The 222,860-nt window shown below is 59.1% G+C and carries 245 protein-coding genes, 2 tRNA genes and 1 pseudogene (2 of these 248 only partly in view); 154 read left to right on the top strand and 94 right to left on the bottom strand.

Translation table 11 applies throughout. The features are described 5' to 3' along the window. Both glcE and AKG12_RS01495 read right to left on the bottom strand, forming a co-directional pair. Positions 1-937 carry the 5' portion of a glycolate oxidase subunit GlcE gene (glcE, locus tag AKG12_RS01500; RefSeq protein WP_052817322.1) on the bottom strand. 278 nt of this gene lie to the left of the window's left edge, so the window shows 937 of its 1,215 coding nt (coding positions 1-937); it begins with the start codon at positions 935-937; its stop codon lies beyond the left edge, outside the window. A gap of 238 nt (positions 938-1,175) precedes the next feature. Next, positions 1,176-2,624 (bottom strand): FAD-binding oxidoreductase, encoded by a 1,449-nt coding sequence (locus AKG12_RS01495; protein ID WP_444551925.1) that lies wholly within the window; start codon positions 2,622-2,624, stop codon positions 1,176-1,178. Positions 2,625-2,721: 97 nt separating this feature from the next. Between AKG12_RS01495 and AKG12_RS01490 the strand changes: the two genes are divergently transcribed. Further along, a complete protein-coding gene (locus AKG12_RS01490; RefSeq protein ID WP_052817321.1) occupies positions 2,722-3,621 on the top strand; it encodes a LysR family transcriptional regulator in 900 nt (299 codons plus the stop codon). 144 nt (positions 3,622-3,765) lie between these two features. Here AKG12_RS01490 and AKG12_RS01485 read toward each other — a convergent pair whose 3' ends face one another. Both AKG12_RS01485 and AKG12_RS30600 read right to left on the bottom strand, forming a co-directional pair. Then, positions 3,766-5,040, bottom strand: coding sequence for a DUF3422 family protein (locus tag AKG12_RS01485; RefSeq protein ID WP_052817320.1), 1,275 nt, complete (start codon positions 5,038-5,040; stop codon positions 3,766-3,768). After that, positions 5,027-5,197: a hypothetical protein gene (locus AKG12_RS30600; RefSeq protein WP_167379163.1), complete on the bottom strand. Its 171-nt coding sequence runs from the start codon at positions 5,195-5,197 to the stop codon at positions 5,027-5,029. Before AKG12_RS30600 ends, AKG12_RS01485 begins: the two co-directional genes overlap by 14 nt. Before the next feature lie 135 nt (positions 5,198-5,332). Between AKG12_RS30600 and AKG12_RS01480 the strand changes: the two genes are divergently transcribed. The 7 genes from AKG12_RS01480 to AKG12_RS01450 all read left to right on the top strand — a co-directional run bounded on the left by AKG12_RS01480 (position 5,333) and on the right by AKG12_RS01450 (position 12,942). Beyond that, the gene (locus tag AKG12_RS01480; RefSeq protein ID WP_052817319.1) at positions 5,333-6,106 is read left to right on the top strand and encodes a FadR/GntR family transcriptional regulator; all 774 of its coding nucleotides are present in this window, start codon (positions 5,333-5,335) and stop codon (positions 6,104-6,106) included. A 103-nt stretch (positions 6,107-6,209) separates the two neighbouring features. Beyond that, positions 6,210-7,556 carry a glycosyltransferase family 4 protein gene (locus tag AKG12_RS01475; protein WP_197283286.1) on the top strand — a complete coding sequence of 449 codons (1,347 nt, stop codon included), beginning with the start codon at positions 6,210-6,212 and terminating at the stop codon, positions 7,554-7,556. Next, positions 7,553-8,317: an HAD family hydrolase gene (locus AKG12_RS01470; RefSeq protein ID WP_052817318.1), complete on the top strand. Its 765-nt coding sequence runs from the start codon at positions 7,553-7,555 to the stop codon at positions 8,315-8,317. The genes AKG12_RS01475 and AKG12_RS01470 overlap by 4 nt, the downstream gene beginning before the upstream one ends. A gap of 268 nt (positions 8,318-8,585) precedes the next feature. Next, positions 8,586-9,026, top strand: a complete 441-nt coding sequence (locus AKG12_RS01465; protein ID WP_046800665.1) for an NUDIX hydrolase — start codon at positions 8,586-8,588, stop codon at positions 9,024-9,026. A gap of 163 nt (positions 9,027-9,189) precedes the next feature. Further along, positions 9,190-10,695, top strand: coding sequence for an inorganic phosphate transporter (locus AKG12_RS01460; protein WP_052817317.1), 1,506 nt, complete (start codon positions 9,190-9,192; stop codon positions 10,693-10,695). Positions 10,696-10,712: 17 nt separating this feature from the next. Then, the gene (locus tag AKG12_RS01455; protein ID WP_052817314.1) at positions 10,713-11,450 is read left to right on the top strand and encodes a 16S rRNA (uracil(1498)-N(3))-methyltransferase; all 738 of its coding nucleotides are present in this window, start codon (positions 10,713-10,715) and stop codon (positions 11,448-11,450) included. 118 nt (positions 11,451-11,568) lie between these two features. Then, complete coding sequence (locus AKG12_RS01450) at positions 11,569-12,942, top strand: glutamate--cysteine ligase (RefSeq protein WP_052817312.1); 1,374 nt, start codon at positions 11,569-11,571, stop codon at positions 12,940-12,942. A gap of 214 nt (positions 12,943-13,156) precedes the next feature. Here the strand turns inward: AKG12_RS01450 and AKG12_RS01445 are convergent, their stop codons facing one another. After that, positions 13,157-13,450, bottom strand: a complete 294-nt coding sequence (locus AKG12_RS01445; protein WP_052817310.1) for a YjiS-like domain-containing protein — start codon at positions 13,448-13,450, stop codon at positions 13,157-13,159. 203 nt (positions 13,451-13,653) lie between these two features. Here AKG12_RS01445 and AKG12_RS01440 point away from each other — a divergent pair, with 203 nt between their 5' ends. Then, positions 13,654-14,604 carry a LysR substrate-binding domain-containing protein gene (locus tag AKG12_RS01440; RefSeq protein WP_046800660.1) on the top strand — a complete coding sequence of 317 codons (951 nt, stop codon included), beginning with the start codon at positions 13,654-13,656 and terminating at the stop codon, positions 14,602-14,604. 68 nt (positions 14,605-14,672) lie between these two features. Here AKG12_RS01440 and AKG12_RS01435 read toward each other — a convergent pair whose 3' ends face one another. Beyond that, on the bottom strand, positions 14,673-17,111 hold the full coding sequence (locus AKG12_RS01435; RefSeq protein ID WP_052817846.1) for a DUF1217 domain-containing protein: 2,439 nt from the start codon (positions 17,109-17,111) through the stop codon (positions 14,673-14,675). A gap of 367 nt (positions 17,112-17,478) precedes the next feature. On the opposite strand from AKG12_RS01435, the gene AKG12_RS01430 reads away from it, so the two are divergent. Next, complete coding sequence (locus tag AKG12_RS01430; protein WP_046800659.1) at positions 17,479-18,045, top strand: DUF6101 family protein; 567 nt, start codon at positions 17,479-17,481, stop codon at positions 18,043-18,045. Positions 18,046-18,124: 79 nt separating this feature from the next. Here the strand turns inward: AKG12_RS01430 and ubiA are convergent, their stop codons facing one another. The 5 genes from ubiA to AKG12_RS29035 form a co-directional block, all read right to left on the bottom strand. Next, the gene (gene ubiA, locus AKG12_RS01425) at positions 18,125-19,078 is read right to left on the bottom strand and encodes a 4-hydroxybenzoate octaprenyltransferase (RefSeq protein WP_052817307.1); all 954 of its coding nucleotides are present in this window, start codon (positions 19,076-19,078) and stop codon (positions 18,125-18,127) included. A 116-nt stretch (positions 19,079-19,194) separates the two neighbouring features. After that, positions 19,195-19,995 (bottom strand): MipA/OmpV family protein, encoded by an 801-nt coding sequence (locus AKG12_RS01420; protein ID WP_046800743.1) that lies wholly within the window; start codon positions 19,993-19,995, stop codon positions 19,195-19,197. 236 nt (positions 19,996-20,231) lie between these two features. After that, complete coding sequence (locus tag AKG12_RS01415; protein WP_052817305.1) at positions 20,232-21,488, bottom strand: cyclopropane fatty acid synthase; 1,257 nt, start codon at positions 21,486-21,488, stop codon at positions 20,232-20,234. Positions 21,489-21,656: 168 nt separating this feature from the next. Further along, positions 21,657-23,981, bottom strand: a complete 2,325-nt coding sequence (locus tag AKG12_RS01410; RefSeq protein WP_052817303.1) for a Tex family protein — start codon at positions 23,979-23,981, stop codon at positions 21,657-21,659. Positions 23,982-24,467: 486 nt separating this feature from the next. Continuing rightward, the gene (locus AKG12_RS29035; protein ID WP_197283285.1) at positions 24,468-25,163 is read right to left on the bottom strand and encodes a LexA family transcriptional regulator; all 696 of its coding nucleotides are present in this window, start codon (positions 25,161-25,163) and stop codon (positions 24,468-24,470) included. A 272-nt stretch (positions 25,164-25,435) separates the two neighbouring features. On the opposite strand from AKG12_RS29035, the gene AKG12_RS01400 reads away from it, so the two are divergent. The 55 genes from AKG12_RS01400 (at position 25,436) to AKG12_RS01145 (ending at position 63,495) form a co-directional block, all read left to right on the top strand. Then, the gene (locus AKG12_RS01400) at positions 25,436-25,741 is read left to right on the top strand and encodes a helix-turn-helix domain-containing protein (RefSeq protein WP_052817301.1); all 306 of its coding nucleotides are present in this window, start codon (positions 25,436-25,438) and stop codon (positions 25,739-25,741) included. Between the two features lie 47 nt (positions 25,742-25,788). Then, positions 25,789-26,640: a ParB/RepB/Spo0J family partition protein gene (locus AKG12_RS01395; RefSeq protein WP_197283284.1), complete on the top strand. Its 852-nt coding sequence runs from the start codon at positions 25,789-25,791 to the stop codon at positions 26,638-26,640. Then, entirely contained in the window at positions 26,637-27,101 is a 465-nt protein-coding gene (locus AKG12_RS01390; RefSeq protein ID WP_052817297.1) for a hypothetical protein, read from the top strand. The genes AKG12_RS01395 and AKG12_RS01390 overlap by 4 nt, the downstream gene beginning before the upstream one ends. After that, complete coding sequence (locus AKG12_RS30055; protein ID WP_156316010.1) at positions 27,098-27,271, top strand: hypothetical protein; 174 nt, start codon at positions 27,098-27,100, stop codon at positions 27,269-27,271. Before AKG12_RS01390 ends, AKG12_RS30055 begins: the two co-directional genes overlap by 4 nt. After that, positions 27,268-29,517, top strand: coding sequence for a DDE-type integrase/transposase/recombinase (locus tag AKG12_RS01385; RefSeq protein ID WP_285277701.1), 2,250 nt, complete (start codon positions 27,268-27,270; stop codon positions 29,515-29,517). Before AKG12_RS30055 ends, AKG12_RS01385 begins: the two co-directional genes overlap by 4 nt. Before the next feature lie 62 nt (positions 29,518-29,579). Continuing rightward, on the top strand, positions 29,580-30,338 hold the full coding sequence (locus AKG12_RS01380; RefSeq protein ID WP_082178648.1) for an AAA family ATPase: 759 nt from the start codon (positions 29,580-29,582) through the stop codon (positions 30,336-30,338). After that, a complete protein-coding gene (locus tag AKG12_RS01375; protein ID WP_052817293.1) occupies positions 30,338-30,973 on the top strand; it encodes a hypothetical protein in 636 nt (211 codons plus the stop codon). Before AKG12_RS01380 ends, AKG12_RS01375 begins: the two co-directional genes overlap by 1 nt. Next, complete coding sequence (locus AKG12_RS01370; protein WP_052817290.1) at positions 30,970-31,368, top strand: hypothetical protein; 399 nt, start codon at positions 30,970-30,972, stop codon at positions 31,366-31,368. The genes AKG12_RS01375 and AKG12_RS01370 overlap by 4 nt, the downstream gene beginning before the upstream one ends. Beyond that, a complete protein-coding gene (locus tag AKG12_RS30050; protein ID WP_156316009.1) occupies positions 31,355-31,645 on the top strand; it encodes a hypothetical protein in 291 nt (96 codons plus the stop codon). The genes AKG12_RS01370 and AKG12_RS30050 overlap by 14 nt, the downstream gene beginning before the upstream one ends. Before the next feature lie 62 nt (positions 31,646-31,707). Then, positions 31,708-32,235, top strand: a complete 528-nt coding sequence (locus AKG12_RS01360) for a host-nuclease inhibitor Gam family protein (RefSeq protein ID WP_082178647.1) — start codon at positions 31,708-31,710, stop codon at positions 32,233-32,235. A 10-nt stretch (positions 32,236-32,245) separates the two neighbouring features. Continuing rightward, positions 32,246-32,524 (top strand): hypothetical protein, encoded by a 279-nt coding sequence (locus tag AKG12_RS01355; protein WP_052817282.1) that lies wholly within the window; start codon positions 32,246-32,248, stop codon positions 32,522-32,524. After that, a complete protein-coding gene (locus tag AKG12_RS01350) occupies positions 32,521-32,730 on the top strand; it encodes a hypothetical protein (protein WP_052817279.1) in 210 nt (69 codons plus the stop codon). The genes AKG12_RS01355 and AKG12_RS01350 overlap by 4 nt, the downstream gene beginning before the upstream one ends. Further along, positions 32,727-33,176: a hypothetical protein gene (locus tag AKG12_RS01345; protein WP_052817277.1), complete on the top strand. Its 450-nt coding sequence runs from the start codon at positions 32,727-32,729 to the stop codon at positions 33,174-33,176. The genes AKG12_RS01350 and AKG12_RS01345 overlap by 4 nt, the downstream gene beginning before the upstream one ends. Beyond that, positions 33,173-33,436, top strand: a complete 264-nt coding sequence (locus AKG12_RS01340; RefSeq protein ID WP_052817275.1) for a hypothetical protein — start codon at positions 33,173-33,175, stop codon at positions 33,434-33,436. Before AKG12_RS01345 ends, AKG12_RS01340 begins: the two co-directional genes overlap by 4 nt. Further along, the gene (locus tag AKG12_RS01335) at positions 33,429-33,728 is read left to right on the top strand and encodes a hypothetical protein (RefSeq protein ID WP_052817273.1); all 300 of its coding nucleotides are present in this window, start codon (positions 33,429-33,431) and stop codon (positions 33,726-33,728) included. Before AKG12_RS01340 ends, AKG12_RS01335 begins: the two co-directional genes overlap by 8 nt. A gap of 64 nt (positions 33,729-33,792) precedes the next feature. After that, complete coding sequence (locus AKG12_RS01330; RefSeq protein ID WP_052817271.1) at positions 33,793-34,041, top strand: hypothetical protein; 249 nt, start codon at positions 33,793-33,795, stop codon at positions 34,039-34,041. Next, complete coding sequence (locus AKG12_RS01325; RefSeq protein WP_052817269.1) at positions 34,038-34,616, top strand: MT-A70 family methyltransferase; 579 nt, start codon at positions 34,038-34,040, stop codon at positions 34,614-34,616. The genes AKG12_RS01330 and AKG12_RS01325 overlap by 4 nt, the downstream gene beginning before the upstream one ends. Continuing rightward, positions 34,613-35,263 carry a regulatory protein GemA gene (locus AKG12_RS01320; RefSeq protein WP_052817267.1) on the top strand — a complete coding sequence of 217 codons (651 nt, stop codon included), beginning with the start codon at positions 34,613-34,615 and terminating at the stop codon, positions 35,261-35,263. Before AKG12_RS01325 ends, AKG12_RS01320 begins: the two co-directional genes overlap by 4 nt. Then, complete coding sequence (locus AKG12_RS01315; RefSeq protein ID WP_052817265.1) at positions 35,263-35,712, top strand: hypothetical protein; 450 nt, start codon at positions 35,263-35,265, stop codon at positions 35,710-35,712. The genes AKG12_RS01320 and AKG12_RS01315 overlap by 1 nt, the downstream gene beginning before the upstream one ends. Beyond that, positions 35,709-35,924 carry a hypothetical protein gene (locus tag AKG12_RS01310; RefSeq protein WP_052817262.1) on the top strand — a complete coding sequence of 72 codons (216 nt, stop codon included), beginning with the start codon at positions 35,709-35,711 and terminating at the stop codon, positions 35,922-35,924. Before AKG12_RS01315 ends, AKG12_RS01310 begins: the two co-directional genes overlap by 4 nt. Continuing rightward, a complete protein-coding gene (locus tag AKG12_RS01305) occupies positions 35,914-36,306 on the top strand; it encodes a helix-turn-helix domain-containing protein (RefSeq protein WP_052817260.1) in 393 nt (130 codons plus the stop codon). The genes AKG12_RS01310 and AKG12_RS01305 overlap by 11 nt, the downstream gene beginning before the upstream one ends. A 99-nt stretch (positions 36,307-36,405) precedes the next feature. Then, on the top strand, positions 36,406-37,374 hold the full coding sequence (locus tag AKG12_RS01300) for a glycoside hydrolase family protein (protein ID WP_052817258.1): 969 nt from the start codon (positions 36,406-36,408) through the stop codon (positions 37,372-37,374). Between the two features lies 1 nt (position 37,375). After that, complete coding sequence (locus AKG12_RS01295) at positions 37,376-37,909, top strand: hypothetical protein (protein WP_052817255.1); 534 nt, start codon at positions 37,376-37,378, stop codon at positions 37,907-37,909. Then, positions 37,906-38,124, top strand: coding sequence for a TraR/DksA C4-type zinc finger protein (locus tag AKG12_RS01290; RefSeq protein ID WP_052817252.1), 219 nt, complete (start codon positions 37,906-37,908; stop codon positions 38,122-38,124). Before AKG12_RS01295 ends, AKG12_RS01290 begins: the two co-directional genes overlap by 4 nt. Next, positions 38,121-38,513, top strand: coding sequence for a DUF2730 family protein (locus AKG12_RS01285; RefSeq protein WP_052817249.1), 393 nt, complete (start codon positions 38,121-38,123; stop codon positions 38,511-38,513). Before AKG12_RS01290 ends, AKG12_RS01285 begins: the two co-directional genes overlap by 4 nt. Continuing rightward, the gene (locus AKG12_RS01280; protein WP_052817246.1) at positions 38,506-38,820 is read left to right on the top strand and encodes a VpaChn25_0724 family phage protein; all 315 of its coding nucleotides are present in this window, start codon (positions 38,506-38,508) and stop codon (positions 38,818-38,820) included. The genes AKG12_RS01285 and AKG12_RS01280 overlap by 8 nt, the downstream gene beginning before the upstream one ends. Further along, the gene (locus AKG12_RS01275; RefSeq protein WP_052817243.1) at positions 38,817-39,452 is read left to right on the top strand and encodes a DUF3486 family protein; all 636 of its coding nucleotides are present in this window, start codon (positions 38,817-38,819) and stop codon (positions 39,450-39,452) included. Before AKG12_RS01280 ends, AKG12_RS01275 begins: the two co-directional genes overlap by 4 nt. Then, positions 39,449-39,625 (top strand): hypothetical protein, encoded by a 177-nt coding sequence (locus AKG12_RS30045; protein ID WP_156316008.1) that lies wholly within the window; start codon positions 39,449-39,451, stop codon positions 39,623-39,625. The genes AKG12_RS01275 and AKG12_RS30045 overlap by 4 nt, the downstream gene beginning before the upstream one ends. Positions 39,626-39,761: 136 nt before the next feature. Further along, positions 39,762-41,288: a hypothetical protein gene (locus AKG12_RS01270; protein ID WP_285277721.1), complete on the top strand. Its 1,527-nt coding sequence runs from the start codon at positions 39,762-39,764 to the stop codon at positions 41,286-41,288. Continuing rightward, the gene (locus AKG12_RS01265) at positions 41,288-42,907 is read left to right on the top strand and encodes a DUF935 domain-containing protein (protein ID WP_052817241.1); all 1,620 of its coding nucleotides are present in this window, start codon (positions 41,288-41,290) and stop codon (positions 42,905-42,907) included. The genes AKG12_RS01270 and AKG12_RS01265 overlap by 1 nt, the downstream gene beginning before the upstream one ends. Continuing rightward, complete coding sequence (locus AKG12_RS01260) at positions 42,894-44,111, top strand: phage head morphogenesis protein (RefSeq protein ID WP_052817239.1); 1,218 nt, start codon at positions 42,894-42,896, stop codon at positions 44,109-44,111. The genes AKG12_RS01265 and AKG12_RS01260 overlap by 14 nt, the downstream gene beginning before the upstream one ends. A gap of 335 nt (positions 44,112-44,446) precedes the next feature. Further along, positions 44,447-45,544 (top strand): phage protease, encoded by a 1,098-nt coding sequence (locus tag AKG12_RS01255; protein WP_052817236.1) that lies wholly within the window; start codon positions 44,447-44,449, stop codon positions 45,542-45,544. Continuing rightward, a complete protein-coding gene (locus tag AKG12_RS01250) occupies positions 45,541-45,921 on the top strand; it encodes a hypothetical protein (protein WP_052817234.1) in 381 nt (126 codons plus the stop codon). The genes AKG12_RS01255 and AKG12_RS01250 overlap by 4 nt, the downstream gene beginning before the upstream one ends. A 16-nt stretch (positions 45,922-45,937) precedes the next feature. Then, complete coding sequence (locus AKG12_RS01245; protein WP_052817232.1) at positions 45,938-46,915, top strand: hypothetical protein; 978 nt, start codon at positions 45,938-45,940, stop codon at positions 46,913-46,915. Between the two features lie 70 nt (positions 46,916-46,985). Continuing rightward, positions 46,986-47,447 carry a hypothetical protein gene (locus AKG12_RS01240; RefSeq protein WP_052817229.1) on the top strand — a complete coding sequence of 154 codons (462 nt, stop codon included), beginning with the start codon at positions 46,986-46,988 and terminating at the stop codon, positions 47,445-47,447. A 72-nt stretch (positions 47,448-47,519) separates the two neighbouring features. Then, complete coding sequence (locus AKG12_RS01235; RefSeq protein ID WP_052817227.1) at positions 47,520-47,939, top strand: gp436 family protein; 420 nt, start codon at positions 47,520-47,522, stop codon at positions 47,937-47,939. Then, the gene (locus tag AKG12_RS01230; protein ID WP_052817224.1) at positions 47,936-48,424 is read left to right on the top strand and encodes a phage virion morphogenesis family protein; all 489 of its coding nucleotides are present in this window, start codon (positions 47,936-47,938) and stop codon (positions 48,422-48,424) included. Before AKG12_RS01235 ends, AKG12_RS01230 begins: the two co-directional genes overlap by 4 nt. Further along, positions 48,421-48,942 carry a hypothetical protein gene (locus AKG12_RS01225; RefSeq protein WP_052817222.1) on the top strand — a complete coding sequence of 174 codons (522 nt, stop codon included), beginning with the start codon at positions 48,421-48,423 and terminating at the stop codon, positions 48,940-48,942. Before AKG12_RS01230 ends, AKG12_RS01225 begins: the two co-directional genes overlap by 4 nt. Beyond that, positions 48,935-49,486, top strand: a complete 552-nt coding sequence (locus AKG12_RS01220) for a hypothetical protein (RefSeq protein WP_052817220.1) — start codon at positions 48,935-48,937, stop codon at positions 49,484-49,486. The genes AKG12_RS01225 and AKG12_RS01220 overlap by 8 nt, the downstream gene beginning before the upstream one ends. Before the next feature lie 11 nt (positions 49,487-49,497). Continuing rightward, complete coding sequence (locus AKG12_RS01215) at positions 49,498-49,716, top strand: hypothetical protein (RefSeq protein WP_052817217.1); 219 nt, start codon at positions 49,498-49,500, stop codon at positions 49,714-49,716. A 3-nt stretch (positions 49,717-49,719) separates the two neighbouring features. Further along, entirely contained in the window at positions 49,720-50,097 is a 378-nt protein-coding gene (locus AKG12_RS01210) for a GPW/gp25 family protein (protein WP_052817215.1), read from the top strand. Beyond that, positions 50,094-51,032: a baseplate J/gp47 family protein gene (locus tag AKG12_RS01205; protein ID WP_052817212.1), complete on the top strand. Its 939-nt coding sequence runs from the start codon at positions 50,094-50,096 to the stop codon at positions 51,030-51,032. The genes AKG12_RS01210 and AKG12_RS01205 overlap by 4 nt, the downstream gene beginning before the upstream one ends. Continuing rightward, positions 51,029-51,694 (top strand): phage tail protein I, encoded by a 666-nt coding sequence (locus AKG12_RS01200; protein ID WP_052817209.1) that lies wholly within the window; start codon positions 51,029-51,031, stop codon positions 51,692-51,694. The genes AKG12_RS01205 and AKG12_RS01200 overlap by 4 nt, the downstream gene beginning before the upstream one ends. Before the next feature lie 11 nt (positions 51,695-51,705). Continuing rightward, the gene (locus AKG12_RS01195) at positions 51,706-53,970 is read left to right on the top strand and encodes a hypothetical protein (protein ID WP_052817206.1); all 2,265 of its coding nucleotides are present in this window, start codon (positions 51,706-51,708) and stop codon (positions 53,968-53,970) included. Between the two features lie 9 nt (positions 53,971-53,979). Further along, positions 53,980-54,153 (top strand): hypothetical protein, encoded by a 174-nt coding sequence (locus tag AKG12_RS30595; protein ID WP_197283283.1) that lies wholly within the window; start codon positions 53,980-53,982, stop codon positions 54,151-54,153. A gap of 61 nt (positions 54,154-54,214) precedes the next feature. Continuing rightward, positions 54,215-55,327, top strand: a complete 1,113-nt coding sequence (locus AKG12_RS30590) for a phage tail protein (RefSeq protein ID WP_052817204.1) — start codon at positions 54,215-54,217, stop codon at positions 55,325-55,327. A gap of 9 nt (positions 55,328-55,336) precedes the next feature. Beyond that, complete coding sequence (locus AKG12_RS01185; protein ID WP_052817201.1) at positions 55,337-55,963, top strand: DUF4376 domain-containing protein; 627 nt, start codon at positions 55,337-55,339, stop codon at positions 55,961-55,963. A 131-nt stretch (positions 55,964-56,094) separates the two neighbouring features. Further along, the gene (locus AKG12_RS01180) at positions 56,095-57,369 is read left to right on the top strand and encodes a phage tail sheath family protein (RefSeq protein WP_052817199.1); all 1,275 of its coding nucleotides are present in this window, start codon (positions 56,095-56,097) and stop codon (positions 57,367-57,369) included. Between the two features lie 9 nt (positions 57,370-57,378). Further along, on the top strand, positions 57,379-57,897 hold the full coding sequence (locus AKG12_RS01175) for a phage major tail tube protein (protein ID WP_052817197.1): 519 nt from the start codon (positions 57,379-57,381) through the stop codon (positions 57,895-57,897). A 9-nt stretch (positions 57,898-57,906) separates the two neighbouring features. Then, complete coding sequence (locus tag AKG12_RS01170) at positions 57,907-58,317, top strand: hypothetical protein (protein ID WP_052817194.1); 411 nt, start codon at positions 57,907-57,909, stop codon at positions 58,315-58,317. A gap of 114 nt (positions 58,318-58,431) precedes the next feature. After that, positions 58,432-60,747, top strand: a complete 2,316-nt coding sequence (locus AKG12_RS01165; RefSeq protein WP_052817191.1) for a phage tail tape measure protein — start codon at positions 58,432-58,434, stop codon at positions 60,745-60,747. After that, positions 60,744-61,175, top strand: coding sequence for a phage tail protein (locus tag AKG12_RS01160; protein ID WP_052817189.1), 432 nt, complete (start codon positions 60,744-60,746; stop codon positions 61,173-61,175). Before AKG12_RS01165 ends, AKG12_RS01160 begins: the two co-directional genes overlap by 4 nt. Next, complete coding sequence (locus AKG12_RS01155) at positions 61,172-61,435, top strand: tail protein X (protein WP_052817187.1); 264 nt, start codon at positions 61,172-61,174, stop codon at positions 61,433-61,435. The genes AKG12_RS01160 and AKG12_RS01155 overlap by 4 nt, the downstream gene beginning before the upstream one ends. Continuing rightward, positions 61,435-62,409, top strand: coding sequence for a phage late control D family protein (locus tag AKG12_RS01150; protein WP_052817185.1), 975 nt, complete (start codon positions 61,435-61,437; stop codon positions 62,407-62,409). Before AKG12_RS01155 ends, AKG12_RS01150 begins: the two co-directional genes overlap by 1 nt. A 285-nt stretch (positions 62,410-62,694) precedes the next feature. Then, a complete protein-coding gene (locus tag AKG12_RS01145; protein WP_052817183.1) occupies positions 62,695-63,495 on the top strand; it encodes a DNA adenine methylase in 801 nt (266 codons plus the stop codon). On the opposite strand, the gene AKG12_RS01140 is transcribed toward AKG12_RS01145, so the two are convergent. After that, entirely contained in the window at positions 63,489-63,806 is a 318-nt protein-coding gene (locus AKG12_RS01140) for a hypothetical protein (protein ID WP_052817180.1), read from the bottom strand. The two genes, AKG12_RS01145 and AKG12_RS01140, sit on opposite strands and share 7 nt — an antisense overlap. Positions 63,807-64,111: 305 nt before the next feature. Here AKG12_RS01140 and purD point away from each other — a divergent pair, with 305 nt between their 5' ends. The 3 genes from purD (at position 64,112) to AKG12_RS01125 (ending at position 68,197) form a co-directional block, all read left to right on the top strand. Then, positions 64,112-65,383 carry a phosphoribosylamine--glycine ligase gene (gene purD, locus AKG12_RS01135; RefSeq protein ID WP_052817177.1) on the top strand — a complete coding sequence of 424 codons (1,272 nt, stop codon included), beginning with the start codon at positions 64,112-64,114 and terminating at the stop codon, positions 65,381-65,383. A 155-nt stretch (positions 65,384-65,538) separates the two neighbouring features. Beyond that, positions 65,539-66,048 carry a plant virulence effector HPE1-like domain-containing protein gene (locus AKG12_RS01130; protein ID WP_052817839.1) on the top strand — a complete coding sequence of 170 codons (510 nt, stop codon included), beginning with the start codon at positions 65,539-65,541 and terminating at the stop codon, positions 66,046-66,048. 325 nt (positions 66,049-66,373) lie between these two features. After that, positions 66,374-68,197, top strand: coding sequence for a methyl-accepting chemotaxis protein (locus AKG12_RS01125; RefSeq protein WP_052817175.1), 1,824 nt, complete (start codon positions 66,374-66,376; stop codon positions 68,195-68,197). Positions 68,198-68,419: 222 nt separating this feature from the next. Here AKG12_RS01125 and AKG12_RS01120 read toward each other — a convergent pair whose 3' ends face one another. The 12 genes from AKG12_RS01120 to AKG12_RS01065 form a co-directional block, all read right to left on the bottom strand. Then, positions 68,420-68,914: a 2-thiouracil desulfurase family protein gene (locus AKG12_RS01120; protein WP_052817174.1), complete on the bottom strand. Its 495-nt coding sequence runs from the start codon at positions 68,912-68,914 to the stop codon at positions 68,420-68,422. A 231-nt stretch (positions 68,915-69,145) separates the two neighbouring features. Further along, a complete protein-coding gene (gene glyS, locus AKG12_RS01115) occupies positions 69,146-71,368 on the bottom strand; it encodes a glycine--tRNA ligase subunit beta (protein WP_052817172.1) in 2,223 nt (740 codons plus the stop codon). A 100-nt stretch (positions 71,369-71,468) separates the two neighbouring features. Continuing rightward, positions 71,469-73,409 carry a DUF2207 domain-containing protein gene (locus tag AKG12_RS01110; RefSeq protein ID WP_052817837.1) on the bottom strand — a complete coding sequence of 647 codons (1,941 nt, stop codon included), beginning with the start codon at positions 73,407-73,409 and terminating at the stop codon, positions 71,469-71,471. 23 nt (positions 73,410-73,432) lie between these two features. Next, positions 73,433-74,710 (bottom strand): 3-phosphoshikimate 1-carboxyvinyltransferase, encoded by a 1,278-nt coding sequence (locus tag AKG12_RS01105; protein WP_052817169.1) that lies wholly within the window; start codon positions 74,708-74,710, stop codon positions 73,433-73,435. Between the two features lie 85 nt (positions 74,711-74,795). Then, on the bottom strand, positions 74,796-75,347 hold the full coding sequence (locus AKG12_RS01100; protein WP_020010489.1) for a LemA family protein: 552 nt from the start codon (positions 75,345-75,347) through the stop codon (positions 74,796-74,798). A 120-nt stretch (positions 75,348-75,467) separates the two neighbouring features. Continuing rightward, entirely contained in the window at positions 75,468-75,908 is a 441-nt protein-coding gene (locus tag AKG12_RS01095) for a hypothetical protein (RefSeq protein WP_052817167.1), read from the bottom strand. Between the two features lie 51 nt (positions 75,909-75,959). Continuing rightward, positions 75,960-76,913, bottom strand: coding sequence for a glycine--tRNA ligase subunit alpha (locus AKG12_RS01090; protein WP_046800648.1), 954 nt, complete (start codon positions 76,911-76,913; stop codon positions 75,960-75,962). Between the two features lie 124 nt (positions 76,914-77,037). Then, positions 77,038-78,018, bottom strand: coding sequence for an acyltransferase family protein (locus AKG12_RS01085; RefSeq protein WP_052817165.1), 981 nt, complete (start codon positions 78,016-78,018; stop codon positions 77,038-77,040). 208 nt (positions 78,019-78,226) lie between these two features. Then, positions 78,227-78,421, bottom strand: coding sequence for an NfeD family protein (locus AKG12_RS01080; RefSeq protein WP_046800646.1), 195 nt, complete (start codon positions 78,419-78,421; stop codon positions 78,227-78,229). Between the two features lie 20 nt (positions 78,422-78,441). Next, a complete protein-coding gene (locus tag AKG12_RS01075; protein ID WP_046800645.1) occupies positions 78,442-79,308 on the bottom strand; it encodes a S49 family peptidase in 867 nt (288 codons plus the stop codon). A gap of 89 nt (positions 79,309-79,397) precedes the next feature. Then, positions 79,398-80,198 carry a tRNA1(Val) (adenine(37)-N6)-methyltransferase gene (locus tag AKG12_RS01070; RefSeq protein WP_052817163.1) on the bottom strand — a complete coding sequence of 267 codons (801 nt, stop codon included), beginning with the start codon at positions 80,196-80,198 and terminating at the stop codon, positions 79,398-79,400. Between the two features lie 6 nt (positions 80,199-80,204). After that, positions 80,205-80,435, bottom strand: a complete 231-nt coding sequence (locus AKG12_RS01065) for a putative signal transducing protein (protein WP_052817160.1) — start codon at positions 80,433-80,435, stop codon at positions 80,205-80,207. A 111-nt stretch (positions 80,436-80,546) separates the two neighbouring features. Here AKG12_RS01065 and AKG12_RS01060 point away from each other — a divergent pair, with 111 nt between their 5' ends. The 4 genes from AKG12_RS01060 to moaB all read left to right on the top strand — a co-directional run bounded on the left by AKG12_RS01060 (position 80,547) and on the right by moaB (position 85,061). Further along, positions 80,547-81,563, top strand: a complete 1,017-nt coding sequence (locus tag AKG12_RS01060) for a polyprenyl synthetase family protein (RefSeq protein WP_035219036.1) — start codon at positions 80,547-80,549, stop codon at positions 81,561-81,563. A gap of 190 nt (positions 81,564-81,753) precedes the next feature. After that, positions 81,754-83,598 carry a tetratricopeptide repeat protein gene (locus AKG12_RS01055; protein ID WP_082178683.1) on the top strand — a complete coding sequence of 615 codons (1,845 nt, stop codon included), beginning with the start codon at positions 81,754-81,756 and terminating at the stop codon, positions 83,596-83,598. 6 nt (positions 83,599-83,604) lie between these two features. Further along, positions 83,605-84,489, top strand: a complete 885-nt coding sequence (locus tag AKG12_RS01050; RefSeq protein ID WP_052817156.1) for a 4-(cytidine 5'-diphospho)-2-C-methyl-D-erythritol kinase — start codon at positions 83,605-83,607, stop codon at positions 84,487-84,489. A gap of 26 nt (positions 84,490-84,515) precedes the next feature. Further along, positions 84,516-85,061 (top strand): molybdenum cofactor biosynthesis protein B, encoded by a 546-nt coding sequence (moaB, locus tag AKG12_RS01045; RefSeq protein WP_052817154.1) that lies wholly within the window; start codon positions 84,516-84,518, stop codon positions 85,059-85,061. 292 nt (positions 85,062-85,353) lie between these two features. Here the strand turns inward: moaB and AKG12_RS01040 are convergent, their stop codons facing one another. The 5 genes from AKG12_RS01040 to AKG12_RS01015 all read right to left on the bottom strand — a co-directional run bounded on the left by AKG12_RS01040 (position 85,354) and on the right by AKG12_RS01015 (position 90,733). Then, positions 85,354-86,229: a dienelactone hydrolase family protein gene (locus AKG12_RS01040; RefSeq protein WP_052817151.1), complete on the bottom strand. Its 876-nt coding sequence runs from the start codon at positions 86,227-86,229 to the stop codon at positions 85,354-85,356. 124 nt (positions 86,230-86,353) lie between these two features. Next, complete coding sequence (gene adhP, locus AKG12_RS01035; RefSeq protein WP_046800638.1) at positions 86,354-87,382, bottom strand: alcohol dehydrogenase AdhP; 1,029 nt, start codon at positions 87,380-87,382, stop codon at positions 86,354-86,356. Positions 87,383-87,530: 148 nt separating this feature from the next. After that, positions 87,531-87,932 (bottom strand): MAPEG family protein, encoded by a 402-nt coding sequence (locus AKG12_RS01030; RefSeq protein WP_052817836.1) that lies wholly within the window; start codon positions 87,930-87,932, stop codon positions 87,531-87,533. A 114-nt stretch (positions 87,933-88,046) separates the two neighbouring features. Next, positions 88,047-89,552: an IMP dehydrogenase gene (guaB, locus tag AKG12_RS01025; RefSeq protein ID WP_052817149.1), complete on the bottom strand. Its 1,506-nt coding sequence runs from the start codon at positions 89,550-89,552 to the stop codon at positions 88,047-88,049. Between the two features lie 179 nt (positions 89,553-89,731). Continuing rightward, entirely contained in the window at positions 89,732-90,733 is a 1,002-nt protein-coding gene (locus tag AKG12_RS01015) for an MBL fold metallo-hydrolase (protein WP_046800740.1), read from the bottom strand. Between the two features lie 208 nt (positions 90,734-90,941). On the opposite strand from AKG12_RS01015, the gene AKG12_RS01010 reads away from it, so the two are divergent. Continuing rightward, positions 90,942-92,339, top strand: a complete 1,398-nt coding sequence (locus tag AKG12_RS01010; RefSeq protein ID WP_052817144.1) for an MDR family MFS transporter — start codon at positions 90,942-90,944, stop codon at positions 92,337-92,339. 25 nt (positions 92,340-92,364) lie between these two features. On the opposite strand, the gene AKG12_RS01005 is transcribed toward AKG12_RS01010, so the two are convergent. The 3 genes from AKG12_RS01005 to AKG12_RS00995 form a co-directional block, all read right to left on the bottom strand. Further along, positions 92,365-93,105 (bottom strand): RlmE family RNA methyltransferase, encoded by a 741-nt coding sequence (locus AKG12_RS01005; protein ID WP_052817143.1) that lies wholly within the window; start codon positions 93,103-93,105, stop codon positions 92,365-92,367. Beyond that, entirely contained in the window at positions 93,102-94,733 is a 1,632-nt protein-coding gene (locus tag AKG12_RS01000) for a Ppx/GppA phosphatase family protein (RefSeq protein ID WP_052817141.1), read from the bottom strand. Before AKG12_RS01000 ends, AKG12_RS01005 begins: the two co-directional genes overlap by 4 nt. 228 nt (positions 94,734-94,961) lie before the next feature. Continuing rightward, a tRNA-His gene (locus AKG12_RS00995) sits at positions 94,962-95,038 on the bottom strand. A 314-nt stretch (positions 95,039-95,352) separates the two neighbouring features. Here AKG12_RS00995 and AKG12_RS00990 point away from each other — a divergent pair. Both AKG12_RS00990 and AKG12_RS00985 read left to right on the top strand, forming a co-directional pair. After that, positions 95,353-99,105 carry an ATP-binding protein gene (locus tag AKG12_RS00990; RefSeq protein WP_052817139.1) on the top strand — a complete coding sequence of 1,251 codons (3,753 nt, stop codon included), beginning with the start codon at positions 95,353-95,355 and terminating at the stop codon, positions 99,103-99,105. Positions 99,106-99,180: 75 nt separating this feature from the next. Further along, positions 99,181-100,845 (top strand): ABC transporter permease, encoded by a 1,665-nt coding sequence (locus AKG12_RS00985; protein WP_052817137.1) that lies wholly within the window; start codon positions 99,181-99,183, stop codon positions 100,843-100,845. A gap of 314 nt (positions 100,846-101,159) precedes the next feature. Here the strand turns inward: AKG12_RS00985 and AKG12_RS00980 are convergent, their stop codons facing one another. The 5 genes from AKG12_RS00980 to AKG12_RS00960 form a co-directional block, all read right to left on the bottom strand. Continuing rightward, a complete protein-coding gene (locus tag AKG12_RS00980; protein WP_046800630.1) occupies positions 101,160-101,972 on the bottom strand; it encodes an ABC transporter permease in 813 nt (270 codons plus the stop codon). A 4-nt stretch (positions 101,973-101,976) separates the two neighbouring features. Then, the gene (locus tag AKG12_RS00975) at positions 101,977-102,885 is read right to left on the bottom strand and encodes an ABC transporter permease subunit (RefSeq protein WP_046800629.1); all 909 of its coding nucleotides are present in this window, start codon (positions 102,883-102,885) and stop codon (positions 101,977-101,979) included. A gap of 11 nt (positions 102,886-102,896) precedes the next feature. Beyond that, complete coding sequence (locus tag AKG12_RS00970; protein WP_046800628.1) at positions 102,897-104,054, bottom strand: ABC transporter ATP-binding protein; 1,158 nt, start codon at positions 104,052-104,054, stop codon at positions 102,897-102,899. A 132-nt stretch (positions 104,055-104,186) separates the two neighbouring features. Next, entirely contained in the window at positions 104,187-105,284 is a 1,098-nt protein-coding gene (locus AKG12_RS00965; RefSeq protein ID WP_046800627.1) for a polyamine ABC transporter substrate-binding protein, read from the bottom strand. A gap of 152 nt (positions 105,285-105,436) precedes the next feature. Beyond that, positions 105,437-106,852 (bottom strand): helix-turn-helix domain-containing protein, encoded by a 1,416-nt coding sequence (locus AKG12_RS00960; RefSeq protein WP_052817136.1) that lies wholly within the window; start codon positions 106,850-106,852, stop codon positions 105,437-105,439. Positions 106,853-107,106: 254 nt separating this feature from the next. Between AKG12_RS00960 and aceA the strand changes: the two genes are divergently transcribed. Then, positions 107,107-108,396, top strand: coding sequence for an isocitrate lyase (aceA, locus tag AKG12_RS00955; RefSeq protein ID WP_035227648.1), 1,290 nt, complete (start codon positions 107,107-107,109; stop codon positions 108,394-108,396). Positions 108,397-108,558: 162 nt separating this feature from the next. After that, a complete protein-coding gene (locus AKG12_RS00950; RefSeq protein WP_046800624.1) occupies positions 108,559-108,813 on the top strand; it encodes an SMc00767 family acetate metabolism repressor in 255 nt (84 codons plus the stop codon). 66 nt (positions 108,814-108,879) lie between these two features. Here the strand turns inward: AKG12_RS00950 and AKG12_RS00945 are convergent, their stop codons facing one another. Further along, positions 108,880-109,752 (bottom strand): LysR family transcriptional regulator, encoded by an 873-nt coding sequence (locus AKG12_RS00945; RefSeq protein ID WP_046800623.1) that lies wholly within the window; start codon positions 109,750-109,752, stop codon positions 108,880-108,882. Between AKG12_RS00945 and AKG12_RS00940 the strand changes: the two genes are divergently transcribed. Beyond that, a complete protein-coding gene (locus AKG12_RS00940; RefSeq protein ID WP_285277690.1) occupies positions 109,739-110,176 on the top strand; it encodes a hypothetical protein in 438 nt (145 codons plus the stop codon). The genes AKG12_RS00945 and AKG12_RS00940 overlap by 14 nt on opposite strands. Positions 110,177-110,286: 110 nt before the next feature. Here AKG12_RS00940 and AKG12_RS00935 read toward each other — a convergent pair whose 3' ends face one another. Beyond that, the gene (locus AKG12_RS00935; protein ID WP_052817133.1) at positions 110,287-111,471 is read right to left on the bottom strand and encodes a BaiN/RdsA family NAD(P)/FAD-dependent oxidoreductase; all 1,185 of its coding nucleotides are present in this window, start codon (positions 111,469-111,471) and stop codon (positions 110,287-110,289) included. Positions 111,472-111,594: 123 nt separating this feature from the next. Between AKG12_RS00935 and AKG12_RS00930 the strand changes: the two genes are divergently transcribed. The 6 genes from AKG12_RS00930 (at position 111,595) to AKG12_RS00905 (ending at position 120,181) form a co-directional block, all read left to right on the top strand. Further along, the gene (locus AKG12_RS00930) at positions 111,595-113,031 is read left to right on the top strand and encodes a glutamine synthetase family protein (RefSeq protein WP_046800620.1); all 1,437 of its coding nucleotides are present in this window, start codon (positions 111,595-111,597) and stop codon (positions 113,029-113,031) included. Between the two features lie 12 nt (positions 113,032-113,043). Further along, positions 113,044-114,330 carry an NAD(P)/FAD-dependent oxidoreductase gene (locus tag AKG12_RS00925; protein WP_052817130.1) on the top strand — a complete coding sequence of 429 codons (1,287 nt, stop codon included), beginning with the start codon at positions 113,044-113,046 and terminating at the stop codon, positions 114,328-114,330. 136 nt (positions 114,331-114,466) lie between these two features. Next, entirely contained in the window at positions 114,467-115,942 is a 1,476-nt protein-coding gene (zwf, locus tag AKG12_RS00920) for a glucose-6-phosphate dehydrogenase (RefSeq protein WP_046800618.1), read from the top strand. A gap of 11 nt (positions 115,943-115,953) precedes the next feature. Next, positions 115,954-116,652: a 6-phosphogluconolactonase gene (pgl, locus tag AKG12_RS00915; protein ID WP_046800739.1), complete on the top strand. Its 699-nt coding sequence runs from the start codon at positions 115,954-115,956 to the stop codon at positions 116,650-116,652. Between the two features lie 126 nt (positions 116,653-116,778). Further along, a complete protein-coding gene (gene edd / locus AKG12_RS00910; RefSeq protein ID WP_052817128.1) occupies positions 116,779-118,599 on the top strand; it encodes a phosphogluconate dehydratase in 1,821 nt (606 codons plus the stop codon). Between the two features lie 217 nt (positions 118,600-118,816). Continuing rightward, complete coding sequence (locus AKG12_RS00905; RefSeq protein WP_052817125.1) at positions 118,817-120,181, top strand: metallophosphoesterase; 1,365 nt, start codon at positions 118,817-118,819, stop codon at positions 120,179-120,181. Positions 120,182-120,205: 24 nt separating this feature from the next. Here the strand turns inward: AKG12_RS00905 and AKG12_RS00900 are convergent, their stop codons facing one another. The 6 genes from AKG12_RS00900 to AKG12_RS00875 all read right to left on the bottom strand — a co-directional run bounded on the left by AKG12_RS00900 (position 120,206) and on the right by AKG12_RS00875 (position 127,303). Next, the gene (locus tag AKG12_RS00900; RefSeq protein ID WP_046800738.1) at positions 120,206-120,562 is read right to left on the bottom strand and encodes a hypothetical protein; all 357 of its coding nucleotides are present in this window, start codon (positions 120,560-120,562) and stop codon (positions 120,206-120,208) included. Between the two features lie 241 nt (positions 120,563-120,803). Further along, complete coding sequence (locus AKG12_RS00895) at positions 120,804-121,892, bottom strand: ABC transporter ATP-binding protein (protein ID WP_052817122.1); 1,089 nt, start codon at positions 121,890-121,892, stop codon at positions 120,804-120,806. A 20-nt stretch (positions 121,893-121,912) separates the two neighbouring features. Beyond that, positions 121,913-123,568 carry a beta-galactosidase BglA gene (gene bglA / locus AKG12_RS00890; protein ID WP_052817834.1) on the bottom strand — a complete coding sequence of 552 codons (1,656 nt, stop codon included), beginning with the start codon at positions 123,566-123,568 and terminating at the stop codon, positions 121,913-121,915. A gap of 37 nt (positions 123,569-123,605) precedes the next feature. Further along, positions 123,606-124,766: a carbohydrate ABC transporter permease gene (locus AKG12_RS00885; protein WP_052817119.1), complete on the bottom strand. Its 1,161-nt coding sequence runs from the start codon at positions 124,764-124,766 to the stop codon at positions 123,606-123,608. 1 nt (position 124,767) lies between these two features. Beyond that, positions 124,768-125,781, bottom strand: coding sequence for a carbohydrate ABC transporter permease (locus AKG12_RS00880; protein ID WP_046800613.1), 1,014 nt, complete (start codon positions 125,779-125,781; stop codon positions 124,768-124,770). Positions 125,782-125,941: 160 nt separating this feature from the next. After that, entirely contained in the window at positions 125,942-127,303 is a 1,362-nt protein-coding gene (locus AKG12_RS00875; RefSeq protein WP_052817117.1) for an ABC transporter substrate-binding protein, read from the bottom strand. Between the two features lie 255 nt (positions 127,304-127,558). On the opposite strand from AKG12_RS00875, the gene AKG12_RS00870 reads away from it, so the two are divergent. After that, on the top strand, positions 127,559-128,602 hold the full coding sequence (locus AKG12_RS00870; protein WP_285277720.1) for a LacI family DNA-binding transcriptional regulator: 1,044 nt from the start codon (positions 127,559-127,561) through the stop codon (positions 128,600-128,602). Positions 128,603-128,619: 17 nt separating this feature from the next. On the opposite strand, the gene AKG12_RS00865 is transcribed toward AKG12_RS00870, so the two are convergent. The 29 genes from AKG12_RS00865 to motA all read right to left on the bottom strand — a co-directional run bounded on the left by AKG12_RS00865 (position 128,620) and on the right by motA (position 156,101). After that, on the bottom strand, positions 128,620-129,519 hold the full coding sequence (locus tag AKG12_RS00865) for a bifunctional methylenetetrahydrofolate dehydrogenase/methenyltetrahydrofolate cyclohydrolase (RefSeq protein ID WP_052817112.1): 900 nt from the start codon (positions 129,517-129,519) through the stop codon (positions 128,620-128,622). 77 nt (positions 129,520-129,596) lie between these two features. Then, positions 129,597-131,369, bottom strand: a complete 1,773-nt coding sequence (locus tag AKG12_RS00860; RefSeq protein ID WP_052817110.1) for a GumC domain-containing protein — start codon at positions 131,367-131,369, stop codon at positions 129,597-129,599. Between the two features lie 88 nt (positions 131,370-131,457). Next, the gene (locus AKG12_RS00855) at positions 131,458-132,156 is read right to left on the bottom strand and encodes a WecB/TagA/CpsF family glycosyltransferase (RefSeq protein WP_052817833.1); all 699 of its coding nucleotides are present in this window, start codon (positions 132,154-132,156) and stop codon (positions 131,458-131,460) included. Between the two features lie 199 nt (positions 132,157-132,355). After that, positions 132,356-132,892 (bottom strand): flagellar basal body-associated FliL family protein, encoded by a 537-nt coding sequence (locus AKG12_RS00850; RefSeq protein WP_046800608.1) that lies wholly within the window; start codon positions 132,890-132,892, stop codon positions 132,356-132,358. Next, a complete protein-coding gene (locus tag AKG12_RS00845; RefSeq protein ID WP_046800735.1) occupies positions 132,892-133,260 on the bottom strand; it encodes a hypothetical protein in 369 nt (122 codons plus the stop codon). Before AKG12_RS00845 ends, AKG12_RS00850 begins: the two co-directional genes overlap by 1 nt. 29 nt (positions 133,261-133,289) lie before the next feature. Next, positions 133,290-133,847 (bottom strand): rod-binding protein, encoded by a 558-nt coding sequence (locus tag AKG12_RS00840; protein ID WP_046800607.1) that lies wholly within the window; start codon positions 133,845-133,847, stop codon positions 133,290-133,292. A 114-nt stretch (positions 133,848-133,961) separates the two neighbouring features. After that, positions 133,962-134,381, bottom strand: a complete 420-nt coding sequence (locus tag AKG12_RS00835) for a hypothetical protein (RefSeq protein ID WP_046800606.1) — start codon at positions 134,379-134,381, stop codon at positions 133,962-133,964. 13 nt (positions 134,382-134,394) lie between these two features. Next, positions 134,395-135,150, bottom strand: a complete 756-nt coding sequence (fliR, locus tag AKG12_RS00830; RefSeq protein ID WP_052817107.1) for a flagellar biosynthetic protein FliR — start codon at positions 135,148-135,150, stop codon at positions 134,395-134,397. Beyond that, a complete protein-coding gene (gene flhA / locus AKG12_RS00825) occupies positions 135,147-137,234 on the bottom strand; it encodes a flagellar biosynthesis protein FlhA (protein ID WP_046800604.1) in 2,088 nt (695 codons plus the stop codon). The genes fliR and flhA overlap by 4 nt, the downstream gene beginning before the upstream one ends. 158 nt (positions 137,235-137,392) lie before the next feature. Next, positions 137,393-137,659, bottom strand: coding sequence for a flagellar biosynthesis protein FliQ (gene fliQ, locus AKG12_RS00820; RefSeq protein WP_046800603.1), 267 nt, complete (start codon positions 137,657-137,659; stop codon positions 137,393-137,395). A 49-nt stretch (positions 137,660-137,708) separates the two neighbouring features. Then, positions 137,709-138,179 (bottom strand): flagellar hook assembly protein FlgD, encoded by a 471-nt coding sequence (flgD, locus tag AKG12_RS00815; protein ID WP_046800602.1) that lies wholly within the window; start codon positions 138,177-138,179, stop codon positions 137,709-137,711. Beyond that, the gene (gene flbT, locus AKG12_RS00810) at positions 138,170-138,619 is read right to left on the bottom strand and encodes a flagellar biosynthesis repressor FlbT (protein WP_046800601.1); all 450 of its coding nucleotides are present in this window, start codon (positions 138,617-138,619) and stop codon (positions 138,170-138,172) included. Before flbT ends, flgD begins: the two co-directional genes overlap by 10 nt. Continuing rightward, positions 138,616-138,960 (bottom strand): flagellar biosynthesis regulator FlaF, encoded by a 345-nt coding sequence (flaF, locus tag AKG12_RS00805; protein ID WP_045021979.1) that lies wholly within the window; start codon positions 138,958-138,960, stop codon positions 138,616-138,618. Before flaF ends, flbT begins: the two co-directional genes overlap by 4 nt. 34 nt (positions 138,961-138,994) lie before the next feature. Further along, the gene (locus tag AKG12_RS00800) at positions 138,995-140,098 is read right to left on the bottom strand and encodes a flagellar hook-associated family protein (protein ID WP_046800600.1); all 1,104 of its coding nucleotides are present in this window, start codon (positions 140,096-140,098) and stop codon (positions 138,995-138,997) included. 3 nt (positions 140,099-140,101) lie between these two features. Continuing rightward, entirely contained in the window at positions 140,102-141,595 is a 1,494-nt protein-coding gene (flgK, locus tag AKG12_RS00795) for a flagellar hook-associated protein FlgK (protein WP_046800599.1), read from the bottom strand. Between the two features lie 22 nt (positions 141,596-141,617). Beyond that, on the bottom strand, positions 141,618-142,922 hold the full coding sequence (locus tag AKG12_RS00790; protein WP_046800598.1) for a flagellar hook protein FlgE: 1,305 nt from the start codon (positions 142,920-142,922) through the stop codon (positions 141,618-141,620). Positions 142,923-143,027: 105 nt separating this feature from the next. Beyond that, positions 143,028-143,699, bottom strand: coding sequence for a response regulator transcription factor (locus tag AKG12_RS00785; RefSeq protein WP_046800597.1), 672 nt, complete (start codon positions 143,697-143,699; stop codon positions 143,028-143,030). Positions 143,700-143,981: 282 nt separating this feature from the next. After that, positions 143,982-144,548 (bottom strand): lytic transglycosylase domain-containing protein, encoded by a 567-nt coding sequence (locus AKG12_RS00780; protein ID WP_046800596.1) that lies wholly within the window; start codon positions 144,546-144,548, stop codon positions 143,982-143,984. Beyond that, complete coding sequence (fliK, locus tag AKG12_RS00775; protein ID WP_052817105.1) at positions 144,496-145,857, bottom strand: flagellar hook-length control protein FliK; 1,362 nt, start codon at positions 145,855-145,857, stop codon at positions 144,496-144,498. The genes AKG12_RS00780 and fliK overlap by 53 nt, the downstream gene beginning before the upstream one ends. Further along, entirely contained in the window at positions 145,854-147,143 is a 1,290-nt protein-coding gene (gene motC / locus AKG12_RS00770) for a chemotaxis protein MotC (protein ID WP_046800594.1), read from the bottom strand. Before motC ends, fliK begins: the two co-directional genes overlap by 4 nt. Then, a complete protein-coding gene (locus tag AKG12_RS00765; protein ID WP_052817103.1) occupies positions 147,140-148,420 on the bottom strand; it encodes a MotB family protein in 1,281 nt (426 codons plus the stop codon). The genes motC and AKG12_RS00765 overlap by 4 nt, the downstream gene beginning before the upstream one ends. Continuing rightward, positions 148,417-149,067: a hypothetical protein gene (locus AKG12_RS00760; RefSeq protein WP_052817831.1), complete on the bottom strand. Its 651-nt coding sequence runs from the start codon at positions 149,065-149,067 to the stop codon at positions 148,417-148,419. Before AKG12_RS00760 ends, AKG12_RS00765 begins: the two co-directional genes overlap by 4 nt. 260 nt (positions 149,068-149,327) lie before the next feature. After that, positions 149,328-150,644, bottom strand: coding sequence for a flagellin N-terminal helical domain-containing protein (locus AKG12_RS00755; protein WP_052817100.1), 1,317 nt, complete (start codon positions 150,642-150,644; stop codon positions 149,328-149,330). Positions 150,645-150,942: 298 nt separating this feature from the next. Then, entirely contained in the window at positions 150,943-151,380 is a 438-nt protein-coding gene (locus tag AKG12_RS00750) for a BspJ family T4SS effector nucleomodulin (RefSeq protein ID WP_046800591.1), read from the bottom strand. 5 nt (positions 151,381-151,385) lie between these two features. Continuing rightward, positions 151,386-152,468, bottom strand: a complete 1,083-nt coding sequence (flhB, locus tag AKG12_RS00745; RefSeq protein WP_052817098.1) for a flagellar biosynthesis protein FlhB — start codon at positions 152,466-152,468, stop codon at positions 151,386-151,388. 128 nt (positions 152,469-152,596) lie between these two features. Continuing rightward, positions 152,597-153,640, bottom strand: a complete 1,044-nt coding sequence (gene fliG / locus AKG12_RS00740) for a flagellar motor switch protein FliG (RefSeq protein ID WP_046800589.1) — start codon at positions 153,638-153,640, stop codon at positions 152,597-152,599. A gap of 27 nt (positions 153,641-153,667) precedes the next feature. Continuing rightward, positions 153,668-154,207: a flagellar motor switch protein FliN gene (fliN, locus tag AKG12_RS00735; protein WP_046800588.1), complete on the bottom strand. Its 540-nt coding sequence runs from the start codon at positions 154,205-154,207 to the stop codon at positions 153,668-153,670. A gap of 65 nt (positions 154,208-154,272) precedes the next feature. Then, complete coding sequence (locus tag AKG12_RS00730; RefSeq protein ID WP_052817096.1) at positions 154,273-155,232, bottom strand: FliM/FliN family flagellar motor switch protein; 960 nt, start codon at positions 155,230-155,232, stop codon at positions 154,273-154,275. Continuing rightward, complete coding sequence (motA, locus tag AKG12_RS00725) at positions 155,229-156,101, bottom strand: flagellar motor stator protein MotA (protein WP_046800586.1); 873 nt, start codon at positions 156,099-156,101, stop codon at positions 155,229-155,231. Before motA ends, AKG12_RS00730 begins: the two co-directional genes overlap by 4 nt. Before the next feature lie 185 nt (positions 156,102-156,286). On the opposite strand from motA, the gene AKG12_RS00720 reads away from it, so the two are divergent. The 17 genes and pseudogenes from AKG12_RS00720 (at position 156,287) to AKG12_RS00640 (ending at position 170,962) form a co-directional block, all read left to right on the top strand. Continuing rightward, the gene (locus AKG12_RS00720; RefSeq protein WP_052817094.1) at positions 156,287-157,066 is read left to right on the top strand and encodes a DUF1217 domain-containing protein; all 780 of its coding nucleotides are present in this window, start codon (positions 156,287-156,289) and stop codon (positions 157,064-157,066) included. Between the two features lies 1 nt (position 157,067). Further along, on the top strand, positions 157,068-157,802 hold the full coding sequence (gene flgF / locus AKG12_RS00715; protein WP_052817091.1) for a flagellar basal-body rod protein FlgF: 735 nt from the start codon (positions 157,068-157,070) through the stop codon (positions 157,800-157,802). An 11-nt stretch (positions 157,803-157,813) separates the two neighbouring features. After that, the gene (gene fliI, locus AKG12_RS00710) at positions 157,814-159,220 is read left to right on the top strand and encodes a flagellar protein export ATPase FliI (RefSeq protein ID WP_052817089.1); all 1,407 of its coding nucleotides are present in this window, start codon (positions 157,814-157,816) and stop codon (positions 159,218-159,220) included. 4 nt (positions 159,221-159,224) lie between these two features. Beyond that, on the top strand, positions 159,225-159,788 hold the full coding sequence (locus tag AKG12_RS00705; protein WP_137002486.1) for a hypothetical protein: 564 nt from the start codon (positions 159,225-159,227) through the stop codon (positions 159,786-159,788). A gap of 160 nt (positions 159,789-159,948) precedes the next feature. After that, entirely contained in the window at positions 159,949-160,341 is a 393-nt protein-coding gene (gene flgB / locus AKG12_RS00700) for a flagellar basal body rod protein FlgB (RefSeq protein WP_046800582.1), read from the top strand. Between the two features lie 3 nt (positions 160,342-160,344). Beyond that, the gene (flgC, locus tag AKG12_RS00695; RefSeq protein WP_046800581.1) at positions 160,345-160,764 is read left to right on the top strand and encodes a flagellar basal body rod protein FlgC; all 420 of its coding nucleotides are present in this window, start codon (positions 160,345-160,347) and stop codon (positions 160,762-160,764) included. After that, positions 160,761-161,096, top strand: a complete 336-nt coding sequence (gene fliE / locus AKG12_RS00690; RefSeq protein ID WP_046800580.1) for a flagellar hook-basal body complex protein FliE — start codon at positions 160,761-160,763, stop codon at positions 161,094-161,096. The genes flgC and fliE overlap by 4 nt, the downstream gene beginning before the upstream one ends. A gap of 18 nt (positions 161,097-161,114) precedes the next feature. After that, a complete protein-coding gene (gene flgG, locus AKG12_RS00685) occupies positions 161,115-161,903 on the top strand; it encodes a flagellar basal-body rod protein FlgG (protein WP_003503427.1) in 789 nt (262 codons plus the stop codon). Between the two features lie 20 nt (positions 161,904-161,923). Next, positions 161,924-162,412, top strand: a complete 489-nt coding sequence (gene flgA / locus AKG12_RS00680) for a flagellar basal body P-ring formation chaperone FlgA (protein WP_080842295.1) — start codon at positions 161,924-161,926, stop codon at positions 162,410-162,412. A 62-nt stretch (positions 162,413-162,474) separates the two neighbouring features. Continuing rightward, positions 162,475-163,530 (top strand): annotated as a pseudogene (locus tag AKG12_RS00675) (flagellar basal body P-ring protein FlgI); the annotation flags it as partial. Next, the gene (locus tag AKG12_RS00670; protein WP_046800577.1) at positions 163,527-164,063 is read left to right on the top strand and encodes a MotE family protein; all 537 of its coding nucleotides are present in this window, start codon (positions 163,527-163,529) and stop codon (positions 164,061-164,063) included. The pseudogene AKG12_RS00675 and the gene AKG12_RS00670, both read left to right, overlap by 4 nt. After that, the gene (gene flgH, locus AKG12_RS00665; protein WP_046800576.1) at positions 164,060-164,779 is read left to right on the top strand and encodes a flagellar basal body L-ring protein FlgH; all 720 of its coding nucleotides are present in this window, start codon (positions 164,060-164,062) and stop codon (positions 164,777-164,779) included. The genes AKG12_RS00670 and flgH overlap by 4 nt, the downstream gene beginning before the upstream one ends. A gap of 27 nt (positions 164,780-164,806) precedes the next feature. Continuing rightward, complete coding sequence (locus tag AKG12_RS00660; protein WP_052817086.1) at positions 164,807-165,310, top strand: flagellar basal body-associated FliL family protein; 504 nt, start codon at positions 164,807-164,809, stop codon at positions 165,308-165,310. Continuing rightward, on the top strand, positions 165,307-166,044 hold the full coding sequence (fliP, locus tag AKG12_RS00655) for a flagellar type III secretion system pore protein FliP (RefSeq protein WP_052817083.1): 738 nt from the start codon (positions 165,307-165,309) through the stop codon (positions 166,042-166,044). Before AKG12_RS00660 ends, fliP begins: the two co-directional genes overlap by 4 nt. A gap of 372 nt (positions 166,045-166,416) precedes the next feature. Then, positions 166,417-167,427 (top strand): flagellin N-terminal helical domain-containing protein, encoded by a 1,011-nt coding sequence (locus AKG12_RS00650; RefSeq protein ID WP_052817081.1) that lies wholly within the window; start codon positions 166,417-166,419, stop codon positions 167,425-167,427. A 593-nt stretch (positions 167,428-168,020) separates the two neighbouring features. Beyond that, positions 168,021-169,364 carry a flagellin N-terminal helical domain-containing protein gene (locus AKG12_RS00645; protein ID WP_046800572.1) on the top strand — a complete coding sequence of 448 codons (1,344 nt, stop codon included), beginning with the start codon at positions 168,021-168,023 and terminating at the stop codon, positions 169,362-169,364. A gap of 260 nt (positions 169,365-169,624) precedes the next feature. After that, positions 169,625-170,962: a flagellin N-terminal helical domain-containing protein gene (locus AKG12_RS00640; protein WP_046800571.1), complete on the top strand. Its 1,338-nt coding sequence runs from the start codon at positions 169,625-169,627 to the stop codon at positions 170,960-170,962. A gap of 286 nt (positions 170,963-171,248) precedes the next feature. Here AKG12_RS00640 and AKG12_RS00635 read toward each other — a convergent pair whose 3' ends face one another. The 6 genes from AKG12_RS00635 to AKG12_RS00605 form a co-directional block, all read right to left on the bottom strand. After that, positions 171,249-172,289: a tyrosine-type recombinase/integrase gene (locus AKG12_RS00635; RefSeq protein WP_156316006.1), complete on the bottom strand. Its 1,041-nt coding sequence runs from the start codon at positions 172,287-172,289 to the stop codon at positions 171,249-171,251. A gap of 193 nt (positions 172,290-172,482) precedes the next feature. Next, positions 172,483-172,935, bottom strand: a complete 453-nt coding sequence (locus tag AKG12_RS00625; protein ID WP_052817075.1) for a hypothetical protein — start codon at positions 172,933-172,935, stop codon at positions 172,483-172,485. Next, positions 172,932-173,138: a hypothetical protein gene (locus tag AKG12_RS00620; protein ID WP_052817073.1), complete on the bottom strand. Its 207-nt coding sequence runs from the start codon at positions 173,136-173,138 to the stop codon at positions 172,932-172,934. Before AKG12_RS00620 ends, AKG12_RS00625 begins: the two co-directional genes overlap by 4 nt. Then, positions 173,135-173,332, bottom strand: coding sequence for a hypothetical protein (locus AKG12_RS00615; RefSeq protein WP_052817071.1), 198 nt, complete (start codon positions 173,330-173,332; stop codon positions 173,135-173,137). Before AKG12_RS00615 ends, AKG12_RS00620 begins: the two co-directional genes overlap by 4 nt. Continuing rightward, complete coding sequence (locus AKG12_RS00610) at positions 173,329-173,715, bottom strand: hypothetical protein (RefSeq protein ID WP_052817069.1); 387 nt, start codon at positions 173,713-173,715, stop codon at positions 173,329-173,331. The genes AKG12_RS00615 and AKG12_RS00610 overlap by 4 nt, the downstream gene beginning before the upstream one ends. After that, positions 173,712-174,614 carry a hypothetical protein gene (locus tag AKG12_RS00605; RefSeq protein WP_052817065.1) on the bottom strand — a complete coding sequence of 301 codons (903 nt, stop codon included), beginning with the start codon at positions 174,612-174,614 and terminating at the stop codon, positions 173,712-173,714. Before AKG12_RS00605 ends, AKG12_RS00610 begins: the two co-directional genes overlap by 4 nt. A 371-nt stretch (positions 174,615-174,985) precedes the next feature. Between AKG12_RS00605 and AKG12_RS00595 the strand changes: the two genes are divergently transcribed. Then, a complete protein-coding gene (locus AKG12_RS00595) occupies positions 174,986-175,465 on the top strand; it encodes a hypothetical protein (protein WP_156316005.1) in 480 nt (159 codons plus the stop codon). 4 nt (positions 175,466-175,469) lie between these two features. On the opposite strand, the gene AKG12_RS00590 is transcribed toward AKG12_RS00595, so the two are convergent. From AKG12_RS00590 to AKG12_RS00570, 6 genes are all read right to left on the bottom strand, one after another. Further along, positions 175,470-175,934, bottom strand: coding sequence for a hypothetical protein (locus AKG12_RS00590; RefSeq protein ID WP_052817058.1), 465 nt, complete (start codon positions 175,932-175,934; stop codon positions 175,470-175,472). Beyond that, on the bottom strand, positions 175,931-176,716 hold the full coding sequence (locus AKG12_RS00585; protein WP_052817055.1) for a hypothetical protein: 786 nt from the start codon (positions 176,714-176,716) through the stop codon (positions 175,931-175,933). The genes AKG12_RS00590 and AKG12_RS00585 overlap by 4 nt, the downstream gene beginning before the upstream one ends. Beyond that, a complete protein-coding gene (locus AKG12_RS00580) occupies positions 176,713-177,138 on the bottom strand; it encodes a helix-turn-helix domain-containing protein (protein WP_052817052.1) in 426 nt (141 codons plus the stop codon). The genes AKG12_RS00585 and AKG12_RS00580 overlap by 4 nt, the downstream gene beginning before the upstream one ends. Before the next feature lie 65 nt (positions 177,139-177,203). Further along, positions 177,204-177,362, bottom strand: coding sequence for a hypothetical protein (locus AKG12_RS30040; protein ID WP_156316004.1), 159 nt, complete (start codon positions 177,360-177,362; stop codon positions 177,204-177,206). Beyond that, complete coding sequence (locus tag AKG12_RS00575; RefSeq protein ID WP_052817050.1) at positions 177,355-177,783, bottom strand: tellurite resistance TerB family protein; 429 nt, start codon at positions 177,781-177,783, stop codon at positions 177,355-177,357. Before AKG12_RS00575 ends, AKG12_RS30040 begins: the two co-directional genes overlap by 8 nt. 117 nt (positions 177,784-177,900) lie before the next feature. Further along, on the bottom strand, positions 177,901-178,545 hold the full coding sequence (locus tag AKG12_RS00570; RefSeq protein WP_156316003.1) for a S24 family peptidase: 645 nt from the start codon (positions 178,543-178,545) through the stop codon (positions 177,901-177,903). A gap of 53 nt (positions 178,546-178,598) precedes the next feature. Between AKG12_RS00570 and AKG12_RS00565 the strand changes: the two genes are divergently transcribed. The 9 genes from AKG12_RS00565 to AKG12_RS00525 are packed head-to-tail and all read left to right on the top strand — an operon-like array spanning position 178,599 to position 184,059. After that, entirely contained in the window at positions 178,599-178,928 is a 330-nt protein-coding gene (locus tag AKG12_RS00565; protein ID WP_052817048.1) for a hypothetical protein, read from the top strand. Continuing rightward, positions 178,925-179,152: a hypothetical protein gene (locus AKG12_RS00560; protein ID WP_052817045.1), complete on the top strand. Its 228-nt coding sequence runs from the start codon at positions 178,925-178,927 to the stop codon at positions 179,150-179,152. Before AKG12_RS00565 ends, AKG12_RS00560 begins: the two co-directional genes overlap by 4 nt. Beyond that, positions 179,152-179,733: a hypothetical protein gene (locus AKG12_RS00555; protein ID WP_052817042.1), complete on the top strand. Its 582-nt coding sequence runs from the start codon at positions 179,152-179,154 to the stop codon at positions 179,731-179,733. Before AKG12_RS00560 ends, AKG12_RS00555 begins: the two co-directional genes overlap by 1 nt. Further along, on the top strand, positions 179,730-180,656 hold the full coding sequence (locus tag AKG12_RS00550) for a DUF7146 domain-containing protein (RefSeq protein ID WP_052817039.1): 927 nt from the start codon (positions 179,730-179,732) through the stop codon (positions 180,654-180,656). The genes AKG12_RS00555 and AKG12_RS00550 overlap by 4 nt, the downstream gene beginning before the upstream one ends. Beyond that, positions 180,653-181,093 carry a hypothetical protein gene (locus AKG12_RS30585; RefSeq protein ID WP_197283281.1) on the top strand — a complete coding sequence of 147 codons (441 nt, stop codon included), beginning with the start codon at positions 180,653-180,655 and terminating at the stop codon, positions 181,091-181,093. The genes AKG12_RS00550 and AKG12_RS30585 overlap by 4 nt, the downstream gene beginning before the upstream one ends. Then, entirely contained in the window at positions 181,090-182,118 is a 1,029-nt protein-coding gene (locus tag AKG12_RS00540; protein WP_052817037.1) for an amidohydrolase family protein, read from the top strand. Before AKG12_RS30585 ends, AKG12_RS00540 begins: the two co-directional genes overlap by 4 nt. Then, a complete protein-coding gene (locus AKG12_RS29025) occupies positions 182,115-183,023 on the top strand; it encodes a ribonuclease H family protein (RefSeq protein ID WP_285277686.1) in 909 nt (302 codons plus the stop codon). Before AKG12_RS00540 ends, AKG12_RS29025 begins: the two co-directional genes overlap by 4 nt. After that, a complete protein-coding gene (locus AKG12_RS00530; RefSeq protein ID WP_052817030.1) occupies positions 183,020-183,448 on the top strand; it encodes a hypothetical protein in 429 nt (142 codons plus the stop codon). Before AKG12_RS29025 ends, AKG12_RS00530 begins: the two co-directional genes overlap by 4 nt. Next, positions 183,445-184,059 (top strand): DUF6362 family protein, encoded by a 615-nt coding sequence (locus AKG12_RS00525; RefSeq protein WP_052817027.1) that lies wholly within the window; start codon positions 183,445-183,447, stop codon positions 184,057-184,059. Before AKG12_RS00530 ends, AKG12_RS00525 begins: the two co-directional genes overlap by 4 nt. Before the next feature lie 61 nt (positions 184,060-184,120). Here AKG12_RS00525 and AKG12_RS00520 read toward each other — a convergent pair whose 3' ends face one another. After that, entirely contained in the window at positions 184,121-184,384 is a 264-nt protein-coding gene (locus AKG12_RS00520) for a helix-turn-helix domain-containing protein (RefSeq protein ID WP_052817024.1), read from the bottom strand. A gap of 336 nt (positions 184,385-184,720) precedes the next feature. On the opposite strand from AKG12_RS00520, the gene AKG12_RS00515 reads away from it, so the two are divergent. The 22 genes from AKG12_RS00515 to AKG12_RS00415 all read left to right on the top strand — a co-directional run bounded on the left by AKG12_RS00515 (position 184,721) and on the right by AKG12_RS00415 (position 202,726). Next, complete coding sequence (locus tag AKG12_RS00515) at positions 184,721-185,113, top strand: Acb2/Tad1 domain-containing protein (RefSeq protein ID WP_197283280.1); 393 nt, start codon at positions 184,721-184,723, stop codon at positions 185,111-185,113. A gap of 13 nt (positions 185,114-185,126) precedes the next feature. Next, on the top strand, positions 185,127-185,486 hold the full coding sequence (locus AKG12_RS00510; RefSeq protein ID WP_052817022.1) for a hypothetical protein: 360 nt from the start codon (positions 185,127-185,129) through the stop codon (positions 185,484-185,486). A gap of 163 nt (positions 185,487-185,649) precedes the next feature. Further along, the gene (locus tag AKG12_RS00505) at positions 185,650-185,916 is read left to right on the top strand and encodes a spike base protein, RCAP_Rcc01079 family (RefSeq protein ID WP_052817019.1); all 267 of its coding nucleotides are present in this window, start codon (positions 185,650-185,652) and stop codon (positions 185,914-185,916) included. Between the two features lie 5 nt (positions 185,917-185,921). Next, positions 185,922-186,167 (top strand): hypothetical protein, encoded by a 246-nt coding sequence (locus AKG12_RS00500; RefSeq protein ID WP_052817016.1) that lies wholly within the window; start codon positions 185,922-185,924, stop codon positions 186,165-186,167. 3 nt (positions 186,168-186,170) lie between these two features. Further along, positions 186,171-186,629, top strand: coding sequence for a terminase small subunit-like protein (locus AKG12_RS00495; RefSeq protein ID WP_052817014.1), 459 nt, complete (start codon positions 186,171-186,173; stop codon positions 186,627-186,629). After that, positions 186,607-188,118, top strand: a complete 1,512-nt coding sequence (locus tag AKG12_RS00490; protein WP_052817011.1) for a terminase large subunit — start codon at positions 186,607-186,609, stop codon at positions 188,116-188,118. Before AKG12_RS00495 ends, AKG12_RS00490 begins: the two co-directional genes overlap by 23 nt. Beyond that, positions 188,118-190,181, top strand: coding sequence for a portal protein (locus tag AKG12_RS00485; protein WP_052817008.1), 2,064 nt, complete (start codon positions 188,118-188,120; stop codon positions 190,179-190,181). The genes AKG12_RS00490 and AKG12_RS00485 overlap by 1 nt, the downstream gene beginning before the upstream one ends. After that, a complete protein-coding gene (locus AKG12_RS00480) occupies positions 190,178-190,414 on the top strand; it encodes a hypothetical protein (protein ID WP_052817006.1) in 237 nt (78 codons plus the stop codon). Before AKG12_RS00485 ends, AKG12_RS00480 begins: the two co-directional genes overlap by 4 nt. A gap of 33 nt (positions 190,415-190,447) precedes the next feature. Then, on the top strand, positions 190,448-191,428 hold the full coding sequence (locus AKG12_RS00475; protein WP_082178643.1) for a hypothetical protein: 981 nt from the start codon (positions 190,448-190,450) through the stop codon (positions 191,426-191,428). 49 nt (positions 191,429-191,477) lie between these two features. Further along, positions 191,478-192,464: a DUF5309 domain-containing protein gene (locus AKG12_RS00470; RefSeq protein WP_052817004.1), complete on the top strand. Its 987-nt coding sequence runs from the start codon at positions 191,478-191,480 to the stop codon at positions 192,462-192,464. Positions 192,465-192,476: 12 nt separating this feature from the next. Beyond that, positions 192,477-192,911: a hypothetical protein gene (locus AKG12_RS00465; protein ID WP_052817001.1), complete on the top strand. Its 435-nt coding sequence runs from the start codon at positions 192,477-192,479 to the stop codon at positions 192,909-192,911. Between the two features lie 55 nt (positions 192,912-192,966). Then, a complete protein-coding gene (locus tag AKG12_RS00460; protein WP_052816999.1) occupies positions 192,967-193,275 on the top strand; it encodes a hypothetical protein in 309 nt (102 codons plus the stop codon). A 2-nt stretch (positions 193,276-193,277) separates the two neighbouring features. After that, entirely contained in the window at positions 193,278-193,601 is a 324-nt protein-coding gene (locus AKG12_RS00455) for a hypothetical protein (protein WP_052816996.1), read from the top strand. Beyond that, on the top strand, positions 193,601-193,759 hold the full coding sequence (locus AKG12_RS30035) for a hypothetical protein (protein ID WP_156316002.1): 159 nt from the start codon (positions 193,601-193,603) through the stop codon (positions 193,757-193,759). Before AKG12_RS00455 ends, AKG12_RS30035 begins: the two co-directional genes overlap by 1 nt. Then, complete coding sequence (locus tag AKG12_RS00450) at positions 193,759-194,361, top strand: phage adaptor protein (protein ID WP_052816994.1); 603 nt, start codon at positions 193,759-193,761, stop codon at positions 194,359-194,361. Before AKG12_RS30035 ends, AKG12_RS00450 begins: the two co-directional genes overlap by 1 nt. Then, entirely contained in the window at positions 194,358-194,957 is a 600-nt protein-coding gene (locus tag AKG12_RS00445) for a phage adaptor protein (protein WP_052816992.1), read from the top strand. Before AKG12_RS00450 ends, AKG12_RS00445 begins: the two co-directional genes overlap by 4 nt. Then, the gene (locus tag AKG12_RS00440) at positions 194,957-196,564 is read left to right on the top strand and encodes a hypothetical protein (protein ID WP_156316001.1); all 1,608 of its coding nucleotides are present in this window, start codon (positions 194,957-194,959) and stop codon (positions 196,562-196,564) included. Before AKG12_RS00445 ends, AKG12_RS00440 begins: the two co-directional genes overlap by 1 nt. Then, complete coding sequence (locus tag AKG12_RS00435) at positions 196,561-197,022, top strand: hypothetical protein (protein ID WP_052816989.1); 462 nt, start codon at positions 196,561-196,563, stop codon at positions 197,020-197,022. Before AKG12_RS00440 ends, AKG12_RS00435 begins: the two co-directional genes overlap by 4 nt. Then, on the top strand, positions 197,015-198,352 hold the full coding sequence (locus tag AKG12_RS00430) for a tail fiber domain-containing protein (RefSeq protein ID WP_052816986.1): 1,338 nt from the start codon (positions 197,015-197,017) through the stop codon (positions 198,350-198,352). Before AKG12_RS00435 ends, AKG12_RS00430 begins: the two co-directional genes overlap by 8 nt. Before the next feature lie 56 nt (positions 198,353-198,408). Next, the gene (locus AKG12_RS00425) at positions 198,409-198,660 is read left to right on the top strand and encodes a hypothetical protein (RefSeq protein WP_052816981.1); all 252 of its coding nucleotides are present in this window, start codon (positions 198,409-198,411) and stop codon (positions 198,658-198,660) included. Then, positions 198,660-200,675: a hypothetical protein gene (locus tag AKG12_RS00420; RefSeq protein WP_052816979.1), complete on the top strand. Its 2,016-nt coding sequence runs from the start codon at positions 198,660-198,662 to the stop codon at positions 200,673-200,675. The genes AKG12_RS00425 and AKG12_RS00420 overlap by 1 nt, the downstream gene beginning before the upstream one ends. Continuing rightward, complete coding sequence (locus AKG12_RS00415) at positions 200,675-202,726, top strand: hypothetical protein (RefSeq protein WP_052816976.1); 2,052 nt, start codon at positions 200,675-200,677, stop codon at positions 202,724-202,726. The genes AKG12_RS00420 and AKG12_RS00415 overlap by 1 nt, the downstream gene beginning before the upstream one ends. Here the strand turns inward: AKG12_RS00415 and AKG12_RS00410 are convergent. Continuing rightward, entirely contained in the window at positions 202,699-202,941 is a 243-nt protein-coding gene (locus AKG12_RS00410; RefSeq protein WP_052817823.1) for a hypothetical protein, read from the bottom strand. The genes AKG12_RS00415 and AKG12_RS00410 overlap by 28 nt on opposite strands. A 32-nt stretch (positions 202,942-202,973) precedes the next feature. After that, the gene (locus AKG12_RS29020; protein ID WP_082178642.1) at positions 202,974-203,375 is read right to left on the bottom strand and encodes a hypothetical protein; all 402 of its coding nucleotides are present in this window, start codon (positions 203,373-203,375) and stop codon (positions 202,974-202,976) included. 115 nt (positions 203,376-203,490) lie between these two features. Between AKG12_RS29020 and AKG12_RS30580 the strand changes: the two genes are divergently transcribed. The 9 genes from AKG12_RS30580 to AKG12_RS00365 all read left to right on the top strand — a co-directional run bounded on the left by AKG12_RS30580 (position 203,491) and on the right by AKG12_RS00365 (position 208,929). After that, the gene (locus tag AKG12_RS30580) at positions 203,491-204,588 is read left to right on the top strand and encodes a hypothetical protein (protein ID WP_052816974.1); all 1,098 of its coding nucleotides are present in this window, start codon (positions 203,491-203,493) and stop codon (positions 204,586-204,588) included. Then, positions 204,585-205,142: a hypothetical protein gene (locus tag AKG12_RS00400; RefSeq protein WP_156316000.1), complete on the top strand. Its 558-nt coding sequence runs from the start codon at positions 204,585-204,587 to the stop codon at positions 205,140-205,142. Before AKG12_RS30580 ends, AKG12_RS00400 begins: the two co-directional genes overlap by 4 nt. Then, positions 205,142-205,705 carry a macro domain-containing protein gene (locus AKG12_RS00395; RefSeq protein WP_052816970.1) on the top strand — a complete coding sequence of 188 codons (564 nt, stop codon included), beginning with the start codon at positions 205,142-205,144 and terminating at the stop codon, positions 205,703-205,705. Before AKG12_RS00400 ends, AKG12_RS00395 begins: the two co-directional genes overlap by 1 nt. A 25-nt stretch (positions 205,706-205,730) precedes the next feature. Next, a complete protein-coding gene (locus AKG12_RS00390; protein WP_052816968.1) occupies positions 205,731-206,408 on the top strand; it encodes an NlpC/P60 family protein in 678 nt (225 codons plus the stop codon). A 21-nt stretch (positions 206,409-206,429) separates the two neighbouring features. Continuing rightward, entirely contained in the window at positions 206,430-206,756 is a 327-nt protein-coding gene (locus tag AKG12_RS00385) for a hypothetical protein (protein ID WP_052816964.1), read from the top strand. Between the two features lie 2 nt (positions 206,757-206,758). Continuing rightward, a complete protein-coding gene (locus AKG12_RS00380; protein ID WP_052817822.1) occupies positions 206,759-207,262 on the top strand; it encodes a hypothetical protein in 504 nt (167 codons plus the stop codon). Further along, positions 207,259-208,080 carry a hypothetical protein gene (locus AKG12_RS00375; protein WP_052816962.1) on the top strand — a complete coding sequence of 274 codons (822 nt, stop codon included), beginning with the start codon at positions 207,259-207,261 and terminating at the stop codon, positions 208,078-208,080. The genes AKG12_RS00380 and AKG12_RS00375 overlap by 4 nt, the downstream gene beginning before the upstream one ends. 12 nt (positions 208,081-208,092) lie before the next feature. Then, the gene (locus AKG12_RS00370) at positions 208,093-208,368 is read left to right on the top strand and encodes a hypothetical protein (protein WP_052816960.1); all 276 of its coding nucleotides are present in this window, start codon (positions 208,093-208,095) and stop codon (positions 208,366-208,368) included. 66 nt (positions 208,369-208,434) lie between these two features. Next, positions 208,435-208,929: a hypothetical protein gene (locus AKG12_RS00365; RefSeq protein ID WP_197283279.1), complete on the top strand. Its 495-nt coding sequence runs from the start codon at positions 208,435-208,437 to the stop codon at positions 208,927-208,929. A 95-nt stretch (positions 208,930-209,024) separates the two neighbouring features. On the opposite strand, the gene AKG12_RS00360 is transcribed toward AKG12_RS00365, so the two are convergent. Together AKG12_RS00360 and AKG12_RS00355 are read right to left on the bottom strand one after the other, a co-directional pair. Further along, entirely contained in the window at positions 209,025-209,324 is a 300-nt protein-coding gene (locus AKG12_RS00360) for a thermonuclease family protein (RefSeq protein ID WP_502688802.1), read from the bottom strand. 296 nt (positions 209,325-209,620) lie between these two features. Next, positions 209,621-209,695 (bottom strand) — tRNA-Thr (locus AKG12_RS00355). A gap of 155 nt (positions 209,696-209,850) precedes the next feature. Here AKG12_RS00355 and AKG12_RS00350 point away from each other — a divergent pair. The 10 genes from AKG12_RS00350 to AKG12_RS00305 all read left to right on the top strand — a co-directional run bounded on the left by AKG12_RS00350 (position 209,851) and on the right by AKG12_RS00305 (position 216,702). Beyond that, positions 209,851-210,117, top strand: coding sequence for a hypothetical protein (locus AKG12_RS00350; RefSeq protein WP_052817818.1), 267 nt, complete (start codon positions 209,851-209,853; stop codon positions 210,115-210,117). A gap of 101 nt (positions 210,118-210,218) precedes the next feature. Then, positions 210,219-211,511 carry a UDP-N-acetylglucosamine 1-carboxyvinyltransferase gene (murA, locus tag AKG12_RS00345; RefSeq protein WP_046800570.1) on the top strand — a complete coding sequence of 431 codons (1,293 nt, stop codon included), beginning with the start codon at positions 210,219-210,221 and terminating at the stop codon, positions 211,509-211,511. Between the two features lie 115 nt (positions 211,512-211,626). Continuing rightward, positions 211,627-212,067 (top strand): DUF2948 family protein, encoded by a 441-nt coding sequence (locus AKG12_RS00340; RefSeq protein ID WP_046800569.1) that lies wholly within the window; start codon positions 211,627-211,629, stop codon positions 212,065-212,067. Positions 212,068-212,200: 133 nt separating this feature from the next. Then, positions 212,201-213,499, top strand: a complete 1,299-nt coding sequence (gene hisD, locus AKG12_RS00335) for a histidinol dehydrogenase (protein ID WP_052816957.1) — start codon at positions 212,201-212,203, stop codon at positions 213,497-213,499. Between the two features lie 3 nt (positions 213,500-213,502). After that, positions 213,503-213,976, top strand: a complete 474-nt coding sequence (locus tag AKG12_RS00330; RefSeq protein ID WP_046800567.1) for a UPF0262 family protein — start codon at positions 213,503-213,505, stop codon at positions 213,974-213,976. A gap of 2 nt (positions 213,977-213,978) precedes the next feature. After that, a complete protein-coding gene (locus tag AKG12_RS00325; protein ID WP_046800566.1) occupies positions 213,979-214,467 on the top strand; it encodes an arsenate-mycothiol transferase ArsC in 489 nt (162 codons plus the stop codon). Positions 214,468-214,611: 144 nt separating this feature from the next. Continuing rightward, on the top strand, positions 214,612-214,830 hold the full coding sequence (gene infA, locus AKG12_RS00320) for a translation initiation factor IF-1 (protein ID WP_004432473.1): 219 nt from the start codon (positions 214,612-214,614) through the stop codon (positions 214,828-214,830). Positions 214,831-214,861: 31 nt separating this feature from the next. Beyond that, a complete protein-coding gene (locus AKG12_RS00315) occupies positions 214,862-215,485 on the top strand; it encodes a Maf-like protein (protein ID WP_046800565.1) in 624 nt (207 codons plus the stop codon). Between the two features lie 3 nt (positions 215,486-215,488). Then, a complete protein-coding gene (gene yacG / locus AKG12_RS00310) occupies positions 215,489-215,716 on the top strand; it encodes a DNA gyrase inhibitor YacG (protein WP_052816954.1) in 228 nt (75 codons plus the stop codon). Positions 215,717-215,865: 149 nt separating this feature from the next. Next, positions 215,866-216,702, top strand: coding sequence for a DUF6030 family protein (locus tag AKG12_RS00305; RefSeq protein WP_052816952.1), 837 nt, complete (start codon positions 215,866-215,868; stop codon positions 216,700-216,702). A gap of 12 nt (positions 216,703-216,714) precedes the next feature. On the opposite strand, the gene galE is transcribed toward AKG12_RS00305, so the two are convergent. The 3 genes from galE to mscL form a co-directional block, all read right to left on the bottom strand. Continuing rightward, entirely contained in the window at positions 216,715-217,746 is a 1,032-nt protein-coding gene (gene galE, locus AKG12_RS00300; protein ID WP_052816950.1) for a UDP-glucose 4-epimerase GalE, read from the bottom strand. Positions 217,747-218,073: 327 nt separating this feature from the next. After that, positions 218,074-219,240, bottom strand: coding sequence for a pyridoxal phosphate-dependent aminotransferase (locus AKG12_RS00295; protein WP_052816949.1), 1,167 nt, complete (start codon positions 219,238-219,240; stop codon positions 218,074-218,076). Positions 219,241-219,395: 155 nt separating this feature from the next. After that, a complete protein-coding gene (gene mscL / locus AKG12_RS00290) occupies positions 219,396-219,824 on the bottom strand; it encodes a large conductance mechanosensitive channel protein MscL (protein WP_046800560.1) in 429 nt (142 codons plus the stop codon). A gap of 325 nt (positions 219,825-220,149) precedes the next feature. On the opposite strand from mscL, the gene AKG12_RS00280 reads away from it, so the two are divergent. Further along, on the top strand, positions 220,150-222,860 hold the 5' portion of the coding sequence (locus AKG12_RS00280; protein ID WP_052816947.1) for a PAS domain-containing hybrid sensor histidine kinase/response regulator. It continues 799 nt past the right edge of the window; the window shows 2,711 of its 3,510 coding nt (coding positions 1-2,711); it begins with the start codon at positions 220,150-220,152; its stop codon lies off the right edge, out of view.

Here is a 222,860-nt window from a genome sequence, read left to right as displayed (position 1 = left end):
CTTCCATGCGCAGCGCCGCGACAAGCCGGTGGCCCGCGGCGGGCGCGACGGAAACTTTCCAGAGCGGCTTGGTATTCTGCCCCACATAGGGCGCGACATCACGCACCTGTCGCCATAGAAGGCCGCTCTCTTCTTTCTCCAGCAGCGCCCATGGCCCGACCCGGTCCATTACCGAGAGAAGCTTGCGGACGCGCGCTTCCACCGATGCGGCAAGCCCTTCCAGTCGCAGGATCGTCGCTGGGCCTTCCGGCAGGCTATCTTCGATAAAGCGCGAGCGAACGCTTTCCGGCAGATGCGCCGCGCCGGATACTTCGACGCTCATCGCCATCGCCGCCGCCATGATGCGTGTCGCCGCCTCGTCATCCAGACCGGACACGACCACGGTTTTTTCAGCCGGCGGTTTCGGCAGCACGCGGAAGGTCACTTCGGTGAGGAAACCGAGCGTGCCGAAAGAACCCGCGAGAAACTTCGACAGATCGAGACCGGTGACATTCTTCATCACCCGGCCGCCAGCCTTGATGATCTCGCCATTGCCGTTGACGAAACGGATGCCGAGCAGGCTGTCGCGCGCCGCGCCCGCTACATACCGCCGCGGCCCGGAAACACTGGCGGCAAAGACGCCGCCGATGGTCGGCTCGCCTTTGGTACCCATGATCGGGCGATGGTCCATCGGCTCGAAGGCCATCATCTGGCGGTTTTCGGCAAGGGCGGCTTCGACGGTGGCGAGCGGGGTGCCGGCCTTTACGGTCATGACCATTTCGGCGGGAACGTAAGAGACGATACCGTTCATCGCACGGGAAGAGAGCGTGGCGTCTGCCGCCACCACGTTGCCGAAACCGGAGCGGGTGTTGCCGCCGATGATTTTCAGTGGGGTTTTTCGGGTTGCGTGGTCGCGGATGATATCGGCGGCCTGTGTTTCTGCGTATGGGGTCAGCATGGGGCGGCGAACTCCGGGCATGGGATAGCGACCTTTGCGCGAGGGATACCCCCCTCTGCCCTGCCGGGCATCTCCCCCACAAGGGGGGAGATCGACTCGCGGCAAGGCCCCGCATTTTTCTTCGGTAGAGATGGAGCGACGCAGGTGCGTCTTGCCAATCTCCCCACCTGAGGGGGAGATGCCCGGCAGGGCAGAGGGGGGTAAGCCACATCCACAGAGATCACAAACCTCAAACCCATCATCCCCTCCCCTCCAACGGAAATACCTTCGACGGGTTCATCAACCACCCCTCATCAAAAGCCGCCCGCACCGCCATCTGCTGGGCAAGATCGGCCTCACCATACTGGTGGCGCATCAAATCCCGTTTTTCGATGCCGACACCGTGCTCGCCGGTTAAACAGCCGCCGGCATCGACGCAGAGCTTCAGGATTTCATTGCCCGCCTCTTCGGCGCGGGCCGCGTCATCAGGGTCGTTGGCGTTGAACAGGATGAGCGGGTGCATGTTGCCATCGCCGGCATGGAAGACATTGGCGACGCGCAGGCCGAGCCGGTCGGTAATCTCGCTCGTCTTTTTCAGCACGTAAGAAAGCTGCGAAAGCGGCACCGTGCCATCCATACAGATATAATCCGCAATACGTCCCGTCGCGCCGAAGGCGGATTTGCGGCCTTTCCAGATCGCCGCCGCCTCCATGGCCGACTGGCATTCCTTCACGGTCTTCACGCCATGTTTTTTGGCGATGGTGACGATATCAGCCAGCATGGCGTCCATTTCCGCCTCGGAGCCTTCGACCTCGACAATCAAAAGCGCGCCGACATCCAGCGGATATCCCGCCTTGGCGAAGGCCTCGCAGATCTCGATGGCAGGCTTGTCCATGAATTCGATGGCAACAGGGATAATGCCCGCGCCGATGATATCGGCGACGCAGGAGCCAGCCTCCTCGGATGTCTCGAAGCCGAACAGCACCGGTCGCGCGCCTTCCGGCTTGGCGATCAACCGCACCGTCGCTTCGGTGACGATGCCGAGCTGACCTTCCGAGCCGCAGACGAGAGCGAGCAGATCATAACCGGCGGCGTCGAGGTGCTTGCCGCCCAGTTCGAGCACCGTGCCATCCACCAGCACCATTTTCACGCCGAGCAGATTATTGGTGGTTACGCCATATTTCAGGCAATGCGCGCCGCCGGAATTCATGCCGATATTGCCGCCGATTGTGCAGGCAAGCTGCGAGCTTGGGTCCGGCGCATAAAAGAAGCCTTCCGCACCGGCCGCATCCGAGATGGAGAGATTGGTGACGCCCGCCTGCACCCGTGCGGTGCGATTGTAAAAATCGAGTTCGAGGATCGAGGCCATTTTCGAAAGGCCGATCACCACCGCATCCTCCTGCGGGATCGCGCCACCAGACAGCGAGGTGCCGGCGCCGCGCGGTACGACCGGAATGCCGTAGCGATGACAATATTTCATCACCGCCGCCACCTGCTCCGTCGTCTTCGGCAGTGCGACGGCCAACGGCAGACGGCGATAGGAAACGAATGCATCGGTTTCGAAAGGCACGAGTTCGCGCGGTTCGTGCACAAGACAGTCTTCCGGCAAGATATCCTTCAGATCGGATATGATGCGGTCACGGCTTGCGACGACCTTCGCACGCGGCTCCAGAAACTTGATCGGCTGCGTCACCGCCCCCTCCTCCATGCATGTCCTGCCAACTGGTATTCTTTCTTTACCACTTTGAAACAGCGCAATCAAATGTTATGGATTTTTTCCATTCCGGAAATAATCGAGGGCAACTGTGACAAATCTGGGTGATCTGGAAGTCTTTGCAAGCGTTGTCGCCTCCGGCAGCATGTCGATGGCGGCCAAGGAGCTTGGTTATTCGCCCGCCGTCATTTCCAAGCGCATCAAGCGGCTGGAAGAAAAGCTCGGCGCGCGGCTTTTCCAGCGCACCACGCGGCAAATTTCACTGACCGAGGCCGGACAGGGATTTTACGAGCGGGTGCTTGCTGTGCTGGAAGGGCTGGAAGAGGCCGAGGATTTCGTGTCCGGCCGCGCCAACACCGTCAACGGTACGCTGAAGATTTCCGCCCCCACCTCCTTCGGGCGCATGCATATCGCGCCGCACTTGAAGACCTTCATGGAGCGACACCCGGACCTTTCAGTCAATCTGGTGCTGAGCGACGAATTCATCGATATCATTGAGGGCGGTTACGATCTGGCCATCCGCATTGCCGATCTGAATTCCTCCAGCCTCGTGGCCCGAAGGCTGGCGCCGGTGCGCCGCGTGCTTTGCGCTTCGGCGGAATATGTCGCGGCCCATGGTATGCCTGATACAATCGAGGATCTGAAAAAGCACCGCTGCCTGCCGGCCCATAATAACGATGTCTGGCGGCTGGAAGGACCGGGCGGTGCGATGAGCATCCGCCCGGAAGGCATGCTCATCACCAATTCCAGTGAGGTGATCCGCGAGGCGGTGATTTCAGGGCTTGGCATTGCGCTGCGCTCCACCTGGGATATCGGCCATGAATTGCGCGCCGGCAAACTGGTGCAGGTTCTGCCCGGCTACGAGGGGTCGCGCAACGTCACGCTATCAGCGATTTATCCGAGCCGGCAGTTCCTGCCCGCGAAAGTGCGGCTGTTCATCGATTATCTGGCCGGGCTCTATGGCCCCTCACCCTATTGGGAGCAGGGCTGAAGGGGCCGCCGCCTCCCTCATCCCTGTGCTTGTCACAGGGATCCAGCCAGCCCAAGTCCTTGGGCTGAAAGGACTCTTTTCGCCGCGCAGACGCGCGTCGGCTGGATTCCTGTGACAAGCACAGGAATGAGGGAAACTTGGCCCTCAGTGCCCACCTTCCACATGGGAGCGGCGGACGCGGCGCACGACCCACCAGACGCCGAGCACGGCGAGCGGAACGGAGAGACCGGTAACGACGGCGGGATCGACCGGCAGAACGTCGTGGCTGATCGCCTTGGTCAGATAACCGATCAACCCAACGACATAATAGGAGATGGCAGCAACCGACAGGCCTTCCACGGTCTGCTGCAGGCGAAGCTGCATGGCGGCGCGCTTGTTCATGGTATTGAGCAGCACCGTATTCTGCCGTTCCAGTTCCACATCGATCCAGCTTCTGACGAGCGCCGTGGCGCGGTAGAGCTTGCGCGAGAGGTTGGCCTGCCGCTCCTCAACCGACTGGCAGGTGCGCATGGCGGGCGCCATGCGCCGCTCCAGAAAGCTGCCCATGGTCTCATGGCCCTGCACCGGGGTTTCCGCAAGCGCCCGGATGCGTTCGCGCACGATGCCGTCATAGGCGCGGCTGGCGCCGAAGCGATAGAGGCTGAGCGCGGCATTGGCTTCCAGCTCCGCCGCAAGCCGGGTCATCTCGGCCAGAAGCGCATCGGCCTCGTCGCGTGCGCCGTTTTTCATGCGCTGGGTGATACCCGTCAAACCATCTTCGATGCGGCGGATTTCCGGCGAGAGCGTCTGCGCCATCGGCAGGCCGAGCATGGCAAGGGTGCGATAGGTCTCGATATCGAGAAGCCGCTGCACCAGCGCGCCGCGGCTGTAATCGCTCAAGCCCCGATCAATTACCAATATCTGCGTCAGCCCGTCGCGATCCTGCCGGAAATCGGTGAGGATCGCCGCCTGCCCGTCGCGCACGTCGCTGTGACAGAGGCTGGTCGGTTCGAAGATCGCCTCCGCCTGAGACGCCACACCATTCTCCGGGCGGATTTCCAGCCGCACACCCGAGATCAGCGAGCCGGGTGGCGAAAAGCCGTCGCCGAAGGGGTCGCCGGCAATCTCACCGCCGAATTTTTCCGGCGCGGGGCCATCCCAGAACCAGGTCGAGAATTCCGTGTGCCGCTCCCAGCGCAAGGTCCCCTGCCCCCAGGGCATGGCGTGGTGGCGGGCGTCGCGTTCCGGCGGCGCAACACCGCGACCGCGCGACATTTCCGCGATGACCGAGTGATGTACCGCCGAGCCGCCATCCATCATAAAGGCAAGCTGGACGATGATGCGCGACGGGGCGAGAAGCACCGTCGGCCGCGCATGAACCTCCCCGAGCGCCAGCGACCTTTCCGGCGCGCTTGCGAAAGCAAATCTACCCTTGGCCATGCGATACCGTCCCCGCCTGTTTCCGCCGGTTTTCTAAAGCATCAATGGCGATGAAAACACCACAATCGAAGCCGCTGTCATTGTTTTGATCCAACCGGCGGAAAAATCCACCATCGTCACCCTGTCCTGCTGCTGCTTTAACAAAAGCCAGTTTCAAAAGGCAGATGTCGTGTTGCCGCAGGCATGGCACAGCCTGGCGGAGAACTGGATAGAATATTTGACCAGTGCGACGCTTCGCTGATAGTTTGCCCCACATCAAATACGGGGCGGGATTTCGCCGGAGACTTCTGCGATGGACGAAACGCTTTTTGCGCGCATCGAGCACAGCCGCACATCACAGGAGGTGATCTTACGCTTCGAGGAATTGATCCTCGACGGCATATTGCGGGATGGCGACCGGCTGCCCGGCGAGCGCGAACTGGCGCAAAAGCTGGATGTCTCGCGGCCGATCCTTCGGGAAGCGCTGAAGGAGCTTGAGACCCGTGGCCTTCTCATCAGCCGGCATGGCGGCGGCACCTATGTCGCGGATATTGTCGGGCCGGTATTTTCCGACCCCTTGAGCGCGCTGATTACCCGCCACAGCCGGGCGACGCGGGATTTTCTCGAATATCGCCGTTATATCGAAGGCATGACCGCCGAACTTGCGGCGCAGCGGGCGACGGAACCGGACAGGCGCAATCTGACAGCTATCGTCGACAGGATGAGGGAAGCCCATGAGGCCGGCCGCTTCGATGACGAGCTTTCCGGCGATGTGGAATTTCACAATGCCATTGGCGAAGCGGCGCATAATATCGTGCTGATGCACACATTGCGGTCATGTTACCGGCTTTTGAGCGATGACATCTTTTATAACCGCCATCTCATCTTCACCGTCGCGGGCGCCCATGACGAGGTGCTGAGACAGCATATCGCGATCCATGACGCCATCGCGAGCGGCGATCCGGCGGCGGCAAGGGCTGCGGCGGAGGCTCATATCGACTTCATCGTGGAAACGACGTCTAGGGCGCATCAGGCGCGCGAATGGGACCGGATTTCCCGCCTGAGACAACAGCAGCGCAGCACCTGAAAACGCCATCCGGCGAAATACGGCACCTATTTTATTCAGGTTTTTATGGAACCTTTTGTGCTCTTTGGTCTTTTAATCGGGTTAATTGGAAAAATTTACCAAGATGGGACCCATGACGACCACGAGCGAAACTGAACGCTATCCGCGGATAGCTCTCATATCGACGCATGGCTATGTCGCCGCGCATCCGCCACTGGGTGCTGCCGACACGGGTGGACAGGTGGTTTATGTGCTTGAGCTTGCACGCAAACTCGGCCAGCTCGGCTATACTGTCGATCTCTATCCCCGCCGCTTCGAAGACCAGCCGGAATTTGACGAAGTTGACGAGCGCGTGCGTGTGGTGCGCATTCCCTGTGGCGGGCGCGATTTCATTCCCAAGGAATATCTGCATCGCCACCTGATGGAATGGTGCGAAAATGCGCTGCGGTTCATCAAGAAGAACGACCTGAATTATTCTTTCATCAACAGCCATTACTGGGATGCTGGCGTGGCCGGACAGCGGCTGTCCGAAGCGTTGAAAATCCCGCATCTGCACACGCCGCATTCGCTCGGCATCTGGAAAAAACGCCAGATGGAGACCGACTATCCGGAAAAGGCCGATACGTTCGAACTGGAATTCAATTTCAAGGAGCGTATCCAGCACGAGCTGATCATCTATCGCAGCTGCGACATGGTGATTGCCACGACGCCGGTGCAGCTTGACGTGCTGATCGAAGATTACGGGCAAAAGCGCAAACACATCCACATGATCCCGCCGGGTTATGACGATAATCGCTTCTTCCCGGTTTCGGATGCAACGCGGCAGATGATCCGTCAGCGTTTCGGTTTCGAAGGCAAGGTGGTGCTGGCGCTGGGGCGGCTTGCCACCAACAAGGGTTACGATCTGCTGATCGATGGCTTTTCCGTTTTGGCGGAGCGCGAGCCGGAAGCCCGCCTGCATCTGGCCGTCGGCGGCGAGAATATGGACGAGCAGGAGACCACCATTCTCAACCAGCTGAAGGACCGGGTAAAAACGCTCGGTCTGGAAGACAAGGTCGCATTTTCCGGTTACGTCGCGGATGAGGATCTGCCGGATATATATCGCGCCGCCGATCTCTTCGTGCTTTCCAGCCGCTACGAACCTTTCGGCATGACGGCGATTGAAGCGATGGCAAGCGGCACACCCACCGTCGTTACCATCCATGGCGGGTTGTTCCGGGCCGTCAGTTATGGCCGCCATGCGCTGTTTGCCGATCCTTTCGACAAGGAAGACCTCGGCATAACCATGATGAAACCGTTCAAGCATGAGCGGCTTTACGGGCGGCTTTCGCGTATGGGCGCGCACAAGGCGCGCAGCCTGTTCACATGGACGGGCATCGCGCAGCAATTGCTGGCGCTTGTAGAAGGCAGGACCATGATGCCGGTTCTGGAAGAAGCGGACTGGGCCGAACCGTGGAATGACGGCGATTGAGACCGCTTCGCCTTTTTTCCACCGATCTCGACGGAACTGTCGTCGGCAACAACGATGCCACGCGTCGGTTCCGCGATTTCTGGCAATCATTGCCGGACGAGCATCGTCCGGTTCTGGTCTTTAATAGCGGCAGGCTGGTCGATGACCAGCTTGCGCTGTTGGAAGAGGTGCCACTGCCGCGGCCCGATTATATCATCGGCGGTGTCGGAACCATGCTGCACGCGAAGGAGCGCGGCGAGCTGGAAAGCGCCTACAGGCACTCACTCGGCACCGGCTTCGACCCGAGGAGGATTGCCGATGTCATGGGACGCCTGCCTGATGTGACGATGCAGGCGGAGCAATATCAGCACGGCCTCAAATCCAGCTGGTTCCTGCATGATGCCGATGAAAAGGCGCTTGCCGATATCGAAGCAGCGCTGCTGGCGGCTAAGATCGATGCCCGCATCGTCTATTCCAGCGGTCGTGACCTCGACATATTGCCAAAGGCCGCCGACAAGGGCGCCGCATTGGCATGGTTATGTGGACAACTGCATATCGGCCTCGACGAATCGGTCGTCGCGGGCGATACTGGCAATGATCGGGCGATGTTCGAGTTAAATGACGTTCGCGGCGTGATCGTTGGCAATGCCTTGCCGGAACTTGTTTCCATGGCAAACAGCAATGGCCGGTTTTACCTCTCGGGCGCGACTGAAGCGGATGGTGTGATTGAAGGTCTCCGACATTGGGGACTGGATATGGGGCCAGCGCAATTTCGGCCGTAGCCCTTGAACGGTTTGCGTTCCGAATGACCTGAAAGCAGACAGATACGGAATTCCGCAATCGGCTGTTGAACCGGGAACACCCCGGCGAGCTTCCGTTCGCCTCCATCTGCCCCCTGATCTTCATCAGCGTGAAGACAATAGTGGGTTATGGATGAAGGGGGATTGGCGGAACATCCAGCATATCTATATTAGCAATTATCACTACCCGGCAAACAAGGATTTATACGGATTGAAGATTTTGAATCGATTGGCGACAGACGTTGGCTTGATGTTGCGCAGACCGCCGCGACAGCAATATGCGGCGCTGTGCTATCGATTGTCCAAAAAAAATCCGGAGCCGGAAGTCCTGCTGCTGACCAGCCGGGATACGGGGCGATGGGTCATTCCCAAAGGCTGGCCGATGGGCGGCAAGAAGGCCCATGCGGTGGCCGAGCAGGAAGCCTATGAGGAAGCTGGCGTCAAAGGCACGGTGGAGAAGGCTCCCTTCGGCTTTTATGAATATGAGAAAAAACTGAACAGCGGCATCAACGTGCCTTGCAGGGTTCAGGTGCATCTGCTCGAAGTCTCGGAAATGCAGGAGAGCTTTCCCGAAAGAGACTCCAGAAGGCTGGAATGGGTCACCCCCAAGGAAGCGAACAGGCGGGTCAATGAGCCGGAGCTGAAGGCGCTGATGCTGGCTTTCGACAAGCGGATGGCGCATTCGAAATAGCGCCGCCGCCCGAAGCGTGGCAATGTGCAGTTTGTTTTTCCAACATGGCTTTTATCGTCTTTCATTTTGGAAAGATGTGCGAGATGTAACAGTCTTTCTGTAAAATTGCCTTCAACCTGCGACACTGCCGGACGAGAGGGAATGCTGGCAAACGAGGTCTGAATTGGCAATAAAGCCACCATCGAACATGAAACCGACGCTCGACAAGGATCTCGACAAGATCACCCGTGTCGAAGAGGCGACGCTGCACGTCACGCAGCAGCTTGCAGGCCTTGGCGCGGGGTTCATGTTCGTTGTTCTGGCGGCGATATTTGCCGGTGCCTTCGTCACAGGCACCGACGGCTCGGTCATCATCATCGCCGCCGTCGCCATCGGCGCCTATATGGCGATCAATATCGGCGCGAACGACGTAACGAACAATGTGGGCCCCGCGGTTGGCGCCAAGGCCTTGCCACTTGCCGCAGCACTCATCATTGCCGCCATCTGCGAGATCGCCGGTGCACTGATCACCGGCGGCAATGTGGTCGAAACCATTTCCAGCGGCATCATCAACGTCCAGACCATTCCGGACAGGACCGCATTTTCCTGGGCGATGCTGTCGGCGCTTCTCGCTGCCGGCCTTCTCGTCAATCTCTCGACCTGGACCAAAGCGCCGATTTCCACCACCCATACGGTGGTCGGTGGCGTTGCGGGTGCCGGCATGGCGGCCTACGGCATCGGCGCAGTCGACTGGCTGTCGCTCGGCAGCATTGCCTTTGCATGGGTGCTTGCGCCCTTCATCAGTGCGGTTATCGCCGTCCTCATTCTTGCCTTCATCAAGGAATGCATCATCTATCGCGAGGACAAGATCGAATCCGCGCGGCTGTGGGTGCCTGTTCTCATCGGCCTGATGGCGGGGGTTTTTACCGCCTATCTCATCTGGGTCGGGTTGCGGCAGCTCATGCATGTGTCATTGGGCCACGCCAGCCTCATCGGGCTTATGACCGGCCTAGTTGCCTGGCGTCTCTGCGTGCCGATCATCCGCAAACAATCCGAAGGGCTGGAGAACCGTAACCAGTCGCTGCGAACGCTGTTCCAATGGCCGCTCGTGCTCGCCGCCGGATTGATGTCCTTCGCGCACGGCGCAAATGACGTGTCCAACGCCATCGGCCCGGTGGTGGCCATCGTGCGGGCATTGCACAACGAAGCCGTGGAGACGTCCGCCCGCGCACCGCTCTGGGTAATGCTGGTCGGCGCGTTCGGCCTTTCCTGCGGTATTCTGCTTTATGGCCCGCGCCTCATCCGCCTGGTCGGTGAACAGATCACCAAGCTCAATCCAATGCGCGCGTTTTGCGTTTCCGTGGCGACCGCGCTCACCGTTCTTGTCGCCTCACGCTTCGGCCTGCCGGTCAGCACCACCCATACGGCAATCGGCGCGGTATTCGGCGTCGGTTTCTTCCGTGAATGGTACACGCAGTCATCGCGCCGGCGGCAGGAACTCGTCAATGCGGGCACCGGGGATATCCGCCGGGCTGCACGATTTGCCGACAATCCTTCCGAGGTGCGCCGCCGCTACCTTGTCCGGCGTTCCCACTTCATGACGATCATCGCTGCCTGGCTGGTCACCGTTCCCGCAAGTGCTACGCTTGCGGCGCTGCTCTACTGGCTGATGTCTTTCCTCTTTCTGTAAACCTGAAACCAAATCCCATGCGCGCAAATTTCCGGATGCAACGCCTGTTTATCGAAGCCCCGCTTGCTGCGGACATCGCACTGGAGGCGACGGGCGAACAATTCAACTACCTCGCCAACGTGCTGCGCATGACGGATGGCGCGGAAATCCTGCTGTTCAACGGCCGCGACGGCGAATGGAAGGCGAAACTTTCCTTTCCGAGCCGCAAGAAGATCGTTCTCATCCCTCTGGAACAGACGCGGCCGCAGCCGGACGCGCCGGATCTGCATTATCTCTTTGCGCCGCTGAAGGTCGGCCGCATGGATTATCTGGTGCAGAAGGCGGTTGAGATGGGTGCCGGCCTCTTGCAGCCGGTGATGACGCAGCATGTTCAGGGCAAAATACACAACACCGACAAGCTGCGCGCCAACGCCGTCGAGGCCGCCGAACAATGCGGCATACTGTCTCTGCCTGAGGTCGCCGAGCCGGTGAAGTTGAAAGACATGCTGGAGAGCTGGCCACAGGACCGGCGCATCATCTATTGCGACGAAGGCGATGCGGGGCAAAATCCGCTGCCGGTTCTGCAATCCGTCAAGGAACGCAAAATCGCCCTGCTGGTTGGCCCGGAAGGCGGGTTTTCCGAGGACGAAAGGGACCTTCTGCGCAGTCTTGCTTTCGTTACCCCCATTCCGCTCGGGCCGCGTATCCTGAGGGCCGATACGGCCGCCGTCGCAGCATTGGCGGTCATTCAGGCGACAATCGGCGACTGGAACTGAGGTGGAATATTACGCTTGATGCATCTTTAAAAGAAATTCATTTGCCTCCGGATGCGATCCGGCTCTATCTGCCAATCATATGCCTCGCCGCAACAGAGACGTCATAACAAGGTAAGCCATGGCACGCGACACGACCGACCAGACACCCCTCTCCTCCGTCACGGAGCTTACAGACTATCTGGCGGGCGGTTGCAAAGCTGAAGCCGATTTCCGCATCGGCACCGAGCACGAGAAATTTGCATTCTTCCGTGAGGATAATAGCCCCGTTCCCTATTTCGGCGAGGCCAGCATTTCCGCCCTCCTGAAGGGCATGCAGGCAAAGCTCGGCTGGGAACCGATCATGGACGGTGAGAACATCATCGGGCTTGGTGAACAGCACGGCATGGGGGCCATCTCCATCGAGCCGGGCGGCCAGTTCGAACTTTCTGGCGCGCCGCTCGAAAACCTGCACCAGACCTGCAAGGAATCCAACCAGCATCTGGCGACCCTTCGCGAAGTGGCGGAGCCGATGGGCATCCGGTTCCTCGGCATCGGCGGCAGCCCGCTGTGGAGTTACGACGAAACACCGCATATGCCGAAATCACGCTATGCGATCATGACGCGTTATATGCCGAAGGTCGGGACCAAGGGTCTCGACATGATGTACCGTACCTGTACGATCCAGGTGAACCTCGACTTTTCCTCCGAAGCGGATATGCGCCAGAAGATGCGCGTTTCCATGAAGCTGCAATCGCTGGCAACCGCACTGTTTGCCTCTTCGCCCTTCACCGAAGGCAAGCCGAACGGCCTTCTTTCCTGGCGTGGCGATATCTGGCGCGACACCGACAATCAGCGGTCCGGCGTGCTGCCCTTCACCTTCAACGACGATTTCGGCTTCAAGGACTATGTCGAATGGGCGCTGGATGTGCCGATGTATTTCATCGTGCGTGACAGCAAATATCACGATTGCACCCATGTCACCTTCCGGCAGTTCATGAACGGCGCGCTGAAGGGCGAAATCGCCGATTGGCAGCCGACCATGGGTGACTGGACAAACCATCTCTCTACCCTTTTCCCGGATGTGCGCCTGAAGCGTTTCCTTGAAATGCGCGGCGCCGATGGCGGCCCATGGAGGCGCATCTGCGCCCTGCCGGCTTTCTGGGTTGGTCTTCTGTATAATCAGGAAGCGCTTGACGCTGCCGATGCACTGACGGCCGGCTGGAGCTTCGACGAGGTGATCGCACTTCGCGACGCCGTGCCGGTCAAGGGACTGGGTGCCGAGATAGCCGGCAAGCCGCTTCTGGGTATCGCCCGCGAGGTTGTCGATATTTCCCGCACCGGCCTTAAAAACCGTAACAGGCTGAACGGTGAAGGCCAGGACGAGACCGTGTTCCTGTCATCGCTGGACGAGGTGCTGGCCAAGAAGACCACGCTCGCCGACGACCTGCTGGCGCTCTATAACGGACGCTGGGGCGGCTCGGTGCTGCCGGTGTTCGAGGAATATCAGTATTAAGATATCCCGCCGAACCCCGCTGTGGGGTCAGGAGCCCGCGTAACAGCAGGCGAAGAAAAGCCATAAAAAAGCCCGGCGCGGCCGAGGGGCCTGACACCGGGCAAAGGCAGGGCTATTGGCAAATCACCCTGCGGGGAAAACTTTTAGGTTCGAAGCAGTTCCAGCCGCTGGAGGCCCGCTGGAACTGCGCGAACGAAGCCGCTTTTTGCAATGCTTACAGCGTCTTGAACCGTGTTACTGCCCGCTTGCGCGCGGCGCGGGTCAGATGAGCGGTCGGATCTTCGAACAGGCCGGTATTAAGCGCGTCCCGCACATCCGAGTGTGCCAGCCCGATATCGGCAAGAAGTCGGTCGTCAAGCTCGGTCAGCCCATTGGCGACGATACGGTTGTAGATGCGCTGCAAAAACGTTTTCACGGCCGAAGCACCACCGAAGACGATGCGACGCAGGGTGTCGCTCTGCCTTGTGGTTGCGAGTTCCAGTTCCATTCTCCGTTCTGCCGTGCGCATGACACTTATCCTTCCGTAACGGCACGATGCGGCACCGCCCCCGACGCACCACGCGCGAGAAGCTGCCTTGGGTTGGGGGCCTGACGTTTCGCCGGCCCGTGGTTGAGGTTGATTTGTTGGATGTCAAAATGTCGCAAGACTATTGATCAGTCCAACGAATGTTTCTAATGTAAGACATCAATCATTCTGATGGATGACCATCCATGTCCGCACCTCTCGATATAGATCAGCTGCACACCTTCATCGCCATCATCGATACGGGCAGCTTCACCAAAGCCGCCGACCGCGTTTTCAAGACGCAATCCGCCGTCTCCATGCAGATGCGGCGGCTTGAGGAGCGGATCGGCAAACAGCTTTTCGCCAAGGACGGGCGTGGCAACCGCCTGACGGCGGAGGGCGAAAAGCTGATGAATTACGCCCGCCGTATCATCCGCCTCAACAATGAGGCGATCGCCGCCTTCGACGACAACCGGCTCGAAGGTACATTGCGCATCGGCACGCCTGATGACTATGCCGACCGCTATATGCCTGAAATCATCGGCCGTTTCGCCAAGACCCATCCGAATGTCGAGCTTTACATCGTCTGCGAACCTTCGGTCAGCCTTGCCGAAAAAATGGCGCGCGGCGAGCTGGATATTGCGCTCGTCACCCACAATCCCCGCGCCCGCTCTTCGGATGTGGTTCGCACCGAACCGCTCTGCTGGGTCGCTTCCGCCAACCATCCGCTGAAGGATGATGCGCCGGTGCCGCTCGCCGTCGGCCGGCGCGACTGCCACTGGCGGCAGCTTGCCTGTTCGGCGCTCGATGCCGACGGGCGGGATTATCAGGTTCTGTTCACCAGCTGGTCTTCCACGGTGGTGGCCGCCGCCGTGCTGGCCGGCATGGCCGTCTCGGTGCTGCCGGAATCGGCGCTGCGTACCGGTATGAAGGTTCTGAGCGCTGCCGACGGTTTCCCACCGCTGCCACCGGTGCAGATCGGCCTGATGAAGCGGCCGGGCCTCTCCCCCTCGCTGGTGAATGCGATTACCGACCATATCACCGCCTGCCTCGACAACATCTCGCCGATGAACGTTGCCGACGAGATGGACAGTGACGTGAAGACCTACCCGAAGATGCCGCGCCTGCGGGCCGGGCATATGCTGCCGGGGTGGTGAGCGGATAGTACAAATACGAAGGCCGGGGTAAGCTCCGGCCTTTCTGTTACGCGTTTGCGCGCTGCCGTTTACCGCGCCCGCAGCGATGCGACCGCCAGCAGCGTCTCGCCGCTGATACCCGCCGAGCCGCTGCCATTAAACAGCATCATGATCGGATCGGTGGTGTTCTGTGCATTGTCGTACATGATGGTGAAGCGGGAGACGAGTTTCTTGACCTTTTCCGGGTCCTGAAAATCCTCGATGTCGAAATATTTCTTCATCATCGCCACCTGTGTATCGACCGGGGCGTTGCCGAGTTCATCGGGAATACCAAAGGTAGTGTTGATGAAATTCTGGATCGCGGTGTCGGCAAGGATGGAATAATAGGACGTCGTTCCTGCCGCCATGCGCTTGAAATAGAGCGCCAGGCGCACGCCGGCATTCTCTTCACCCGCCTGCGTTTCCAGCGTCTGCGTCAGGTAATTGTCCAGCGTCTCGTAAAGACCACGCCGCGTCTGGATCAAACTGCGGTCTTCGCGAAGGATATTGCCGTCCGTATCGAAGTTGAAGGCTGTGACGAGACGACGGAAGACCGGGTCCATCTCCTTGTTGACGTAGCTTTCGTTATCATCCAGCTTGGAAGAGAATATCTTTTCCAACTGTTCCTTTGTCACGCTTTTCGGATCGATGCCCAGCGATTCCATCGCAAATTTCGTCAGGCGATCATTGGCCAGGAATTCCTTGAACGTTTTGATCTTCTGCATCTCGGCGGTGAAATACTCCGCCTCTTTCTTGGCCGCTTCCTTGTCCTTCTCCGTGCCGAAAGCAGACTTCTTCTTGATATAATCGGCCGACATGGTCTGCATTTCGATTTCCGACTGAGCCAGAACGGGAGACCCCAGACTTCCGTCGGACTTGAAGTTGAAAAGATCCGCCAGCTTGACGTAGCGCTCGTCCTTCAGCGTATAGACGTAACTCTTCTTGTCCTGCAGGTCGCTGGTAAGGACCTTGCGGATATCGGCAACATTCACCTTAGCCGGATCGAGACCGACCGCCTTCAGTGCGTAGTTATAGACCGCGCTGCTGTCGAGAAAATCCTTGACGGATGTGACGCTTCTTATGTCGCTCTTGAACAGTTTGAGCGCATTCGCGTCGGCCGCGTCATCCTTGTCGTTATAATGGGTCATGTAGCCGTTGGTGGTGGTCGCGGTCTGCAACGTCGTCTGTGGCGTCGTGCCGGCGGCAAGCGTTCCGTCCGCCTGGAAGTTGAACGCATTTCTCATGGCGATGTAGCGCTTGTCGTTCTTGCCGAAGGTCGCGATGTAGTTGTTCGGGTCGCTCAGATCGCTGGTCAGAATATTCTCGATTGTCGCCGTCACGATCGTCACGTCGTTCAGGTCGAAAGCAACCTTTATATAGTTGAGAAGGCGCGCATCCGAGGTCAGTTCGTCCACGGTCTTGATCGAGCCGATCTTCGATTCGAAATAATCCCTGTTCAGGGTGGCGACCGTCGGCGTCACGCGCGGCGCGCTGGCGATATAGGCATCCGTCATCACTTTGACATTGTCAGCCTTCTGCGCTCCGCCGGCGGCCACCGTGCCGTCGTTCTTGAACTCGAAGGCAGCCGCAAGCTGTGCCATCTTGTTATATTGCGTGACGGTGTTGGACAGCGTCGTCTGCTCCGCCGTGATTGCGGCGAGCTTTGCTTCCCACTCGCTCTTCGGCGGCAACACGGCTTCAAGCTGCGTCAGCTGATCCTGCCTCGTCACCTTTTCCGCCTCGAGTGCCGTGCGCTGCTCGGCCGTCAGGTCCGTCCCCGCAAGCGAGGTGTCGATGGCGGTGATGCGGGCCGTGACCTGCCCGTGAAGTTCGATATTGCCCTTCATCGCCAGCTTTTCGACCGCGTCATTATAGGCGGCACCAAATTTCTGGTTGAGGTAGCTATCGGGATCGGCGATATCGCTCGTCATCAATCCGCGGATATGGGCATAGGTATAGGTCTTCTCATCGATGCTGAAGACCTGGAAAATATAGGCGCGGGTCCTGTCATTCTGCAGCAGCTGATCCACATTGGTGACCGAGCCGATGATCGCCTTGTAATAACGCGTTTCTTCAGAAAGGCTGTTATCAAGATCGGATATCGACGTACCGTAAAGCCCGATCATCTTGTCGAGCTGGGCCTCCGTCTGGACGGTCTTCGTTGACGCCGTGAAGTTGAAGGATGCGGCGAATTCGCGGTAGCGCTCATCCGTCAGCTTGTTGGCAAAGCTGTTCTGGTCGTTCAGATCGCTTTCCAGAACTTTCTTCATAAAGGCCTTGGCATAGGTCATCTCACCGAGACCGAAGGCATCCATGGCGTAGGAATAGAGCTGATAATTATTCAGGAACTCATCGACACTTTTCACATTGCCGATGTTTTCCTTGTAATATTTCGTCTGTCGCTCGATGAGACCCTGCTGCGCCACGCGCGAAATGCTCGTCTTCATATCGCGGTTGATGAGGTCGTAGCTGAGATACGTCGATACCATCTGAATGCCCTCTGAAACATCGCGCATCCCTTCGGGAGCATCGAGGTTCCGGTTATTAAATCCACCCAACACGCCCCATCCGGACGCACGGCAAGCCTTGGCAGGACTATGCATGACGCTCCTTGCCCGGAGCTTGAAAGAGCACATTTTCGGGGGTGATAAAAATCGCATTGTCTCAATCCGCTTTACGCAAACGAAACCATGCCACAGTGGGTTTTGCTAACCATTTGGGAATGCAAAGTTTTCTTAACCGCGATTTTTAAGCAGTCTCGAACATGCGGCGGATAATCTCCTGACATCAGAGGACGAAAAGTCCCGATGAGAAGACCGGAAACCGGCTCTCAGGTAAAACAAGGGTAGATTAAACATGACCAAGACCGTTCTGAAGCCCGACTGGGCCGTTGCCACACTCAGACTCGACCCGGCACGTTTTCCGCAACAGGTCACCTATGGAAAAGGCAACGGCGCGACCGACGTCGCCGTAACGCTCGATGAACGGGGCGCCGTTCTGAGAAAGGTTCTTTCCTCTTCCGGCCTGCCCTTGTCTTTCGCCCTGCCAGCCCGCGCCTTCAAGGGTGTCGCCGCCCGCGCCATCGACCATGGCGACGGCCAGGTGACCGTGACGCTGGAACTTCACCATGATGATCCGGACCTCTGCGTTCCGCTGCTGGTCGCCCACGATCTCTGCGATATCGCCGCCGACTGGCGCAGCTGGTCCGAAGCCTACCGCATTCCCATGCTGATGGTGGAAGCCGATGGCGTTGCCCGCCCGCTGGAAGAACATCTCGGCAAGGTGCGCACCCAGAATACCCGCCCGCGCCGTCGCCATTCCTATTTCGCGGATCGCCGCCCGCGCTTCCTCGTTCGCCGCTCCACCGGTTCTCTCGGCATGAGCATGAAGATCGAGGGCAAGGAAATCATCGCCCGCAGCTGATAATCTTCAGCGAAAACAAACCAAAAGCCCGGCGCGCGTAATGCGGCCGGGCTTTTTTGTATCTTGCTTTCCAGCTGCTTCACACCAGCAGAAGCGGCAGAATGAGGCCCGCGAAAATCATCACACCGACGCGGTTGTTGGATTTGAACAATACGAGGCATTGCTCGACGTCGTCGATATCCAGAACCCAGACCTGCCGGAACAGCATGATGGCTGCGGCAGCAAGGCCGCTATAGGCAATGACGTTAACACCCGCACCCCAGAAGGACAGGGCAATCATGACAAGGGCTGTGCCATAAAGAAAAACCAGCCAGCGATGTGTGTTTTCTCCAAACAGCAGGGCGGTGGAACCGATGCCTACCGCCGTGTCGTCTTCCTTGTCCTGATGGGCGTAGATTGTATCATAACCGATCGTCCAGGCGATGGAGGCGACATAAAGCAGGACAGCCGGCCAGGCGATGGAGCCGAACTGCCCGGCCCAGCCCATCAGCGCGCCCCAGGAAAAGGCAAGGCCGAGAAAAAATTGCGGCCAGTTGGTGAAGCGCTTGGCAAAAGGATAGATCGCTACGAAGATCAGCGAGAAGATGCCTGTCGCGATTGCGAAGCTGTTGAACTGCAAAAGCACCACAAATCCGGCAAGCGCCTGCAACACGATGAATATCTTGGCCTGCAGCCGGGTTACGCGGCCGGATGGCAACGGACGGGAGCGGGTGCGCGCCACGGCCATGTCGATCTTGTGGTCGGCCAGATCATTATAGGTGCAACCGGCACCGCGCATCGCCACCGATCCGATGAAAAACAGCGCCAGATGCCAGATCAGCGTGCCCCAGGAAAAGCCGCCACTCACCGTCGCGGCATTGGCCGCAAGGGCGGCGGACCAGAAACACGGCCACATCAACAATTGCCAGCCGATGGGGCGATCCCACCGTGCCAATTGCGCATAGGGCCAGAGGGACCTCGGCAAAATCCGATAGACCCAGTTGTTGGATGGCGCGTCGGAAACGCGGTCTGACAAATCGCTGTGGTGAACCATGGGATGGTTCTACAGCATTGGCGGGCGAATCGGAATGGATTTCAGCATTGGCCGCGCCCACAAAAAAGCCCCGCAGCTTTTGCGGCGAGGCTTTGCATCACCTTATTCGCGTCGCCTCAGGGCAGCGAGAAATTGAATTTGTAGCTTGCCTGAACACCGATGATGAACTGGTTCTTCGAACCACGCTCGCGCACCAGCGAACTGTCGGCGGCGTCGCCCGTCAGACGGCGATATTCCGCGAAGGAACCGACTTCGGCGTTTTCGGTGACTTTCCAGGTGATGGCGGCGCCGATACCGGCGGAATGCAGGCCGCCACCCGGGCTATAGGGCGAAGGCGCGCCGGCGGCTGTCTGCGCCGCGCTCACGCCGTAATAGCGCTCATTGTATTTGCTGCTGACCCATGTGGCGCGCGGGCCAGCGGAAATCTGGATGCCGGGGGCGATATCGGTAAAGGCATCGACGGAGACGTCACCAACCACGCCGCTGTGGCTGCGGATGCCCTGACGAACTTCGCCGCGCACGCGCAGCCAGTCGGTCGGATAGGCCTCGGCGAAACCACCAAGCTCGCCACCGCGCTTGATGCGGGTCATGCCCTTCAGATCGGAAGAATCGCCTTCGTCACGCGGGGATACGAGCTTGCCGGCCAGACCCATGCTGATCGGACCGTTATCCAGAAGCGAGATCGAGGCGCTGTCATTGCGCGAGGTGAAACGCGCGCCCTGCCCCTGACGTCCGAGCGAAATAATGGGCGAGAAGCCGAATTCGTTCTTGTTGTCGCCCTGATATTTCGGCGCAGTGAAACCCGCGCCGCCGAGCTTCAGATACCAGTCGCCAGAAAACCAGCCTTCGGCATGGGCATTGCCCACGGCAAAAAGCGACAGGACACAGGCGGCGACTGCCGCTGATGGCTTGAACATGAAAGAACCCCAGAAACGCAATACAGACAGGTGCCCGTAGAATTAGAGGGATTGTCTTTCCATTCCATTAACCAGCGCGGGATGAAAACTGGCGACGACCTCTTCCGTCATTCCGGCCTTGAGCCGGAATCCAGCCGACGCGCGTCGGCGCGGCGGAAAAACTCTTTTCAGCCCAAGGACTTGGGCTGGCTGGATGCCGGATCAAGTCCGGCATGACGGTGGAGAATGCCCAGGCCTTAGAACGTCACCTTCTCCAGCGGTGAACGGGTCTTTTCAAACTCCAGCAGCTTCGCCTCGTTCTGCGCAATGTAATCGCGATTATGCGGAACGGCATCGCGATCCTTGGCGAGCTGGATCTGGAAGATATGGAAATTTTCATGGGTGAAGGCCATTTCGGACCCCGCCAGATAAAATTCCCACATGCGGAAGAAGCGCTCGTCGTAAAGTGCGATCGCTTCGGCCTTGCGCGCCACGAAACGTTCACGCCAGTGCCGGAGCGTATGGGCGTAATGCATGGGCAGGATTTCGATATCCTTCACCAGCAGCCCGGACTTCTGGATCGCCGGCAGCACCTCGGCAAGCGAGGGAATATATCCGCCGGGGAAAATATATTTTTCGATGAAGGGATTGGTCGCCAGTGCCGGATAGGGCTGGCCGATGGAATGCAGCACCATCACGCCCTTATCGTCCAGCACCTCCGCCACCTTGTCGAAATAATCACGATAATGCGTCGGCCCGACATGTTCGAACATGCCGACGGAGACGATACGATCATATTTCTTCGAGGCCGGCAGATAACGGTAATCCTGCAATTCGAAACGGACATTGCCGGCAATACCGCGTTTTGCCGCCCGGTCGCGGGAAACACGCAGTTGCTCTTCGCTGAGCGTGATGCCCGTCACATCGGCACCGGCGCTTTCGGCGATATACATCGCCATGCCGCCCCAACCGGAGCCAATCTCCAGCACGCTCTGGCCCGGCTCGGTCATCAGCTTGGCAGCAATATGCCGTTTTTTGGCAACCTGCGCCTCATAAAGGCTGATACCAGGCGGGTTGAAATAAGCACAGGAATATTGCCAGTCCTCATCGAGGAAGAGGTCGAACAGCTTGGCGCTCAGATCATAGTGGTGGGCGACGTTGCTCTTGTTGTGATTGACCGGCAGATGCATCTTGATGCGGGCGGCGATGATGCGCGCCATGCCGCGCCAGACCATGCCAAAGGACAACGCCTCGCTCAGCGTATTGCCTTTGACCAGCGCCAGAAAGTCGTAAATATCGCCCTCGGCGATGGTCATACGGCCTTCCATATAAATTTCGGCGAGTTTCAATGCAGGATCGGCGGCGATCTCCTGCATGGCAGCTTCGTCGGTGAAATTCAGAACAACCCGTTTTCCAGTGCCGTCACCAAATGTGCGGCTGCCCTGCGGGCTGTGAACGGCAAGATCACCGATCTTGATTATCTTTTCGAGAAGAACATGCAGAGACGACGCCATGGCACCCCCAATTGCTAAGTCTCACTTATCAATTTTGCTGACCGTATTCCTTTCGGCACAAGTTTCAAGATAGTCTTATTTCAAAAAAATTGAACGATTTCATCAAATAAAAAGCCCCGCCGGGGTATCCGGCAGGGCTTTTCGGCAAAAAATCATTTCAACCCTAGGTCAGCGTCGCTTCATTGCCTCAGCCAAAGCCGCGGCAAGAGCACCACCGGATTGCGACCCCTCGTTGCGATCTTTCGGCTTGGATGTCGCGTGGCGCATGGCGCTGGCATTGCCTTTCTCGCGCATCGGCTGAGGTGCTGCCTCACCGCCATCCTTGCGCATGGTGAGACCGATGCGCTTGCGTTTCACATCCACTTCAACGACTCGCACCTTGACGACATCGCCCGCTTTGACGACCTCATGCGGATCCTTCACGAAACGGTCGGCAAGCTGCGAGACATGCACCAGCCCATCCTGATGCACGCCGATATCCACGAAAGCGCCGAACGCAGCAACGTTGGTGACGGTGCCTTCCAGCAACATGCCCGGTTTCAGATCGGTGATCTCGTCCACACCGTCTGCGAAGGTCGCGGTCTTGAAGCTCGGGCGCGGGTCGCGGCCGGGTTTTTCCAGTTCAGCGATGATGTCTTTGACAGTCGGCAGGCCGAATTGCTCGTCGATGAAGCGCTTCGGGTCGAGACCCTTCAGCGTGGCGCTGTCGCCCATCAGCGTGCGCAGGTCGCGGCCGCAAGCGGCAACGATCTTCTTCGCCACACCATAGGCTTCCGGGTGCACCGAAGACGCATCCAGCGGCTCCTTGCCGTTCGGGATACGCAGGAAGCCGGCGCATTGTTCGAAGGTACGCTGGCCAAGGCGCGGCACTTTCAGCAGCTCCTTGCGGCTGGCAAAGGGGCCGGTCTGATCGCGATGGGCGACGATGGCGTCGGCAATCGAGCTGCCAAGACCGGACACCCGCGCCAGAAGCGGCGACGAGGCCGTATTGAGATCAACGCCGACGGCGTTCACCGCATCTTCCACGACAGCATCGAGCGAGCGGCTGAGGCGGCCCTGATCGACATCGTGCTGATATTGGCCAACACCGATGGATTTCGGTTCGATCTTCACCAGTTCCGCCAATGGGTCCTGAAGGCGGCGGGCGATGGAGACGGCCCCGCGCAGCGAAACGTCGAGATTGGGGAACTCCGCCGCCGCCCGTTCCGAAGCGGAATAGACCGAAGCGCCCGCTTCCGAAACGATGACCTTGGTGGGTTTTGTGCCGGAAGCCGAAGCGGGCATCTGCGCCAGAAGATCGGCAACCAGCTTTTCCGTCTCGCGGCTGCCGGTGCCGTTGCCGATAGCGATCAGCTCGACATTGTGCTTGCGGATGAGCAAGGCGAGTTCCGCCTGCGTGCCGCGCACATCGTTCTTTGGCGGGAAAGGATAGACCGTCGTGGTCTCCAAGAGCTTGCCGGTGCCATCCACCACGGCCACCTTGACGCCGGTGCGGATGCCCGGATCGAGACCCATGGTGGCGCGGGAACCCGCCGGTGCAGCTAGCAGCAGGTCTTTCAGATTGCGGGCGAAAACGTTGATCGCCTCTTCTTCGGCCCGCTCACGCACTTCACGCATGAGATCGAGCGACAGCGACATGGAGAGCTTCACGCGCCAGGTCCAGCCCGCCACTTCCATCAGCCACTGATCGGCGGGGCCGGCATTGCGGATATCGAAGGCGGCAGCGACGGTGCGCTGGGCCGGCTTGACCGGCGACGGATCGTCAGCATCGACATCGATCGTCAGTGTCAGCACTTCCTCGTTCCAGCCGCGCAGCATGGCGAGCGCCCGGTGGCCCGGCACGGTTGCCCAGCGCTCGAAGTGGTCAAAGTAATCGGAGAACTTCTCGCCGGTCGCCTGTTTGCCGTCCACGACCTTGGCGCGGAAAATAGCGTTCTGGCGCATATAGTCGCGCAGCCGGCCGAGAAGATCGGCGTTTTCCGTCATGGTCTCGGCCACGATATCACGCGCGCCTTCAAGCGCTGCCTTCACATCCGCTACTTCGCCCTTGATATAGGCCTCTGCAAGCTTTGCCGGATCGCCAGCGCGGTTATCCCAGATGGCTTCGGCAAGTGGACCAAGGCCGCGTTCGCGGGCGATTTCCGCGCGGGTGCGGCGCTTGGGCTTATAGGGCAGATAAAGGTCTTCCAGTTCCGCCTTGGTGCCCGCCTGCATGATCTTGACCATCAACGCGTCGGTCATCTTGCCCTGACCGTTGATGGTCTCGACGATGGAGGCGCGACGCGCATTGAGTTCGCGCAGATAGACAAGGCGTTCCGCCAGCGTTCGAAGCTGGGTGTCATCGAGGCCGCCGGTCACCTCCTTGCGATAACGGGCGATGAAGGGAACGGTCGCGCCCTCGTCCAGCAAGCCCACCGCCGCCTTCACCTGATCGGGGCGGGCGTTGATTTCGGAGGCGATGAGCGTGGCGAGGCGGGCATTATCTGCGGTCATGAGGTTCTCTGATGTGGCGTCTGGAGCGGCGAACATAATGTCTGATTGTGGCGTGACAACAAGAGGCGGCAACGATTCCACAGGAAAGGCTGACTTCAAGGGAAAGACAGGCGATTCATCGTAGTGACTGCGGCGTCTCGAAAAGCAATTTCTGAGGCAGAACGGCACCATCCGCACACCGTCACCCCGGACTTGATCCGGGGTCCAGTGCGATCAAGTCGTTGATCGCAAAAGACTCCCTTCACGGCGCAGACGCGCCGTGGCTGGATGCCGGATCAAGTGTAACCCGCAATACCAGATGGCAGGAGTAGGCTTTAACCGGGAATAACTGGGAAAATCCGGGAACCTGCGGTTAAAGGCCTTATTTTCTCGGCACTCACGACATCATGAAGAAGGTCTTGAAGGGCCTTCCAAGGAAATCCGGCCGCAAGAACAAATGGCAGGCAACGCGGCCGGAACGAAATCAGAGCTTCCGGCCACTAGCTCTCACAGTGAGCGACTATACCACATCACGCGTCCAGCAATAGACAGCGCAGGAACCTCCGCCGAGGTGACTTCTTCGGGCGGATACACCGCATTGTCACTGATCAACTGCAGAGAGCCATTCATTCTCGGATGAACGCGCTTAACCAGCAGCATATTGCCATAGACGACGCAATAGATGCCATTGTCCCGCACTTCCGTCACCGATGTGTCGATCAGAAGGACATCGCCGTCGCGGATCGTCGGCTCCATGCTGTCGCCTCGCGCCGTAATGATGCGGGCGAATGACGGTTGAACACCGATCGACCTCAGCCACGCTGACTGAAATGCAATTAGTTCAACAGCTTGCTCTTGCAGTGCAAGAGCACCGAGGCCCGCCGAGGCCTGAATATCTAGGCGTGGAACCAGTGTCAGATCGGTACTGTGCTCTGCGCCGAATGACTTCACCTCAAGTGTCATCACCGGGCCGTCCGGCCCATGCACGACAATATCAGGTTCATACGAGCCTGATCGGCCGTGCATGGGCCCGCGATTGGCCGCGAGCCAGTCAAGCGTGACATCGGCGGCATCGGCAATCTTTATGAGCTTATCCAGCCCCGGCATCGAACCATCGAGATACTTTCGCAGCATCGAATCGCTGATGTCCGCCTTTTTTGAAAAGGCATGGACTGATTCGAACTTTGCGATCGCCGTTTCCAACCGTTCTGCGAACGTTGTTCCCATTATAGTGTAACTCTGACCGTGGGTCAGACTTCAAAATTTCGTTTTGCTGTCGAGCAAAACGCAATGAAATCAATGGCCTGACCTCAATTCACACCATAATTGGAAAAATTAAAGTCTGACGCGCACCATAAGCGCAATCGGCTTTACTTTTTCGCACTATGGTGCGAATATGTGTTGCAACAAAGTTTGAACGCCAACCCCCAACCAAACCGACCTTTTGCCGAAGGTCAGAAAAACAGGGAGCAATCATGACGACCACAAAGAAGTGGGATCGGGCAGCCATCAAAGCGGAACTCTTACGGCAGAATAAAACTCTGACCGGAATAGCTCGCGATGCTGGCCTTTATTCCAGTGCGTGCCGTGCGGCGGTTCTCGGGGCAAGCCGTCCCGGCGCTGAGGCTTTAGCCAAGGCGCTGGGCGTGCCTTTCCGCGAGATGTTTCCCGACAGCTACACGCTTGGTCGTCACGACCGAGGCGACACTAGCAGCAACACGAGCGGCAACACCAGAGCAAAAAAGTCGTCGAAGTCTGACGGCGCGCAGAACGCCGCCTGATGTTTTCGTCAGGCCGCGCAACCTTTCCTGACAATCCAGAGTGCCACATGCAGATTGAACTTCTGTCTCCCCAACTGATCGACGTCTCCTCCGACGCGAAAAAAGTCTCCCCTGACGCCATTCAGGCGTTGGCCGAAAGCTTCCAACAGATCGGGCAGCGCGTTCCGGTCGAGGTTATCGCCGGTGCCGAGGGGCGATATCGCCTCGTCTTTGGTGCCAAGCGCCTTGCCGCAGCCACATCGCTGGGCATCGACATATCCGCCATCGTTCGCCAATCGGACGAATTTGCGAACGACGCTCAAATCCGCCTGACCGAGATTTCCGAAACCCTCTATCGCCACGAACTGACAGCGCTGGAACACAGTGTCGACGTTGCCGACTGGTGCGCGATCTGGCGGGCTGCAAACCCGGTCCGGCGCGGCCCGAAGCCAAAGCAGGAATTAAGTGCAGACTCTGCACTAAACTCCGATGACGAGGCAATCGAGACAGCCGCCGCGTTCTCCGGCACTTTCAGCGAGGCGGCACAGCGCTTCCTCAAGATCAGCCGCCGCAATGTTTTCAACGCCCTCAAGATCGCCGGTATTCCGGCCGACCTGCGGGAGCGTATCGCACTGGATGACGGCTTGGCCGACAACCAGCAGAGCCTTCTGGATATCGCTGGCCAGCCCTATGAGCGCGCCGCTCGTATCGTAGAATTGCTCATTTCCGGCGAGGCGACGAACTATGCCGATGCCATCGCGATCATCGACCAAGTTCCCCGCGCCAATCCACTGGCGGCATGGGAAAAGCTTAACGACCGCTTCACGCGGATGAAGCCCACCGAACAGGACGCATTCTTCTCCCTGAACGAGGCTTCCATCATGCGTTGGGTTGCCGAGCGTAGGGCCGCTCGCCGATGAGCAAACGCCGCGACCCTCTCACAAAGGACCTTTTCGAGTGGACGCCGCCGCAGGTGGCAATCCGCTACGAAGAAGGCGTGACCGGTCGCGGCCCGCTCGACAATCGTATTTCCCGCCTCATCGCCCGCGCCCTGCGCGATGCCCGCGATGACGGCTGGCAGCGGTCAGAGATCGCCAGCGCCATGAGCAAATATCTCGGACGCACGATCTCAAGCGCGATGCTCGACAAATGGGCCTCGGAAGGCAGCGGCGAACACCGCATTCCGCTCGATGCCTTCATCGCGCTTGTCCACGCCACCAAAGCCAAGGAGCTGCTCGGTTTCGTGCCGGGCGAGTTCGGTCTCACCGTCATCGAGGACGAATACGCCGAGATGATCGAGGACCAGCTCCTTGAGGATCACATCAAGGAAATGGAGGCGCTGAGAGCAGCTCGCGCCGTAAGGAAGAGAGCACGCCGATGAATATAGCCAGCAGCATCGCGCCATTCCTGCAGTTCGTCTGCCGTGTCGCGAAAAGCCAGATCGTAAAAGACGTTTCCGCCTTGTGGGCAGTCACCTGTTTCATCCTCGGAATGATCTATTTCTCGCAGGTCGCCACGGCGCTTGTCCTCATCGTGAGGGCGACACGTTGAACACGATTCCTTTTACCTCCGAAAAACGCCACCTGAAGGAATGGCTGACCGCCCGCGAGATTGCGGCGGAAGCGCTGCCCGGCTTGCCCACCAGCGAAAGCGCTGTCATCCGCTTTGCCCGCCGAGAGGACTGGCAGGCAGTTCCGTCACTCTGCCGCAATCGCAACGGCGTCGGCGGCGGTCTGGAATATCATTATCGCCTGTTTCCCACGCTCGCACAGGTGGCCTATGTGCAGCGTTATATGGTGGTAGGCAGCGAGCCAATAGTGTCCGACGCCGAGCCGGAAACACCAGCCTCGGCGGCGATGACCGATCGCGCCCGGCGCGAACGTGATGCCCGCTTGGCTGTTGTCGCCGCCTTCGAGACCTTCTCAAAAGGCCTTAAGATATCGGTGCAGGCCAGCATGTTCATCTTCTGCGACCGGTGGAACATGAACATGATCCAAGCAGACGCTTGGGTGAAGGACATCCTGCCGCAGATTTCGCAGCGGTCGGTTTTCCGGTGGCGCTCCGCCAAACAGGCTGGTGCAAAGGACAAGCTCGCCGTCGATCGGTCGGAAGCGCGCAAGGGTAAGGGCTTGCTCGAAACTGCCAATTTCGGTGAGGTTCGCCGCTTCATTCTCGCTTGGATAGCAGCCAATCCTGCCCTGTCTGCCGATGTCATTCGCGGTTACTGCGAGCATCATTTTGGCTCGGAGCTGACAGATCGTAACGGCGAGCTGAAACCTCTTCCACCGCCACGCACGTTCCAGCATTTCATTGCTCAGTTGAAAGCTGATGAAAAGGTCGTGCTCACCAAGATCACGAACCCGGATCAATTCCGGTCGACCATGAAGCTGTCCGGCACCGGTACCTACCGTCATATTGATGAGCCTAACGCCTTGTGGATGATCGACGCTTCTCCGGTCGATGCCCTCTGCCTAGATGGCCGTCATTCGCTGTATGCCTGCATCGACATCGCCACGCGTCGGCTGGTCATCACCCTTTCGAAAACCCCACGTGCATCCGCCGTGGGCTTGATGATGCGTAAAGCAATCCTGAAATTAGGCACCGCCAAGGTCGTAAAGACGGACAATGGCAGTGATTTCGTTGCCGTTTCGATCAAGCGTCTCTTTGCCGATCTCGATATCGAACCGGATGTTTCCGATGCCTATTCGCCAGAGCAGAAAGGCCACGTCGAGCGCGTCATCAAAACGTTCCAGCATGAGGTCTGCCCGCAGCTCCCCGGTTATATCGGCCATTCTGTTGCGGATCGGAAAGCGATCGAAGGTCGCAAATCGTTCGCGCAACGCCTTGGCGCTGACGAGAAGGAATTGTTCGAAGTCGCCCTGACCGCCGAGCAGCTCCAGCGCCATATCGATGACTGGCTGGAATATGTCTATCACGAGCGTGAACACGGTGGCCTGAAAGGCCGCTCCCCCAACGAGGTTGCCGCCGCGTCAACGGCCAAGATCACACGTGTTGATGAGCGCGCACTGGATGCATTGCTGATGCCCGTCGCTGGCAAGAATGGCCATCGTGTCATGCAGAAGCGCGGTATTCAGAACGATGGATTCTACTATCTCGCCGGTTCCATCATGGTCGGCACCGATGTGTTCTGCCGCCTCGATCCGCTCGATATGGGCCGCATGTACGTCTTCGACGGCGAAACCGGCCGGTATCTCGATGTCGCTATCTGCCCGGAACTCTCTGAGGTTAATCCGCAGGCTTACGTCAAGGCGCAGAAACAGATTGCCGCTGACCTCCTCCGCGAGAAGGAACGCGAGATCAAGGCCGATCTCCGAGAGTTGAAAAAAGGTCCTTCCGGCATCGAGCGCACGATCGAGCTTGCCAAGAAAAAGAAGGCGGAACGCGCAGCCGGGGCTGCCAACGTCATCCAGTTGCCCAAGCGCGAACAGCAGCTCAACACGCCCGCCATTGCCGCCGCACTGGAGGCCATGACCGCGCCGAAGGTGCCGCAGCCCGCCACGCTCAATGAGAAGGCGGCGGAAATTCATGCCGCCATCGTCCGCGAGGCCGAGCTGAAGGGCAGTTCCACAGTCATTCATCTGGACCCGGACGCGGCACTTTCCGACAGCGCCCGCATGTTCAAGTGGGCGCAGGCCATCGAGGCGCAGATCGCCTCCGGTGTCGTCATTGATGACGCCATGGCGGGCAAGCTCGCCCGCTACAAGGCCAGCGCCGATTACCAGACGCGTCGGGATATTTTTGAAGATTTCGGGATCGACGCCGCACTGCGCGGCTAGGTCAAGAAAAAGGGGCCGACTGCCATCGACCCCTCTGCATTGCAATAAATACGAGGATCAAAATGACGACACAACCGATGAAAGTCAATGGCGACACAGCCCCGATCAAGAACGTCACTACGGCGCTTACCCTTGTCCGGTCGCTGCAGAACCGCCATCCCCTGCAACCGAACCTTGGTGTGCTGGCCGGTTATTCCGGTTATGGCAAAAGCGTAGCGGCGCTCTATTGCCAGAACAAGACCGGCGCAGCCTATGTCGAAGTGCGCGATACATGGACCCGCGCCAAGCTGCTGCGCTCGATCCTCTTTGAACTCGGCGTCTACCAGCCACGCGGCACGCTGTCCGACATGGAAGACGAGGTCATCGGCCTTCTTTGCCGCGATCCGCGCCGCCCGCTCATCATTGATGAAGGCGATCTGCTCATCAAAAAGAACCTGATCGAGCTGGTGCGCGGCATTGCCAAGGCCAGCGGCGTTCCGGTGATGTTGATCGGCGAGGAGCTGTTCCCGAAGAAACTGGAACATGTCGGCGACCGCTTCCGCGATCTTGTCCTCGATACGAAATATGCCCATCCCTGCGACATGGAAGATGCCCGCACGTTGGCGCGGACGTTCTATCCGAAGCTGTCGATTTCGGATGACCTGCTCGAAAAGGCCAGAACCGAGGGCGAAGGTCGTGTCCGCCGCGTCGGCAACTCCCTGCATAACATTGCCGAGGCGGCTGCGAGGATGGGCCTTAGCTCGATCGACCTTGCGGCCTACGAGGGCGGTAACGGTCTGTTCTCGCGCTCGCGTCTGCCCTCCAGAAAGGAGGCAGCATAATGCGGCTCACTCCGATCGCTCTCAAGATCGCCGTTGCCAAGGGCCAGCGCGTCCTGACAGGCCGGGATCATTACTGGAAGCTGATGATGGACGCAGAAATGCGAAAGCAGCCCTTCAGCGTGGACGATATCTTCGGCCTGTCCAACAACCGCAGCCGCCTGCAGATATCGGAATTTCTCGACATGCTGGAAAAGGCGGAGATCATCCGCCGCACCGGCGAGTTGAACCCCCGTGGCATGGCCTTGTACCGTGTCGCTGCCCGCCAGTCTGCCACGCCGATGTTCAAACGTGACGGCACGCCGATCGGCGACCAGATCACGGCGCGACAGGCGCTCTGGAACGCCATGCGCTCGCCGTTCTTCAGGAACGGCTTCAAGCTGATCGACATTTCCGTTCACGCCTCGACGGACACCGTACCGGTCGCGCAGCGTTCGGCCCGGCTCTATATTTCCTGCCTCCTGCGGGCCGGATATTTGATCGTGCTGCAGAAGGGTACCCGCACAGAGCCGACGATCTGGCGACTTGTTCAGAATACCGGCCCGGCCGCGCCGAAGCTCCTGAAAACCCAATGCGTCTATGACCCGAACGCCGAGAAGATTTTCGGCGAGCCGGAAACTGTCGAGGTCGAACCATGACCCCGACAAAGCCCAAGCCCGACAATCTGGAAAAAGCCCGTACCGCATGGGGCGAGCAGCCCCCGGAATGGATCATCGCACTGGCGGAAGCCTGCAACGCCGAGAACCAGACGGCGATCGGCAAACGCATCGGCTATGCCGGTTCGACCGTCAGCCAGCTTCTTTCGAACAGCTATCCCGGCGATGTCGGCCGCATCGAGCAGCTCGTGCGCGGCGCTCTGATGTCCGAAACCGTGCGTTGCCCGGTCCTGCAGGAGATCGGCCGGGATATCTGCCTCGGCTGGCAGCGCCGCCCCTTCAGCACCGCCAGCGCCAACGCCGTCCGCATGCATCAGGCCTGCCGGAATAATTGCCCTCACAGCCGCATAAAGGAGACGAACAGTGAGCCAGTCTAATCTTCTTTCAGAGCGTTTGCGCGAAACCCGCAACCTGATCGCCGACTATCGGCACGGAGGCGTCGTCCTGTCCAGCGAGCAGGTAGAGCTGCTCGTGCAGTGCCTCGACGGCTGCGCGGAAACAGCCAGAGATTTGGAAATCTTTGTGCGTGATTTCCAGATGGTCAGCCGGGAAGCCCTCGACAGGCTTGTTCCGCCCGCCAGCGCCACGGTCCTGCACATGATGCGTCCTGGCACAAACGTTGTGCCGTTCCCGCGCTCTCCGCACACCTCCTGAAACCGCCTTCGAAGGGCGTTCGAGCGCCCTTCCAATTCCCTTTTAGAACTGAGGAAACGACCTTGAAAAACGCATTGAAGACGAAAACGAAAGCCATCTCCCGCGTACCGCAGAACCGTGAAGACGCCATTTTTGCAGTCGGCCGGATTGGTGTCTTGCGCCGCTCCATCGCAGCGCAGAAGGCGCTGGCTGACGAAGCCATCCGCCTTGTCGGTGAGAAGTTCGAGGCCGACACTGCTGCGATGCTCGAAGAGCTGGCTGAACATGAGCGCGGCGTACAGACCTATTGCGAAGCTAACCGCCTTGCCCTGACCAATGACGGCAAGGTGAAATACCACGATTTCGGAAACGGCCGGATCAACTGGCGCTCCCGCCCGCCGAAGGTATCCATTCGCGGCGTCGAGGCCGCGATCGAGGCATTCAGGAAACTTGGCCTGAGTGCGTTCATCCGCACTCGCGAGGAACTGAACAAGGATGCCATGCTCGCCGATCCCGACAAGGCCCGCCTCGTCAACGGCGTGACGATCTCATCCGAGGGCGAGGATTTCGTGATCGAACCCGCCGAACTCGAAACCTCTGCGTTGAACTGAGGGCGGGCCGATGAAGAATATCCGCGTAGAAAACCCCGCCACACCGGAGGCCTTCATTCAGGCCATGAATGAATTGGGTATCTCCTTTCCGTTGACATGCTCTCAGCGGGACATGGGTGTTCTGCTGGATGCAGATGGTGATGAGCTTCTCACCATCGATTCCGCTGGCGCCATGCCCGACGACACCGTCGCGCTGCTTGCCGCAAACATCGTCATGGTGCTGAACAACGCTGCCGGCCATGTCGCCATTGCCGCGATCGTCCCTCTTGAGCAAGGGAACGCAGCATGACCAGCTTTGCCATCTCCGTAGGGACTGACCCGAACGTACTCCGCGTGACGCCGACCGATGACGGTTTCGGCATCTTTCCAGACGAGGCAGCTGCCGCCGCCCGGCTGATTGCCATGGTGGATGAGCGCATGCATGAGCTTCGCAAGTCGGCCGCCCACGCCCGGCGCATCTTGCGTGCCGTCAAGAAGAAAGGCGGTGCGGCATGAGCGAGCTTCACCTGTACGACAATCTTTTTGATGCGGAAGCCAGAGTTGCCGCCATCTACATGATCGAAGCGCTTGGCGACCCTGACAGCCCGCCAGACTGGCTGCAGGATTTCGTTGACAATACCGATTTGCCGGATGTCCGCGCTATTCTTGAAGCCCATCCAGAGCTTGCCGACGCGATCGATATGAACAAGTTCGAGGACTGCAAGGAGCAGGCGAGCGCGCTCATGGAACGCTGGTCGCTAGTCGGCCGAAAAGGGCTGATTGTCAAAGCTGAGATATGCGTTCGGCGATATCGGGCTGGCACCACAATCTTCTCCAGCGGATGGGGCCACCTCAGATGGCGATGGTTTACCGTAGATGATTTGGACTTGATCGTTCCGACGCTTCTGGGGATCGCCAGCGGGCAACATCATAACTCGATGGTCGAAGGCCAAGCGGCATGACGAGCATCTACTTCTCCGACGCCACCCTGAAATCCTTCTCCGCCGCCACCAAGGGCGGAAAGTCCACGATCAAGATCGAGATCGAGACGGCCGATCGCTACCAGATGGCCAGCATTCTCAACCAGCTCGATGAGATCGAGGCCGAACAGAAGGCAGCGAAAACGCCTCGTAAGGCCCCCTCCAAGAAGACGGATGCGCCCTTGCTGGCGCTGCCCGCTCCCCGGAAACAACTGACCTATCACGGTGACGATCATGAATGACCCTATCGCCAAGGCGAAGGCCGAGGAGGTCCGCCAGTCGCAAATACTCGCTGATGCGATCCACAAGGCCATTATCGAGACCGGCGAACAGTTCGAGGTGCCGATCCTGAATGCAGTTGGTGGCGCGCTTGCCACCAATATTGCTGAAGTTCTGGCGTCGATCTCCGATCGCCGTCACCGGAAGATGTTCCGTGACCAGCTCGATCGCGCCGTTTCTCTCGCGCTTGCGCAGGCCGCCACGAGGCCGATGGCCCATGTCGAGACGATTGTCATCGGAGGGGCGCGGCAATGACGGCGCTGCTGTTCGTGGCCTTCATTCTTCTTCTTGTTGTTTGCGATCTCTTGGGAGCCGACCGATGACAGATATCGAAAACCATGCCCTTTCTGATGAGCAGGTAGCAATTGCCCTGAAGATCATCGGCGTCATCCAGCCTCATAGCGCCGACAATGTCATAACCGCGATGGTGTCCATCATCTCGCATGCGATCAGCCAGTCGGGCGACCCTGTTGGCAATGCGGAGTTCTGGGCGAATACCCTTCGGGAGACCGTCCACTATGCCCGCGAGAATGGCGATCGCCCGTATAGCGGAGGGTCGATCCAGTGAGGCTGTTCCCTGATGTCTGGTGTTTTGGTGACCTGCCGCCGTTCTCTTTCGACTTCATCATGGCCGACCCGCCGTGGCTTTACAAAGTGCGATCGGAAAAGGGCGAAGGCAAATCCGCGCAGGCTCATTACAAGTGCATGCCGCTGGATAAGATCAAGGCCATGCCCGTTCTCGATCTTGCGTCGGAAAACTGCCTGCTCTGGCTCTATGCCACCAACCCGATGCTGTTTCAGGCCTACGAGGTTTTGACCGATTGGGGCTTCGATTTCGTCACGGCAGGTTCTTGGGAAAAGATCACCAAGAACGGGAAGCAGGCGTTTGGGCCGGGCTACGTACTACGCACATCTAACGAACCATACCTCATCGGAAAACGCGGCGAGCCGAAAACCACGAAATCCGTCCGTTCCTCCTTTGCCGGTGTGGTCCGTGGCCACTCCCGCAAACCCGAGGAAGGCTATCGGCACGCTGAAAAACTGATGCCGAACGCCCGGCGTCTTGAGCTTTTCAGCCGGACCAACCGCAAGGGCTGGACGGTATGGGGTGATGAAACCGGAAAATTTGGAGAAGCAGCATGAGCATTCAACGTGCGATTTTTGGCGGTTTCCGCCAGCTCGGTATCACTGAGGAAGACGCGCAGCGCGCCATCTACTCTCGCGTGACAGGACAACCTCGCCTGTCCCTGATGAACGCGCAGCAACAGGACGCTGTCGTGAAGGAACTGCGCCGCCTCGGTTACAAGCCGAAGGCAGTGCGCCGCAATGGCCGCCGTCGCCTCGACGGCCGCTATGCGCCGAAGATGCAATCGCTGTGGATCGCGGCCTACAATCTCGGCATTGTCGAGGACCGCGAAGACAGGGCGCTGGAGGCGTTCGTCAAACGCCAGACCGGTCTCGACAGCGGCCGGTGGGTCAACAACGCCGACGATGCCAGAGCGGTTGTCGAAGCCCTGAAAAGCTGGATTGCCCGCGAGGCCGGTGTGGTGTGGGGCGATCGCAAGCCCTGCGAGGCATACACCATGCGCTACGGTTACAAGATCGCGATCGCGCAGCACGCCATGCTGAAATCCATGCTCTGCGACGGCTTCTGGCCTTCGGTGACCGGCATTCTCGATCAGGAGATCACCTATCGCGCCGTGACCGACAAGGAATGGATCACGGTCATGGATTATTACGGCAAGCTCATTCGTGGCCGCCGTGCACCGAAGACGAAGGCGAGCGCGTGATGGTCGCCTACGGTTTCAAATCCTTCTTCAGTGGCCAGATCGAGAGCGGCCACAAGCGGCAGACGGTACGCGGTGACCGCGCCCGTCATGCCCGGCCGGGCGAGCGCGTGCAGCTCTACGAGGCCATGCGCACCAAGTATTGCCGCAAGATCGTCGCCGATCCGGTCTGCACCCATGTGGTGCCGATTGAGATCGTGGTGAGCGACCTGATCAACGAGCTGATCGCCAGCATCGTCATCGGCGGTGTCCATCTGCACCGGACAGAGGTCGAGGCGTTCGCCCGCCGTGACGGCTTTGCGCCCGAGCTGCTCGGCAACAGCTATCCGGTCAAGCTCTACGGCCGAACGGCGCGAGAGACGATGGGCCGGTTCTGGATCGCCAATCATCCCGGCGTCTCCAAGTTCACCGGCGTCCTGATTCGCTGGCAACCGGAGGCACCGACGCCATGAACCGGGACGTCTCTCCCATGACCGTCATGCCGCTCTTCGGCTGGCCGGAGCAGCGGGAGATAGACGTTCTGCAGACGAAGCGGGACGAACTGGCGGCACGCGCCGCCAAGCTCCCGAGATTTTCACACAAACGCCTAGAGCTGGAAGTGCGGCTGAAAGCCTTGACCGAAGAACAACTGAGATTATCGAGCAGGATCAATCATGGAAGATGACCGTTTCGCCCATCTGCCCGTGGTCATGCGCGAGATCGCCGAGGTTGCCGGTCTGGAAGCCGCATGGGCAATCGTTCAGGCGCAGGGCGGCCGTGTGGCCTATATTCCGGCGAAGGCCGTGCCGGGCCATTGGCTGACCGAGCTGGTCGGCATCGAGGCCGCCGCCAAAATATGCAATTTCTACAAGGCAGGCGATTCCGGCTACCGTATTCTGGTCCCGATTGCCAAGGACGCCGCGAAGCGGTTAAGATTGGTCAAGGCACTGGCTGACGGCATGTCGGCCCCGGATGCTGCAGCCGCCGCTGGCATGCATGTGCGCTCAGCCTTTCGCGCCCGCAAGCGCATGAAGCACAGCGACGACGATCAGGGCAGTCTTTTCTGAAGAAACATAGGCTGGCACTGACAGTGTCAGGGGCGCGACGGCACAACCTTTGAAGCACATTTGAACGGATTTCAACGAACCGTTCAAGGTGCTTTTTTTATGTCTCCCAACGTCAGTCCGAAAGGACGGAAATTCATCTACGGACACGAAGGCGTCGTCCTGAAAGCCTATCGTGACGTTGTCGGCGTGTGGACGATCGGCCCCGGCCTGACCGCTGCCTCCGGTGTCATCACGCCCAAGGCGGGCATGACGATTACTTCCCAAAAATGCGATGAGCTGTTCGATCTCGCTGTCGGACACAACTATCTGCCCCGCGTGGTGAAAGCGCTCGGTGCGAATGTCAGCCCTTTCGCGATCGACGCGGGCGTCTCTTTCGACTGGAACACCGGCGCAATCCACAAGGCCTCTTGGGTAAAATCCTTCCTTGCCGGGAAAAAGGACGAGGCCCGTCAGCGCCTCGGCCTCTGGAACAAGGCAGGCGGCAAGGTCCTGCGCGGCCTGACGCGCCGCCGTGCTGAAGAAGCGAACATCCTGTTGCTCGGTAAATATCCCGCCGACATCGAGGCGGCATCCGTGATCATTCCCGACACGGCCCGGTTTGCTGTTTTTGTGGTGTCGGTGACGACGCCGGAAATCGAGGAGGTCAGAACCGGTCTCACCAGTATCGGTTTTGATGCTGGTGTCGTGACCGGCAAAATCCTCCGATCGGCGGTTGAAGGCTTCCAGAAAGCCTACAATCTCACGGTCGACGGCAAGATCGGCAGGGCAACCCTGTCCACCCTGCAGCGCGAAGTGGATGCCCGACGCAAGGCAAAGAGCGGTGCGGTAACGACCGCTGCCAGCACCACCGTCGCGGCAGGCGATCAGGCCGTCAGCACTGTCACCACGCCAGCGCCCGCCGATCCGACTTCCGTTGTACCGGATCATCTCGCTTCATGGATCGGTGGCGGCATCGCCGTGATCGCCGTCGCCTATCTCGCATGGCAGGCGTACCAGTACCGTGACATCATCGCCGTGCGCGTGGCCGACAAGGCCCCGCGTCTTGCGAACTGGCTGCGGAGCTTCTGACATGAGCGCAGCCATAACCTCCATTCTTATCGGGGCCGCCGCGAAAGTCGGCGCTCCCATCGTCAAGGGCGTGCTGGAAAAGCACGTTGGCGGGCTTGCCGGCACGTTGGCCGGAACCGTTGTCGATCAGGTTGCCGAGCGCCTCGGTGTCGAGCCGGAGGCCCTGCCGTCCGTCGATCAGACTGAGCTTGGCGACGCCGTCAGCGAGGTCAACGCCAATATGCCGGAGCTGATCGCCCTCTATGAAAAGGGACTTCAGGGACAGTTCGCGCTCCTCCAGGCCGAGCAGGCCGAGGGCTTCTGGCAGAGCGCGTGGCGCTGGGGCTGGATGTACCTGCTCGCCTTTCTGTGGATTTGCGCGTTCCTGCTTTTCCCGGTTCTACGCGTCTTCGGCGTCTATATCGACCCGATCGACAGCGCCACGCTGATGACGCTGACCGGCTGGTTTATCAGCCTCTACATGGGCGGCCACACGCTGAAGGAATTCGGCAAGCAGGCGGTCGAGGCCGTCAAGACTTGGAAGCGCACTCCATGAATTTCGGTGGAAATGCTGCTTTTGAGCAGGCCGAATTGCGCGCCGAACAGGAACGGGAGGCCGCGATCGCCGACGCCTCCCGCACCTTGCGCGGCCCCGGCACCATGCAGTGCGAGGATTGCGGCGGCGATATCGCCCGCGAACGCCGCCTCGCATTGCCATCCGCCACACGCTGCATCGTCTGCCAGACCATGCTGGAGAGATCGCGAGTATGACCACCGCAGAAATAGCCCTTTATTGCAGCCTTGCCCTCTCCGCCATTGCGATATTTGGACACGTGAAAGGCTGGATGAACACGGGCGAGAAGCAACTGACAGAAGATGTCGCTGCCCTGAAAAAACAACAGGCGGCCGATGTTGCGGCGCTGAAAAGCGAAGACGAGTCGCACGAGAAAAAGCTGATCGAACACGACCGCCGCATCCAGTCGGTCGAGAGCGACATGAAATATCTGCCCGACCGGGAAAGCCAGCACCGGCTGGAGCTGGCGCTCGAAAAGGTGAACGGGCGTCTCGACACCCTCAATGAAACCCTCAAGCCGATCAAGGCGAACGGCGAGGCTATGAACGAACTGCTGTTGGAAAGGGCGCGACAGGCCAATGTCTGATATCGGTGTGGATTGGGCGCGGATGCGCCGCGAGCGTGCACGGCTCATCATCCTGAAGGCGCTTGCCGAGCAGGTGAATGGTTCCTTGGACAGCAGCATGATCGAAGAAATCATGCCGAGCTTTGCCATCCGGGAAACACGCCTCTGGATACACGAGCAGATGGAGTATCTGGCGGAACGGGACGCGGTGACGCTCACCAAGGCCGGAACGGTCATGATTGCCACGCTCAATAAACGTGGCCGCCGCCATCTTCAGCGCGACATTGCTATTGAAGGCATCCTGCGCCCCTCCGAGCCGGGTGAATGACCATGGGTCGCGGTCGTCTATCCGGCATTGAGCTGTTGCCTGAAGCCTGCGCGGATGTTGTCGCATGGGCCGCCGAGGAACTTCAGAAGCGTGAGCGAACGCAGACGGAAATCTTTGAGGAGTTCGTCGGCAAGCTTGAGGCGCTCGACCAAGAATACCGGGGCGAGCTGGAATTCACCATTCCCTCATTCTCGGCCTTCAATCGCTATTCGATCCGCCTTGCAACGCTGACCCAGCGCCTCAACCAGACGCGGGAAATCGCCACGACGCTTGCCAGCAAGTTCGATGCCGCCGCCTCCGACGATCTCACGTTGATCGCCTCCGAGGCGATCAAGACGCTGGTGTTCGAGCTGGTGACGGCCGGAGGCGAGGCCGGGTTCGATCCCAAGGGCGCGAAGGCTCTTGCCGACGCCCTGTTTTCGGCAACCCGTGCGCAGGGCGTCTCGACGGCCCGGCGTCAGAAGGTCGAGGCCGAGTTTTCCAAGAAGGCCGAGAACGTCATCGACAAGGTATCGAAGGAAATGGGCCTTTCGTCCGAGCGCGTTGCGCAGCTGCGCCGTGACTTCCTCGGCGTGCGGCCGGAACACAAGACGGAACCCGAAACCGTCACCACCAGAGGATCGCAGGAATGATGGAAGCTGCCCGCCCAGAGCCGTGCAGCCGGTGCGGTGGCGTCGGGCAGGCTGTCAAACGCATCAACCGTCGCCGGGACGGCACGATCTCCAGCGTCGTCTATGATCTGAAGGTGATCTGCAAGCCGTGCAAGGGCAGCGGCCTTGCCTGCATGGAGGTGCGTCGTGACTGAGGGTGAACTGCCCGGCCTGCCGCGTGGCAAGTGGGACGGCTCGACCGTTCTCGCCAGTCTGGCTGACTTGCCTCCCGAATTGCCCCGCGGCGCGGATGTACCGGACGATCTTGATCCGCTCGCCGAAGGCGTGCTGATGAAACATCAGTCCGAGTGGCTCGCCGACGATTCCGATCTGAAGCTCGGCGAGAAAGGCCGACGCACCGGCATTACCTTTGCCGAGGCGACCGACGCGACCCTGATTTCGTCATCGGCACCCAGCGCCGGTGGCCAGAACTATTTCTATATCGGCGACACCAAGGACAAGGGCCGCGAATTCATCGGCTATGTCGCAAAGTTTGCGAAAACGATCGCTGACGATCTCGGCCAGATCGAGGAATTCCTGTTTGAAGACGAGCTGAAGGACGGCTCGACCCGGTATATCGCCGCCTACCGGGTGCGCTTCCGGTCGGGTTATCGTGTCGAGGCGCTGTCGTCGCGCCCGGAAAACATCCGTGGTCTGCAGGGAACTGTCTGCATTGACGAGGCCGCCTATCACCGCGACGTGCGCGGCGTGCTCGATGCCGTCAACGCGCTGCTGATATGGGGCGGCAAAATCCGCGTGATCTCGACCCACAACGGCGTCCTCAATCCGTTCAACGAACTGATCCGGGAAGCGCACGCCGGAAAAATCCCGTTCTCGGTCCATCACATTCCGTTCGCGCTCGCTGTCAAGAACGGCCTCTTCCGGCGCGTCTGCATGCTCAAGGGCGAAGAGTGGACCCAAGCGGGACAGGACGCATGGGAAAAGAAAATCCGTGGCTCCTACGGCGTTCGTCTCAGCGCCATGCGGCAGGAGCTGGACGCGATCCCGGCCGATCAGGCGGGCGCAGCGCTCACCCGCGTCCAGATCGAAAGCCGCATGGAGAAGGATATCCCGATCCTGCGCTATGCCCAGACCGACGATTTCAAGAACTGGGGTGAAGAGGACCGCACGGCCGAGGCGCTGAAGTGGTGCAAGGAAAACCTGATCGCCATTCTGGAGCGGCTCGACCATCGCCGTCAGCATGTGTTCGGCGTGGACTTTGCCCGCAGCGGCGATGCCACCGCGATCGTGTTGATGGAGATCGGTCAGGACCTCGTCAGGCGCACCCGCTTCATTGTCGAGCTGCACAACATGCCGTTCGACCAGCAGCGCGAAATCCTTTTCTATGTTTGCGATCGCATTCCAAGCCTTGCCGGTGGCGCGCTTGATGCCGGTGGCAACGGTTCGTATCTCGCGGAAAAAGCGACCCAGAGATACGGCTCCAGCATCATTGAGGTGAAATTCTCCGAACAATGGTATCGCCGCGAGATGACCGCCTATGTCGCGGCATTCGGCGACCAGACGATCGTCCTGCCGCTTGATGCCGATGTTCTGGCCGACCATCAGGCGCTCGCCTATGTCAGCGGCGGCTATATCAAGGTGCCGGACGGCCATCGCTTCAAGGGCGCGAACGGTTTCAACCGTCACGGCGACACCGCGATCGCCGGAGCCTTGGCCTATTTCGCATCGCGATCCGAACTTGAATACTTCGGTTACACCACGGTCGATGAACTGGACACCATGGACGGCGTCCAGCTCTTCGAGGCGGTATCGACCGGAGACGCTCTTATCCCGACATTGAATGGAGGTCTTCACTGATGGCCACGCCACCCCGGATCATCGACCAGTGGGGAAACCCGATCTCGACCACAGACCTTGAAGATGAATTCGCCGCCCCCACCTTGGGCGGCATTCATTCTGTATGGCAGGAAACCATTGTCAGCGGCCTGACCCCGCATGCACTTGCCGAGGTTCTGCGGCAGGCAGGTCGCGGTTATCCCGACCGCTTCTTTTCGCTGGCGACCGACATGGAGGAACGCGACCTGCATTATGCGGCGGTGCTTGGCACCCGCAAGCGGGCGCTGACCGGGATCACGCCGCTTGTCGTTCCCGCGTCCAGCTCGGCCGAGGATGAAAAGATCGCCGACGCCGTGCGGGAAATGATCGGCCAGCCCGAGTTCGTGGACGATTATCTGACCGACCTGCTCGACGCCTTGGGCAAGGGCTATTCGGTTGTCGAGACCATATGGGACCGCAGCGCCAAGGAGTGGTGGCCGAAGCGTTATGAGTGGCGCGACCAGCGGCATTTCGTGATCGACCAGCGCGACGGTCGCACGCTCCGCCTGAAGGACAGCAGCATTGAAGGCGTTGACCTGCCGCCCTTCAAGTTCTCAATTCATCGCCCGAAGCTGATGTCCGGCCTGCCGATCCGCGCCGGTCTCGCCCGGCTGGCGGCGTGGGCGTTCCTCTACAAGAGCTATACGCTCAAGGACTGGATGGCCTTTCTGGAAGTTTACGGCATGCCGCTTCGCGTCGGCCGCTATAGCCGCAATGCCAAGGATAGCGAGAAGCGCGTGCTTCTGACGGCGGTGCGCAACATCAGCTCGGACGCAGCAGCCATTATCCCGAAGGAAATGGAGATCGAGTTTATCGAGGCCAAGGGTGGCACCGGCAATGCCGTCTTTTCGGCCAAGGCGGAATATCTCGACCGGCAGATTTCCAAGGGCGTCCTCGGTCAGACCATGACCACGGATGACGGCTCCTCGCTTGGTCAGGCGGCCGTGCATGAAAACGTCCGTCATGACATTGCCCGCGCCGATGCTCGCCAGACGGCGGTGACCGCAAACCGCGATCTTATCCGGCCGTTCGTGGACCTGAATTTCGGGCCTCGGGACAAATACCCGACGATGGTCATTCCCATCACCGAAAACGAGGACATCAAGGCGCTTGTCGAGGCGGTGACGGCGCTGGTGCCGCTCGGCCTTGAAGTTTCCATGTCCAAGGTACGCGAGCGCATCGGTTTCGAGGAGCCGGACGAAGATGAAAAACTTCTCAAAACCGTTGTGCCTGGCACAGCCCTGCCGAAGCCCGAGGAGCCGCCAGCGCCGGGGAAAAACAACCCGCTGAAGCCGAAGGACAGCGCGCAGGCCCGCGTCCAGCCGTGCGCCCATTGCGGCGGTTTTCATGCCGTCGCGGCTGACCAGCGGCCGGAACTGGAGGCGCTTGCCGACGAAGCGCTCTCGGAATGGGAAACCGATCTTGAGCCGCTCGTAAAGCCGCTTCAAAGGCTCTTTGAGACCTCGAAAAGCTATGCGCAGCTTGAGGCCGGTCTCGATGACCTGATTGCCAAGATGGATGCCGGGCCGCTCGCCGACCGGCTTGCCAAGCTGCAGATGAAGGCCAGAGGTTTGGGGGATATCGGCGATGGGCGTAGCTGATCTCTTCAAGACCGCGCCGAAGGAAGTCACCCGGTATTTTGACGGCAAGGCCAGCCTGCCGACCTTCGACTGGCGGGATATTGCGCCGGAGGAACATGCGTTTTCCTTCACCGTCGCCAAGTCGGCCGGTTACGATATTCTGGACGATGTCCGCTCTGCGATCTCCGAAGCGATCACCGGCAAGACGCCGTTTGAGGAGTTTCAGCGCAACCTCATGCCGGTGCTGCAGCAGAAGGGCTGGTGGGGCAAGGCGCTGGCATTTGACCCGGAGACCGGCGAGGAGAAGCTCGTGCAGCTCGGCTCGCCGCGCCGCCTGCGCACGATCTATTGGGCAAACACCATGTCGGCCCATGCGGCGGGCGAATGGGAGCGGACGCAACGGAACAAGGATTTCCTGCCCTTCCTCGTCTACACCCTGTCCACGGCCGAGCGGAAACGGCTGGAGCATGAAGGCTGGGTCGGCTTCGTCGCACCGGTGGACGACCCGATATGGAACCGCCTCTATCCGCCGAACGGTTGGGGCTGCATGTGCGGCGTGCGCCAGATCTCGCGCAGCGAGGCAATCCGCCTCGGCTGGCGTGAGGACACGCCCGTCATGCCGCTGGTCGAAAAGCCGTGGGTGAACAAGCGTACCGGCGAAACCCGCATGGTGCCGGTCGGCATCGATCCGGGCTGGGACACCAACCCCGGCAAGTATCGCGGCCAGAATGTCTCCCGCTTTCTTGAGGAGCGTCTCGGCTCCATGCCCACCGATCGGCAGCGCATCGCCATCCGCGATATAGTCCGCTCTCCGCTCCTGCAGGCGATGGCAGGCGGCAAAATGCCGAAATCCTATCTGCCGGTAGCGCAGATGCCGGGACCGGCTGTCGAGGCGCTTGGCGCATCCACCTCGGTTGTTCGCCTGTCGTCGGACAGTCTCGTCCATATTCTTCAGGAGCGCGCCGAGCGCGGGCTTGATCTCGACAATATCGAGGCGGCGATCGAGGTCATCATCAATCCGGCCGCGATCATCCGCAGCGCCTCGACCAACGCCGTCTCCCTGCTTGGGAAATCATCGGATGGCTTCTGGTGGCGGCTTGCCGTGAAAACGGCCGGGAACGGTTCGGAATGGTGGCTGACCAGCTTCCATCGCAAAAGCTACGCCGAGACATACAAGGTCATCGAGCGGGCGAAGCGGGCTGGAAATCTGATTGAGGGGGATTGAAAGGCGCGGAGGGTCGGCACTCCCTCGTTGATCCGGTAAAACCGTCCAAGTAAACCTTGCTCGCGCCTGTCATCAATATGCGCCCGAACCCCGAAATTATCAAGCCGGGCTTTGCTCCAGCACCGGATTGAAATAAACGGCCACAGAGCGCGATCACGGGTTAAAACGCTCAATCGCTCGTCCCGGCCGAGAAATCGCCTGTACGGCTTTCAATCCGGCTTCAATTTTGATGCCGTTCGGGTATTCTTCACCACAGATCAGGTTTTGGGAAAGATCGGCGTGGCACTGACAGTGTCAGTCTCTTAGGCCTCCCGCCGTCAGGGCATTAATCGCCCATGACGAAAAAAACCGCAACCGCAATTTTCAGCCTCACCGCAATCGCCGCTTCGAAGGGAAGGACCCCTCCGGAATGGGTCGAGCTGTTCCCGGCCGGTCCCGATATCGATGCGCGGGACGGTCGTCACTGGACGCTCCAGCCGCAGATCGTCGTTGAAGCCTTCAAGCTCAACGATGGCCCACTCGCGATCGACTATGAGCATGGTCAGGCCCATCTCGCACCGCAGGGCATTGCCGCTCCGGCTGCTGGCTGGATCGTGCTTGTCGAGGAACGCGACGGCGGTGTCTGGGGAAAGGTCGATTGGACGCCCAAGGCATCTGCGGCAATTGTCGACAAGGAATACCGTTTCCTGTCTCCCGATTTCGATCACACGATTGATGGCCTGATTTTGCGCCTCAACGGTGCTGGCCTCGTAAACCGGCCCGCACTGGTCATGACGGCTTTGAGCCGTGTCTCCCCTGAAGAAAAGGAAAATCCACCGATGTCGAAGGCAATTGCCAAGGCGCTCGGTCTTGCGGAGGATGCCGATGAAAAGGCTATCCTTGCGGCACTGACTGCGCGTCAGGATGAGCGTTCCGCCCTGTGCGGCCTGCTCAAGATCGAGACCGGCGCACAAGCCGAGGCGATCACCGCCGCCGTCACCAAGCTGCAGACAGAGACCGAAACGGCGCTTGCGTCCGTCAAGTCGAACACGTCTGTCGCCGAGGTCGCGGCCCTTAAGACCGATCTGGACCAGGCCCGCACGGCGCTTGCCGCGCTCCAGAAGAAGGACACCGATCGCGAGATCGACGCCGCCCTCGATGCCGAGATCGCGGCCGGGAAAATCACCCCGGCATCCCGTGACGGCTATCGCGCCATGTGCGCCGAAAAAGGTGGGCTGGAGCGGTTCACGGCTCTTGCCGCGACCCTGCCGGTCATCTGCGCGCCGTCCGATCTGGACAACCGCAACGTCAACACCCGGACCGCCGAGGATGACCGCGACCCGGTCGTGATCGCCTCGCTTGCCCGCAAGTATCAGGACGATCAGGCCGCACTCGGCATCAGCGTCTCGATCTCCGAGGCCGTCCGCCATGTCGAGGAGACGAAGACGAAATGACGACGCCCATTCTCATCAAGTCTTTCCGCGTCGGCCTCGCCGCGATCGCCGGCTATCTCATCGTCAAGGCTGCGGCCGAAGGCAAGGTCGCCGCAGCTGCGGCTCCAACCGACCCGCTGGTCGGCGCAGCCACCATGCTCGGCGCTCCGGCTGAAGGCATCCTTGATGTCGATCAGGCCGGTTGGTCCGAGGTTCGCTGCGGCGGCAACATCTCCTTTGGTGACCCGCTGACCTCCAATGCCAACGCAAAGGCCGTCAAGGCCGTGCCGGTTGCCGGGTCCGTGGTGCGCATCATCGGCTTCGCGATGTCGGACGGTTCCGCCGACGATGTCATTCCCTATCAGGTCGCGCCCGGCGTTCTTTCCACGCCCGCCTAACTTCGAGGACGCTTAATTGAGCACCACCAATCGACCCTTTCCGGTCTCGCCGACACTGACGGCGATTTCCATCGGATATCGCAATCCGGCCGCCACGCTGATCTATGACCGCGTGCTGCCGGAAGTCGATGTCCTCGGCGACACCTTCAAATGGACCGAGTTCCCGCTCGGCGAAGCCTTCACCGTGCCGGAGCTGGAAGTCGGCCGCACCGGCCAGCCCGGCCGCATTGAGTTCACCGGCGAGGAGCGCGACAGCAGCGTCCGCAATTTCGGCCTTGATGATCCTATTCCTTATTCGGATATCAGGGAGGCTGAGAAGGCGCGGCGCGAGAAGCGCTCCACAATTGACCCCGAGGCGATGGCGACCGAAGGTCTCACCAATCTTCTCCAGCTCGGCCGCGAGGTTCGTGCCGCCGCCGTGGTGCAGGACCCCAACAACTATGATGCTGCCCGCCGTCTGGTTCTGGCCGGGAACCAGCAGTTTTCCGACTTCGCCAACTCCGATCCTTATGCCGTGATTGATGAGGGCATGGACAAGACGCTTGTCTATCGTCCCAACACAATCACCATGGGCCAGCCCGCATGGTCGAAGATCAAGCGCCATCCGAAGCTGATCAAGGCCGTCAAGGGCGGGCTGACGGAAGACGGCGCGATCACCAAGCAGCAGTTCGCCGATCTCTTTGAAATCGACATCAAGAACCTGCTGATCGGTGTCGCCCAGGTGAACCTTTCCCGCAAGGGTCAGCAGGTGAACCTCAGCCGTGTCTGGGGCAAGACGATCTCGCTGCTCTACATCGATCCGACGAAAAAGCAGGCGGATGGCTCTGTCATCACATGGGGCTTCACCGCTGCCAACGGCAAGCGCATCGCCGGTTCGATCGAGGACAAGGATATCGGTCTTGAAGGTGGAAAGCGCGTCCGTGTCGGCGAAAAGGTCCGCGAACTCGTCTGCGCCAAGAGCGTCGGCTACCTGATCCAGAACGCCGTCGCCTGATCGGCCTTCTCCCCTGAAACCATCATCGGCCCTGCGGGGCCGGTCGCACAACCCGACCGGAGACAGTGACATGGGAACTCCCGAAGAAGAGAAGGCCAAAGCTGAAGCCGCTGCCAAAGCCAAGGCGGAGGCCGACGCAAAGGCGAAGGCCGAGGCGGAAGCGAAGAAAAAGGCCGAGGCCGAGGAAAAGGCCAAGGCTGAAGCCGCTGCGAAAGCCAAGGCGGAAGCCGACGCAAAGGCGAAGGCCGACGCTGAAGCGAAGGAAAAAGCCGAGGCCGAGGAAAAGGCCAAAGCCGAGGCCGCTGCCAAAGCGAAGGCGGAAGCGGAAGCGGAAGAAAAGGCGAAGGCTGAAGCGGCCGAGAAGGCCAAAGCGGAGGCGGAGGCGAAAGCTGCTGCGGCCGCCGCCAAGCCCGGCCCGCAGGCCAAACAGGAAATCCGTCTTTCCGGCAAAACCTACGCGCCGGGTGAACACCTGCCCGGCGACGTGGACGAGGCCGATCTCGCCACCTTCAGGGCGCTCGGCGCTATCTGATCCGCCTCCCAAGCGGCGCGACCAGCTCCCGCAGCAATCCGGCTGCGGGGGCATCTTCAACGGGTTTCTTCCATGGCATATGCAAGTCGCACCAATATCGAGGATTTGTGGGGTTCCGAGTTCATCGCGGACCTTATTCGCGAGGACGTGGACGCCGAGGTTGCCATTGCCCGCGCCGTCGAACAGGCCAGCGGCGAAATCGACACCCATCTTTCTGCCCGTTATGCGACACCGATCCCCGGCACGCCGCAGGCGCTCGTCATGCCCTGCGTGAACATCGCCGTCTATTATCTGGCGATCCGCCACACCAGTCTCACCACCACGATCGAGGACCGCTACAAGCAGGCCGTCGAGCTGCTGAAGCGCATTGCCGATGGCAAGGCGGGTCTTGGCGCTGACGAGCCGAAGGTTCCGACCGATGACGGCCTGTCATCCAGTGGCGCTGCATTCTATTCCGGGCCTCGTCTGTTCGGCCGGGATCGCCTGCCATGAGCGGTATCGTCACGGAACTTGTCGGTTACGAGGAGGCGATTCTCACCCTTGATGGGATCGAGAACGCGCCGCTCGGCGAATTGAACGAAGGCATCGGCCGTCTCGTGCAGGGCCAGATACGTCACCGTATCGAGGTCGAAAAGACCGAGCCGGACGGAACGCCGTGGGTTCGCAATAATCAGGGAACCAGCATCCTGTTTGCTTCAGGCGCTCTTTCCCGCTCGATCGACTATATCGCCGACGCCACCACCATCATGATCGGCTCCGGTCTGGTCTATGCCCGTATCCACCAGCTCGGCGGCATCATCAAGCCCAAGAACGGCAGTGCGCTGAAGTTCTGGTGGGTCTCCGGCGGCTTTGTCAATTTCGCCGTGGTCAAACAGGTCGAAATGCCTGCCCGGCCGTATCTCGGCATGTCCGTCGCCAACCAGAACGAACTGGTCGAGACAACAGAGGACTGGCTTTCCAGACTGGTGCAGCGATGAGCGGCCGTCTTATCACCTTCCGTGAATCGGTTCTGACCGACATCAAGCGCATCCTGCCCAACCTTCGATCATGCGAGGCGCAGTTCGGCCGCTTCGATCTGTCTGAGCTGGAGCGCGAAATGATCCGTGCACCGGGCGTGCGCCTTGCGATCCTGCGCAGCCCGCTTGCATGGCAACCGAACGGACAGGCCGAGGCCGCGTTGAACATGGTTGCATTTGTCATCACCGAAGGCTCCAAGCGCGAGGAAGACGGCTGGAACATTGCCGAGGCGATCGGCACGCTTCTTCACCCGGCGCAGCTCTGGGGCATGACGAAGCTCACCGCGCCGTCTTCTGTCGTCATCCAGCCGATCATCTCCGCAGCCGTGAAACAGCGCGGCGTCGGCGTGATGTCCGTCGAGTGGAACCAGACGCTTCGCCAGCTCGGCGACGGGCTGTTCGGTCCTGACGGCGTCGTCATCTCCGAATTCGAGGTGAATGGCGAGCAGATCGATATGCCGGAGGCCGGTCATGTCTGATGCCGATATCATCGTCCGCGAGTTTCGCGGCATCTACAAGAATATTGACGATCTCAATCGCCGCCTTGTGGCATCGCAGATGACCGGCCGTGTCGCCGAGATCGATGGCAGCCGCGTGCGGCTGGAACTGGCCGCAGTCGGTGCCAACGGCAAGCCGTTCCTGTCGCCGTGGGTGCAGGTGCAGGAAGCGGCCGGAGCCACCGGCACGAACATGCCCGTCGCGATCGGTGATCCCATGCGGCTGTTTTCACCAAACGGCGAGATCGGCAGTCAGTCGCTCGCGATCCGCGACAGCCACACCGACGATGCACAGAACCCGGCCGGGACGCCGAAGGAGCTGGCAATCACCTATGCCGGGTCCGCGATCCGCATGACGGCCGAGGGCCTGAAGCTGTCGCATGGCGGCTCCAGCATCACGCTTTCTGAAGACACCATCCATGCCCTTTCGGCCCACCTGCGCCACAACGCCAAGAACGTCGGCGACACCCATAACCATGGCGGCATCCGCAGGGGTGGCGAAAACACCTACGAACCAAACGCATAAAGGAGCCTTCAATGACCTCTAAAAAGACTTTCACCGTCACCGCAAAAGCCGGAATTTTTGTCGCGGGCGTCCGTTCGCCCGGCGTCGGCAAGCCCATCGAATTGACCGACGAACAGGCGGCCTATCCGCTGATCGCCGGTGAGATCGAGGAGCCGGGCAAAAAGGCGGAAGCGCCTGCAGGTGAAACAGACCCCCCGCCTGCAGCCAAAGCCAAGGCTGTGAAGGAGTAACCCATGCGGGCCGGTATCGACGCGAGGACAGGCAAGATGCTGCTCGGCTGGAAGCATTGCGTCCAGTCGATCAGGAAATGCCTGACGACACGGTTGGGAAGCCGTGTCCTTCGCCGTCATATCGGCTCGGTACTGCGCGAGCTGCAGGACGGCAATGCCGATGCCACAACCATTCTTGCAGCCTATCGGGCAATTGCCGATGCGCTCAATGATCCTGATGGTGGCGAACCCGGTTTCAGCCTGCAGAAGATCGAGCTGCTCGAATACAAGCGCACCGGCCGCTTCATTTTCGTTCTGACGGGCGTCTGGTTCCCGCGTGGCCACCTCGGCGACTGGTCCGTCTACGAAACCGTCAATACGTCTTGGCCGGAGGCCGCATGAGCTTTCAGATTATCGACCTTTCCCGCCTGCCGGTTCCCGACGCGATCGAGACATTGAGCGCCGAGGCGATGATTGCTGCCTTCAAGGCGCGCTTCCTTCAGGTCTGGGAAATCCAACGTCAGCTTGACCCGACGCTGCCCGCCTATGAGACGCTCGATCTTGAAACCGACAGCGCCAATATCGTCGGTCAGGCTTGGACCTATCTGCGGCTTCTCGATCGCCAGCGCGTTAACGACGCTTTCCGTGCCTTGCTCGCGCCCTATGCCAAGGGTTCCGATCTGGAGGCGATCGCCGCCGACAACAACGTTGAGCGCCAGATCGTGACACCGGCAACCGCCAACACCGACGCCGTAATGGAGGGCGATGCGTCCTTGCTTCGCCGCTACCTGTTGTCGCTTGATGCGCCTGCCTCCGGTTCGCCCGGCCGTTACCTCTATGATGCATGGACGGCATGGCCGCAGACTGACGACAGGACACTCGGTCTTTGGGACGCCCGGATCAACGGTCGCGCTATTCACGGCCGTCGCGGCGATACCGATGTTGTGTTGATTGGACCTTTCGGCCGTGAACCGACCTCGGCCGAACTGACGACCGTGCGCGCCGCTGTTCTCGATCCAGACCGAACGCCGGAGGCTGTCAGCGTTTCCATCATGGCCGCGACCCGCAGGGAATATCAGGTGTCTCTGGTACTGGAGATCGTCGGGACCGGCCCGTCGCCTGATCTGCTGAAGGCCGAGGCGGAAAAGCGTGTGACGGCCGCAGCGATCGAGCGAACCACCGTCGGCGGCGAAATTCCTGAAGGCCTGCTGTCCGGCGCTGCCTATGGCGCCAACATCGTGAAGGTGCGCGACCTCACGCCGGTAGCGATCGAGCCTCATCCATATACCGTGCCGGTCATGACCGGGCTGACGGTGGTAACGGAGGTTCGGACATGAGGGACGTTGCCGCGCTTCTTCCGTCCAATTCCGAGCCTTTTGAATACGCGCTTGCCGGTGGCATGTCCGATGACCTGGCTGTGCCTTTCGCCGACCTGATGGACCCGTACAAGACGGAAGCGCGGCTGCTGCCCTATCTCGCCGCGCACCATTCGGTTGACCTCTGGTACGACGACTGGAGCGAGGAGCGGAAGCGGGAAATGATCGCCCAATGTGCCGGGCGCTCAGTTCTTTATCCCGGCTCGCGATTGGCGGCCCTGAAAGGCACGCTTGTTGGCCTGAAGCGCTATCTGGCTTTCGTGGATGCCGATATCATTGACCGCATCGCCCATCCCGCCCGTTTCACCTTCGGTCGCGCCGTCATCGGCCGCACGCCGATCGCGCACCAACCGTTCACGGCACATTATCTCATCAAGGTGAGCCTGACCGCTCATAGTAATCGTTTCCAGATTGGTCGCAGCTCTTTGGGTCGCGCCTCTCTGACCAGTGTCAGTCTTGAGCCGATCCACCGTGCCAAGCGCGCCATGGTCACCGCCAAGACGCCGGACACGCTCTATTCGGTGTCCTTCGCATGGCGGCGCGGCATCACCTTTAACGACAATATCTTTATCGACGGAAGCCATGCCTTCGGCGGTTACATGGACCGCAAGCGGCTGGATTGAGGGAAACAGACATGCAGAGAACTTCTTTCGCGGAAGCCGAAATCGCCGATCATGCGGACTTCGAAGCGATCGGTTTGCAATCGCAGGACGCGACCGATCATCTTTGGCTCGATGCCATCGGCTACCCCGCCCATTGGGCCGCCTTTACGGTGGCCCGCAAATCCGCGCAGGAAATTACGGTTTCGACCGGGCGCTATGTCGCTGGCAAGATCGTCTACGCGCAGGCCGCACCGAAGGATATGAACCTTCAGCTTCATATCCCGGTTGCTGCATCCGATCAGCGGTGGGTTGCCATCCTCTTGCGTGGCAAAGAAGTCACCGACACGGAAACCCGTCCATTTGAAACATCGGACGATCCCGAGACCAGTGTCATCGTCAACCGCACCACGCCAAAGACGATCCGCCGCGTTGTCGAACTGATCGTGCAGCAAGGCGAAGCAAATCCGGTTCCGGTCAAGCCGCTTGTGGACGCAACGGACGCATGCATCGCTTTCGTGCTGTTGACTGCCTCTGGCGTCGATACCATCGAGCCGGCTAACGGCGACCGCGTGAAAACCCTCTACGAAGTGGAGGGCCGGGTAACATCGCTGGAAGTCGATCTTGATGGCCTGTTCATGCGGACCGAGACGATTGAAACGCAGATCGTCAACATCAAGGCTAAGCTGACGGAAATCCCGCGCCCGGTCATTATCCGTCAGATGCAGCGCGATATCGGAGCTGCCCGCCTGAAAGTTGATCTGCCGGATGAGGCGCGTGCTTACGTTTTCGATCAGGCGCTCACTCTCGACCGTTGGGACATGACCCATGTGGACTGGCTGGCGCGCATTGAGGAAGGCGTGCGGTTCGGCTTTGCCGCCGAGGCGCAAGCCCGGCTTGAAGTCCAGGCGGAAGATGATCCGAAGATCTACTTCCGTGGCCGTCGCATGGTGCCAGCCTTTGACGAAGTAACCCGCATCGCAAATACCGCGCTTGATTCCACGCTGCTGATTTCGCAGTTGGTGCATACCGAGATTACAGCCATCCGGAAGGAAGCCTCGCGCGTTCGTGTCACCTACGGCCCGACGCAGTGGGCTTGCGAAAATCAGGCGGGCTGGTCGGCTCTTGGCGGCGATGCGCGTGTCGGGCAGATTTTCAACATCGGCGGCGAGGAATTCCAGATTGTCGATATCCGTGCCAATGGTGGTCCCGGTCATCAGACCTATGGCGTCCGGCAAATCCGGTACGAGAACTATAACGAGGTCTATTGGGAATATGTCACCGAACAAATCGGCCTTAACGGCTCGATTTATGGGCAGACCTTCCTTGTGGCGCAGCCCATGCAGGCGACCAGCCTTGAACTGTCGTTCGCCCGCGTCGGCAATGATGGTGATGTCCACGTTCTGATCGTGGAGACCACGACTGGCGGCGTTCCGCGATTTGATGCAGTGCTGGCGAAAGGCCTCCTGAAACACGCTGATATCAAGGTCGGCTGGAACAAGGTGGAGCTGCCCATCACGCTACTGGAAAGCGGAAAGCGCTATGCATTTGTGACCGTGACGACTGGCCAGCACGCACTGCATATCTCGGCTTCGAACAAGTACACGGGCGGAACGCAATTCCTGACGACAGACGGCGCTTTCGCGCAGGGGTCGATGGAAACCGATATTTGCTTCAAGCTGAATGCCGCCCGGTATCGCAGTCCGCGCACCGTCATTCCGATGCGGGCGCTCAACCTCGCGGACGGCATGACCCAAATCGACATGCTGTTTGCCGGTTGGGTCCCGGGCGGTTGCCAGCTCGGATGGGAAATCCGCCCTTCCGGCTCGGCCGTGTGGACCGAACTGGATGACGGCGACCCGGCGACAAATCCGCTTGTCGGCCTTCCTGCCTCGGTGGAGTTGCGCATGGTGATGATGGGCACGGCCGATTTGCAGCCGATGATCCAGCTCGACGACAAGGCGATTTCGCGGGTGGCCCGCAATCGCAGTACAATGCGAGCGGTTAGCAAAAACCTGCCGTTCGGTTTTTCCACCACGCATGTCCAGACGCAATACACGCTGGATAGCTTCGATCCGGCGCGACACACCTTCACCCCTGCCATCATGGTCGGCAACACGGTTGTGAACCCGGACGCAACGGTAATCACTGTTGATCCGCAGGTGCCATCGCGTCGGACCTACCTTTCCACCTACACGCTCGGCGCTGCGGCCAATGCTGCCCGCATGCGCCCGGCCGCTACCACCACCAATCCTGTATCCGTGCCGTTCGTGCAGGATGCATTTATTGCCGCGCTCTAAGGGGTTCCCATGGCTTTCAAGATCGATCCAGAAAAGAGCTACGATGTGAAATTGACGCGCGTCGTGAAGCGCGCGCCGTTCACCTACTATCCTCTAAACGAAATCAACATGCGCGGATCGCTGGTTGCAGCGATCATTGCGCAGGAAGGCGACGAGGTGCTTGAATATGCCAGAGAGGTCTGACGGCTATCAGCTTCCATCGTGGCCGAAGACGCTCATTGATCGGCTATTGTGGAATACCACGATGGCCGACCTTCACGAGCGGCTCACAGCCCGTGAGGAACTGGAAGCATCATTCGAAAGCCTGATCGAGCAGGGCATTCAGGCTTCGCTTCAGTACATTCAGGTGAACGTCGCGCCCCAGCTCGTTGAGCTGAAAACCGCGATTGCTCTGGCGCAAGAGCAGATCGACCAGATCATCATCGGCGGAAAGGCACCGGACACGCTCAAGTTCGGCGGGCAACTGCCTGCGTATTATGCGACGGCGGAAGCGCTATCTAGTGGATTGGCCGAGAAGGTGCCAAACGAGCGCAAGGTTAACGGAAAAGCGCTTTCCGGCGATGTGACCTTGGAGAAGGCCGACGTTGGTTTGAGTAACGCCGACAACACGGCGGACAAGGACAAGCCTGTTAGCGATTCGCAAAAGGCTGCTTTGGATGCCCGTGTCAAATGGTTCGCTGCGGGGGATGCGCTGCCTAGCGAGAACATCGGGCCGATCTGGCACGATGCTTACAAGTCTCTGATGACATGGCAGAGTTTCGCGGCGAACGGCGCGGCCTATACGGGCTATGCCAGTCTTGATGTGGGGAAGCCTACTCATGATGCTGTGTTGCGGCCCGGCTTTCTCAAGTTGAACGGGGCATCCTTCCAAAAAACCGCTTACGTCGCCCTGTGGAACTGGGCGCGACATAACGGCTTGGTTGTTGCCTCGGGAACGTGGACTTCTGGCCCGTTTGTCTTTCACGACAACGGTGACGGCACTTTCAGAGTGCCTGATCTCCGGGGCGAATTCTTCCGGTCGGCGGATGACGGGCGCGGAGTCGATAGCGGGCGCACGGTAGGCTCATGGCAAGCCCATATGACCGCCTCTCACTCGCACGGCGTCAATGATCCCGGCCATAACCACGGCGTCAACGATCCGGGTCACGTCCACGGTGGTGTGCAGAATAGCCAGTCAAGCACGGGACGTTCAACCTCCACCGACCAGCCTCCAGCCGTATATTCTTTCGGTAACACCTGGGGTGCGGTGACGGGCATCTGGCTTAACGCTAGCGGGACAGGGATAAGCATTCAAGCCGCTGGCGGCGTCGAAACCCGCCCCCGGAACACGGCCTTCCTCGCCTGCATCAAATTCTAAGGAACGATAATGTCAGAGGCATCAAGCATACCAGCTATCTTCAATTTCAATGCGGAGACAGGCGAATATCTGTTCGCTTCGGTTCCTGACCGTGACCCCCTCGTCAACGATCGTTTTCTCGTTCCTGCGAATGCGACAACGCTTCAGCCGCCAGAGCCACGGGAGGGCTTCATCTGCCGCTTTGTGGGCGGCGTATGGGGTTACTCTCCTGTCGGTGATCTGGAAACGCCACCGACTGAAGAACCTGTCGTGACTGCCGCCATGGTGGATGCTGTGAAAGATATTCGCATTGCGTCCGGCTTTGGCTTTCAAGGCAACGTCTACCAGACGCGGCCAGAGGATCGCGAAAACATCGCAGGCGCGGCCACGGCGGCGCTCGCGGCTATAATGGTCAACGGCGTGCAGCCGGGCGACTTCCGGTGGCACGGCGGCGAAACCGATTTCGAATGGATCGCCGCCGATAACACAACCCACCCGCTCGATGCTCAAACAATGTTCGCGATGGGGCAAGCCGCCATGGCACATAAACAGGCTCACATCTGGGCAGCAAGAAAGCTGAAGGACATGGCTCCCATCCCGGCCGACTACACGGAGGATCAATACTGGCCACAGATGCCAAGTAGACAGGCTTCGTGAAATAGGTCATTAAATAGGCTTCAAGGGCGGTTCAAAACCGCCCTTTTTCATTGCCGTACTGACAGTGTCAGGCTCTCAGCCTATCCCTTTGAAATCTAGTTTGTTTCCAATTCGACCTTTGGAGACGGCTAATGGCACTCGATTTTAATCACGGCGTCCGCGTAATAGATGCTGGCAGCGAAAGCAGGCCGCTTGAGACGGCCGACAGCTCTGCGATCGGCGCGGCCGTCATTGCGCCGGACGCCTCAAACACACTTTTCCCATATGACGAGCCGGTGGCGTTCTACACCCACGAGGCCGACAAGGTGGCCGCACTCGGCACGACCGGCACCGCGATCGACATTATTAATGCGATCCGGGCGCAGGGGATCGAGGCGCAGTGCGTATTTGTTCGTTGCGAGGCTGGCCAGACGCCGGAAGCCACCCGCGCCAAGTTGCAGGGTTCGGCCGCGTCGATGACCGGCGTTCACGCCCTTTCCTTTGCTCGCGGTCATGTCGGTGTCGAGCCGGGCCTTGTGATCGCGCCCGGCTATTCTTCCGGCCGCGTCGAAGATGCCAAAAACCCGCTCGCTGATGCGCTGGAGCAGGTGTCGGAAAAGCTGAAGGCGATCGCAGTTGTTGACACGGGCGGCCCCAATTCCGCGACCAGTCTCGCGTTCAGAGCCGATTTTTCCTCCCGCTACACCTATCTGGTTGATCCGTTCGTCCGGGTTGCTTCCGGCGCGACCATCGTCACCAAGCCTGCTTCGCCCTTCGCGGCGGCAATGTTCGTGAAGCGCGACAAGAAAAAGGGTGGAGCGTACTGGTCCCCTTCGAACCAAGAGGTCAAGGGCATCCTCGGCACGGCACGGCCGATCACCTATTTCGACGGCGAAATCGATCACGAGGCGAACCTCCTCAACCAGAACGGCATTGCCACATTCATTCCGTCCCGGCTTTCGCAGGGTGCCAACGGCCAGTTCGCGACGAACGGTCGCATTCTTTGGGGTAACCGCACCGCCTCCACAGACACCCTCTGGCAGTTCGTCAACGTGGTCCGTACCCGCGCCACCATCGAGAAAGCCATCATCAATGGCTTCCGGCCGTGGGCCAATGACGAGAACCTGACGGCACAGCATGTCATCGCCGTGATGCGCAGCCTGCAGGACCTGCTCGACAGCATGCAGGCGGTTGGCGCTATCCTTGGCGGTCGCGTCTATTGGGACCGGGCAATGAACGGCAATGCGAACCTGCGTCTCGGCAAGCTTCGCGTCGAGTTCGATGCCGAAGAAACGCCGCCGCTCGAAGACCTGATCTTCGGATCGCGCCGCAACGAGGCGTACTTTGACACCCTCGCCAATGAAATCCAGCGCCGTGTGACTGCCGAGTTCGGCGGCACGATCGCCGATTATCTCTCCGCCGCATAAGGGGCCACCATGACACTGCGCATCATTCGGGGCTTCACGCTCAACGTCAACGACAACGTCAATCTGGCGCTCGACATCGAGACGCTGAAGCTTCCAGCGCTGGAAGAAATCACCGAGACCTTCCAGCCGGGCGGCTCGGACATGGAGCTGGACATCACCGGCCTCGGCATCAAGGCGCTCACCATGCCGTTCAAGCTGAAGAGCCACACGCCTGAAACGCTTGCCCTGTTCGGCGGGCCTGCCGGTGTCCGTCAGAACTGGACCGGCAAGAAGCTGGTGATTTCCGAGGAAGACGGTACGGAGCACGAGCATTCGATCGACGTGACCGGCCGTCTGTCCAAGGTCGAGGGCGAGTCCATGGCTGGCGGCAAGGCCACCGGTTACGACCACGAGATCAAGTCGATCTGGTCCTACACCGAATATTGGGACGGTCGCGTGATGCACCGCTTCAGCTTCAAAAAGGGCGGATGGGACATCTGGAACTATCAGGCCATCAATTCCACCCGCCGCTCCATCCTCTTTTCGTAAGGTCTCAACATGTCGCTCGTTTTCGAAGTCAAAATCCCGCTCACCGTCCCGGTCCCTGTCAAGGACACTGACGGCAAAGAGGCCAAGCGGGACAGTTTCACGATGTTCCGGCCGAACGTCGCTCACGCCAAGCAGCTCGCTGTGCTGATTGGCCCGAAGCTCGCCTCGCAACTGATGAGCGACGGCAAGGCAAATATCGATGATGTCGACATCGGCGGGCTTATTACCGAACTTTCCAGCACGCTGTTGACCACGGATGGTCTCGACAGCCTGACCGGGATCGTCGCTTCGATGTCGCGGGAGGACTCGGCTTTTATCGATCAGCTCGACTGGCTCGATCTCGTCTCTGTCGGCAAGGCGTTGCTTGATTTTTTTCCGGCACTCCGGTCCCTCGGGCGTTCGAATACGCAGCCGACCTAGCGGCCGTCTACAAGTTCCAGCCCTCGGAAATCGCACAGATGCCTTGGCTGGACGCTCTCTCCTATCGCGCAGAACTTCCCCGTTTGACCGGAACCGCCCAAAGGACCGAATGACATGGATATCTCTTTTGTCATTCGGCTGATCGACCAACTGACCGGACCCGCCAAAAAGGTGAAGTCCGGCCTTCTCGATTTGGGCCAAGCGGCCAAGCAGGGCTTCTCCGGCGCGATCAAGGACGGCTTTACCGTCGAGAATATCGAGACCGCTACCAGAAACGCCGAGGCGGCACTGCGCGATGCTCGCGGCCGCATGCTTGGCGCGTTCGGGCAGGCCATGACGCTTGCCGCGCCGATCTTCAAGGGCGCGAATTTTCAGGACGCCTTTATCGACTTCGCCAACGTCGCGGAAATCCCGATCGACCGCATGGGCGAGATCGAGGCGCGGCTGATTGCACAGACCCGCACCACCGGCAAGAACAAGACGGAGTTGCTGCAAATCCTTGCCACCTATGTCGGCAAGGGTATGGACCTTGACGAGAGCCTTGCGGCGATCGAGGCGACCGGCCGGGCATCGACTGCCACCAAGGCGGAAGTCGGCGACATGGGCAATGCCGGTTACGCCGTCATGGATAACCTGAAGGTTGCCGCGACCGATCTCGCCAAGGCGTTCGATGTCATGGCGTCCACCGGCAAGTCCGGCTCATTCGAGCTGAAGGACATGGCGCGCAATTTCCCCGAACTGACGGCCAACGCCTCGGCGCTGAAGATGCAGGGCGTTCCGGCCGTGGCATCGCTTGCCGCCGCTCTCCAGATCGCCATGAAGTCGGCAGGTTCTGCTGATCAGGCCGCAAACAACATGTCGAACTTTCTAGGGAAGATCACTTCGCCGGACACGGTGAAGAACTTCAAGAAAATGGGTATCGACATCGAGAAGGAGATGAAGACAGCAGCCGCGAATGGCACCGATCCATTGCTGCATTCGCTGGAGCTGATCAAAAAGGCGACGGGCGGCGACCAGTACAAGATGGGCGAGCTGTTCGCCGACAAGCAGGTTCTCGATTTCCTTCGCGCCCTGATCCCCAATCTGGAGGATTACAAGCGCATCCGTGATGAGGCCGGTGCTGCGAGCGGCGTCATCGACAAGGATTTCGTCAACGTCATGTCTGGCCTGAAAACCCAGATCAAGGGTCTCGTGACCGAGATCGATAACCTGTTTTCTGCAGGCGGCGCATTGCTGCCCGTGGTGCAGGATATTGTCCTTCGCGGCACGGCAATCGTGCGGATGGTCAACGACTGGACCACGGCGAACCCGGAGCTGACGGCGACGATCGTGAAAATCACGGCCGGGCTACTGGCGGCATCGGTTGCCATGCGCGTGGCCTCCTATGCATTCGCCGCCATGCGGCTGTCCGCGATCGGCTTCACCTCGACCTTCCTGCGGTTTCAGGATGGCAGGAACATCGCCACCGGCTGGCGCATCATCGCCGGTGCATGGCGGTTTGCGGCGGGCAGTGCCTCGGCGCTCGGCTCGGCGCTTCTGCCGGTCGCAGGCCGGATTCCGATGCTGCGAAACGCGATCGCCGGTCTTTCCTTCATCTCGGCCGCGAGCGGCGGCGGGCTTGCCGGTTCACTGTCGGCCGTCACAGCCGCACTGACCGCCTTCGCCTCTGGTCTTGCAGGCATCGTCGCCGGGATCACAGCGCCGGTATGGGCGATCGCGGCCGTTCTGGCGGGAGCCGGATTTGCAGTCTGGAAGTATTGGGATCGTATTTCCTCATTCGCGTCCGGTTTCGCAGGGCCGATTGTCGCCTTCTTCAATACCGGCGTCGAGGGCGTCACGAAGGCGCTGTCGCTCCTCGTGGACCGTATCGGCACGGCGCTTAACATCGATCCCGCCTCGATCGCAGCGTTCAAAGCCTCCATGGCAAAGATGTTCGATTTCAGCGCGATGATCGACGCCGCAAAGGAGAAGCTCGGCGAGATATGGAAAGTGATCACGTCTTTCTTCTCGCAGGAAAAGCTGTCTGACTCCGACAAGGAGGCAATGCGTGCTGCCGGTGCAGCGCTCGGCACTGCCGTTGTCGACGGCTTTAAAGCGGCTTTTGAAGCACTCTATAGCTGGTTGACTGGTGTGCCAGGGCGAATTCGCGCCGCTATTGGCAGCATCGATCTCACAGGCCTTTTTAAGTTGCCTGCAATATTTGGCGGTAGTGACGATATGTCCGTTGCGGAGCCGTATCAGCCATCACCGGGCGCTGGAGGAAATCCGCCAGCCGCAGGCGGTTCTACTTCCAACACCACGATCAACCAGAATGTGACGCAGAATATTTCGTCGCCTGATCCCAAAGCTGCTGGCGATGCGGCGGCATCGAAACTGGAATCACTCTCGTCCGTGCGTTCCGGCGCATTTAATGACGGAGCCACACCATGAGTTCAGCTTTGCTCGCCCTCGGCCCGCATATCTTCCAGATCGACCGTCTGAACTATCAGCAGTTCGCCCGGTCGACGGAAGCAAAATGGGCGTCCATTCCTCGTTTCGGAACCTATCCCGGCCGCCAGTTCGTCGGTTACGGCGATGATCCCATCACGATCTCAGGGCTGCTGTTCCCTGACGAGTTCGGCGACAGGGCCGATTTCGAGGCCGTGCGGACAACGCAACGCGCCGCCAATCCGGTCATGTTGATCGGTTGGGCAGACACCAGCTCGACCGTCGCGACGATCTACGGTCGCGTTGTGATCCTGTTTGTTGATGATGAGCAGTCAGCCATCAACAGGGCGGGCCTCGGACGCAAAGTGAGCTACACGATCGAAGTTGCGCCCTTCCATGATGGCGGCAAGCCTGTGGGGCTGTTCCTATGAGCGCCACCATTATCCCGGCCGGAACCCGCGTCATCGAACTTGAAGACCTGAGTATTGACCTCGTGTGCTTTGAGCACGCCTTCAAGGCTCTCAATGATCGGCGCGTGGCGGGCAAACTGGATGGTTATGTCGAGGCGACCCTCGAAGCCAACCCGAGTATTGCCGATCGCGGCCTCCTTCTTCCGCTGGGAGGCACAATCATTCTGCCGGAGTTCACTATCCGGGCCACGTCCACCGCTGTCGTGAGGCTTTGGGATTGATGCGCCATAAACCGTTCATTGAGTGCTTTGTCGGCGGAAAGGCCGTTGCGCCGGGTTTTTATGACCGCCTGTCAACGGCGACCGTCACGGATAATGCCGGTCAGGAAGCCGACCGCATTGAATTGGTTTTTGATGATTCCGGCAATGCGATCCAGATGCCGGAAAAGGGAGCGAAGCTCTCTGTTTCGTTCGGCTATAAGGAATTCGGCTCGTGGGTCATGGGCGAATTCACGGTCGAGAAAAACAGGATCAGCTTCGGGCAGGACGGCGACAAACTGACCATTTCGGGTCACTCGGCCGACATGCGCGAGGACGTTAAAGAGCAAGGCTCTGAACATTTTGATCAGACGACGATCGGTGATGTGGTCGAGCAGCTCGCCAAGCGCCATGGCTATGACGCAAAGGTCAGTCCCGAAATGGCATCGAAGCAAATCGAGTATATCGCCCGCGTCGGGCAGAGTTCGCTTGATTTCCTGACCCGCCTTGCGGACCGCAACCGGGCACTTTTTTCGATCAAGGGCAACAAATTCCTGTTCCTGACTCGCGGCATCCTGCCAACGATCACGATCGACAAGAGCGAATGCGAGAGCGGCGATTTCGAGGTCGAGCCTCGCACCAAGTTCGGCACCGTCGAGGCCTCCTATTTCGACCGCGCAACCGGCAAGACAGAAACCGTCTCGCATTCGACGGGATTGACCGGGCCGGTGCGTCGGCTGCGCACCGTCTATGCCAACAAGGCCGAGGCGGAAGCTGCAGCCGGATCGGAAGGCGACAAGCTCGGCCGGGCGACCGGCTCGGGCAACCTCATGATGTTCGGCCGACCGGAATTGATGGCCGATACGCCTTTGAACCTCACGGGGTTTCGACCCGAGGCAAACGGCGCATGGCGCGCTGGAACAGTCACCCAGACCTTCGCGGCCGACAGTTACAAGACCGGTGTCGCGGTCGAAGCGCCGGAAAGCGGCAAGGAGTGAGCGCGATGAATGAGATTTTCTATCTGGCGATTTTCGGTCTGATCTGCGGAGCCATTTTCCTTTTGGGAGGATTGGGCTTTGCCATCTGGTGGATCGTGAACCACGTCCAAATCGTCTGATTGCGAGAACAGTCATCCGGCAAGCCGGGTGGCCGGGGTGCCTCGTGCACCCCAAGCGACGGGCCAAAGTTTGGCGACCAGACCCGTCCGACAGCAACGTTCGATAACTGTCACACCCGTACCCTGCAGGGCGGATTTGCTGTGACTGAGTCGAGAGATATTTGAAATGGTGAATCTGACGCCGGTGGCTCCTGCCACCCCCGCCGCTCCTTATATCGGTGGAAAACGTGTTCTGGCGAAAGCCATCATCGCTCGCATCAACGAGACGCCCCACGAAAGCTATGCGGAGGCGTTCGTGGGCATGGGTGGTGTCTTCCTCCGCCGAAACCTCCAGCCGCGCATGGAGGTCATCAACGACATCAGCGGCGACGTCGCCAACCTCTTCAGGATACTGCAGCGGCATTACCCGCAGTTCATGGAAACGCTGCGCTATCAGGTTACGAGCCGCCGCGAATTCGAGCGCCTTTCTCGTGTCGACCCTTCCACCTTGACCGATCTGGAGCGGGCTGCGCGGTTCCTCTATCTCCAGCGAACCGCATTCGGTGGTAAAGTCGCCGGGCAGAACTTCGGGGTTACGATGCAAGGCGCTCGTTTCAATCTCCTGAAGCTTGCCCCGCAACTGGAGGCTATCCACGAACGGATGGCAGGCGTCGTCATCGAGCAACTTCCTTGGCGGCGCTTCATCGAACGATATGATCGGCCAGAGATGCTGTTTTATCTCGATCCGCCTTACTTCGGGAACGAAACGGATTACGGCTCCGGTGTGTTCAGTCGAGAGGAGTTCGCCGAGATGGCGGATGTTCTCGGGCAGATTAAAGGCCGCTTCATACTGTCTTTAAATGCCGTTCAAGGTGTCTTCGAGACCTTCAAGGATTTTCGAATTGATGAGGTGGATTGCACCTATTCCATACAGGGCGCTGGAAACAGCAAACCTGTAAAGGAGGTGATTATCTCAACCTCCTATTGATTGGCTTTCTTGAGCCGTGCCACCAGATCGAGGCAGGCAGCATCCTTAGAGGGATAGGCCCCTGCCTTGGTCCTCGCGGCTCCCCGTGCCGCTGTCATCTCGTCAGTTGTTGACCCGTTTATGACCATCGCCACCATGACGAACGCACTGCCGGGGACGCCTTCCGTCTTGCAATTTGCTACTACCCACTCGAAGAGCGCCGCGTCCTGCCGGTTTTTTTCCGATGCTTGCGCGTATGATGTGGTCGGCATCGCCAGACAAACAATAGTGCTAAAAGCTACGAGGAGATGCTTGCTACGCTTGGAGTGCATTTAATGGTTTCCTTTGCCCGAAGGGCGATATCGAAACCACGTTACAAAGAGGTTCGCAATGCCAGAACGAGAAAAGGGTTAAGACGATCGTCTCTCGATCTGAAATTTGTTGCCAACTGATATTGCGCTCCGCGCCATTCGATTTTGCGCGCTACATCAAGTCCGGCATGACGGAGGAGCGATTTGGAGCCTCTATTCGCAGGCTCAATGCGCGACAATCGCCATATATTCGTCTTGACCTTTCGCCCCCCTGCCCTTAACGCCCGTCCCACAAGGTTACTGGCGAATTTGCAGGGGTGTTGACCATGAAAGTTCTGTTGATCGGTTCCGGCGGACGCGAACATGCACTGGCGTGGAAAATCGCCCAGTCTCCCCTGCTCGATGAGCTTTATGCTGCACCCGGCAATCCCGGCATCGCCGACCACGCAACGCTGGTTGTACTTGACGTGGAAGACCACGCCGCCGTCATTGCCTTTGCAAAGGAAAAAGCGATCGACTTCGTCGTTGTCGGCCCGGAAGCGCCGCTGGTGGCGGGTCTGGCGGATGATCTGCGTGCCGCTGGCATCGCCACTTTCGGCCCATCGAAAGCCGCTGCCCAGCTTGAAGGTTCCAAGGGTTTCACCAAGGATCTCTGCGCGCGCTACGATATTCCGACCGGCGCTTACCAGCGTTTCAAAGCCGCCGAGCCGGCTAGGGATTATGTGCGTGAACAGGGTGCGCCCATCGTCATCAAGGCGGACGGGCTTGCCGCCGGCAAGGGCGTGACCGTGGCGATGACGGAAGCGGAAGCGCTTGCCGCCATCGACGAATGTTTCGACGGCGCTTTCGGTGCGGCCGGCGCCGAAGTGGTGGTGGAGGCCTTCCTCGATGGCGAAGAAGCCAGCTTCTTCTGCCTTTCGGATGGCAAAACGGCGCTGGCGCTGGCCACCGCGCAGGATCACAAACGCGTCGGCGACGGCGACACCGGCCCGAATACCGGCGGCATGGGCGCTTATTCCCCTGCCCCCGTCATGACATCCGCCATGGTGGAACGCACCATGAAGGAGATCATCGAGCCGACGATTTCAGGCATGGCCAAGGACGGCAATCCCTTCTCGGGCGTGTTCTTCGCCGGCCTGATGATCACCGCCAAAGGCCCGGAGCTGATCGAATATAATGTGCGCTTCGGCGATCCCGAGTGCCAGGTGCTGATGATGCGCCTCAAGAGCGACCTGCTGCCGATCCTCTACGCCACAGCCACCGGCGCGCTGGACAAGGCGCAGGCGGAATGGCGCGACGATGCCGCGCTGACTGTCGTTCTCGCTTCCAAGGGTTATCCCGGCACTTACGACAAGAACACGCCGATCGCCCATATTCCTGATGCCAGCGCAGAGGCGAAGGTCTTCCATGCCGGAACAGCATTGAAGGACGGCAAACTCGTCGCAACCGGTGGCCGTGTGCTGAACGTCACCGCTTTTGGAAAAGACGTGACGGAGGCCCAGGCACGCGCCTATGCTTTGACGGACAAGGTCGAATGGGAAAATGGCTTCTGCCGCCGCGATATCGGCTGGCAGGCCGTGGCCCGCGAAAAGGCCTGATACTTGCAGCAAACGGTGATGGAGCGAATATTTCGTTCAATTTTTACCAAGTTTGCTGACCCGATGGAAACGAAAGACCAGTAATATTTGCCCGAATATTGAATGACGCACCGTGCCTGAGCCACGGATTTTGCGGTTATTTCGGGGGTTTTTCGATGCGTCGTCTTCTTTTGACAGCCATTATCGCGCTGACCGGCGGTTCGGCCATGGCGTCTTCCATCGAATATATCAATGGCGTACATGCCAGCAATGGCAGCTTTGTTCGCCGTGACTGCTCGGGCTGCGAACCAGTACAAGACAAAACGGCAGCGCAAGGTTATGCCATTCCATCCATCGAGCCGGGCACGCAACATACCGAAATGCGCGAAGTCGATGGCAAACGCACACTCATCCGCACCGAGGCCTGGCTCGGCGGTGCGCCGGTTACCTTCGTCAGCACCAATCCCGCATGGATGTCGGAAACCTCCAGTACCGCAATCGCAACCTATGACGATGCCGAACCCGTGGCGCATCCTCAAGAAGCGGTTTCGACACCTGCCGGTATCGACGTGACGACGAAGACCGCAGGCGTCAAGGAAATCTCTGGCGATAATGCCGCAGCTCCAACCAGCGCCTCAGCGGTCGCCGCACCCGTATTCCCGGATTTCAAATTGCGTGGCAACTGACGGTCGGCACTCGGCGCGTTTCCTGACAAATATCAAATAATCGCGTTATCGCTGTACTTATTGCAGCCCTCGGCAACCATTCGGGGAATAATAGGTTTTCCGGCCGTTATTCTGTCGGCCAAGCTGATAAAGCTTTCGCTAATTAAATATTTATTCAAATTTTTGGCCGCTAAGTGACTTCATGGTGCAATGCAGCACAATATGAGGCCTGGGCGGACGCTCGCTTTTCAGGCCCTTCACCGCGCATCAGGCGCCCTTTCCATTTCCGAAACTTCGGCAGCGCGCGACCTTTTAAGGCCGCGACGCCAAACGCTTGTGAGCGCCCATGAAGAACCTCTCCATTTCCCGCCAGCTTATCGTACTCGTTGTGGCCCTTATGGCCGCCTTCTCCGTGGCGACGTTTTACCAGCTGAAATCCGCCACCGATGCGATCTATGAGGAACGCTACGGCATGCTGCGGACGCAGGTGCAATCGGCCATTTCCATTCTGCAATCCTTCCATGACAAAGAAACCGCCGGAACGCTGTCACGGGAAGAAGCCATGAAACAGGCTTACGCCACCGTCAGCGCCATCAGGTTCACCCCTGATGGCTATCTGTTCGGGTACGACTATGACGTGACGATGAAGTTTCATCCCGATGCCAAGCGGGTCGGCGAAAACTTCAAGGGCAAGCCTGATAGCAAGGGGTTCGCTTATCGTGACGAGCTGGTGCGGCTTGGCCGCAACGGCGGCGGCCAGACGGATTTCTACGGTCCGAAGCCCGGCATGGAAGGCAATGATTACGCCAAAAGCTCTTACGCACTAGCCTTCGAGCCCTGGCAGGTGGTGGTCGTGACCGGCGTCTATATCGACGATCTGAACGCGCAGGTGCGCGGCGAAGTGATGAAGGCGCTGTCCATCGGCGCCGCCATCTTCATCCTGGCGCTTGCCGCCGCCTTCTACGTCATCCGCGGCATTTCCAAACCGCTCGGCGATATCCACCGCGCACTTGGCGAAGTGGCCAATGAAAACGTCTCGCTCACCATTCCTCACACCGGCCTGACCAACGAAGTGGGCATGATGGCGAAGGCCACCGCCTCGCTGCAGGACAAGGTGCGCGAGCGCCACGCCATGCAGCGCCGGCAGGAAGAACAGCAGGAACAGCTCGACACGGAACGCCAGAACAATCTCGACATGCAGCGCGACGAAGCCGCATTGCAGGCGCGCGTCGTCACCACCATCGGCGAGGCGCTGGAGAAACTGGCCGGAGGCGATCTGACCGTTCGCTGCGGCGATCTCGGCAACCGTTATGCGGCGCTGCGCGACAATTTCAACGAGGCCCTGACCCATCTTGATGCCGCCATGGCCAAGGTGAACTCCAAGAGCATCGATATTGGCGGTTCCAAGGAAGAAATCCGCAAGGCCTCCAACGAGCTTTCGCAGCGAACCGAACGGCAGGCCGCGAACCTCGAAGAAACCTCGGCCGCTCTGGATGAACTGACCGTTGCGGTGCGCCAGACGGCGGAGGGTGCAGCCGACGCCGCCAAGCGCGTCACCACCGTCAGCTCGGAGGCCATGCGCAGCGACCGGGTGGTGGAAGAGGCGATATCAGCGATGAGCGGTATCGAACAGTCTTCCGACCAGATTTCCAACATCATCGGCGTGATCGACGACATTGCCTTCCAGACCAATCTGCTGGCGCTGAATGCGGGTGTGGAGGCAGCGCGTGCGGGTGAGGCTGGCAAGGGCTTTGCCGTGGTGGCGCAGGAAGTGCGCGAACTGGCGCAGAAATCCGCCGCCGCTGCCAAGGAAATCAAGGACCAGATCGCTCGTTCTTCCAGCCAGGTCGAAAACGGCGTGCGCCTTGTCGGTGAGGCCGGTGACGCGCTGAAACGCATTTCGGACCAGATCAAATCCGCTAACGAGATCGTCAGCAAGATCGCCCATTCGGCTGCCGAGCAGGACACGACATTGCGCTCGATCTCCTCATCGCTCAACCAGCTCGATGTCGCCACCCAGCACAATGCCGCCATGGCGGAAGAAACCACGGCTTCGGCCGAAGCGCTGGCCGTGGATACCGAAGAATTGCTGAACCTCATCCGCGGCTTCCGCGTTTCCGCCGGCCACCAGCTTCACGGCATGGCAGAGCAGATGCGTATGGCGGGGTGACCACTAACGGTCTCATGCGATTGAAACAAAATGCCGGGCACAGACCCGGCATTTTTATGTGCTCTCCAAAACGTTCCCTACATATTCGGCGGCGTCCTCGGGCTCGACCCGAGGACCCATGGCCAGATTGCATTCTGGATCCTCGCCTCAAGGGCGAGGATGACGACAGGGAGTATTTACCACCTCGGGAAGCAGGCGATGCCGTATTTGCAGCGCCTAATTTCAGCAGGTCAGTGCATCGAGACGATCGATATCGGCAGGTGAAAATACGGCAATACCGGCTTTTCCGAGCAGCGCCGCCGTCACGCCATTGCCCGGATGTTTGAGGCCGGAGAACGAACCGTCATAGATCGCGACCGACCCGCAGGACGGGCTGCCATCGATCAGCAGCGCATGGGTGCAGCCATTGGCCTTGGCGAAGGCCAGCGCCTTTTGCGCACCGGCGATGAATTGCGCGGTGACATCGCCACCGGTCACCTCCAGCACACGGGCGCGGCCCTCCAGCACATCGAGACCGGACGCGCCCCTCTCGATTTCCGCCGGTGGACGCGGAACGGGCATACCACCCGCCATCTCCGGACAGATCGTCACCAGCCTGCCCTCGCTTCGCCAGCGCTCTATTGCAGGGTGGGGTAGAGGTTTGCCCCTGCCGTCGTAGCGGACGGGCTGGCCGAGGAGGCAGGCGCTGATGAGGATTTTGGGAGGCGTGTGGGTCAATGGGGAGTCATCCTGCGGGAGTGGAGGCTGCGGCTTACCCCCCTCTGCCCTGCCGGACATCTCCCCCTCAAGGGGGGAGATCGGCAAGAGGGGCGCTCCCCGCAAAATTTTCACCGTCGAAGATGATCGACACGTCGCCACGATTCGATCTCCCCCCTTGAGGGGGAGATGTCCGGCAGGACAGAGGGGGGTGAACCGCGTACGCAACCGTCGCCTTTCACCTCGAAACCATCACCCCGTAATCTTCGAGAAATCCGCAACCGTTCCGGTCGCCTCGCGGATGGCCTTCAGCAGCGCCAGACGGTTGGCGCGGATGGCCGCATCCTCGTCATTGACGAGCACATCCTCGAAGAACTTGTCGACAGGGACGCGCAGCGTCGAAAGCGCCTGCATGGCCGAGCGGAAATCCTCACCTTCGACGGCCTCCGCGGCATCGGCAGAGGCAGTCTTGATCGCCGCAAAAAGCGCCTTTTCGGCATCAAGCTTCAGCAGCTCATCAGAGACGCCATCGGCAACCACGGTGCCCTTCTTTTCCTCGGCGGCCAAAAGCTGGGTGGCGCGCTTGGCGCCCGCCAGAAGATTTCGGCCTTCCTCACCGGTAATGAAGGCGGTGAGCGCCTCGACACGGCGGGCGATCATCAGCAGATCATCGGATTCCGGTGTCAGGACGGCGTCAATCAGATCGTAACGCGCGCCGAGATCGCGGAGATAGACTTTCAGGCGGTCATGGAAGAAGGCCAAGAGATCAGCCTCAACTTCAAACATGACGTCATCTGGATTTTTTGCGAAAGTTACGTTTTCCGTAACGTGCTGCAGCCACGGTTCAAAAATGCCCGCTATTGGCAGGCGAACATTCCGCTCCAGAATAATCCTCACCACACCGAGCGCCGCACGGCGCAGAGCGAAGGGATCCTTCGAACCGGTTGGCTTTTCATCGATGGCCCAGAAGCCGACGAGTGTATCGAGCTTGTCGGCCAGCGCGACCGTGATGGCCACCTTGTCGGCCGGCAGGCGATCCGAGGGGCCTTGCGGTTTGTAGTGGTCTTCGATGGCCGCGGCGACGCTTTCGTTTTCGCCCTGAAGTGCCGCATATTTGCGGCCCATCAGGCCCTGAAGCTCGGGGAATTCACCGACGGCTTCGGTGCGCAGGTCGGCTTTCGCCAGTACCACGGCGCGGTCTACCAGCGTCTCATCCGCCCCGACAACCGGGGCCAGCACCCTTGCCAGTTCACGAATGCGGGTAACGCGCTCACCCTGCGTGCCGAGCTTGGCATGGAAGGTAACGTTCAGTGCATCGAGCTTCGCCATGCGCTGGTCGAGCGGCTTCTTGAGATCGAGGCCGAATTTCGCAGCCGAATCTTTCAGCGTTTCCAGATCGGGCAGATCGCCCTGGTCGCGGTTCCAGAAGTGGCGGGCATCCGACAGGCGGGCGCGCACAACTTTGCCATTGCCATGGATGATTTCCTTGCCGCCATCGCTTGCCTCGATATTCGAGATCAGGATGAAGCGGTTGGAAAGGCCTTCTTCCGCACCCTGATTGCGGGTGACGAAACACTTCTGGTTGGTCTTGATGGTGAGGCGGATGATTTCCGCAGGGATCTGCAGGTAGTCTTCCTCGAAGGTGCCCATCAGCACCTGCGGCCATTCGACGAGGCCGGAGACTTCTTCCAGCAGGCCTTCGTCTTCCACCAGATCGAGGCCGTTGGCGAAAGCCAGATCCTTGGCGTCGTGCAGGATGATATCCTTGCGGCGCTCTGCATCGAGAATGACCTTCGCCTTTTCGAGGCTCGAAACATAATCTTCGAAACGGCGCACGGTGATCGGGCCGGGCGCATGGAAACGATGGCCATAGGTGACGTTGCCGGCGACGATGCCGTCGATGGCGAAAGGAATGACCTGAGTTTCGTCATGTTCGGGGCCGAACAGGCAGACAATGGATTGCAGCGGGCGTACCCAGCGCAGGCTTTCGGAGCCCTTGCCTTCGATGCCGGCATAGCTGGAACCCTTCGGCATGGAGGCCGGGCCGGAGCGCATGGATTTCGGCCAGGGAAAGGAGCGGATGATGCCGGGCATCACCTCGGCGATGATCTCTTCCGCCGGGCGGCCCGGCTTGTTGATGATGGCGACGTAGAAATCGCCCTTCTTCGGATCGGAAACGACCTGAGCCTCGGAAATATCGTTGAGGCCGGCGCCGCGCAGAAAGCCCTCGATGGCCTTTTCATTGGCGTCGGTGCGCGGGCCTTTCTTTTCCTCGCGCACATCGGCGGAGCGGGCGTTGAGGCCGCGAATATCCAGCGTCAGGCGGCGCGGCGTCCAATATTCACGCGCGCCCTCATAGGTCAGCCCTCTCTCCACAAGCGCATCGGTGACGAGTTTCTTCAGATCGCCCGCCGCCTTGCGCTGCATGCGGGCGGGGATTTCCTCGGAGCGGAGTTCAAGCAGAAGATCGGGCATGGGATCAGGACTTTATCTGTTGTCGGACGATTGCGGTCGGCTTAGCAAGCAACGCGGCAAAAGTCACCAAGGCATTCGGTTAAATTACCGCTGGCAGGCTTCACCAGCCGCCGCCACCACCGCCGCCGCCACCGGACCCGGAAAAACCGCCGCCGCCGCCACCACCCGAAAAGCTGGAGTTGGACGAACTGACGGGTTGTGGGATGGTGGAGGCAATGGTGCTCGCCATGGAGGTGGAAAAGCCGCCGATCCTGTCGCCGAAGCTGCCGTAATTGCTGCCCAAATACCAACCGGGCGCATAACTTGCCACGGCGGCACCTGCGGCAGCTGTTGCGAGCCAGGTCTCGAAGGTGCGGCTCCACGGTTTTTCAACGCCGAGCGCCACGGCATAGGGCAACAGCGTCTCGAAATGCTGCGGCGACATGGCGGGAGCGGCCGCCATGTTCATCCGGTCTTTTTCCGCCAGCGTCAGATAGGTTCTAAGGCCTTCGATGCCGTCCATCAGCTTGCGGCCGAGCGGTGTGGGCGCCCCCATCAGAAACAGGAAAAGCGCATTGGTAAGCACGATGCCACCGATAGCCGCCAGCGCCAGCGACTTGGTGTCATGCGTCACATCCAGCAGGACTTGTGTGGCGATGCCGCCGATGGCTGAAAAAGCCACGAAACCGGCAAAGGCCAGCATGACGATACCGCCGATGCGTTTCCTCAGAGATGCGCCGCGCGAGAACTGCCGGCCGATGCCGATCGACAGGATGCTGAAGAAGAAGGCGAAAAAGCCGAAGACCAGCACGGCGGCAATGGCAAACTCATCCAGATCGCCGAAGACCAGTGTTGCAACGATGAGGGCGATGCTGAAGAAGATGCCGAAGAAAATATAACCGGAATTGCTGTGGTAATATTTGCCCCGATGCTCTTTTTCAATCGCCGCGCGGAACTGCTTGCCGACCTTTTCGACCTCCGCACCATGGGCCTTGTCGATGGTGAGCGTCTCGCCCGGACCGCCGATGGAGGAAAGCAGCGTCTTCTGCCCAGTCGGCAGATCGGCGGCGGCTGCCTTTTCCGTGCGGCGGATGACGATGGAATTCTTCAGATCTTCCAGAACGACATAACCTTTGACCGCCAGATCAAGGGCCGAGGCAGAGAGTGCCGTCCAGCCAGCGCCGGAAAAACCCCTGTTGTCGACATAATTGACGAGAGCCGGAGAAAGGCCCTCCGGCGCATCCCAGCGCGGCACGACCACGCCCTTCGCCGGATCGCGGCCAACGGCGAACCATGCCCGCAGGTAATAAAACAGCACAGCCAGAAGCCCGCCGCCCGAAAGCAGGATGGCGAGATTATCCCGCAGCCACCAGCCCGCCTCCTGCGAGGTATCGGGGGCGGCAATCGCACCCTTGGGCAGCTTGACTGCAACCGTCATACCCTCGCCCACCGTAAACGGGCGGGTGGAGGCGAAGAACACCTCGTTGCCTTCGCTGAGGATGCGCGCATCCTTGCCCTTCGCGCCAAGCGGGCCGGTGAAGACGGCGGTATCGGTGGCCTTGACGCCCTGCGGCAGAGTGATGGTCGCGGAAATCTCCCCCATCGGGAATTGCCAGCCATTACCGGTGACGTTCCAGGTCAGCTCGTCATAATCGCTGAAATAACGGATTTGCCGGGCGGTGGTGTAGGTGATCTGGAAGACATGTTCGCCGGTCGGCAGAAAACGGTCGGCGCTGCCGGTATAGATCCGGATGCCGCCATCGATATTTTCGGTGCGCCAGCTTTCCGGCGTGCCATCGCGCTCGACCGAAACGACGTTGAAATCCACCTTCGTGCGGCGGTTATTCGCGTCCAGCGCATAAAGCGGAAAATCGCGGAAGATGCCGCGCTTGATGTTCTGGCCTTCGGCGCGGGCGGTGATGGTTTCCGTCACCGCCAGCTTGCCATCCGCCGCCACCTCGACGACGGAATGGTAGGAGCGGATGAATTCCTCCGCAAAGGCTGGAAAGGCCACGCCCAGGAAGACGAACAGCGCGAGAAATCTTGCGGCGATGGTCTTCACGGGGCGATCCCTCCTCATTGGCTTCAGTGCTGCGGCTCGGCAGCGCTTTCCTTTTCCGTGTAATCGACGCCCAGCGAGGCGAGCGCCTTCCAGTAGCCCGGATAGGTCTTGGCCACGCAGGCCGGGTTCTGGATGGCGATGCCGCCGATCTTCAGCGCCGCCAGCGCAAAGCTCATGGCGATGCGATGATCGGCGAAGGTGTCGATGGAAGCATCGACCGTCTGGCCTGCAAGTGCGGGATCGGCATGAACGATCAGGTCGTCGCCTTCTTCATGTGCCAGACCATCGCGGATTTCGTTGAGGCCGAGCGAAACGGCACGGATACGGTCGCATTCCTTGACGCGCAGGTTGGCGATGCCGACGAAGCGCACCGGCGTTTCGTTGAAGGCAGCAAGAACCGCGATGGTGGGAATGGCGTCCTGCATCTGCGAACCGTCGATTTCGGCGGGCAGATGCGGGAACTTGGCCATGACGTCGTAGGCCTTGGCATCCGGCTGGGTGAACTTGTCGGCGGGCGTGCCGATATCGATCGCACCACCTGTCAGAAGTTCCGCGCCCCAGAGATAGGTGGCGGCGGAGGCATCCGGCTCGATGTGGAAATCCGTCGCGGTATAGCCGGTCGGATGCACGCGCCAGATGGCGTTGCTGACCCGCTCAATCTTGGCACCGAAGGCTTCCATGGCTGATGTGGTGAGGTCGATATAGCCTTTCGCGCCGATTTCCTCACCCTTGAGGATGATATCGACAGGCTTGTCGCCGCAGGCGGCGGCCATCAGAAGTGCCGACACATATTGGCTGGACAGGTTGGCATCGATGGTGACGCTGCCCTTCGGGAAACCCGTGCCCTTGCCGCAGACGGTGACGGGCGGGCAACCGGTCGGCGCTTCCGCTTCGACGCCGAGCGAACGCAGCGCCTCCACCAGCGGCATGATCGGGCGTTTGCGCATATGCTCGTCGCCATCGATGATGACGGCACCATCCACAAGTGCGGCAGCGGCAGTGAGGAAGCGCGTGGCGGTGCCGGCATTGCCGAGGAAAAGCGGCTTTTCCGGCTGTTGCAAAACGCCCGTGCCTTCCACCACGAAGGTCGTGGCATCAGGCTCGGTTACCTTTACGCCCATCTCGCGCAGGGCTTCGGCCATATAAAGCGTGTCATCGCTTTTCAGTGCGCCGGTCAAACGGCTTTTGCCCTTGGCAAGACCAGCCAAGAGAAGCGCACGGTTGGTGATGGATTTGGAGCCGGGCGGTTCGACCTTGCCGGAAAGCGGGTGGTCGGGCGGGGTGATGGTCAATTCGATCATGATTGTCGTCTTGTCAATGAATGCGGCGAAGAGCCGGATTATCGGAATTTGAGCGGGAGGTTTTAGGCCGCGGGGGGCAGTACCCTTAGAACTTCACTGTCGGCACGGCGCGGTCAGCCGGGTTCTCGATCTCGAAATAGGGCGCCTTGGCAAATCCGAACTGGCCTGCAACCAGATTGGAGGGGAAGCTTTCCACCTTGACGTTGAGATCGCGGGCGGCGCCATTGTAATAACGGCGCGACATCTGGAGCTCGCCTTCGATGGTTTCAAGCGAACGCTGCAATTCCAGGAAGTTCGTATTGGCCTTGAGATCGGGATAGGCTTCGGCGAGCGCGAAGAGTTTGCCGAGCGCCTGCGACAGCAGCCCTTCCGCCTGGGCGCGGCCTTCGACATCCCCTGCCGGCACGGCCTGCGCCCGGTTGCGCATGGCGATCACCTCCTCGAAGGTGCTCTTTTCATGTGCCGCGTAACCCTTCACGGTCTCGATGAGGTTGGGGATGAGATCGGCGCGGCGCTTCAGCTGCACGTCGATGCCCGACCACGCCTCTTCCTTCATCTGCCGCGCCTTGACCAGCCCGTTATAGATGAAGACGACATAAAGCGCGATTGCCGCGATGATTGCCAGCGTGATGAACATGAATTGCGATTCCCAGCTTCGATGCGCGCACGATAGCCGCTCATTCCCGCAAAGTCATGAGGCTTCGGTCATTCTCTGTGTTTTTGCCGGAAGAGAGACGCTGCGGGAAGCAAACACCCGTTATTTATAAAAGACGGTACAATATAATTTCAGACCGGATACCTTGCGTACAAAAAGAGTATAGGAGGCAAGCCTGTAGCCGCGCTCGGCCCAATATTCCTTGTTTCCTTCCAGATGATTCCAGCCGTCAATGACCCAGTCGAGCATTTTCGTATTACGCGTGTAGTGCATGCGAACGAGCGCGCTGTCCACATCGAGAGAGCGCTGGCCGCTATCCTTGCATTCCATGCGGGTGACGATCATTCCGAAAGAACGCAGTTTGTCGGCGCGGGCAAAGGCATCCTTGCCGCTCATCCAGTCTGTCGTTTCCGCAGCCGCGCCATTGCCGAAAATGCATCCGAGTGTAAGCACAAATAAAAAACAGAAATTTCTAATATTATTCACGGTTAAACCCACTGCTCTATTAAGGATACCAATCCACACAAAATAAAAGGCCGTCAAGAACGGCCTTCCATTTTCATTAAAAGTTCGGCTTGAACCCGCCTTCAAAAATCAGGCGGCCCTGTTCCAGTTCAGCCCGCCCGCATCCGTCAGCAGGAAGGCCTCGCCGCAGGCTTTCGCCAGCGTGCGCACGCGCAGGATATAGCTCTGGCGCTCCGTCACCGAGATCACGCCGCGCGCATCCAGAAGGTTGAACACATGGCTTGCCTTGATGCACTGGTCATAGGCCGGGAAAACGCATTTGTGCAGGCGCTGGTTGTCGTTATCATCAGGCGCGCCGGCGGCGAGCAGCGCCTGGCATTCTTTTTCGGCGTCGATGAAATGGCGATGCAGCATGCCGGTATCGGCAAATTCGAAGTTGTGGCGGGAATATTCCTGCTCGGCCTGCAAAAAGACGTCGCCATAGGAAATCTTCTCTTCACCCTCGCGGCCGTTGAAGTTCAGGTCGTAGACATTGTCGACGCCCTGAACATACATGGCCAGACGCTCCAGACCATAGGTCAATTCGCCGGCGACCGGCGAGCATTCAATGCCGCAAACCTGCTGGAAGTAGGTGAACTGCGACACTTCCATGCCGTCGCACCAGCATTCCCAGCCAAGACCCCAGGCGCCGAGCGTCGGGCTTTCCCAATCGTCCTCAACGAAGCGCACATCGTGCAGCAACGGATCGAGGCCGATCGCCTTCAGCGAACCGAGATAGAGTTCCTGCAGGTTCGACGGGTTGGGCTTCAGAATGACCTGGTACTGGTAATAGTGCTGCAAACGGTTGGGGTTTTCGCCGTAACGACCGTCGGAAGGACGACGCGATGGCTGCACATAGGCGGCCTTCCACGGCTTCGGCCCGAGTGCGCGCAGCGTCGTTGCCGGATGAAATGTACCCGCGCCCACTTCCATATCGTAAGGCTGCAGCACCGCGCAGCCCTTGTCGGCCCAGTAATTGTGCAGCGTCAGGATCAGCGCCTGAAAGGAACGCTTCGGGTTCATATGGTCTGGAATATCGGTCATTTTGCAGTCATCGCGGCGTTAGGAGGACAAGTAAGCACTGACTTACTTCGGATGCGGACACGTGCCACGGCATGGCGTGGGGGTCAAGGTTTTATGCATAAAGCCGCCTTCGGCCCTCGGCTGATCAGCCCGCAGCTTCTGCGCGTGAACTTGCGACACCGCGATCGGCGAACTTTCTGAAAAGCCTGATGACGGGCTTTTCGAACAGAATATGCGCCGCAATAGACACAGCCAGTGCAACAACAACGATCACGATGCTCGCCGCAAAGCCTGGCGCAATGACCTTCAGGACTATCGAATTGACCAGACCATGCAGGAGATAAAGCGCATAGGAGGCGTCGCCAACAATTTCGAAAGGCTTCAGCCACGATTCCGGCCAGCCCCCGGCTCTTTCGATCCAGACACAACCCGCGACGAGCAGAAAGGCAGGCAAACCCCAGCTCACTATGCGCAAAAGGCCAAATTGCTCACCGATACCGGCCGCGAAAACAAAACCGACAAAAGACAGGGCCAGAGCGGCGATGCCACTGCGCATGCCCGCAAAGGCAATCCGGGACAGGATAAGCCCGGCGAGGAATTCCAGCAGCAGGGGCGATGCCCAAATCTGCATGAACGGCGATTGCCAGTCCGCCATTTGCCCCACGGCCACCATTGCCGACAGGATGACGACGGTTACGGCGATCGGCGCGCGCGATGCAAGACCCAGCGCGAAAACGAGATAGAAGAATATCTCCATATTCAGCGTCCAGCCCACCAGCACCAGCGGCGTCACCTGGCCCGCAGCGTTGACATAGGGGACGAAGAGCAGTGATTTCCAGAGATGCTCCATCGTGAAGGTGAAGGTGGAAAACACCCCGGCCAGTGCGCCAAGGCACATGACGAATGTGACGGCCCAGTAAAGCGGCACGATGCGGAAGAGACGATGGCGCAGGAACTTGCCGGGCGGCGACTTGTCAGCGACCAGCCCCATGACAAATCCCGATATGACGAAGAAAACATCCACTCCGGCTGCGCCGATCGTGAAAGGCGTGCCGGCAATGTGGAAAAACATGACTGCCAGCGCTGCGACTGCTCGCAAAAACTGAATGGAATGAACTTTCTGCAAAAAATACCCCGTCCAGCAACCTCGTGCGAGGCTTCAGCCGGCTTTGGGCGAAGCGCTGCAGATCGATCTCAAATATCGTGGACCAGTAGTTGCATAAATCCTGCGAAAATACTTGCAGAAATTGGGGTATATCTGAACAAGCTGCTTTTTGGGTTAACCTGTGACTTAAGCCCCGGTGCCCGCGAAACGCGTCGCTTCGCGCCCGCGGTTACGCATCATCCTCGCGCTTGACGCGATATTCGCCCGTCTCGGGGTCCTTGATCAGCGTGCCGATAGCGCCGGTTTCGCGTTCCTTTTCGCGCTGTTTCGATTTTGCAGACAGCTTTTGCGCATCGCGCACAAAGCGGCGGTAAAGGATGATGGATCCCACCACCAGAAGGATGATTGTAATCAGCTGCGCCATAAGGCTCTATTCCCGCGACATCAAAGACCGAAACGCGACCACAATGCCTTTTCTTCGGCAACCTCCGCAAGTCCCGAGACTGCCCCGGCAGCGAGCCTTTCGCCATTCAGCCCGAGTGCCGCATTCACGCCCGGCACTTTTTTGCCGAACAGGGTGCGCCCACCGCTGACGAGCTGGAGCTTGACCTTTTCGCCGTAACGGCGGCGCAACACCTCGCGCATATCGCCCAGCCCGTCGATCAGGCCAATATCGAGACCGCGCATGCCGGTCCAGAACAGGCCGGAGAAGATCGTCTCGTCGTCCACCAGCTTCGCGCCGCGGCGCATCTTCACCATATCGATGAAAACATTGTGGATTTCGACCTGAAGCGACTTCAGGTAGTCGATATCGCCTTCCTTTTCCGGCTGGAAGGGATCGAGGATGACCTTGTTTTCGCCGGCCGTGTAGACGCGACGCTCCACGCCGATCTTCCGCAGCATTTCCGGAAAACCGAAACCGCCGGAGACGACGCCGATCGAGCCGACGATGGAGGTGGGGTCGGCAATGATCTCATCACCGGCAAGCGCGATCATGTAGCCGCCGGAGGCCGCCACATCCTCAACGAAGATCAGGACTTTCTTTTCGTTTTCCTCGGCAAGCTGGCGGATGCGATTATAGATCATCCGCGCCTGCACCGGAGAGCCGCCGGGAGAGTTGAGCGAGATGGCGACGGCCGGCGCGTCCTTGATGGCGAAGGCCTTTTCAAGCAGCGGCGCATAGGAGGCTAGATTAAGCGCGGGACGAAACTGGCTGCCGCCCGCCATGATCGCACCATGCATGCGCACGACAGGGATGACGAGTTCTTTTTTGCGAAAGCGTTTCGGTACCAGATACTTCAAAAAACCCACAACTCAATCCTCGCAGCATTTGCCTATTCGTCAGGCATGTATGTATCGCCCGGGAAAACACAATGGTGCGGCCAGCGGAACGGCGATATTTATAAGCCGGGTTTGATTGCCTTTACATTGCGGCGATAGGCGATACGGCCATTGTTCAGGTCGTCCACGAAGGGGGTAAAGGCGTGGCTGTCAGTCGCATGCATGATGAGCGGGGCCCGAAAAGACAGCCTCGCCCGCGAGCCCTTTATGGCGGTAACCAGCATGCGCACCGCGTCCTCGCCGGGACGTGGATGAATGAGGGTAATCTCCATGCCGCCGAAGCGGCTGCCGCAGGCGGCAATGATGTCCGCAACCGATTGTGGCCGTGCAATCAGCGACAGCTGCCCGCCCGAAACCATGATCGCACCTGCGGTTCTGATCCAGTCCTCGAACAGGCCCTGCGTCATGGCGTGGGCTTCGGCCTTCAGGGCGTCCGGCGTGCGGCGATCACCCGCATCATTATAGGGCGGGTTCATGATGACGTGATGGAAATAATCATCGGGCAAGCCCGCCTCGACACGCGCTTTCGCCCGCAGCGTCACGTCGGCCTCGCGCACGCTTAGCCGAGCGGAAAAGCCAGCATTTTCAGGCAATAACAGGCTGCGGCGGGCAAAATCCGCCATTTCCGGCGAGCGTTCGTAGAGCGTCACCTCGGCCGTCTCCAGCCGGGCGGCAACCGCAAAACCCGCCGCACCTGCGCCCGCACCGAGATCGGCAATCCGGCAGGGGCGGTCATCGGCCACCAGCGAGGCCAGAAGCATGGCGTCCATGCCGGCGCGGTGCCCCCTGCCCTTCGGCTGAAGGATGTGAAACCGGCCCCGGTGAAAGGCGTCAATCGTTTCGGAAATATCGTCGCCCACGTCGCCTTAAGCCTCTTCGCCCCGCAACTCGTCGCCCAGCCCGGCATCGACGAGGATGCGCCGCCCCTCATCGGCACGCTCCTCTTCCACAAGGAACCTTCGGGGCAAAAGGCCGAGCGAACCTTCCAGAATGCTCATCGCCTGATCGGCAACAAGGCAGTGGATGCCGGCGTCCTTCATCAGGCTTTCAGCGAAGGAGAGCAGCACGGCATCGTTGGTACGGATCAATTCACGCATGGATAAGCCCTAAATTCCCATCTTTTTGAATGGCTAGCGGCAATTCGCCCCTTGCCGCGCAAGGCGCCAGTTTTTATTGTCGAATTCAAATTCGAACAGGAGTCCTGTCCCTTGGGCGTCGTCATACCGCTTGAAGAAAGCAAAAACAAACTCGCATCCGTCAAGCCGCTTGTCGACCTGACCCGCCCCGACATGGAACGGGTGAACCAGCTTATCCTCTCCAAGGCCGGTTCCGATGTCCAGATGATACCCGAGGTGGCCAACCATCTGATCTCATCCGGCGGCAAGCGCCTGCGGCCGATGCTGACGCTCGCTTCGGCCTCGATGTTCGGTTACGAGGGCGACCACCACATCAAGCTCGCCACCAGCGTGGAATTCATGCACACCGCGACGCTTTTGCATGACGATGTGGTGGATGAAAGCGACCTGCGCCGCGGCAAATCCACCGCCCGCACCATCTGGGGCAACCAGGCGAGCGTTCTCGTCGGCGACTTCCTGCTCGGCCAGGCCTTCCGCATGATGGTGGATGTCGGCTCTCTCGATGCGCTCGACGTGCTGTCCACCGCCGCTTCTGTTATCGCCGAGGGCGAGGTGCTGCAGCTTTCGGTCGCCAAGAACATGGAAACCACCGAAGACGATTATCTGCAGGTGATTCGCGCCAAGACCGCGGCCCTGTTTGCGGCTGCGGCGGAAGTCGGCCCGATCGTTGCGAAGACCGACAAGGCCACCCGTAGCGCGCTGAAATCCTACGGCATGAATCTCGGCCTTGCCTTCCAGCTCGTCGACGATGTGCTGGATTACGGCGGCAAGTCCGCCGATCTCGGCAAGAATACCGGCGACGATTTCCGCGAAGGCAAGATTACGCTGCCGGTCATCCTTTCCTATCGTCGCGGCACGCAGGACGAGCGCGCCTTCTGGCGTAACGCCATTGAAAAGGGCGAAAGCAGCGACGAGAACCTCGAAAAGGCGCTGGGCCTGATTACCAAATATAATGGTCTTGGCGATACGATCGGCCGCGCCACACATTATGGCACCATTGCCCGCGATGCGCTGGCCCCGCTGCCGCAGAGCCCGTGGAAAAATGCGCTTCTGGAAGTGATCGACTTCTGCATCGAGCGTCTGAACTGAGGCTGAAGGCCCACGCGAACGGCGGATGGGCAGGACCATCCGCCCGATGTTTCGGGCCGGATTTTTCGCAAGGCGCAATTGTGGCCGGGCCATAATTTCTTGCGGGGTTGCTTCAAAAAAGCCATTCTATCGTGACCAAACAATGGAAACTGATTTTTCCGTGCATTCGCACAAAGGCAAAGGTTCCCTCATGCGGCGTAAACCAGCACTTCGTCTTCTCTGCAGCGCGGCTCTTGCCGCCGCTCTCACGATTGGTGCGGGTGCAAGCCCCGGCTTTGCTGAGACAAAGGCGAAAACGGAAGACAAGGCCGTCACCTTCGATCCCGGCAAGGTGAACACCTTCTCCGGCGCTTTCCTTGCCGGTCGGAATGCCGATGTCGACCAGGATTATCCGACGGCGATTTCGCTCTACAAGAAGGCGCTGGAATTCGATCCGGCCAATACGGAAATCCGCCAGCGGCTGATGATCGCCGAACTTCTGAGCGGCAATTTCGAGGCTGGCGCCAAGATCGCCGATTCGATGAAGGACGATACGTCCGTCGAACGGGTGACGACCATCGTGCGCGGCCTTGACGCCATCAAGGACAAGGAATTCACCAAGGCCGAAAAAATCCTGAAATATACCGGCCCGAACGATCTTGACCGCATGGTCAACACGCTTTTGACCGCATGGGCGCGTGCCGGTTCCGGCAAGCCGAAGGAAGCGCTGGCGCTCGTCAACAACATGAAGGGCCCGGGCTGGATTTCGATCTTCCAGAAATACAATGCGGCCGCCATCGCCCTTGTCAGCGGCAATATCGATGCCGCCCGGAAAAGCCTCAACGAAGCGGTGACGGATCGCGAAGGCGGCGCAACGGCGTCCGATACCTATATGCGCGCGGTGATGGCGCTTGCACGCCTGGAGGCTTCCGCTGGCAACAGGCAGAAGGCGCTGGATGCGATTGCGGTCGGCGATACTTTCGCGCCCAATTACGCGCCGCTGAAAGCGCTGCGCGAAGCAATCGAAAAGGGTGAGAAGCCGGAACAGCAGATCACCAATGCCGTGGAAGGCGCCGCCAGCGTCATGTTCTCCATTGCCGGGGCATTGAACCGTGAAGGCGCCGAGGAAATCGTCACGCTTTATCTGCAGACGTCACGCGCGCTCGATCAGAAAAGCCCCGATACGCTTATTCTTCTCGGCGGGCTTGCTGAAGCCATGAAGCAGCCTGAACGCGCCATCGTGTTTTACCGCGATGTGCCGAAGGATTCGCCGATGTATCGCATCTCCGAGCTGCAGCTCGGACTGACGCTCGCGCAGACCGGCAAGGTGGATGAGGCGCGCCAGCACCTCAAATCCCTGCTTGAATCCGACCCGAAGGACGTCCGCTCCTACCTCGCTTATGGCAGCGTGCTTTCGGACGCCAAGGACTATCGCGCCATGGCCGAAAATTACGACAAGGCCATCGAGGTTATCGGCGCCGTGCCGCAGAAATCCGACTGGTCGGTGTTCTTCCAGCGCGGCATCGCCTATGAGCGGCTGAAGGAATGGGACAAGGCCGAACCGAATTTCAAGCGGGCGCTGGAGTTGAACCCGGAGCAGCCGCAGGTGCTGAACTATCTTGGTTATTCCTGGGTGGATAAGGGCATCAATCTCGACGAAGGCATGAAGATGATCAGCCGCGCCGTCGAGCTTCGCCCCAATGATGGTTACATCGTCGACTCGCTTGGCTGGGCGCATTATCGCCTCGGCGCTTTCGATGACGCCGTGACGGAGCTGGAGCGGGCAATCGAACTCAAGGCCGGCGACCCAACCATCAACGACCATCTGGGCGACGCCTATTGGCGCGTGGGCCGCAAGATCGAGGCCGTCTACCAGTGGAACCGTGCCATGATCGGCGACAGCGATGACGTGGACAAGGCGAAGGTGAAGGAAAAGATCGCCAACGGCTTGCCGCCGGTGGAAAAAGATGCCGAAAACACCGCCAAGAAGGATGCCGCGCCGCAGCCGCCGGCTCCTCCGGCACCGACCGCTCCTACCCCGGACAAGAAATCCTGACGCCGCATGCGTGTGCATGAGGTTTCCGGGGCCACCGAGACCATCGAGGCGGCCCCGGCAAAAATCAATCTGGCACTGCATGTGACCGGCCAGCGGGCGGATGGTTATCATCTGCTCGAAACGCTGGTGACATTCACCGAGGCCGGCGACGTGATCCGTATTCGCGATGCGGATGCCGATGCCTTCTCTATCTCCGGCCCTTTCGGCGATCACCTGCGTACCGACGATGGCGGCGACAATCTCGTCACCCGCGCCCGGGACAGACTGCGTGATGCGCTTGCGGCCACGGGTCAGTCAGGCCGTCCGGTTGCCATTCACCTCGAGAAGAACCTTCCGGTCGCCTCCGGCATTGGCGGCGGTTCGGCAGATGCGGCGGCTACCTTTCGGGCGCTTCTGCGGCACTGGCAGGTTACGATAGAGCCGGAAAGACTGGCATCGCTTGCGCTCACACTCGGCGCGGATGTGCCGATGTGCCTTGAAAGCCGGTCCCTCATCGCACGCGGCATTGGCGAGGAGATCGAACCGGTCTCCGATCTGCCCTGCCTGTTTCTGGTGCTCGCCAATCCGCTGAAAGCCGTCTCGACGCCGGATATATTCCGACGCCTGCAAAACAAGACCAATCCCCGCCTGCCGGCACGTGCGACAATTGGCTGGGTGGATTTTCTGGCGCAAAGCCGCAACGATCTGCAACCACCCGCGCAGACGTTGCTGCCGGAGATCGGCGAGATCATCGACATGCTGTCGCAGGAAGATGCCGCGCTTGTCCGCATGTCCGGTTCGGGTGCGACCTGCTTCGGGGTTTTCCATTCCTTCGATGCCGCCCGAAACGCGGAAACATCGCTTCGGAAGAAACGCCCCGGCTGGTATTTTCAGGCGACGCGGACCATTTGAGGACCATATAATTCGAGGATAAGGCCATGGCAGGCGAAAGACCCTTCATTCCCCTTGGCATTGCGGTTTTGACCGTGTCGGACAGCCGCACGCTGGAGAACGACAAATCCGGCGATACGCTCGTCGCTAGGCTGGAGGAGGCGGGACACCGTCTCGCCGCGCGCGCCATTGTACCGGATGACAGGGCCGCCATTTTCAACACCGTGCGTGACTGGACGCTGGCCCCGGGCGTAGATGTGGTCATCACCACCGGCGGCACCGGTTTTACTGGCCGCGACGTGACGCCCGACGCGCTGGAACCGCTGTTCGAAAAGCGCATGGACGGGTTTTCCGCCCTCTTCCACCGCATCTCCTATGACAAGATCGGCACTGCCACCATCCAGTCGCGGGCAACCGGCGGGGTCGCCAACGCCACCTTCATCTTCGTGCTGCCCGGCTCGCCGGGTGCGTGCAAGGATGCCTGGGACGGTATCCTCAAGGCCCAGCTGGATTATCGCCACCTGCCCTGCAATTTCGTGGAGATCATGCCAAGGCTGGATGAGCATTTGAAGCGTGGGAGTGGTGGGGTTTAGAGCATCCCCTGAGATTGGGCCAAAGGTGCGTGGGGCTTTACCCCCCTCTGCCCTGCCGGGCATCTCCCCCTCAAGGGGGGAGATCAGCAGGAGGGGCTACCTCCACTTCATTCTCAGACTATGAGATGGGCGAAACCTATCCGCGTATCGATCTCCCCCCTTGGGGAGATGCCCGGCAGGGCAGAGGGGGGTAAGCCCCACGCACCTTTGGCCCATTATAAGTGGACAACATCTAGAGCCTTTCCTCCTTCCCCGACGGGAAGAAGGAACAAGCGGCCACCTCGAAAACCCATCACCCCAGATATTTCTTGAAAAACTCCACCGTCCGCCCCCAGGCGAGATCGGCGGCCTTCTTGTCGTAGCGTGCCGAGGACGTATCATTGTTGAAGGCGTGGTTGACGCCGTCATAAACGAAGATTTCGAAGGTCTTGCCGTTTTCTTCCAGCGCCTTCTTATAGGCATCGATGCCGGCATTGATGCGCTCGTCGAGACCCGCATAGTGCAAGAGCAGCGGCGCCTTGATATCAGGCACATCGGCCGCCGGGGCTTGCTGACCGTAATAGGCGACGCCAGCATTCAGGCCGGCCGATTTGGTGGCGAAACGGTTGACCAGCCCACCACCCCAGCAGAAGCCGACCGCGCCGACCTTGCCGTTCGCACCCTGCCGGGCCGCGAGCCACACCCGGCCCGCTTCGGCATTGGCGACCGTTGCGTCCATGTCGAGGCCGCTGAACATTTCCCGCGCCTTGTCCTCATCGGCAGGCGTACCGCCCTGCGGGGAGAGGAAATCGACCGCAAGCGCCCTGAAACCGGCGAGCGCCACACGCCTTGCCACATCGCGGATATGGTCGTTCAGGCCACGATTCTCGTGGATGACGATGACGGAGCCGATGGGGCCGGAAACGGATTTCGGCGTAACGAGATAACCCTTCATCTCCCCACCGGGGGCAGGATATGCCACCTCTTCCGCCACGATCCCCGCATCGTCAGGCGCGACGATGGCCGCACGGGCGCTATTGGCCGAAAGAAGCGGCGCGATCGCCGCCGCAGCAGCGCCGGAACCGGCAAGTACTGTGAGTTTTTCCATGAATTTGCGGCGGTCGAGGCTGAGATGGGTATATTCATCGTAAGCGTCGATCATGGCCTGCGTAATCTTCGGCTTGTCCATCACCCTGTCCTCCTTGAGCGCGCGGATGCGGCAGGGAGGATAACGCAGATCGCCCCGCGGGGAACGGGGTGGGCGGAAGCGGCGCCACACTTTTGCGTGAGCGCCGCAACCCATGTCATTTGTCTCAGGCGGCGAGGTCGACGACGATACGGCCGTCGATCTTGCCCTCTTCCATGCGGTGGAAGATATCGTTGATGTTTTCGAGCTTGTCCCAGGAGAAGTGGGCCGCCACCTTGCCTTCACCGGCAAAGGTCAGCGCTTCCTCCAGATCCTGCCGCGTGCCGACGATGGAGCCGCGCACCGTGATGCGCTTCAGTACCGTGTCGAACACCGGAATGGAGATGAAGCCCGGCGGCAGGCCGACAAGCGCCATAGTGCCCTTGGAGCGCAGGAAGCCGTAGGCCTGCTCCATGGCCTTGGGCGACACTGCCGTCACCAGCGCGCCATGGACGCCGCCGGTCGCCTTCTGCACCTGCTCCACCGCGTCAGGCGCACGACCATTGACGACGACATCGGCCCCCAGTTTTTTCGCAAGCGCCAGCTTGTCATCGAAAATATCGGCGGCAACCACATGCATGCCCATGGCCTTGGCGTATTGCACGGCCATGTGACCCAGGCCGCCAATGCCTGAAATGACCACCCATTCACCGGGCCTGACCTCGGTTTCCTTGAGGCCCTTATAGACGGTGACACCGGCGCAGAGCACCGGGGCCGCCGGGCCGAAGTCCAGATTGTCCGGCAGGCGGCCGACGAATTTCGGATCGGCAAGGCCATATTCGGCAAAGCTGCCATTGACGGAATAGCCGGAATTCTTCTGGCTCGGGCAAAGGGTTTCCCAGCCGGTGCGGCAGGGAATGCAGCATCCGCAGGCGGTATAGAGCCAGGGCGTGCCGGCGCGGTCGCCTTCCTTGATGCCGGTGACGCCAGCGCCGATTTTCGCGACATAACCCGCACCTTCATGGCCGGGAATGAAGGGTGGGTTGGGTTTGACCGGCCAATCGCCCGTTGCGGCGTGCAGGTCGGTGTGGCAAACGCCCGTCGCCTTGTAGTTGATGAGAATTTCACCGGGGCCGGGATCCGGTATCGCCACTTCCTCGATGGTCAGCGGTTTTCCAAACGCGCGGACGACGGCTGCCTTCATTGTTTTCGCCATGACATACTCCTCAATCTCTGCTCGCCTGAAATCCTCGACGGCAGGCAGAGATTAACGGGGATGGGACGTCATGGAATTGACCCATCGCAAATCGGGTGATTTTAAAGGCGCGATTGTCTCACTTATGAGGCAACCTGACGGTGCTGTTTCATTCCAGCGCCAACCAGATGGCGAGCCATGCCCACAGGCACACGATGAGGGCAAAGCCGATGCCGAACAATGCCCCGCGGTGACGCAACCGGTTACTGGTAACGTGGACATAGGAATGGGCATAACGCGAGAGCACGAACAGCCAGGCGAGCACGATGGTGACGATGTTGTCCGCATCGGTGATGTAGAGCAGCAGGCAGGCGATATGAAACAGGACGGGAAGTTCGAACTGGTTGGCGATATTGCGGTTCACCAGATAGCTTTCCCGCGCTTCCTCACTCTTGTCGCGAAGACGAATGGCCGATTCGCGATCCGTGAAGGTATATTTCTTGCGACGGTAGAGCAGCAGCCCGTAAAGCCAGAAAACGAGAAAGACATGGGCGATCATCGGCCAGAACATTGCGGTCGTCGGTGACATGTTTTCTCCCCCAATCATGAAAACGCTTCCCGATCCGGCTGGAATCGGGAAGCGCCAAATACTCAGTCTATCTTCTTACGGATTCGGTTCGAAAGATCAAACCGCGCCGGGATAGTTCGGGCTTTCGCGGGTGATCGTCACGTCATGGGCGTGGCTTTCACGCAGGCCAGCGCTGGAGATGCGAACGAAGGTGGCGCGCTCCTGGAATTCCTTGATGTTGCTGCCGCCGACATAACCCATGGCAGCCTTCAGGCCGCCGGCCAGCTGGTGCAGGACGCCGGAGACCGGTCCCTTGTAGGGAACCTGACCTTCGATACCTTCCGGCACGAGCTTCAGCGTGTCACGCACTTCGGCCTGGAAATAACGGTCGGCAGAACCGCGCGCCATGGCGCCAACGGAACCCATGCCGCGATAGGCCTTGAAGGAGCGGCCCTGATAGAGGAACACTTCACCCGGGCTTTCATCCGTGCCGGCCAAGAGCGAGCCGATCATGACGGCGGAAGCGCCGGCAGCGATTGCCTTGGCCAGATCGCCCGAGAATTTGATGCCGCCATCGGCAATGACAGGGATGTCAGCCGCATTGGCCACTTCGACCGAGGCCATGATCGCGGCAAGCTGCGGAACGCCGACACCGGCGACGATGCGGGTGGTGCAGATGGAACCGGGGCCGATGCCGACCTTGACGCCATCGGCGCCAGCATCGATCAGCGCCTTGGTGCCGTCAGCGGTGGCGACATTGCCGGCGATGATGCGAACCGAGTTCGACATCTTCTTGACCACGGAAACAGCATCCAGCACGCGCTGCGAATGGCCGTGTGCGGTATCAACGACCAGAAGGTCGACGCCGGCATCGATGAGGCGTTCGGCGCGCTCGATGGCGTCAGCACCGACGCTGATGGCGGCGGCGGCGCGAAGGCGGCCCTGCGCATCCTTGGTGGCGTTGGGGTTCAGCTGCGACTTCTCGATATCCTTGACGGTGATGAGGCCGACGCAATTGCCTTTTCCATCCACCACCAGCAGCTTTTCAATGCGGTGCTTGTGCAAGAGATGGCGGGCTTCCTGCTGGTCGACGCTGCTTTCCTTGACCGTGACCAGGTTTTCGCGGGTCATCAGTTCGTAGATCTTCTGCTGCGGATCGGAGGCGAAACGCACGTCGCGGTTCGTCAGGATGCCGACGAGCCGGCCGTTCTTGTGGCCACCGGCACCGCCGTTTTCAACCACCGGAATGCCGGAAATGCCGTGCGCCTTCATCAAGGCCTGGGCTTCGGCAAGCGTCGCATCCGGGCCGATTGTGACCGGGTTGACGACCATGCCGCTTTCGAACTTCTTCACCTGCCGCACTTCTTCGGCCTGTTCGATGGGGGTCAGGTTGCGGTGGATGACGCCGATGCCGCCGGCCTGGGCCATGGCGATGGCAAGGCGGCCTTCGGTAACCGTATCCATGGCGGAAGACAGGATCGGCAGGTTGAGATCGATATCGCGGGCGATGCGGGTGGCGATATTCGTCTGCCCCGGCATGACTTCGGAATGCCCGGGCTGCAGCAACACATCGTCAAATGTGAGAGCGTCCAAACCAGTGGGTGTTTGAATGATGCGTGCCATGACCAAATTCCTTCATACTGAAAATGCGTGGCCGTTCCGGAACGAAAAGTTCACCCCGGCGCCCTGCAAGGATTGCTTGGAAGTTGGCGAGGGCTGGTAACACGTTCATGACAGGAAGGGAATAGAAAAAACCCGGAATAGCCTTCCGGGTTTCCTCTGTTGCTGCATTGCAGCAGATATCAGATATCGAACTGGTAGGATTTCGGCACGAAACGATAACCCGTATCCAGCTTTTCCGCATAACCGACGGAAGGGAAAGGCATGTGATAGCCGAGGAAGGGCAGACGGTCGGTGGCGATCATGTCATAGACCTTCTTGCGGGTGGCGGCGGCCGCTGCCTTGTCCATGTCGAACTTCACTTCCCAGTCCGGCCTTTGCAGCGACAGGACGAAATGGTTGGCAGTATCCGCCGTCAGGATCAGCTGCCTGCCTTCCGATTCGACACGGAAAATCATGTGTCCCGGCGAATGGCCGAAAGCCGCGATGCCGGTGATGCCGGACACCACATTGTCGCCGTCACCGATGAAGGTTGCCTTTTCCGCCAGTGGCTTGACGTTGGCGATAACGCCCTTGTGCCCACCCTCGGCAGGCGTGCCGACCCGCTTCTCATCCGTCCAGAAATCATATTCCGCCTGACCGACCACGTAACGCGCCTTTGAAAAGGCTGGTGCACCCTTTTCCATCAGTCCGCCAATATGGTCGCCGTGCATGTGGGTCAGCACGACAACGGTCACATCCTCCGGCGTGTAACCGGCCGCCGCCATGCCTTCGATCAGGCGGCCATTGCCGGCGCCACGGCCGGCCTCGCCGAAGCCGGTGTCGAACAGCACAAGGTCTGAGCCGGTATTGACGAGAACCGGCGAGAAGGAATTGACGAATTGGTCCTTCGGCAGAAAATTGTCTTCCAGCAGTTTACCGACCGTCTCCGCCGATTGGTCAGTGCCGAAGGTCTCGCCCGGATTGGGCGCGGCGCGCGCGCCGTCCTTCACGACAAGCACTTCGAAATTGCCGAGCTTGAAGCGGTTGGTTTCCGGCGGCATGGCGTGTTTGATCTCCATTGAGGTTTGTGGCTGGTTGGTCTGGGCCGTTGCGGTGCGCGCCATCAACAGCGGCGCGCCGAGGACGGTTGCACCGGCCGCACCGATGAGGCCGCGTCTGCTCATGCTCAAGGATTGGGTCATCATCTTGTCTCCGATTTCGCCAACTGGCCATTATCACCAACTGAACTCACCCAACGGACAATAGAGCGAGAAAGTTGCAAGAAAACCGGCCTCACGCAGGTTTGATCGGAACTTCCGAAATTGATAATTAACGTGTTGGCAAGCCGGCCTATCAGGCGTAGGAGGAACGGCGATATCCTTGTCGCAGCGGAAAGCCGCAGGCAGCCTCATGAACCGCATCATTCCCCTGATCCTGGCAGTCGCTCTCTTTATGGAGCAGATGGACTCCACCGTCATCGCCACCTCGCTTCCGGCGATTGCAGCAGACCTCAATGTCGGACCGATCACGCTGAAGCTCGCGCTGACCGCCTATATGGTGGCGCTGGCGATCTTCATTCCCATCAGCGGCTGGATGGCCGACAAATATGGCGCGAAGAAAATCTTCCGTTTCGCCATCGGCGTCTTTGTGGTCGGGTCGATCTGTTGCGCGGTCTCATCGTCGGTGTTTGAATTCGTGCTCTCGCGTTTCCTGCAGGGCATGGGCGGTGCGATGATGACGCCTGTTGGCCGCCTCGTTCTCCTGCGCACGACCAAGCGTAGTGAACTCGTTTCCGCCATGGCGTTGCTGACGATACCGGGACTTGTCGGGCCGCTCACCGGTCCGCCGATTGGCGGCTTCATCACCACCTATTTTTCATGGCACTGGATTTTCCTGATCAACGTGCCCATCGGTATCATCGGCATCTGGCTCTCGACCATCTTCCTGCCGGAAATCGAAACCACCAATCCCCCGCCGATGGATGGCAAGGGGTTCGTGCTCTCAGGCATCGCCGCTTCGGGCGTGGTATTCGGTGTGTCGGTGGTCAGTCTTCCGGCTCTGCCACCCGCCATCGGCATCGCCTCGACGATCATCGGTTTCATCTGCGGATTTCTTTACATGCGCCACGCCGCGCGCCACCCCGCCCCCATTCTGGATTTCCGGATTTTTCAGAATGCGACGTTCCGGGCGGCCTCCGTTGGCGGCACGATCTTCCGCATTTCAACGGGCGCCATTCCCTTCCTGATGCCGCTGATGTTGCAGATCGGCTTCGGGCTCAACCCGTTCCAGTCAGGCATGATCACCTTTGCCGGTGCGATTGGCGCGATCACCACAAAATTCATGGCCAAGCGGGTGTTTGCGGCAACCGGGTTCAAGTCAACGCTGATCGGGGCCGGCATCGTCGGCGCCTGCACGACACTCGCCAACAGCTTCTTCACGCCTGATACGCCCTACCCGCTGATCATGATCTTTCTGGTCACGGCCGGATTTGCCCGGTCGTTCTTCTTCACCGGATCAAACGCGCTCAGCTATTCCGATATCGAGGACAGTCAGGCCAGCCAGGCTACCTCGATGGCCTCGGTGCTGCAACAGATCAGCCTGGCACTTGGCGTGGCATTCGCCGCTTCCATTCTGGAAGTCAGCAGCATGATGTCGGGTACGCATCTTCAGCTCGCCGATTTCCACATCGCCTTCACCATCGTGGCGCTGGTTTCGCTGTTCGCCATCGTGCCGATTATCCGCATGGACGCACAGGCCGGGGCGGCCGTCTCCGGCCACCGCGGCAAGGTTTCGCAACCGGCGGAGTAACAAGGTTTCGCAACCGGCGGATTGATCAGTCTTCAGCCGCTTGTTCAGCGTCGGCATCGATAGCGGGCTCGTTCTTGCGGCCCTTGAAGTGCTTGGCAAGCAGGAACATCTCGACCGATTCCGAGCGTGACGACGCCGGCTTGATGTGCAGCACCTGCTTGAAGTTCTTCTTCAGCATGTCCAGCAGCGCCTTTTCGGTGCCGCCCTGGAAGGTCTTGGCCAGGAAATGACCACCTTCCGCCAGCACCTGAACCGCAAAATCGGCTGCGACTTCGCACAGATGCATGGTGCGGATGTGGTCGGTCTTCTGGTGGCCCGTGGTGGGCGCCGCCATATCCGACAACACTAGATCGGGCGTGCCGCCGACAGCTTCCATCAGCTGGTCCGGCGCGGTCGGGTCGAGGAAGTCGAGCTGCAGGATCTTCACGCCGGGGATCGGATCGATTTCGAGAAAATCGATGGCCGCAACGCGGATATCATCCTCGGTGGAATCCGTGACCTTGGAGGCGATCTGCGACCAGCTTCCGGGTGCGGCGCCAAGGTCGATGATGCGGGTCGCACCCTTCAGAATCTGATGCTTGTCGTTGATTTCCAACAGCTTGAAGGCGGCGCGGGCGCGATAGCCTTCCAGCTTGGCGCGCTGCACATAGGGGTCATTGATATGACGCTCCAGCCAACGGCGCGACGAGGCCTTGAGCTTGGTCTTCTTGACCTTCTGGCCGATCTTGCGGCCGGTACGATTGGTGCTTGTCGGCGCCTTGCTCATGTCAAACCTTCCGTTCTGTCCTGCCGTACCATCTGCATGCGCCTTATGCGGTTGCGCCGCCAAGCGCCGTCATCCGCCATCATATCCGTCAAAAGCCCTTCGCGCAGGCCACGATCGGCCACCCGCATGCGGCGTGACGGCCAGCGGCGGCGAATAGCCTCAAGAATGGCGCAACCCGCCAGAACCAGATCGGCCCTGTCAGGACCGATGCAGGCATTGGCGGCGCGGCCGGCGAAATCCCATGCCAGAAGCTTGTCCTGCATCGCTGTCACCTCGGCATCGGAAAGCCAGAGGCCATCCACCTTGCGGCGATCATAGCGCGGCAGATCGAGGTGAACACCCGCAAGCGTCGTCACCGTGCCGGATGTTCCAATCAGGTGGAAATCCTCGTGATGCAAATGCGGCGCCAGAGGCGGGCAATGGAAGGCATCCAGCAGCCCTTCAACTTCCCGCACCATGGCGGCAAAGACATCAGGCGTCACATCACGGCCGCCATGGCGTTCCGAGAGCGTGACGACGCCGACCGGAAGCGAGGTCCAGTGGGTGATGTGGTTGGCGAGCCGGTTCGACCGGTTTTCACCGACCTTGATGACGGCGATTTCCGAAGATCCGCCGCCAATATCAAACAGCACAACGGAGCGTGCTTCACGCCCGACAAGCGAGGCGCAACCCGAGACCGCAAGCCGGGCTTCCGTCTCGCGGCTGATGATTTCGAGTCTCAAGCCGGTTTCGCGGGTGACGCGCGACAGAAACTCTTCACCATTGGTAGCCGCACGGCAGGCTTCGGTGGCGATCAGCCGCATGCGCCTTATCGGGCGACCGGAAAGTTTCGCCGAGCAGACCTTCAGGGCTTCGACGGCGCGATCCATAGCGTCGTCGGAAAGCCGGCCGGTGGACACCAGCCCCTCGCCCAGCCGGACGATGCGCGAAAAGGCGTCGACGACCCGGAACTGGCCGGGACGTGTCGGCTGCGCGATCAGCAGGCGGCAATTATTGGTGCCGAGATCGAGCGCCGCATACATATCCGCCGGCGTGTCCTGGCCATGCTCGTGATGACGACCCGCCTGACGTGCGGAATCCGATTGCTGCCGGTGCGGATCCGGAGAAGCCCCGTTGGCGCGACCGTTCTGCTTGCCGACATGTCTCGGTGCCTGGGAGGGAACCAGCGGGCGCCCCTGCGGATCCCGTCCACGCGGATCGCGGTGAGCCCGCTTGCGGTTGCGCGATTTGCGAACACCGCCGGGCGGTGCGGAGGATGGATTTGTTGCGTCCGTTGCAACTGGATCCTGCGCCTGTTCACCGGATGCAGACACACTCTGCTGGGTGGACGCGCCTTTGCCGCGAGAACGCCGCCGGCGCTTTCTCTTGCGTGGTTCGGCATCCGGCTCGAGAGCCGACACGTAGGGAGAACCGGCCGGAACATCCGCGGCAACATCATGCGACAGCACAGCGGCGTCACGGGGCTTCCCGTCACGCTTGTGTTTCTTGCCACGACGGGATCGCTTCGCTTTCCCTTTGTTCGCCACCGATGCCCCTTGGTCCGACGGCTTTGGGCCGTTTCCGGGGTCGATCACTGTCTTGTCCATTTCGCCGCGCACAAGCGAAGACGCTATGCTGCTGGCTTTCATAAGGTTTCGTTGGGCAGACAATACCAGCGCAAGAGATTTTAGCCAAATGGTTTTTCCCGTACCGAAAACGGCAAAGGTTCACATGCGATGAGAAAGGCAGGCGCGGACTGCCACAATCGCTGTGATCATTTTCGCGAACTTTTGAAAACCGGGATATCAGACAGGGAGAAAAATACTCCCATCTCCCGGTAAGTCGTTGTGACATATAGACTTATCGGGAGAAGGGAATGGTACGGTTGAGTGGGGTCGAACCACCGACCTCAGGTGCCACAAACCTGCGCTCTAACCAACTGAGCTACAACCGCACATGAAACGCCGAAGCGGCGTCACGGGGGGTGACATAAAAGGTGTTTCCCCCATTTGCAAGTGCCTCTGTGAATTTTGCGAAAAAAGGCGTCGAAAGGCAAGCGCTTTCATTGCGCCCAGACGGATAAGGGGCGGAGCCAAGGCCTGTTCATGTTAACTCTGTTTGGCGATTCATCCGCCGGATGGTGGACCCCGCCGGCCTGTGAAGTTATTTAAAATTCTGTTAACGTGGTGCCATAGCGGGTTTACCTTTCAGCTTCATGAGGAGGCTGAAAAGCCCTCGAGGTCCGGTAGTGCCAGAATAGGTTTCGACATGCCCGCCGTCCAGTATCCCTTTATCGATATAGCAGTGCATGAACGGGTGCGTGAAGGTTTCGGGCGCGGCGAGGCGATGGCTTTGTTTTCGCTCGACCTTCAGAGCGCCCTTTGGGCCAACGGCCGGGGTGCGGCTTTGTTCGGCACGCCGATGGTCTACGATTTTCTGGAACAGGGCCCGAAGCGGCAGGATGTGACCTTCCGGCAGCTGGCGGCAACGGCGGCACGGCTTTCCCAGGCGGGCGACAGCCTGCCGTTTACCATTCGCATCAATGCCGGGTTCCGCAGCATTGCCGTGACCGCCAAGGCGGAAATCATTGAAGCGGAACCGGGCCAGCCCGCAATACTGTTTTCCGCCCTTACCGATCAGGCCGCGCCTGACACGGCGGAATGCGCCCGGCGCATGATCGAAGGTTTTGACGACCCCGATATTCATATGGCGGTTCTGAACGGCGAAAACGAGATTATCGCTGCTTCGCCGCGCTTCTCGTCACTCGGTATTACGCCGCATACGGCAAGGACGCTGGTGCGCATGGCCGCAGGCCAGTCCGGCCATCTCGTCAAACGTCCCGTACCGACCGGCAAGGGTTATCTGCCGGCGGCTACCGGCCAGATCACGGCGTCACCCGAACTCAACCTGATGTTCGTGGTCGAGACCGCGCTTGGTACGCTCGATCCCGTCAACGGTTTTGCTGAAGACAAGCCGCAGGAAGCACCGGCTGCCGTTCAGCCAGTTTTGCCGGCCGCAGAGGCCGCACCTGTTGCCGCAGCCGCGGCCTCCTTTGATTCCGTGCTTGATGCCGTCGCCGGTATCGAGGATGTGGAGGACGTGCCGGAACTGCCTGCCGATATCGAAGACGAGATTGTGGCGGAACAGGAACTGGACGCCGTTCCCCTGCCGGCAGAAGAACAGGCCGAGACCCTGCTGGATATTCCTGTCGAAGATGCCGATGCCGCCGCGCAGGAGGCCATGACGGACGATATTGCCGATCTCTTCGAACTCGATGCAGATGATGAAGAGGCGCCGACAATCGAGCGTGCCGCCGGTCACGACCATGCTGAAGAGGCATCGGAAGAAGCTGAGAGCGCACCAGCGGAAGAGATCACCGAAACCGTGACTGCTCAGGCCGCCGCGCCGGCGGAAGGGGATATCCCGGCGGAAACGGAAGCCGCAGAAGAAGCGCCGGCTTTTGTGTTTAATGCCGGTGCGCGCGCATCCCGTTTCGTTTGGAAAATCGATGCAGAGGGGCGCTTCAGCTCGATTTCGCATGAATTCGCAGAAGCTGTCGGCACAAAGGCGGCGGCTGTCGAAGGCATGGGCTTTGCCGATGTGGCCGCGCTTTTCAATCTCGATCCGGATGGCAAGATTCGCGAACTTCTTAGCCGTCGCGACACATGGTCGGGCAAGACGATCTATTGGCCGGTGGAAGGCACCTCACTGATGGTGCCGATCGACCTCGCCGCCCTGCCCACCTATACGCGCTCGCGCGAATTCGACGGATTCCGTGGTTTCGGCATCGTGCGGCTTGCCGACGCCGCGCAAGATCCGCATGCCACCGGCCTGACCTTCCTGGAAGGTGAAGAGATTTTTCCGACCGAGGCTTCGCCGCAACCGGACACCGAGGATGAAAGCCACGAATTGCTGGCTTTTCTCGATGAGGATGACGCCGCCGAAGACGATGCTGTTTCTGCCGGTGGCGATGAGACCCCGGTCGAATCTGACGACACCGCCGGCGAGGTGACGGACCAAGACCAGCATCCCGATGACAGCCCGGCGCAATTCGAAGCACCGGCACCCGCTCAAGAAACTGAGCCCTCCTATTCCGACAAGGTCGTTCATCTGGAAGAGCGCCGCTCACGCTCGAGAGAGGGTCTGACCGCAGGCGAACAGGCCGCCTTCCGGGAAATCGGCCGGACACTTGCGCCCATCGATGCCCTTGCGGACGAGAACCGCAAAGCGGACGAAGAGGCTTATTCCGCCGCGCCGGTTCCGCAGGATAGCCGCGAAGATATCGCCCCGGAAATGCCGGAGGACAAAACGCAGAACGTTCAAGAGGCTGCCAAGGCAATCGAAACGGCCGAAGAGGACGACCTTTTCGCCGATTATGTTCGCGGTGAGCGGCCGGCTACCGCCCCAACGCCGACGACTGAAATCGATACCGGCGAGAAGGAAGGCACCACAACGGACCTGCAGCCGACGGCCGATATTGCCGCCGCGATGGTTAGCCCTCCCCCTCGCCCCGCTGGTATACTGACGGCCGAGACACTGGATCAGATGCCGGTGGCGCTTCTTGTCCATGCCGGCGACAGGCTGATCCACGCCAATCCGGATTTCCTGCGACTGACGGGCTACACTTCGCTTGAGGAACTCCAGGACGTTGGCGGGCTGGAAGCGCTTCTGCAGCGGCAGGAGCTGGACGAGATGCCTGACAATGAGGGCGGCATGGTCGTGGTCAGCGCCGAAAACGACATCATTCCGGTCAAAGCGCGGCTGCAGTCCATCCGCTGGGAAGAAGCCAAGGCACTGATGCTGTCGCTGGTTCCGCTGGAAGAAAAGCAGACGCCGGTTGCAGCGGCGAACGAAAATACGGCAGCAACAGCGGGTGAAGAAGCCGGCAGTGTTTCCGTGCTGCAGGGCGAAGTCGAGGAACTGCATTCCATTCTGGAAACCGCCACCGACGGCGTGGTTTTACTGGGAGACAACGGCGAAATCCGCTCGCTCAACCGTTCCGCCAGCGCGCTGTTCAACTATGACAATGGCGAAATCGCCGGCAAGCCCTTCGTCACCCTGTTTGCGCATGAGAGCCAGCGCGCCGTGCTGGATTATCTCTCCGGCCTTGCCAATAATGGTGTGGCCAGCGTGCTGAATGATGGCCGTGAGGTGATCGGCCGCGAAGCGTCAGGAGGTTTCCTGCCGCTGTTCATGACCATCGGGCGGCTTAAATCCTCGCATGGCTATTGCGCCGTCATCCGCGACATTACCCAATGGAAGCGCACGGAAGAAGAACTCCGCAACGCCAAGCGCGCGGCGGAAACCGCCAATGCCCACAAGACCGATTTCCTGGCCCGCGTCAGCCATGAAATACGCACACCGCTCAACGCCATTATCGGCTTTGCCGACATGATGGCGACCGAGCGATTCGGGCCGATCGGCCATCCGCGTTATGCGGAATATTCCAATGATATCGGCCGCTCCGGCCGGCACGTGCTCGATATCGTCAATGATCTGCTCGACATTTCCAAGATCGAGGCCGGGCAGATGGATGTGGATTTCATCGCCGTGCCGCTGAACGAGACGGTGGCCGAAGCGGTCTCGCTGGTGCAGCCGCAGGCCAACAATCAGCGTGTCATCATCCGCACCGCACTGTCGCAATCCGTGCCGCAGATCGTTGCCGACCTGCGCTCGATCAAGCAGATCGTGCTGAACATTCTGTCCAACGCCATCCGCTTCACGCCCTCCGGCGGCCAGATCGTGGTGTCTACGGCCTACGAGGCGAATGGCAGCGTCTCGCTGCGCATCCGCGACACCGGCATCGGCATGACGCGGGCGGAACTGGAACAGGCCATGAAGCCATTCCGGCAGGTGGCCTCATCCAGCAAGCGCGTGCGCGGCGACGGCACCGGGCTTGGCCTGCCACTGACGAAGGCGATGGTGGATGCCAACCGGGCAAATTTCTCCATCACCTCGACGCCGAATGAAGGCACGCTGGTGGAAATCACCTTTCCGTCGCAACGGGTTCTTGCCAACTGAGGTCATGCGGGCGTAGCAATGCGAAAGCCACCGGCGGAATGATCGCCGCTCGAGGCTTTCGCAAGACAGGCCCGCATGCCCATGACGGTTTCCCTTCCAGCCACAAAACGCGTTTCGATACTGCCTGTCGCGGCGATCATCGTCGCGGCCATTGCCGCCATGCCCATTCTGGCGATCTTCTGGCTGGCGCTGACCGGCAGTACGGAAGGATGGCAACATCTTCTCGCCAATGTCCTGCCGCGCGCGGGGTTTCGCACCTTCCTATTGCTAGGAATGACAGCCGCGACGACGGCCTTTTTCGGCATAGCCTGCGCATGGCTCGTCACGACATTCGAATTTCCGCTGCGGCGTCTGTTGTCTGCGGCACTCGTGCTGCCACTTGCCATTCCTTCCTATCTGGCTGCCTATGCCTTCGGCGAGTTCCTTGATTTCACCGGCCCGGTGCAGAGCGCAATTCGCGCCGCCTTCGATTATCACAGCATCCGCGATTACTGGTTTCCCGACATACGCTCGCTTGGCGGCGCGGTGATCGTCCTGAGTTCGGTGCTTTACCCCTATGTCTATCTGTCGGCCCGCGCCGCCTTTTCCATGCAGGGCCGGTTTGCGGCGGAAGCGGCCCGCACGCTTGGCGCAAAGCCGCTCAGCGTGTTCTTTTCCGTGCAATTGCCGATGGCACGGCCAGCGATTGCCATCGGGCTTTCGCTAGTCTTGATGGAGACGCTGAACGATATCGGAGCAGTCGAATATCTCGGTGTCCAGACGCTGACCTTCACCATTTACGAGACCTGGCTCAATCGCGGCAATCTCGCCAATGCGACGCAGATCGCCGCCGTCATCCTCATCATCGTCGGCGCGCTGATCGTCATCGAACGCAATGCCCGCGAAAAACAGCGCTTCGGCGCGCCGAAGGCGACAAGCATGGCGCAGCGTCACCGGCTGAAGGCGCTCACCGGCTGGCGGCGCTGGTGCGCGAGCCTGTTCTGCTTCGTTCCTGTCGCGAGCGGCTTTTTCATTCCCGTCATCGTGCTCGGCGGTTACGCCGCCAGGAGGCTCGACGCACTGTTTGCGCCGAAGCTTCTGAAAGCGCTCGGACACAGTCTCGAAGTCTCGTTTTCCGCCGCCTTGGTGACGCTGATAGCCGCCTTCGTGTTTTCCTATGCCATCCGCACCGAGCGCTCGCGCACCTCGAAGGTGGCCGCCCGCTTCGGTTCCATGGGATATGGCGTGCCGGGAACCGTGCTCGCCATCGGGGTGCTCATTCCGCTGGCCAGTCTCGACAATGGCGTCGATGGCTTCATCCGCGCGCATTTCGGCTTTTCCAGCGGCCTGCTGCTTTCCGGCACCGCCTTCGCCATCATCTATGCGCATAGCGTGCGTTTCATGACCATGGCGGAAGGCACGCTCGATGCCGGTTTCCAGAAGCTTTCGCCGCATATCGACATGGCCTCGCGCACGCTTGGGCGCAATCGTTTGCAGACGCTGTTCAAGGTGCTGTTGCCGAATATGCGGCCGGCGGCGCTGACTGCTTTTCTGCTGGTGCTGATCGAATCCATGAAGGAACTGCCGGCGACCATCCTGCTCAGGCCTTTCGGTTTCAACACGCTTGCCACGCTGGTCTATGAGGATGCATCCCGTTCCAGGGTGCAGGATGCCGCCGTTCCGGCGATCATCATCATCATCGCCGGGCTTATTCCCGTGCTTCTCGTCTCGAAATCCATGGATCATCCGGAAAACAGCTGAGCAGCGCCCGGTATCTCAGCAAAAAGAAAGGCGGCCTTTCGGCCGCCTGTATTAGTTGTGCTTTTTTTAACGAGAGAAAGGGGGGGACAACCTCGCCATATGGAAATTATCAATCCCGGCCGTCAGAAATTTGACAACCCTGCGTTAGGTTTACTTTCCGCCAACTCCTATTAACAAGCGGTTAAAACCAAAATCGAGCAATTACCGACGATAATTCCTATTTTGAGACCGTAGAGTCCCAAAACTAAATTACAGGTTTCTAATTTTATTGCGATTTCAACAGTAACGTGAGGAAATCGAAGCAGAGCCGATAATCAGTTGCGGGCGGCGGCGTGCTCGTCCCGCATCCGCTGCAGTTCGGTGCGTTTGGACGTGATGGAGGTGACAATGACGCCGATCGTCACAAGGCCGATGAGGATCGTGCAGATGGCATTGATTTCCGGCGTCACCCCAAGACGTACCTGCGAGTAAATCTTGATCGGCAGCGTGGTTGCGCCGGGGCCTGTGGCGAAGCTGGCGATCACCAGATCGTCGAGCGACAGCGTAAACGCCAACATCCAGCCGGCGATGACGGCTGGGAAGATCAATGGCAGGGTGATGCGGAAGAAGGTCTTCACCGGTGGGCAGCCGAGATCAAGTGCGGCTTCCTCAAGGCTGCGGTCGAAGGTGAGCAGGCGCGACTGCACGACGATCGCCACATAACACATGGTGAAAGTGGTGTGGGCGATTACCACCGTCCAGAAACCACGATCCACCCCGACAGCCACGAACAGCAGCAGCAACGACAGGCCGGTAATAACCTCCGGCATGACGAGCGGCGCATAGATCATGCCGGAAAACAGCACCCGGCCCGGGAAGCGCGCAAAACGGGTCAGCGATAACGCCGCCAGCGTTCCGAGGATGGTGCCGATGGTGGCGCTGAGGATACCGACGCGCAGCGTCACCCAGGCGGCATCCATCAGCCCCTGGTTCGACCACATGGAGCGGTACCATTGAAGCGAGAAGCCGCCCCAGACGGTGACGAGCTTGGAGGCATTGAAGGAATAAACGATCAGGATGATGATCGGGATATAAAGAAAGGCAAAACCGAGGGTGAGGACGGTGATGTCGAATTTTCCGCGCTTCATGGCCTCACCCCACCTTCTTCTGCTGGTTCTGGAAGATGGCGATCGGCACCACCAGCAACAACAGGAGCAGCACGGCCACGGCCGATGCCAAAGGCCAGTCGCGGTTGCCGAAGAATTCCGTCCAGAGCGTCTTGCCGATCATCAATGTCTGCGCGCCGCCGAGCAGATCGGGAATAACGAATTCGCCTGTTATCGGGATGAAGCAGATCATCGACCCGGCGACAACACCCGGCAGCGACAGCGGGAAAGTGATCTTCCAGAAGGCTTTCCATGGCGGGCAGCCAAGATCGGCCGCCGCTTCCAATAGCGTATTGTCGAGCTTTTCCAGCGCTGAATAAAGCGGCAGCACCATGAAAGGCAGATAGGAATAAACGATGCCGATGAAGATCGCCGTCTCAGTGCGGAAGATATTGACCTGCTGGTCGGGTCCGAGAAAACCGAGCCATTGGAACAGCACCGTCAGCAGGCCTTCGGGTTTCAGAATGCCAATCCAGGCGTAAACGCGGATCAGGAACGACGTCCAGAACGGCAGGATCACCAGCATCACCAGCGTCGGCCGCACCGATGACGGCGCGCGCGCCATGGCCAGCGCCATGGGATAACCGATCAGCAGAAGCAGGCAAGTGGAGATGAAGGCGATGCGCAGCGACGACAGATAGGCGTCGATGTAAAGCGGGTCTTCCGTCAGGAACAGATAATTTTCGAAATCCAGCTGCGAGAAGAACGCGCCGAGCTTCGAAAAGCCTTCGAAGACCGGCGTGTAGGGCGGCATGGATATGGCCGTATCCGATAGCGAAATCTTGAAGATGATGAAAAACGGCGCTGCAAAAAACAGCAGCAACCAGAAATAGGGAACCGCAACGACCAGCCAGCGCCAGGGGCTTTGCCGGTTTTCGGGAGTGGTGACCGCCATGAAAGCCTCCCTCAGCGCGTCAGGACAAGACCTGAATCCGGTTTCCAGTTCAGCCACACCATATCGCCGAATGTGATCGGGCGATCAACGAGACGTGACACATTCGCCTGCGCCGCGCGGAGGACACGGCCATCGGCGAGCTTGACGATGAAGACCGAGAAGTCACCGAGATAACCAATATCCCAGACCTCGCCATAGGCGGAATTGACGCTGCTGTCAGCCGGTTGGTCGAGCGAGATGCGGACCTTTTCCGGGCGGATGGCGTAAGCCACCTGACTGCCGGTCGCCGCAGCGCATTCCTGCTCCACCGCCACTTTCAGCCCGTCGCAATCGAGCGTCACCAGACCCGGCTTGCCGATATCGGAGGCATTGGCGACGACATTGGCGTCGAAAATATTAATGTCGCCAATGAAATCAGCCACGTAGCGGCTGTTCGGCGCCTCGTAAATCTCGGCCGGCGTCGCCACCTGCACGACATTGCCCTTGTCCATGACGGCGATGCGATCCGACACCGTCATCGCCTCTTCCTGATCGTGAGTGACGATCAGGAAGGTGAGGCCGAGATTGGTCTGAATGTCCATCAGCTCGAATTGGGTTTCCTCGCGCAGCTTCTTGTCGAGCGCGCCGAGCGGTTCGTCGAGCAACAACACCTTCGGCCGCTTGGCAAGCGAACGGGCGAGCGCCACGCGCTGCCGCTGGCCGCCCGACAGCTGGCTCGGCTTGCGTTTGGCGAATTCCGTGAGTTTGACGAGCCGCAGCATCTCCTCGACGCGGGCGGCGATTTCCGCTTTCGGCAAGCCGTCCTGTTCGAGACCGAAGGCGATGTTCTTCTCCACCGACATATGCGGGAAAAGTGCATAGGACTGGAACATCATATTGGTCGGGCGCTTATAGGGCGGTACGCCGGAAATATCCTTGCCCTGCAGCAGGATGCGTCCATCCGTCGGCTCCTCGAAACCAGCCAGCATGCGCATCAGCGTGGTCTTGCCGCAGCCCGACGGACCGAGCAGCGAGAAGAACTCGCGTTCATAGATATCGAGCGTCAGATTGTTGACGGCGACGAAATCGCCAAAACGCTTGGTGACGTTTTCAAAGCGGATGAAGGGAACCGCATCGGGGTTGTCCCACGGGCTGAATTTGCGTTTGACCGGCCCCAGAGTTTTCGCCATTCACCCTACCCTCAAATCCCGTTGGTCTTTCGATCGATGCTTCGGGGCGGGCAGCGCCGGCAGGGTGACCTGCCGGCAAAGCTATCAGAGAAACAGGCCCGCCGGCCGTTCCTCAGCCAGCGGACGGCGATGTCAGCTGCCGGTCTTTATCTGCGTCCAGACCCGGTTCAGCACGCGCTGTTCCTTCGGTCCGTAAGGCGAGATGGTGAAGAGCTTCTTCATGGTCTCGGCATCGGGATAGACCGCAGGATTTTTCGAAACCGACTCATCCATCAGCGCCTGCGAGGCAAGGTTGCCGTTGGCGTATTGAACGTAGTTCGACGCCTTGGCGATGACTTCCGGCCGCATCAGATAATTGATGAAGGCATGTGCTTCCTCGACATTCTTGGCATCCGCCGGGATGGCAAGGTTGTCAAACCACATATAGGTGCCTTCCTTCGGGATGACGTAGTTCACCTCGACGCCGTTCTTGGCTTCTTCCGCGCGGCTTTTCGCCTGCAGGATATCGCCCGACCAGCCGATGGTTATGCAGCTGTCGCCATTCGCCAGCTCGTCGATATAGGCGGAGGAATTAAACGTCTTCACATAGGGGCGAATCTTCGAATAGACCTCGCCGCCGGCTTCCAGATCGGCCGTTTCCTTGCTGTCTGGGTTCTTGCCGAGATAATTCATCGCAATGGCGAAGGTTTCGTCCGAAGCATCGAGAATATTGACGCCGCAGGATTTCAGCTTTTCGGCATTTTCCGGCTTGAAAAGAATATCCCAGCTGTCGACCGGAACATCGCCGAGCGCCGCCTTTACCTTGGCGACGTTGTAACCGATGCCTGTGGTGCCCCACATGTAGTTCACGGCATATTCGTTGCCGGGGTCGTATTTCGCCAGGCGCTCGGAGACTTCAGGCCACATGTTCTTCAGATTCGGCAACTTGGACTTGTCGAGCTTCTGGAACACGCCGGCATTGATCTGGCGGGCGAGGAAGGGGCCGGTCGGCACCACGACATCATAACCGGAGCTGCCGGCCAGAAGCTTGGTTTCCACAAGCTCGTTGCTGTCGAACACGTCGTAAACGACTTTGATGCCGGTTTCCTTGGTGAAATCGGCAAGCACTGATTCGTCAATATAATCCGACCAGTTATAGACGTGGACGACCTTTTCCTGGGCCATTGCCGAGCCTGCTGCAACGAGCGCGGTGGTGAGAGCCAAGGTCAGGCGGAGAGAACGGTTTTTCATGATGTCTCCTGTTAACGCATCCTCACGGTGGGAGCGTGATCCCCTTTTTTGGGAGAGACTAGAAAGGAAAACAAAAGGGAGCAAGCGGGAAATGTGCAGCACAGCATTTTCAACCGAATGTTTTCCGGCCACAAAAAAGCGAATGGAAACACCTACTGGAAGTCGAAAACACTGAGACCGGTGACCATTTCATCGAGCCCGAGCGGCCTTGTGAGCGGCGCTTCGGCCCGCGACAAACAGCCCTGCCTTTCGCACAGCCGGCACGAGGGGCCGACAGCGACGGGCGCGGCACCCGATGCGGCGGGGCCATAGACGGTGTCTCCGGCCTGGGCGAGATCGCAGCCAAGAAGCACCGCCGTGCGCCTTACCCTTTCACCGAAGCCCGCCTGCGGACCTTCCAGCGTGCGCGAAACAGAGAGGAAAGCGTCACCGTCAGGCATTTCCACCGCTTCCACCAGCACCTGTCCCGGCTGGGCAAAAGCGGCATGGATATTGAGCCGCGGACAGAGGCCGCCGAAACGCGCCCTTGGAAAACCGCTGGCCCCTGCAAGGCGGAAACGGTTGCCGGCATTGTCGATCTCCATCAGGAAAAACGGGATCGCCGCGGCTGAGGGCCGTTGCAGGCTGACGAGGCGGTTGGCTGCCTGTTCGAAAGAAACGTTGAAGCGCGACCGCAGAACGTCGAGATCGTATTTCGCCCGCTGCGCGGCGCTCAGGAATGCGCCATAGGGCATCATCAGCGCATGGGCGGCATATCGCGCCAGTTCGAAACGGGCAATGCGCCGGGCTTCCTCGCCCTTCAGGCCAAGCGCTTCCAGTTCCGCACCGATCTCTTCGCGAAGGGCCAGAAGACAGGTCTCCATCGCCATTTCCCGCAGCTGATCCGGCTGCGACAGGCGCTCGGATAAAAACAGCCGCATGGAATGGCGGTCATAACGTCGCCGCAGATTGGGCATGGCATGCACTGGCAGGGTTCTGACGACGATGCCGTGGTTTTTCTGTAGCCATGCGCGCAGACCGGAGGCGAGATCATCGCCGGTCGACAATTGTCTATGGAGTTCTTCCGCCGCCGCATCGATGGAATGAAAATATGCCGGGCGGTTTTCAAAGACGTGCCGCACCTCGTCGATCGGCAGACGGGTGGAGGAAAGCGCCGTTTCATGCCCCTCGCGCGCCAGAAGATCGGAAAGATCCGAAAGGCGCTGCGCCTGCTCCCGATAGGCCCGGTAAAGCTTGAGGACACCGCTTGCCGCATTGGGCGCGGCATCGGCAACCTCGATCAACTCCTGCGGTGACGGCACCTCGCCCACCAGCAGCGGATCGGCGAAGACCTCGCGCAGCTGCCCGGCGGAACCGGCGCTTTCGCCCTGCAGATCATCCAGATCGACCTTATAGACCGAGGCAAGCTTCAAAAGCAGCTGCACTGTGAGCGGTCGCTGGTTGCGCTCGATGAGATTAAGATAGGACGGCGAAATCGCCAGCGCCTCGGCCATGGCCGTCTGCGTCAGCCCCAGACCATTGCGAATGCGGCGCACGCGCGGGCCTGCAAAAATCTTGTTTTCCGACACCGCCTCACCCCCTGTGCCTGCGACTCATACAAATCTGTTACAAATTCTTGGGGCGAAGGACTTTTACAAAATTTACAATTTTACATCTCCACCTTGTCACGCACACTACAGGATAACCTCTTTCAAGTCACTGTTTTTGTGTTTGTTCTGGCGCTCAAATCTCGAAAAATGTAAATGTAGTCACATCAAACGGCGCCATATGATGTTGAATTCGGCCCGTTACAGAAACCGCATTTATCATGGGAGAGAGAAGTATGACGGATTTTTACAAACTTGTTCCGGGCGCACCGCAGGGACGTTTCGACGGCATCGAGCGCACCTACACCGCCGCCGACGTGGAGCGGCTACGCGGCTCCGTCGAAATCCGCCATTCGCTTGCCGAGATGGGCGCGAACCGGCTGTGGAAGCTGATCAACGAGGAAAATTTCGTCAATGCGCTCGGTGCGCTTTCCGGCAACCAGGCCATGCAGATGGTTCGTGCCGGGCTGAAGGCGATCTATCTTTCCGGCTGGCAGGTTGCTGCGGATGCCAATACGGCATCGGCCATGTATCCGGACCAGTCGCTTTATCCGGCCAATGCCGCACCGGAACTCGCAAAGCGTATCAACCGCACCCTGCAGCGCGCCGACCAGATCGAGACGGCGGAGGGCAAGGGCCTTTCGGTCGACACCTGGTTCGCACCGATCGTCGCTGATGCGGAGGCCGGCTTCGGCGGGCCGCTCAACGCCTTCGAAATCATGAAGGCCTTTATCGAGGCAGGTGCTGCGGGTGTTCATTATGAAGACCAGCTGGCATCGGAAAAGAAATGCGGCCATCTCGGCGGCAAGGTTCTGATCCCGACGGCGGCGCATATCCGCAATCTGACGGCGGCGCGGCTTGCGGCTGATGTCATGGGTGTGCCGACGCTGGTTATCGCCCGCACGGATGCGGAGGCCGCCAAGCTCCTGACCTCCGATATCGATGAGCGCGACCAGCCCTTCGTGGATTACGATGCCGGCCGCACCGTCGAGGGCTTCTATCAGGTCAAGAACGGTCTCGAACCCTGCATCGCCCGCGCCGTTGCCTATGCGCCCTATTGCGACCTGATCTGGTGCGAGACATCAAAGCCGGATCTCGAACAGGCGCGCAGATTTGCCGAAGGCGTGCACAAGGTGCATCCCGGCAAGAAGCTCGCCTACAATTGTTCGCCGTCGTTCAACTGGAAAAAGAACCTCGACGACGCGACGATTGCCAAGTTCCAGCGGGAATTGGGTGCGATGGGCTACAAGTTCCAGTTCATCACGCTTGCCGGTTTCCACCAGCTGAATTTCGGCATGTTCGAACTGGCGCGCGGTTACAAGGACCGGCAGATGGCGGCCTATTCCGAGCTTCAGGAAGCGGAATTCGCAGCCGAGGCCAATGGCTACACCGCCACCAAGCACCAGCGCGAAGTCGGCACCGGCTATTTCGACGCGGTGTCTCTGGCGATCTCTGGCGGCACGTCGTCCACGACAGCCATGAAGGAATCCACCGAGCACGACCAGTTCCGCCCGGCGGCCGAATAAATCGAAAAACTGCCCTTCCCGGTGACGGGAAGGGCTTGCAAACTTAGAGCGTAATCCGCTCTAAGTTTTTGTTCAAGCATGGGATTTTCCGAAAACCGCGTAGCACTTTTCGGTCCGATGCTCCAATCAAGAACCCCAACCAATAATGAGAGGAGAAATGCCATGAATGCCCATAACCCCATCAAGACCCACGTCAAGGAACGCGCCGAGGAGCAGTCCTCCGCCATGACGCAGGATCAGCAGGCCGCCATCCGCATGCTGGCCAACGATCTGCACCGCCTCAACCAGGCTGTCATGAAAGCCGTTGAGGCCGGCGTTTCCGTCGAGCTGGTTCGCTCGGCCCGCCACCATGGCGGCGGCGGCAACTGGGGCGATCTGCTGATCCCGGTCATCGTCGCGCAGGGCGCTGCGGCCTGAAACGGTTAGAGTTTTTCCGCATTTCCGGACGTAAAACCGCGACACACTTTTACTGGAAATGCTCTCTCACGCCGGGCGGCTCTTGCGCCCGGCATATAAATCGGAATGTCCCTTGATCAGACGGGTCATCCGGTCCGCCACCGTCCGTATATCGCGGCGGTGGCGATCGTCATTGTTCATGACGATCCATTGATTGTGGCGAAGGGTTTCCATCTCGTCACCTTCCCGAGCAAGCCGGGCATCCGCATCGCCCACGAAGCATGGAAGCACGGCAACGCCTGCCCCCGCCAGCACAAGGTCGAGAAGCGCCGTCGGCCGGTTCACGGTTACCGCGATATCATTGCGGCGGTTCTCATGCGGCCAGCGCAGATAGGTTGAAATGGCGTTTTCCTCCGCCACCGCCAGCCAGCGGTCGGCAACCGATGCAGCAGCATTGCGCAACCTGTAGGGCGCATAGGCTACCTCCCCCGTCTTGATGGCGGCGAGGTTCTTTTCCTGCGGCTCGAAAGCGCGGATACCGATGTCGTTTTCGCGATGGGCAAGAGACGCCCTCTGTTCGGCGATGAAAAGATCGATGCGGAAATCATCGCGGTCGGTACAGATGGCGGAAAAATTCCCGGTCAGCAGCCAGGCGTTCCAGGTGCCGACGGCAATGCGCACAACGGAAGAGGCCGATGACGCCTTCTGCCATCCTTCAACATCCTTTGCCGCATTTTCCATCGCCTGAAGCCGGTCGAACAAAGCGCGGCCATCCGCCGTCAGCGCGTATCCCGTCTGGCTGCGCTGGAACAGGGCCTTGCCAATGCGCTCCTCCAGTTCGACCATGCGCCGCCCGACGGTTGCCGGGCTCAAACCCGTCAGCGCAGCGGCGCCCGTCAGGCCGCCGCTGCGTGACACATCGAGGAAAAGCTGATAGGAATCCCAGGTGACGTTTTTCATGGATGAAAAACGTAGCGCATTTTCTTGCGCAGATAAATCAAAAAACGGCGTGCATTATGGCCCTCCGCATTACGAGGAGAGTGACATGCACGCGATTTTTGCAGCCCGGGTCATCATCGAAAACCAGCAGCCGCGCACCCGGCGCGAGGCCATTCTGCAGGAAGAGAAATTTTATACCGATATGGCCGAGGCATCGCGCCCGTGGCGGCTTTTCAGCGCGCTCATCGGCTTTATAAAGGCGAAGAGCCGTCGATCAGTAAAAGAGAGCGATCAGGGCCGCGAGAGCACCGGCTGCGATAAGGCTCAGGCGAAAGGCCAGCCGCCGGCTCTCGTTGTCAGTGCGGGCGATGGCAATGGCGCGAGGGGCAGATCTGTTCATGCGCGGGTTCCTGACGAAAAACTCAACCGACCCATGCCCTGTTAAGAGCCTCCAGCAGGACATCATGTGCAGCGGGAGCGCAATGCGATCCGGCTTTGCTGGCATTCGGTCAGGATGACTCCGCGCCCGTTAACAAGGTGTTAAGACAGGCGGTTTCACGCAAATTCGCCTGCCGCCTGCCCTGAGGCCCAGGCCCACTGGAAGTTATAACCGCCGAGCCAGCCGGTGACATCCACGCATTCGCCGATGAAATAAAGCCCGGGCACGGATTTCGTCGCCATGCTGCGGGAATCGAGGCCCGTCGTATCCACACCGCCAAGCGTGACTTCCGCTGTGCGATAACCTTCCGAACCGGCGGGCTTGATCTGCCAGTCCTGCACCTCGCCCGCCAGCTTTGCCAAAGCCTTGTCGGACATATCGGCCAGATGGCCGGTGAGGCCGGATTGTTCGACGACGTGCTGGGCGAGCCGTTTCGGCAGGATTTCCGACAAAGCGGTCTGGGGCGACTGGCGGCCGTTCTTCTGTTTCGCCTGTTTCAGCAGCGCGGCAATATCGCGGCCCGGTTCGAGCTTCAGGCGGATGGCGTCGCCTTCACGCCAGTAGGAGGAGATTTGCAGGATGGAGGGACCGCTCAAACCGCGATGCGTGAAGAGCAGCGCCTCTTCAAACGAGGTCTTGCCGTGAGAAACCTCGGCTGGAACCGCGACACCGGCAAGCGGGCTCAGCTTTTCCAGCGCGGCAGGATCGAGCGTCAGCGGCACGAGTCCCGGGCGCGTCTCGATGAGCGGCAGGCCGAATTGCTCGGCGATCTGGTAGGCAAAACCGGTCGCGCCCATTTTCGGGATCGACTTAGCCCCTGTCGCCACAACGAGGCTTTCCGCCTCGATGACGCCACCTGATGTCGTCACGCGAAAACGCCCGCCATCGTGAGCGACCGCCGAGACTGACGTTTCGAGCCGCAGCTTCGCATTCACCGCCTGCATTTCGCCAAGCAGCATGCGGATGATGTCCTTGGCGCTGTCATCGCAAAAGAGCTGGCCGAGCGTTTTTTCATGCCAGCCGATGCGATGCTTTTCCACCAGAGCAATGAAATCGCGCGGCGTGTAGCGGGCGAGCGCGGATTTGGCGAAATGCGTGTTCGCGGAGAGATAGTTCTTCGGCCCGGCATGGATATTGGTGAAGTTGCAGCGGCCGCCACCGGAAATGCGGATTTTCTCGCCCGGCGCCTTGGCATGGTCGAGAATGACAACGGAGCGGCCGCGCTGGCCGGCGCGGATGGCGCACATCATGCCGGCGGCGCCCGCCCCTAAAATCAGCACGTCACATTTCTCTGTCATCATTCCATCCGATCCGTTTCCTCTCCTCTTTTCGAAGTACTGGCGCTTGTCAATGGCGCTTTCCCCCTCGCCAATTGCCAAACTACGGTTATGATGGCGCCAGTCGAAACACAGACCCGGTGATACATGCCCCCGAAGAAAACCATGCTCCGCCCGAAGAAACAGGCAACCATGGCAAAGACACCTCCCCTCGACCTCTCCTCCACCCGTGGCGTTTCCTCCTGGCGCGAAGCCGCGCAATGGCTGCGGGCGCGCGGGATCGAGGACATAGAATGCATCACGCCCGATCTTGCCGGCGTTGCGCGCGGCAAGATGATGCCGACAGCAAAGTTCACGGGCGACACGTCGCTTGCCCTGCCGTCCGCGCTCTATCGCCATACGATATCAGGCGAATATCCTGACGAGACGGCGAATTTCCGCTATGAGCCGCGCGACAGCGACCTGAAGCTGGTGCCTGATCTTTCCACCTTGTCCGTCGTGCCGTGGGAGAGCGACCCGACCGCGCAGGTGATCTGCGACGTCGTGGATGCCGAGGGCAATTTCGTTCCCTATACGCCGCGCAACGTTTTGAAGAACGTGCTTTCGCTCTATACCGAAAAGGGCTGGAAACCGGTCGTCGCGCCGGAAATCGAATTTTATCTCGTCGCCATGAATGACGATCCGGATTATCCGCTGCATCCGCCGAAGGGGCGCTCCGGCCGGTCGATTGTCGGCGGACAGAGCTATTCGATTGCCGGCATCAACGAGTTCGACGAGCTGATCGACGACATCTATCACTTCTCGGAAAAACAGGGCCTCGAAATCGATACGCTGATCCATGAGGAAGGCCCGGCGCAGCTGGAAATCAACCTGCGGCATGGCGACCCTATCCAGCTCGCCGACCAGGTGTTCCTGTTCAAGCGCACCATCCGCGAGGCGGCGCTGAAGCACGGCATCTACGCCACCTTCATGGCGAAGCCGATGCAGGGCCAGCCGGGCTCGGCCATGCATATCCACCAGTCGGTGGTAGAGATCGATAGCGGCCGCAATATTTTCTCGAACAAGGATGGCGGCCCCTCCAAGGAGTTCTTCTCCTTCGTGGGCGGCATGCAGCGTTATGTGCCCAATGCGCTGGTCATGCTGGCGCCCTATGTGAATTCCTATCGCCGCCTGACGCCTGATATGGCCTGCCCGGTCAACAATGCCTGGGGTTACGACAACCGCACGACCGCCTTCCGGGTGCCGATTTCCAGCCCGCAGGCGCGGCGCGTCGAAAACCGCCTGCCGAGTTCCGACGCCAATCCCTATCTCGCGCTTGCCGCTTCGCTCGGCTGCGGCTGGCTCGGCATCGTCAACAATATCGAGCCGACCGAACCGACCGCCGAGACGGCCAATGAAGGCTCCATCGACCTGCCGCGTGGCCTTCTGGAAGCCGTGGCGCTGCTGGAAGGTGAAGAGCAGTTCGACCGGGTTTTCGGCCATGAATTCGTCGGCCTTTATGCCGGCCTGAAACGTGGGGAATTCGAGACCTTCATGCAGGTCATCAGCCCCTGGGAGCGGGAATTCCTGCTTCTCAACGTGTGAGGAACCCCGAGCATGACATGGCAAAGCCCGATTGCGCCGGGGATTTCCTGGTATCAGGCAACCGTCGGTGAGCGGCCGGACTATCCCGCTCTCGATGGGTCGAGAGAAGTGGATGTCGCGATTATCGGCGGCGGTTATACCGGTCTACAGGCCGCCTGTAACCTTGCCGAAAACGGCGTCTCGGTCGCCCTCATCGAAGCGCATCGTTTCGGCGATGGCGCTTCCGGCCGCAATGGCGGCCAGTTCGGCACCGGCCAGCGTTCGTTCCCCGACGAAATGGAAGATGAGATCGGCTTCGAGCAATCGAAGCTGCTGTTCGACATTGCCGAGGATGCCAAGAATTACGTGCGCAGCTTCGCCGTCAATCGCGGCATAGACATGGAGTATCTGCCGGGACAGCTTTATGTGGCGCACAAGGCGGCCTACGAGGACGACTATCGCAAAAGCGTCGATGCGATGAACAATCGCTACGGCTATCCGCATATTTCCTACATGGAACGCGGCGAGGCGCGTCAACGCGTCGGCTCCACCCATTATTTCGGCGGCACGCGCGACACCGGCACCGGCCATATCCATCCGCTGAAGCTTTTGGTCGGGCTGGCAAAGGCGGCGAAAGCTGCGGGTGCCAGCATTCACGAAATGACGCCTGCCAGATCCATTCGCCAGTCCGGCGGCAAGACAATCATCGAAACGCCCTCCGGCAATCTGACGGCGACAAAGGTGCTGATCGCGACCAATGCCTATATCGGCAATCTGGAGCCGATAACGGCCGCCCATATCATGCCGATCCGCTCCTTTATCGGCGCGACCGCACCGCTCGATGCGTTTCCCGACATCATTCCAGGCCGGGAAGCCGTGGCGGATTCGCGTTTCGTGGTACGCTATTTCCGCAAGACGGCCGACAACCGGCTGCTTTTTGGTGGACGTGAAGCCTATACGGCCGATACGCCGCGCGACATTTCCAGCCATATCCGCCGACAGATAGCGGAAATCTATCCCGCACTGAAAAATATCGACATCACCCATTCCTGGGGCGGCTCCGTCGGCATCACCCTGCCGCGACAGGTGTTCGTGCGCGAAGTCATGCCTGATGTCACCTCCATCGGCGGCTATTCCGGTCATGGGGTGATGCTGTCGAATTATTGCGGCAAGCTCTATGCCGATCTCATACTCGGCAAAAAGGACATGCTGGAACCATTTGCGCGGCTGAAGGTGCCCGCATTCCCCGGCGGAACTTCAATGCGCGCGCCGCTGCTTTTCCTGGCGCTATCTTGGTACGCGTTGCGAGACAGGTTTTAGGATAATGTTTACAGCCAGTTACCGAAACAGAACGGGCGAACAAAGCCAAAATTCATAATTTCACATAACTGAGTCTGGCATTTTTAAATCGATTAGATTATTGATGCCCCAACCCTTGAAGATCGAGAGAATCGATATGAGCAGTCAGATCATTCCTGTTGAACCTTTTGATTGTGTCGTTTTCGGCGGCACGGGCGATCTTGCCGAGCGCAAGCTTCTGCCGGCCCTTTATCACCGGCAGGTCGAAGGCCAGTTCACGGAGCCGACCCGCATCATCGGCGCGTCGCGTTCGGTCATGACCCATGAGGAATATCGCAAATTCGCGCAGGACGCGCTGAAGGAGCACCTGAAGGCCGGCGAATATGACGACGCGCAGGTCACGCTTTTCCTCAACCGGCTTTTCTACGTGCCTGTTGATGCCAAGGGCAGCAATGGCTGGGACGTGCTGAAGAAGCTGCTCGATGAGGGCAAGGAGCGCATACGCGCCTTTTATCTGGCCGTCGCGCCGGGCATTTTCGGCGATATCGCCGACAAGATTCGTGAGCACAAGCTCATCACCCGCTCGACCCGCATCGTCGTTGAAAAACCGATCGGCCGTGACCTCGCTTCCGCGCAGGAACTGAACGACACCATCGGCCATGTCTTCAAGGAAGAGCAGATCTTCCGTATCGACCACTATCTCGGCAAGGAGACGGTGCAGAACCTGATGGCGCTGCGTTTCGCCAACGCGCTTTACGAGCCGCTGTGGAATTCTGCCCATATCGACCACGTGCAGATCACGGTTGCCGAAGCGGTTGGCCTTGAAGGCCGCGCCGGTTATTACGACAAGGCCGGTGCGCTGCGCGACATGGTGCAGAACCATATCCTTCAGCTGCTTTGCCTCGTGGCCATGGAGCCACCCGCATCCATGAATGCGGAAGCCGTGCGTGACGAAAAACTCAAGGTTCTGCGCTCTCTGAAGCCGATCAACACCAGCAATGTCGAAAAGCAGACGGTTCGCGGCCAGTACCGCGCCGGCGCTTCCGCGGGCGGCCCGGTCAAGGGTTATCTGGAAGAGCTGGAAGGCGGCGTTTCCAACACCGAAACCTTCGTCGCCATCAAGGCTGAAATCGCCAACTGGCGCTGGGCCGGCGTTCCCTTCTACATCCGCACCGGCAAGCGCCTCGCGACCCGCGTTTCGGAAATCGTCGTCACCTTCAAGCAGATCCCGCATTCGATCTTCGACGATGCAGCCGGCAAGATCGAGGCCAACAAGCTGGTCATTCGCCTGCAGCCCGATGAAGGCGTCAAGCAGTCGCTGCTCATCAAGGACCCCGGCCCGGGCGGCATGCGCCTGCGTCAGGTGTCGCTGGACATGAGCTTTGCCGAAGCCTTCAACGTGCGCAGCCCCGATGCCTATGAGCGGCTTCTGATGGACACCATCCGCTCCAACCAGACGCTGTTCATGCGCCGCGACGAGGTCGAGGCCGCATGGGACTGGATCGACCCCATTCTCAAGAGCTGGGAAGATCTGGCGCAGGGCGTGCAGGGTTATACCGCCGGCACCTGGGGTCCGAGCGGCTCGATCGCGCTGATCGAGCGCGATGGCCGCACCTGGCACGATGGAGATTGAGTATGACGGAGATGAGTGAGACATTGCATGTCTTCGACAGCGCCGCCGACCTGGCCTCCACGCTGGCGACAGAAGTTGCCAGCCGCCTTTCGGCCGCAACGCAGGAGCGCGGCACGGCGAGCATCGCCGTTTCCGGCGGCTCGACGCCCAAGCTGTTTTTCCAGGCGCTTTCCAAACACGATCTAGACTGGCCCAATATCAGCGTGACGCTGGTGGACGAACGCTTCGTGCCGCCGGAAAGCGACCGCTCGAACCATCGCCTGGTTGCCGAGAACCTGTTGCAGGACAAGGCGAAAGCGGCCTATTTCGTGCCGCTTTTCCAGTCGGCGGCCTCGCCGGAGGATGCAGCGACGCTCGCAACCGTGAAGACCGAAGCGATCTGCGATCCTTTCGATGTCGTCATTCTGGGCATGGGAACGGATGGCCATACGGCATCGTTCTTCCCCGGTGGCGACAATCTCTATGAGGCGCTAGACCTTGATGAGCCACGCGGCGTCTTGACCATGGCGGCCGAGAATGCGGGAGAGGAGCGGTTGACCTTCAATTTCTCCAGCCTGCATGACGCCGATTTTCTGGTGCTGCACATTGAAGGCGCAGCCAAAAAGGCGACGCTTGAAAAAGCCCAATCGGGTGAGGATGAGGACGAAATGCCTGTTCGCGCCGTGCTGAACCGGGCAGAAACGCCCGTGGATATATACTGGGCGCCGTAAGCCGAAAGTACCGCCGCACGCGCGGCCCGGCGACAAGCGCCCCGAAGACATGAAGACAGAAACACGATAACCGGCCGTTCACCTCCCGGAACGCCGGTTGCCGACCAACGAACAGGATGAACGCCCATGTCCGCCGATTCCCGCATTCAGGCCATCACCGCCCGCATCGTCGAACGTTCCAAGCCTTACCGCGAGACCTATCTCGAGCGGTTGCGGCTGCAGGTCTCAAAAGGCGTTCACCGTTCCGTGCTTTCCTGCGGCAACCTTGCGCACGGGTTTGCGGTCTGTTCCCCCGCCGACAAGGACATCCTTGCCGGCGACCGGGTTCCAAACCTCGGCATCATCACCGCCTACAACGACATGCTCTCGGCGCACCAGCCCTATGAGACCTTCCCGGCGATCATCCGCGATGCGGCCAAGGAAGCGGGTGGCATCGCGCAGGTGGCGGGCGCCGTCCCCGCCATGTGTGACGGTGTGACGCAAGGCCAGCCGGGCATGGAGCTTTCGCTGTTTTCCCGCGATGCCATCGCCATGGCGGCCGGCATCGGCCTGTCGCACAACATGTTCGACGCCGCCGTCTATCTCGGTGTCTGCGACAAGATCGTACCCGGCCTCGTGATCGCGGCACTCGCCTTCGGTCACCTGCCCGCCGTCTTCGTTCCCGCCGGCCCGATGACGTCAGGCCTGCCGAATGACGAGAAGTCGCGCATCCGCCAGCTTTACGCCGAAGGCAAGGTTGGCCGCGAGGAGCTACTGGAGGCGGAATCGAAATCCTATCACGGCCCGGGCACCTGCACCTTCTACGGCACCGCCAATTCGAACCAGATGCTGATGGAGATCATGGGCTTCCATATGCCCGGTTCCTCCTTCATCAACCCCGGCACGCCACTTCGCGACGCGCTGACGCGCGAGGCAGCCAAGCGCGCGCTGGCGATTACCGCGCAGGGTAATGAATTCACGCCGGCGGGCGAGATGATCGACGAGAGATCGGTCGTCAACGGCGTCGTCGGCCTGCATGCGACGGGTGGCTCCACCAACCACACCATGCATCTGATCGCCATGGCGCGCGCCGCCGGCATCATCCTCACCTGGCAGGATATTTCCGATCTTTCCGACATCGTGCCGCTATTGGCCCGCGTCTATCCCAACGGACTTGCGGATGTGAACCACTTCCACGCCGCCGGCGGCATGGGCTTCCTCATCAAGCAGCTTCTGAAACAGGGCTTCGTGCATGACGATGTCCGCACCGTCTTCGGACATGGCCTTGAGGCTTACACCGTGGATGCCAAGCTTGACGAGAAGGGTGCGGTCGTCCGCCAGCCTTCGCCCGAGCAGAGCCACGACCCGAAGGTGCTTTCCAGCATCGAGACCCCGTTCCAGCCGACCGGCGGTCTGAAGATGCTGACGGGCAATCTCGGCAAATCGGTCATCAAGATTTCCGCCGTCAAGCCGGAACGCCACATCATCGAAGCGCCGGCGATCGTCTTCAACGACCAGCAGGAGCTTCAGGACGCCTTCAAGGACGGCAAGCTCAACCGAGACTTCATCGCCGTCGTGCGCTTCCAGGGACCGAAGGCCAACGGCATGCCGGAACTGCACCGCCTGACGCCGCCGCTCGGCGTGCTGCAGGATCGCGGCTTCAAGGTGGCGCTGGTGACGGACGGGCGCATGTCCGGCGCATCCGGCAAGGTGCCGGCCGCCATCCATGTCACGCCGGAAGCTTCCGACTGCGGCCCGATCTCGCTTATCCGCGATGGCGACATCATCCGTCTCGACGCCATTTCGGGAACGCTGGAAGTGCTGGTGTCCGCCGCCGAACTGGCGAAACGCGAACCGGCGCGTGCCGATCTGTCCGGTAATGAATGGGGCATGGGCCGCGAACTGTTCGCCCCCTTCCGCCGCAATGCCGGCCCGGCCGATCAGGGCGCCAGCGTGCTCTTCCATTGATTTTTGGAGGGCGAAGGCCGATGCGGTTTTCGCCTTTCAACCCTGCTTTGCGGTATCGTTCGACTGCGCTTTCCCGCCTCTGATAATCCGGCACAGAAACCGCTTTATTTCCCATTTCTTAAAAGTCACACTTGTCATGCGGCTGTGATGATCGCCCTATAGGGCCTTCTCGAGCAACCGTGGGACGACGGTGCAGTTTCGGATGATGGGACCAGACATGACGATTTTCTCAAGCAAACGCCGCGATGTGCTGAAGCTTATGGCTGGCACAGCCGTGCTGCCGCTGATTGCCTTGGCCACGCCAGCGACGGCGCAGGATGTCGCGCTGCGTGCGATCGTGATCTCCGACCTGCATTCGGCTTATGAGCGCATCGGCCAGCTTCTCACGGCCATCGAAATGCGCATCGCTGCCGACAAGACGCCTCACATCATCCTGCTGAATGGCGACCTGTTCGAACTCGGTAACGCAGTGGCCACACGTTCGGCCGGCGAAATCGAGTGGACGTTCCTCGCTGCACTCGCCAAGCTCGCCCCCACCGTCATCAATATCGGCAATCATGAACCCGATATCGACAATGATCTTGCCAATTTCGTCAATCGCGCCCAGGCACTCGGCATCACCGTGCTGTCCAACATCAACGATAAGCGCAGTGGAAAGCCCTATGCGCCTGATCGTGCCGAGGTGAGCGTCGGCGGGCGGCAGGTCATCGTGGCGGGTCTCGCCACCAATGCGATCAACACCTATCCGAAGGCGACGCGCGAGATGCTCGACATTCCGCAGCCGGTCGAATGGGCCAAGGCCAATCTGCCTGGCATTGTTAAGTCGGGCGCTATCAACATCGTCTTGAGCCATGCCGGCGTCGTTGCCGACCGCGATATCCTGTCGCTGCTACCGGATGGCACGCTGCTGGTCGGCGGTCACGATCACCTGAACTTCGTGCATGAACAGGGCGCCACGCGTTATGTCCATACCGGCTCATGGTGCACATCCATGACGGTGGCAACGATCTCCGCCCCCGGCAAGGCTCCGGCCATCGAAACGATCGCGATCGATAGCGGCGCTCCCGCCTCCCCGGCCCTCAAGAGCCTGATCGAGCAGACGCTCGAAAAGCACCTGACGGCGGAAGAACGGGCGGTTGTCGGTAAATCCGCCAAGGCAATGACTGTCGATGAGGCCGGACGCCGTGTGGGGCAGCTTATCGCTGCGAAAACCGGCGCGGATGTCGGTTTCATCGGCCATACTTCGCTCGGCGCCGGCCTGCCGCAGGGCGATATTCGCCGCTATGATTTCAACGCCTCGCTGCGTTTCGACGGCAAACTGATGGTGACGGAAGTGGATGGCGAAGCGCTTGCCCAGATCCTTGAACGTTGCAACCAGGACGGCGACATTCCGCTTGCTGCGCGCACCGGCGATTATCTCTACGCCATGCCGGAGAAGCCGGAAACGAAACAACGTTACAAGCTCGTCTGCAACGACTGGTCGGCCACCAACCAGAAATCTTATTTCGGCCGCAGCGATCTTGCGTTCACGGAAGTGCCTGAAGTGAAGCTGAAGCAGACGGTTCTGGGCGGGCTTTCTTAAGTCCTTTCGACAGCTTTGGATGTTTCAGAAAGACCGGATATCGAGCTTCCGGTCCCGATGCGCCGGGTGCGTACTGAACACAAAAACGCGGTCCAGTTCTTTCTGCGTCAATATCCGCAGGAAACGGACGTGGATGGTGTTGTTGGCGTTGACGCGCAACATCACGCAGCCGATCTTGGTGATGCGGGCGTCGGGAATATCAAGATAGAACTGGTTCGGCAGGCTGTATTTGGTCAGCAGCGCCAGCACCGCTTCGGTCTGGGAGATGCGGATGACGTCGCAGCGCCGCGCCGCCATATGCATGACGGCCTTCTCGGTATATTCGATGCGCGCGGCATTCATGGTGTCTTCCATGCGAAACCGGCCTTCGCGGTCGTACATGAAGGATTCTTCTTTGCTCAGGTAATTGTTCCTGATGACACCCGCACTGCTCTGCACGCCCGGACTCCCATGCTCTCTTAACAGATCGAGACTAGGCCATAGTCTTTAACAATTCATATCAGACTTGCCTCTAACGGACCGGAAGCGGGACATTTCCGTTGTTTTTCCACAGTGGCAAAAAGTCACGAAAAAACCCCGGAACGGCGAGGTTCCGGGGCGTGTTTTAAGGTACTGCCAGCGATTATGGACGATAGGTCTTGCCGTCAGCGTCGAAGAGATGGAGCTTTTCCTGCGGTGCTGCAAACCGCAGGGTTTCCCCCTTGGAGACTGAAAGGATGCCCGGTATCTTGACGATGATCGGCTCCTGCCCGTTCGGAGCCTCGAGATAGAGCAGCGTCACTTCGCCCAGAGCCTCGACAATCGAGACTTTGCCTTCGAAAAGATAGTCATCGCCGGTGACGATGCTCAGATCTTCCGGCCGGACACCGAAGCTTGCGGCCTTGCCTTGCTCGGTTGCGGGTGTAGGAACATTAACGGCAAGTGTCTTGCCACCGACGAGTTCGATCGAGGTCCGTTCACCGGTTCCGACGATCTTCGCCGAAATGATGTTCATGGCGGGCGAGCCGATGAACTTCGCCACGAAGAGGTTGGCCGGCCTTTCGTAAAGTTCGAGCGGCGGGCCGACCTGCTCCACACGGCCCGCATTCAAAACAACGATGCGATCCGCCAGCGTCATCGCCTCCACCTGGTCGTGGGTGACGTAGATCATCGTCGTATCGGCCATCTGCTCGTTAAGCTTGGCGATCTCGATGCGGGTGGCGACACGCAGGGCGGCATCGAGGTTCGACAAAGGCTCATCGAACAAGAAGACCTTGGGATTGCGGCAGATGGCGCGGCCGATGGCGACGCGCTGACGCTGACCACCGGAGAGCGCCTTGGGCAGACGTCCCAGATATTGCGTCAATTGCAGGATTTCGGCGGCGGCACGAACCCGGCGGTCGATCTCCTGCTTGTTTTCCTTGGCGATCTTCATGCCGAAGGCCATGTTGTCATAGACCGTCATATGCGGATAAAGCGCATAGGACTGGAACACCATGGCGATGCCCCGGCGCGAGGGCGGGATTTCATTGACGAGCTGACCGTCAATATACATCTCGCCGCCGGTGATTTCCTCAAGACCGGCGATCATGCGCAGCAGCGTCGATTTTCCGCAGCCCGAGGGCCCGACGAAAACGATGAATTCGCCCTGTTCGATCTCCAGATCGATGCCGTGCAGGACTTTCACCTGCCCGTATGATTTGCGGATATCCTTGAGAACGAGACTTGTCATGGGTGTTCCTCCCTCATCTGTCAGGCGTAACGGGCGAAGAAAGCGCCCCATGCCGGAAGTTCTACGCTTCTGCCTTCAAGACCGCTTGCAAAGCCGTGACCTTCGAGAACCTCCCAGTTCCCTTCCGGCAGCGTGGCTTTTGCCGGCGTGGCGGCGAGATTGAAGAGGCAAAGCACGGTTTCGTTGCCCAGCGTGCGGGTGTAGCTCAGCACCTCTCCCTCAACCGGCTGGAATTCGATGCCGCCCTTGGCAAAAGCCGGGTGCTTTTTGCGGAAGCTCAGGAAACGGCGATAGTGTTCCAGCACCGAAGCCTCGTTGCCCTGCTGGGCGCTTACGGCGCGCTGCTTGTGCTCGGCAGGAATGGGCAGCCACGTCTTGTCGGCGGTCGAGAAACCCGCCTGCGCATGACCGGCATCCCACACCATTGGCGTGCGGCAACCGTCGCGGCCCTTGAACTCCGGCCAGAACTGGATTCCGTAGGGATCCTGCAAATCTTCGAAAGCAATATCCGCTTCGGTGAGGCCGAGTTCTTCACCCTCATAGATGCAGACGGAACCGCGCTGCGTCATCAAGAGCGCCGAAAGTACCTTGGCGAAGGCATCCTTATCTTCGACATGCTCGCCCCAGCGGCTGACATGGCGCACGACATCGTGGTTGGAGAAGGCCCAGCAGGCCCAGCCCTCAGGAGCGGCTCTCGCAAAATCCGCCTGCACATCGGCAACGCGCTGCGGGGTCAGCGCATCCGGCGCCAGAAATTCGAAGGCATAGCACATCTGCATCTTGTCATCGCCGGAGGTATATTCACCAACGATTTCGAGACCGCGCTGGCTATCACCCACTTCGCCCACGGCGGCGATATCCGGAAACTCGTCCAGCACCGCGCGGAAGCGCTTCAGGAAGGCGATGTTTTCCGGGCGGTTCTTGTCGTAGAGATGCTCCTGGAAGTTATAGGGATTGACCGCAGGCGCGGTGGAGGCGTTGCGGCGCTCCGGCGCCAGCGCCGGGTTGTCGCGCAGCTCAAGGTCGTGGAAATAGAAATTGATGGTGTCGAGGCGGAAACCATCGACGCCGCGCTTCAGCCAGAAACGGGTGATGTTCAGCAGCTCTTCCTGAACTTCCGGATTATGCAGGTTGAGGTCCGGCTGCGATGTCAGGAAGTTGTGCATGTAATATTGCATGCGGGTCGGGTCCCACTGCCAGCCCGAACCGCCGAAGATCGACAGCCAGTTATTGGGCGGCGTGCCATCCGGCTTGCTGTCTGACCAGACATACCAATCTGATTTGGGGTTATTGCGGCTGGCGCGGCTTTCCACGAACCATGGATGCTGGTCCGACGTGTGCGACATGACGAGGTCGATCATGACGCGGATGCCGAGACGGTGGGCTTCCGCGATCAGCCCGTCGAAATCGGCGAGCGTGCCGAACATCGGATCGACATCGACATAGTTCGAGACGTCGTAGCCGAAATCCTTCATCGGCGAGGTGAAGAAGGGCGAAATCCAGATGGCGTCGGCACCGAGGCCAGCAATATGCGCCAGCCGGTCGGTGATGCCCTTGAGATCGCCAATGCCGTCGCCATTGGAGTCCTGATAGGAGCGCGGATAGATCTGATAGATCACAGCACCACGCCACCAGTCCTTGTTGGGCGTCAAAGCGGAAGTCACCGAAGCGGTCATGGAAGTGTCCTGTCTGGTATGGGCGTTCATGGAATGATCAGCCTCCCTTGACGGAGCCTGCGAGCAGGCCACGCACGAGATAACGTTGAAGGGCGAAGAAGACGCAGAGCGGCACGATGATGGTGACAAAGGCCGAGGCGGTGAGGATTTCCCAGTTGCCGCCGCGCGAGCCGAGCAGCGCGTTCAACGCACCAGTCAGCACCAGCTCGTCCTTCTGCGTGCCGAGGAAGACCATGGCGACGAGCAGGTCGTTCCAGGTCCACAGGAACTGGAAGATGGCGAAGGAGGCGAGCGCCGGGAAGGAGAGCGGCAGAATGATCTTGACGAAGATTTCGAAATCGCTCGCGCCATCCACACGGGCGCTTTCGATGATCTCTTTCGGCAGGCCGGAAATATAGTTGCGCAGCAGATAGATGGCGAGCGGCAGGCCGAACGCGGTGTGCGCCAGCCAGATGCCGGCATAGGTCTTGGACGGCACGCCGAAAATGGTGCCTATCTCATTATAAAGCCGCAGCAGCGGGATCAGCGACATCTGCAGCGGCACGACGATCAGGCCCACCACCATGGCAATCAGCAGATTGCGGCCGGAAAAGCTCATCCATGACAGGGCATAGGCGGCGAAGGCGGCGATGAGAATGGGAATGACGGTTGCCGGCACGGCCACGGTCAGCGAGTTGACGAAGGACTGGCCGATGCCTTCCGAGGTCAAGACCGTCCGATAGTTGTCGAGCGTGAAGACCGGCGGCGTCGCGACGGAAATATAGACGCGCTTGCCGCGCGAACCCTCAAAGCTTGCAGCCTTGCTGTATTCATAAGTGCCGTCCGAATTGACGAGAAGTGTTTCGCCGTCACCTATATCTGCAGCCTCCCCGGCTTTGAAGGCCGTCGGCTCCTGGACGCGAACGCCGAAGGCGGCGACCTGGCCACCCTGCCCGTTCTCGAAAACATTGCCTGATATGACGTAGCGGCTGCCATCCTGCTTCTGCACGGAGGCATCGGCAAGGCGAACCGCCGAGGTCTGTTCGGAACTGGAGAAGGCCGTCCACCAGCCTGAAACGGTGATCTGGTCCTTGTCACGCAGCGAGCTGACGAGAATGCCGAGCGTGGGCAAAAGCCAGAGCAGCACGACGACGAGGACGCTGGCGTGGACGATGAGGCGCGGCAGGCCGACGCGGCGAAGGCGTTTGACGATATTCATCTCAGCGGCCCTCCATCTCGCGGTTCGCCTGGCGGATGTTCCAGACCATGATGGGGGTGACGGCCGCCATGATGATAAGCGCGATGACCGCACTTCGGCCGCTGTCGCCGCCGCCGCGGAACATCCAGTCGAACATGAGATTGGCGAGAACCATGGTGTTCCATTGGCCGTTGGTCATGGTCAGCACGATATCGAAGACCTTGAGCACGAGAATGGTGATCGTCGTCCAGACCACGGCGATGGTGCCCCAGATTTGCGGAACCATGATCTTCCAGAAAATCTGCCAGCCATTGGCGCCATCGATGACAGCCGCCTCGATGGTTTCTTCCGGAATGCCGCGCAGCGCCGCCGACAGGATGACCATGGCAAAACCGGTCTGGATCCAGATGAGGATGACCATCAGGAAGAAATTGTTCCAGAAGGGCATGGAAATCCACACCTCCGGGCTGCCGCCGAAAAACTCGACGATGGCGTTCAAGAGGCCGATCTGCACCTGGCCTTCGGCGCGGTATTCGTAGATGAATTTCCAGATGACGGAGGCACCGACGAAAGAAATCGCCATCGGCATGAAGACGATGGATTTGGCGATGTTGCCCCACCAGATACGGTCGGTCATGACGGCGATGACGAGGCCAAAGAAGGTGCAGGCGGCCGGCACGACGGCGAGCCAGAGAATATTGTTGAAGATCGATTGGCGGAAACCGGCATCGAAAAACGCCCAGCGATAATTGGCGAGACCGACGAATTCGCTGCCGGTCCGGTCATAGAAGGACAGGATCAGCGTGGCGATGACAGGGTACACCAGATAGACCAGCAGAAGGATCAGCGCCGGGCCGATGAACAGCCAGGGCCGGACGGCGGCGCGGCGGTTGAGATTGCGGGATGCATGAATGACGTCTCCCGAGCGGACGGGGAAGATCACCTGCAGCGCCTTGTCGGATAGCCAGTAATAGGCAGCGCAGGCAAAAACGCCCGCCACCATGACGCCGATGGCAGACACGAGTTGTTGAGCCATGTTCCCTCCCTTGATCCTCTCCGCGCCGCGCTGATTTTATGCGGTCGTCGGGCCGCTCCATTGGTAAAGGCCCGGCAGCAAACCACCGGGACTTTTGTTTTACCGCAGATTCTGACCGGAAAACCGCAGAACATTTTTCCGGAATCTGCTCGGCCGATTGTTACTTCAGGCCGTCCCAGGCCTTCTGGATATCGGCGGCGACCTGATCGGCGGACTTGCCGCCGACGAAATCGATCATGCCGGTCCAGAATGCGCCGGCACCAATCTTGCCGGGCATCAGGTCGGAACCATCAAAGCCGAAGCTTGTCGCGGTCGTCAGGATTTCGCCCTGTCGCTTCATCTGCTCATTGGCATAGGTGTCGACGTTCACACCCTTATAGGGCGTCAGGAAGCTGGACTGCGCCATCCAGACCTCATGGGCGATCGGGGTCTGCAGGAATTCGACGAATGCCTTGGCCGCAGGTGCTTCCTTGGTGATGGTGACGAGCGTGCCGGCGCCGAGAACCGGCTTGCCGAGGTCAGGCTTGGAAGCATAGGTCGGCATGTAGAAGAAATCCGCATCCGTCCCCACCTTGGTGCCTTCAGGGAAGAAGGACGGAATGAACGATGCCTGATGGTGCAGGTAGCACTTCGGCGGAATGTCGAAGAGGCCCTTCGGGCTATCGCGGAAGTCGGTGGAGGCCACGGCCGCGACGCCGCCGCTGACATATTTTTCATTCTTGGCGAATTTGCCGAACTCGTTGATCGCCTCGACCACGGCCGGATCGGTGAACTTGACCTCGTTGGTCGTCCATTTCTGGTAGACGTCGAGCGGCTGTGTGCGCAGCATCAGGTCTTCCACCCAGTCGGTTGCCGGCCAGCCGGTGGCGCCGCCGGAGCCGAGACCGATGCACCAGGGCGTGCCGCCATCGGCAACGATCTGGTCCGTCAGCTTGAACAGGTCTTCCATGCTCTCGGGCACTTTATAGCCCGCTTCCTCGAAGTTCTCAGGCACGTACCAGACAAGCGACTTCACATCCGCCTTGAAGGGGAAAGCGAAATAGGCCTTGTTGCCGTCCTTGCCCTTGTAGCTGCCGAGATCGACCCAGGACTGGCCCGCGCCGTAATTTTCCTTGACCCAGTCGGCGGTCTTGTCACCGAGCGGCACGAGGAAGCCCTTGGCCGCGAGATCGGCCAGAAGACCGGGCTGCGGCAGGATGGCGATATTGGGCGGCGAGCCAGCCTGCGTATCGATGACGATCTGCTGCTCGTAATTTTCCGACGAGGAATAACGGACATTCACGCCGGTCGCATCGGCGAAATAGGCGAGCACCGACTGGAACAGGGCCTCATCCTCACCGCGCCAGGGCCCGAAAATCGTCAGCGTCTGGCCCTTCAGGTCGGCATGGGCCGCCTTGAAGTTCTCGTAGCTTTTCCAGTTGAACTTGGCGTCTCCGCCGGGTGCAAATTTCAGGTCGGCGGCAAAGGCCGCACCGGACAGCAGCATGATCGAAGCCGCCGTCGCCAAAAGAGTCTTCTGCATGTGATTTACCTCCCATCACATAAAAGGCTCAAAGCGTCCTCTCCAATCAAAGCGCTTTGGCTGTCTATTCATCTCATTGTCATCAAGACGGAGTCAAGAGGCTCTTTGTTCGGAAACGTTGCAGTGCCTTATGAATAGTCATATTTAATTAGGAAGGCGGCTATGCTTTTCGATTGAGAAATGCGGTGGAGGCTGGTAAAAATCTAAAGCGCTTTGGAATTGAGGAGAGGCTTTGCCGTGTTCTTGAGCGCACGCATGGAGGACAATAGAGACATGAACCTGAAACAGTTGTCGCAACTGCTGGGCATTTCGCAGACGACCATCAGCAGGGCGCTCAACGGCTACCCCGAGGTTAGCGCCGAAACCCGCCGCCGCGTCATGGAAGCCGCCGAAAAGACGGGCTATCGCCCGAACGCCGCGGCGCAGCGGCTGGCGACCGGCAAGGTCGGCTCCATCGGGCTCGTCATGCCGATTGGCGAACACCACCGGTCCGATGTGCATTTCGGCGAATTCTTAAGCGGTCTCGGCGAAGAAGCGTCGCGCAGCGGTTTTCACCTCGTCATCATGCCGACGGAGCCGGAAAAGGAGCGCGAAGCCCTGCGTGGGCTGGCGGCAAGCGGCAGTGTCGATGGCATCTATCTCGCCTATATGAAGAAGAACGATGCGCGCATCGCCATGATGCAATCGCTCTCCCTGCCCTTCCTCGTGCATGGCAGGTCCGTCGGCGTGGAGGAGAATTATCCCTATCTCGATGTGGACAATGAAGGCGCGTTTCGCGATGCGGCCCAGCTTCTCCTCCAGCTCGGCCATAAGCGCATCGGGCTTTTGAACGGCCCGGAGGGCTATGACTTTACCTATCGGCGCTGTCTCGGGGTGGAGAAGGCGCTGGAGGCAAGCGGCCTCGCCCTGCACCCGGCCAATAAACGGCACAGCAGCATGACGGACGAGGAAGGTTATCTCGGCATGGAGGCGCTGCTGTCCCAGCCGGAAAAACCGACCGCCATCCTCTGCGCCAGTACCGCGCTTGCGCTGGGCGCGATCCGCTCGCTCAACCAGCGGGGGTTGAAACCCGGCAAGGATATTTCGCTGATCGCCCATGACGACGTGCTGCCGCTGCTGAAGCCGGATAATTTTTCCGTGCCGCTGACGACCACACGCTCGTCGCTGCGGGCGGCGGGCGTGCGCGTCGGCCAGCGCCTGATCAACCGCATCAAGCTGAACCAGACGGAACCGCATCAGGAACTCTGGAAGGCGGAGCTTGTGGTGCGCGCTTCGACGGGGCCGGCTCCGAAAGAATAGCCGGCCAGTCAATTCAATCAGAATTTCGGCGCGGTCTCACCGAGCGCGCGATGAGCGGCGATGACGGTATTCGCCATCAGCATGGCGATCGTCATCGGGCCAACGCCGCCGGGCACGGGGGTGATGGCGGCAGCAACGGCACTTGCCTCGTCGAAGGCGACATCGCCAACAAGCTTCGATTTGCCTTCGCCCTTTTCGGGAGCAGGAATACGGTTGATGCCGACATCGATGACGGTTGCGCCCGATTTCACCCAGTCGCCCTTCACCATAGCCGCGCGGCCGACCGCCGCCACGAGAATATCGGCCGTTTTGCAGACGGTCGCGAGGTCACTGGTGCGCGAATGCGCCATGGTCACCGTGGCGTTGGCATTCAGGAGAAGCTGGCCCATGGGCTTGCCGAACAGGTTCGAGCGGCCGATGACCACGGCGTTCAGGCCGGAAAGATCATCGCCGTGAATGCCGCGGACCAGAAGCATGGCGCCGGCTGGCGTGCAGGAAATAAGCCCGGTGGCGAGATCGCCGGTCGCCAGCTTGCCCGCATTCAACACGCTCAGGCCATCGACGTCCTTCTCGGGCAGGATCGACTGGATGATCTCATCGGAATTGAAATGCTTCGGCAAAGGCAGCTGCACCAGAATGCCGTGAATGGAGGCGTCGGCGTTCAATTCGCCGACCAACTTCAAAAGCTCACCTTGCGTCGTCTCTTCCGGCAGCGTGTGCTGGATGGAGTTGAAGCCGCATTGCTTGGCCATCTTGCTCTTGGAGTTCACGTAAGCGTGGCTGGCCGGATCATTGCCGACGATGACGACTGCGAGACCGGGCTTTACGCCCTTTTCCGCCTCAAGCGCTTCTGCCGATTTGCGGACCGCCTCCGTTACCGAAGCCGCCTTCGCCTTCCCGTCAATCACAACTGCCATGCGTCTTGCTCCTGCTGGATTACGTTGGCCCCGTATGGTGCCCCCTTTGCAGGAATGCAAGCAAAAATACAGCCTCGTCAGGCAGTTTTGCGGTAGTCGTCCTGGTGATCGGCGTAATCGGCGAGACGCTCCCTCAGAAGCGCCAGCTCGCGTCTCAATTCCGCCAACTCCTCGGCTTCGGCCTGCTCATGATCGAAGTGCCCGGCAAGGGCTTCACCAAGCAATGGCGGAAGCTCCGGTGACATTTGAGTGGCGTTTCTGACCGTTCGGTTACCCATCAGCACCTGCCGCACGCGCTCGTCCAGAGGCATATCGTCGGCATCATTTGCAGCCTCGGCATAATAGTCAGCGAAGGCGTCTTCCGGCTGGACATAATCTGCTGCGGCAAGGTCTTCCAGATCATCGAAAACCGCCGGCTCAATTTGCTCGAATTCGGAAAATTGCAGCGATTGCTCCGGCCCATCGAGGGAGGCGGGAAGTGGCACTCCATTTTCGACGACCAGCTCGCCCTCTTGTTCCTCGTCATGACGACGATAGCTCAGGAGGTAAAGGCTGCCCAGCAGGCCGATAAGGCCGCCGCCGCCTGCCATCATCGCCGCCTGTGTCAGATCACGCGACAGTTCACCCGGTCCGGCCTTCCTTGCAAGGCGGGTCTCGATGGCTGGCGTGGTGGAAGAGGACAGATCGCGGCGCTCGCTTGCTTCCAGATAGGCATTTCTCGCCGTCTCAAGTTCAGCCTGCAATCGCGAAAGCTCACCGGGGGCGACGCCGAGGCTATCCAGGCGATCAAGATGTTTCTTACGCTCGCCATTCGCGGTCGCAATCTCCTGGGCGATGCGCTTTTCATCCACCCGCAAACCTTCAACCAGTTGGCGCAATGCGGGAGCTGCCAGCGCCTGCACAGCATCCACCGCATTCTGGGCGGCGATGCGGCGCGGATGCTTGGGACCATAATCAACCGAGACACTGGCAAGCGCCATATTGGCGGTCGCCTGTTTCTGCCTGATATCCTCGAGCGCTGCGAAAGCCGCGCCGGTCGGCAAAGGCTTCGACAAAATATCATTCGGCTTGAGGGCGGAGGCCACCGTCAAATCCGCCTGAAGCGACTGCTGGTGCTGCGTGCTGCCCGCAAGGCTGTCGTTTACGTCGCGCAATTGCTGTTCGAGCTGCTGCACATCAGAGAGAACGGCATCGCCATGGCGCATTTGGAAACCGTTCAACGCCGCTTCCGCCTCGTCCAGTCTTTTGCGCGCTCGCTCCGTCTCACGCATGGCGGGCGTCATGGTGCCGGCCTTGCCATCCGCCATGACCCGCATTGACAGATAATCGGTCAGACGCATCGCGCTTTCCGGCGTCGCGGCCTTTGCGGTCACGATCAGCGTATTTTCATCCGGCGTCAGTTCCAACCGGATCGCCTCACCCACTGCACCATTCAGTGCTTCTCGCGGGGAAAGCGGACGCGCGTCCGCCCCTGTCAAAAGATCGACAAGCAGGCCAAGCTCACCCTGATTGCGAACGCCCACCATATCGGCGGGTTTCAGCTTCAGATCGCCGCTGACCCGGTCAAGCCCGGCGGGAGATAACAGGGTACGTCGCGCCATCGCCAGAAAACGGGCGGCATCGGGTGCGTCATAGGACGTCTGGGTGATCTCGATCCGGGCCTGCGAAACATATCCGCGAAAACCGGAATCGATCAGCAGCAACGGAAGAGCCGCGCCGGTAACGGTGGCGGCAAAGACGCAACCTGCCGTCAGAAGCCGCAGCCAATGCCTGCGCCATTGCGACGGCGGCACGGCAAAATCGTCCTCGTCGGGACGGGTCGCCATCATGTCCGGACTGTTATCAACCATCTGAAGCCGTCTGCCACCCTCGGTGCCGCCCGCGACGGGCGACTGTCAAAACCTTACGAGAGGTTAAAGGATCGTGGCAAACAAATGGTTAACGCGGGCTGCGCGAACCCGTCTCAGCTTTGCCGAGCGCAATGTGCCAGGGTTCGGCGCAGAGGCTGTAAAGCCAGCTCATATGCAGCTTGCGGAAGATTTCCGGCATGCCCGCCACTTCGGACGACAACACCTTGAACAGCGGGCCGACCGCGATTGCGACGCGCACATCCTGACGGCTGACGGTTCTGTGCAACCATCTCTCCTGGTTTTCACCGCTCATGCCGGCGAGCAGAACATCAACCTTCACCCCGGACGCATCCCGACCCAGCATCACGAAATCATGCCATGGCGCGTGGGCACGCAGCTTTGCCAGCACTTCACCAACCTGCGCCGCATCGTCGCCGGCAACACCAATCCGTTTCGGCACCGCCATATAGGTCAGAAGCGCCATGACGAAAGCAACGCCATCGATGGCAGCGGACAGAGGCTTGCCATTTTCCACACGGGCGGCTGCATTCATCGCCTTGCCCTGCGGCAGAAGTAGGCAGCTTTCCAGAATCTCGCGGTAAGCGATATCCTTGAGCGACAGGCGGGCTTTATCGATGGTCAGAAAGGAGAGCATCGTGTGCCCTTCACAAGCCGAAGCCCGGCCGCTGACCAGCTCCAGTGCCCCACTCCAGTCCAGATCACAGACACGCAGTCCGTGGATATTCCGTTGCGATCCCGGCCGCGCAAAACCTGCCGCGAAATTCATTGCCAACCCCCGAATGCCAAATTCACCGCCGCCGATCCGGCGCATGGTTGCGGCACGGCGGCTCATGGATTTGTTTATACAGGTGCAGGTTGAAGTTATGCTGAAAGCAATCGATCGAATATTCGGGCTCGCGCAAAGGAACGGTTAACCAGACCGGCGAACCGCGTGTTGGCGGGCCCTTGAGCCGCGCCCTGCGACATCAGTGGCTGGGCGCAGCGGCCGCTTCTTTGCCAGCCTCGGCCTTCTCGCCCTCGACGATCTTGACCGACCGGGGTGTGCCATTGCCATTCTGCTCGCGAATATCTGCCTTCGACAGATAATCCAGCTGCTCGATCAGCACATCCTCGACCACCTCGTCATCGAGCCTCTTGTTCAGCCCCTCGCGGATGCGCTGCTTGAAAGCCTCGGGATCGAAGGTGGAAATATTGGCGATGTTGACCATGGAAGAGCCAGCCAGAAGCGTGAACAACTCGTCGGTCATCAGCTGCGTTGCCGGCAACTCGATCTTCGCCATCTTGTCCTTGTCGACACGCAGCGAAATACGGCTGAGGAAATAGCCGTTCACCCCGCCATCATTGATGACGGGAATGGTGATGCTTTCACCCTTGACCAATTGCAGATTGGTCTTTTTCTCGCCCGCCTCATCTCCCGGCGCCGTCGCCATCTGGACGGAGAAATACACCGCGCCGAGCGTGACGGCGCAAACCCAGACGCCGGTGAGAAGAAGCTTCAACATCAGGAGGCGGCACCGTACATGAACTGTTCCTGCGAATAGGTGCCGTCCGTATCGGCTTCCTGGATCGCGTTCTTGAGCAGGTCCGCGACGGCGCGAACTGCGTTCAGATGCGCCTCAACGCGGCTGGCATTGGTCGCGAGCTTGGACTTGATGCCCTTCACCTGCTCCAGATAACCACCGGCGATGTCTTCGCGCGGTGTGTCGCGAAACAGCATGGTGAGTTCATAGAGGCAACGGCTTTTATGGGCGTTGGAAACCTTGAAGTCGAATTGCGGATCCTTACCGATATTGTCGTTCTCATTGTCAATGATCATCTCAAGGCGGCCGAGAACGGATTGGATACGGTGGTCGTTCGACATAAGGTCCATGCTTGTCTCCTCGTTAAGGTTTTTCATTCTCAAGCCTCGTCCGTTTTATCATTTGAAACGCCGAGGACCTGCCGCTCGAACTCCGCCACCATCCGAATTGCAGCATTATGGTCTTTTTCATTCATCGATACGTCGGTAATGCCTTTGCTTTCGGCTTTCCTCAACGCATCCTTGTAGGCCTGTTCCGCAATGCCGACGCCGCCATTTCTGGAGATCGTGTCGGCAAACTGTTCCGCCATCATGCTTTTCCAGATTTCGCCGGCATTACCCTTGCCATAAACTTCCTCGCTGTCTTTCGGCAGCATGTTGGCAACGAAGGTCTGGAGAACTGAGGCTTCATATTTGCGGTAGGTTTCGGGAATCTCCGTGCGCGCCGAGCGAATATTGGTGTCGCCAAGGCCCGCCTTCGAGGAGGCGCCATCCAGCATATCGACGGCGGCGCCAAAGCCCTTGCCCGCATCTGCAAGGCTGGTTGCGGCAAAAGCCGCCTTGTTCGCCTTCAGCTTTTCCTGGGCGATCTGTACTTCCTGGGGGTCCGCAGCGCGCACCACATCCATCACCAGATCACTTATCACCGATATCGCCACGTCCCGATCTCCCGAGCTGACGAACGTGTGGCATGGAAAGCCGACGCGTCCGTTCAATCAAGAAACATCGCCGGAGACGTCTTTCGAACGCCCGCGATGCAACAATGGAACGGACTATGGATCGCCAACCTTGCTGGAGGCTGGTGTCCGGGATGCGTTTGTCATTTCAAGCAGATCATAGATTGCATTGTCGTCGGCCTCGCGATCCTCGAGATCGCGGGCAAGGTGCATTCTGTCCTCAAGCCGGTCGGCCTTGGTCTTTTCCTTCAGCACCTTGTTTTCCTGCAATTGCTGCACGCCGGCAAGCTGGCGATCCTTGACCACAAGGCGGCCGTAACGATCCGAATAATGTCTGGAAAACGTCTGATGCACCGGCTCCATGGAACTCATGGCTTCCAGCACGTTGTCCATGGATTGCGCCACTTCGGTACGCACGCGGGTGGTATCGGCCAGCTCCACCTCGGCCATTTTTTCCATGTGGCGCTGGACCGTTACCAGACGCTTGAGTTTTGCCGATCGCTTGTCCGAAGCCATGGGTTTCTCCAGATCAAAAACCGATGAAGACCGGGCCAAAACCATCCACGAACTGACGGATGAGGGCCGCGACCGAAAGGTAAAGCATGAAAAGACCACCCGCCAGAACGAAGGGCGTCGAGATGAAATAAACCGGAATCTGCGGTGCCAGCTTATTGATGAGACCGACGGCAACGTTGAACATCAGGCCGTAAATCACAAAGGGGCTGGCAAGCCGCAGCATGATGGAGAACGATGCCCGCAGCGTATCGGTGAGTGTGATCAGCATCTTCTGGCCGCTGATAAGCGCCCCGACCGGCGTGGCGGTATAGGAATCAACCAGCGCTTTCAAAACGATATGGTGGAAATCCAGCATGAACAGCACCAGCAGACCACCGAAGGTGATGAAGTTGGATATCTGGTTTTCCTGCACCTCTTCGATGACGTCAGCACCGCCGGGCGCGCTGAGACCGATGGAAGCGCCGATGAGCGCACCGGTAAACTGGAAACCGAGCGTATAAAAGCGTGCGATCAGGCCATACATCGAACCGATGACGACCTCGGTGAAGATGAGGCCGACGACCGTGCCCTGGCTTGCGCCGGAGACTTTCGGATAGATCGTATCCCACAGCACCGGCAGAAGCGCCATGGACACCGCGACGCACAGCAACATGCGGATTTGCGGTGAAATGCGCGAGCTGGAAAAGCCCGGCATTGTCATGAAACAGGCGCCGATACGGCAAATGGCAAGGAACAATGCGATAATTGTCCCTTGCGGGTCGGTTATCATGAAATGGCGCCCAGGATCTTGATCTCCAGACCCTTGGCCAGTTCCACATGTGAAAGAACCGGCAGGGTCGCAAAGAGTCGCTCGATAATCATGCGCACATAGGACCGCGTTTCCGGCGAGGTTACAAGGACAAAGGGCAGTCCGCGATCCATGAATTCACGGATAACTTTCGAAGCCTGCTCGGAGAACTCTTCGAGATGGCGCGGATCAATATCGAATTCGACGATTTCGCCCTTCTGATCGCGCTTGAGCGCCTGATGGAAGACCATGTCCCACTTGTTGCCGAGGCGCAGGACGCGCAGCACGCCGTTGTCGGCGAGATCGCCGCAGAGCTGCTGCGACATGCGCACCCGCACATGTTCGACGATCTGTTCCGTCTTGCGCACATGCGGTGCGAGTTCGGCGACCGCTTCCAGAATGAGATGCAGGTTGCGGATCGATACGCGTTCGGCAAGCAGCAGTTTCAGAACCGCCTGCAGGCCGGAATAGGACATGTGCGACGAGCAGATTTCGTCGGCCAGCTTCTTATATTCCGGATCAAGCCTGTCGATCAGGATCTTGACGTCCTTATACGAGAGGAGCTGCGGCAGGTTGTTGCGGATGACTTCGCTCAGATGCGTCAGCACGACAGAGACATTGTCGATCGGGTGGAAGCCTTCGCGTTTCAAATCTTCGGTGAAGGTTTCGAGGATCGAGACGGCAGGCATGCCGAAGGCGGGTTCGCGGATTTCGTCGCCGGGAATGCTCGGCTTGCGCCCTGCCCCGGTCACCACGAGAACATCGCCGACACGCAGGTTGCTCGACGCGATGGTCGTGCCATGGACGCGAATCTGATAGGCCTTTTCCGGGATCATGATGTCGTCGGAGACCTTGATCTCCGGCACGACGAAGCCGTATTGGGTCGCAAATTTCTTGCGCATCTTGCCGACGCGGAAGGCCAGCTCCTGATGCGCGCCGAGAAGGCGGGTCGACACCTGCTTGCCGAGCGCCAGTTCGATCTCGGCGGTTTTCAGCACCTGCTTGACCGAATCCTTTTCCGCTTCGGTGGTCTGGAGAACCTTGTTCTCCTCCTCCTGACGGCGGAGAGCGTTTTCAGCTTCGGCCTGGCGCGGAATATACCAGCTGCCGAAGGCCATGATGCCGCCAAGGAAGATGAAGGGCAGGAAGGGAAGACCCGGCATAACCGCCAGCAAGCCCATCAGCATGGCCGAAACCATCAAAGCGCGGGGATAGCCGCTCAGCTGATTGACGACCGCCTGATCCGTCGAGCCGGCGGTGCCGCCGCGCGACACCAGAAGGCCGGCCGCCAGCGACACGATAAGCGCCGGGATCTGCGAAACGATACCGTCGCCGACCGAAAGCTTGACGAAAACATCCGCCGCCTCGCCGATCGGCATGCCGTGGCGGAAATAGCCGATGATGATGCCGCCAAAGACATTGATTGCGGTGATGATAAGACCGGCGATCGCATCGCCGCGGACGAATTTCGAGGCACCGTCCATCGAACCGAAGAAGGAGCTTTCCTCTTCCAGTTCGCGGCGACGGCGCTGTGCTTCCTTTTCATCGATAATGCCGGCGGACAAATCCGCATCGATCGACATCTGCTTGCCGGGAATCGCATCCAGCGTGAAGCGCGCGCCGACTTCAGCGATACGAGTGGCGCCCTTGGTGATGACGATGAAGTTGACCGTGATCAAGATCAGAAAGACGATCAGACCGATGACGAAGTCGCCGGACATGACGAGGCTGGAGAAACCCGCAATCACGCCGCCCGCCGCCGTCGGCCCCTCATTACCGTGCGAAAGGATGACACGCGTTGTCGCAATGTTCAGCGACAGGCGGATCATGGTCGCGATCAGCAGCACGGTCGGAAACGACGAGAAATCCAGCGGACGCTGGATCCAGAGCGCCACCATGAGGATGAGAACCGAAAGCGCTATCGAAAACGCAAGCCCGATATCCACCATAACGACTGGAATGGGCAGAAACAGAACGCAAAGGATTGCCACGATGCCCAGCGCGAAGCCGACGTCCCGCATGCTCGGACTTACCTTGGGCAAGGAGATGACTGGTGGTTGCGCCATAAAATCGTCCTGTCTCTTCATGAGAAGGGCGACGGAAAAGCCGCCGCACGGTTCGCGACACCGGCTTTTCGAAATTGCGCGCGCAATTCGGTCCGATGCTTCAGCCTATCCCTAGTCGCTGAAGCTTGCGCGAGGGTGGCATCCGCAGCGCTCAGATGTCAGAAGCCGGACTGGATGCGCGAAAATACGAGATTGGAAAAAAGGCCGATCTGCGCACCCACAAAGGGGGCGGCAATGCCAAGGACGAGCATGATCGTCACGATTTTAGGAACAAACGTCAGCGTCATTTCCTGAACCTGGGTCAGGGCCTGTATGAAGGCAATGGCGACACCGACGATCATGGCGGCCAGAACGGCCGGACCGGCGGCGACGAGAACAGTCCAGACTGCTGCCTGCATGATATCAAGCGCATCGGCCTCGTTCATCGTCGCATCCTTTATTTCAGAAGGGCGGCATCATACCGCCCCTACGCTATCACGAATCGGCAGGCTTATCCGAATCGGTATCGCTATCAGGTGTAGTCGCGATCGGACCGTTCGAGAAGCTCACACCGGCCTGCAGCAACACTTTGTCACCAGCTTCGGTAATGGCGACAACGCCGTCCGAATAGACTTCGACTTCCTTCACCACACCGGTGACCTTGTCGTCGGCGCTCTTGACCGTCTTGCCGACCAGATCGGAAGCGCGTGTCAGGGCTTCGGCCTGCAGCATGCTCTTCAGATGGGTGTTGGTCTTGATCGTCTGCTCAACCTGCGAGAAGCTTGCCAGCTGCGACATCTGCTGACCGGCATCCATCGGGCTGGTCGGATCCTGATTCTTCATCTGGGCGATGAGGAGCTTCAGAAAGCTGTCATAGTTCAGCGAAGCTGCGTTCTTGTCATTGCTGCTCGCCCCGGCATTGGCCCAGGGGTTAGAGGCTGCCGAGTTGACTGCATCTACCGCCATGGTGCGATCTCCTTGCGAATCTGTTCGATCGTTGCGGGGGTCATTTCCTGATTGTTGAGGATTTTTTCCTCGGTCGGATAAAGACCGCGAATGGCCTTCAGCGCTTCGAAGGCCTTGCCCGAGGCAACCAGCCCGTCGATCCGCTTGAGTTCCGCCAATATCTCATCATGCTGGAAGCAGTTCAGCAGCATGCTGACGGACTTGCGGAACATGTTCGTAGACTGTTCGCGCCCTTCCGGGTTGATGAGGATCATCTGCGCGATGAAATAAAGCTGCCTCAGCGGCGTCGTCGCCTGCTCCGGCTGCAAAACGTGGTTTTCAAGCAGGAACGTGACATCGTTCAGGAATTCGAGCGCCACTTTGCGATCCACCCGCAAAACTGCACCGTTGATGAAAATCTTTTCGCCCGATTTCAGCGAGATTCGAAGTGTACTTTTCATTTCAGTCCATCCCTGATGATGGTTGTCACGTCAATTATGCCCTGGAAATTCGTCGACTGACGTTTCCGGATCAGTTCGCACTCTTTCAAAATCCAGATCGCGATCGAGATCAGATTGGCCCTCAGTTCCATAGCCAGCTGGTTATCCGGCTGCTTGAGGTCCTCAATGAATCGGATCCAGACCCGCCGAGTGTAAAAAAGTGCTTCGATCGTATGGCGTTGGGAAGACGAATCCTTTGCCTCCACAAGCAGTTCGATCGATTTGGTCAACGCCTGCCGCTCGCGATCCTTCGCGTCTGCGACACCATCCTCCATGATTTCGGCGTAGGAAAACTGGTACATTCATGTATCCTTTATCTGCCGCCACCCCTGTTCATCAGAGGTAGTTCACCAGACTCATTTTTTGCAGACGCGACGTCAGGCTGTAGGCGATTTCGATCTGCTGCTGCAGCAGGTCGAGACGGGTCTTCGCTTCGTAGGTATCGATACCTTCGATATCCAGCAGATGCGTCTCGATGATCTTCTTCTGCGCGGCCAAAGAGTCGTTCGACTTTTTGACGCGTTCCTGCGAGAGGCCGAGGCCGCTGGCCTGCTGGTTCAAACCGTCGATCGCGGTACCGATTGTCGTAACCGCGCGGGTGGCGACAGCTTCACGGACATCGCTCGGAACCTTGTCGTCGAGGAAGGTCATCGCCGTCATTGCCGTCATCGCGAAATAACGCATGCCCTGCGAATTACTGTTGGTCGATGTCTCGATCACTTCGTTCTGGCTGATCCGGCTCGTCATGTTGGTGTCGCTGGCCTTGGAGCCGAACGTCGTCCAGAAATCAACGTTCTGACCGGTGGTAAGACTGCTATGCGGCGGGTTGGTGACCGTCGTCGTGCCGTTGAATACGCCTTCCATATGGGTCATGAAGGCGTTGACCTGATCTTTGGACAGGTTGGCGATGCTTCCCACCGGCGGCGTCTGCGTCGCCATGAAATGGTTCAGCTCATCATTATAAGCGGTCTTCAGCGTCGAACCATCGGCGAAATAGTCATCGACCGGCTTCACATCCGTATTCGTACCGGAAAACAGATATTCGCCATCGACAGCAGTGTTCGCGAAGCTGGTGAAATTGTTGAGCGCATTGGTAATTTTCTGGTTGACGGTGGCAAGCGTGGGCTGCGCGCTGCTCGTATTCGGCACCAGAACGCCGAGGATTTCCTGGGCGGCCTTTGCCATGCCGTCCAATGCCGTCTGCGACGATTCAAGACGTTGCGTGGCAAAGGAATTGACCGTGACAAGCGAAGAAATCCGCTCCACATCCCGATTGAGATCGAGGCTGCGGGCCGTATTGGCACCGAGAGTGACGCCGAGATCCGCGTGCTTGCCTGTCGTCAGTTCGGTATTGAGCTTGGTCATCTCAAGCTGGGCCTTGAGGATGGTGCTGCGCATGCTGTTCTGCATCGCCAGCGATGAAATGAATGACGTTTTCATCTTTTACCTCACCATGTCCATCAAGGACTTGAGCATTTCATCGACGGTGGTCACCAGCTTGGTGGCTGCCTTGTAAGACTGCTCGATATCCATGAGCAGCGACAGCTCCTCATCCAGGCTAACCGCCGTATTGTTCGAATAGGAGGCGGCGGAGCGCTCATAGAGCGCGCTTTTCGCTTCGTTCGCCGAAGTCGCACCGGATCGTTCCTGTTCGAGCCAACCCATCGAGTTGGTGCCGTATTTCAAGATGCTGGTATTCGTATCGATACGTGTCGACGCGGCAAAATTCATGGGCGCGTCGAATGCGGTCACATAGCTGTCGATCAGGGCGGAAAAGCCAGTGCCGCCCGTAGCTGTGGTATTGACAATATAAGCGGTACCGTTGATGCCGCCGTCGCGCAACAATTCCGGGTTTCCACCTTTCGAAATAATTAACGCGGAGTTGACGTTAATGCTGGCAGCGAGTCCCGGAACGATAACGCCAGCGGCAGGAATCTCGCTTGTGGCCGTTGCTCCCGCCCATGTGAACAGGCCAGGTTTCGCCGTCAGGGGCGTCGCGGGCGGTGCCGGCTGCGTGATCGGCTTTTCCGCAAACATGGTGATCAGGCCGCGAGCGATTTCGTCGAGCTGGCTCTGCATGGTCGGTGCCAGATCGTCACGAACCTGCATCAGACCCTGCAGCGACCCTTCCGCTGTCGTGTTGCTGCCGTTGCCGGCCTTGAGCGCCACGCCATCGACATAGATCGCATTGCCCGTGGTCGTCGCATCGTAGCCCGGCTGCGCCTTGAAGGTGACCTTGCGCGGCACGACTTCGAAGAGGGTCGCACCTTCCGTGGTGTAAAGCGCCACATCGTTGTTTGGACGATTGACGACATTGATGCCCATGATGGACGAAATGTCCTTCAACAAGGTCTCGCGCTGGTCAAGGGCGTCGCTCGGATCACCGCCGATCGCCGTCTGCGCCTTGACCTCGTTATTGGCTTCCTCGAATTTTGCAAGCAGGCCGTTCAGCTTGTCGACCTGAAGGGAGATTTCCTTGTCGGCACGCAGACGCATCGCCTGCAATTCGGAAGACGCCTTGTTCAGGGAACTGGCGACATCCGCAGCCGAGGTCACAGCCGTCGCCGCAAGGGCAGCATTGCTCGGCTTGGCGGCGTAACCGCTCAGGCTCTTCAGCAATTCCTTCATGTAGGTAGACGGCGAGCTTTCATAATTGTTGCCGCCGAAAATGCTCTTCATCTCCTCAAGGCCGGTCAGAACGGTGTTCTGACCGGTGGCCAGCGAGGCGCTGGAGATCGTCTGCCTGAGAAGACTTTCATTCTGGGCACGGCCATTGGAGACGATACTCGCTCCGGCCATGGTCGTGCCGAGAATGGCGGTTCGCTTGACGTAATTCGCATTGCCGACATTGGCAATATTCTTCGAAGTAACGTCTGTCTGCTTACCTGTATTATTGAAAATCGACTGCGCAGTATTCATTGCTGACGTGAGCGACATTCATCTGTCCTCGTAGGAATTACTATCTCTTCAGATTGATCAGGACGTCCATCAAATCCGATCCAGTCTGGAAGACCTTCGAATTCGCGGTATAGATACGCTGGGATTCAATCATGTCGGTGAGTTCACTGGCGATATCGACGTTTGAGCCTTCCAGTGCACCCTTCTGGATGTAACCAAAGCTGCCCGTCTGCGCGAAACCGATGGTAACGACGCCCGACTCGTTGCTGGGCAGATAGACGTTGCCGTTCTGCGGGCTGAGGTTGTCGACGCTCGGCACGGTTGCCAGCGCCAGCTGGTAGATGTTGCGGCGGCCACCATCCTGATAGACTGCCGTCACCACACCGTCCTTGCCGATTTCGACATCCTTGATCTGGCTCGGACCGTTACCGTTCAGGATTGCGGTGCCGGGCGTGAACTTCGAGGAGAACTGCGTCATTTCGGACAGATCGATCTTGATCGACTGCGCTACGCCGCTGACCTGATCGTCGATGGTGATGGATGTCGGAGATGCAGGGGTTCCGGTTTTCAGCTTGTTGGTCGCCGGATCGAAGACCAGCGTTACCTTCTCCTGCACCAGATTTGCAGCCGGTGTTGCCGTGTAAGGGAAGCCGCCATTCGTCGACTGATCCTGACGATAGACCGACACTTCCCATTGCGGGTTGCCGGACGTGTCATTGTCGATGCGCGTATAATAGAAATCGTAAAGGACTTTGGCACCACCGCTGTCGAATGCCGTCAGCGATGTTTTTGCGCCGATCTTTGCGGTTGCGACGTTGTCAATGGGGCGCGAACCTGCCGGTACGATTGCTTCGTCACGGTTCAGGTTGGCCGGGAAGCTACCCTGCGTCGAGGGCGATGCCGTCAGACCAAAATTGTTGACGTTGATGGCCTCGAGACCGGTAAAGCCGTTGACGACGGCAGCCGGCGGGTTGGAGCCGTAGGGGTAACCCATCAGCTGGAAGCCCGCTGCGTTTTCCAGATAACCTTCGGCATTCTTCACGAAGGAACCGGCGCGTGTGAGGTAAGGCGTGCCTGCACCATCCTGAACCACGAAGAAACCGTTGCCCTGAATGGCAAGATCGGTGCTCGAGGTGGTGTAGGAGAGGTTGCCCTGCTCGGAAATGCTGTAGCGTACATTGGACTGCACGCCGCCGGAGGCATAGCTGCCCGACGAGGAGGGCAGAACGAGCGAGGAGAACGACGTCGATGCGCGCTTGTAGCCGGTGGTGCTTGCGTTGGCGATGTTGTCGCCCACGGTGCCCAGCTTGTTCGCCTGCGCATTCATGCCGGACACACCGGTTCGCATAGTGCCGAAAATACTCATTCAAAAACCCTCGTGGTCATCTTTCAGGGAGAAGGTAAAGCGTTTGGCTTGCGTGAAGCTGTCTGAAATACCGCGTTTGAAAAAGACCACGCGGGTCAATGAAGATCATTGCCAATCAATGCTGTAGCCGAGGAACCGCTTGGAATCGACCGGATCGTAGCCGAGCTTCTTGCGCAGCTTCTTGCGCAGCTTGCTGATGTGGCTTTCGACGACATTCTCTTCGACGTCATCATCGAAGATGCCGTAGATGGCATTGAAAATCTGCGTCTTGGAGACGCGGCGTCCGCGATTGGCGATCAAATATTCAAGGATGCGGCGCTCGCGGCGCGGCAAGGGAAATACTTCGCCACCGACTTCCGGATCACGGCCATCGGAGAAAACCCGGATAGGTCCGGCATCGGTAAAGTTCGAAATGACCTGCAGCCGGCGACGGATCGCCGCCGCACGCGCCAGGATTTCACGGGGGTGAACCGGCTTGCGCACGACATCGTCGACGCCGCTGTCGAACAGTGCCAGCGTCGATTCCAGCGAGGGCTGGTCGCTGACCGCGATAACCGGCGCCGTCGTGCGATCCCTGATCGCCTTCGGCAAAGAGAAGCTCCGGTCGCCCTGGCCGATCAAGAAGGCCTCCACGGCCGCAAGATCGCTTTCCGCTGCCGTCGAGACCCATTCCCCGAATTCGACCGGATCGAACCCGGTCGAGGGAATGCCCTCACGCCCAAATAGAGATGTATAGCCGTCTTTAACGAGCTCGCGCTCATCAACCACTACGATCATTCGTCCGCCTCCGAATCAGTGTGGTGTTTTCCAATAAGGCATTGGTACGAATCGGGGGATTCAGCGACAACTGTAGGAAATCATCGATAGATATTAATAATTGATTAACTATTTTGTGCCGATTTGATCTATATATAGTGGTTGTTAACCATATATGGCACAAAATTTTTGTGTAAAAATTTTAAAATTCCCAAAAAACCGCTTGCAGCGCCTTTTTTCGATCAATCTATCGCCACATTTCAAATTACGAGTCCTGCGGTTCTTAAAGACAATTTCAGGTTGTCAACCGTCGCAGAAATTTTTCGCGTTGGCAGTCCATTTTCCGTAGCCCGTCGCCACCAGATTGGCGATGACCCGGCAGACATATTTCTTCTGCGCCGGATCGTTATTGGGGCCGGCATGATAACGCGCGACCGCCATGGTCCAGGTTTCATGCCTGTTGTGAAGGTTGCGCAGGAACATGGCGGCATATTCGACATTGCGGCGCGGATCGAACATTTCGCGCGCGGATGTGAAGTTTTCGCCGTGAAAATAGTGGTTTATCTGCATGCATCCGAGGTCGATCAGCTTGGCGCCATTGCGCTTCGCCGCCTCGAAAGTGGTCAATGCCTCCTCCGTGGATGCGGCAAATACCGGTTTTCCTTCAATATTCATGGCATTGGGGTCAAGCCGTCCCTTGCGGCCCGTCTCGGTCAGGCCAACGGAATAGAGAATTCCCTCCGGCACGCCATATTTGCGGGCGGCGGACTGGATTTCTCTTTCACAGACACCTGATGTTGCCGAAGCCGAGGCTTTTTCAGAGGTAGACGCCATTGTCAGCAGAAGAACGGCCAGAGCCGAGAGCGCCATCCATGCCTTCATTATGCACCCCCAAATTATCACCATTGCCTTGCCGGCCATCCCGTGCGCCGGACTCGTCACGGTTGCGCCCTGCAGCGGCCTGCTGGCCCTGCTGCTGCGCCTGCTGATTTTGCTGATTGTTGCCTTGTGTGCCCGTTTGGTCACTCTTGTCGGAAGAAGCGATGCTGATCGTGATGTTATCGACCGTCAGACCCTGCGCTTTCAGGCCATCAAGGATGCTCTTGCTGTCTTCCTGAAGCTTTTTATAGGCCGCAACGCTCTCCACCGTCATGTGAACGGCGAGCTCGTCGCCGGCCAGACGCAGCGACATCGTCACCGATCCAAGCTCGATCGGCGTCATATGCAGCTTCAGCGTATGGACAACCTTGCCTGTGCTGCTCTGGGCAGCGGCGTTGGAGAGCGACGAACCGGGCTGCATCGCGCTGACCCATTCCGGATCATTGGCGATGAGACCGGTCAATGCGGATGCGTTGGTCGATGGCGCCAGGCCGATGAACCGCCGTGAATCGAGCACCGTTATCGTATCCGCCGCCTTGCCGGTGCTTTCCCGGGCATCAAATTCAACGCGGCCTTCGCGCTGAACCGTGCTCATGTCGAGGGCGCGGGACGTGCCTGAACGCGCTGAGGCGAAGCGGAATGCCGAAGCACCATTTTCGCTATCCGAGCCGGATTCGGCCTCATTGCCAGCAAGCTCGGCTCGTGTCGGCATGTCCTTGGGCGAAGGCTCCGTCTTGCCACGGACGGTCTCGGTCCTGTCGGATTTGACCGGATCAGCCTTGCCGGCGATCGCCTGTGCGATCTCCTCAAGCGGTGTCTTGGCCGTCGCGATATCGCCGACATTGGTCGCGATCGTATTCATATCCGCCAGTTTCGGCTCAATGGCATCCGCCGTCGTTTTCGTATCCTTGTCGGCGTCGTCCTTGAGCTTCTTGCCGGTCTTGCCGTTTTCGACCGATGTGCGCGCCGGTTTCCCCGCGTTCTGAAGTTCGGCTGCCGTCTCATGGCTGCGACCTTCTGCGGAATGGTCGTTACCGATCACATTCAGGAAGGTCGAAGGCCGCTTCACCGGTGTCTTTGCTTCTTCTTCGCCACCTTCGGGCTGCGCGTGCTGCTCCTCAGCCGAACCTGCTTCCTGCTGATGGCGCGAATGCTGTGCCTGCGTTGGGCGCTCATCGCGAACGGTGGACAGGGCCTCGCCGAAACTTCCGCCCCTGGCGTCGTCCCTGACTGCAGCGCTGCCGGCACGCGGATCATTATATGGCGCATTCACTATCGCGTTGATGGTTCCGTCGATCATGGTGCCCCCTCGCCTTTCTTCAACAGGCTATCGATTTCATCAAGCTTGCTGCGGCCGCTCGTTACGAGTTGCCGCACATTCTCGCCCTCATCGTCAGCCTTGTGGGTTTCAACCCGCCATATGCTCTTTTCTCCAGTGCCAGCTGTCCCATTCGAGGATGGGTTCTGTCTGGCGTCCTGCTGGGTAGTCGCAGCGCCGACCTCGGCGCCGGGCTGCCCCGGCTGCAACGAGGGTGCGCGGACCACCTGCTCGGCGATCGCCCTTGCTGCATCCCGCAGCGCCCTGTCGCGATCTGAAAGCTGCCCTTCGGGGATCTGCACGATCGTCTCGATCGCACTCACCACATCGGGCGTGCCGATGTTGGAAAGGCTTTCATAGAGATTTGCCTGTGCTTCCGGCTGGTCCGGCAGGGCGGGAGACAGAGCTTTCGCCTTCAGCGCCGCCATGCGTGCCAGCCCGTCCTTGCCGCTGATCGCCGCCAGACGGGAGAGGCGCAGATAGGCTTCCTTCTGCCTTTCCGTGTCCATCATGGCGAATGTTTCCTGTATCGCTTCCTCGCTGATGGAATCCGCCCGCTTGACCACCAGCGAGACCAGAAGATCCGCAAACTGGCTGGCATATGGCGAATGCAGGAATCGCCGCGCGTAGCGCTGCGCATAATCGACACCGCGCGCCGCATCGCCGTCTTCAACCGCAATCGCCAGCGAGCGGCGAAGGGCCGCCTCCTCGACGATGGTGCCTGGCGCTTCGAGCCGGGCTATGTCGTAAAAACCGAGGGCCGCCAGCGGATCACGCGGGATCGTCACATTGCCGCCGATCAGTGCCAGGTAGGCGCCGATCCGCGTGCCGCGATATTCCGGCACCATGGCTGCAATGCTCTGCGCCACCAGCGTACCCTTACCCGAGAGGTATTTGCGCAGGATATCGGCGACGCGACTGTCGAAATTACCGTCCACATCGCGCGCGACCAGCAATTCCAGCGTCGCCGGATTGCCGCCGCTCATGGCATAGACAAGCGCCGCATCGACATTACGCGGATCCTTGAAGATCGCCGATGGTGCACTTTTAAGCCGCTCATCGATCGTCTGGAGCAGGAACCGCTGCATTTCCGTTGCCGAATGGTCGCCCATGGCAACCGAATCCTGCACGAATTGCAGGGAGCGCAACATGGCGTAGGGCATGAGGCTGTCTTGCGATTGCGAGAATGCCTTGATCGGCTCCGCACCGAGACCGCAAAGCGTCGCCGCGAGAAAAAGCCAGCGTTTCGAGGATTTCGTCACACTCACCCCCGATCGGCCTCAAGCAGGATTTCGATACGGCGGTTGGCATCCGCCAGAGGGTCTGCCGGCACCTGCAATCTGCGATCCGCAAAGCCCGAGACCTGTTTCACCCGCTCTTCCGACAGGCCGCCACGCACCAGCATGTAATAGGCGCTGTGGGCGCGATCCATTGAGAGCCGCCAGTTGTCATTGGCTTCGCCCTTGAACTGTCGTCCGTCGGTGTGGCCGCGGATCACCACGCTGCCGCCCCGTTCCTGAAGCAACTTGCCGATCTTTTCCATGGCCAGAACCATTTCACCCCGCGGCACGGCCGATCCGACATTGAACATCGGCGTCTCCGACTGGTCGGAAATGGTGAGCAGCAATCCACCTTCGGCCGGCGTTACCACCAGGCCTTCAGAGAGCTTGCCGGTAATGCCTGAAATCTGCTTTTCGATTTCTTCGCGCAGCGTGTCGGCCTTTTGCCATTCGGCATCAGTGGCCTGCTGCTCGTCTGGCTGAGATTTTGCGAGTGCTGCCTGCTCGGTGGCGTCCGGGCGCTGCTGCGGTACAACGGCGGCAACTTCCATCGGCTTGCCGTCCTGCGAATGATCCGCGGGCTTTTGAGAGGCTGCGGCTAACACCGCTTCGGCATCCTTGGCGGCATCTTGCTGCTTCTCCGCCGTCTGCTGCGGCTCCGTCGGGTTCTGCTGCTGGTCGGCGCGGGTGATCTTCACCTGCTGGGTCCAGAAATCCGGGTCGAAAGGATCGCGATAGGCTTCACCACCGCTTGCGCCCGTCGCCGGGCCGGAATCAGCAGCACCGCCCTCGCCCTTGGCGCTGACATTGGCCTGCTGCCCGACCTGCTGGGCGATTTCCGCCAGTACCGAATAGGGGTTCTCGAAGAAGTCGGCTTCCGAGAAATTCGACTGTTCGCCAGTCTGGGACGTCAGGTCCTCGCCCGTCGCCGCGGCAGAGCCCTGGGTCACCTTTTCCGCCTTGATATTCGACTGGTCCTTTTTCTCGACACCCTCTTCCTTGTCCACGGGCTTTTCCAGCCCCTTGGACGAGGGTTTTTCATCGGACAGTTTTATCGGATTGAAATAGCTGGCGACCGAGGCTTTGGTCTCCTCATTGGCGGCATTGACCAGCCACATGACGAGGAAGAACGCCATCATGGCCGTCATGAAGTCGGCATAGGCGATTTTCCAAGCACCGCCATGGGCGCCATCGTGTCCGCCCTTGTGGCGTTTGACGATGATGATCTCGTTTTTGCCGTGGTGGTGATTTTCGCCTTCACTCATTTCATCACCTTGCGAAGACTGGACGCCCAGGCCGACATGCGGGTCACGAACACGCTTTCGCCCAGTTCGACGGAAAGGTCGATGTCCGTGGTCTCGGTAAATTTCATCGTTTCTTCTTCGAAGCCCGGTTGGGCCTTCAAATGCTCGAACAAATCTCTGGGACCTTTGACGACAATCGTGACAGCCTCGCCATCCGGCATGGAAGCGCGCACGACATCCGCCAGCGCCGAAACCGCCTTGAGCGACAGCTCTTCCGTCAGAACCGGGGCAAGGATACCGGCCGTCTGTTCGCTGAGATTGGCCGCGATCGCATCGATGCCCTCACGCAGACCACGGGACAGGAAAACCGCGATCTCCTCGAGGTAGACGGAACGCAGGGCCTCCAGTTCGGCCGCATGGGAAGCCAGTAACGCGTCCTGCTCGGCCTGCATCTTCTCAGTGATTTCCCGGGTCGCATCGTCGCGGCCACGCGCATAGGCAGCCTGTTTTTCGCTTTCGACATCGACGGTCTCGAACTCATCGAAACCGGCAGCGACATCATCGAACCCGGACATGCCCTCGGCATCCGCCAGCGGATCGCCAAACGCCAGCCCGGCGGGCTGGCTGTCACCGAAATCCTTGAGATATCTTGCAATAGAGGCGCTCATGCGCGCCCCCGGCAAAACTGGCCAGAGAGGCGAGACATGTTTCCTTGCCTGCGATTTAAGCCGTTTGGCGGCACCATCGTCATCCTTGCTACCCTGTCCGTCTCTTCCATTGCTCCGGCCGGATCACGCCATGCGATCCAGCCGATATTGCCCCGACGTTAGGTGTTCAAACTTGTGCGAGGATGAAGGCGGCCTGTTCCGGAAGCCCGCGCCTTGTCTCCGCGTCTTGTCTCCGCGCCTGCCCACGCCGGGCCAAACCCTTACTTGAAGAGCTGGAGGATATTCTCCGCGTTGGCATTGGCGATCGAAAGCGACTGTATGCCGAGCTGCTGCTGCGTCTGCAGCGCCTTCAGCCTGGTCGATTCCTCGTTCATATCCGCATCGACGAGACGACCGATGCCCTTGTCGATCACGTCCATCAGGCTCGAAACGAAGTTTTCCTGCATATCGATGCGGCTCTGCAGCGAACCAAGGCTGGATGCCGCGCTGGTCATCGCTTCAAGCTGTCCGTCGACAAAGGACATCATCGCATCCAGCACATCGGCTTCGGTATATTGCTCTCCCGTCATCGTTCCCATTTTCTGGGCGAGGTCGGTCAGCTTGTTGATGTCGAGCGTCGATACCGAGATTCCGAGTTTGCGGGTGTCGGGATCGACTGCCGCGGAAATGTCGTAGTACCAGTTGGTGTTCGGCGATGTCGTCGTTGCGACCGGTGTGGTGCTGTCGGTGGCCGGAGCGGCGGCACTTGCCGGATCCGTAGAGGTGAGCTTTACCCAGACGCCGTCACCGATCTTCAAATATCCCTGGGTACTGGCGGCATTCGTATAAATACCCGTTGCCTTGAGACTGAAGCCGGCCAAAGCAGCGACCTCGCTGTCCTTCAGCGTAGTAACCACGTAATTCTTGTCGGTGACTGTCGGAAGTGCAGGTAGCGCGGGCGTGTCCGTCGTGCGCATCGTGACCGACGTCTCGTTCTTCCGGAGGAAGCGGGCCTCGGTGTCGAGAATGCCGAATTTTCCGCCGCTCAGATCGAACAGCACGGTGCTCGAATCAAGCGAATAATCGACAGTCGTTACGCCCACCGAGCCTGCAGCGGTGCGGGTAAACGAGGCAACGATCTTCTTGATGGTCGGCTCTTCGGCAGCCGGTGTCTTGCCATCGCCGATTTTCGCCTGGAGCCAGTTTTCGCCGGAGAAGGAGGCCGATTCGGAAATGCTTTTCAGCTGGTCCTGAAGCTGCTTGATTTCTTCCTGGATCTTCGTCCGGTTGCTACCTACGCCATAGGCGGCGACCAGCTTCGCCTTCAAAGACTTGACTGTCTCGATGGCGCTTTCAACGGCCTCGAAGGCGGTGTCGACCTTGGCGGCTCCCAGACCCAGCGCGTCCTGTACGGCCGAAAGCGCCGTGTTGTCGGAGCGCATGGTCGTGGAGATAGACCAATAGGCCGCGTTATCCGCCGCCGTCTCGACACGGTAACCCGAAGAGACACGCGCCTGCGTTGTCTCAAGGCTCTTGTCGATCATGCGCAAGGTTTGCAGCGCGGCCATTGCCGCCGCATTGGTCATAATGCTGGTCATGGGTTCCACCCAATTCAAAATGTAAGAAGAAATCCGGCGCAGCGCCGAAAACGAGCAGGAGCATCATGCGCATCGGCGATGGTTGAAATGAGCCACCGCGACCTGCCGTTCGTTAACAAATCGTTAATTCGATAGGTACCAAACAACAACGCTGATTTGCAAGGCGTTCCTCGCTTCGCCGGAGCGGTTTCGCATAAAGCGGCAGGCTTCAGGCAAGCTCGGGCAAAAAAGCGATCAAACAAAACCGTTGCGACCGCCAATTCGGCAGTCGCAACGGATAATTATCCGGTTATGATGTTCAGGCCGCCTCGCCCTGATGGGCCGGAACGAATCGGGCCGCCATCAGGCTTCTGCGCAGGAACTCGGTATTCTCATCCGGATTTTCCGACGGGTTCTGAAACGAAACATGATTGATCTCGACCGCCGCATGTTCATTGGCGAGAATCAACTGCGCATAGACCGTGGCGCCTTTCGGTTTGATTTCGAGATCGAGAACGATCTCCGGGGCGCCTTCCCATTCAAGCTTGTATTCGCCACCCGCACCGAAATTGATCGTGCCGGGATGATAATAAAGCTCCGCGGCGGAAGAGACGAGGTCGGCGATGCTGCCATAACACTCGAATCTGAGCAACGAAATCAGGTCTGCCGGGTCTAGCAATCGTAATTCGGTAGCGATCGGGTTGATCGCCTCTGCGACGATCATTTCCCGCTGTTCAGAATAGGCGGATTTTTTCATTGGTTTTATTGAACCCGTATTTTCGATGACTTCATGGCGTAAACCCGATGAACGAGCTCAGCCACAGCCTTATAAAAGGCTGGTGGAATCACACTATCGATCGAGACTTGCGCAAACATGGAGCGTGCGAGCGGTGGGTCTTCAAAAACGGGGATATTGTTTTCTTCCGCAATCTCGCGGATTTTCAATGCGATAAGGTCCTGGCCCTTGGCGACGACAACAGGCGCGTCACCTTCTTCGCGCACGTAACGCAACGCCACCGCAAAGTGTGTCGGGTTGGCGATGACAAGTGTTGCGCGCGGCACATTGTTGATCATGCGGCGGCGGGCGCGATCGCGGGCGATAGAACGCTGGCGGGATTTGACCACAGGGTCGCCCTGTGATTGCTTGTACTCTTCCTTCACCTCGTGTTTCGTCATTTTCAGCTGGCTGAACCAGTGGTGGCGCGTCCACAAAAGATCGACGGCGGCAAGCAATGCGGTCGAAAGCAGGATCACGACCATCATTTTCTTGACGATCTCGACGACCCTGACAAAAATCACCTGCGGATCGGAAAACATCAGGTCGATGAGGCTGTAGAAATCGCCGCGCAGCGACATGAACATGATGATCGAGACGATCAATATCTTGAACAGCGACTTGCCGAATTCCACGAAGCCCTGCTTGCTGTAAATGCGCGTGACCCCCTTTGCGGGCGAGATGCGCGACCATTGCGGGCGCACCCTCTCAAGCACTGGCGATGGCAGGTTCTGGAGAAACGACGAGGCAAGGCCGAAGACGATGAACATGATCATGGCCGGCATGAGCAGATAGGCCATGGACGTGCCGAGGAAATAAAGCAGAGACAGGGCATCAGGCCGGGTGCTGAGGTCCCATTGTTCGGGCTGACCGAACAGGTCTTTCAGCGTGACGCCAAGACGGCCGGCGCCATCGGGCAAAAAGAAGACCAGATAACAGTAAAATGCGAGCGACGAGGCAAAGATCGGCACTTCCCGAGAGAAGGGAAGATTGCCCTTCTCAGCCGCATCGCGGAGCTTTTTCTCCGTCGGGGCTTCTGTTTTACTGTCCTTGTCCTCATCGTCTGCCAAGGCACGTTCCCGGGATCATAAAAAAGGCCCGCCGATCCCGGCAGGCCGTCATCCCGAAACTAGCGTCCGGGGCCGGCCATCGCAATGGCCGGTTCTGCCCGAAGGGTGGGTTATCAACCGGCTTCCGCTCAAGCGGCGGCCGATTGTTCTTCCGCGCCGGCTTCCTTCAGCTGAATCTGGCCGGAATTGGCCAGACGGATAGCCTCCTGGGCAACTGCGCGGCGGGCGATCGCCACTTCGCGGGTGTTGACCGAGGCCTGCGGTACGGCAAGATCCGATTCGATCATGCGGCGCTGGCGCGGGCTGATGCTGGACAGCACACATTCCTTGATTTCCATCGTGGCGCCACGCAGCGCCATGGTCAGAACGTCGGCCGAAACATCGTTGAGCAGCATGACGCGGCTGCGCTGCGGCATGAACATGAGGTCGTCGAAAAGGAAGATCTTCGGCTTGACCTTGTTTGCGGCTTCCTTGCTCAGTGTTTCGAGCGAGCTGAGCAGCGTATCGACCTGCGGCTTTTCCAGCTCGTTCATCAGATCGGCAACCTTTGTGGAGCCGCCTGCATTGCGTTCCGCTTCGATCTCGTTGATCAGATTGATCACACGCTTCTCGATGATCTGGGCAGCCGTCGGGCTCACTTCCTTCATGTTCACCGTGCGGTTCATGATATCGGCGCGCTGCTCTTCGGGAATGGTCAGGAGAACCTTGGCACCGAAGGATGAGGGCAACATGGAGAGGATATAGGCGATGGTCTGGGGATGTTCGCGCAGCAGGAACTTGCCGACGAATTCCGGCTCCGCTTCCTGCAGGCGATCCCAGATCGAGGCTTCATAGGCCTGGAAGGCTGCACGACGACCGAGAAGGCTGTCCACCTCTTCAGGGGTCAGGCCTTCTTCGAGAATGCTTTCGATTGCCTTGGCATTGTCCATGAGACCCGTTCCTTCGGTGAACAGGTCTTCGAACTCCGCCACGATCTGCGCAAGTTCATCGGGAGGAATGACGCGCAGGGTCTGGGCCGAGGAAATGATCATCTGCAATTCGTGCTGCGTAAAAAACTTCAGCAGCTTGCCGGCGACGCCCTTGCCCATGGCAAGCAGCACCGCGGCCGCCTTGTCGGCCTGAGACAACGGCTTGCCCGCAAGGGGGTTACCGAAATCCTCGAAGTCCATCATGGTCTTTCCTCTCCGTCCCCACAGGGATCAGGCTTTTCTGGTACTCATTACTTCAATCAATTTTACGCCGAAGCGCGTATCGTCGTCTTCAAGTACCGTTATCTCACCGCGCGCAATACGGCGGCCATTCACCATGATCTCGACGGGCTCGCCAATCTTGCGGTCAAGCGCAATCGTCGCACCCTCTTCGAGGCTCATCAGTCCCGAAACCAGCATACGGCTGGTGCCGAGAACGATCTGGACATCGATCGGGATGTCCATGATCAGTTCCATGTTCTCGGACAATCCGCTGCCAAGCGGCGCCTTCACACCCGCGACCTGCGGGGTGGTGGCGAAATCATCCATCGCAAAACTGGCCGCTCCGCCACCGAAGGCGGAAAGGTCGGTATCATCGGAAGCGTCGTCCGTGCTTCCGAAATCGCCGAAGTCGCCAAAATCGGACAGCGAACCTTCCGCGTCCGTCTTGAGGACGCCACGCAGATCGCCGATAGCCTGGTCGATGTCGCCGGCATCTTCCAGCGACGGCAGCTCCGCATCATCGGTCAGAGGTGTTTTCTTCGTAGCCATGCGCTGATTATTCCCTTTGAAACTTGCGTCAGCCTGCCCAGAGCCCAAAAAGGGCGGGCAGGATTTTAACCCATCAAATGTCGCAAAATCTCGTCGTCCGTGCTGACATTGTTCTTCACCCGAACCATGTAGCGCTCACCGGACTTGCCGAATTCGCAATTATAGAGCTTGGAGCCGTTGGCGCTGACCTCGACGCCGATATCGTCCTGCTTCAGATCCTGAAACGGAATGACATCGCCGGCCACCAGTTTGGAAATCGTCCGCAAGGTCAGCGTTTCGAGCTTGATGCGCGCCTCGAGCGTTACCTGCGATCTCTTCACCTGCTGCGAGATCATTTCCATCCATTCCTCCTGCTTCTTCAGCGCCTGGGCCGAAGCCTTGGGCGCGACGATGGAGGTCTTGAGCAGGGGCCGCTGCGGCACGATGAGAGAAAACTCCGACGAAACCTTGCCGATATCGATCTTCATGCGGATGCTGACGCCGTAAAGGCCGGCAATCATCTCGTCGAAGGCGCTCTTTCCATTGGCACTGAACGGCGGGTCGATCGTCGCCTCGAAGCCGCCCGGCGCGTTGACGCCCGAACGCAGGACGCCCGCGATGCGGCCGAGAACCATGGCCGCAAGGTCAAGTTCGATATGCGACAGGTTGCGCTCGTCAGGTTCGCCGATGGTGTCGGGTGCGGCACCCAGCATGCGCTCCATGAGCGCGATGACAAAGCCGTTGCCGACCGCCATCATGAAATTGGGGCACCAGTTGCGCAGCGAACAATCGGCAACCGAGACGTTGTGCCCGACATTGGCGATGAGATCGGTCATCAGCCCCGATTCGGAACCGATATATTCGACGTCGATCGCGATGCCGGTCTCGCTGTGAAAGATATCAGGCAGGAATTCGCTGTAGAGATGGCCGATGTCGGAACCGATCCTGGCGATCGTCTTGCGATCGGAAAGCCCACCGGTGAGTTGCGCGAGCAGGGCCGTGTCGATGGCGGGGGCTCTTTGCGCTGCAGCTTTTGCCATGGTCATGCCGCCTTGTTTTCGCCGCCGGGATTCATCATCTCCTGCTCGACGGCGTCGATGGACGGCCGCTCGTAGTTGGAGATGGTCTTGCGGCCGTATTCAAGCGCGACCTGCGGCACCGAACCGTTCATGTAGGCGATCAGCGTCTGCTTGACGATGATGTAGAGGCGGTGCTGCTTGGAGCGGACGATCTTGACCTGCGATGCGAGCGGGTTGCAGATCGAGTAGGACAGGATGATGCCGAGCATGGTGCCGACGAGTGCGGCGCCGATCAGGCCGCCCAGCACTTCCGGCGATTCGTTGATCTTGCCCATGGCCTTGATGACGCCGAGAACCGCCGCGACGATACCGATGGCGGGGAAGGAATCGCCCATGGTGGTGATCGCGTGGTAAGGCTTCAGCTTGTCGTAGAGGATGGTTTCGATTTCTTCATCCATCAGCGCCTCGATTTCGTGGCTACGGGCATTGCCGATGATGATGAGGCGAACGTAGTCGCAGATGAACGAGGTCAGTTCCTTGTTCTTCAGAACCGAGGGCGCCGACTGGAAGATCGAGGATTCTTCCGGATTGTCGATGTGCGCTTCGATCTCGTTGCGCGATTTCGTGCGCAGATCGCGCATCAGCGAATAAAGCACACCGAGCACGTCGAGATAATTGCGCTCCTTCGGAACCGAATGTTTGAAGGCCTCGCCGAGCGCCTTGCCCGAATCTTTCACGACCTTCATCGGGTTCGCCATGATGAAGCCGCCAAGCCCCGCCCCGCCGATAATCAACAGTTCGAACGGCTGGATGAGGACGTCCAGATGGCCGCCCATCGCCATGTAGCCGCCGATGATGCAGCCGAAGGTGATTATAAGTCCAATTACAATATTCATTGATCGACCACGCCCGAACAGTGTTCCATGCCGCCATCTCTAGAAAATGTGGCTTGCGTGAACCTGTCCGCTACGCCTCTTTCATGCTTCTCCGGCAACCAGTTTCGCACAAGCAAGCTACGGCAATATGCCGGCAAAGGCGGACGTGCGCCTCGAGATCGGGATCAAACGAGAGCGGCGGTTCAGTGACTTCCACCTACACCAGCTACAGACTGATCAGTCAGGACATCGGCAAGTCGCTTGAACGCGTGTCGAAGCAGCCTGACGTGGCGCGCGAAACCGAATATTACCGCGCGAAGATCGGCGATGTGAAATCCATCGATGACTTCATGGCCGATACACGCCTTTATAATTATGCGTTGAAAGCCCATGGCCTCGAGGACATGGCCTATGCGAAAGCCTTCATTCGCAAGGTGCTGACGGAAGGCACCTCGGACAAGGATGCCTTCGCCAACAAGCTTTCCGACAATCGTTACGCGGATCTGGCGAAATCACTGAATTTTGCCGAGCTTGGAAAAGCTGCGACCGCGACCGAGGCTGCACAATCGGGCACCATCGAGAAATATACCCGCCAGACGCTGGAACAGACAGCCGGCGATGACAATAACGGCGTCCGGCTTGCCCTTTATTTCGAGCGCAAGGCGCCGACGATCAAATCAGGCATGGATTTCCTGGCCGATGACGCGCTCGCGCAGGTGTTCCGCACAGCCTTCAACCTGCCTGACGAATTTGCCGCTGCGAGTGTCGAAAAACAGGCCGCTCTCATCGAAAAATCCATCAAGATCAAGGATCTGCAAGATCCTGAAAAGGTCGGCAAGCTGCTCGAGCGTTTCACCATCATGTGGGAAATGCAAAACCCTTCGACGACCTACGACCCCCTGGCCGTTTTCGGCTCCTCCAGCGGCTACGGCATTTCCCCGGACCTGCTGATTTCCATCAACTCCCTGAAACTCGGAGGCAAATGATATGCAATCCGGACTATATGTCGCCCTGTCCTCACAGATCGCGCTGGAGCGCCGTCTCACCACCATTTCCGATAATATGGCGAATGTGAACACGGTCGGCTTCCGTGGCTCCGAAGTGAAATTCGACGAAATGGTTGCCAAGAACCACAATGACATGAATGCCAAGGTGGCCTTCGTTTCACAGGGTAACGACTATCTCTCCACCCGCCAGGGCGCTTTCGAGCAGACCGGCAATTCCTTCGACTTCGCCATCAAGGGCGACGCCTGGTTCTCGATGGACACGCCCGATGGCCAGATTCTGAGCCGCGACGGCCGTTTCACCATGCGCCCGGACGGCGCGCTGATCTCGTCGAACGGTTATCCCGTCCTCGACGCCGGCGGCGGTCCCATCCAGCTCAATCCGAATGGCGGACCGATCACCGTCGGGCTCGACGGTGCCATCAGGCAGAACGAGAATATCGTCGCCACGCTCGGCATCTTCAAAGCCGATTTCTCGCAAGGTTTCCTGCGCCATCCCAATAGCGGCGTGAAGCCCGTGGCCCAGCCGACACCGGTCGTCAACGATCACGAGGTCGGCGTCGTTCAGGGCTATCTCGAACAGTCGAACGTCAATGGCATTTCCCAGATGACGCAGCTCATTCAGGTCAACCGGGCCTTCGAGAGCATTTCCTCGCTGATGCGCGATACCGAATCCACCTTCGGCGAAGGCATCAAGACGCTTGGCGGCGCGCGTTAAGGAACTGAGCAATGACAATGCCGGAACCCATGCTCTCGGCTGAGGCTATTTCACCGAAACTTGCCCAGCTGGCGAGCCTCGCCGGACACTATGCCGATCCGGAGTTTTCGGTGGCGCCGGGCGGCCATGTCCGTACCATCGCCGCCGGACACTATACGGTTTCCGGCCTGTCGCGGCATGTGAGGCTCGGCGAGTTCGTCGCCCATCGCAGCACGACCGGCATCCATCTCGGCGAAGTCGTGCGCGTGGAGCCGGATATCTGCTATGTCTGCCCCATCGAACCCGGTGAACCGATCGGTATTCACGACACCGTCATCCGCAAGGGCGCTTTCCGTGTCGCGCCTGACGACAGCTGGTGCGGACGCACCATCAATGCGCTTGGCGAACCCATCGACGGCCAGGGGCCGGTTTCCTCCGGTACAGAGCGCCGTTCTATCTCCAACAATGCGCCACCATCCATGACGCGCAAGCGCGTGGAGACGCCTTTCAAGACCGGCGTGCGGGCAATCGATATTTTCTCTCCCTTGTGTCTCGGCCAGCGTCTCGGCATTTTCGCCGGCTCAGGCGTCGGCAAATCCACGCTGCTGTCGATGCTCGCCAAGGCCGACGCCTTCGACAAGGTAGTGATCGCGCTCGTCGGCGAACGCGGACGCGAAGTGCGCGAATTCATCGAAGACACGATGGGCGAGAATATGAGCAAGTCCATCGCCGTCGTTGCCACCAGCGATGAAAGCCCGATGCTGCGCAAGATGGCGCCGCTTTCCGCCGTCACCATTGCCGAGCACTTCCGCGACAAGGGCGACAACGTTCTTCTTATCATCGACAGCGTCACCCGTTTCGCCCATGCGATCCGCGAAGTGGCGGTTGCTTCGGGCGAGCCGCCGGTTGCGCGCGGTTATCCGGCCTCGGTCTTTACCGAACTACCGCGGCTTCTGGAGCGGGCCGGCCCCGGCGCCGAAGGCACCGGCACCATCACCGCCATCGTCTCTATTCTGGTGGATGGCGACAACCACAACGATCCGATTGCCGATTCGACCCGCGGTATTCTCGACGGCCATATCGTGCTGGATCGTAGCCTTGCCGAAGAAGGCCGTTATCCGCCGATCAATCCGCTCGCCTCGATCTCGCGTCTTGCCAAGAAGGCCTGGACGCCGGATCAGGAAAAGCTGGTCTCGCGCCTGAAGGCGCTGGTGCATCGCTTCGAGGAAACACGGGATCTGCGCCTCATCGGCGGCTATCGCCCCGGCACCGATCCCGATCTCGACATGGCGGTAAAGCAGGTCCCGATCATCTATGAAACGCTGAAACAGCTTCCGAACGAACCGGCGGCGCAGGACGCCTATGCTGATCTCGCGACAGCGCTACGTGGCGGAGTGCAGAACAATCAGCCGCAGGTAAACCCGAGAATGAGAGGCTGACGCCGTGAAAAAGAAAAAGATCGACAATGGCGACGTCGAGGATACACGGTCGCAGCCGCCTTTTTTCACGCTGGACCGCATTCTGGCCTGGACGGGAATTGGACTTGCCGCAGCTGCGGCCTTTTTCCCCTGGTATGTGTTCTTCAATGAAGACAAGTTTGGAATAAAGGTGGCGGGCGGTGACCGCACACGCGACCTGCCCCATACAGGCCCCCGGGAAGTCTTCAGCGTTTCGCCGATGGCCATGACCAACCGCAACAAGGAAGACATGCCGCAACCGGCCGAACTGCCTGATATGCTGACGACGGCGACAGTCAACGCCAGCGGCAAGGAAAAGCAGAACGATCTTGCCGCCGGCGTGGAAGACCAGCCTTTCCCCGGCCAGACTTCCTTTCGTTTGCTGCATGTTTCCAACGGCCGCGCGCTGATCGAGGATGGATCGGGCATGTATATGGTGCGGGTCGGCTCCACCCTGCCAGACAATGCGCTTCTGACCAAGATCGAGCAACGCGGCGGCGAATGGCAGATCGAAACGTCCTCGGGTAAAACCTATCGTCCTGAAAAGTAGACAATTTTTTCTTCCTTGAAAAAGGCGTGCCGCATCTGCCGGCGCGCCTTTTTTGTTTCACGGATGGCCGTTCTTCCGCCGTTCGGCGTCTTTGCCCCTCCCCGCAAGTCTGACGCAAGATTAGGTGCTTAGGTTCGGGCCATACGAGATGGAGAAGTCTATGCAACCGATTCAACTGTTCGATCTGGCATCCCGCCAAGCGGAATGGCTGAGCGTGAGGCAGGAAGTCGTGGCGACCAACATCGCCAACGCCAACACCCCCAAGTTCCACGCCAAGGATGTCAGCCCTTTCGAAGCGGTCATGCAGGCCACCAGCCAGCAGGTCGGCATGGCAAAGACCCATCCCGCCCATTTTGGCGCGAGCAACCTCAGCGAAAATATCGCCGTGCGCGACAACCCGGTCAATAACGAGATCGGCATGCAGGAGTCCGGAAATTCGGTCGCGCTTGCTGAGGAAATGACCAAGACGGGCGAGATCAAGCGGCAGTACGACCTGAACGCCAATCTCGTCAAATCCTTCCATCGCATGATGCTGATGACGGTTAAGAGGTAAACCATGGATCCCTTGAGTGCGGCGAGCAAGATCGCGGGCAGCGGCCTGGAGGTGCAGTCCACCCGACTGCGCGTCGTGTCCGAAAACATCGCCAACGCCAGATCGACCGGCGACACCCCCGGCGCCGACCCCTATCGCCGCAAGACCGTTACCTTCGGTTCCGAACTCGACCGCGTCAGCGGTGTGGAGCGCGTGACGGTGAAGAAGCTCGGCGTCGACCGTGGTGACTTCGTCAACGAATACGACCCCGGCAACCCGGCCGCCGACACAAACGGCATGGTGAAGATGCCGAACGTCAACATCCTGATCGAGATGGCCGACATGCGCGAAGCCAACCGCAGCTATGACGCCAACCTTCAGGTCATCCGCCAGACACGCGACCTCGTCGCTTCCACCATCGACCTTCTGAAGGCATCGCAATGATCGACGGCATCAAGCAACTCAGTTCCCTTTCGCTCACGCGCGGCGCAAGCGATATCTCCTCGCTGACCGAAAGCGTTTTCGGCAGCCAGCAGACGACGCCCGCCCAGCAGACGGGCGCAAGCTTCGCAAGCGTTCTCGGCAACGTATCGCTGGATGCGATGAACAACCTGAAGAAGGCAGAAGTCGCCTCCTTCGAAGGCATTCAGGGCAAGGCGAACACGCGTGAAGTGGTCGATGCCGTGCTTTCGGCCGAGCAATCGCTGCAGACCGCCATCGCGCTGCGCGACAAGATCGTGTCGGCCTATCTCGACATTACCAAGATGCAGATCTAGCCCAGCGGGAATATTGATATGAGAGCTCTTGCAATCGCCGCCACCGGTATGGACGCCCAGCAGACCAATCTGGAAGTCATCGCCAACAACATCGCCAACATCAACACCACCGGCTACAAGCGCGCGCGTGCGGAGTTCACCGATCTGCTCTACCAGACGGAGCGCATGCAGGGCGTGCCGAACCGCGCCAATCAGGCGATCGTGCCGGAAGGCGCCAATATCGGTCTCGGCGTGCAGACGTCTGCCGTCCGCAACATTCACACCCAGGGCAACCTGATCGAGACCGGCAACAAACTCGACGTGGCGATTATCGGACAGGGCTGGTTCCAGATCGAAGCGGCTGATGGTTCGACGCTCTACAGCCGCGCCGGCGCCTTCAACAAGAATGCCGACGGCAATCTGGTGACGGTCGATGGCTACAATGTCATCCCCAATATCAACATCCCGACCGACGCGCAGGACATCACCGTTACCCGCACGGGTCAGGTGACGGCCCGTATCGGCAACGCCGCAGACTTCACCGAACTTGGCCAGCTGACCATCGCCAACTTCGCCAACGAAGCCGGTCTGAAGCCGCTCGGCGACAACCTCTTTGCCCAGACGCCGGCTTCCGGCGACGCGGTCATCGGCGTGCCCGACGATCCGAGCTACGGCTACATCAAGCAATCCTACCTTGAAGGCTCGAACGTCGATGCCGTCAAGGAAATCACCGACCTGATCACGGCGCAGCGCGCCTATGAGATGAATTCCAAGGTCATCACCACCGCTGACGAAATGGCATCGATTGTCAGCAAGAACCTGAAGTAAGAACGGAAAGGCAGGCGGACATGAGGTTTGGCCGAAAAAATAACAGCTGCAGAACGGCGCTCGTCCGTATGTGCCTGGCGTCTGCCTTTTCACTTGTTGCCATGGCGCCGGCTTTCGCCCAGGCGCCGATGGCGCTGGTTCCCACACGCACCATCTATCCGGGTGAAACCATCTCGTCCGACCAGGTGAAACCGGTGGAAGTGACCAATCCCAACATTTCCTCGGGCTACGCGACCGACATCAGCGAAGTTGAGGGCATGATTTCCAAGCAGACTCTGCTTCCCGGCCGCACGATCCCGGTCGCCGCCCTGCGCGAAGCGTCGCTGGTGGTGCGCGGTACCAGCGTCAAGCTCGTTTTCACCATCGGCAACATGACGCTGATGGCCTCGGGAACGCCGATGACCGACGGCTCGCTTGGTGAGGTGGTGCGTGTGCGCAACATCGATTCCGGCGTGATGGTCAGCGGCACGGTCATGAAGGACGGAACCATTCAGGTGATGGCGAAATGAGATTGCTTCGTATCCTGGCCGCGGCCATTCTGTTTTCGGCCCAGCCGTTCCTTCCCGTACCCGCAGCCCACGCCGATACATCCCGTATCAAGGATATCGCATCGCTGCAGGCCGGACGCGACAACCAGTTGATCGGATACGGTCTCGTCGTCGGCGTCCAGGGTACGGGCGACAGCCTGCGCTCCTCACCATTCACCGAACAATCCATGCGCGCGATGCTGCAGAACCTCGGCATCACCACGCAGGGCGGCCAGTCGAATGCCAAGAACATCGCCGCCGTGATGGTGACGGCAAATCTGCCGCCCTTCGCCAGCCCCGGCAGCCGTGTGGACGTGACGGTCAGTTCGCTTGGCGACGCCTCTTCGCTTCGCGGCGGCACGTTGATCATGACCTCGCTTTCCGGCGCAGACGGGCAGATCTATGCGGTTGCGCAGGGAGCGCTGATCGTCAACGGCTTTTCGGCGCAGGGCGATGCCGCGACGCTGACGCAGGGCGTCACCACATCCGCGCGCGTGCCGAACGGCGCGATCATCGAGCGTGAATTGCCGTCCAAATTCAAGGATTCGGTCAATCTGGTCCTTCAGCTGCGCAATCCCGATTTTTCGACTGCGGTGCGTGTTGCGGACGTTGTCAACGCCTTTGCCCGCGCCCGTTACGGCGATGGTATCGCCGAGCCGCGCGATTCGCAGGAAATCGCGGTGCAGAAACCCCGCACCGCTGACCTCACCCGGCTGATGGCGGAAATCGAGAACCTGACCGTGGAGACGGATACGCCCGCCAAGGTCGTGATCAACGAACGCACCGGCACGATCGTCATTGGCGCGGATGTGCGCATCTCCCGCGTTGCCGTCAGCTATGGAACGCTGACCGTGCAGGTGACGGAATCGCCGCAGGTCATCCAGCCGGAGCCCTTCTCGCGCGGCCAGACCGCCGTGCAGCCGCAGACGGACATCATGGCGCTGCAGGAAGGCAGCAAGGTCGCCATCGTCGAAGGTCCTGACCTTCGCACGCTGGTTGCCGGTCTCAACAGCATCGGGCTCAAGGCGGATGGCATCATATCCATCCTGCAAGGCATCAAATCCGCCGGCGCCCTTCAGGCGGAGCTTGTGCTGCAATGATGGAACTTCTTAAAAACCAAGCCCTGCCGAATGGTCTTGTCCGGTTCGCAGCCGTTGCCTCCCTGCTTTTCCTGCTGCCGGCCGCCGGCGCCGAAAGCCAGCAGAACGTGGTGTCGGAACTGAGCACGCAGGATGAAATCCAGAAATTCTGCACCAACATCGCCGATGCCGCCCGCGACCAGCGGTATCTGATGCAGAAGCAGGAGCTTGAAAAGCTTCAGGCCGACGTCAACGAGCGCATCTCCGTGCTGGAAGACCGCAAGGCAGAATATGAGGACTGGCTGGCGCGCCGCGAACATTTCCTCGCCCAGGCGAAAGCCAATCTCGTCGATGTCTACAAGACGATGAAGCCGGACGCCGCCGCACCCCAGCTCGAGAAGATGCATGTGGAGATCGCGGCCGCCATCATCATGCAGCTGCCGCCGCGCCAATCCGGCCTCATCCTCAGCGAGATGGATGCGCAGAAAGCTGCCACCGTCGCCGGCATCATGTCGCAGGCAACCGACAAAAACACTTCGAAGGATCCTTCATGAGCACGCGTCGCCTTCCGGCCCTCCTCCTGCCGCTGGCTCTGCTGGCAGGCTGCCAGAACAACCAGACCCTGAAGGAAATCGGCAACGCACCCGCGATGAGCCCGATCGGCAGCGGCCTGCAATTCAGCCAGACGCCGCAGATGGGCATGTATCCCAAGCAGCCGAAACATATGGCGAGCGGCTATTCGCTATGGAGCGACAGCCAGGGCGCATTGTTCAAGGATCTGCGCGCGCTGAACATCGGCGACATCCTGACCGTCAACATCCAGATCAACGACAAGGCCGATTTCGACAACGAGACCGAGCGCAACCGCACCAATTCCAGCGGTCTGAACTGGAAGGCCAAGGCGGAAATCTTCGGCTGGACGCCGGAAGCGGACTCCAACATCAAATACGGATCCGACACCGACACCCAGGCCAAGGGCAAGACCAAGCGTTCTGAAAAGCTGACGCTGATGGTGGCTGCCGTGGTGACCGGCATTCTGGAAAACGGCAACCTCATCATCAGCGGTTCGCAGGAAGTGCGCGTCAACCACGAAATCCGCATCCTCAATGTCGGCGGTATCGTCAGGCCGCAGGATGTCGATGCGCAGAACATGATTTCCTACGAGCGTATCGCCGAAGCCCGCATCTCCTACGGCGGTCGTGGCCGCCTGACGGAAGTGCAGCAGCCCCCGGTCGGTCAGCAGGTCGTCGACCTGTTCTCGCCGCTCTGACGCCGGTTTGCGGGAGCGGGACTGACCATGGAAAACGAACAGGCTGAGAGCAAGAAAAAGTCCTCTCCGGTGGTCATGACCATCGCTGGCGTTGTGATCCTGACGCTGCTCGGTGCGGGCGGCGGCTGGCTGGTGGGCGGCATGATCGCCCCCAAGATCGCCGGCGCTGAGGCCGCAGCGCACGCGCCAGCCGCTTCGGGTGAAAAGGGCAAGGCCGTCGAGGGCATAGAGAAAATCTCGGCCGAAGCCAACGGCATCGTCCAGCTCGATCCCATCACCACCAACCTCGCCTACCCTTCGACCAACTGGGTGCGGCTGGAAGTGGCGCTGATGTTCAAGGGGCCGGTGGAAGTCGGACTGGCGGAGGATATCCACCAGGATATCATGGCCTATGTGCGCACCGTTTCCCTTCAGCAGCTGGAAGGGCCGCGCGGCTTTCAATATCTTAAGGATGACATTCAGGAACGAGTTGACCTGCGCTCGCAAGGGCGCGTATCCAAGGTCATGTTCCGGACCTTTGTCATCGAATGATTCGATTTCTTGTAACCATCGCCGTCCTCCTCGCCTTGCCGGGCCTTGCCAACGCCCAGCAATTTCCGTCCGATCTGTTCAATACGCAGATCGACGGATCCGTCGCGGCATGGATCATCCGCACCTTCGGCCTTCTGACAGTTCTCTCCGTCGCGCCGGGCATCCTGATCATGGTCACGAGCTTTCCTCGTTTCGTGATCGCCTTTTCGATCCTGCGCTCGGGCATGGGCCTTGCCTCGACGCCATCCAACATGATCCTGCTGTCGATGGCGATGTTCATGACCTTCTACGTCATGTCGCCCACCTTCGACAAAGCCTGGACGGACGGCGTGCAGCCGCTTTTGCAGAACCAGATCAACGAACAGCAGGCGATAGGGCGCATTGCCGAACCCTTCCGTACCTTCATGAACGCCAATACGCGTGACAAGGACCTCAAGCTGTTCGTCGATATCGCCCGTGAGCGCGGACAGGAAGTGATGACCGACAATGTCGTCGATTACCGCGTTCTCGTTCCGGCCTTCATGCTGTCGGAAATCCGCCGCGGTTTCGAGATCGGCTTCCTGATCATCCTGCCGTTTCTGGTCATCGACCTTATCGTCGCCACCATCACCATGGCCATGGGCATGATGATGCTGCCGCCCACCTCGATTTCCCTGCCGTTCAAGATCCTGTTTTTCGTGCTGATCGACGGCTGGAACCTGCTCGTCGGCAGCCTCGTCAGATCGTTCAACTGACGGCATTTGTGCCGAAATAAACTTCGTTAATCCTGTTTGTTAACCCCGCAGCCCCACGGCAGCGGGGTTTTCGCGTTTTAAGGCTTTGGTTACCAATTTTGCTAGGGCCCGGATAACTATAATTTTAAATTAAAAACTTACCATTTAAATACACTTCGCAGTAACCATAAGTATTTTCCAGTATTTCTTAATGCTCAAATTAATAATTACGCAATTTTTCGCTGCGAAATTCTCCCTACACACAGCGGGTTTGGTTTCAAGAGACAAGTAACTCTGAACCGAGTGGCATGAAGCCGAAACGTTGTGACCGGTAATACGAAGTCCGGAATGTCCCCAATTCCAGTATCTCGTAAAAACAAGGGACAATATATTATGGCAAGCATTCTCACCAACGCCTCCTCTATGGCTGCTCTCCAGACGCTGCGTTCTATCGGCAACAACATGGAGACCACACAGGGCCGTATTTCGTCGGGCCTCAAAGTAGGTTCCGCCTCCGACAACGCCGCTTACTGGTCCATCGCGACCACCATGCGTTCGGACGCTTCGGCACTCTCCACCGTTTCCGACGCACTCGGCATCGGCGCTGCCAAGGTTGACACTGCCTATTCCGGCATGGAAGCCACCATCAAGGTCGTCCAGGAAATCAAGGACAAGCTGATCCTTGCTCAGGACCCGACCGCCGACAAGAAGAAGATCCAGAAGGAAATTGGCCAGCTCCAGAAGCAGCTGACCTCCATCGCAGACTCCGCAACCTTCAACGGTGAAAACTGGCTGAAGACGAAGGCATCCAACGATGGCACCGCATTTGCTGCCGGTACGGACGATGCCGCTATCGCCAACCTGAAAAAGCAGGTTGTCGCATCCTTCACCCGTGACTCCGCTGGCGCCGTCAAGGTTCAGCGCGTTGACATGCAGCTCAGCGGTTCGAACATCCTGTTCGACACCGGCGCTGTGACGGACGGCAAGGGCACGGGCATTCTCGACAAGGCAGCGATCGCAGACGGCGTAAAGCAGACTGTTTCGAACCTCGATATCTCGGACCTGTCTATCTACAAGGGCGCTGGCGCCACAATGCTCGGCACTGCCGCTGCAACGGACAACGACATCCTCGACAAGCTCATCAGCCACGTCGACAAGCAGCTCGAAACCCTCAACAGCGCTGCTGCCGATCTGGGTTCGGTGTCCAACCGCATCTCCATGCAGGAAGACTTCGTCTCCAAGCTGACCTCGACCATGGAAAAGGGTATCGGCCGTCTGGTTGACGCCGACATGAACGAAGAGTCCACCCGCCTCAAGGCTCTGCAGACACAGCAGCAGCTGGCAATTCAGGCCCTGTCGATCGCCAACAGCGACTCGCAGAACATCCTGTCGCTCTTCCGTTAATCGGAACGAAAATTCTAAAAAAACGAGCCGCGCCCGAAAGGGCGCGGTTTTGCGTTCTGGGCATGGCATGCAAACCGCAAGGTTTCATTTACCATTCCTGCTTTCAAAGCATTTACCACGATTAGAGCGAAGGCCCGGGCGTCCGCTGAAATTAGGAAATTGGAAAGCACCGGCTGTCAGATTTTGCGCATGGACAAGCGGATAGCCGCTGGCCGGAATGACATAAAACACAAGATCGCAAGCGGGGGCTGACCGTCTTGTAATCGGGTGAAAATGGCAGACGCAACGGAGGCTGACCCGAGCGTATTGCCCCTCTATCAAAGCCGCATCCGGAAACGGGTGCGGCTTTATTATTTTTTTAAACATTTCCAGCTACGCGCGCGCACGCGCAAGGGTTGCAAAACAAACCGCCAGAATGCACTTTTTTAGAAAGCCATTAGGTCTTCATTAACTATATAAAGGTTAGCTAGAGCCATCGAAACGGTGAGCTAACCTTTAAAAATCAGCCGGTTAGCAGGCATGACGCTGTGCGCCGTTCCCGGTGAGACCGGAATGTCCCTTTTCTAATCAGCCATTCAAGGGGCAAATCTACTATGACGAGCATTCTTACTAACGTCGCAGCTATGTCTGCACTTCAGACCCTGCGCTCTATCGGCCAGAACATGGAAACGACGCAGGACCGCGTCTCCTCCGGCCAGCGCGTCGGCGAAGCTTCCGACAACGCCGCTTACTGGTCGATCGCGACCACGATGCGTTCCGACAACGGCGCACTTTCGGCCGTCCAGGACGCTCTCGGCCTCGGCGCTGCCAAGGTTGATACGGCTTATTCCGGTATGGAATCGTCCATCGACGTCGTCAAGGAAATCAAGAACAAGCTGGTTGCCGCCCGCGAACCCGGCGTCGACAAGTCCAAGATCCAGGAAGAAATCAAGCAGCTCCAGGATCAGCTGAAGTCGATCTCCAGCTCCTCTTCCTTCTCCGGTGAAAACTGGCTGCAGGCTACTGTCAGCAACGGCGCTGGCGAACTGAAGAACGTCACCAAGCAGATCGTGGGCTCCTTCATCCGCGACGCCGCCGGTAACGTATCCGTAAAGACCGTTAATGTTGACCTGAGCCGTAACACGGTCCTGTTCGACACGTCTTCGGGCGCTGCAAAGGACAAGCAAGGCGTCCTCGACTCCTACGCTTATTTTTCTTCCACGGGCAGCTACAAGCTGTTCGAAATCACCAATGACTCGGACGGCGTAGGCGCCGCCCAGCCGGTGACCAAGGTTGCTGCAGCCAAGGTTTATACTGAAGCTCAGCTTAAGGGCCTGAAGGAAGCAACCGCCGGCACCGCCGTCACCTTCACCACCGCCGCTGCAACGGGTATCGTCACGATCGCTAATGCCGATACGACCACTCCGAACGTCAACGGCACCTACTTCAATCTTGGCAACGACCAGTACGTGAAAATCAACACGACTGCGCCGACTGCGCCGGCAACCAAGACCAACATTGCCGTTGGCCTCGACGGCACCACCAAGATCTACCTGGAAGAAGGCGCTGACGCCCAGCTCGCAACCCAGCTGACCTACTCGCTGACGTCTCTGGACATCACCAAGGACCTGACCGGCACGTTCAAGAACAGCGACGGCTCGGCAGTCTCGGAAAACCAGTACCTCGACGCCATGGTGTCGTTCGTCGACAAGCAGCTCCAGAGCATGACGTCCGCCGCCGCCGACCTCGGCTCGGTCAAGATGCGCATCGAACTGCAGGAAAACTTCGTCAACAAGCTGACCGACTCGCTCGACAAGGGCATCGGTCGCCTGGTCGACGCTGAAATGAACGAAGAATCCACGATGCTGAAGGCTCTTCAGACCCAACAGCAGCTGGCTGTTCAGGCCCTGTCGATCGCCAACAACGACTCGCAGAGCATTCTCTCGCTCTTCCGTTAATCACGGGCAACATCGTCAAAAACGGAAAGCCGCGCCTCGAGCGCGGCTTTTTTCATTATGGTTAAGAAAAATTATCGTTCCTTAATTTTTCCCTTTATTGATTTAGGCTTTGTTAACCATTCGCCGCCTAAAACCTAGTCATCGAAACGATTGGTTAACCAAGACGAAAAAGAGGTTAACAGGCATCAAGCCGCTCGATCGTTCCCGGCGGCAATCCGGAATGTCCCTTTTCATTTCAGCCAATCAAGGGGCAAATAATTATGACCAGCATTTTGACAAACGTCGCGGCAATGGCCGCCCTTCAGACCCTTCGCGCCATCGGCAGCAACATGGAAGAAACGCAGTCGCGTGTCTCCTCCGGCCTGCGCGTCAAGACCGCGTCCGACAACGCCGCCTACTGGTCGATCGCGACCACCATGCGTTCCGATAATGGCGCTCTTTCCGCCGTGCAGGACGCCCTCGGCCTCGGCGCCGCAAAGGTCGATACCGCCTATTCCGCGATGGAAACCACCGTCGATGTCGTCAAGGAAATCAGCAAGAAGCTGGTTGCAGCCCGCGAAGCAGGTGTCGACAAGGCAAAGATCCAGGAAGAAATCCGCCAGCTTCAGGACCAGCTCAAGAGCATCGGCGAATCCGCCTCCTTCTCCGGCGAAAACTGGCTGAAGGGCAAGATCAGCGACGCTTCGGGCAACCTGACGCCGGTCACCAAACAGATCGTCGGTTCCTTCGTTCGTGATGGTGCAGGTAACGTCGCCGTCAAGACCATCAACATTCAGGTTGATAACAAGACCGCGCTTTTCGATACGTCAACCGGCGCGACGAAAAACGGCATTCTCGACAGCGCTGCCTATTACTCCGACACCGGTGTTCTGCGTGATTTCGAAATCACCACGACGACGCCCGCAGGTGTTGCGACAACCACGCCTTCTACCGCAAAAGTGTTTACCGAGGCTCAGCTTCTTGGTTTCCCGTCGGGTACGACAACCACGGTTTCGGCTGCGGACGCAACAACCGGCCTCGTAACCGTTGCTGCGGCAACAACCGCAAGAAACAACGGCACCTATTTCAAGATCGGTGAAAACGCAGCTGGCGAAGCCCTCTATGTGAAGGCCAACAATACGGCACCGACGCCCGCCGGCACCACTGTGACGGCGATCGGCACCGGTGGCTCCTCCAACAACAATATCTATCTCGAAACCGCTGCGGCAACGTCGCAGATGGCGCAGAAGCTTGATTACTCGCTGATCGATCTGGACATCACCAAGGACCTCAGCGGGCTGACGGATGCCAAAGGCCAGCCGCTGACCGACAATGACGGTCTCGACAACATGATCCAGTTCGTCAACACCCAGCTGGAATCGCTTATCAGCGCAAGCGCCGATCTTGGTTCAATCAAGATGCGTCTCGATCTGCAGGAAGACTTCGTCTCGAAGCTGACCGACTCCATCGACAAGGGCATCGGCCGCTTGGTTGACGCCGACATGAACGAAGAGTCAACCAAGCTCAAGGCTCTCCAGACGCAGCAGCAGCTGGCGATCCAGTCGCTTTCCATCGCCAATACCAGCTCCGAAAATATCCTGTCGCTATTCCGCCAGTAAGCGGCGCCCGTTGGCTACGGGCGGTTTCGTCCCGCTCTGGCAGCAACAGAATATTCGGATATGGAAACCGCGCTTCGCAAGAGGCGCGGTTTTCCCGTTCGTCTGGATTTCTGTTCTCCAAGGCTTACACGGAGTGCTTGGGAAAGCGCACAAGCAACGCGCGGCAGACTAATGCCGGCATCTCTGGAAATTGCGTAATTTTTTGAATTTATGGGAGAAATGGTGCTGCTAGAGAGATTTGAACTCTCGGCCTCTCCCTTACCAAGGCAAGCGGGCAAATCGGAATTTATCCTTTCTTTCCAAATCGATACGCCTTCTTCTCTTTGGGCTGTGCCAAATCTGTGCCAATGAGCCCATTTTGCTTGTCGAGCTTTTCAGCAAGCGTTTTCCCAGCATTCTTGCTGTGCACATAGGTTTCCAAAAACAGCTTTGCAGACTTCCAGCCGCCGGCGTCCATCGCCATCTTGATATCCGCGTCTGGCAGCTTCATGGCGTTCGTACCAAACGAATGCCGCCCGGCGGAATGGGTCGTTCTCTTCTCGATCTCCGCCCGATCGCAAACCGCTGCGATGCGCTTGTTCACAGACTTCGGGTCCGTGTAGCTGAAAACGTGCTCCCCCTTCTGGATATCCAGCCCCGCCATCCTCGAAACGAGTTCGGCCGTCAGGTGCCGCACCGACCATTCTTCGGTCTTCGTCTTCGCCAGCACCGCCACCCGTTCCGACAGATCGACGTGTTCGCCCATAAGGTTCACGGCTTCCGACACGCGGGCCGCCGTCTGGTTCATGAACAGCACCAGCGCCGACAGATGCCACAGCTTGTCCTTGTCGGATTGCGCAAGGAAGGCATCCAGCCACTTCCGATCAACCGGCTGATGCTTGTTCGACTTCGGCGTTTCGAACATCTTCACCTTGATAGCGCCGCACCAGCCCAGATCATGGGCATGGTTCATCACGGCGCGCGCGGGAACGATAGCCTGTCTGTTCCGAGTGGCCGGTGCCGCCGTCGGGAAAACCGTCAGCGCCATAGAACGCAGTTCGGCCGGCTTGATGGTGCCGACCGCCCTCCCCTTGAAATATTTGATAATCGGCGGCAGGAACCGGGCCTCCCCGCCCTGCCGCATGTAGCTTGTGGCTGCTTCCTCGAAAAGCCTTACGGCTTCCTCGCCATAGGTATGACGTTTCCAGACCCGCGCTTCGTATTGCGCCCGGAGCTCTTCTGCGACTTTCTTGTCGCGAGTTCCAAGGCTTTCTCGTATGCGCTCGCCGGCGATTGTGCCAGACGCGTACCAGACCCCGTTGCGCTGTTTGAGTTCGAGGTTCGACACGGCGCTTTCTCCTTCAAGCTTTCCCGCAGCAAAACGATATGCTCGGGGTAAAAAACCTTCTTCGCCCCGCGCTTCTCATAGTGCTGATGGGTCTTGACGAGATTGCTAAGGAAGCGGCGGGAGACGCCCAACAATGTTGCGGCGTCATTCATCCCGACTGGAAGCATTGCCTTTGTCCATTCCGGCAAGACGCTCATCCGACGTTCTCCCCGTTATTCGACTTATCCACAGGGGTGAAAACTTCCGGGTAACGGCGCTTGGCGGTCGCCACATAGGCCTCCATGGCGGTTTCCCCGATGTCCTCCCGTATGACATTCAGGATAGCTTCCCGGCTCTGGTTCTTGTGTGCCGGTGCCGGTTTGTGATCCAGCTTTCCCATTTCGCTGATGCGGGTGTTGATCGCCTTGATGGCTCTCTTCTTCCAGCGTTGCGCGTTCTGAGCGCGTGTTCTCCACCCTGGAAGGACCGAAGCCGGGTCTTCCTCCGCCCGTGCGATCTGGGCTGAGATTGAACCGATTTCGTATTCCAGTCGGGCGACGGCCTCCCGGCAAGCATCCACGCATTGCAGATCGCCAATGCGGACGCCTGGCGCGACTTCAATGTCTTCGGTTTTGATGAAGTGCGGTTCGTTGGGGCGCTCGATCATCGGCTTCCCTCCATTTCACCGAAGGCCTTGTAAGCCTCCGTGATTTCGCGAATGGCGGAATCCGCAAGCAGTTGCAGCGCGCAATAATCCTTCGGCTTCTCGTTACCTCCATCGAAAGAGGTATCGATGAGCCTTTTCATGGCGTGGATGAAGCTTTCGGCCGCGCCGGTCGCGTCATCAAATTTGGTGCGGGTATCGCTCATGAGAAGTCCTCCGCGATCATGACGAAACGCGCCTCATGATTGACGGACACGCGCCAATCACCGCCATAAACTCCGCGCATCAGGTCGGCCAGATAATCGGCTACCTGCTGGATTTCGTCGTGTGCGGCAACGCCGTTCCGAACTTGCGAAGAGAGCGAAGCTGGCAGCATCGGTTTGCGCGAAATCTTGCTCATGACGCGCCTCCTTCCAGAAAAGGCGCCATGTCGGCTTTGAGGGCAAGAAAGCAATCCTCGACGCTTTCGAACTCGTCGTGAAACTGCGTTTCATTGTGCATGATCAAGACGGCGCGAATAACCGCCTCTTCCTTTGTCCCGGGCTTTGCGGCCTTCGCAACGCCGTCGACCATGCTGATGATGCTGTTAAAGCCGCTCTGGAGTTCATCAACCTCGTCCATCGCCTTACCGGTGCAACGGGGCTGGTTTTCAATCCCGTTGATAGCGTCACGCGCGGCGGTGACGGCAGCCATGAAGGTGTTCAACTCGTACATCGACATGAGTTCGAGGTTGTGGCGAAGAACGTTGATGGTGACGATTTTAGCGTCTCGCTCGGCTCTCATGCCCGTACTCCTTCAAGGAAAGAGAGAACGGCTCTAGCCATGGACTTCCCGACAACGTCGACAAATACGTCCTGATCCTGCATCAGCTTAATGGCTTCGATCGCGCCTTCCACGGACCCCGCAGGCTCGTCCCAATCGTCAAGCTTAACCAGCCACCGGCCATATGTCGCCTCGACAAGGCCGTCTTCGTTCGCCCCAGTAATTTGGTCGCCCGGGATTGCCGAGAAGGCCGCCAATCCATCCCGAAATCCTTTGATCGTGTCCAGAAGTGGATCTTGGGGCGCGACGGCAAGGCCGGAGACGACGAGACCAGTGTAAATGCCGTCCTTGTCGACGGTTACGTGATCGATCTTCATGTCTGGATTGGTAGCGATCAGCATCGCCGCTTCATTGGTGATTTCGCGCAGCCGCGCTATCGGATCGACAGGCTTGCTGTCTTCGTCTCGTGCGTTGCGGAACCAGTGTCCGCGTGGATCGCCGGCCGGGTGAACTATCGCCATGAACTGGCCGTTTGCCCAGTGCGGCAGGACTTCGGAAAGCTCGACCGCCAGACGCTCGACCCGCTCAACTGGAAGCTCTGTCTCGCGTTCTTCAAGGAAATCGAGCGCGGCGGCCACAGCGGCCACGCTAACATCCGATCCTTGGTAGTTTTCGTTCTCTTTTACCGCGAGACGAAGCGCCTGCATGACGCCGTCGTACGAGACAAGTTTGGCTTGGCTCGCGGCAATCGCGTCCACAGCGGCGTGAAGCTCTACTTCTTCGGGGGTTTCCTCAAGTGGCACCGAGAGACTGTTCGCTACCGTCGTCGCTGTATTGAGGCGGGCAATCAGGCTTTCGAACGAAATATCGTTGCCAGTTGAAACTGCGGGCACAGTTGTGCTATTGGAAGTCTTGTCCATTTATCGATCCTCATCGTTTGGGACATTCGATTTCCGCGCTGCGAACGCGGCAGTCATTTCGAAACCGGCCTTTGGTTGAAGCTGCGAACTTCAGTCTGAGGCCGTTTTCATTTCCCCAGCCAGTCCAGCTTTTATCAACTCCCGTGCTGCCTCAGACTTCGTTGGCAGTCGGTTGTCGTATCTGAACTTCTGAATGGCGTCCTCCTCACTCGGCGTCAGCATGACCACGAACCTGCGAGTTCGGGAGTCATTAACCATCTGTTCACCTTCTTCAGAGTTTGTCATGTTTACCATGTTTGCCATATTGATCTCGCTTTTCGTATGTGTCAACAGTCTTTGTAAAGTTTACCAACTTTGCACAGGGGCATATTGTGGCGGACGAACTTAAAGATCAGCGCGTGGTGACGATGATGTCGCCATCGGAGCTTGAGGCGATAGACGAATGGATGTTCAGAAACCGCCTGAAGTCGCGCGGTGAAGCGATAAGAAGGCTGTGCCATCTTGGAATGCGAAGTGAAGACCAGATGCGCGATCTATTATCCGCCGTCGTCAAGGGCCTTGAAGCTGAAAATGCGATGATCCAACGCATGAAGGAAGGCAAGTACGAAAACCTTAGCCCCATGGACATATTCAGCGTAGGGCAGGAATTCCTCCGCGAGATATATGCGATCATTGGATCAAATATCATGGAGGGAATGGTTCTGCGGACGGCGGCGACCTCGCAGGAAGCGATACAGGAATCCAAAGATATAGCCGACCGTCTCAAAGCTCTCGGGTCGACAAAAAAGCAAGTTGACACGTTCGTGGACTTTGCCAACCGGATGCACCGTTCCAAAAAGGTCGAGGACTGACGCATCACCCGCCCTCCCGCACATTGCGCATGAACGGGCCACCCTGATTGTGGAACGCTTTGCCGAGCAACTCGACCGGCAAGCGGTGGTGCTCGTACATCATTTGCCCAGCGGCCACGCAGTAGGCTGTCTCTGACGGACCGCCGCCCCACTCATCATCCTGCTTGGTATAGCCGTGCATAGCTTGGTCTATCGCTCCAAGCATACCCTGCGCCATTGCATGACACATGATTGTTGCGATCCTGTCGCCGCAGGCGGCGGTCGCCAAAGGGCGGTTGGTGCGGTCAAAGTCGTTGGCGTGCTTCATCATCTTACGGGCTGCTGCGCGAGGGAGAAACGCCTTTGCAAGCTGCTCGACATCAACCCATAGAAAATCCGGCTCGGCATGAGGCGGGGTGAAAAAAGCCACCTCTTTCCCATTGATAATAGCGTTGCCGACGAACTTTGAGAGTTTCGGTTGCCCGGTCATTTATCTTTTCCTGTCGAATTGAGGTTGAGTTTCCCCTGACCCTGACGTTCCGCAACATACTTGCGCGCCGTATTCAGAAGCCCATTTTCCATGCAGTGCTTCGCTCGGTCGGGATCAAAAAGGCGCACGGCCTTTCCGCCAATGTCAGCCCGTTGGCCGAACTCCATTCCTGCGCCCATCTTCATCAGTTTGTTGCCAAGCCAGACGGTGCCGCATTTCAAGGGGGGAAGCCTGTTAGTGTCCCACACGGTCTTTGCTGGAACGCCCTGCCGACGAATTGCATCCGGTCGAACCTTCTCCCGTAGATCGGCAATCTCTTCACGCATGGCATGAAGATCGGCGTGGACTGGTTCAAGCTCCTGGCGCACGACGACGCCAGCGTTACGCTTGATCATTCCGCCGAGTATGTGCCGAGATTCCGGGTCAAGGTTCAGATTTCCCGAGATCTGGCCGCGACGAAAAGCTACGAAGACCTTGATCAGCATGTAACGCACGTCGGCGGCGTTTTCGGTGTCGGATAGAACGGCAATCAGCAAAGACTGTTCTTCGTTGAGCCAATACTCATCGGTCGGCCGTCCGCGACCCCCTTTGTGATTTTGCTTCGCTGTGAAGCAAATTCCAAATCGCTCCAATTCGACCAGATTACGCTTGATGAGATTGCGAATGTTGGTCGGCTTCGAAAATCCGAGACGCTTGGCGATATCAAGATCACGTGCCCGTGGCTCATTCTTGATCACAGACAGTTCGATGTCAGCAATTGCGTTGGAGGAGTGAGTGTTCATGACTTCGCTCCCATAGCCCTGAGCGCGTCTATGACGTTGTCAGCGATCGACTTTGCATTGAGTGCGACCGCTGAAACCGCAAAACCGTCAGCGCCACCGATACCGTCACCGATCTTGTCCAGCGCGTGCAGGAGGTCGCGTATTTCTTCGACGTACTCCATGATCTCAGCAAAATCACGATTTTGGGGTATTTCACCGCATCCAAAAACGAGAGCAGAAGGACTGATGCGAAATGCCTCGGCATACCTGATTGCCGAAGGGATGTCGAAATCACGGGTTCCGTTCTCGTGAGCCGCATAGGTCGGATAGCGAATTCCCAAAGCTTTTGCGGCGTCGGTCGCGAAATCAAAGCCAGCGGCTTCGCGTGCCTCTAAAAGCCTAGCCGCTTTGGCCGCGACCGCGGGATCAATGATCGTTTTCATGAGCGATCCGGTCCTTCATCCTGTCGTTGAGATTAAATAGGCCGATAACGTTCGGCCCCGACGGATTACTTCGAGAACCTGCCCGCCAAGAAGCCGACGACGATCAGCAGAAAGCTGGTTGCGAAGTCCAACGCGGCGGAGAGGATTGTGAATTGCAGCAGGATAATCACTCCTGCTGCCGTAGCCAGGGCAACGCCCTTAAACGACCTGATCAAATCAGACATCGTAGTTTGCGAGGTTCAGGCCGAGCGTCGAAGCAATCTTCGCCAGCACCTCGCGTTCCTTGGCGTCAATGCCGCCGTGGTCGGCCACGTCCAGCGCCGACAGCAAGACCGTTTCGCCCATGTCATGGTCGGCCTTGATATCCTCGATTTCCTTGTAGAGGCCGGCGCGACCGACGCGGCCACCCTGCGCCCGCTTCAGCATGGCGTCGGCGGTGCGTTCGATTTCGGCGGTCTTGAAGGCTGCGGAAAGCTGGGCGTTGGAAGTGATGGCGTTGATCGTCTGACCGACTTCGGCGTCGGAGATATCGCCATCAGCGGCGGCAACAAGGGCGCTTGCGGCGCATACGGCCTCAAGGAAGTCCTTGCGACCGCTGTACTTGTTGACCGAGCCGGAAAGCTTCTCTTTCAATTTTGCGAACATGTGGTGTCCTCGTTCGGGTTAAACGCACGGCGATTTGCCGTTGCGAACGAGGTTGATTATTGGGCTATATCCACTTTTGTCAATGGGCTATAAACCAGAAACATTTTTTGAGGCGAGCTATTTCCTCGAAAGGTTTGGAAGTGCAGCGAAAATTTCTCCAATCCAGCTAAGCGAGACATCCTCAATCGGGGCCGCGTTCCATGATAGGAGGTTCACCATGCCGGGTTTTCCCCGCATGATGGTTTTCAGGAAGCGCCGTCCGTCTGTGGTTTGTACCGCAGCGTCTTGACCATAAAACGCCTCTATGGGCCTTTTCTGATCCTTAAAAACAATGATGGCTGTCCCGTCTCGGTATGCTGGGAGCATGCTTTGGCCGCGAACGACCAGCGCAATCATCTCTTGGGGCAAAGGGAAAGGTACCTCGATCTGGTCGAGACCTTCAGGTGGTGTTTGTTCGAATTCGGGTAACACTTCTGCGCCCGCGCCGATGTAACCCATTACAGGTACAGTGGTTTTTAAAGGCGCTTCTTCCCCAATAAGATAAGAAACCGGTTTCCCGACCACTTTCGCAAGGTTTATAAAATTCTCGATCGTTGGCTCCTTGTCCCTCTTGAGCAAATCCCGGACATAGGTGTCGCTCTTCCCGGCCAACCGGGAGGCTGTCAGCATATTCAGGCCGCTTTCTTGAAGCGCCTCTGCCAGTCGTGTTTTCCAAATAGGTTCCATGGAATGGCTATAGCCCAAATTCTGGCTTGTAGTCATCTGGTTTATAGCCTAATGGTAAATGGGCTATAAACCAGATTGGAGAGCGTTTCATGGGACGCGAAGAACTTCTTCGAGTGATTGCTGACTATCAGCGCCGATTGAATATTCCTGATGCAATGCTGGGCCAGAGAGCCCTGAATGATGCGAGCTTTGTCCGCCGCCTTCGTGACGGCCGCCGTGTGTGGCCTGATACCGCAAAGAAGGTCGTGGATTTTCTCGAAGCGCTTGAGGAAGAGCAGAACAAGCTCTCCACTATTTGCACTGAAGACGGCACGTGGATCGCGCTGGATAAGCGGACTGGCCTCGCGCATAGCGGACGCACCGAAAAAGCAGCTACTGCTAACCTTCGTAAGAAGCTTGAACAGCAGGTGGCGCAATGACCGGCGCCGAAATCAAAACCGCCCGCGAGGCCGGCGACGACGATGTGGTCATCTTCGACCAGCCGGAAACGTCCGTTTACCGGAACGAGAACAACGGCGTCGTTATCATCCAGAAGGAAACCAGCCCTGTCGACCCGAACGAAGACCAGTTCGTTTACTTCTCTACCGACGACGCCGTCCGGCGGCTCATTCAAGCGCTGAAGCGCGAGATTGGAGATGCTTGATGGCTCGTATCCGTAGCATCCACCCCCCTATATTTTCAGATGAAGCTTTTGTGTCGTGTTCGGTTACGGCTCGCTTGCTTGTCATCGGGTTGTGGACTGAAGCTGACGACAAAGGCGTTTTCGAGTGGAAGCCCCTGTCGCTGAAAATGCGCATCTTTCCGGCTGATGCTTTCGACATCGGTATGATGTCTGGCTGGCTGGCTGAACTAAGCGCTGCGAACATCGTCTGCAGTTTCGAGGCTGATGGAAAGACCTATGGCGCGATCAGGAACTTCCGAAAATATCAACGACCGCAAAAGCCAAACGATATTCATCCTCTCCCTGAAAACCTCCGCTCTTACGTCGCACTTTCTTATACCGTTCCTGTACCGGTAGCGGAGCGGTCGCGTACCAGTAAGAGAAAACCAAAACAGATGGAGGATGAAGGAGGGAAGAGGAAGGATGTAAACACAACAGGACATATCCACGAACTGGAAGCTCAAGAGGATACGTATCCGAGAGAGAGCTTCTCTACTGGATATGATGTTGAGACGGGTGAATTCTATCCCGACTGGCCCGTCGAAGATGAGTCCGCACGATGAGCCGCGACCTGATCGAACAGACGAAAGGAAAGTGGCGGGGCATTCTCGTTTACGCTGGCATTTCCGAAAGCTATCTGACCGGGAAAAAAGGACCATGCCCGATCTGCAAAGACGGCGTGGACCGATTCCGCTTCGATGATAAAGGCGGCTCCGGTTCTTACATTTGCAACCAGTGCGGCGCGGGTTACGGAATCCATCTTCTGCAAAAGACCACGGGCCTCGATTACGCTCATGCCTGTATGCTGATCGAGAACGCCGCTCCATCGGTGCAACGGTCACAGCCAGCCTCCCGGCCTCCTTCGGAAAGCGCTCTGGTCAAGGCGAAGGTTCTTTGGAACGAGGGTGTAGGAATTTCCGAACAGACGGCGACCGCCTTGCATCTTCGTAATCGCGGTCTTTCCCTCGATATCCTGCCCCGGTCTATTCGTCACCATGACCGCGTCATGTATCTGGAAGACGGTGAGTTTCATGGCCGCCTGCCGGCGATGCTGTCGCTTATCCAAGCCCCAGACGGTCGGCCCTGCGGTGTGCATCGAACATACCTGACCGCTGAAGGCCGGAAAGCTCCGGTGCCGTCTCCCCGCAAGATCATGGGAACGCTGCCCGACGGTTCCGCCGTTCGGCTGGCGCCATCGTCGGAAGCGATCGGGATTGCCGAAGGCATAGAGACCGCCATGGCAGCGCGCCAGAAATTCGGCGTTCCGGTCTGGGCGGCGCTGACTGCCAACAATCTTGAAAAGTGGGTGCCGCCGGAAGGCACGAACCGCGTGTTCGTGTTTGGCGACAACGACAGGAGCTTCACCGGCCAGGCTGCGGCCTTCGTGCTGGCAAAACGCCTCAAGCAGCAAGGTTTCACAATCGAAGTTCATATCCCTCCGAGCCTCGGCACGGATTGGAATGACGAACCTATGGGTGCCAGATGACCAAGCTTGTGCATATCGAACCGGGCCAGTGGGTTCTGTCGTTCCACCAGCCCTACGGCCTATACGACGGCAAGACGATGGAAAGCCGCCTCGAGGAAATGGCGTTCCGGCATTGGATGGATGGCACCAGCGCCGACGAGATGTTTTTCGTCATGCAGGTGCAGAAGGTAATGCCGAACACCTTCACCGTATCAGGAAGCGGCCGATACATCAGCGAAGGCGAACGCCTCTATCGCTTCAACGTCATCGCCTCGCTGAAAACCAAAGAGGCAGCCATTGCCATGCGCGATAAGCTCTTCGGAATTGGTGAGGATGTTGGCGACCGCATCGAAAAGGAAATGTATCGCCGCATCAGGAAGTTTGAAGAAAAGGAGAGGTCAAAGGGCCTCAAGCGCGTCCATCGCTGCCTTCCTCAGTTTTTCGGGGGTGGCGAATGACCGACTTCAACACCATTGCGGACCGCGTGGTCGAGGAACTGCAGAAGCGCGGACTGCCTGAGACCGACGACGCGACCGCAGAGCGGGTGGCGCAGATCATCGCTGCCGAGTTCCCTACCGCCCAAGAAGCGCATGTGAAGCTGGCGATCAGCGCAGTCAACACCCGGATTATATCAGGCGAGTTGCGAGCGGTGGAAACGCTGCGCGCCATAAAACCTGTCGGGATAACCGGCCTCGATATCGGCAGCCCCGAGAACATCGAGCCAATCTGCATGAGCATCGATCCTGCATCATTGTTTGTCGATCCCATGTATCAGCGCTCCATAGGCGAACGGGGCCTGAAGCAAATCCGCCGGATCATTGAAAGCTGGGACTGGAACAAGTTCAAGCCGCCCGCATGCGCCTATGCCATCCATTGCGGCCAGACGGTTCTCAAGGTCTTCGACGGCCAGCACACGGCCATCGCCGCCGCCAGCCACCCCGGCATTACCGAGATCCCCGTAATGATCCACGAGGCGAAGGAAACAGCCGCGCAAGCCGCCGCCTTCGTCGGGCAGAACACGAACCGGTTAACTGTAACGCCTTTGCAGCTTCATCACTCCGCGCTTGTTGCGGGTGACATGGATGCCCAGACCGTCGCTCAGGTTTGCGAGCGCGCGGGTGTCCGTATTTTGCGGTTCTCTACCAAAACATTCGAGCCGGGCGACACGGTGGCAATCAACGCAATCACGCAGCTCGTCAGCAATCGCGGCGCGATGAAGGCCCGGATGATCCTTGAGGTTCTGACAAAGGCCGAGATGGCGCCGATCGTCACGCCGCAAATCAAGGCCGTCGAACTGCTGCTTACCGATGCAGAGTATTGCCATGACATCAACGCCGAAAACCTGACTGCCGCAATCGCCGCGGACTGGTTCGCTGATCACGACGCCGCCAAGCAACTGGCGCTGACCCACAAATGGCCCTTCTGGAAGGCGCTGGCGATCACATGGTTCCGGAAAACAAAAAAGACAAGGAAGGTGGCATGATGGCCTATACATTCCCGCCCTCGCTGCACCCGCTGCGCGACTATCTCAAAGGCCAAGGCGCAGACACCCGCGCATTCGTCTCTGCCCGGCAGGCGGCGTTCATGGCGCAGCAGCTGCTCGGCACCCGCGTCAAGTTCCCCGACAAGGGCGCCGATATGACGCCGGCTCTTCTGCTGATCCAGAAGGCTGTCACTGAAAAGGGTATGGTCATGACGACCATACCTCCAAGGGATTCGCGTGACACGAATACCTCTGTGAGAACAGGCAAGAAACGGAAGGATAAGTCGCCCTACGCCAACATGAAAAAGGCGAACCCAGACTTCAGCCCGGAAGTCTTTGCTGAAGGCGTGCATATATTCTGCGACGGCGCCTCCATTCCTAATCCGGGCGTCGGGGGCTGGGGCGTCGTTGTTTATGAGGATGGCCAAGAACTCTGGACTGCTTATGGAGGCGATCCAGAGACGACAAACAACCAGATGGAGCTAACCGGCCTCCTGAACGCCATCAACGAAGCCTGGAAGCTTCTTGCTGAATATGGCGAGATCACCATCTGGTGCGACAGTCAGTATTGCGTTGAAGGCGTCAACGTCTGGATGAAGACGTGGAAGTCCCGCGGATGGAGCAAGCGCAAATTGAACAGCCCGAAACGGGAAGATGGGGGAATCGCTAACCTCGACCTGTGGAAGGCAATAGACGAAGCACTGAAGGATGTCCCGAGTTACGGCTGCGATCTGCATATCAAATGGGTCAAGGGCCACGACGGCATAGCCGGGAATGAACGCGCCGACGAGTTGGCGGAGCAAGGCAGGCAGCAAATTCTGGAACGGCAATCGGTCGAGCTTGGATTGCTTGATGACGTGAACGAGCTCGATGCGAGGTTTCGTCAGATCATGGGGGCGGTGTGAGGCATACCGTCAACATCTTCAAGGTGGCCCGGGAATGCGGCGTCATCCTGCGCGACTGGCGGCACCACAGTCCGACCAGTCGCAAGGGGCGTGAATGCTTCTGTAAGCCGACGGTGCGCGATATCGGCCATCTCCATGGCGAGGATCATCTGCGCCTTGTCCTGATGCTGATCACCGGCAACCCGCGGAACTCTGGCGAGCTCTATGCCGATGTCATCAAAGCGGTGTCCCGGCTGCTGGCCGCAAATCCAGACCTGATGCGCCGGCCGTCGCTGGTGCCAGACTTCAATCAAATAGACTTGAGCGCCGTTCGGCGTGGCGCTCGATCGACGGCGAGGAAATATGGAGTGGCTGCAAGCGATGAGATCCTTGGAGCACTGAGAATGCATTTCGGCCTGTGGCCATATCGAGGAGCGGCAGCATGACGGTATTCGTGGAATGGACATATGAGCAGGTGCGGGCGCAGATCATTGAGGCGGCCCACACGTTGCGCGCCTCTCCTGCCGACGCTGGGCCGGGGCTGAAGACCGGCGCTATGGCATCGGTATTGCACGAGATGGTTGGTGCGTTCGGGGAGAGCGAACACAATGTGCGCCGTGCGCCACCGTCGGCCGGTGCGATAAGCCGGATGCATCAGGTTTGGGACTGGATAAATGCCTATCTCGATGAGGAAGGGCGGAAGATGATTTACTCTTATTCGTTCATCAAAATCCGCAAAGGCATGTACCTTGAGGCCTACCTGCGGAAAATCGACATGTCGAGACGAACTTTCGACCGTCGAATTCAATCGCATTGTCAACAGATTGCAGACAATCTGAACCAAAAGCACCAAATCCGGTTGACGACATCGCTGGACGGTGTGACGCAAATCGACATAGAACACGCATCAACAACGGTAGCTTCAAAGAAATGCGCCACGGACTGGCGAGATGAAGAAGTCACCGGCCAGAAGGAAAAAGTGAGGGCCGATAACCTCGCTTATGCCCAATGGCGCAACGAACGCCGCCGGCAGCTCATAGAGCGCGCCGAACGGTAGGCCGCAATCGACCCTTCTCTAATCGGAGAATTCGAACACCGGGACACCGGGCGCGGCGTATTTAAGTCTTGGAGGTCAGGCGGTTTATTACCGTTTCGATTTCCAAGGGAAGAAAGCCCATCTTCAGAGGATCATCGGCGGCGAGCTTGACCAATGCCCAGCATGCGGCTGCTTCATGAACTGGACGAATTGTTGCCTTCCCGGCTTCAAGGTCCTCATAGGTCCGCAGCGGCACGCCCATGGCCAAGGCAAATTGCGATTGCGTCAGGTTCGCGCCCGTTCGCCAGTACCGAAGCAAGTTTTCGCCCGTTACGGTGGTTGTCATTGAAGGTTCCTTTCTGGTTTGCTATCTTGGGAACCGGAAGGAAGTGCAAGTTCCTCCCGGCCCCCAGTTAGCGGCTAATGGTGATTGTCAGTCGCCATTTTCCGAACCGGACTTGGAAGGTGAGCTTGACGCTCATGGTGTCCTCCTAGTCCCCGAAGCTTGATTGCTCCGGTAAGATTGTTATGCCACGGAAACCGTGGTGCCGCAATAGAAAAACCACGGAAACCGTGGAATATTTTAAAGCCGTCCGGTTATGCTGGGCGGCTTTTCTCGTTTTCGCCCCCGTCAGCAATGGCGGGGTTTTTCTTTAGGCCAATCAACCCAAGGAGAGTGCTGATGCGCACGATCAACGACCACAAGGTCAATCCAGCCAACGACAAGATTGAAATTCGTGTCACTGACGAACCTGGTGCCGGCGGTGCCAATCACGTCTATGAGGTATGGCTGCCTGATATGGTCGTTGACGGACCCGGTGAAGGGCATACTCACGGCCCCACTGCGACTATCCGCTTCCAGAATGGCCCGATCAACGAAAACGGCGTCAACGGCCTCACGCAGGAAGTGCTCCTTGCAATCGTTGCCGATCGGCTTCGCGCTTTCCAGTCCGGGCCTTACGCCTGCCGGGAGAATGCGCTGGCGCTGACGAAGATCGAGGAAGCGCAGCACTGGCTCCACAGTCGCACGCTGGCGCGGATGTCGCGCGGCGTCGAAGGCACCCACAAGTTTTAAGGAGAGCTGAACCATGGCAATGACCCGAGAAACATCCGCGCTTCAGGCTGGCTACGGCGCTGTGGATTACAGTGATCGTCTGGCTGCGCAACGCGAAGTCTACGCCACTGCCGTCCCGCCGAAGACGATGACGCCGATCGACCGAATTCGTCAGGTACTCAACGAGGCCCGCGAAGTTTCCACCCGCGCCGGCTCTATGGTTGACAGCCTCATTGGTGTTCGCCCCGAAGGTGACCCAAAAGGTGAAGGCAGGATTACGGGCGGTGGCATTCTGACCTCTCTGGCTGACAACGCCGAGGACGCCCTCACCGAACTGCGCCGCGCCAACGATGAGCTTTCGCGTCTGTCGAAGGTTCTCGGGCTAGGGCTTTAACCTCTTCATGGGCGAGCGGACGATCCTGACCTCGTCAACCGGTACGAGGAACAAGGTTTTGCTCACGGCTTGGAACCATGCGCTGTCCGCTCGACGGGTGTTTCACCCGGCATATGGGGGCGCAAAGCAAAGCAAACCGGGCTTCACTTACTAGGAGAACATCATGCCAGCACAAGATTTGGCGAACGGCGGTAACAACATCACGTCACCAGCTGGCCGTTATGCCGTCGCCACCCCGAGCGACAGCGCCGATTTGGGTTTCGTCTCCCGCGCCATCTATGTGGGCGGCGACGGCAATATCGCGGCGGTCTCTCCTGAAGGACAGGTCGTCACCTTTGTGGGCGTGCCTGCTGGGACCATCCTTCCCATTCGGTGCAACCGGATCAATCTGACCGGTACGACGGCAACGAACCTTGTCGCACTGTGGTGACAGCCATGTCGGCAACAATCCGGGTTCTCGATACAAGGGCAGCAGCAAAGGCTGAAGTCGTAGAGGAAGCAAAGCGCGTCCTCGCAATGGCCGAACGGGGCGAGATTGTTGATCTCTCATGGTCAGCTGCAAAGGTGGACGGTTCTGTCCTCTCATCCTTCACGGCAACAGAGGACGCACACAGGCGCATTGCTTCGGTGTCCCGCCTTCTGCATCGCCTGCATCTGATGTCAGACGAACAGGAAGAGTAAGGCATGGGCAGGCCAACGAAATTCAATCAGGCCACTGCCGACGCGATATGTGATCGACTTGCAAGTGGCCTCAGTCTGCGCCGGATTTGCCGCAATAGCGCCATGCCGAACAAGGCGACGGTGTTCAGATGGCTGGCAGCAAACAGCGAGTTTAGCGACCAGTACGCGCGCGCACGCGAATCTCAAGCCGATCTGTTGGTTGATGAGATGATCGACATTGCCGACCAACCCAAGATTGGCAAGAAAACGAAGCGGACTTCGGACGGAAAGCTGGAAGAAACCACCTTCGACATGACCGAGCATCGCCGGTTGCAGATCGAGACGCGCAAATGGGTTGCGGCCCGGATGCGACCGAAGAAATACGGCGACAAGATCGATGTCGAACAGAAGACGACGCTTGAGGCTGGCGACAGCGTAATGGCGCTGATGAAGGCGATCGATGGGCGAACCCGCACTAAGTGAGGACATTGTTGCGCAGTGGTCTGACCGACGCTGGCGGCTGAATAACCTCTATTACATCAAGGACAGGCACGGCAACGTCGTGCTGTTCAAGATGAACCCGTCGCAGGAAAAGCTGCTGGATGATCTGCATTTTCTGAACATCATCCTCAAGGCGCGGCAGATGGGGTTTTCGACCTTCATTCTGCTGCTGGCGCTGGACTGCTGCATATTCAATTCGAACTTCGCGGCCGGCCTGATCGCTGACACGAAGAAGAACGCGCAAAACCTGCTCGAGCGCATCAAATACGCTTACGATAAGCTGCCGCTGCCGATCCAGCGCACAGTTCAAATCGTATCCGACAATTCGACGGAGATAGAGTTCAGTAATGGCTCGGGTGTCGAGGTCGGCGTTTCGCTGCGATCCGGCACGAAGAACTTCCTGCATATCTCCGAATACGGGAAGATTTGCGCAAAGACGCCTGACAAAGCCAAGGAAGTGAAGTCCGGTTCGCTCAACACTCTGGCGTCTGGTCAGCTTGGCTTCATCGAAAGCACGGCTGAAGGGCGCGGTGGCGACTTCTACGACAAGGTGCAGATTGCCCGGAAGATTCTGGATGCCGGCCGCGAACCCGGCGAGATGGATTACCGGTTTCATTTCTTCGCGTGGTGGGAAGATGCCTCATACCAACTGAACGCGCCCACGCTGATCACCGAAGAGGATGCCGTCTATTTCGCAGGGCTTGAGGAGGAGCACGGCATAACGCTCACGATGCCCCAGAAATGGTGGTACGTGGCCAAGAAGGCGGAACAGGGCGAGGATATGTGGAAAGAGTTTCCATCCACTCCTGACGAAGCTTTCCGGGCAGCGAAGGAAGGCGCGTATTTCGGCAAGGAGATGCGCACGCTGCGCCAGCTTGGCCGGATCGGTTCCTACCCATTCGTGCCAAACATCGCCGTCAATACGTTCTGGGATTTCGGTCTGGGCGACAATCAGACGATATGGCTGCATCAGGAAGTCGCTGGCGAACATCGGTTCCCCGGCTATTTCGAAGACAGCGGAATGGGCCTCGGCCACTATTTCAATCTGCTCGACAAATGGGCGGCACAGCGCGGCGCACGGTGGGGAAAGCACTACGGGCCGCATGACGTTGATCATCGACGCCAGACGACGACAGCGGGGCAGGCAGAGACCATCAAGACGATGTCGGCCAAACAGGGCTTCATATTCGAGACGGTCGAGCGCAACCCAGACAAGATTAATTCCATCATGGGCGTTCGCGCAAAGCTGCCCAGCTGCTGCTTCGATGAAGTGGGGGCCGCGCAGGGCATCATCCATCTGGAAAACTACAGCCGCGATTGGGATGAAAAGCTGGGCGTTTGGCGCAGTTACCCAAGGCATGACGCGCACAGCCATGGCGCTGACGGGTTCATGACATTCACAGACGGCTACAAGACGCCGCCCAAGCCGAATGGCGAGTGGGACAAGTTCAAGCAACAGAAGGTGGCCTAATGCCCGAAGCACAAGACGACAAGCGGAATGGCGCGCTGACCGCTGCTGTCTCGCACCTTGTGAAAGAGTGCGAAAGCTATCGCGAAGAACTGTCGATCGACCGCGACAAGGCGATGGAATACTTCGACGGCAAGATGGATGACGTTCCGGTTGTCGATGGCCGGTCGAAAGTCGTTTCCCGTGACGTTCGCGCTCATATCAAGAAGGTGCTGCCATCGCTCATTCGCACGATCCTCGGCAATGACCAGGTGGCCGAATTCCAGCCGATGGGTGAAGGCGATGAGGAATACGCGGAACAGGCTTCCGACTACATCAGCAATGTGGTCTTTCCGGAGAGCGATGGATACGAAGCTGTCGAGGATGCGATCCATGATGCTCTCAAACTCCGCAACGGCATTATTCGCTGGTGGCGCGAGAAGAAGGACAGCGTTCAGGTAACGAAGCATACCGGCCTTGACGAGATGGCGCTGGTTCAGCTGATCAGCGACGACGATGTTACCGTGCTCGAGCAGGATCGGCGCATTGAGATTGTTGACGTTGAAGGACAGGGTCCGACGCCTTCGACGGTCTACGATATCAAGATCAGGAAGCGCTTCACGAATGGCCGCAACCGTCTCGGTGCCGTGCCTCCGGAACAGCTTCTGATCCATCCTGACGCAATGTGCATCGAAGAAAGCCCGCTTACCGGCATCAACATGCGTCAGCGCCGCTCTGACCTCGTGGCGATGGGTTATGACCGGGATCTGGTCGACAGCCTGCCGATCGCCGGCACAACGAGCGATCAGGACGATGAAGAGAGCACCCGTCGCCGGGATATGATCAACGACGATAACGCAACGGCTGCAAAGGCCATGCAGGAAGTCGAGTATTACGAGCTCTACGTTCGGTACGACGCCGACGACGACGGTATCGCAGAGCTTCGCAGGCTGATCTATGCCGGTGCGATCAAGGAAGAATATCTGCTCGAAAACGAGGAATGGGACGATGTCCCGTTTGCTGACATCATTTCGGAACGCCGGCCGCATCAGCGCGAAGGTTCGTCCATCGCTGACGACACCATGGAAGGCCAGAAGGTCAAGACAGTTCTTCTCCGGGAGACGCTGGATAACATCTACTGGCAGAACAAGCCGCAGCCGATCGTTGACGAGCAGGCCGTGGTCAACCCCGATGCAGTGCTCAACCCGGCCTTCGGCAAGCCGATCCGCGTCAGCGCCGGAACAGATGTCCGCGCGGCTCTTGGCTTTACGCAGGTGCCGTTCGTCGGTGCGCAGTCGTTCCAGATGCTGGATTACTTCGACCGCGAAATGTCGGATGTCACCGGCATATCGGATGCTTCGGGCGGTCTCGCACCTGATGCACTGCAGAATGTTACGGCCAAGGCCTCATCCATGGTCGAGCAGGCTGGCATTGCCCAGACCGAACTCATGGCTCGCACCATTGCCCGTGGTCTTATCCCGGTCTTCAAGGGCCTTCTGAAGCTGACGATCAAGCATCAGGACAAGCCCCGCACGGTTCGCCTGCGCAAGAAGTGGGTGACGTTCGATCCGAAGCCCTGGAACTCGGGCATGGATGTCATCGTGAATACCGGCCTTGGCGCAGGCACGCGTGAGCGCGACATGATGATGATGCAGATGATCGTCGGCCTTCAGGAAAAGCTGCTGGCGCAGCTGGGCGCGGTCAATAACCCGTTCGTGTCACCGAAGAACGTGTTCAACGCGCTGACGAAGCTTGTGCAGGCGTCGGGCATGCGATCGACCGACCAGTTCTTCACGGAACCGAGTGAAGACCAGATTAACAAGCTCATCGCCCAGCAAGGCAACCAGCCGAATCCAGAAATGGAAAAGCTGAAGCAGCAGCAGCAGCAGGCCGAAATGGACGCGAACATCGAGCGGGAGAAAATCCAGAGTAACGAGCGGATCGAGATGGCGAAGATGCAGCAGGAATATGACCTGAAGCGTTACCAGATCGATCAGGAAATTCAGTTGAAGCAGCGCCAGAACGTGGCGCAGGCATTGACCGGGCAAAACGTTACGTCTGTCCAGTTTGGAGGTATGGCAGGATGAGGGACGAAGAGAAAACGGCAGCTGCACGCGCGCTGCTCGACAATCCCCTGTTTCATCTCCTTCTGGACGATATCGAGGCAGCAGCCATCAATAGCTGCATCAACGCCAAGGTGACAGATCACGAGACGCGGGCCGGCTATGCCGCAGAAGCCCGCGCTATCAGAAATTTGCGCAGCAAGCTCAACCACCTTTCGGCGGAAGCAAAGGCAGGCGCGAACCAGGCACCCGCATAACGCCGGTGCGACCAACCCTATAAGGGAAAGACCATGACAATTAACGATAGTGCCAACCTGCCGGCTGACGGCGGGAGCAAAACCGTTGAACCCTCGGATATCGACAACCCCTCCGCGCTGAACTTCTGGGAGCCTGAAGAAGAACAGGCCAACCCGGAACAAAGTGGCGATGGGATCGCAGACGAGACCGGTGCGGCTGAATACGAGATCGACAGCCAAGAGACCGATGCGACCGCAGGTGACGAAAACGAGGAAGACGACGATATCGGCAATGAAAATGCCGGTGCCGACGCCGAACTTGATGAGACACTGGTAACGCTCAAGGGCGGAGAGCAGGTTCCTGTCAAGGAACTGAAGCTCGGTTACATGCGGGAGCGCGATTACCGCCTCAAAACTCAGGAAACGGCCAATCGCGGCCGGGAACTGGAATCTCTATCCACCCGCGTGGTCAACACGGCCAATGCGTTCGCGCAATTCCTTGCCAGCCAGCTGCCGCCAGAGCCGTCACACGATCTGGCGATACAGAACCCGAATGAATACACCCGCCAGAAGGCAATCTTTGATAACGCGATGGGTCGCGTGAACCAGATTTTGCAGATGGGGGCTGAACCTCAGGCGGTTGTTCAGCGGCTGACCGGCGAACAGCGGAATGAGATGCTGAAACAAGAGAGTGAAAATCTTGTCGAAGCGTTCCCTCAGACCGCCAAACCGGAAGAGCGCGAAAAGTTCTTCGAGGAAGCATTCGATACGGCACGGCAGCTAGGTTTCTCTGACGAGGAAATGGCTGAAGTCACCGATCACCGGTATTTCAAACTTGCCCACTACGCCCGCCTAGGCATGCAAGCCGAAGCGGCGAAGAAAAAGGCGTTTGCCAAGGTGAACAATGCTCCTCCTGCTGCCCCGGCGCGCAAGGCTCAAGGCCAGAACGCCCAGCAGAGCCGGAAGAACAAGGATGCGATGGAGAAGCTGACCCGAACGGGCTCGCTCAAAGACGCGATGAATATCGACTTCTGATCGGACATCGCAGCGGGCCTTTTGACCCCACTACTCCGAGGTAACTGTTATGGCAGTCATTACGAACACTGTCCGCACTACGAATGCGGTCGGCAATCGCGAAGAGCTTTCCGACGTTGTGTCGCGCATCACGCCGGAAGACACCCCGATCTATTCCATGATCGAAAAGGGCAAAACCAAGTCCGTCCATCCCGAATGGGAAACGGATGATCTGGCTGCGCCCGGCGAAAACGCCCGCGAAGAAGGCGAAGAATACGACTTCGACAAGGTCGATCCCCCGGCCCGTGTCGGCAACTACACGCAGATTCTGCGCAAGAGCTGGATCATCTCCGGCACGCAGGAAGAAGTGGACGAAGCCGGCAAGATCCAGAAGCGCAAGTATCAGAAGGCGAAGAAGGGCGTCGAGATCCGAAAGGATACCGAATACGCCATCGTTTCGAACCAAGGCTCTGTCGGCGGTGCTGTCCGTCGCTTGGGTGGCCTGCCCAGCTGGATCGTCAGCAACGTTTCCCGTGGTGCTGGTGGTGCAAACGGCGGCTTTGTCGGCGGCTTCACCGTCCCGGCAACGAACGGCACGCAGCGCGTCTTCACGAAGGACATCCTTGACGGCGTCATGCAGCAGGGTTTCAACAACGGCGCCAAGTTCAAGCACGTTGTCGGCTCGGCTTTCGTGAAGTCCACGTTCGTCAAGTTCATGTCCGACGCCAACGTGGCATCGTTCCGATACTCGGTCGAATCCAAAGGCCAGCGGAACACCATCGTTGCAACGGCTGACTTCTACGAAGGCCCGTTCGGCAAGGTTCTGGTTCACCCCAGCACCGTCCAGTCGACGCCGGCACTCGCCCGCAACGCCTTCTTCCTCGATACCGACTTCCTTGAATTCCTCTGGCTCCGCAAGATCCAGGAAGACACGAAGGTCGCGAAAACCGGTGACGCCGACAAGGGCGTGATCATCGGTGAAGGCACTCTGAAGGTTGCCAATGAAAAGGGCCTCGGCGTAGCCGCTGACCTCTTCGGCATCTCGGCTTCGCAGTAAGGAGAAACGAACATGCCGACATATCTTCCTTTTGTCGTGACGGCGGCAACGCTCGCCCTCAACGCCTCCACCCACGGCACCCCGGCAGCAGTCGTTGTCAATCGTGCCGCAGGCTCGACACTCGTTCTGCCGGCCGCCTATGGCTCCGGTACCGAGTTCGATATCATGGTGGGCGCAACTATCACGTCCAATAACCTGATCGTTCAGGTGGCCAACTCGTCCGACGTGATGACCGGTCAGGCCGTGATGCTTCAGGACGCTGGCGATACCGTCGCCGGCTTCGAAACTGCCGCCGATACCGACACGATCACCATGAACGGCTCTACCAAGGGCGGCATTCGTGGCGACCGCATCCGCCTCAAGGATATCGCGAACAACGTCTGGCAAGTCCAGATCATCGCAGCCGGTACCGGAACCGAAGTCACACCGTTCTCCGCAGCGGTTTGATCCTGAAACGAGGGGTGGCGAAAGCTGCCCCTTTCCTTTTCGAGGAGACGATAACATGTCGAAGAACGAAAGCCCGCTCGATCCGGGCGTTGCATCCACCACCGAGCAGGCGCCGATTGTTCCCGAAGGCGCAGCGCCGCCCAAGGTCGAAGGCGTCACCCCCGGTGACACCCCGAGCCCGGTGCTCAAGACGGAAGATCCGAAGTCGAAGGAGAAGACCCGCAAGGTTCGTCTCAAGTTCGATTACTGGCCTGAAGAAGGCGTTCGCAAGGCTGCCGGCGAGGTGATCCCGCTGCCGCTGTCCAAGGCGAAGGAACTCATCAGCCAGGGCAAGGCGGAAATCCCGCTTGAGGAAGAAGACTGATCATGAAGATTACGGACGGCCAGTGGGAACTCCACGATTACGACTTTGCCACTGGCCGCTCGGTCTGGCGCTTTTTTGATGGGCAGGAGATGCATTTCCGCATCGACACGCCCGTCGACAACATCGTCAGGGAGAACGAATTCACCCGCAACGCCACTTCGGGCAACGCCTTCGGTGATTGGGTGAAGGTCGCATCGATCCCTCTCAATCATGCGCACGAACAGAACCTCGTCAGGGCGCACAGTGAAGGCGACGACGCCTATGTGAGCCGGTGGCTCAATAACGGCGACAATCGCGCGTGGCGGTCGTTTGAGGGGCGTGTGTGATGACAGAGCGGACCATATCCGACGAGATCAAGGCACTTGAGGCGCGCTGCCCGGACAAAGACGCTGACCCGGAAGAATTTCGGCGCAACGTCGAGAGGCGCGCGGCGCTGTCCGACAAGCGGCGCATGTATCAGACATCAGGATGGAAGGTGGCATAATGAGCTCGATCAGCGATTACTCGTCCCTTCTCATCGACGCCAGCGATTACGCCAAGCGCGACGATGTCTCCCATCTCTTTCAGCGATTTGTCGGCCTAGCCGAAGGCAAGATGAACCGCGTTCTGCGCACGGCAGACATGGAGACGGCCGGAACGGTGGTTCTGACCAATGGCGACGGCGATCTGCCGACCGATTTCCTTGAGGCCAGAGAGGTTTTGACGCCGGATGGCAGAAACATCGGCGCATGGTCTTTGCAAGCGCTGACGGCCCGCTATCGCAATAATGGGGGCTATCCGCAGGGATATGCCGTCGTCGGCAGGAAGATCATGGCGCGCCCAACCTCAAACGGCAGCCTCACGATGACGTATTACGCCGCTATACCGCCGCTGACGCCTGCCGCGCCGACGAACTGGCTGCTGGAAAAGGCTCCGGACGCCTACCTCTACGCGCTGGTCGAAGAAATTTCGATCTGGGCGCGGGATGTTGATGGGGCTGGTGCTGCTCGATCGCTCAAGGAAAACGCGATGGCAGGCCTCACGCTGGCTGACAACCGGCTGCGCTGGGGCAATGGCCAGGTAACGCTCAGCGGGTGCACGCCATGAAGTTCATCGATCTTGTGAATGAAGTTTGCGATGTCGTGAAACTCGACCGTTTCGATAGTGTCTATGGTGCGAACGATGAAAACGCCCAGACGATGCTTGCGCTGGCGTGGGAAGGCGGATGTGAAATCGCCCGCCGGGTTGATTGGCGTGACCTCGTCAAGACATTCCCCGTGGTCTCTGCCCCTTCTGCTTTCCCTCCTGATTTTCAGCGGGTGATTATGGGCGGTTCCGTTATGACCGCAGCGGGAGACTTCGTCAGGCCTGTCTCAAATCGTGGCCAGTGGCGTTTCATGACCGCGCACCCGTCGGCGCAACCGTATTATTTCCTCAGTGAAACAGGGATTGATTTCTCTCCCGTGTCGGCAGCCATCGGGGCGTCTCTGCTTTACCTGTCGAAGGAATGGGTGAGGGCTTCGAACGGCTCCACCAGCAGCACCATTCAAAGCGACGATGACGAGCCGATATTCCCGTCAGAACTGCTTATCAAGAACCTCGTATGGCGCTGGCGCCGGTTCAATGGCCTCGACTACAGCGACCATCTTGCCGAGTTCGAAGCAGATCTTGGCATGTACGAAACAACAGATACGGCGGCGTGATGCCCAGACCCGGACGCATTCCCCAAACGAACCGCGGATCGGTTAAGGTGGCGGCAAAGCAGACATCCGCGCCTTTGACGTTCCCTGCGCCGACACAGGGCCTTGTGACGACGTCCAGCATGGGTGCGGCTGCGCTCGGTTCTGCGATCATACTTGAGAACTGGTTCATGACACTCAAGGGCGCGCGGGTCCGTGGCGGCTCTGCAAAGCGTGGTCTCGCCGCTGACGGTGGTGCCATCAGGAGCGCGTTCAAATACAAGTTCGGCGGCCTTGAAAAGATGTTCATGGCGACCGATGCTGCAATTTACGACATGACAGCGCCGGTTGCGCCGCCAGCAACGACAGCGCCGGCGGTCAGCGGCATGGCAAGCGGCGACTGGTGCGCCTTCCAGCAGACGAACGCCGGAACAAGCTATCTTGTCTGCTTCAATGGCGCGAACGACCGGCAGCTGTTCAATGGCGTTTCGTGGACAACGGCACCCGCCATCACGTTTTCGGACGCGACCACGATGTCGGCGCTGAACTATGGCTGGATGTTCAAGAACCGGCAGTTTCTGCTGAAGAACGGTTCGCTCGATGCCTATTATCTCGACCTCAACGCAGTCGGCGGCGCGGCCTCAGTGTTCCCGCTGGGCGGCGTGATGAAAAAGGGCGGCCAGCTGCTGATGGGCTTTTCATGGTCTATCGAAAGTGGCGACGGTCTGGGCGACTACTGCGTGTTCGTCTCGACGGAAGGTGAAGTTGCGATCTATTCCGGGTCTAATCCGGGTGACGCTGACGATTTCGCCCTCAAAGGTGTCTATCAGATCGGAAAGCCGCTCGGGAAGAACGCGCAGATCCGATCCGGTGCCGATGTGCTTGTCGCGACGATCGACGGCTTGATACCGATTTCTCAGATGTTCCAGCGGGACCGGCAAACGCTTGCGCTGGTGTCTCTGTCGCGGGCCATTGAGGATGAATGGAAGCTTGCGGCCAATGCCACGCCGACGGGCTGGACGATGACGCTATGGCCTGAACAGAACCTCGTCTTCATCGCGTTCCCTGAAAATCTGGTCCTGCCAGACACGACTTTTGTTCTGAACGTGCTCAACGGAAAATGGAGCCTCATCAAGAACTGGCGCGCTCAGGCGTACCAGAGCCTTCAAGGCAGCCTGTTCTTCGGCTCGAACGAGGGGTTTTGCTGGCAAGGCGACATCAGCGGCGCTGACGACGGCGCGCCCTTCGCAGCCATTTACCTGTCGCAATTCACAGCGGCTGGTGAGTTCTCGCAGAGCAAGTCAGCATCGAAAGCAGCCATGTCTTTCCGTGCAAAGACAGAGCCACATGTGAAGCTGTTCGCACGCGGGAATTATGACACCACAGTGCCGCCCTTCGCCATGGTGTCTGTAGGCGATGCGGGCTCATCCGAATGGGATGTTGGTCTTTGGGATGTCGCCAAGTGGGATGGCGTCACAGAGTTCAAGAACTTCAGGTTCAGGCAAAACGTGCGGGCGAGCGGCGAAATGCTGGCCGTCGGTTGCGTGGTGCTTTCGGGCGGGCAGTTCCGGCTCGATGTCGAAGTTGATTTTGCGATCCTTCAGATGGAAGGCGGGGAACAGTCAGCATGAGATTTACATGGGGTTTGGCTGAAAAGGGCGAGCAAACAGAACGCCTTGCCTTCCTCGTGGCTGACAAGATTTGGCCGGGGAAAGGGTACGACTTCGGCCCGTGTCGCGGCATAGCGATTGTGCATGGTGATCAACTGGCGGCCGGCGTCATCTATCACAATTATGATTGTGAGGCTGAAGTGCTGGAGTTATCGGCGGCGGCGTTCATGCCTGGCTGGCTGACCCGCCATACGCTGAAGGCGATGTTCGATTATCCCTTTATCAGTTGCGGCTGCCAAGCTGTTGTGCATCGCGTCCCAGATGAGGACACGGCGCAACACCGCATGCTCACCTCATACGGGCATGCCCATTATCGAATCCCTCGGCTTAGAGGCCGGGATAAAGCAGAAAATCTATTCATTCTGACCCGTGAAGCATGGGCCAGTAATGCTTTCAACAAGAGGCGCACTGATGGGTAAAAAGTCTCCAAAAGCACCCGATCCGAAGGAAACGGCGTCTGCCCAGACCAGCACAAACATCGGTACGGCTATCGCTAACGGCTATCTTGGGAACGTCAATCAGGTCACGCCAGACGGCTCATTGACCTATTCGCAGACCGGGACCAATCAGTGGCGCGATCCGATGAGCGGGGCATGGTATGAACTGCCATCGTGGACAGCCACGCAGACCCTGTCACCCGCGCAGCAGGCAATCAAGGAACAGCAGGACGCGGCCGAAAAGAACCTTGCCACGCTGGCAAATACTCAGTCGGGGCGCCTGAACGATCTGCTCAAAGACCCGATGTCCATCGCAGGAGCGCCTGCGGCCGGAAGTTCTGCCTCGCTAAACACGCCGAACTACACCCAATTCGGGCAGGGTCCGACGCTGCAGTCGTCTGTGGGCGACGTCGGAGACATCACAAAGTCCTATGGAACGGACTACGGCGCCAATGTCCAGCAGGTGCAGGACGCGCTTATGGCGCGCATGCAGCCGTCCCTCGATCAGAATCGGGCAGCGCTCGAGCAGAAACTTGCAAATCAGGGCCTTCAGCCCGGATCAGCAGCTTATGACCGAGCATATGATTCTGCCACGCGACAGGAGAACGACGCCAAGTATGGCGCCATTCTCAATGCTGGACAAGAACAGACCCGCCTCGCCGGTCTCGCCCAGCAGCAGGCCACCTTTCAGAACGCTGCCCAGCAGCAGGCATACGGCCAAGCCTATCAGAATACCGGATTGGCAAACTCTACGGCTCAGCAGCAGTTTCAGAACCAGAACACCACGACGGGCGCGAACAACGCTTTGCAGGATCAGACCTTCAATGCCCAGCAAGCGAAGATCAACGCCCAGAACGCCGAACGCGCCAACTATCTGAACGAGCAGTATGCGCTCAGGAACCAGAATGTGAACGAGGTTTTGGGTATCGCCAGCGGCGCGCAGGTGTCCAACCCGAACTTCGTCCCGACACAGGGCCAGAGCATTCCGACGGTCGATTATGCGAGCCTCGTGCAGCAGAATTACGCCAACGAGCTTGGTGCCTACAATCAGAAGCAGGCCAACTCCGGCGCGCTCCTTGGCGGCCTGGCTGGCTTGTTCAGTCTGTCCGACAAGACGGCGAAGAAAGATATCAAGAAGGTCGGCGGCCTGTACGAGTACCGATACAAGGGCGAAGGAAGAAGCGCTCCGAAGCGGATCGGCGTCATGGCGCAGGAAGTTGAGAAGGTTCGTCCCGGTGCGGTGCGTAAGGGTGCCGACGGCAAGAAACGCGTCAACTACGGCGCATTGTTCGCCGCCGGTGCCGCACGATGAACGGCGCATTCCCTCCGGCTCCCTCGGCTCAAAGCCCGTTCGCGCGATATGCAGGCATGGCTCAGCCGTCGGAGGAACAGCGCCGGCAGCAAATGATGCAGCAGTTTGCGCAGCAGATCGTCGGGCAGCCGACGCAGAACGTCGCGCAGGGTGTCGGGCAAATGATTGCCGGTGCCGGTCTCGGCCTTTCGAAATTTAATCAGCAGCAAAGCGCTGCCTTTCCACAAGCGCCGGGTGGCGCGAAGCCTAGCATCATGACGGGCCTCGCCAACTTCTTCACAGGCCGGAACAATGGAGGTCTTTACTGATGGCGGGATATCTGTTCGGCGGGAACACGGGCGTTTCCTATAACGACCTTCAGCGCCGCCGTGAGATTGCGGACGCTTTGTCCAAGCAGATCATGGGCGAAACGCCGAAAACGACGGCTCAGGGCATTGGCGCGCTGATGAAGGGCATTGGCGCTGGTATCGGTCGTTATTCCGCGAACAAGGGCCTGAAGGAAGGCACCGACGGCGCAAACTCCGCTTACGAATCCATCCTTGGCCGGATTATGGGCGGCTCGCCGTCGGCAGCATCAACGGTGGCATCCGCAGGGGGTGGCGGTTCCGGCATCCCAATGCCCGGTGCCGCGTCGGAGATTGCGGCCACGTCGCCAAATGGTGGCGGCATGCAAAACTATCGCGATGCAATCGCCTCGATCGAGAGCAAGGGCAGCGGCGACTATTCCGCTGTCGGTCCGACGCACCCGAAGATGGGCCGCGCGCTTGGCCGTTACCAGATCATGGAAGCCAATATCGGCCCGTGGTCCCAGGCTGCGCTTGGTCGCGCTGTGACGCCGGAAGAGTTCATTGCGAACCCGCAACTTCAGGACGCTGTTTTCGACCACCAGTTCGGCCAGTATGTGCAGAAGTATGGCCCGGAAGGCGCTGCACAGGCGTGGCTCGGCGGGCCCGGTGGCGTTGGTAAAACCGACAGGAAGGATTCGCTCGGCACCAGCATTGGCGAGTACGGCAAGCGCTTCATGGCGGCCGGTGGTGGCGCTCAGGTTGCCAGCCTCGATCCATCGGCAGGCATGTCGGCGGCCGACGCTATCGAGACTGCTGCCCCTCGCGCACCGGCTCCGGGCGGCTATCGTGACCCGATGGTGAGCGCTCCTAACGCCTACCGCGGTTCGGATTACAATTCGCCTATGGTCACATATGACGACCGCGGAATGCGTGTCGAGCGTCCGTCGCAGCAGTTGCAGCCGCCTGCCCAGCAGCAGGCACCAATGCAGGTTGCCCAGAACGGTCAGTATCCGACCGCTCCCCAGCCGCCCGCGCCGCCGATGCCTCCGCAGCCCTCGGCAAACCCCTACAATGGCGTTGATCCTGAGATGCTGAAGCTTCTGTCGAACCCGTTTCTCGACCCCGACAAGAAGCAAATCATTCAGGGCATTGTTCAGCAGCAGATGGAGCGCAACGACCCACTGAAGCAAATGCAGTTGCAGAAGGGGCAAATGGAGCTTGATGCACTCCGCAATCCCCGCCCTGAATATAACTATACGACATTGCCAGACGGCACTGTCTTGCGGACCGACAAGCGCGGCGGCGCCCCCGAGAAGGTCTACGAATCCGACCAGAAGCCGACGACGAACCAGCAGGATTACGAGTATTATCGTGATTTTGAGACGAAGAACGGTCGGCAGCCGCTCGGCCCTCTTGAGTGGGAGCAATCCCAGCGGAAGGCAGGCGCCAGCAACACCACGAATGTGGTGGGCGGTGAAGGAGACAAGTTCTACCAGAAGCTTGACGAGAAGAACGCGGAAACTTTTGCGGCTATGTCCGATGCCGGCGCTCAATCCCGCGCCAAGATGGGCCAGATTGACAGGCTTGAAAACCTGTTTGCAAACGTCCCGCAGGGCATTGAGGGCGGACTGAAGAAGATTGCCGGTGATTGGGGTGTCGCAATTGGTGAAGGTACCAGCGACATTCAGGCGGCGACGGCTCTTCTTGAAAAGATGGTTCCCGAACAGCGCGCGCCCGGTACCGGTCCAATGTCCGATGCTGATATCAAGATGTTCCGCGCCTCGCTTCCGCGAGTTCTAAACCAGCCAGGCGGCAACCAGCTCATATTCCAGACTATGCGCGGTATTGCCGAGTATGAGATGCAAATGGGCGAAATTGCCGATCAGGTGGCCGATAGAACCATCAAGCCATCCGAAGGGCGAAAGCTCATCCGGGAATTGAAGAACCCACTCGACGGATACAAAATTCCGGAGGGATCGACGCCGAACGGCGGCTTTAAAACAACGACCGGCGTGCAATGGAGCATTGGCGATTAATGGCTACTCTCACGGTAAATGGCGTCAAAGTGCAGGTTGACGATAGCTTCCGAAGCCTGTCGCCAGAGCAGCAGGAATCTACGGTAAACGAGATTGCTGCGCAGCTGTCGGCAGGAAAGCGCCAATCCGGTCCTGAGCGATCGGGCGGCATCGATGGAGCGGTACGCTCTGCTGGCCGCGGTGTCCTCGGTATCGGCTCTTACCTCGATGAACTCAACGCCGCGACGAACGCCACGCTTGCGCCTATCGTTGACCCGCTGCTGCCCGATCAGGGTTATGAAAAGCTGCCGGGGGCAACATGGGGCGAGCGATACGACCAGGCTTTGGGCATCCAGCGCCGCAAGGATCAGGAATACGACACTGATCATCCTGTCGCCTCAACAGCGCTGAAGATTGCCGGGGGTGTCGGTTCGGGCGGCGCAGTCCTGCGTGCTGCCCCCGCCGTCGGTAATTTTGTCTTGGGTAATGGCGGAACGAGTATCGGAGGCCGCGTTCTCGCCACGGGATTGGCTGGCGGCGGTACAGGCGTGGTGCAGGGCTTTGGTGCGGGAGAAGGTGGCGCAGCCAATCGCGTCAATCAATCCCTGAAAGAGGGGGCGATAGGTACGGCGGCAGGCGTTGCCATGATGCCCGTGGCAGCCGGCGCCAACAAACTGGCGTCTTCGCTCGCTCGGAAAATCTTGGGAGAATCTGACAACGCTTTAAACGCCATGTCACCAGAGGCCCGCAAGTACGTCCTGAACGAGTTGGCAGCCCCTGACAAAATTCAGATCACACGCCAGTCGCTTGACGAGCTCGGCCCGGAAGCGATGCTGGCCGACGTTTCCCCGGACTGGCTTGGGGTTGCGCGCGGCGCGGCGGCTCGACCCGGAACCAGGAGTATGGTCATTGATCCGCTAAACGAGCGCGCGGGATTGGCAAACGCCCGCATTCGCTCTGACGTGGCGAAAAATCTTGGTCCCGATCCGGTTCCTTCCGCCATTGACAATGAGATCAGGGCGAACATGGGACAGGTAGCGCGCGAATATGGCCCTGTCTTTCTGGAAAAGAATTCATACGATTTTACCCCGATCACAAAAGATTTGGACAAGTCCATTTCTTCGCTTCGTGGCGATGCGCAGCGCCGCCTTCAGCAGGTCCGGGGGATGCTCAATGAATTTGGGAAAGACGCTGTATCCAACGATCCATCCGTCGCGTTCCAAACCCGCCAGGCAATTGATGGCATTCTCGAAACGGAGCAAAATCCGAAAGTCATTTCCGCGCTTTCTGAAGCCCGCCAGATGGTCGATGACGCGTTGACCGCATCAGTGCCTCGCATCAAGGAAGTTGACGCATCCTATTCGGAGCTTGCGCGCCAGCGCGAAGCGCTTCAGCAGGGCCGCCCCGTACTGAACAACGAGGCTAGCGCGATGCGGCCTGGCGAACTTGAGCAGGCATTGAGCCAAGGGGCTTTGCCGCAAGGACAGCAGGTCGGACCATCGGCAGTACCTACGCGGATGCGACAGGGTGCATTGGGTGAAATTTACCGCGCCGTCGGCACGAAGGCGAACGATACGACCGCACTTCGCAATGTTGTTCGGGGTGAAGGAGACTGGAACCGCGAAAAGTTGGGAATGCTGTTCGGGCAAGAGCCGTCCGATAACGTCTTGAATGCCATCGATCGAGAAACAGTCTTTGGCGACACGGCAAACCGCGTCTCGCGTGGCTCTGATACTGCGATGGCGAACCGCTTCGTCAAATTCCTTGATGATACAGCAAAGGCCCAGGACGTTCCCGCCGACACAACGCTGGTGGGGGCAACATCGAGGCTGGGTCGTTCGATTCTTCAGAAGATCATGAAGGGCAACGCAGCAGCAAACGCCGATCAGGTGGCCGAAGATATCGGTCGCTTGAGTGTCGCAAGGGGTGATGTCCGTGAGCAGATTATGGAATCGCTTCTGCGAGCGGGGAAACAGAACGTCATTGATCAGCGAAGGGCGGCAGCCGTCAAAGCGCTTATTGGTGGTGGCGGTCTCGCAGGCTATCAGTCGTTGCCTGGGGTGCGGAACTGACGTTTTGCATCCCAACGGCCGAAATAAAAACCACAAGCGAAAATGACGAAAGCAGGGAAGATCAGGAGTACAATCCACTCTGGCATCTGGTCAAAAGTCCACCTGATGCCAGCCACGACAGGAACCATAAACACCAGCGTGAGTCCTAGTGCCAGCAACGCGATGAGCTTGACGGCTTTATGTGAAGGCTCGCGGGGGTCGTGGTCGATCTGCATGGGCATACAATGCCCGTTTCTGCCGCGTCCGGTCAATAGGTGGTGCAACTTACGCTGTTTCCATACCTGTTGCAGTTTGTCGTGGTGCTGACGCGGGGCTGCGAAACGACGATCGGCGGCGGGGTGTAGCTCTGCCCCCGGAATGCAAACGTCGGCATCCTTCCGTCCGATGGACCGCATTGATAGCTCATCCGGTACCAAGTGACGGGACCGGGCAGGATGTCAGCAACCAAGCCGCCGGCGTTGCTAGAACTATCGAGAACTTGATACGGGCCTTTGCAGGTCGACGCCGCTGTCTTCAAACAGGCATTTGGCGAGCCGCTGCATTTGGTCTCTCTCATCGGTTTACCGCTCGGGCCAGCGATTTCCTCGCCATTCGATGCAGCGCAACCAGAAACGGCCAAGGCGGCCAGCAACAAGACGATGTTTTTCATTTGATCCCCCGATCTCGCCATAAAGCAAAGCACAAGGGCGCGAGAGTGTCCATAAACGTTCAGAAACACGGTTAAAGCGGCTCGCTTCGGCGGGCCTTTTCTATGGAGAATGCCAATGCCTAGAACTGGTGGCGTCTTTTCGCTTCTATCCGGGTCCAAGGGTACGCCCAACACGACGATCCAGAGCGCGCCCTATAATGCCCAGCTGGACGATTTCGCTCAGGACGCAAACCAGCCGCGGCCCATCACGGCCGGCGGCACGGGTGCAACGAATGCCACGCAGGCGAGAACAAATCTCGGATTGGCCATTGGATCGGATGTCCAAGGCTATGATGCGGGGCTGAAATCCATCGCTGACCTGATCACTGCCGCCGATCAAATGCTCTATACGACCGGGCTTGATGTCTATGCGACGACGGCGCTGACGGCCTTCGCGCGGTCGCTACTGGATGACACCGACGCGTCTGCCGCTCGGCTAACCCTTGGCCTCAAGGCGCTGGCGATCCTCGACAGCATCAATAACAGCAACTGGTCAGGCGAAGACCTGTCCGTCGCAAATGGCGGCACTGGCGCCAGCTCCGCCGCAGCAGCCCGAACAAACCTCGATGTCTACGGCAAAAGCGAGACATATGCCAAAGCCGAGACATACGCGAAAACTGAAGCCGACACTTTGCTTGCGGACCCGTGGGCCTATCAGCCGATCGGGGTTCCTATCGCTGGCTGGTTTGGTCTCGCTGGCACCGGCTACCCCCCGACAAACAACCCCCGCTATCGCTACATTGACCTTTCGGGCGGGCAGACCGGTGCGGGCCTGTATAACGAGGGACTTCTGGTCTCTGAAGTCGTCTCCGGCTCCTGGCCGAATATTGTCGCCTATGCCACGATCAATTTGGCAGGCTCCCCTGTCTCGGGCCGTGTGGTTCAACTGGTCAACACGTCTCGTATGTTTTTCCGTCCCGGCGCGGCAGGTAATCAGCAGTATTTTGCAATGCAGACGCACGCGCACGGCGTCAACGATCCCGGTCACTATCACACGGGCGTCCAGAACGGTACGGCAAGTACAGGTCGGTCAACCTCTCTCGATCAGCCCCCCGCAGTATTCTCCTACGGAAACACCGCATGGGCGGCGACTGGTATTTGGCTCAGCAATGCGGGTGAAGAAGAAACCCGCCCCCGCAACATCGGCCTGAATTACATCATGAGGATTAAGTGATGCCCTATGCATTTGAAGGCGGGGTTTGCTCTGACCCCACTGAAGGCTCCATCGAGATTACCGGCGAACAGTACGCGGCGGCGCTGGACGGCATCACGTCTGGCTTGGCGGTGTCGATCGTCGGCGGTTTCAAGTTGATTGAACCTCCTGCCGTGGAAGAACCAAATCCAGAAGATGATCTGGTTCTCGACCAGTGGAAAATCCGGCTCTCCGCAAGGATTGACGAAGACGCCGAGCGTGCGCGCCTTCGGTACATCACCGGCGGTTCCGGGCAGGCAATGACATATCAGCAGAAAGCCCAGGAGGCGGCAGAAGTGCTTGCGCTTGTCGGCTCTGGGGAGATCGATGGAAGCCATTTCCCGCTTCTGTCAGCAGAGATAGGCATAACGGCGCCAACGTTGATCGAAGTCGCTCAGGTCGTGGATTACGCGTATCAGACGTGGCGCGTCGTCGGCGCTCAGATCGAGGCGCTACGGCTTGGCGGGAAGTCTGCCGTTTCGACCGCGACGACTATCCCGGCAGCAAAGGCCGCCGCACTTATTCAGTGGCCGTGATGCGGATCATCATCTTCGACAGAAACCCGGCGATACTCTCTGCTTTCGCTGACCAGCCTGACATCGAAGTGTTTCACGGAACGCTTGATGAATTGGAGGCAGACGCCGTTGTAAGCCCGGCAAATTCGTTCGGGTTCATGGATGGCGGCGTAGATTACGCCTACAGCATGTTGTTCGGCTGGGGCGTCCAGTGGAAGGTTCAGACTGAAATCGAGAAACTGCCATTCGGAGAATTACTTATCGGTCAGGCGCTCACGGTCTCGACGGAGCACGAGCAGATACCGTGGCTGATCTCCGCCCCCACGATGCGAGTGCCGAAGCAGATATTCGATGCAAACGACGTGATGCTTGCCGCAAGGGCCGCGACGGCCGAAGCGTTGGGGAGAGGGCTTGCATCAATAGCCTTTCCCGGCATGGGCACCGGTTGCGGGATGCTCTCGCCAGAGGTTGCCGCATCGGCAATGATTTGCGGCATATCCAATGCGCTCCGCCCGATGGGAAAACCGACGTCCTGGCGAGAAGCGCAGCATCGGCATTTCCATCTGGTCCATAACGCCGGCTAACAGAACTGAAAATCAGGAGACGACAATGGCGACTGTGCGCGAAGTACAGCAGCGCTTGATTTCGCTCGGCTATGATGTCGGGCCGTCTGGCGCTGACGGCATTCCCGGCCGCAGCACTACAAAGGCCGTGACGCGGTTTCAGGAGGATAAGAAGCTCCCTATCCTCTATCCCGGCACGATTGGCCAGAAGACGCTTGTTGCGCTCGGGCTGAACGATAATAAGCCCGTGGTTCCGCCGTGGGTGACAGAGGCCCGTCGCTTTGCCGGGCTGCACGAGGCCAAGAACGCCAAGGTGCTGGATAAGGCCCTTCGGCTCGATGCGAGTGAAATCGCGTGGTGCGGCGCATTCGCCGGCATGGTCATTGCCACGGCGCTGCCGAAAGAGCCGATGCCAGCAAACCCGCTCGGATCTCGCAATTGGCTGAAATTCGGCAAGGCGCTGAATGATCCCCAGATCGGCGCCATCGCCGTCTTCTGGCGTGGTTCAAAGGATGGCTGGCAGGGCCACGTCGGCATCGTCGTCGGCCACGACAAAACGCATCTTCATATCCTTGGCGGCAATCAGTCCGATTCCGTCAGCATCGCTCGCATCGCGAAAACACGACTGCTCGGCTACCGCTGGCCGGCAACCTATCAAGACGCGCCTTATGCCGCGCTGCCGATGACGACCATTTCGGCAAGCATCACCACCAACGAAGCTTAAACCTCCATCAAAGGAACGAACATGTTCAAGTCTCTGCTCATTGTGGCCGTGGCAGCCTTTGGCCTGTCCGCTTGCCAGTCCACCGGATCGATCGATACCGGCATTCGCAACAGCCTGCCGCAGGTCTGCTCTGCCGGCGAAACGGCCTATGCCGTCCTTCTTCCTTTCATCGCAGCCGATCGGCTGAAGCCAAAGACCGCAGCAGCGGCAGAGGCGGCCTACCAGAGCCTTCAGGCACTTTGCGCCAACAAGGAGACGGCAACGCTCGCTTCCACGCTGGTGGCGGCTTCCAGCGCCTATCTGACGATCAGCATCGCCATCCGCGAAGCTAAAAAGGTGGAGGGATGATCATGCGACCCATTCACTGGATTATTGCCTCCGCTCTGGCTCTCGTCTGCCTCGTGGCGTTCTTCTTCGCTCCGGCATGGGCGCAGGATGCCGGGCCGGTCATTGCGCCGTCTTCGTGGCTCTATGAGGTCTGGACAATCGTGCAGCCCGTCGTGGTGCTGCTGGTGTCCACAGTCGGCCCGGTGCTGGCGACGTGGATCGCCGCGCGCCTTATCGCCCTCCTGAAGGTGACAGACGAAAAGCAGCGCGTCGAGATCGAGACCAAACTGCGCGATGCTCTCCACCAGTCTGCCGCCAACGCGATCCGGTTCGCGCTGACCAAGGCAGGGCTTCCGACCGTCGGCGGCGTCATCAGTGACACGATCATGGCGGAAGCCGCCAAATACGTGATCGAGAAGAACCCGGAAGCGCTCCAAAAGCTCGGCGTCGATGCCAAAGCCCTGGACGAGATAATCCTCTCCAAGCTTCCGGAGGCGATCCAGCAGACGAAGGAAGCGCCGAAATGATCGGTCTTGAAATCGGCGTGTCTCTCTCGAGCCCTTATCTGGGTGGACCGAAAGTCGATCCAGTCACCGCCGTTCTTTTGGCACGAATGACCGTGAAGCCTGATTACATCCGCAAGGATCTAATCAACGACCGCATCATTGAGGCGAAGGAAAAGACTTGGTGGCCAAGGTTGCCGGGCCTGTATTCTCACGCAGCGCATGACGGGCAGGCAGGCCGCCTTAACTGGAAGGGCAATATCTATGACTGCCTTCCGGTCAATAACCCTGTTTTCACGGTGGACCGTGGATTTATGGGCAACGGTTCAAGCAGCTATCTCGACACACAGTTCAATCCAGCGACCGCTGGTGACCCGTGGTTTACCCAGGACAGTGCCTGCCTCGGCATCCGATCCAACACGGAAAACGTCGGGACAGGCTCTCTCGCGGGTTTTTACGACACCACGTTACAGCGGGGGACCACGATCAACCCTCGCATCGACAATACAAATTCCGTTGCTTCGTTTCGCGTGAACGCTGGATCGGCGGGCGCCAACACGCCCAACGGCGCGGTGCCTTCATCGGTCGGGATGTTTGTTGCCAACCGGACATCCTCTGCGGGTGTCAGCGGATACCGCAACGGGGTTAAGCTGGTGACCGGTACGCAGCAGCCTTCCGTTCCTCTGGCTAACGGAAACCTTCGTTTTGGCTCCATCAACAACAGCAGCTATCGCGCCTGTCAGTTCTCCATGGGCTACTTTGGCGGTGGCCTGACCGACGCTGAAGCACTGGATATTCACGATTGGTTTGAGGTCTACCGGCTGGCGGTAGGCGTACCATAAGGGACAAAATTCATGACAATTCAATCTTGGCTGATCTTCACCCCCGCCGAAGCGGAACAGGTCGTAGAGGAGAGCAAAGCGACTGACTTTCGCATCGCGCCGCGCGTCATCGATGGTCAGTTCGTTGCAAACCTCAACGAACCACTTCTGGTGGTCGGAAACTACGTCACCAACATCGAGGTGCTGGTGGGACCAGAATACGGGCCGGTGTGGGGCAGCACATGGGTTGGAGAGCTACCCGTGAGAACAGCCGACAGCGACGTGCTGTTCCTTCCTCCGATTGTCTGATGACACTCTTCCCTCGGCCGGTGGTCGGGGGCTTCTTCAATCGCATCTCAAGGGCAGGCTTACCGGATGGCGGAGAATACGAACATGATAAGTCGCGCGCCTAAGTTGGAGTGGAATCTGAACACCCTCATCCAGCTTGTTACCCTCGTCGGGATGCTCATCGGCGGCATTGTGATCTGGGTGGACAAGAGCCGGGACATTGAGGATCTGCAAAAATGGAAAGAAGGCCATGAGCAGCTGCACAAAGAACGTCTGGCTGAAGTGAAGGCGATCGAGGCGAGTTACAATCTCCGCCTTTCGAGCCTCGAGCAGAAAAGCATCGAGGCAGAGCGTAAGGCCGACAATCTGACCTACCGCGTGACTGTCACCGAACAAACGACCGTCAACATCTCCACGGCCATCAAAGAATTGCAGGCCGACTTCAACCGGCAATCCAGCGACATTCAGGTGATGAAGGAAATTCTTCAGCGCTTGGAATCGGCGTTAAACCGCAGCGCGCCCCTTCGTCGCTCCTCACTCGGCCCATTCGACGCGGTACTTCGTTCCCCGCTGCCGCGATAAAGAAAACCCGCCAGCAGCCTCGTACTGCCAGCGGGTTCCGTTGAACTTGTGGGCGTTCGCCCATAAGTCTGCACCCCCCTTAAGGTATTTGCAGATCAATTGCACCAGTCAATGCGGTGCTTTGCGCGCCATTCCCGCGCCAGTCCTTCCCCCATAAGAACCTGCCCAGCTTCCCGGCCATCGGGGAGATAAATGTTCACGAGCGGCCGGCGGCTTTGCGTCCGGTCCCTCGCGCCGCTGTCCTCGATACGAGGCACACCGTCAAGCAGCAGTTCTTTCAGCCTGACTTTCGCCTTCGTCGCCAGATCCCGCTCATAGTCGCACTTGGCGCGGCTTCCCGTCTCGGGCGCATCCACGCCAGACTTGAACGGCACCCCGCCGCCCAGCAGCCGCATGTTCTGGCCGTCGCATTTGATGGTGTCGCCGTCGATCACGATCAGCGAAGCGCAGGAAACACCCTGCCCTGCCGCCGATAAATTCGGTATGAAGCATGCGATGGCCGCAGCAGCCGCAATGGCGATTCTTTTCATTCGGCGCATTTGCTCTCCCCCTCGAAATCAGAACACTTATAGAACAGGCTGTGCCACATGTGTGCCAAACACTGTGCCAAAGTGTGCGCAACGGTGCGCGTTTGTTCTTGTTTGCGTCGATTGGGAAGTTCGCCAAAAGCCTTGTTTTGCAGGCTGTTTGATGGTGCTGCTAGAGAGATTTGAACTCTCGGCCTCTCCCTTACCAAGGGAGTGCTCTACCCCTGAGCTATAGCAGCATCCGGTGCCGAAGCGTGTGCTTCAGCATCAAGCGTGGCGGCCTATTGCCATAGGTTTTTGATGAGCGCAAGTCGCAAAACGATATTCTTCATCAAGCGGGGCAAAAAAGCGTCCCCCCTGTTGAAAAATGCATTTTTCGGATATTGCTGAATTTATGAACGAACATCATGACAAACAGGCGAATGCAGCGATTTGCGCGGACGACGCCGCAGAACCGTCCGCCGTGACGGCGACCGGTGGCCAGCAGGCTGGCCCGGGTGAGAAGGCACGGCAGCGCGAGGCGGAACGCAAGGCGCGGGCGGCGAAGAAGCTTCGTGAAAACCTTCTCAAGCGCAAACAGCAGGTTCGTGCGCGTCGCGCCGGCGATGAGGACCAGACGATTGGTCTGCCTGCCGCAAAAACGGTCGAATCATCCTCATAGAGAATTCATCAGCATAAATTGAAACGCCGCGGAAATTCGTCTAAGGACGCGCCTTTCCGCAAGGCATGATAAGAAAGGCGGGCACAGGCCCGTAGGGACGCATGGATCGCATCAGAATTACGGGTGGCAACAAGCTTAACGGCATCATTCCCATCTCCGGCGCAAAAAACGCCGCCTTGCCGTTGATGATCGCATCGCTTCTGACCAGCGATACGCTGACGCTCGAAAACGTGCCGCATCTGGCCGATGTTGAACAGCTCATCCGTATTCTCGGCAATCACGGCGTCGATATTTCCGTCAATGGTCGCCGCGAAAGCCAGGGCGAAGCCTATTCCCGCACCGTCCATTTCACCTGCCGCACCGTGGTTGATACAACGGCACCCTATGAGCTGGTTTCCAAGATGCGCGCCAGCTTCTGGGTCATCGGCCCGCTTCTGGCCCGTGAAGGCCGTGCCCGCGTTTCCCTGCCCGGCGGCTGCGCCATCGGCACGCGCCCGGTTGATCTGTTTATCGAGGGCCTCGAGGCGCTCGGCGCGACGATGGAAATCGACGGCGGCTACATCAACGCCACAGCCCCCAAGGGCGGCCTGATCGGCGCGGTTTATACCTTCCCGAAAGTCTCCGTCGGCGCAACGCACGTGATGCTAATGGCAGCGAGCCTTGCCCGCGGCACCACCGTCATTCACAACGCCGCCCGCGAGCCGGAAGTGGTCGATCTGGCGCAGTGCCTCACCGCCATGGGCGCGAAGATCGAAGGTGCGGGCACCTCCACCATCACCATCGAGGGCGTCACCTCGCTCTCCGGCGCGCGCCACCGGGTTCTGCCTGATCGTATCGAGACCGGCACCTATGCCATGGCGGTTGCCATGGCCGGCGGCGACGTGGTGCTGGAAGGCACGCGCGCATCGCTGCTCGACAATGCGCTCGATACGCTGCGGCTTGCAGGTGCGACGATCAGCGAGACCGAAACCGGTCTGCGCGTGGTGCGCAACGGCAACGGCATCCAGCCGGTCGATGTTGTCACCGAGCCGTTCCCCGGCTTCCCCACCGATCTGCAGGCCCAGTTCATGGCGCTGATGACCCGCTCGCAGGGTGTCTCCCACATCACCGAGACCATCTTCGAAAACCGCTTCATGCATGTGCAGGAACTGGCCCGCCTCGGCGCGAAGATTTCGCTTTCCGGTCAGATGGCCCGCATCGAGGGCGTCTCCCGCCTGAAGGGTGCGCCCGTGATGGCGACCGATCTGCGCGCCTCGGTGTCGCTGGTCATTGCCGGCCTGGTGGCGGAAGGCGAGACCATGGTTTCGCGCGTCTATCACCTCGATCGCGGCTTCGAACGTCTTGAAGAAAAGCTCACCCGCTGCGGCGCACTGGTCGAACGCGTCAGCGATTGATCCTTTCATTGCCGCTCATCCGGCTCCTACCCGTTGCAGAGCGGGCCTCGACTGCCTATTTCCAGTACAAGAAATAGACATTGCGGCCCGTGGCCCGCGGAAAAGGAAGAAAAAGATGAGCGGCCTGAAATTGCTCGCGCTGGATACTGAAGATCTCTCCGTCATCTCGACGCATATGCAGGACAGCGTCTTTAAACTGAAAGACGTTGCCTTCGAGCCGAAGCATGGCCAGTTCACGCTTTCTGCCAATCGTTTCGTATGGGAAAGCGCCGACAAGAAGAACCTGCCACCGGAGCGCTGCCGCAGCGTCGTTTTCCTCAAGCGGGTCTCCGCCGTGCGCTCATATGGCATCAACCGCACCGATAAGGAGCAGGTCCTGTCGCTTCTCGCCATCCGCTTCGTGCAGAATGGCGAAGGACCCGATGGAGCCGTTGAGCTGACGCTTTCGGGCGGCGGCGCCATTGCGCTCGACGTCGAATGCATCGAGGCGCAGCTGACCGATGTGAGCGGCGCCTGGGAAACCGCCGCCAAACCGCATCATCCCGATAGCGAATAAGCGCTTCACGCCGTCGCAACGGTTGCGTTTCGTGACCGTTTCGATTTATGCCACATACCAGAGCCGCGATTATTGCGCGGCGAGTTCGTGAACCTCGCGGCATCGTCCGCGGGGACAATGAAAGGGTAATGGCGTGGCAATCTGGCTGGAGCAGGCATCGGCTGATTTCGAACAGAAATTCGCAGCCTTCCTGACGACCAAGAGGGAAGTTTCCGAAGACGTCAATGCGACGGTTCGTGACATCATCAACGATGTCCGCCAGCGCGGCGATGCGGCCCTTGCCCATTATTCCCAGAAATTCGACGGCATCGATTTTACCAAGGTTTCGATGCGGGTAACGGCGGATGAAATCGATGCCGCCTATTCAGCGGTCGACAAAAGCGTCATCGAAGCCCTCGAACTCGCGGCCCGGCGCATTGAAAAACACCATGCGCGGCAGATGCCGAAGGACGACATCTACGAAGACGATATTGGCGTGGGGCTCGGCTCGCGCTGGACGGCCATCGAGGCTGTCGGCCTCTATGTGCCTGGCGGCACCGCCAGCTATCCCAGCTCCGTGCTGATGAATGCCATACCGGCAAAGGTCGCCGGCGTGGAGCGCATCGTCATGGTCGTGCCCGCCAATGGTGGCGTGATAAACCCCGCGGTTCTTGCTGCGGCGCGTATTGCCGGCGTTGAGGAGATCTATCGCATCGGTGGCGCGCAGGCTGTGGCAGCCCTTGCCTATGGCACGGAAACCATAGCGCCGGTCGCCAAGATCGTCGGCCCCGGCAACGCCTATGTGGCGGCCGCCAAACGCCAGGTCTTCGGCACGGTCGGCATCGATATGATCGCCGGCCCCTCCGAGGTGCTTGTTATTGCCGACAGGGACAATGATCCGGACTGGCTGGCCGCCGATCTGCTGGCGCAGGCGGAGCATGATCGTGGTGCACAATCCATCCTCATCACCGACAATGCCGAACTGGGCAAGGCGGTGGAGGCAGCCGTCGAGCGGCAGTTGAAGCGCCTGTCGCGCGCCGAGACGGCGGCGGCGAGCTGGGCCGATTTCGGCGCGGTCATTCTGGTCGAGAAACTCACCGACGCCATTCCGCTGGCCAACCGCATCGCCGCCGAACATCTGGAACTTGCCGTCGATGATCCCGACGCGCTGATGGCCCACATCCGCAATGCCGGTGCCATCTTCGTCGGACGCCATACGCCTGAGGTGATCGGCGATTATGTCGGCGGCTCCAACCATGTTCTGCCGACCGCGCGCTCGGCACGCTTCTCCTCCGGGCTTTCGGTGCTTGATTTCGTCAAGCGCACCTCTATCCTGCGCCTTGGGCCAGAGCAGTTGCGCCAGCTTGCGCCGGCAGCGATTACCCTTGCCCGTTCGGAAGGGCTGGACGCGCATGCGCGCTCGGTCTCCATTCGCCTCAATCCGGAAAGTTAAGCGATGGCTTCAGGCGATTTCCGGCTCTGCGACGTGGTTCTGGACGATAGTATCGGCCGGTCCACGCCTGATGTGGAGCACGAACGCGCCGTCGCCATTTTCGACCTGATCGAAGAAAATACCTTTGAGCCGGCGGGCCACGAAGGCGGGCCATACCGGCTGCATATTTCGCTGGTCGATGCCAAGCTGGTTTTCGCGATAAAGACCGAAGACGAAAAAGACGTCTCGACCCATATTCTATCGCTGACGCCGTTCCGCCGCATCATCAAGGATTATTTCCTGATCTGCGAAAGCTATTATGAGGCGATCCGCTCCTCTACACCCAGTCAGATCGAGGCGATCGACATGGGCCGGCGCGGCATTCACAATGACGGCTCGCAGACCCTGATGGATCGGCTTTCCGGCAAGATCAAGGTGGATTTCGACACGGCGCGCCGCCTCTTCACCCTTGTCTGCGTGCTTTATTGGCGGGGTTAGAGATGAGCGATCCTGCCGCAGCGCCAAACGAGGGACGAGCGCCCAAATCGGTCCTCTTCATGTGCGGCATGAACTCCATCCGTTCCCCCATGGCGGAAGTCATCGCCAAACGGCTGGTGGCGCCTGGCATTTACATCCAGTCGGCTGGCGTGCGGGCTGGCGAGCGCGATCCCTTCGTGGATGCAGTGCTTGAGGAACAGGGATTTTCGCTCGGCAAACACAAGCCGCGCACGCTGGACGAGATCGAGGATGATTTTTTCGATCTGATCATTACATTGACCCCCGAGGCCCATCACGCCGCGTTGGAACTGACCCGCTCGAATTCGCTCGATGTGGTCTATTGGCCGACCATGGATCCGACGGTGATCACGGGCACGCGCGAACAGATTCTCGACGCCTATCGCGAAGTGCGGGATCATCTGTCGAAACTGATTTCGGAACGCCTGCCGGGGCGGCAGCAGCCGGTGGCGGATACGCTGTCAAAAGACTGAAAACTGACCTCGCCTCATGAAAATCGGTACTGATTTTCAAGCCGATGCTTTAGAGGTTCACAAATGTGCCGGGATTGTGTAGTTTCCGCGCAATTTTCCCGGACAGGACATGTCCGGCACTATCAACAGGAAGAAAACCCTTACATGACAAAAGAAGAAGTCCTTGAATTCCCGGGCATCGTAACCGAATTGCTGCCGAACGCAACATTCCGCGTGAAGCTTGAGAACGAACACGAAATCATCGCCCACACTGCAGGCCGCATGCGCAAGAACCGTATCCGCGTTCTGGCGGGCGACAAGGTGCTGGTTGAAATGACGCCTTACGACCTGACCAAGGGCCGCATCACCTACCGCTTCAAGTAATCCGTTCGGCATCGGACGCCCGGGCAGCGCAATGACAAACACAAAACAAAAGCTCGTTCTGGCATCCGGCTCACCGCGGCGTCTGGAACTGTTGCATCAGATCGGCATCGAGCCGGCACGCCTGATGCCGATGGATATCGACGAGACGCCTGCGAAGCTCGAGCATCCGCGCACGCTGTGTCGTCGTCTGTCGCTGCAGAAGGCCGAAGCGGCGCATGCCGCGCTCAAGAGCGAGCAGACGTGGAAAGACGCCTATGTTCTCGGCTCCGACACCGTCGTGGCCGTGGGCCGTCGCATCGTCGGCAAGGCGGAATATACCGAAGACGCCTCGGCGGCGCTGCATCTTCTCTCGGGACGCAGCCATTGGGTCTATACCGGCATCTGCCTTGTAATACCCGGCGGCAAGATCCGACAGAAGGTGGTGGAAACCAAGGTGCGCTTCAAACGGCTCTCGACGCGAGAAATCGATGCCTACATCGCCTCCGGCCAGTGGCGCGGTAAAGCGGGCGCCTATGGCATTCAGGGCATTGCTGGCGCATTCGTGCAGAAACTGACCGGTTCCTACACCAACGTCGTCGGCCTGCCGCTTTACGAGACCATGTCGCTTTTGTCCGGTGAAGGATTTGAGGTGACGTCGGGCTGGCTCGAGGGATAGACCATGGTAAAACCCTCCACTGAAACCGCCGGAAATGTCACGCCGCTGCGTAAATCCCAGCCATGCCCGGAATGTGGGCGGCCCTCGACGCGCGACGATTATCCGTTCTGTTCGGATCGCTGCCGCTCGCTCGATCTCGCCCGCTGGCTGAATGGCTCTTACGCCATTCCGGTCGCGGACGATGAAAGCAGCGCCGGCGGGCAGGACACGGGTAAAAGTACATCCGAATAACACCATGCGCCGCCGGAGATTTCGGCGGTGGATTGCATATATTATTTTTTTTGCTTCCGCTTACATCCATATTCACAGGGCTGAAAACGGCCCGAAAATCCATATCAAAAAAGGCTTCCGCCCTGCCCCGGCAGCCATAGGGTCCTGCGATGGACGCAAGCCTGCAAAAAAGAGTAAGCCATGGCGCGCTGCTGTTTGCAGTACTGGCCGTCTGTCTCGCCATATTGGCGACGGTGCTGCTTGCCAACGATCAGAAGCACCTCAAGAGCCTGTTGACCTACCTCAATCTGGCGCCTGCCATCTATTCCGCCGAGCCGCCGGCCAAGGTGAGGCCCGTCAAACGGCAAAAGCTCGCCGCCAAGAAGGTCGATCTGCCGCATCATCTATTGAAATTCGAAAAAACCGGCGACAGGGCATCTTTCGCACGCGATTTCGTGCTTTCTGGCAAGGACCTCTGTGACCGTTTCACCACCGAGGGTTTTTCCAACCTCGAAGGCTGGCATGCCAGCCCGGTGAATATTCGAAATTTCGAATGCATCGCCGATCTTGTCGAAGAGAATGCAGCAACGCCTGCCGAACGGGCATCGCTTTTCCTTGAAATCAGAGGCGAGGCATCGGGCGAGATCAGGTCCATCAGAATGAAGGCCGTGGCGCCTGAGACGCCTGACGGTGCCGCCGTCAGGGCCAAGCTTAATGATGCTCTGGCCCTGATTATCGGGCAAACCCGCTGGGCCGACCTTGCCGCCATGCTTGGGCCAGCAAACGGGATGCAGCCCTATCAGGCGCAACATTTCGGCATTTCGGTCTCCGTCAAACCGGAGCCGACCGCACCGCATCGCATGAACGTGATTTTGCTCGCGAACGAACAGTCGCCGGGGCTGAAGCTGACGCGCAGTTTTTTCGACAGGGGGCAATGGCTTCCCGCCGCCAGCGCTTCGGATCGGCCGGTCGTCTATAATTCCGTCGAGAAAAACCGTGTCCGCTGATGCGGAACCTGCTCAGCCTATCGCTGCCAGTTTGCGCCGGACCGGGGGGATCCTGTCGCTTTGCTGAGCCTGGCGCTTGGCTTCCCACTGAAGAGCAGTGCGAACGATGATCGCCAGATCGTTGAAACGCGGGCGCCAACCCAGCTCCGACTGAATACGGGTGGAATCCGCTACCATGGCGGCAATATCGCCCGGCCGACGCGGACAATGGATGACCGGGAAATCGTGTTCCGATTCCTGCCGCACCGCGTGCAGCACGTCCAGCACCGAATAACCGACGCCATAACCACAATTCAAGGTTCGGGTGCCGCCACCGGCGCGCAGATGCGCCATGGCCAGCATATGCGCATCTATGAGATCGCTGACATGGATATAGTCGCGAACGCCCGTGCCGTCAGCGGTCGGATAGTCCGTTCCGTAGACCTCAACCCGATCACGCCGGCCGGTCGCGGCCTCGCAGGCGACCTTGATGAGGTTTGCCACGCCCGTTGGAGAAGGACCGGCGCGGCCCTGCGGATCGGCTCCGGCGACATTGAAATAACGCAGCGCCACATAGTTGAAATCATGCGCCTGCACGACATCGCGCAGCATGATTTCAGAGGCGAGTTTCGACAGGCCGTAAGGATTTTCCGGGCTCAGGATCGCCGTTTCCGGCACCGGGCCATCAAAGGGCTGGTTTCCGTATACGGCGGCTGTCGAGGAGAAGATGAAATTGCGAATGCCATGGGCGACCGCTGCCGCGACAAGGGCGCGGGTCGTGCCGGTGTTGTTTTCGTAATATTCCAGCGGCTGGCTGATCGATTCAGGAACGCTGAGGGAGCCGGCAAAGTGGAAAATGGTCTCAATCTGGTTTTCTTCGAAAATCTGGTCGAGCAAGGTGCGATCGGCCGCATCCCCCAGATAGAAGCGCGCAGCCGGCGCGACAGCCCAACGCGACCCCGTGGAAAGCCGATCGACAACAACGACCTCTTCCCCGGCATCGAGCAAAGCCCACACCATGTGGCTTCCTATGTAACCTGCTCCACCCGTGACCAGAACAGCCATGACACTACTTCCCTGTTTGCTTTTCTTGAGCCCATCAAAGCCAATAATTCTTCATCATTGATTACTTGCACAGCAAATACGCGACCCAGCCCTCAGCCCTCTGAAAAGGTGGCTTACGATTGGTTAGCGCAATGAAGTGCTTTTTATTTATTAGATGAAAATGTTCTCATAAAAGGAACAGAAGGCGCATAGCACAGAAAAGCCCGCACGTCGATGGTTACGCCGTGGGGTTGCAGTTTTGGAGCTTCACTGTGATTTTTTGAGCAAATGCACCTGTCGCGGTGACGTACCAACGCGACAGGCAAACATTGCAAGGAAGACCGATATCTACCTGCCGAGGATGTAAGATGACAGCCGATCGGCTGCATCTTCTATCTGCCTGGGGTTGCGCAGGAAGCAGGCGCGCAGAAACAGTTCTCCCCCCGGACCGAATGCCGTGCCGGGCGCCAGGCCGACGCCGGTTTTATCGACGATATCCAGCGCCGTGGCGCGGCTGTCCGTCACGCCGTCTATCTTGAGAAAGGCATAAAGAGCGCCGTCCGGCTTCAGCGTTTCAACCCTGTTCGTTGCGATCAGCGCATCGCAGAGAATATCGCGGGACGCCAGAGCACGTTCGTAGTTTTCGCGGATGAAGCCATCGCCCTGGTCGAGGGCTGCGACTGCGCCGCGCTGCATGAACTGCGCAACGCCAGAGGTGGAATATTGAATGAGATTTTCGATGACCTGGCCTATGGCCGGCGGTGCCACAAGCCAGCCGACACGCCAGCCGGTCATGGACCAGTTCTTTGAAAAGGAATTGGCGAAGACGATCTTGTCGTCCGGCTCCATGATGTCGAGGAACGAAGGCGCGCGGGTGCCGGCATAGTGATAAAACGCGTAAATCTCATCCGCGACGATCCAGAGATCGTGTTTGCGGGCAAGCGCCAGAACATCGCGAAGATTGTCGCGCGTCGCGGTCCAGCCGGTCGGGTTCGAAGGCGTGTTGATAAAAAGCGCCTTGGTCTTGCCGGTGATGGCGCTTTCAAGCTTGCCGATATCGAGATCCCAGCGGCCGTCGCGGAAATCGATACCGACCGGAACCGCCTTTGCGCCCGCCACGCCGATGGCGGCAACGATATTGGGCCAGGTTGGTGAAAGATACACCATCTCGTCGCCCGGCGAGGTCAGCGCCTGCACGGCAAGCACAATCGCCTGCATGCCGGAACCGGTGACGTAAAAATGCTCCGGCGGCAGCGATGCCGCGAAGTGCCGTTCGTAGTAGCGGTTGAGCGCCTGGCGCAGTTCGGGAATGCCACGCTGCCAGGTGTAAAAGGTTTCGCCATTGTTCAGCCCATCAATCGCAGCCTGATTGATGAAGTCAGGGCTCGGCAGATCGCCTTCGCCAACCCAGAGCGGCAGGAGATTGTCCCGTCCCCGGGCATAATTCACGACCTCAACGATGCCGCTCTCGGGAGCCGCCAGAGAGCGCGCACTCAGACTGTTCAAAATGGACATTAAAGACACTCCGTTTGGTGCCTTCTTATCGCATCGAACCGGTCATATGCATGATATTCCGTGAGGCGAACATGGATTTTCTTTATGGATCGATCCCCGGCGCAAGAGAGCTGTCCGCGCAGGTCAGCAAAACCAGGCCGGGGATAATGTCGGTCTCAGCGCGTCTTGAGCAGATCGCGGATTTCGGTGAGAAGCTTGACGTCTTCCGGCGGCGGAGCCGCTTCCGTCTTTTCTTCGGCCTTCTTGGTTTCTACCGAGGCGCGAAGCTTGTTGACGCCCTTGACCATCAGGAAAATGATCCAGGCGAGGATGAGGAAGTTGATGAGAACGGTCAGAAAGTTGCCATAAGCAAAGACGGCACCCTGATCACGGGCAGCGGCAAGCGACGGGGCGGTGACGCCGGAACTCAACGGCAGGAAGTAGTTCGAGAAATCGAAGCCGCCAAAAATTGCGCCGACGATCGGCATGATGAGATCGTTGACGACGGAATCGACGATCTTGCTGAAAGCCGCACCGATGATGACACCGACGGCCAGGTCCATGACATTACCGCGGGCAATGAAGGTTTTAAATTCGTTTAGCATCCAGATTGTCCCTCTCTCCTGCTTCGAAAGCTGAAGCTATGTGACTGTCCCTACAGGTTCGACCATATAGGTTCCCCTTCGCATTTGGAATTCGTCAAGATTGCATTTATTAGCTTTTTTGCACGCCATAACACGCCGGGTGAAAACGGCACCGGCGGACGTGCTTCAGCAATCTGTTTGCTTCGCATTTTCCCCTGCGTAAAACCGCTACGCACTTTTACTGGAAATGCTCCCGTCTTGAACTTTATGATCAGACCGCGCTCATTCTCAACCGCATGGAATTCGCCTATGCTCATATCAGGGAATTCTTGCATGGGGAGGATGCGTGCTTCCTGGGTGGATCATATTCGGTTCGGCCTTCGCTTATGTCCTGCTGCTGTTTGCGGTTGCAAGCTTCGGGGATAGAAACAGCCGGAAAAGAAACGCCCCGAAGAAGGGGCGGCCGTTCGTTTATGCGCTGAGCCTTGCGATCTATTGCACCTCCTGGACCTATTTCGGCGGCGTCGGGCTTGCGGCCGACAAAGGATTGGAGTTTCTCGGCATCTATACCGGGCCGATCCTTGCCTTCACCATCGGCATGCCGATCATTCGCCGAATCGTCGAGCTGGCCAAAACGGAAAAGCTGACATCGGTTGCGGATTTCATCGCCGCCCGTTACGGCAAGAACTCCACCGTGGCGATGATCGTCGCCGTCATCGCGCTTGTCGGCGCCATTCCCTATATTGCCCTGCAGCTGAAAGCCGTTTCCAACTCGGTGGCGACGATGGTCGATCCCGGTGACTACGGCATTGGCAGCGGCAATCTTTATTTCCTCGATCTGCCGCTGGTCGTCACCATCGTCATGGCCGGTTTCGCCGTCATGTTCGGGACCCGCCACACCGACGCCACAGAACATCAGGACGGGCTCATTCTGGCGATTTCGATGGAATCGCTGGTCAAGCTGGTTGCCATGTGTACCGTCGGCTTTTACGTGCTGTTCGTCCTTTTCGACGGGCCTGTGCATCTGTGGCGGCTCGCCACGGAGAATGAACAGGCCATGCGGGCCATATCCTATCACACGCCCGTCAGCCGCTGGATTGTCATGACCCTGCTATCCGGCTTCGCCATCATCCTTCTGCCGCGCCAGTTCCACGTCACCGTGGTGGAAAACCGCACGCCGGAAGAATTGCGCATGGCGGGGTTCCTCCTGCCGCTTTATCTCATCGCCATCAACATCTTCGTGCTGCCGATCGCGCTCGCCGGCATTCTGACGCTCGGCGCAAACGGCAGCGCCGATCTCTACGTCCTGCAACTGCCGCTTACGCATCAGATGCCGGTCGTATCCCTGATCACTTTCATCGGCGGATTTTCGGCCGCGACCGCAATGGTTATCGTTGCTTCGGTGGCGCTGTCGATCATGATTTCCAACGACATCGTCATGCCGATCTTTCTGCGGCAGAAGCTGTTGAACCGCTCGCCGCACCGGGACAATTTCGCCAAAACGCTGCTCAATATCCGCAGGACGGCGATCTTCGCGGTGATGCTGCTGGGTTACTTTTATTATCGCGCCGCCGACAGCACGACAGGGCTCGCCTCCATCGGCTTCCTGGCCTTCGCCGCCATCGCCCAGATGGCCCCTGCCCTTTTCGGCGGCCTGTTCTGGCGGCGCGCCAATGCGCGCGGCGCGATTGCCGGCCTGAGTTCGGGCTTTTTCGTCTGGGCCTATCTGCTGTTTCTGCCGAGCTTCGGCGGGCCTGACAATTCCGAAGTGGCGGCGAATATTCTCGGCTTCCTGTTTTCCGGCAGTACAGTCTTCAACGGACCGGAAGCCGATCCGTTTGTGAATGCCGTCATCCTCAGTCTGCTCGTCAACAGCATGGCCTTTGTGCTCGGCTCGCTATCGCGCAACCCGCGGCCGGTGGAGCGGATCCAGTCCGGCATTTTCGTCAAGCGTCATTCGAAATCGCAATTCGCCACACGCGGCTGGAAAACCCGTGTGAGCGTCGGTGACCTCAAAAGCGCGATCGCCCGCTATCTCGGGGAAGAGCGCATGCTGCGCTCACTCGCCACCTATGAAAAGACGGCCGGCCGGAAGCTCAACGACGACCAGCCGGCGGACATGGCGCTGATCCATTTCTCCGAACAATTGCTTGGCAGCGCCATCGGCTCCTCCTCGGCCCGCCTCGTGCTGTCGATCATTCTCCAGAAGGCGGAAGATACCAGCGCAGACACCGCCTGGCTGCTCGATCAGGCCAGTGAAGCCCTGCAATATAATCAGGATATGCTGCAAACGGCGCTGGCGCAGATGGATCAGGGCATCGCTGTTTTCGACAGCTCGCAGCAGCTGACCATCTGGAACCGGCGCTTCCGCACCCTGCTGGACCTGCCGGAACAATTCGGCCAGGTGGGCGTGCCACTGACGGATATCGTCTCCATGCTGCAGGAGCGCGGCGACATGCCGGCCGGTGATACGGACGAGCTGATCACCAGTTTCCTGACCATGGACCTGCCCTTCTCGCTGGTGCTGGCTGGCGGCGAGCGCATTATCGAAGTGCGTTCCAACACCATGCCGGACAAGGGCATCGTCGCCACCTTCACCGATATCACGCAGCGGGTGGCGAGCGATCAGGCGTTGAAACAGGCCAACGAAACGCTGGAGCAGCGCGTGGCGGAACGAACCGTCGAGCTTACCCGCGTCAACCGCGAACTGGCGGAGGCAAGAGCATCCGCCGACGAGGCGAATATCGGCAAGACGCGGTTCTTCGCCGCCGCCGGTCACGACATTCTCCAGCCGCTCAATGCAGCGCGCCTCTATTCCTCCTCGCTTGTCGAACGGCTTGGCGTCTCCAGAGAAAGCGATCTCGTCCACAATATCGATTCAGCGCTGGAATCGGTCGAAACCATTCTCGGCGCGGTTCTCGACATTTCCCGCCTCGACACGGGTTCGATGAAGGCGCGCATGACGTCGGTGCCGCTAAACGAGCTGTTGAAACGCATCGAAACCGATTTCGCACCCATGGCGCAGGAAAAGAACCTCGATCTCGTGGTCATGCCCAC

Origin of the sequence: Agrobacterium sp. SUL3, assembly GCF_001263295.1 — a bacterium.
GTDB classification, from domain to species: domain Bacteria; phylum Pseudomonadota; class Alphaproteobacteria; order Rhizobiales; family Rhizobiaceae; genus Agrobacterium; species Agrobacterium tomkonis.
This window is presented reverse-complemented; position numbering and strand designations above follow the sequence as displayed.

Coding starts and splice junctions, on each gene's coding strand:
- AKG12_RS01495 (WP_444551925.1), bottom strand. CDS start 2,624: ATGGAGGAGGGGGCGGTGACGCAGCCGATCAAGTTTCTGGAGCCGCGT.
- AKG12_RS01485 (WP_052817320.1), bottom strand. CDS start 5,040: ATGGCCAAGGGTAGATTTGCTTTCGCAAGCGCGCCGGAAAGGTCGCTG.
- AKG12_RS01480 (WP_052817319.1), top strand. CDS start 5,333: ATGGACGAAACGCTTTTTGCGCGCATCGAGCACAGCCGCACATCACAG.
- AKG12_RS01475 (WP_197283286.1), top strand. CDS start 6,210: ATGGGACCCATGACGACCACGAGCGAAACTGAACGCTATCCGCGGATA.
- AKG12_RS01465 (WP_046800665.1), top strand. CDS start 8,586: ATGTTGCGCAGACCGCCGCGACAGCAATATGCGGCGCTGTGCTATCGA.
- AKG12_RS01455 (WP_052817314.1), top strand. CDS start 10,713: ATGCGCGCAAATTTCCGGATGCAACGCCTGTTTATCGAAGCCCCGCTT.
- AKG12_RS01450 (WP_052817312.1), top strand. CDS start 11,569: ATGGCACGCGACACGACCGACCAGACACCCCTCTCCTCCGTCACGGAG.
- AKG12_RS01445 (WP_052817310.1), bottom strand. CDS start 13,450: ATGCGCACGGCAGAACGGAGAATGGAACTGGAACTCGCAACCACAAGG.
- AKG12_RS01440 (WP_046800660.1), top strand. CDS start 13,654: ATGTCCGCACCTCTCGATATAGATCAGCTGCACACCTTCATCGCCATC.
- AKG12_RS01435 (WP_052817846.1), bottom strand. CDS start 17,111: ATGGTATCGACGTATCTCAGCTACGACCTCATCAACCGCGATATGAAG.
- AKG12_RS01430 (WP_046800659.1), top strand. CDS start 17,479: ATGACCAAGACCGTTCTGAAGCCCGACTGGGCCGTTGCCACACTCAGA.
- ubiA (WP_052817307.1), bottom strand. CDS start 19,078: ATGGTTCACCACAGCGATTTGTCAGACCGCGTTTCCGACGCGCCATCC.
- AKG12_RS01420 (WP_046800743.1), bottom strand. CDS start 19,995: ATGTTCAAGCCATCAGCGGCAGTCGCCGCCTGTGTCCTGTCGCTTTTT.
- AKG12_RS01415 (WP_052817305.1), bottom strand. CDS start 21,488: ATGGCGTCGTCTCTGCATGTTCTTCTCGAAAAGATAATCAAGATCGGT.
- AKG12_RS01410 (WP_052817303.1), bottom strand. CDS start 23,981: ATGACCGCAGATAATGCCCGCCTCGCCACGCTCATCGCCTCCGAAATC.
- AKG12_RS01400 (WP_052817301.1), top strand. CDS start 25,436: ATGACGACCACAAAGAAGTGGGATCGGGCAGCCATCAAAGCGGAACTC.
- AKG12_RS01395 (WP_197283284.1), top strand. CDS start 25,789: ATGCAGATTGAACTTCTGTCTCCCCAACTGATCGACGTCTCCTCCGAC.
- AKG12_RS01390 (WP_052817297.1), top strand. CDS start 26,637: ATGAGCAAACGCCGCGACCCTCTCACAAAGGACCTTTTCGAGTGGACG.
- AKG12_RS30055 (WP_156316010.1), top strand. CDS start 27,098: ATGAATATAGCCAGCAGCATCGCGCCATTCCTGCAGTTCGTCTGCCGT.
- AKG12_RS01380 (WP_082178648.1), top strand. CDS start 29,580: ATGACGACACAACCGATGAAAGTCAATGGCGACACAGCCCCGATCAAG.
- AKG12_RS01375 (WP_052817293.1), top strand. CDS start 30,338: ATGCGGCTCACTCCGATCGCTCTCAAGATCGCCGTTGCCAAGGGCCAG.
- AKG12_RS01370 (WP_052817290.1), top strand. CDS start 30,970: ATGACCCCGACAAAGCCCAAGCCCGACAATCTGGAAAAAGCCCGTACC.
- AKG12_RS01355 (WP_052817282.1), top strand. CDS start 32,246: ATGAAGAATATCCGCGTAGAAAACCCCGCCACACCGGAGGCCTTCATT.
- AKG12_RS01350 (WP_052817279.1), top strand. CDS start 32,521: ATGACCAGCTTTGCCATCTCCGTAGGGACTGACCCGAACGTACTCCGC.
- AKG12_RS01345 (WP_052817277.1), top strand. CDS start 32,727: ATGAGCGAGCTTCACCTGTACGACAATCTTTTTGATGCGGAAGCCAGA.
- AKG12_RS01340 (WP_052817275.1), top strand. CDS start 33,173: ATGACGAGCATCTACTTCTCCGACGCCACCCTGAAATCCTTCTCCGCC.
- AKG12_RS01335 (WP_052817273.1), top strand. CDS start 33,429: ATGAATGACCCTATCGCCAAGGCGAAGGCCGAGGAGGTCCGCCAGTCG.
- AKG12_RS01330 (WP_052817271.1), top strand. CDS start 33,793: ATGACAGATATCGAAAACCATGCCCTTTCTGATGAGCAGGTAGCAATT.
- AKG12_RS01320 (WP_052817267.1), top strand. CDS start 34,613: ATGAGCATTCAACGTGCGATTTTTGGCGGTTTCCGCCAGCTCGGTATC.
- AKG12_RS01315 (WP_052817265.1), top strand. CDS start 35,263: ATGGTCGCCTACGGTTTCAAATCCTTCTTCAGTGGCCAGATCGAGAGC.
- AKG12_RS01310 (WP_052817262.1), top strand. CDS start 35,709: ATGAACCGGGACGTCTCTCCCATGACCGTCATGCCGCTCTTCGGCTGG.
- AKG12_RS01305 (WP_052817260.1), top strand. CDS start 35,914: ATGGAAGATGACCGTTTCGCCCATCTGCCCGTGGTCATGCGCGAGATC.
- AKG12_RS01300 (WP_052817258.1), top strand. CDS start 36,406: ATGTCTCCCAACGTCAGTCCGAAAGGACGGAAATTCATCTACGGACAC.
- AKG12_RS01295 (WP_052817255.1), top strand. CDS start 37,376: ATGAGCGCAGCCATAACCTCCATTCTTATCGGGGCCGCCGCGAAAGTC.
- AKG12_RS01290 (WP_052817252.1), top strand. CDS start 37,906: ATGAATTTCGGTGGAAATGCTGCTTTTGAGCAGGCCGAATTGCGCGCC.
- AKG12_RS01285 (WP_052817249.1), top strand. CDS start 38,121: ATGACCACCGCAGAAATAGCCCTTTATTGCAGCCTTGCCCTCTCCGCC.
- AKG12_RS01280 (WP_052817246.1), top strand. CDS start 38,506: ATGTCTGATATCGGTGTGGATTGGGCGCGGATGCGCCGCGAGCGTGCA.
- AKG12_RS01275 (WP_052817243.1), top strand. CDS start 38,817: ATGACCATGGGTCGCGGTCGTCTATCCGGCATTGAGCTGTTGCCTGAA.
- AKG12_RS30045 (WP_156316008.1), top strand. CDS start 39,449: ATGATGGAAGCTGCCCGCCCAGAGCCGTGCAGCCGGTGCGGTGGCGTC.
- AKG12_RS01270 (WP_285277721.1), top strand. CDS start 39,762: ATGAAACATCAGTCCGAGTGGCTCGCCGACGATTCCGATCTGAAGCTC.
- AKG12_RS01265 (WP_052817241.1), top strand. CDS start 41,288: ATGGCCACGCCACCCCGGATCATCGACCAGTGGGGAAACCCGATCTCG.
- AKG12_RS01260 (WP_052817239.1), top strand. CDS start 42,894: ATGGGCGTAGCTGATCTCTTCAAGACCGCGCCGAAGGAAGTCACCCGG.
- AKG12_RS01255 (WP_052817236.1), top strand. CDS start 44,447: ATGACGAAAAAAACCGCAACCGCAATTTTCAGCCTCACCGCAATCGCC.
- AKG12_RS01250 (WP_052817234.1), top strand. CDS start 45,541: ATGACGACGCCCATTCTCATCAAGTCTTTCCGCGTCGGCCTCGCCGCG.
- AKG12_RS01240 (WP_052817229.1), top strand. CDS start 46,986: ATGGGAACTCCCGAAGAAGAGAAGGCCAAAGCTGAAGCCGCTGCCAAA.
- AKG12_RS01235 (WP_052817227.1), top strand. CDS start 47,520: ATGGCATATGCAAGTCGCACCAATATCGAGGATTTGTGGGGTTCCGAG.
- AKG12_RS01230 (WP_052817224.1), top strand. CDS start 47,936: ATGAGCGGTATCGTCACGGAACTTGTCGGTTACGAGGAGGCGATTCTC.
- AKG12_RS01225 (WP_052817222.1), top strand. CDS start 48,421: ATGAGCGGCCGTCTTATCACCTTCCGTGAATCGGTTCTGACCGACATC.
- AKG12_RS01220 (WP_052817220.1), top strand. CDS start 48,935: ATGTCTGATGCCGATATCATCGTCCGCGAGTTTCGCGGCATCTACAAG.
- AKG12_RS01215 (WP_052817217.1), top strand. CDS start 49,498: ATGACCTCTAAAAAGACTTTCACCGTCACCGCAAAAGCCGGAATTTTT.
- AKG12_RS01210 (WP_052817215.1), top strand. CDS start 49,720: ATGCGGGCCGGTATCGACGCGAGGACAGGCAAGATGCTGCTCGGCTGG.
- AKG12_RS01205 (WP_052817212.1), top strand. CDS start 50,094: ATGAGCTTTCAGATTATCGACCTTTCCCGCCTGCCGGTTCCCGACGCG.
- AKG12_RS01200 (WP_052817209.1), top strand. CDS start 51,029: ATGAGGGACGTTGCCGCGCTTCTTCCGTCCAATTCCGAGCCTTTTGAA.
- AKG12_RS01195 (WP_052817206.1), top strand. CDS start 51,706: ATGCAGAGAACTTCTTTCGCGGAAGCCGAAATCGCCGATCATGCGGAC.
- AKG12_RS30595 (WP_197283283.1), top strand. CDS start 53,980: ATGGCTTTCAAGATCGATCCAGAAAAGAGCTACGATGTGAAATTGACG.
- AKG12_RS30590 (WP_052817204.1), top strand. CDS start 54,215: ATGGCCGACCTTCACGAGCGGCTCACAGCCCGTGAGGAACTGGAAGCA.
- AKG12_RS01185 (WP_052817201.1), top strand. CDS start 55,337: ATGTCAGAGGCATCAAGCATACCAGCTATCTTCAATTTCAATGCGGAG.
- AKG12_RS01180 (WP_052817199.1), top strand. CDS start 56,095: ATGGCACTCGATTTTAATCACGGCGTCCGCGTAATAGATGCTGGCAGC.
- AKG12_RS01175 (WP_052817197.1), top strand. CDS start 57,379: ATGACACTGCGCATCATTCGGGGCTTCACGCTCAACGTCAACGACAAC.
- AKG12_RS01170 (WP_052817194.1), top strand. CDS start 57,907: ATGTCGCTCGTTTTCGAAGTCAAAATCCCGCTCACCGTCCCGGTCCCT.
- AKG12_RS01165 (WP_052817191.1), top strand. CDS start 58,432: ATGGATATCTCTTTTGTCATTCGGCTGATCGACCAACTGACCGGACCC.
- AKG12_RS01160 (WP_052817189.1), top strand. CDS start 60,744: ATGAGTTCAGCTTTGCTCGCCCTCGGCCCGCATATCTTCCAGATCGAC.
- AKG12_RS01155 (WP_052817187.1), top strand. CDS start 61,172: ATGAGCGCCACCATTATCCCGGCCGGAACCCGCGTCATCGAACTTGAA.
- AKG12_RS01150 (WP_052817185.1), top strand. CDS start 61,435: ATGCGCCATAAACCGTTCATTGAGTGCTTTGTCGGCGGAAAGGCCGTT.
- AKG12_RS01145 (WP_052817183.1), top strand. CDS start 62,695: ATGGTGAATCTGACGCCGGTGGCTCCTGCCACCCCCGCCGCTCCTTAT.
- AKG12_RS01140 (WP_052817180.1), bottom strand. CDS start 63,806: ATGCACTCCAAGCGTAGCAAGCATCTCCTCGTAGCTTTTAGCACTATT.
- purD (WP_052817177.1), top strand. CDS start 64,112: ATGAAAGTTCTGTTGATCGGTTCCGGCGGACGCGAACATGCACTGGCG.
- AKG12_RS01130 (WP_052817839.1), top strand. CDS start 65,539: ATGCGTCGTCTTCTTTTGACAGCCATTATCGCGCTGACCGGCGGTTCG.
- AKG12_RS01125 (WP_052817175.1), top strand. CDS start 66,374: ATGAAGAACCTCTCCATTTCCCGCCAGCTTATCGTACTCGTTGTGGCC.
- glyS (WP_052817172.1), bottom strand. CDS start 71,368: ATGCCCGATCTTCTGCTTGAACTCCGCTCCGAGGAAATCCCCGCCCGC.
- AKG12_RS01105 (WP_052817169.1), bottom strand. CDS start 74,710: ATGATCGAATTGACCATCACCCCGCCCGACCACCCGCTTTCCGGCAAG.
- AKG12_RS01100 (WP_020010489.1), bottom strand. CDS start 75,347: ATGTTCATCACGCTGGCAATCATCGCGGCAATCGCGCTTTATGTCGTC.
- AKG12_RS01090 (WP_046800648.1), bottom strand. CDS start 76,913: ATGACCGATATTCCAGACCATATGAACCCGAAGCGTTCCTTTCAGGCG.
- AKG12_RS01080 (WP_046800646.1), bottom strand. CDS start 78,421: ATGGCGCAGCTGATTACAATCATCCTTCTGGTGGTGGGATCCATCATC.
- AKG12_RS01065 (WP_052817160.1), bottom strand. CDS start 80,435: ATGCGTGAATTGATCCGTACCAACGATGCCGTGCTGCTCTCCTTCGCT.
- AKG12_RS01055 (WP_082178683.1), top strand. CDS start 81,754: ATGCGGCGTAAACCAGCACTTCGTCTTCTCTGCAGCGCGGCTCTTGCC.
- AKG12_RS01050 (WP_052817156.1), top strand. CDS start 83,605: ATGCGTGTGCATGAGGTTTCCGGGGCCACCGAGACCATCGAGGCGGCC.
- moaB (WP_052817154.1), top strand. CDS start 84,516: ATGGCAGGCGAAAGACCCTTCATTCCCCTTGGCATTGCGGTTTTGACC.
- AKG12_RS01040 (WP_052817151.1), bottom strand. CDS start 86,229: ATGGACAAGCCGAAGATTACGCAGGCCATGATCGACGCTTACGATGAA.
- adhP (WP_046800638.1), bottom strand. CDS start 87,382: ATGGCGAAAACAATGAAGGCAGCCGTCGTCCGCGCGTTTGGAAAACCG.
- AKG12_RS01030 (WP_052817836.1), bottom strand. CDS start 87,932: ATGTTCTGGCCGATGATCGCCCATGTCTTTCTCGTTTTCTGGCTTTAC.
- guaB (WP_052817149.1), bottom strand. CDS start 89,552: ATGGCACGCATCATTCAAACACCCACTGGTTTGGACGCTCTCACATTT.
- AKG12_RS01015 (WP_046800740.1), bottom strand. CDS start 90,733: ATGACCCAATCCTTGAGCATGAGCAGACGCGGCCTCATCGGTGCGGCC.
- AKG12_RS01010 (WP_052817144.1), top strand. CDS start 90,942: ATGAACCGCATCATTCCCCTGATCCTGGCAGTCGCTCTCTTTATGGAG.
- AKG12_RS01005 (WP_052817143.1), bottom strand. CDS start 93,105: ATGAGCAAGGCGCCGACAAGCACCAATCGTACCGGCCGCAAGATCGGC.
- AKG12_RS01000 (WP_052817141.1), bottom strand. CDS start 94,733: ATGAAAGCCAGCAGCATAGCGTCTTCGCTTGTGCGCGGCGAAATGGAC.
- AKG12_RS00990 (WP_052817139.1), top strand. CDS start 95,353: ATGCCCGCCGTCCAGTATCCCTTTATCGATATAGCAGTGCATGAACGG.
- AKG12_RS00985 (WP_052817137.1), top strand. CDS start 99,181: ATGCCCATGACGGTTTCCCTTCCAGCCACAAAACGCGTTTCGATACTG.
- AKG12_RS00980 (WP_046800630.1), bottom strand. CDS start 101,972: ATGAAGCGCGGAAAATTCGACATCACCGTCCTCACCCTCGGTTTTGCC.
- AKG12_RS00975 (WP_046800629.1), bottom strand. CDS start 102,885: ATGGCGGTCACCACTCCCGAAAACCGGCAAAGCCCCTGGCGCTGGCTG.
- AKG12_RS00970 (WP_046800628.1), bottom strand. CDS start 104,054: ATGGCGAAAACTCTGGGGCCGGTCAAACGCAAATTCAGCCCGTGGGAC.
- AKG12_RS00965 (WP_046800627.1), bottom strand. CDS start 105,284: ATGAAAAACCGTTCTCTCCGCCTGACCTTGGCTCTCACCACCGCGCTC.
- aceA (WP_035227648.1), top strand. CDS start 107,107: ATGACGGATTTTTACAAACTTGTTCCGGGCGCACCGCAGGGACGTTTC.
- AKG12_RS00950 (WP_046800624.1), top strand. CDS start 108,559: ATGAATGCCCATAACCCCATCAAGACCCACGTCAAGGAACGCGCCGAG.
- AKG12_RS00945 (WP_046800623.1), bottom strand. CDS start 109,752: ATGAAAAACGTCACCTGGGATTCCTATCAGCTTTTCCTCGATGTGTCA.
- AKG12_RS00935 (WP_052817133.1), bottom strand. CDS start 111,471: ATGATGACAGAGAAATGTGACGTGCTGATTTTAGGGGCGGGCGCCGCC.
- AKG12_RS00930 (WP_046800620.1), top strand. CDS start 111,595: ATGCCCCCGAAGAAAACCATGCTCCGCCCGAAGAAACAGGCAACCATG.
- AKG12_RS00925 (WP_052817130.1), top strand. CDS start 113,044: ATGACATGGCAAAGCCCGATTGCGCCGGGGATTTCCTGGTATCAGGCA.
- zwf (WP_046800618.1), top strand. CDS start 114,467: ATGAGCAGTCAGATCATTCCTGTTGAACCTTTTGATTGTGTCGTTTTC.
- pgl (WP_046800739.1), top strand. CDS start 115,954: ATGAGTGAGACATTGCATGTCTTCGACAGCGCCGCCGACCTGGCCTCC.
- edd (WP_052817128.1), top strand. CDS start 116,779: ATGTCCGCCGATTCCCGCATTCAGGCCATCACCGCCCGCATCGTCGAA.
- AKG12_RS00905 (WP_052817125.1), top strand. CDS start 118,817: ATGACGATTTTCTCAAGCAAACGCCGCGATGTGCTGAAGCTTATGGCT.
- AKG12_RS00900 (WP_046800738.1), bottom strand. CDS start 120,562: ATGTACGACCGCGAAGGCCGGTTTCGCATGGAAGACACCATGAATGCC.
- AKG12_RS00895 (WP_052817122.1), bottom strand. CDS start 121,892: ATGACAAGTCTCGTTCTCAAGGATATCCGCAAATCATACGGGCAGGTG.
- bglA (WP_052817834.1), bottom strand. CDS start 123,568: ATGACCGCTTCGGTGACTTCCGCTTTGACGCCCAACAAGGACTGGTGG.
- AKG12_RS00885 (WP_052817119.1), bottom strand. CDS start 124,766: ATGAATATCGTCAAACGCCTTCGCCGCGTCGGCCTGCCGCGCCTCATC.
- AKG12_RS00880 (WP_046800613.1), bottom strand. CDS start 125,781: ATGGCTCAACAACTCGTGTCTGCCATCGGCGTCATGGTGGCGGGCGTT.
- AKG12_RS00875 (WP_052817117.1), bottom strand. CDS start 127,303: ATGCAGAAGACTCTTTTGGCGACGGCGGCTTCGATCATGCTGCTGTCC.
- AKG12_RS00870 (WP_285277720.1), top strand. CDS start 127,559: ATGGAGGACAATAGAGACATGAACCTGAAACAGTTGTCGCAACTGCTG.
- AKG12_RS00865 (WP_052817112.1), bottom strand. CDS start 129,519: ATGGCAGTTGTGATTGACGGGAAGGCGAAGGCGGCTTCGGTAACGGAG.
- AKG12_RS00860 (WP_052817110.1), bottom strand. CDS start 131,369: ATGGTTGATAACAGTCCGGACATGATGGCGACCCGTCCCGACGAGGAC.
- AKG12_RS00855 (WP_052817833.1), bottom strand. CDS start 132,156: ATGAATTTCGCGGCAGGTTTTGCGCGGCCGGGATCGCAACGGAATATC.
- AKG12_RS00850 (WP_046800608.1), bottom strand. CDS start 132,892: ATGTTGAAGCTTCTTCTCACCGGCGTCTGGGTTTGCGCCGTCACGCTC.
- AKG12_RS00845 (WP_046800735.1), bottom strand. CDS start 133,260: ATGGACCTTATGTCGAACGACCACCGTATCCAATCCGTTCTCGGCCGC.
- AKG12_RS00835 (WP_046800606.1), bottom strand. CDS start 134,381: ATGGCTTCGGACAAGCGATCGGCAAAACTCAAGCGTCTGGTAACGGTC.
- fliR (WP_052817107.1), bottom strand. CDS start 135,150: ATGATAACCGACCCGCAAGGGACAATTATCGCATTGTTCCTTGCCATT.
- flhA (WP_046800604.1), bottom strand. CDS start 137,234: ATGGCGCAACCACCAGTCATCTCCTTGCCCAAGGTAAGTCCGAGCATG.
- fliQ (WP_046800603.1), bottom strand. CDS start 137,659: ATGAACGAGGCCGATGCGCTTGATATCATGCAGGCAGCAGTCTGGACT.
- flgD (WP_046800602.1), bottom strand. CDS start 138,179: ATGGCGGTAGATGCAGTCAACTCGGCAGCCTCTAACCCCTGGGCCAAT.
- flbT (WP_046800601.1), bottom strand. CDS start 138,619: ATGAAAAGTACACTTCGAATCTCGCTGAAATCGGGCGAAAAGATTTTC.
- flaF (WP_045021979.1), bottom strand. CDS start 138,960: ATGTACCAGTTTTCCTACGCCGAAATCATGGAGGATGGTGTCGCAGAC.
- AKG12_RS00800 (WP_046800600.1), bottom strand. CDS start 140,098: ATGAAAACGTCATTCATTTCATCGCTGGCGATGCAGAACAGCATGCGC.
- flgK (WP_046800599.1), bottom strand. CDS start 141,595: ATGTCGCTCACGTCAGCAATGAATACTGCGCAGTCGATTTTCAATAAT.
- AKG12_RS00790 (WP_046800598.1), bottom strand. CDS start 142,922: ATGAGTATTTTCGGCACTATGCGAACCGGTGTGTCCGGCATGAATGCG.
- AKG12_RS00785 (WP_046800597.1), bottom strand. CDS start 143,699: ATGATCGTAGTGGTTGATGAGCGCGAGCTCGTTAAAGACGGCTATACA.
- AKG12_RS00780 (WP_046800596.1), bottom strand. CDS start 144,548: ATGGCGCTCTCGGCTCTGGCCGTTCTTCTGCTGACAATGGCGTCTACC.
- fliK (WP_052817105.1), bottom strand. CDS start 145,857: ATGATCGACGGAACCATCAACGCGATAGTGAATGCGCCATATAATGAT.
- AKG12_RS00765 (WP_052817103.1), bottom strand. CDS start 148,420: ATGAGTGAAGGCGAAAATCACCACCACGGCAAAAACGAGATCATCATC.
- AKG12_RS00760 (WP_052817831.1), bottom strand. CDS start 149,067: ATGAGCGCCTCTATTGCAAGATATCTCAAGGATTTCGGTGACAGCCAG.
- AKG12_RS00755 (WP_052817100.1), bottom strand. CDS start 150,644: ATGACCAGCATTATGACCAATGCGGCGGCAATGGCCGCGCTGCAAACC.
- AKG12_RS00750 (WP_046800591.1), bottom strand. CDS start 151,380: ATGAAAAAATCCGCCTATTCTGAACAGCGGGAAATGATCGTCGCAGAG.
- fliG (WP_046800589.1), bottom strand. CDS start 153,640: ATGATGGACTTCGAGGATTTCGGTAACCCCCTTGCGGGCAAGCCGTTG.
- fliN (WP_046800588.1), bottom strand. CDS start 154,207: ATGGCTACGAAGAAAACACCTCTGACCGATGATGCGGAGCTGCCGTCG.
- AKG12_RS00730 (WP_052817096.1), bottom strand. CDS start 155,232: ATGACCATGGCAAAAGCTGCAGCGCAAAGAGCCCCCGCCATCGACACG.
- motA (WP_046800586.1), bottom strand. CDS start 156,101: ATGAATATTGTAATTGGACTTATAATCACCTTCGGCTGCATCATCGGC.
- flgF (WP_052817091.1), top strand. CDS start 157,068: ATGCAATCCGGACTATATGTCGCCCTGTCCTCACAGATCGCGCTGGAG.
- fliI (WP_052817089.1), top strand. CDS start 157,814: ATGACAATGCCGGAACCCATGCTCTCGGCTGAGGCTATTTCACCGAAA.
- flgB (WP_046800582.1), top strand. CDS start 159,949: ATGCAACCGATTCAACTGTTCGATCTGGCATCCCGCCAAGCGGAATGG.
- flgC (WP_046800581.1), top strand. CDS start 160,345: ATGGATCCCTTGAGTGCGGCGAGCAAGATCGCGGGCAGCGGCCTGGAG.
- fliE (WP_046800580.1), top strand. CDS start 160,761: ATGATCGACGGCATCAAGCAACTCAGTTCCCTTTCGCTCACGCGCGGC.
- flgG (WP_003503427.1), top strand. CDS start 161,115: ATGAGAGCTCTTGCAATCGCCGCCACCGGTATGGACGCCCAGCAGACC.
- flgA (WP_080842295.1), top strand. CDS start 161,924: ATGAGGTTTGGCCGAAAAAATAACAGCTGCAGAACGGCGCTCGTCCGT.
- AKG12_RS00670 (WP_046800577.1), top strand. CDS start 163,527: ATGATGGAACTTCTTAAAAACCAAGCCCTGCCGAATGGTCTTGTCCGG.
- flgH (WP_046800576.1), top strand. CDS start 164,060: ATGAGCACGCGTCGCCTTCCGGCCCTCCTCCTGCCGCTGGCTCTGCTG.
- AKG12_RS00660 (WP_052817086.1), top strand. CDS start 164,807: ATGGAAAACGAACAGGCTGAGAGCAAGAAAAAGTCCTCTCCGGTGGTC.
- fliP (WP_052817083.1), top strand. CDS start 165,307: ATGATTCGATTTCTTGTAACCATCGCCGTCCTCCTCGCCTTGCCGGGC.
- AKG12_RS00650 (WP_052817081.1), top strand. CDS start 166,417: ATGGCAAGCATTCTCACCAACGCCTCCTCTATGGCTGCTCTCCAGACG.
- AKG12_RS00645 (WP_046800572.1), top strand. CDS start 168,021: ATGACGAGCATTCTTACTAACGTCGCAGCTATGTCTGCACTTCAGACC.
- AKG12_RS00640 (WP_046800571.1), top strand. CDS start 169,625: ATGACCAGCATTTTGACAAACGTCGCGGCAATGGCCGCCCTTCAGACC.
- AKG12_RS00625 (WP_052817075.1), bottom strand. CDS start 172,935: ATGATCGAGCGCCCCAACGAACCGCACTTCATCAAAACCGAAGACATT.
- AKG12_RS00620 (WP_052817073.1), bottom strand. CDS start 173,138: ATGAGCGATACCCGCACCAAATTTGATGACGCGACCGGCGCGGCCGAA.
- AKG12_RS00615 (WP_052817071.1), bottom strand. CDS start 173,332: ATGAGCAAGATTTCGCGCAAACCGATGCTGCCAGCTTCGCTCTCTTCG.
- AKG12_RS00610 (WP_052817069.1), bottom strand. CDS start 173,715: ATGAGAGCCGAGCGAGACGCTAAAATCGTCACCATCAACGTTCTTCGC.
- AKG12_RS00605 (WP_052817065.1), bottom strand. CDS start 174,614: ATGGACAAGACTTCCAATAGCACAACTGTGCCCGCAGTTTCAACTGGC.
- AKG12_RS00590 (WP_052817058.1), bottom strand. CDS start 175,934: ATGACCGGGCAACCGAAACTCTCAAAGTTCGTCGGCAACGCTATTATC.
- AKG12_RS00585 (WP_052817055.1), bottom strand. CDS start 176,716: ATGAACACTCACTCCTCCAACGCAATTGCTGACATCGAACTGTCTGTG.
- AKG12_RS00580 (WP_052817052.1), bottom strand. CDS start 177,138: ATGAAAACGATCATTGATCCCGCGGTCGCGGCCAAAGCGGCTAGGCTT.
- AKG12_RS30040 (WP_156316004.1), bottom strand. CDS start 177,362: ATGTCTGATTTGATCAGGTCGTTTAAGGGCGTTGCCCTGGCTACGGCA.
- AKG12_RS00575 (WP_052817050.1), bottom strand. CDS start 177,783: ATGTTCGCAAAATTGAAAGAGAAGCTTTCCGGCTCGGTCAACAAGTAC.
- AKG12_RS00570 (WP_156316003.1), bottom strand. CDS start 178,545: ATGACTACAAGCCAGAATTTGGGCTATAGCCATTCCATGGAACCTATT.
- AKG12_RS00565 (WP_052817048.1), top strand. CDS start 178,599: ATGGGACGCGAAGAACTTCTTCGAGTGATTGCTGACTATCAGCGCCGA.
- AKG12_RS00560 (WP_052817045.1), top strand. CDS start 178,925: ATGACCGGCGCCGAAATCAAAACCGCCCGCGAGGCCGGCGACGACGAT.
- AKG12_RS00555 (WP_052817042.1), top strand. CDS start 179,152: ATGGCTCGTATCCGTAGCATCCACCCCCCTATATTTTCAGATGAAGCT.
- AKG12_RS00550 (WP_052817039.1), top strand. CDS start 179,730: ATGAGCCGCGACCTGATCGAACAGACGAAAGGAAAGTGGCGGGGCATT.
- AKG12_RS30585 (WP_197283281.1), top strand. CDS start 180,653: ATGACCAAGCTTGTGCATATCGAACCGGGCCAGTGGGTTCTGTCGTTC.
- AKG12_RS00540 (WP_052817037.1), top strand. CDS start 181,090: ATGACCGACTTCAACACCATTGCGGACCGCGTGGTCGAGGAACTGCAG.
- AKG12_RS29025 (WP_285277686.1), top strand. CDS start 182,115: ATGATGGCCTATACATTCCCGCCCTCGCTGCACCCGCTGCGCGACTAT.
- AKG12_RS00525 (WP_052817027.1), top strand. CDS start 183,445: ATGACGGTATTCGTGGAATGGACATATGAGCAGGTGCGGGCGCAGATC.
- AKG12_RS00520 (WP_052817024.1), bottom strand. CDS start 184,384: ATGACAACCACCGTAACGGGCGAAAACTTGCTTCGGTACTGGCGAACG.
- AKG12_RS00515 (WP_197283280.1), top strand. CDS start 184,721: ATGCGCACGATCAACGACCACAAGGTCAATCCAGCCAACGACAAGATT.
- AKG12_RS00510 (WP_052817022.1), top strand. CDS start 185,127: ATGGCAATGACCCGAGAAACATCCGCGCTTCAGGCTGGCTACGGCGCT.
- AKG12_RS00505 (WP_052817019.1), top strand. CDS start 185,650: ATGCCAGCACAAGATTTGGCGAACGGCGGTAACAACATCACGTCACCA.
- AKG12_RS00500 (WP_052817016.1), top strand. CDS start 185,922: ATGTCGGCAACAATCCGGGTTCTCGATACAAGGGCAGCAGCAAAGGCT.
- AKG12_RS00495 (WP_052817014.1), top strand. CDS start 186,171: ATGGGCAGGCCAACGAAATTCAATCAGGCCACTGCCGACGCGATATGT.
- AKG12_RS00490 (WP_052817011.1), top strand. CDS start 186,607: ATGGGCGAACCCGCACTAAGTGAGGACATTGTTGCGCAGTGGTCTGAC.
- AKG12_RS00485 (WP_052817008.1), top strand. CDS start 188,118: ATGCCCGAAGCACAAGACGACAAGCGGAATGGCGCGCTGACCGCTGCT.
- AKG12_RS00480 (WP_052817006.1), top strand. CDS start 190,178: ATGAGGGACGAAGAGAAAACGGCAGCTGCACGCGCGCTGCTCGACAAT.
- AKG12_RS00475 (WP_082178643.1), top strand. CDS start 190,448: ATGACAATTAACGATAGTGCCAACCTGCCGGCTGACGGCGGGAGCAAA.
- AKG12_RS00470 (WP_052817004.1), top strand. CDS start 191,478: ATGGCAGTCATTACGAACACTGTCCGCACTACGAATGCGGTCGGCAAT.
- AKG12_RS00465 (WP_052817001.1), top strand. CDS start 192,477: ATGCCGACATATCTTCCTTTTGTCGTGACGGCGGCAACGCTCGCCCTC.
- AKG12_RS00460 (WP_052816999.1), top strand. CDS start 192,967: ATGTCGAAGAACGAAAGCCCGCTCGATCCGGGCGTTGCATCCACCACC.
- AKG12_RS00455 (WP_052816996.1), top strand. CDS start 193,278: ATGAAGATTACGGACGGCCAGTGGGAACTCCACGATTACGACTTTGCC.
- AKG12_RS30035 (WP_156316002.1), top strand. CDS start 193,601: ATGACAGAGCGGACCATATCCGACGAGATCAAGGCACTTGAGGCGCGC.
- AKG12_RS00450 (WP_052816994.1), top strand. CDS start 193,759: ATGAGCTCGATCAGCGATTACTCGTCCCTTCTCATCGACGCCAGCGAT.
- AKG12_RS00445 (WP_052816992.1), top strand. CDS start 194,358: ATGAAGTTCATCGATCTTGTGAATGAAGTTTGCGATGTCGTGAAACTC.
- AKG12_RS00440 (WP_156316001.1), top strand. CDS start 194,957: ATGCCCAGACCCGGACGCATTCCCCAAACGAACCGCGGATCGGTTAAG.
- AKG12_RS00435 (WP_052816989.1), top strand. CDS start 196,561: ATGAGATTTACATGGGGTTTGGCTGAAAAGGGCGAGCAAACAGAACGC.
- AKG12_RS00430 (WP_052816986.1), top strand. CDS start 197,015: ATGGGTAAAAAGTCTCCAAAAGCACCCGATCCGAAGGAAACGGCGTCT.
- AKG12_RS00425 (WP_052816981.1), top strand. CDS start 198,409: ATGGCTCAGCCGTCGGAGGAACAGCGCCGGCAGCAAATGATGCAGCAG.
- AKG12_RS00420 (WP_052816979.1), top strand. CDS start 198,660: ATGGCGGGATATCTGTTCGGCGGGAACACGGGCGTTTCCTATAACGAC.
- AKG12_RS00415 (WP_052816976.1), top strand. CDS start 200,675: ATGGCTACTCTCACGGTAAATGGCGTCAAAGTGCAGGTTGACGATAGC.
- AKG12_RS00410 (WP_052817823.1), bottom strand. CDS start 202,941: ATGCAGATCGACCACGACCCCCGCGAGCCTTCACATAAAGCCGTCAAG.
- AKG12_RS29020 (WP_082178642.1), bottom strand. CDS start 203,375: ATGAAAAACATCGTCTTGTTGCTGGCCGCCTTGGCCGTTTCTGGTTGC.
- AKG12_RS30580 (WP_052816974.1), top strand. CDS start 203,491: ATGCCTAGAACTGGTGGCGTCTTTTCGCTTCTATCCGGGTCCAAGGGT.
- AKG12_RS00395 (WP_052816970.1), top strand. CDS start 205,142: ATGCGGATCATCATCTTCGACAGAAACCCGGCGATACTCTCTGCTTTC.
- AKG12_RS00390 (WP_052816968.1), top strand. CDS start 205,731: ATGGCGACTGTGCGCGAAGTACAGCAGCGCTTGATTTCGCTCGGCTAT.
- AKG12_RS00385 (WP_052816964.1), top strand. CDS start 206,430: ATGTTCAAGTCTCTGCTCATTGTGGCCGTGGCAGCCTTTGGCCTGTCC.
- AKG12_RS00380 (WP_052817822.1), top strand. CDS start 206,759: ATGCGACCCATTCACTGGATTATTGCCTCCGCTCTGGCTCTCGTCTGC.
- AKG12_RS00375 (WP_052816962.1), top strand. CDS start 207,259: ATGATCGGTCTTGAAATCGGCGTGTCTCTCTCGAGCCCTTATCTGGGT.
- AKG12_RS00370 (WP_052816960.1), top strand. CDS start 208,093: ATGACAATTCAATCTTGGCTGATCTTCACCCCCGCCGAAGCGGAACAG.
- AKG12_RS00365 (WP_197283279.1), top strand. CDS start 208,435: ATGGCGGAGAATACGAACATGATAAGTCGCGCGCCTAAGTTGGAGTGG.
- AKG12_RS00360 (WP_502688802.1), bottom strand. CDS start 209,324: ATGCGGCTGCTGGGCGGCGGGGTGCCGTTCAAGTCTGGCGTGGATGCG.
- AKG12_RS00350 (WP_052817818.1), top strand. CDS start 209,851: ATGAACGAACATCATGACAAACAGGCGAATGCAGCGATTTGCGCGGAC.
- murA (WP_046800570.1), top strand. CDS start 210,219: ATGGATCGCATCAGAATTACGGGTGGCAACAAGCTTAACGGCATCATT.
- AKG12_RS00340 (WP_046800569.1), top strand. CDS start 211,627: ATGAGCGGCCTGAAATTGCTCGCGCTGGATACTGAAGATCTCTCCGTC.
- AKG12_RS00330 (WP_046800567.1), top strand. CDS start 213,503: ATGGCTTCAGGCGATTTCCGGCTCTGCGACGTGGTTCTGGACGATAGT.
- AKG12_RS00325 (WP_046800566.1), top strand. CDS start 213,979: ATGAGCGATCCTGCCGCAGCGCCAAACGAGGGACGAGCGCCCAAATCG.
- infA (WP_004432473.1), top strand. CDS start 214,612: ATGACAAAAGAAGAAGTCCTTGAATTCCCGGGCATCGTAACCGAATTG.
- AKG12_RS00315 (WP_046800565.1), top strand. CDS start 214,862: ATGACAAACACAAAACAAAAGCTCGTTCTGGCATCCGGCTCACCGCGG.
- yacG (WP_052816954.1), top strand. CDS start 215,489: ATGGTAAAACCCTCCACTGAAACCGCCGGAAATGTCACGCCGCTGCGT.
- AKG12_RS00305 (WP_052816952.1), top strand. CDS start 215,866: ATGGACGCAAGCCTGCAAAAAAGAGTAAGCCATGGCGCGCTGCTGTTT.
- galE (WP_052816950.1), bottom strand. CDS start 217,746: ATGGCTGTTCTGGTCACGGGTGGAGCAGGTTACATAGGAAGCCACATG.
- AKG12_RS00295 (WP_052816949.1), bottom strand. CDS start 219,240: ATGTCCATTTTGAACAGTCTGAGTGCGCGCTCTCTGGCGGCTCCCGAG.
- mscL (WP_046800560.1), bottom strand. CDS start 219,824: ATGCTAAACGAATTTAAAACCTTCATTGCCCGCGGTAATGTCATGGAC.